Origin of the sequence: Paenarthrobacter sp. C1 (assembly GCF_049315185.1) — a bacterium.
GTDB classification, from domain to species: Bacteria; Actinomycetota; Actinomycetes; order Actinomycetales; family Micrococcaceae; genus Arthrobacter; species Arthrobacter nicotinovorans.
In genome coordinates this window covers 1,480,215-1,710,900 of the sequence record NZ_CP186052.1, presented here as the reverse complement: position 1 = coordinate 1,710,900, position 230,686 = coordinate 1,480,215, and the positions used below count along the sequence as shown (strand labels likewise).

The following is a 230,686-nucleotide window of genomic DNA, read 5'->3' as shown; positions in this document are numbered from 1 at the left end:
TTACGTATCCACGGACAAGTCCGCGATTCTATCGCGCAGCCGGCCACCAGGGCCGACGTGCTGGTTGCTTGCCGGTGGAGGCCAGGGCCTCCGCGGCGTTGAACTAATTGGTCTTACGTGTTGCTGGCTTCGGCGTGGCTTTGGGGGCCGCGGGCCGGGCAGCCGGCTTGGGAGCTGCCGGCTTGGCGACAGGCTTCGGGGCCGAAGGAACCGCTGGCTTGGGCGCCGCAGCCGGAACAACAGGCTTCGGAGCTGCCTCCACCGGAGCTGCTTTGGGAGCCGGAGCCGCCTTAGGTGCCGGAGCCGCCTTGGGAGCCGGAGCCGCCTTAGGTGCCGGAGCCGCCTTGGGAGCCGGAGCTTCCTCAGCAACGGGTGCTTCCTCTGCTGCTTCAGGTGCCTCTTCGGCAACCGGAGCTTCAGCTGCAGCTTCCTCGACAACCGGTGCTTCTTCAGCTGCGGGCGCCTCGGTTGCTGCGGGAGCTTCCTGCGTGCTTTCCTCTTCGGAAACCTTGAAGCCTTCGGGCAGAAGATCGGCGAGGCTCTGCGTCAGCGGCGCCTGCTCCCCCGTGGTGTCAACGCGTCCTGCGGCCTTGGCCTCATTCTGGGCCTTGGCTTCTGCACGCTGGCTGGCACGACGGGCTTCAGCCTTCGCTTCGGCCTTGTTCTTCAGCGGTCCGATCACCATGACCATATTGCGGCCATCGATGCGGGGGCTGGACTCGATGACGCCAACCTCGGCTACATCCTCCGCGAAACGCTGAAGCAAGCGGATGCCCATTTCAGGCCGCTGCTGCTCACGACCACGGAACTGGATCATGGCCTTGACCTTGTCACCGGCTCCGAGGAAGCGCAGAGCGTGCCCGCGCTTGGTTTCGTAGTCGTGCTTGTCGATCTTGAGGCGGAAGCGGATTTCCTTCAGAACCGTATTGGTTTGGTTCTTGCGGGCTTCGCGGGCCTTGACGGCGGCTTCGTACTTGTACTTGCCGAAGTCCATCAACTTGCAAACAGGAGGCTTAGCCTGCGGCGCAACTTCAACGAGATCGAGATCGGATTCGGCAGCAAGACGCAGTGCGTCCTCGATGCGGACAATTCCTACCTGTTCGCCGGCAGGGCCGACCAGCCGCACCTCGGGGACGCGGATACGCTCATTGATTCTTGGCTCGCTAATGTTAAAGCTCCTGTGGTTGTGGTGGTGTCACCGGCAAATAGAGAAGGCCCCCAATTGCTGGCGCAATCGAAGGCCTCGAAGATCGGATCCACTTCCCCTATGGAAAGCGCGCACTTCCGGGATCAACCCTGAAATGTCCGACCAGGTACCCGGCAACCTCTTGTCCCATCAAGGGGATCCTGTCCCCGAAGGGAAACGGCTGACGCGGGTGGGAGAGAACTCCGCTTGCAAACTGAAAGTCAATTCTACAGAAACAACCCGCCAAGCGCACATTGCGAACGGCGGGACGTTGACTGCGATGGTTCACTGTCGATGCCCACAGTACTGTAGATGTCCACGGTGAATAACGACTTCCAGTCGGTCTGTGACAAGCTTACCAGTATGAGCACTGAAGACAGCAATTCCCGCAATTCCTTCGGCGGAGACGCCCCCGCCGCCGACGCCGGAGTCTCCCAGCAGATCCGTGACATCGCAGAGGTCCCGGCAGTGGAAGTCATCACCACCGGCGCCGTGCACCTCATGAGTGCGGCAGCGGTCAAGGTTGGGCTTGCCGACGACCCCAACGCCGAGGATCTCAAAGACCTGGACGAAGCCCGCAAGCTGATCACCGCACTCGCCGGCTTGGTCTCCGCAGCCGCCCCCGAAATCGGCTCCCAGCACGCAGGCCCGTTGCGCGACGGCCTGCGCTCCCTGCAACTCGCGTTCCGCGAGGCATCCATCATTCCGGATGCCCCCGGCAAGGGCCCGGGCGAAAAGTTCACCGGACCGGTGAACTGACGCCAACTGCCTGAATAATCATCGACGGCGGGCCGACCATCAGTGGTCGACCCGCCGTCGTCGTCTGGTGCCGGTTGACTCAGACCCGGGCAGCCCGCCGACGGATGGACATGAGCACCAGGCCAGTGGCGCACAGCACGACGCCGGCGATACCAACAGCAGCGAAGCCGCCCGACGGACCCACGGTGTCGATGAAGACCCCTGCCAGGGGCGCCCCCAGAGCAACACCGGCGGTCAGCGCAGAGCCGTACCAGCCCATTGCTTCGCCCCGGCGATCCTCCTCCACAAGGTCCGCAACTTTCTCGGAGGAAGCAGACAGCACCGGTGCGCACAACAAGCCCGGCAGGAGTGAGAGGAACGCCAGGGTCCAGGTGTCCTGGGCAAATCCCATCGGAATGGTCAGTGCGGCCATGCCCAGCAGAAGGAGCATGGGTGAGATGGACCGCTTCATCGAACCGTAGATGAGACCGCCGACTACCGACGCGGCGCACCAGAAGAAGAAGACAATACCGATCTCGTTTTGGTGGCCGCCACGTTCCAGCAGCCCCACGATGCTGACATCCGAGCCGCTGAGCACCATGCCCGAACCAGCGGCTACTGCGAACAGCGCAGCAACAGAAACGGTGAACCAGGTGAAATTCCTGGCCACTCGGCTCCGGAGCCCGGCCGTGCGCGAGGTTGCAGACGCCATTTCCGAGGCCGCTTCCTGGACATGCGCAGGAGCCGAAGCCACCATGGCCGCCTCCGCTGCCGCAAGATCGGCCGACTCCCGATCGGCGGATTCCTCCGGCGTGCAGGCTGCTTCGCTTCTGGTGGGCGGGTTGAACCACATCAGGAAAAGTCCAGCCACAGATACCGAGATACCAACGGCGGTCAGGCCAAGAGCCGAGTAGCCGCTGGTCGCCACCACAGCTCCGACGGCCGGACCGATCATGAAAACAAGCTCGGTGGCTATGGAATCCAAGGCAAAGGCCGAACGCCGCTGCTCACCGTCCACCATGACGCCCAACGATTGGCGGACGACACTGAAGATCGGAAGGGTGAACAGGCCTCCGATGAACACCAGAGGTAGCAGCCATTGGTACGACACGTGCGGGACGATCGACCAGATGACGGTTTCGGAGACAACTGACGGGATCAGCGCTTTACGCAGCCCCACCATGTCAACCCTGCGGCCACGCCACGGTGCGCCCAGAGCAATGCCGATGGTCATGACCGCCGCAGCAGCACCCGCAGCGGCATATCCCTGGCCAAGCGTCAGGACAATGTGCAAGGTAAGGAGCACTCCCGCGGCCGAATGCGGGATACGCGCAACCATCCCGACAACCAGCAGCCGCCGGACAGGGCGTATGGACAGCATCTCTTTGTAGAGAGCGAAGTTCACTGGCTCAATCCTCATTTCCCCGGGCAGTCCCGGGGAACCGGACCTGCCATTAGTGCGGCGCGCGCTCCTGTGCTGCACGCTGCAGTTTTACTTCCATGGAATCAACACCCTCGGCAAAGGAATCCATCCGTGCCCACGCATCGTTCAGTTGCGCGACAAGCGCCTGCACGGCCCCGGCGTCCAAACCGTCCTCGAGGAAAAGCACCACACGCAGTTCCGGGCCCGGACCCCCTCCGAGGACCTGGCGGCCGTCCGCCGTGAGGGACGCAACGCCACCGCCGGGGTGCGTCTCAAGGCGGCGGACCGCAGTGAAGGCTGAAATCGTCGAAACGAGAGCAGTCTCCAGTTGATCATCAAGGTATGACGGCGTCCAGTCCTTCTGCTGCGCGAGCGCCCACATGGCGGGTCGCCGCACGACGAAGGCGAACTGGGAGCCAGGGTCCAAAACCAGGAGTTGGGCACCTTCCGACACCGCCGAGAGTGCTGCGCGTGCTGCGTAAACAGCGACCGGCCGCGCCTGGGGGTGCCACGCTTCCAAGGCTGCCGCCGAGGTGAACACCGGCATTGCCGTGCGGCCGTCGGGGGCCTTCAGTGTGACCAATGCCATATCGGCCTGCTTGTCTGCATGCAGGCCGTCGACGCCTTCGGCTTCCTCGGCCAATTGGGCAACCACCGGGACAAAGACACGTGCCGTGGCCAGGGAGGCCACGACCTCCGCCTCGCCACCGGTTCCGTCGATCAGCGCCGCAATAGCCGCAAGGTAACCGGCGTCTGCGGTTCCATCATCGTCTTCGAAGTTGTGGATTTTGGCGTCGTCGCCAGTGAGACTTCTACCTGCCCAGGGTTGGCCCGCCGAGTCCGTGGCTCCCCCGGCGCCTGCCAAGGCCGCCGCGATGTGACCGGGCAGGTCGCGCTTCTCCCGCTGGTTAAGCTCCGGCTCGTGGGCTGAGTGGCGGCCCATCAGCGGCGGCCGGCCACGTCCAAGGCCTCGGGCAGGGTGAAGGCACCGGCATACAGAGCCTTGCCCACAATCGCACCCTCGACACCCAGCGGCACGAGTTCACGCAGCACGCGAAGATCTTCCAAGCTGGAGATACCGCCGGAAGCCACTACGGGCTTGCCGGTCTTCTCCACCATCTGACGCAGCAGATCCACGTTGGGGCCCTGCAGCGTTCCGTCCTTGGTAACGTCGGTGACTACGTAGCGGGCGCACCCGGCGTCCTCGAGGCGGGCCAGAACCTCCCAAAGGTCCCCGCCTTCCTTGGTCCATCCGCGTCCGGCCAGCGTAGTACCGCGGACATCAAGCCCGACGGCGATCTTGTCACCGAAGCGTTCGATCGCCCGGCGCGTCCACTCCGGGTTTTCCAGCGCTGCTGTCCCAAGGTTTACCCGGGCAACGCCCAAACCGAGGGCCCGTTCGAGTGATTCGTCGTCCCGCAGGCCGCCCGAAAGCTCCACCTTGACGTCGAGCTGAGACACGACCTCGCTGATGAGAGCGGCGTTGTCGCCACGGCCAAAGGCGGCGTCGAGGTCAACCATATGGACCCATTCCGCACCGTCGTTCTGCCAGTTCAAGGCTGCCTCCAAGGGCGTCCCATAGCTGGTTTCAGATCCCGCCTCTCCTTGCAGGAGGCGCACCGCCTGGCCATCGACGATATCGACGGCCGGCAGGAGTTCCAGTACGGACTGGGAGGAGGTGGTCATGAGTGTCCTTGGAGTTGAGGGAGCGCCGGCTTGGGACCAGCGGTTCAGTTACCGGGAAGTGTCAGGAGGTACGCAGCCAGCAGGGACATCCCGGCCAACACGAAGAAAGAAATGGAGACCCAGCGGGGCTTCTTTTGCTGGTGGAAGGAAATCCCACCGCCCACCAGGAGGCCGGCCAGGCCCATGAGGATCACAGACCACATCTAGGCAGCACCGTTTCCGGAAGCTTCCGGTGCGGGCTTCCGAAGGCCATCCACCCAGTTACGCAGGAGGCGGGCCCCGGCGTCGCCCGACTTCTCGGGGTGGAACTGGGTGGCGCACAGCGGGCCGTTTTCCACGGCAGCGATGAAACGTGCGCCGTGCTCGGACCACGTGACCATGGGGGGCGCCATGCGGGGCTGCACGACGTCGAAGTTCCACTCCTGCACACCGTAGGAGTGAACGAAGTAGAAACGCTCCTGCTCCACACCGGCGAACAGCTTGGAACCCTCAGGTACGTCCACTGTGTTCCATCCCATGTGCGGTACCACCGGAGCAGGAAGGAGTTCGACTTTGCCGGGCCATTCGGCCATGCCTTCGGACTCGGTACCGTGCTCGACGCCGGCCTCGAAAAGAACCTGCAGGCCCACGCAGATAGCCAGCACCGGACGTCCACCGGCAACCCGGCGCCCAATCATGCGGATGGCGTCTACGGATTTGAGTTCCTTCATCACGGTCTCATAGGCGCCAACACCGGGGACAACCAGGCCGTCGGCGTTGAGGACGTCCTCAGGCTTGGCGCTGAGCACCACGTGGGCACCCGCCCGCTCGAGCGCGCGGACGGCGGACCGGACGTTGCCGGATCCGTAGTCCAGAACCGTAACGGTCGGCTTGCCCTCCGGCGACTCAGGCCTAACGGATGCCGTGGCGTCAGCCACTGCGCCGTTCTTCAGGACCTGGCTACTCACAGTGCCCCCTTGGTGGAGGGAATGCCCTCGACACGCGGATCGGACTCTACGGCGGCACGCAGTGCGCGCGCGAAAGCCTTGAACTGGGCCTCCACAATGTGGTGCGGATCCCGGCCAGCAAGAACGTTCATGTGCAGGCAAATTCCGGCGTGCAACGTGATTGCCTCGAAAACGTGGCGGGTCAACGAGCCGGTGAAGTGGCCACCGATCAGGTGGTACTCCTGTCCCGCAGGTTCACCACCGTGCACAAGGTACGGACGTCCGGAAACATCAACGACTGCATGGGCGAGGGCTTCGTCCAGAGGCACCGTGGCTTCGCCAAAACGACGAATACCAGCTTTGTCGCCCAAGGCCGTCCGGAGCACCTCACCGAACGTGATGGCGACGTCTTCCACCGTGTGGTGGGCATCGATGTGCGTGTCACCTGTGGCTTTGACCGTCATGTCAATCAGGGAGTGCTTGCACAGTGCGGTCAGCATGTGGTCGTAGAACGGTACCGAGGTGCTGATGTCCGAAATTCCGGAACCGTCCAGGTTGATCTCCACCAATACGGAAGATTCGCTGGTGGTGCGCTCCATGCGCGCAGTGCGGGCAGCGGACGGCGTGGCGCCGGTTTCGCTCATTGGGACGTCCTTATGCAGGGAGGGAGGTTGGGTCTATTGACAAGTTTAGGCGCGCTGTGACGCTGCGCGTTCCAGGAGTGCTTCCAGGGCATCAAGGAATGCGGTGGTTTCCGGTTCGGTCCCGGCGGTAACCCGCAAGTGACCCGGAATGCCGACATCACGTATGAGCACGCCTGCGTCGAGCAGCCCTTGCCAGATCTCGTGCGGGTTCTCGAGTCCACCGAAGAAGACGTAGTTCGAGTCCGACGCCGCGGGCTTGAGTCCCATGCGGAGAAGTTCGGTGACGATCCGATCGCGCTGGACCTTGATGTCCTCAACGTCGGCCATCAGGGCCTCGCGGTGAGTCAATGCTGCGAGGGCGGTGGCCTGCGTGATGGCAGACAAGTGGTACGGCAGGCGGACCAACCTGATGGCGTCCGTAACTTCAGGGGCCGCCGCCATGTAGCCGAGCCGGGCACCTGCCAGGGCAAATGCCTTGCTCATGGTGCGCGAAACGATCAGGCGCTCACGGCCGGGCAGGAGCGTCAACGCGCTCGGCGTGTTGTCGTGGGCGAACTCGTGGTAGGCCTCGTCCACGATCACGATGGCCTGGCTTGCTTCACCGGCTTCATACACGGCCTCCACCACATCCAGGCCCAGGCCCGTCCCTGTGGGGTTGTTCGGTGAGCACAGGAAAACAATGTTGGCTCCGGTTTCGCGCACCTGCGCAGCCGCCGACCGGGCATTCAGCCCGTAGTCATCGGCGCGGACTCCCCGGATGTATTCGGTATCCGTTCCGCTGGCCAGCAACGGGTACATGGAATACGTGGGCGGGAAGCCAAGGGCCTTGCGTCCCGGGCCGCCAAACGCCTGCAGGATCTGTTGCAGGACCTCGTTGGACCCGTTGGCGGCCCAGATGTTGTCTGCTGAAAGGCCGTGGCCAAGATACTCGGCGAGGGCCTCACGAAGATCGGTGAACTCGCGGTCAGGATAGCGGTTCAGTCCTGTGGCGGCTGCTGCCACGGCCTCAGTAATCGCCGCCTGAACATCGGCGGGGACGCCATGGGTGTTTTCGTTAACGTTGAGCAAAACGGGGACATCAAGCTGCGGTGCGCCGTAGGGGCTCAGTCCACGCAGGTTGGTCCGGAGGGGTAGTCGGTCAAGTCGCTCAAGCTGCTCACTCACTGGAACAGTTTAAGGGGCTGGCGGGACTGCGGAGTAACTATGACGTCGCGGCGCGTGATCCGGCTACCGGCTAACAGCCTTAGTGGGCCGGGACGAACAGCTGCTGCCCCGGAAGGATGCGCCCGCCGCGGAGGTCGTTCAACTGGATGATTTCAGCAATGACATCACGCGGGTCCCGCTCCGGAGCCGCCGCGCCGGCAATGCCCCACAGGGACTGACCCGGCTGGACTGTCACAGAGACTGCAACCGGCGGCTGCAGCTCGGCCTGGGAATCGGAAGCCTTGGCAGGGGAAGTGATGAACCCGGCAAGGCTGAGCAGAACAGCCGCCAGCAGCATGGCCGGGATGAAGAAGAACACCACTCGGCCACGGCGGGTCAGCCGCAGGCGGGCGGGGGCCTGCGTGGTGCGGAAATCAGCGAACGAAGTTATTGCGGACATGAGCTGAGCCCTTCTGAGCTATTGCCTTGCTCCGGAGCTTCCGGAGCAAGGCTGCCAATTCTTTGTGTGCTCCTCCCGACTGCGGCCGGTATTCGAACAGTTCGTTCGAATATCCAGTTTCAGCGCGAGGTTTATAGAACACATGTTCGAACCTTGCTATGACATTTTTAGCACTTATCAACGAACGGTGTCGAGACTCGCTAGAACAAATGTTTGATAAACGCCTGTGCCTGCCCTACGTTTGAGTGAAGGAACAGCACTGTTTCAGTGGAACAGGAGGGTCTGACATTTTTTCAGTCCCTGCATCCCCGGTTCGTTTCGGGGCGGAACGAAAGGCATTGGCGAACATGGCAGCGAAAGCCACAGGCGGCGGGGTACCCCTGCGGAGCCAACAGCCTCCCAAGACTCCCAAGAGCCTGACCGTGCGCCAGAAAAAGATCCTGGAAACCATCCAGCGGTCAGTCAACGACAACGGCTATCCGCCCAGCATGCGCGAAATCGGGGACACCGTTGGACTGGCCAGCCTTTCCAGCGTTACCCACCAGTTGTCCCAGCTGGAAAAACTCGGCTACCTTCGCCGGGACCCCAAGCGTCCCCGCGCAATGGAAGTGCTGATGCCCTTGACCCTGGACGGCGGCCCCATCCCGGGCGTTGAGGCACCGGCAACGCTTCGGAGCACCGGCGGCCTGGCTGTGACAGAACTCACCAGTGCAAGCGACACCGCCATGGTTCCGCTGGTTGGCCGCATCGCGGCAGGCGGACCCATCCTGGCCGACCAGACAGTTGAGGACGTGCTCCCCCTGCCCAGGCAACTGGTGGGACACGGTGAGCTCTTCATGTTGAAAGTCGCTGGCGACTCCATGATTGATGCCGCGATCTGCGACGGCGACTGGGTCGTTGTCCGCCGCCAGAACGACGCCATCAACGGCGACATCGTGGCCGCTTTGCTGGACGACGAAGCCACTGTAAAGACGTTCCGACAGCGCGATGGCCATACCTGGCTGCTGCCCCAAAACACCCAGTACGAACCCATTCTCGGCGACCAGGCAACCATCATGGGCAAGGTCGTTTCGGTACTGAGGTCCCTCTAGCTTTTTCCGACCCGTAAGGGGCCCGGAGCTGACTGTCCTCTACGCCTTCCTGGCGGATCCCAAGCGCTCCAGGACACCACGAACCACGGTGCGGTCAGTGGTCGGCCAGAACGGCGGCAGGGCGGCCCGCAGGAACCCGCCGTAACGTTCTGTCGACAGGCGTGAATCAAGGACTGCCACTACGCCCTTGTCACCGGTGGACCGGATCAGGCGCCCTGCACCCTGCGCGAGCCGGATGGCTGCGTGGGTGGCGGAAACAGCCATGAACCCGTTCCCCCCGGACTGTGCCACGGCACGGGAACGGGCGGTCATCAGGGGATCGTCAGGACGCGGGAAGGGAATCCGGTCAATAACCACCAGGCGGCATGAGCCGCCGGGTACGTCCACCCCTTGCCACAGCGACATGGTTCCGAAGAGGCAAGTATCCGGCTCGTCGGCAAATTGCTTCACCAACGCAGCCATGGTCGATTCGCCTTGACAGAGGATATCCACGTCCAGGCGCAGCCGCATGGCGTCCGCAGCTTCCTCGGCGGCCCGCCGTGAGGAGAAAAGACACAGTGCTCCCCCGCCGGATGCCCGGATGAGGTCTTCCAATTCGTCCAAGGCCTCCGGTGACGTGCCCCGACCGGGTTTCGGAAGGTGCTTCGCTACGTACAGCACCCCCTGTTTGGGGTAATCAAAAGGAGATCCGACGTCGATTCCTGTCCAGCTGGGCGCGCCGTCGCCAATCAGGCCGAGGCCTCCGGCCGCGGGTTCAAAAGCCGAGCCGATGGCCAGCGTGGCCGAGGTCAGCACCACCGTGTGTCCGGCGAACAATCCCTCGCGCAACCTGCCTGCCACGCTCAGCGGCGCGATGTTGATGAGCGCAGGCGCGGTCTCGTCAGGTTGGGAGTATCCCTGCTGGGGATCAAAAGTGCTGTTACGGGAGAACCACACTACTTCGCGGTTCTCCTTGGCAGCGAGCATCCGTTCGCACAGCTCAAGGATGAGCATCAGGCGCGAACGTGCCAGCTGCCGTCCGCCGTCCGCGGCACTGGAGGAATCAGTCTTCGAATCGGACAGGGCCGCCCGTGTGGCGTCGCGCAGCTGGTCCAGGCAATCGAGCTGTTCGTCGTTGAGTCCGCTGGGAAGGAGCCCGTTGGGTACTCCCGCAATAGCCATGTCCAGCCTATCCGCGGCCGCATTCAGGGCGTCAACGGTGATGGCTGTGTGCTTGCGGGCGCTTGATGCCGCGGCGTGCACCATGGCTACAGAGAGTTGCCCTGACACTGCCCCTGTGACCCGGTCCTGAAGCTCGTGGGCCTCGTCCACCACCACGACGTCGTACTCGGGCAGCACCGCGAGGCCTTCGAACGCGCTGACGGCCAACATGGCGTGGTTGGTGACCACGACGTCGGCTTCGGCTGCCCGGGCGCGTGCCAGCTCGCTGAAGCACTCCTCGGCAACCGGACATTTCTGGGCCCCAAGGCACTCCATGGACGTCACGGAGACCTGCCGCCAGGCACGGTCCGTGACCCCTGGCATGAGCTCGTCCCGGTCGCCGGTGGCCGTCGTTTCGGCCCACTCCCGGAGCCGGACAACCTCCTTGCCCAGCTGGGACGACGGGCCACCGACCGACGCCGCGAAGTGCGGCACGCTCGTGTCCTCGCCGAGGGAGAAAAGTTGTCCTTCGGAGGGCTCCTCACTCGGGAAGCCGCCCTCGAGCTTTTGCAGGCAGACGTAGTTTGCCCTGCCCTTCACGAGCGCGACATTGACCGGACGGTCCAGGGCAGGATTGATGGTCTCCAGCAAACGCGGAAGATCCCTGCCTACGATCTGGGTCTGCAAAGCCAAGGTGGCGGTGGACACGAGCGTCGGTTTATCGCTGTCCATGGAATGGGCGATCAACGGTATTAGGTACGCCAATGACTTACCCGTACCGGTTCCCGCCTGGACCAGCAGATGTTCCCCCGTCTCAATGGCCCGGGTTACGTGCTTGGCCATTTCGTGCTGGCCGGCACGGCTTTGGCCGCCCATTCCGGCGACAGCCCGGTCCAACAATTCCAGGGTGGTCTTCTCTCCCACCGACTCGACGGCGTCCGCCGCCACCTTCTCAACCATTACTGACGAATGACTCCAGCTCAGCTGCCAGACCTTCACGGACCATCGCCACCACGCGCGTCCCGCTTTCCTCGTGTTCCAGGCTGAGGATCTCGGAATCGGAATTGTGCAGCTTGTTGATCATGTCGCCGCGGTCGTACGGGATGAGCACTTCAAGCCGCACCCCCGGACGCGGTATGGACCGGCTGATGTCCTCCAGCAGTTCGGCGATTCCCTGTCCTGTGCGGGTGGAAACCACTGCGTGCCGGGGTTCCTTCTGCTTGAGACGCTCAACCACGAAAGGATCGGCCACATCAACCTTGTTCAGGACGATGATCTCGGGAACCTTGCGGGCGTCGACCTCGGTGAAGACAGTGCGCACTGCTGCGATCTGACCTTCGGGGTCCGGGTGGGATGCATCCACGACATGGAGGATGAGGTCCGCATCGGCCACTTCCTCGAGCGTTGAGCGGAAGGCCTCAACGAGCTGGGTCGGCAGTGAGCGCACGAATCCCACGGTGTCGGCCAGTGTGTAGCCGATGCCGTCAGGAGTCTGCGCTTTGCGGACCGTGGGATCCAGAGTGGCGAACAGTGCGTTCTCCACAAGGACACCTGCGTCGGTGAGGCGGTTCAACAACGACGACTTACCGGCGTTGGTGTACCCGGCAATCGCGACGGACGGAACAGCATTACGACGTCGGTTGGCACGTTTGGTCTCACGGGCCGGCTTCATCGCGGCGATTTCCCGGCGCAGTTTGGCCATGCGTGTGCGGATTCGGCGGCGGTCCAGTTCGATCTTGGTTTCACCGGGACCGCGCGAGCCCATGCCTGCCCCGGCCCCGCCCACCTGGCCGCCGGCCTGCCGGGACATGGAGTCACCCCAACCACGCAGGCGTGGAAGCAGGTATTCCAGCTGCGCGAGCTCCACCTGGGCCTTGCCTTCGCGGCTCTTGGCGTGCTGGGCGAAGATATCCAGGATCAGCGTGGTCCGGTCAACGACCTTGACCTTCACGATGTCCTCAAGACCGCGTCGCTGTGACGGTGCCAGTTCAGTGTCCACCACGACAGTGTCCGCGCCTGTGGCAGCGACAATGTCCTTGAGTTCCTGTGCCTTGCCGGATCCAAGGAACGTTCCCGGGTCCGGCTTGGAGCGGCGTTGGACCAGGCCATCAAGTACTTCAGAACCTGCGGTCTCGGCAAGGGCCGCCAGTTCGCGCAGCGAGTTCTCGGCGTCGGCCAGGGTACCTTCTGTCCACAGACCAGCCAGCACAACGCGTTCGAGGCGCAGCTGCCGGTATTCGACCTCTGTGACGTCTTCGAGTTCAGTCGACAACCCCGCGGTGCGGCGCAAGGCGCGACGCTCGGCCAGGTCTTCCTGGTCGCCGTCGTAGATACTGTGCTCTTGGTCCAGGGTCGAGATGGCCTGCGCCTTGCCGAACACACCACTGGTGTCGTTGTCTTCGGATGCCTGTGCGGGGGCATCCTTGGAAAGAATCCGGTCGATGACGGCCTGGATTTGTTCAGGACTCATGTCCTGGGCGTCGGAATCGGATCCGGAGTGCTTCTGGGTGGTCATGGTCTCCTTAGACTGTTCGGCAATTCCAGAATAGTGCTGTTTGTCGCTCGATGGGGCGCTCTTCGCGCTGGGCTGACGGGCTTGGGCCAAAGTGGCCTCCTGTGTGCTGAACGCCACTGGCCTGTCGGGGACGTGGCGTCGGTGATCTGACGGGTGGATCCGCAGGGAGGTCCTGGCCTGCTTGAAGTCGTTATGCTGCCCACCAGGGTTCGCACGATGGCCCGGTTCCGGGAATACCGTCATGTGAAGGCATGGGTGGGGCTTTGATCTTCTGAGCGTCCGGCGCCACGAGGAATTGGCGCCGACATGTGCCGTGGGACCTGCCGGGCGGAAAGGCCATGGGCCGGGCATGGTGCCAAGCCGGACCTGCGTCGCGGGCGGTGCCGGGGAACGCCTGGAAAGCAGGCGTGGTTCGGCCGATTACTCAAAGATCAAGAACATGACCTCAACACTATCAGCCGTGTCAAACGAACCTGGGACCATGGCGGTTTCCCAAGGCGCCAATAGCCAACTAATCTGGCAAATTATGGAGTCTGCACACTATTTCACCGCCCAGCCGGCTGGGCCGTTCACCCGTAAGCCACTCACAGTTGAACTCGCTGGAGCTACGCGCCACCTGCAGACGTCATCCGGCATCTTCAGCCCCGACGGCGTGGACAAGGGAACGGCAATACTCCTGTCAGACGTTCCACCGCCCGCTCCCCAAGGCAATCTGCTGGACATCGGCTGCGGCTGGGGTCCGATAGCCCTCACCCTTGCTTTGATGGCCCCGCACGCCCGCGTGTACGCCGTCGACGTCAACGAACGCTGCGTGACCCTGACCAACGAGAACGCAGCGGCCCTGGGCCTGGACAACGTGACCGCCAGCCTCCCGCATGAGGTGGACCCCGCCGTCGAGTTCGACACCATCTGGTCCAATCCGCCCATCCGGATCGGCAAGGATGAACTCCACTCGTTGTTGCTGACCTGGTTGCCGCGGCTGGCGCCGGGAGGAAACGCATGGCTGGTGGTTCAGAAGAACCTGGGTTCAGACTCCTTGCAGCGGTGGCTGGCTTCTGAACTGGACGCGTCCTTCAGCGTTTCCCGCGAAAGCACGTCGAAGTCCTTCAGGATCATTCGGGTCAGGAAAGCGTCCCGCTAGCCACTATGACGGCGGGGCCGCTGAGTTCAACGTGCTCACGGCCACCGGCGCCGGGGAAGAACTTCACACCGACGACGCCGCCGGGAACCTTGACGTGCCAGTCGTTGGGCGCCGTGCTGCCGGCCCAGTGACGGATTGCAACCGCTGCTGCGCAGGCTCCCGTACCGCAGGACTGGGTCTCCCCCACTCCCCGCTCGTGCACGCGCATGGTGATGGTTCCCACGCCGTCTTCGACCAACGGTTCGGCCGGAACAACGAATTCAACGTTGGTGCCGTTGACCGGCTTGGGATCAACAACCGGAGCCTTGAACAGCTGGGTTGCTGAAAGCTCGCTGAGTTCGGCCAAGGCAACGACTGTGTGCGGGTTGCCCATACTGACCGAAAGGCCGGGGCGTGCCACTTCCAGGCCGTCCGCGCTGACCAGGGCATCCATGGCCTTGCTGGTTGCCTCGTCCGGGAAAATGAACTCCCAAGGGCCCATGTCCACCGCGTAGCCGTTCACGGTACGGACTACTTTCTTGACTCCGCCACGCGTGCCGATGGTGAGGGTTTCGCCGGGACCAAGGTCCACCAATCCCTGCTCATTGAGGAAGTGAACGAAGACGCGCACGCCGTTGCCGCACATTTCGGACAGCGAACCGTCGCCGTTGCGGTAGTCCATGAACCACTCCGCAGCAGGGTCCACTTCCAGGAGTGCCCGCCCTTCCGGGAGGAACCGCGAGGGAACTGCACGGATAAGTCCGTCGCCACCGATGCCCGTGTGGCGATCGCACAAGTGTGCCACCTGTTCAGGAGTGATCTCGTGGGCGTCGCCGGGATCGGCGATCAGGACGAAATCGTTGCCTGTCCCGTGCCCTTTTGAGAACGCCAATCCGGCAAGGCTCGATGTGGGTTCGGCAGCCCCGGCAGCCGAGGGCTGGCGGGTGGGAACTGAGGCGGTTTCATCCATGGAACCAAGGCTACCTTCCACGTGTGTTCGGCCAGAAATCACCCAAGGTTACCCCTGGGCGAGGATTGCCGACACGGCCCGGGATGTCAGCCCGGGGTCCTTCCAGTCCAACCATGAGATCCGTGGGTCTGCCCGGAACCAGGTGAGCTGGCGGCGCGCGAACTGCCTTGTGGCGACGATGGTCTCCTCGGCCGCGGCCGGCACGTCCATGTCACCGTCCAGGACTTTGAGGAACTGGGCGTACCCCAGAGCCCTTGATGCTGTTTTGCCCTGGCGCAATCCCAAGGTGTCGAGTCGCGCGACCTCGTTCTCCAGGCCGGTCTCGACCATGCGGTGCACTCGGCGGGCAAGCCGCTCCCTGAGTTCTTCGCGGTCAACGGAAAGGCCGATCTGAACAGCGGGTTGATAGTACTCCCTCTGGGGCATGAAGGAACTGAAGGCTCGACCTGTCAGTCCGTGGACCTCCAAAGCACGAATTACCCTTCGGGCGTCGCCAAGACGGGCTGCCGAGACCGGGTCCACTTCCTCCAGGCGGGCCCTGAGCGGAGCCAGTCCTTTGGCTTCGTATTCGTCCTCGAGGCTTCGGCGCAGAGCGGGATCCGTTCCCGGAAACTCCAGGATGTCCAGGGCCGCGCGCACGTACAGTCCAGATCCGCCCACCAGAATGGCGTGCTTCCCCCTGGAGTGGATGTCCTCGATGACTGCGCGGCATTCGCTTTGGAAGTCCGCCACGCTTGCCTCTTGCGTGACATCCATGATGTCCAGGAGATGATGCGGAACGCCTTTCCGCTCTTCCATGCTGATCTTGGCTGTGCCGATGTCCATGCCCCGGTAGAACTGCAGCGCGTCAGCATTGATGACTTCTCCACCGAGCGCCAGGGCGATGTTGACGCCCAGATCCGACTTGCCCGAACCTGTGGGCCCGACCACGGCGATGACAGGCCGGGCCTGCTGGGAATCCGACATGGAATGGACGACGGCTACGCGCGGCGGATCGGCAATGCGGGCATGCCCAAGGACACCCCGGTCTTGCCGCCGGATGTGCCTGGTGCGGGAACACCGCAGGAGTCGGCCTGCGAACGGTCCCAGGCATCTCCGGCCCTGGAACGCCGCAGGACGTAGTCATTGGTTGTCGAGGGGTCGGCTACCAAGTGGAAAGCGGCTGCTTCCGTAATGGTCACCGTCACGAAGTCCCCGGGACGGGGGGTTTCCGCACCGTCAGGGACGGAAAAGTGCACAAGCCGCTGGTCCTTGGACCGCCCGGAAAGCCGATGGGTCGCCTCGGCCTTCCTGCCTGCCTGGGCTGTCACCAAGACCTCTACCTGCCGGCCAAGCTGCGCGGCGTTTTCCTCGGCGGCGACACGGTCCTGCAGGGCAGTGAGCCGTTCGAAGCGCTCCTGGACCACCGCTTTAGGCAGCTGATCAGGCAAGTCCGCTGCCGGTGTTCCCGGACGCTTGGAGTACTGGAACGTGAAGGCCGAGGAGAACCGCGACTTCTCCACGACATCCAAGGTCGCTTGGAAATCCTCTTCGGTTTCACCCGGGAATCCAACAATGATGTCAGTGGTGATGGCAGCGTGCGGAATCCGCTCACGCACTTTGTCCAGGATGCCCAGGAAGCGGCTGGAGCGGTAGGAACGACGCATGTCCTTGAGGACTTTGTCCGATCCCGACTGCAGTGGCATATGAAGCTGCGGCATCACATTGGGGGTTTCAGCCATGGCATCGATGACGTCATCGGTGAAGGCCGCGGGGTGGGGGCTGGTAAACCGCACGCGTTCGAGACCCTCGATGTCACCGCAGGCACGGAGGAGTTTGGAAAAGGCCAGGCGATCGCCGAATTCCACCCCGTACGAGTTCACGTTCTGGCCCAGCAACGTCACTTCGACAACGCCGTCATCGACGAGGGCCTGGATTTCCGCGAGGATCTCGCCTGGACGGCGGTCCTTTTCCTTGCCGCGCAGCGAGGGAACAATGCAGAACGTGCAGGTGTTGTTGCAACCGACTGAAATGGAAACCCACCCCGAGTACACAGACTCACGCTTGGTAGGAAGCGTGGACGGAAAGACGTCCAGGGATTCGAGGATTTCGAGTTGGGCCTCGTTGTTGTGCCGGGCCCGTTTGAGGAGGGCCGGCAGGGCGCCCACATTGTGGGTGCCGAAGACAGCATCCACCCACGGCGCTTTCCGGACAATGGTCTCGCGGTCCTTCTGCGCCAGGCACCCGCCAACGGCAATCTGCATGCCGGGATGGGATTCCTTGACCTGCCGCAATTGCCCAAGGTTTCCGTAGAGCTTGTTGTCCGCATTCTCCCGCACAGCGCACGTGTTGAAGACAACGACATCGGCAACGTCGCCCTCTGCAGGAACGTAGCCGGCGTCCTCTAGCAGGCCCGCCATGCGCTCGGAATCATGGACGTTCATCTGGCAACCGAAAGTACGGACCTGATACGTCCGGGGCTCAGTCGAAGCAGCGGTGGCAGGTGTCGGGGAGGGAATGGTCAAACTCACTACTCAAGGGTACCGGCTTCTGCCAGCACCTCGCCGACGATCCTGAAGGCCAACGATGGAGCGTAGCCCTTGCGCGCCAACATGGAGGCCAACCTACGCGTGTACTTGTCCCGCTCGGCACGGTCCGAGAGGTTCATGCCCGGCCGAAGCTTACGCTGCACCAGATCCCTCGCGGCTGACTCTTCATCCTGGTCACTGAGTTGCGACAGTGCTTCCTCGGCGGCCTCGAGGACGATGCCCTTATCAGCCAGTTCGCGACGAAGTGCACCTTTGGCCAGTTTCTTGCTTTGCGAACGGCTCCGCACCCACATCCGGGCGAATTCAGCGTCATCAATCAGCTGAACTTCCTCGAAGCGGTCCAGTACCGCCTCGGCAACGTCCTTGGGAACATTGCGTTCCGCCAGTTTGCGGGACAACTGCAGGCGGCTCCGTGGCGCCATCGTCAACTGTCGCAGGACGATGGCACGCGCCACGGACTCAGGCTCGGGCTCGGAGTCTGCAGCCAGGGCAGACTCCGGGTCCGGCCCGGTGCTAGCCGTCAACGGCCTTCAGCTTTGGGGAGTCTTCCTCCGGCTTGACGCCAACGCCAAGCTTTTCCTTGATCAGGCGCTCCAGTTCCTGCGCCAACTCGGGGTTGTCCCGCAGGAACCGCCGCGAGTTTTCCATGCCCTGGCCGAGCTGGTCGCCGTCGTAGGTAAACCACGAACCGGACTTCTTGATGATGCCGTGCTCAACGCCCATGTCGATGATGCCACCCTCGCGGGAGATGCCCTGACCATAGATGATGTCGAACTCGGCGATCTTGAACGGCGGAGCCATCTTGTTCTTGACGATCTTGGCCTTGGTGCGGTTACCTACGGAATCCGCGCCCTCCTTCAGCGTCTGGATGCGACGAACGTCGATGCGGACCGAAGCGTAGAACTTAAGCGCCTTGCCACCGGTGGTGGTTTCCGGCGAGCCAAAGAAGACGCCGATCTTCTCACGCAGCTGGTTGATGAAGATGGCAGTGGTCTTGGTCTGGCTCAAACGACCAGTGATCTTACGCAGCGCCTGGCTCATAAGGCGCGCCTGGAGGCCAACGTGGGAGTCACCCATTTCGCCTTCGATTTCGGCACGGGGTACCAACGCGGCGACGGAGTCGATGACGATGATGTCCAGCGAACCGGAGCCCACCAGCATGTCCATGATTTCCAGGGCCTGCTCACCCGTATCCGGCTGGGAAACGAGGAGGGCGTCAGTGTCCACACCCAGCTTCGCGGCGTAGTCCGGGTCCAGCGCGTGCTCGGCGTCAATGAACGCGGCGATACCGCCGGCGCGCTGTGCGTTGGCTACGGCGTGCAGCGCCACCGTGGTCTTACCCGACGATTCAGGACCGTAGATTTCCACGACGCGGCCGCGGGGCAGGCCGCCGATGCCGAGGGCCACGTCCAGCGCAATGGAACCGGTGGGAATGACTTCGATGGGCGCACGGGTGTCATCACCCAAACGCATGATGGAGCCTTTGCCGAACTGCTTGTCGATCTGGGCAAGCGCTGCTTCGAGCGCCTTTTCACGATCCGGGGTTGCCGCCATGGTTCACACCTCTGATGCTTTCTCGCTGTGGAGTGGCCCGATAGGCCGCTTTCCTGTCATCCCAGACGCTATTACGGCGGCCTGACATTTTTAGGTGCCGACTCCGGCTATGTGGATAACCTGCTTGCCGAATGCTGTTGGAATGCGTCCTACGGGATCAATTTTCCTCTCACAGGAGCATATCCCCATCCGAACAGATATTCGAACAATGGTGCGGCGTGTCTCCCGGTGCCGAGGCGTTCCTGCCAGCTGCAGACTCAGTTCGAGGCGGGTTTGATGTCCCTGCCCAGCCGGCGCTCGGGGGGTACGTCCTGGACCTCGCACACGGCCAGCCAGACCTCACGGGGATGGTATCCGGCCGCCAGGGCCTCCACGGCCGTCCGTCCGCCCACACCGGCGAGTACCAGCGAGTTGGCCAGGACACGGGAATAGCCGGCCCCGAATTCATCGTCCATCAATCGCCAAAAGTCACTTGCCCTCACGGATAGAGTCTCTCATGGCAGTGGACTCTAGAATGGTTGCCATGAGCAATCCTCTCCAGAGCGCGCCAGGTCCAGCCGTGCCAGGCGACGACGTCGACGACGCCCTCCAGCAGGTGGAACACCAGCTGAGCCTGCTCTGGCGCCGCGCCCGTTCGATCTCCCACCAACTGTCCCGCCAGGTCCATCCGGACATGGAACCGGCCGCCTACGGTTTGCTCACCGTCATCCGCAGGGAAGGCCCCATCCGCCTCACCGAGCTGGCCACATGCATCGGCGTAGGCAAGCCATCGGTAAGCCGCCAGATCGCCTTCCTTGAGAGCATCGGCCTCGTCTACAAGGAAGCGGATCCGCAGGACGGGCGGGCACAATCCATCCGCCTGACCGAAAAGGGCGAAGAGAAGATGCACCTCGTCCAGGATGCCCGGCGCCAGGTCTTCAGGGAACGCCTCGGTGAGTGGCCCTTGGAAGATGTCCAGACCCTGGCCGACTACATGGGGCGCCTGAATGCCATCTACGGTGACGGCGCGCTCAGGGATCTGGGAACCAAGGAAGCAGGAGCCGATTCCGCGGACAACCCCCCGGGCGCGTGACGCGACGCCGCAGCGCTAAAGAAAGAAGGTCCCCAGCCTCAGGCTGGGGACCTTCTTCGTTACTTATGGAACCGTTTAGCGGGCTCCGGAGAGCATTCCCTGGGGGAAGTCGTCCGAGAGGCCCAGATCGCGGCCATAACGCTGTGAGAATTCCTGCGGGACGGTGTCCGGGACAGCAACACCTTCTGCGACGGCCACGCGGTCGCTGACTTCGCGAAGCATGTGGGACAAAGGAACGTCCAAGGCTGTGCAGATAGAGGACAGGAGCTCGGAAGAAGCCTCCTTCTGGCCCCGTTCCACTTCGCTCAAGTAGCCAAGTGAGACGCGGGCGCTGTGCGAAACCTCGCGAAGGGTACGGCCCTGACGCTGGCGGACATCGCGCAGTACATCACCGATCTCGTGGCGTAGTACAACCATTTTGCGCTCCTTCTGTTCGCTCTGTGCCTGATCAGCCAAGCCCACATCCTTCCAGCGGACAACGCCGTTTACGGATACGGGCTGCTTTACCATCTGTATCGCCATGCTCCCTCGTTGATCCGGTTCGCTGGCTGGCGGACCGGGTATGTTTTTACATCCTAGGCGCCCCGGCTCTTCCGAAGCGACACAATGACACAACTATTGGCAATGAGTTTTTGTTCCCGACTACTTTACGAACGGTAACCAAGGTCACCCAGCGCGGCAAGCAGGCGCGCCAGGGCGGCGTCGCAGGCCTGTTCGCGGATGGACTGACGGTCGCCGTCGAAGCTGTACTCGAACGACGCCACGCCCAGCGCAGACGCCACGCCAATGAACACGGTGCCGACATCTTTGCCGTCGTGCGGCTCCGGTCCGGCGACGCCGGTCGTCGAAATCCCGACGTCGGCAGCGCAAGCCCGGCGTGCGCCGTCGGCCATTGCCTCGGCGACACCGCCGTCAACGGAGCCGACCGATGCAAGAAGCTCCTCCGGCACGCCCAGGATGCCGGCCTTGACCGAGTTCTGGTAAGCGACCACACCGCCTTGCAGCATGGCCGAAGCGCCCGGAGTGTTGGCGAGCGTTGCGGCCACGAGACCTGCAGTCAAGGACTCAGCCGTAGCCACCGTGAGGCCACTGCGGACGGCGGCGCCCACCACCGTCGCCGCGGTTTCTGCCGCACCGCTCCCGGACTTCACGCGCGACGTCCCGCTGCGCGCAGCCGCATGGCCTGGACGACATATTCGACGCCGGTCCACAACGTAATGGCGAGGGCAACCATCATGACCAGGAAAGCGACGGCGCCCAGCCATGGGGCGATCGCCTGGAGGGGAAGGATGTACAGGAAGATCGCCACTGTTTGAACGACGGTCTTGAGCTTTCCGCCACGGGAAGCGGGCATGACCCCGTACCGGATCACAACGAAGCGCAGTGCCGTGATGCCCCATTCACGGACCAGAACGAGAATGGTGACCCACCAGGGCAACTCCCCCAGGATGGACAGGAGCACCAACGCTGAACCGATGAGCAGTTTGTCGGCAATCGGGTCCGCGATTTTGCCGAAGTTCGTAATAAGGCCGCGCGCCCGGGCGATGTCGCCGTCGAGCTTGTCGGTGTAGATCGCTACAGCGAAGGCAACCACCGCCGCCCAGCGCCAGATCCCGTACGCGCCGTTATCGGCCAGCAGGAACCAGACGAAGAACGGCACCAGGACGATGCGTAGCATCGTGAGGATGTTGGGCAGGTTCCAGATATCGGAACTGCTGGAGGTCGCGTTATCACCCTCGGCTGTAGTCACCCCTCTAGGCTACCGTCTTTGCGGCGGCCGCTTTGGGGGCTAACGTCCTGTGAGCGACCAGGCGTCTTCGCCGCCCTCGTCGTCGTCATCCGGGCCGTCCGCGCCGTCATAGTACTCAATGGCCTGGGTCCGGTTGTCCAGGTCCGCCTGCACCAGGTCCTCTGCATAACCGCCGACGGCGATGTTCGAGTTCGCGTTGTCGCTCAGGGCGGCCGTGTGGGCATCAGGAGTGGACGGTGACTCCTGGCCCTTCATCGCAGCAAGTACAGCGGCGAGGTCATCGGGCTTGACCAGGACATCGCGGGCCTTGGAACCTTCGGACGGGCCCACGACGCCGCGGGATTCCAAGAGGTCCATCAGTCGTCCGGCCTTGGCGAAGCCGACGCGCAGCTTGCGCTGCAGCATGGACGTCGAACCGAACTGCGTGGTGACCACCAGCTCCGTAGCCTGGAGCAGGACCTCGAGGTCGTCTCCGATGTCGTCGTCGATCTGCTTCTTGGGAGCCTCGGCTGCGACGTCGTCACGGTAGACGGCCTGCAACTGACCCTTGACGTGCTCAACGACCTTGTGGATCTCGGACTCGGTCACCCAGGCACCCTGGACACGCATGGCCTTCGAAGCGCCCATGGGCAGGAACAGTGCGTCACCTTGGCCGATGAGCTTCTCGGCGCCTGGCTGGTCCAGGACCACGCGGGAATCCGTCACGGACGAGGTGGCGAACGCCATGCGGGACGGCACGTTGGCCTTGATGAGGCCCGTGACGACGTCCACGGATGGACGCTGGGTGGCCAGCACCAGGTGGATACCGGCGGCGCGGGCCAGTTGGGTGATACGGACAATCGAGTCTTCGACGTCCCGCGGTGCCACCATCATGAGGTCCGCGAGTTCGTCCACGATGACCAGCAGGTAGGGGTAGGGCTTGATGACGCGCTTGGAATCGACCGGCGGCGTGACCTTGCCCGCACGGACGGCCTTGTTGAAGTCATCAATGTGCTTGTAGCCGTAGTTGGCGAGGTCGTCGTAGCGGGCGTCCATTTCCCGGACCACCCATTGGAGGGCCTCTGCGGCCTTCTTCGGGTTGGTGATGATTGGCGTGATGAGGTGCGGGACGCCCTCGTAGGCGGTGAGTTCCACACGCTTGGGGTCCACCATGACCATGCGGACTTCATCCGGCGTTGCGCGCATGAGGATGGAGGTGATCATGGAGTTCACGAAGCTCGACTTACCTGCACCGGTAGCACCGGCGACCAGGAGGTGGGGCATTTTGGCGAGGTTGGCCACGACGTAGCCGCCCTCAACGTCCTTGCCCACGCCCATGACCATCGGGTGGTCGGTACGGCGGGCATTCTGGCTCCGGAGGACATCACCCAGGGACACCGTCTCGCGGTCGGTGTTCGGGATCTCGATGCCGATCGCGGACTTGCCCGGGATGGGGCTCAGGATGCGGACATCACTGGAAGCCACGGCATAGGAGATGTTCTTGGACAGCGCCGTGACGCGTTCCACCTTGGTGCCGGGAGAGAGCTCAATCTCGTAGCGGGTCACGGTGGGACCACGGCTGAAGCCGGTCACCGCGGCGTCGACGTTGAACTGCGTGAGAGTGTCGGTCAGCGCGGCGACGACGGCGTCGTTGGCTTCCGTACGCTCCTTCGGAATGGAGCCCGGCGTCAGGTAGTCGGAGGCAGGCAGTGTATACGTGACATCACCGGCCAGTGACAACTGTTCCGTACGCTGCGGAATCGGCGTGGGCGGAGGCGGAGGCGTCGCGGGCCGCGCCGGAACCTGGGCCGCCACAGGGGCGGTCATTTCCGGGGTCAGGACGGGAATGGCTTCCGTGGGGTTGTCGATCCCGGGATTTGCGCCCGCGAGGCCTTGGGCGGCCTTGATCTTCTCCACGGCAATTTCCGCTTGCGTGGGGCGCCGGACACCCGGCGGTACACGCGGTGCGGATGCGGCGGGGGTTTCGTCGTCGTCGACTATTGCGTGTTCGAAAGCTTCGTCACCGACGTAACCTTCCAGGCCGGCGTCGGGTTCTTCATCCTTGCCGAAGAGGCGCATGCGCTTCTTCTTCTTCGGCGGCGCGGACGAGGAGCCGTTGCCGTAGAGGTAGCTTCGGTCGTGGTCGTCCTTGCCGGAGTCGTCCATGAGGTCAACGCCCATGAGGTGTTCGTACGCACCCCGGATCCGGGCGGGAATGGCACCGAAGGGGGTTGCCGTAACGATCAGCAAGGAAACAAAGGCCAGGAGACTGTAGATAATGACCGGAACAGCGACATGGATGGCGGCAAGTGGAGCCGCTGCGAGGAAGCCCAGCATGCCGCCCGCACGGCGCAGGCCGTCGAAGCCATCGGCGACGGTGGGCTGGCCCCCAATGACCTGGGCAAGTCCGGAGCCGGCCAGCGTCATGATCATGAATCCGATGCCCACGCGGTTGTTTCCGCGGCCATCCTGGGGCTTGCGGAACAAGCGGAAGGCGCAGACGAAGAGCATGAAAGGCAGGATCAGGGACATCCAGCCGAAGGTCCCGTTGACCACGCTGTACACGATGTCCGGGAGCCAACCGGTGAGGCCCCACCAGGCAAAAGTAGCGATCGCGATGCCCAGCACCAGGTTGAACAGCGCTGCCCCGTCCCGGCGGTCCGCGGGGTCGAGGTCGCTGACATCGTGGCCGATCCGGCGCACGCCGGCACCCACCACGTGCCCGATGCCCTGCCAGGCACCGGACAGCATGCGAAGCGGAAGCGGAGCCTGGGGCTCGACGGCGGCTGCTTGCTTGGTGCGGGCAGTGCTTCCCCGCCCGCTTTTGCTGGCGGAGCTGGTTTTGGATGCGGCTCCGCCCCGGCCTGTGCCGCCGGATTTATTGCTGGAGCTGCCTCGTGGCGCGGAGGTAGTACGGGTCGCCATACGTGCCACGGTACCGCAAGGGGGTCTGAAATCCGCGGATTTCAGACCCCCTTGGGTATTCATGTTGCTGGCGGACTAGGCCTCCAGGACCACCGGGATGATCATGGGACGGCGGCGAAGCTTGCGGTTGACCCACGTGCCGATGATCCTGCGAACCACTTGCTGCAACTGGTGGTTCGTGTGGTCTGTGTGATTCAGCACAGCCTCTTCGAGTGCGGCGTTGATCTTCGGGATGATCTCGTCGAAGACCGAGTCGTCTTCAGCGACGCCACGGGCGTGGATCTCCGGTCCGGACACGATTTTGCCGGTGGTGCGGCTGATGACCGTGATGACGGAAATGAAGCCTTCGTCGCCGAGGACGCGGCGGTCCTTCAGGTCTGCGTCAGTGATTTCGCCAACGCTCGAACCATCCACGTAGACGAAGCCCACCTCCACTTGGCCCACAATGTTCGCCACGTGGTCCTTGAGGTCGATCACGGTGCCGTTATCGCTGAGGATGATGCCATCCGACGGCACGCCTGATTCCAGGGCAATGTTCCCGTTGGCGATCAGGTGGCGCGTTTCACCGTGCACCGGCATGGCGTTGAGCGGCTCAAGGATGTTGTAGCAATAGAGCAACTCCCCCGCCGCCGCGTGACCGGAGACGTGGACCTTGGCCGTGCCCTTGTGGATGACGTCGGCTCCGAGCTTGAGGAGACCGTTGATGATGCGGAATACGGCGTTCTCGTTGCCGGGGATGAGGCTGGACGCCAGGATGACGGTATCGCCCTTGCCGACAATCACCCGGTGGTCGCCGTTGGCCATGCGCGAAAGGGCTGCCATCGGTTCACCCTGGGACCCCGTGGACATGAGGACCACGCGATCGTCCGGCATGTTGTCGATGTTCTTGATGTCCACCAGGATGCCGTCAGGCACCTCCAGGTAACCAAGCTTGGCGGCGATGGCCATGTTCCGCACCATGGAGCGGCCCACGAAGGCGACCTTGCGTCCGTGCTTTGCTGCTGCATCGAGTACCTGCTGGACACGGTGCACATGGGAGGAGAAGGAAGCCACAATGATGCGCTTCTTTGCCTGCCCGAAGAGTCGGTCCAGTGTAGGTCCGATTTCCTTCTCTGCCGTGGTGAAGCCAGGCACGTCGGCGTTGGTGGAGTCGGCCATGAAGAGGTCGACTCCTTCCTCACCGAGGCGGGCAAAGTGCCGGAGGTCCGTGATGCGGCCATCCAACGGCAACTGGTCCATCTTGAAGTCACCGGTATGGAGGACGTTGCCCCCTTCAGTACGGATAAAGACGGCCAAGGCATCCGGAATGGAGTGGTTGACGGCAACGAATTCACACTCGAAGGGACCGAACTGCTCCACCTGGCCCTCCGTGACGGTGAGCGTGTAAGGCTTGATCCGGTGCTCCTGCAGCTTCGCTTCCACCAGCGCAAGGGTGAGCTGGGAACCGATCAGCGGAATGTCGGCCTTGAGGCGCAGCAGGTAGGGAACCGCGCCAATGTGGTCCTCGTGGCCGTGGGTGAGGACAACCCCGACCACGTCCTCCAGCCGGTTCTCGATGTAGGAGAAATCGGGCAGGATCAGATCAACGCCGGGCTGCGTCTCCTCGGGGAAAAGTACCCCACAGTCGACTATGAGCAGCTTGCCGTCGATCTCGAAGACCGCCATGTTGCGGCCGATCTCTCCCAGTCCACCGAGCGGAACGATCCGCAGCGTGCCTTTCGGCAGTTTCGGCGGCGTAACCAGTCCGGGAAGGGCGGTTTGGGTCATATTGTGCTACTTTCCGGCGGAACCATCCTGGACGGTGAAGTCCATTCCGGCTTCCGCCAAATCCCCGCGGATGATTTCGATCTCGGCCGCGTCCGGCTCCACGAGGGGCAAACGGACAACCGAGTTGGGCAGGACTCCCTGCCACTTGAGAATCTGCTTGGCGGCTACTGCGCCTTGGACCCGGGTCATGGTTCCACGAACCACCGGCTCCAGTTCAAAGTTGATGGACCGCGCCGTAGCGAGGTCGTTGTTGTTGACGGCGTCGATCAGCTCGCGGAAGCGGCGCGTAGCCACGTGGGTGGTGACGCCGACCAGTCCGACGGCGCCGAGAGCCATCCACTGGAGGGTCAGGCCGTCATCGCCGGAGTAGAAAAGAAGGTCGGTCTCAGCCATGACGCGGGTAGCGGCAGCGAAATCAGCCTTCGCATCCTTGACGGCCACAATGTTCTGGTGCTTGGCCAGTTCGATCATGGTCTCCGGCGCAATGGCGATGGAGGACCGTCCGGGAATGTCATAGAGCATCACCGGCAAGTCGGTAGCCGAGGCAATGGTCTCGAAGTGGGCGCGCACACCAGCCTGGCTTGGCTTGTTGTAGTAAGGGGTCACGATCAGGAGACCATCGACGCCCAACTCGGCAGCGCGCTGCGAAAGGTGCACTGAGTGGGCAGTGTCGTTGGTGCCCGTGCCGGCGATAATGGCAGCCTTGCCACCGACGGCTTCCTTGACAGCCCGGAACATGCCCAGGTTTTCGTCGTCCGTGAGGGTGGACGTCTCTCCGGTGGTGCCTGTAACCACCAGTCCATCGCAGCCATCCTGGACAAGCTTTTCTGCCAGTGCCGCGGCTTGGTCGTAGTCCACCTTGCCGTCGTCGGTGAACGGGGTGACCATGGCGGTCAGCAGGGTACCAAGGGCGGGAATGGGCGCGCGAACGTCAGACATAGGAAAAACGTTACCCTGTCACGGCCTCGTTACAAGAATGGGTATCGCGTGACGGTCCTCATGCGCGTTGCCGCGAAGGCTATGCGACCCCGGGTGTGCGGGCACGCTGACCCGAGCAGTACTGCCCTACGGCGCGCTCTTTGAGTTGTTCTGCCCAGGCGACCAAACGCTGCGAGGCCCGCACGTACTCGAACAGTTCCAGGGGCGTCAGCGATTCCACATCCGTTTCAAACAAGCGGCGGGCCAGTTCAGCACCCGGAGCCTGCTCCGCGAGCACCGTACCCTCGCGGCGCCATTGCGTGTCTTCGGGAGGTTCGCCGGCCACGAGCTGCCGGAAAAGGAAGTCGACAACTCCCGGACTCATCGCTTTCATGGGGCCGCCCATGCCGTCCGGCCGCTCTGGAACTTCATTCATGCCGCCATATTATTCGAACATATATTCGAACACAAGGGCGCGGGCCGGGAACGTCCCGGCAGCCGTCACTCACCGGTCGCGGGACCCGGCTGTGAGACGATCGCTGCATGACTTCGCAAGAGACGGCGCCTCCGCGAAAAACACGGGGTCAACGCGCGGCTCCCACCCGGTTGACCGGCATCGACGCAGCCAGGGGGGCTGCCCTCCTTGGCATGATGGCCACGCACCTGATGCCGACATTCGGCCCGGCACCCCAATGGGAGCCAACAATGGTGGGCTTGGTGTTCTCGGGGCGGTCCGCTGCGCTGTTCGCGGTACTGGCCGGAATCGGCCTTGCACTGTCCACCGGCAAGCAGGATCCCCGCAGCGGAAAGGAGCTTTGGTCCGCGAGGGCCGGCGTGGCAATGCGCGCGGTGGTGATCGCCGTCGTCGGACTTGCGTTGGGAGGGCTGGACGTCAACGTCGCGGTGATCCTGGTCCACTACGCGATGCTGTTCCTGTGCATCCTGCCGTTCCTCGGCTTGCGGCTCAAAGCCCTTTGCTTCTGGGCGGCTGGGTGGATCCTTGTTTCACCCGTTCTCGCGTTCCTGGTCCGCCCCGTGCTGCTTGACGGGAACCCGCCGCTGCAGCTGGGGCACAACCCCGGCTGGGAAGATCTGGAAACCCCCGGCCGTCTGCTCGCCGATCTGTTCTTCACTGGGTACTACCCGGTGTTCCAGTGGATCTCCTACCTTCTTGTCGGCCTGGTCATCGGGCGGCTGGCACTGACGACGGCGGCCGTCCAGCTGATGCTGCTGACATCCGGACTCGTCGTGGCCGGCATGGCGAAGATATGCGGCGTGCTGGCCATGGAGGTATGGGGCGGCCGGGCAGCCCTGTCGGCGCTTCCCGGCACCAGGGGCTATCCCCTGGAGAGCATGCTCCAGGTCAATCTCACCGGGCTCCAGCAAGTGGACTCGTGGTGGTGGTTGGCTACGGCCTCACCGCATGCGGGCACCACGCTGGACTTGTTGCACACCAGTGGCGTTGCCGCCGGCGTCGTTGGGATTTTCCTGATGCTTGGCAGGCTCGCCGAACGCATCAAGGTCAATTTCCTGCTGGTGCTCAGCGGACCAGGCGCCATGACCTTGAGCCTGTATTCAGCACACGTATGGCTCGTCTCGGGCTTCACCAACCAACCGCTTCCCGCCGGGTGGACCGCCGAAGGCATGTACTGGACGCAGGCGCTCGGAGCCATCGGCATCGGCGTGTGTTTCGCCTTGCTCCGGCGGCGTGGACCGCTTGAATGGGCTGCCCACATGGCATCGAGGCTGGGCAGCTACCGTCCGGCCGCGGTGGGCTGAGAGCGGAACAGCTTCACGGCGTCGCGCATGGATGCGCGCGCACGTTTGCGGTCACCGGAAGCGTCGTAGGCACAGCTCAGCCTGAACCAGGAACGCCAATCCTCCGGCGCAGCCTCGGCCTCGGCACGGTATTTTTCAAATTCGGCGTCGGCGGCGGCGCGAACGATCCGTCCGCCCGGGGTCCGGGGCAGGGTGTCCTCCGGCAGTCCACCCTCGGCTTCGAGCACCTTGGCCATCTGCTCTGTCCGGGCGCCAAAAAGCAGCTCGCGGATCATGGCCCAGGCGCCAATGACCGGAAGCACCAGGTAAGCCGCTCCGATGCCCTTGGCCACCAGGTTGGGATCACCGAGAAGCAGGAAGGACCGCTGGACCGAGACCACCAGGTACAACACCAAAAGCAAGGTGATGGCACCTACCCAGATTTTGGTGCGGTTCTTCTTCAGGGCTGCCAGGAAATTTCCCACGTCCTAGAGCCCCAGGTCCAAGTAGCCGTCCAAGCCGACCGTCAGGCCGGGATTTGCTGCCACTTTCCGCAGCCCCAGCAAGACTCCGGGCATGAAGGACGCCCGGTCGAAGGAGTCATGGCGCAGCGTCAACTGTTCGCCGGGTCCGCCGAAGAGTACTTCCTGGTGGGCCACCAGGCCGCGGAGCCGGACGCTGTGCACACGGATTCCGTCCACGTCGCAGCCCCGGGCACCGTCCAGCGAGGTTTCAGTGGCGTCCGGGCTTGCCGGCACTCCTGCCTCCTGCCGGGCTTCGGCGATGAGCTGGGCTGTGCGTACCGCCGTACCCGAGGGGGCATCCACCTTGTCGGGGTGGTGCAGTTCGATGACTTCCACGGATTCAAAGTACTGGGAAGCCTTGGCCGCGAAAGCGGACGCCAGCACTGAGCCCAGGGCAAAATTCGGGGCAATCAGGACACCTGTGTCCGGCTTCTGCTCCAGCAGCGCCCGCAGGGATTCCAGTCTGTCCGCATTCCAACCGGTGGTACCCACAACAGCGTGGATTCCGTGCTCAACTGCGAACCGGACGTTGGTTTCGGTGATATCCGGAACGGTGAGGTCAACAACGTACTGTGCACCGGCGTCGAGCAGTTTCTCCAGCGAATCACCACGGCCGAGCGCTGCCACGAGCGTCATGTCCCCTGCTGCTTCAATGGCCTTGACGGCTTCGATTCCCATGCGCCCATTGGCGCCCAGCACAGCAACAGCAAGTTGTTCGGTCATACCTTTAACCCTACCGCCGGGCAGGACCCGGGAAGGAACCGTGACAGCTTCCTACTCCCCCGCACCCACCCATTCAACGGTGCCGTCGGAGAAGAACTGTTCCTTCCAGATGGGGACCTGCTCCTTGACCCGGTCCACGAGTTCCGAGCAAACAGCGAACGCCTTTCCACGGTGGGCAGCTGCAACCGCACACACCAGCGCGGGATCACCAATCTCCAGCGTGCCTATCCTGTGGGCAGCCCAGATACGGACCGGCTGGTCAGCCTCGCCCGAGTGCTCTGCGACGAGCCGGGCCACGACCTCGGACATGACCTGATGCGCTGTGGGATGGGCGCTGTAGCTCAACCGGTCCACTGCCTTGCCGCCGTCGTGGTTGCGCACAACGCCGCTGAAGCTGACGACCGCGCCGGCAGTGTCCGATTCCACTGCACTGATGGCCTGGTCCACCGAGATCGGCTCGGAACTGAGGACAGCGCTGACAACTTCGAAGTCTGTTTCAGTGCCCATGGCTTCCTTCCAATTGCTCGCAGAGATGCCCGATCACAGGGTCAAGGACGGCCAGTCCGTCCATGACTCCCTTGGGAGATCCCGGCAGGTTGATGATGAATGTCTTTCCCGCAACGCCCGCGTGGCCACGGCTCAGCATCGCCATGGGGGTCTTGGCGGCGCCTGCGCGGCGGAGGCCCTCCATGATGCCGGGTATCTCCCGGTCCAGCAGCGGAAGCGTCATTTCCGGTGTGTGGTCGTCCGGGCTGAGGCCCGTTCCCCCGCTGGTGATGATGACGGCCGGTTCCTGGGTCAGCAATGCCCTCAGGGCGGCACCCACGGCTTCACCGTCCGGGACCACCATGGTGGGGAAGGTGTCGAAGCCGTGCTCTTTGAGCCAGTCGAGAATGATAGGACCTGTCTCATCGGAGTAGATCCCGGCGGCAGCCCGGGTGGAGGCAATCACGACGCCGGCCTTCCGGGGGCCGTGTGCGTTCGGCTCGCATGCGCTCATGCCCTTGCCTCCGGCCTGGAGTCCCCGGAGACGTCCCAGCTTCCGCTCTTGCCACCGCTCTTGGACAGCACCCGGATGTCGTCCAGGACGGCATGTTTGTCCACGGCCTTGATCATGTCGTAGACACTCAGGGCGGCAACGGAGGCCGCCGTCAACGCTTCCATTTCGACGCCGGTCACGCCCCGGGTCTTGACCGTGGCAAGGATCCCCACGGAATCCGTACCCAGCTCAAAGTCCACCGTGACCTTGGAAATGGGCAAAGGATGGCACAGCGGGATCAGTTCAGGTGTTTTCTTTGCAGCCATGATGCCGGCAACGCGTGCTACTGCGAGCGCATCGCCCTTGGGCAGTTCGCCGGCGCCCAGCAGGGCCAGGACTTCGGAGGTGGAGCGGACCGTGGCCGTGGCGGTGGCTTCGCGGGTGGTGACGGCTTTTTCGGAGACATCCACCATCTGAGCAGTGCCGTCCTGCCTCAGGTGGGTCAGGCCTGTGGGGCCTGCCGGGGATTCGGGAGTGTGGTTCACAACATCCATACTTCCACTTCGTCTCCTTCGGCGAGTTCCGTGACGTCCTCGGGGATCTGCACCAAGGCATTGGCGCGGGCCAGGGCATGGACCAGATGGGAGCCGGCACCACCTTCCATGCGGACAACGCCATCCACGACGGTTCCACGGCGCACCTGATGCTTGCCCTGCGGGGAGGTAAGGCCTTCGGCCAGGTGTGCCCTCAGCGCGGGCCTGGGCGAGGGGGCGCCGGCAACCTGTGAAAGGGCGGGGCGGAGGAACATTTCGAAGGAGACCAGGCAACTGACGGGATTGCCCGGGAAGCCGATGAAAGGGGTTCCTTCGAAAGTGCCCAGTCCCTGTGGTCCGCCAGGTTGCATGGCGACGTGGAGGAATTCCACCGGCTGCCCGGTCATGGCCAGGCGTACGACTTCGTAAGCCCCTTTGCTCACTCCCCCGGTGGAAACGATCATGTCCACCGGTTTGTCCGGGTCCGCGAGGTGCTGCCTCAGGACTGCGAGCAGGCCCTCGGGTTGGTCGTCCGAGATACCGGTGCGGACTACGTCGAGGCCGGCTTGCCGCATGGAGGCTTCCAGGAGTGTTCCATTGGAGTCGTAGATCTTCCCGGCTGTCAGTTCGGTTCCCGGTTCCAGGACCTCATCGCCCGTCGTGACCAGGAGGACACGCCAGGGCTGCCGGATCTCCACGTCGACAAGGCCGAGCGCTGCCAGCAGCCCCAGCTGGCTTGGGCCCAGCAGCGTGCCGGCGGCAAGCGCCAAGGTTCCCTTGCCGATGTCGCTGCCGCTATCACGCACGTACGTCCCGGGCTCGACCGTTGGCAGCTCCACCTCCGCGTCGACGTCCGTGGGCGCCGGAAAGGTGCCGGGCGTCGCCTTCTCAATAGGTACGACGGCGTCCGCTCCCTCCGGCATCATGGCTCCGGTCATGATCGGAGCGGCATGGCCCGGCTTCAGGGCTTCCGGCGCGGCACCCGCCGGAACGGGCGCCGCTACGGGGAGCTTCGCACCGCCGTCGGGGATGTCTGCTGAACGGACGGCAAAGCCGTCCATTTGGGAGTTGGCGAAGGGCGGGAGGGACAAGGGTGCGTGGAGGTCGACGGCGAGCACCCTTCCGAGTGCGTCCATCAACGGAAGCCGGTGCGTGCCTTTCCTTGCGGCGGCTGTTGTCAGCAATTCCGCGATTGCCTGGCGGTGGGCTGCAACGGATCTGGGCACGGATATCCTCCTGGGGGCACATTGGCTTCCGGCTACGATCCGGACGTTCCCAGCGTAGATCCTCAGGCCACTTTCACGGTGATGGTGTGATAACCCGTGGCGCCGTCGGGGGCCACAGGGGCTTTGTCTTCGGTTTGCGGTTGGCCGCTTGCGTCAGTGGCCCGGACCTGGACTTCGTAGTCGCCAGGTTGGAGGTCAATGCCGATCTGCCATTGGTACCAGGTGTCGGTGGAGATGGCGCCGGCGAGTTGTGCCTTCTGCCAGGCGCCGCGGTTGACCCGCAGTTCGACGCGTTCAATGCCACGATGTTGGGCCCAGGCAACCCCGCCGAATTGGACCTTTCCAGGCTGGACCGTCCGTCCGCTGCGTGGAACGTCAATGCGCGATTGCGTTTTGATGGGTCCGTAGTCGCTCCACCCCCGGGGTGTCCAGTACGCGGTATCGTCCGCGAAACGGGTGACTTTGAGTTCGGTCAACCATTTTGTGGCTGAGACGAACCCGTAAAGTCCAGGCACAATCATCCGGACCGGGAACCCGTGTTCCAAAGGCAACGGCTCGCCGTTCATGCCCACGGCCAGCAAGGCGTCACGGTCGTCGGTGAGCGCCTCCAGAGGCGTGCTGGCGGTCCAGCCGTCGTTGCTGGTGGACAGCACCATGTCCGCACCGTCCTTCGGGCCGGCCATGGCGAGCAATTCGCGCACGGGCCACCCCAGCCACAGCGCGTTGCCGATGAGGTCGCCACCAACGTTGTTGGAAACGCAGGCGATGGTGATGTGGCGTTCAGTCATGGGTTTGGCCAAGAGGTCGGCAAAGTCCAGTTCGATGTCGCGTTCGACCATTCCGGTGACTTTCAGCTTCCACGACGGAGGGTCGATGGCCGGGACCGTCAGGGCCGTGTCGATCCTGTAGAAGTCCGCGTTCGGCGTCACCAGCGGGCTGATGCCCGGCACGCTCAAGGACGCGCCAGCGGGAATAGTTTGCGGCGGCGTTGCGGGCGCCGGCAGTGCCAGCGAGCTTCTGAACCCGGAAGCCACAGCGGTCGCCCGGGTGAGGATGGCGGTGACGGTCCCTCCGACCGTCGCTGCCAGGGCAGTTCCGGACAGGGCGTTGAGGAAGCTCCTCCTGGCAAGAGGCGCCCGCCCGGCACCGTCCCCGTCCGCGGTGCTCCCGCGCGGAATCCAGGCATCCAGCCTCCGAACGAGCATCCGCAGGAGCAGCATGGTGACAACTGCGGCCACGATCGGTGCCAGCGCTGCCTGCGGGCCGGCTTGGGCACGGGTGACGACGGCGGTAAGTCCCGCCACGCCCGCCAGGCCGGCAAGTGCCAGGCCCAGTCCGGGCCGCCGGCGTTCCAGGATGCCGGCGAGCGCGGCCAGGAATCCTGCGACCACCACGATGGAGGCCACCAGGACGACTTTGTCGGCCGTTCCGAAAAGTTGCACGGCCAGATCCTTCACCCCGGGCGGGACGGCGTCTATTACTGCGCCGCCGAGGGCCGTCACCGGAGAAACCAGCGGGCTGAGGAATCCTGCCGTCAGCTCTCCCGCGGCAATCCCGGCGGCTCCGGCAGCGAGTCCGGCGGCAGGTGCCCACAACCGGGCTCCGCCGGCGGGACGTCCGGTTTTCGTTTGCTTGACTGCCGGCGCGCTCATGATGTGCCTCCAGGGCCCTCGTTTGTTTCAGTGGTTTCCAGCGGCCCGGGCTTTGGCGAAGCCGGAGCGGGCGATGGCTCCGGAAGCGAACCGGCCGGAAGTTTCAGGGCGAAGCGGCAGCCGCCGTCGACGTTGCGGACCGTCACTGATCCCCCGTGCGCCTTGACGATGCCCGCCACCATGCTGAGCCCGATGCCGGCACCGCTGTAACTTCCCTGCAGGGACCCCTGGGTGCCCCGGGCGGGGTCTTTTTGCCAACCCGTTTCGAACAGGTGCGGAAGGTCCTCCTCCGGGATGCCACCGCAGTGGTCCTGGACGGCAATGACAGCGTTTCCGTTGTCCCGCCCGACGCTGACATGGACGTCGGTCTCCGGCCGGCTGTAAATGATCGCATTGAGGAGGATGTTCCTCACGGCCCTGGCCAGGCTGGGTCCGTCCGCCACAGCCATGCACTCACGGTCACCACCGCCGTCGAGCCTGATGCCCCGTTTCGCTGCCAACGGAGCCAGGTCCGAGAGGGCATCGCTGACGAGGTCGTACAGGTCCAGCGCTTCAGCGCGCAGATGCAACGTCCCGGCCTGGATCTTGGAAAGCTCCAGGAGGTCGTTGACCATGGCCGTCATCTGCTCGGTCTGCCCGATGATTTTCCGGTAATAGCCCTGCACATCCGAGGCCATGCCGTCTTCGAGGGCCTCGGTCATGGCACGCATGCTGGCAAGGGGCGTTCGAAGATCATGGGAAATCCAGGACACCAGTTCGCGCCGTGCCGTCTCGATGGCGGCTTCCCGTTCCCGGGATTCGGCGAGGCTCCGGCTGCTGGCTTCCAGTTCCTGTTCAAGCGCAGCGAGCTCCGATGTCATGGCAGGGGCCGCCCTCCTGCCCTCAGGCCCGGAGGTCTCCAGCGTTTCGCCACGGCCTATCCTGCGGGCGGCCTCCACCAGCCGGGCAGCATTCCTGGACACCCCCGCGCCGAGCACCAAAGACAGCGCTATAGCCACGGCCGATGCCATCGCCAGGATGTACCACATCACTTCGAGGTCCCTGGCGGAGATGAACATTGCGTTGAAGGCGCTGACCATCCCGGCCACCAGCACAGCCACGGTGGCTACCACCACCAAGCAGATCCGGACCAGTACCGAGGCCCGCCGAAGCAACCTCAACAGGAGCAGCGTTGCAGCACCGATCAGGACTGCCCAGAAGAGCACCCACGCAAGGATGGTCCAGAGCTCGCTACCCTCCATGGACGGCTTCCGCCTTTCCCTCCGTGGGAACGTCAAAGCGGTAGCCGATGCCCCACACGGTCTTGAGGAGTTCCGGCTTGGTGGGATTTGCTTCGATCTTCTCGCGCAGCCGCCGGACGTGGACCGTCACCGTGGAAAGGTCTCCGAAGTCCCATCCCCACACGGCTTTGATGAGTTCTTCACGGCTGAACACCTGGTTGGGCCTGCGCATCAGGAAGGCCAGGAGGTCGAATTCACGGGCCGTCAAAGCCAGCGGTGAACCAAGCATGGTGACAGTCCGGGACGCGGGGTCAAGCTCCAGGCCTGCCGATTGGACCGCTGGTTCCGGCGTATGGTCCTTGATGCTGCGCCGCAGTACCGACTTGACGCGCAGTACCAGTTCCCGGGGAGAAAACGGCTTGGTGACGTAATCGTCAGCTCCCATCTCCAATCCCAGGATCCGGTCGTCTTCGGTTCCCAAGGCCGTGACCATGATGACCGGCACGCTCATGGTTTGGCGTAACCGCCGGCATACTTCAACCCCGTCCAGTCCCGGCAGCATACGGTCCAGGATGACCAGGTCCGGTGTGCGGGCCGTGGCCACTTCCAAGGCCGTGAAGCCATCGCCCGCAGTGTCCACTTGGAAGCCCGCCCTCACCAGGTAGTCGCGGACGACAGCGGCAATGGTCTCTTCGTCTTCGACCAGGAGGATGCGCCGGTTTCCGGGCTCCGCTGACGATGCCGTATTTGTGGTCACGCTCTCAGCATAAGTTTGCTGCGGGTGCCCGGCACCCGATTCCGCCCCTCCCGGGCGAACCGTACGGATTCCGTAAGAACTGAAGACTGTAACGGGTATCACTGATCAGGGTGCGGTGGCGTAGCCTGAATTTATGAGTGTTCAGTTGGGCATGCCGATGCCCCCTTCCAGCAGTGCCGCAGGCAGCACGGAAAGCGGTGGGCAAACACCGCCGCCCCGCCCTGCCGGAACGCCTGCCGGTTTGTGGGATCAGTACGGTCGTCGGGCCACTGACATGCGTCTTTCCCTGACCGACAAATGCAATCTGCGGTGCACGTACTGCATGCCTGCCGAGGGCCTCGACTGGCTTTCCAAGCAAGCTGTCATGACCCGGGATGAGATCGTCAGGATAGTCCGCATCGGCGTCACCGCCCTGGGCGTTCGGGAACTTCGCCTCACCGGCGGCGAACCCCTGGTCCGCGCCGACCTCACAGACATTATTTCCGGCATCCGCGGCGAACATCCGGATCTTCCCATTTCCATGACCACCAACGGTGTGGGGTTGGACAAGAAAGCTGCTGCCCTGAAGGCTGCGGGCCTGAACCGGATCAACGTCTCCCTTGATTCCCTGCATGAGGAGACCTTCACCAAACTCACCCGTCGTCCGTTCCTGGACAGGGTCCTGGCCGGCGTGGACGCCGCGTGGGCGGCCGGCCTGGGTCCCGTCAAGCTCAACGCCGTGCTCATGCGTGGCATCAACGACGCCGAGTCCCCGGACCTCCTTGCCTGGGCATTGGGCCGCGGCTACGAACTCCGCTTCATCGAGCAGATGCCACTCGACGCCGACCACGGCTGGACCCGACGCAACATGATCACGGCCGCGGAGATCCGGGAGCTCCTGTCCCGGGACTTCGTGCTGTCCAGCGATCCCCGTGAAAGGGACGGCGCACCAGCAGAGCGGTTTGAAGTACGACGCCGGGACACGACTTCGGGGGATGCCTCCGGTCCCGTGCTGGGCACCGTTGGCATCATCGCCTCCGTCACCGAGCCGTTCTGCTCGGACTGCCGCCGCACGCGCATCACCGCAGAGGGCAAGATCATGAGCTGCCTGTTCTCCCGTGAAGAGTTCGACCTCCTGGGGCTGCTTCGCAGCGGGGCTACGGATACCGAGCTCGCCGGCCGTTGGCAGGACGCCATGTGGATCAAGCCCAAGGCCCATGGCATGGACCACACCGGTCTCGGCGCAGCGGACTTCGTCCAGCCGGACCGCAGCATGAGCGCAATCGGAGGCTGAAAACTTGTTGGTCCGTTACTTCGCTGCCGCGCGTGCGGCAGCCGGCGTCGAAGAAGAACTCCACGCCCTCCCGGAAGGCACGAGTCTGGAGGGGCTCCTGGAAGCCGCCCTCGCCGTCGAACGTCCGGCGCCTCCGGAAGGTACGCCGCCGCTGGCGAGGATAGTGGCACGCAGCAGTTTCCTCCGCAACGAAGTGGCCGTCCGGGACCACTCCGTGCCGCTGGGCACGGAAGACGTCATTGACGTGCTTCCGCCTTTCGCCGGAGGCTAAGCTCCCGGTTCAGGGCTCTTCCGGAACACGCTCTTCAACAGTGGGCTGAAACCGCTGTGTCCTTCCAGCCGCAAGTCAGCGGTGTGCACCAGGACGCCGTCTTCAACGCGGAAGGTGTGCCTGGCCACGCCGTCGGCCGTGCGCCTGTCCAGGGTCAGGACTCCCCCGCTCCAGGTTCCCCTCACGGGAGCGGCCGGGCCCTTGCCCATGCTGTCCACGTAGTACCACAGGGTGTCTCCGTGGTCGCGGTCGACAGTGAACATGCCATGCCCTTCGAAATGGGTGCCGTCGGGCTCACGGTGCCTGTAGCTCTGGACCACTGCGTGGCCGCCGGCGGCCTTGGAGAACACCACTTCGGACTCAGCCGTCCGTGCAGTCCCCCAGGGTGAAGAGGCAATCTCCGTAATGCCCCGCCAATGACCGATGAAATCCCGCAGAATATCCGCGGCATGAGCGGTTGCGGGCAGGTCCATCTCGTCTCCAAAGTCCACGGGGGCAGCATCACCTTGTGTGATCATGCTGCCCTGCCGATGCTGGCTGCGTCCAGAGACTTCGGACCCGGATGGGGTCCGCGTCAGAGACCGAAGGTTTCCGATTCCTCGAAGGGGCCAACCACGGTGATGGTGCGGGGAGCCCCGGCCAGTTCGCGGGCAAGGTCGCGGACCTCCTCCACGGTGACTGCCTGGATGCGGGCCAATGTCTCGTCGATGTCCTGGAATTCGCCGGACACCAGCTCTGCCCGGCCCAACCGGGACATCCTGGAGCCAGTATCCTCAAGCGCCAGAACAATCCCGCCGCTGAGCTGGCCCACAGCCTTCCGGAGTTCGTCCTCCGTAATGCCATCCTCAGCCAGCTTGTCCAGCTCCACACCCAGTAGTTCCACCACCTGGCGGACCTTGGAGGGCGTGCAACCGGCATACATCCCGAAGTACCCGGCGTCGGCGTAGGCGGCAGTGAACGAGTACGTCGAGTAGACCAAGCCGCGCTTTTCGCGGATCTCCTGGAACAATCGTGAGGACATGCCTCCACCGAGGACGGCGTTGAGAACACTCATGACAAAGCGCCGGTCATCGGTGGCAACGATCGTGGGGCAGCCCATGATGATGTTTGCCTGTTCCACGGGGCGCTTGACCACGTGCAGCCCTGACGTCCCTGTGATGACTGCCCTGCCGGTCCCCCGCCGGTTCACCGGAGCAGAGTCGGAATCAAGCTTCCAGCCGGCGGCGGTGAGGGCGTCGAGGACCAGCCCGCAGACGACGTCGTGGTCCAGTCCCCCTGCAGCGGTGATGACCAGTTCTTCGGGCCGGTAGTAGCGCTGGTAGTGCTCCCACACGGAATCGCGGGCCACGGCTTTGATGGCTTCGGGCGTTCCGCCGATGGGGCGCGCCAACGGGTGGTCACCCAGGACAGCGGCCACAAACTTCTCATGCGCCACATCCGTCGGGTCATCGCTGTCCATGGCGATTTCCTCGAGGATAACGTCGCGTTCCTGCTCCAGCTCCGCAGGGTCCAGGACCGCTCCGGTGATCATGTCCGCGATGACATCAATGGCCATGGGCAGATCGGTGTCCAGTACCCGGGCAAAGTAGCAGGTGCTTTCCTTTGCCGTTGCAGCATTGGACTCGCCGCCTACTTCATCAAACGCTGAGGCAATTTCCAATGCAGTGCGGCGTTTGGTGCCCTTGAAAAGGAGGTGCTCAAGGAAGTGTGTTGATCCGTGCTGGCCTTCTGCCTCATCACGGGAACCGACTGCCACCCAGAATCCAATAGTGGCCGATCGCTGGCCCGGCATCGCCTCGGTCAGGACGCGGACGCCCCCGGGAAGAACAGAACGCCGGACAACGGAACCGCCCTCGGCACCATGGATCAATTCGCCGCCAGGAAGTGTTTGCTCCAACGGCAAGGGTACGACAGTCATTAAAGCCTTTCAGGTTAAGGCCGGAAGGGCCGGTGGCGCTTTTTCAAGCCCACCGGCCCCGCCGGGTGTACTGCTTACAGACTACTCTGCGGAAGCTTCGGCGGCCTCGGCCGGAGCTTCCTCTGCGCTTGCGCCTTCTTCATCGGCAACAACCGGCGAGAGGGAGAGCTTTCCGCGGTCGTCGATCTTGGTGATCTCGACCTGGACCTTCTGGCCCACGGAAACGACGTCATCCACGTTGTCCACGCGCTTGCCGTTGGCCAGCTTGCGGAGCTCGGAGATGTGCAGCAGGCCGTCCTTGCCCGGGGTAAGGGAAACGAAGGCGCCGAAGGTGGTGGTCTTGACGACCGTACCCAGGTAGCGCTCACCGATTTCCGGTACCTGCGGGTTGGCGATGGCGTTGATGGCCGAACGTGCTGCATCTGCAGACGGACCGTTCGTAGCGCCGATGTAGACCGTGCCGTCATCTTCGATGGAGATGTCCGCGCCCGTGTCTTCCTGGATCTGGTTGATCATCTTGCCCTTGGGGCCGATGACCTCGCCGATCTTGTCCACGGGGATCTTCACGGCAATGACGCGCGGTGCGAACTCGGAGAGCTCGTCCGGGGTGTCGATCGCGGCGTTGATGACCTCGAGGATGTGGAGGCGGGCTTCGCGGGCCTGCTTCAGTGCTGCTGCGAGCACGGAGGCGGGGATGCCGTCCAGCTTGGTGTCCAGCTGGATGGCCGTGACGAACTCGGACGTACCGGCGACCTTGAAGTCCATGTCGCCGAAGGCGTCTTCGGCTCCAAGGATGTCGGTCAGGGCTGCGTAGCGGGTCTGGCCGTCGACCTGGTCGGAAACCAGGCCCATGGCGATACCGGCGACGGCTGCCTTCAGCGGAACACCGGCGTTGAGCATGGAAAGCGTCGAAGCGCAGACCGAACCCATGGAGGTTGAACCGTTGGACCCGAGAGCTTCGGATACCTGGCGGATGGCGTACGGGAATTCTTCACGGCTGGGCAGAACCGGAACCAAGGCGCGCTCGGCGAGGGCACCGTGGCCGATTTCGCGGCGCTTGGGGGAACCAACGCGGCCGGTCTCGCCGGTGGAGTACGGCGGGAAGTTGTAGTTGTGCATGTAGCGCTTGCGCGTTACCGGCGACAACGAGTCGATCTGCTGTTCCATCTTGAGCATGTTCAGCGTGGTGACACCCATGATCTGGGTCTCGCCGCGTTCGAAGATGGCAGAGCCGTGAACGCGGGGCAGAACCTCGACCTCGGCGGTCAGCTGGCGGATGTCCGTCAGGCCACGGCCATCGATACGGACCTGGTCCTTGAGGATGCGCTGGCGCACGACGTGCTTGGTGACCGAGCGGAATGCTGCGGACAGTTCCTTCTCACGGCCTTCGAAGTCACCGGCAAGGGCGCCAAGGACTTCGTCCTTGAGCTCGTCGGAAGCGTTGTCGCGCTCCTGCTTGTCTGCGATCTGGAAGACGGCAGCCAGCTTGTCAGCGGCAGCGGCTTCAACAGCGGCGTAAACGTCGTCCTGGTAATCAAGGAAGACCGGGAACTCGACCGTGGGCTTGGCAGCGCGGGCTGCCAGGTCGGCCTGTGCTTCGCAGAGTGCCTTGATGAACGGCTTGGCAGCCTCGAGGCCCTCGGAAACGACCTCTTCGGTGGGAGCGGTTGCGCCCTGTTCCTTGATGAGGTTCCAGGAGTTGTCCGTGGCTTCGGCTTCAACCATCATGATGGCGACGTCGTCACCGGCAATACGGCCGGCGACAACCATGTTGAAGACAGCGTTTTCGAGCTGGGAGTGCTTCGGGAAAGCAACCCACTGCGAACCCTGCTCGTCGGCGATGAGGGCAACGCGGACGCCGCCGATCGGGCCGGAGAACGGGAGGCCGGAAAGCTGGGTGGACATCGAGGACGCGTTGATGGCGACGACGTCGTACAGCTCATCAGGGTTGATCGCCAGGACGGTGACGACGATCTGGACCTCGTTGCGCAGGCCCTTGACGAACGCCGGGCGAAGCGGGCGGTCCATCAGGCGGCAAGCAAGGATGGCTTCCGTGGAGGGGCGGCCTTCGCGGCGGAAGAACGAACCCGGGATGCGGCCGGCAGCGTACATACGCTCTTCGACATCCACGGTCAGCGGGAAGAAGTCGAAACCTTCACGCGGCTGCTTGCCTGCGGTGGTTGCGGAGAGAAGTGCGGTGTCTTCGTCGATGTAGACCATCGAGGCGCCGGCTGCTTGCTTGGCAAGGCGGCCTGTTTCAAAGCGAATGACGCGCTTGCCAAAACGGCCGTTGTCGATGATGGCTTCGGAGAACTGGATTTCGGGACCCTCCATAGGGAGTCACCTCCGTTTCTGTTAGCGGAAGTCCACCGCATCAACCCAGGCCTCTTCTTTTTTCCTGGCCTGTACGACACCCGGTCATCGATCGAGATCCACGGGCGCCATCATCACAGATGGCCCTCCCGGGAATCACTACCGAGGACCGCGAATGCGCGATGCGGTTGATTCCTGTTTTTAGTTGTTGGTGAAGAAGGCGGCCCGTCCTGCAGAGGCGCGGGCCGCCCCTAAAGGCAGACTAGCGACGCAGGCCGAGACGCTCGATGAGCGAACGGTAGCGGGCAATGTCAGTGTTCTTCAGGTAGGAAAGCATGCGCTTACGACGACCAACCATGGCCAGCAGACCGCGCTGGGTGTGGAAGTCGTGCTTGTGCTCCTTCATGTGCTCAGTCAGATCCTTGATCCGCTGGGTCAGGACTGCAACCTGGACCTCGGGCGAACCGGTGTCGCCTTCAGAGGTTGCGAATTCCTTGATGATGGACTGCTTTACAGCGGCTTCAAGTGCCACGTGAACTCCTAGAGTTGTGCCGTGCTTCCCGATGCAGCGCCTCGCTGACGGGTTGCCTTGCATGCGTTGCCGCACACAAAAACAGGTCCAGCTGCCACGGACTGCGGCCGGATCCACTCATCAGTTTACCGGCAGGTCAGCAGTGTTGTCGAAACACCCTTAGCTGGGGGCGAGCAACTCGCGCGCCTGGGCAACGTCAAGGCACATCTGTTCCACCAGGGCTTCGGGTCCGCGGTAGGCAACCATCCCCCGCAAGCGCCGCGTGAATTCGACCGCCACGGTCTGGCCGTAAAGGTCGAAGTCCTCCACATTTTCCTCCGGGCGGTCGATGACGTGCGCTTCGACCTGACGGCTGACGCCATCAAAGGTGGGGTTGGAACCGACGGAAATGGCGGCAGGCCAACGCGTCCCCGACTGGTCGATCAGCCACCCCGCGTAGATGCCGTCGGCGGGGATGTAGCCGGTTGAATCGGGGGAAAGATTTGCTGTGGGGAATCCGAGATCGCGGCCGCGGGCAGCGCCGTGGACAACTTCCCCGCGCATCCGGTGGGGCCTGCCCAGCACGGCGGCGGCAGTGACCACATCGCCTTCGGACAAGGCCTCCCTTACCCAGGTGGAGGAACAGCGGCGGTCCGCGTCGCCGTCGTGATGCAGCGGAAAACCGCCTGCGCCGTATTCGTTGACCACCTGCACGCCGAAGCCCAGCTGTTCGCCCAATTCCTGCATGGTCACGACGTCACCGACGTTCCCGGCACCGAACCGCAGATCGTGGCCGACAACAACGTGCGCCGCATGGAGTCCGTCGATCAGGACATCACGAACAAATTCGATGGGTGACATCGCAGCAAGGTCCAGGGTGTACTTCATGACCAGGACGGCATCGACACCGGTATCGCCCAGCGCTTCCAGTTTGTCCTGGAGGCCCATGATCAGTTCAGGCGCTGCATCCGGCCGGTGTACCTGTGCAGGATGGGGATCGAAGGTCACGGCGACGGAGGGAATGCTGTACCGCTTTGAGGTGTCCGTCAGTTGCGAGAGGACATGCTGGTGGCCCCGATGTACCCCGTCAAAATTTCCGATGGTGACAACGGTAGGTCCGAAGTCCTTGGGGACCTCGGTGGGATCGTTCCAGATGTGGACCATCAACCTCGCCTTTTACTGCAGATGTTCGTTCCGCCCGACAACCTCCCGGCGCCGGAACATTCTAAGGTTACCCGCATGGGCCGGCGGCTCAGGACGGACGGCGCTTGTTGAGCCAAAGGAGCCCAAGGATCGGCAGCAGCAGGGGCACGAAGCCATATCCCCGGCCAAACAGTGACCATACGGTGTCATGCGGGAAAGCCACAGGATCGAAGAGGCTGATCGCCCCAACCACCAGCACGCCAACGAGTTCCGTGAGCACGGCCGCCAGTGACACCTTGAACCAGGTGCGGCCTGGCTTGGCCAGTGAAACCGTCGCCACGATATAGACGACGGCGGCGAACGCCGAAAGGATGTGCGCCAACGGAGCTTCTGCGAACTTGGTGGCGATCTGGTAGCCGGCGCGGGCTGTGGCAGACAGGGCGAACACCGCGTACACCGCGATCAGCAGTCGCCCCGGACCTGTGTTCCGGGTGTCTTTTTGCTTCGGCTGCTGGCCGGTGGAGTTGGTCTCGGTTCCAGTCACTTTGTGTTCTTCCTTCAAGGTCAGTACCAGATCTGGTTCATGCGGGCACCCATGACAAGTACCGTCACACCTACGGCTGCGAGGACGAAATTGCTCCAGCGGGTTCGTTCAAGGATTGCCCAGTAAACGGCGCCCAGCGGGATGATCAGCGCGGTGATGAGGTAACCCCAGAACTCCCACGGCTCCCCGGCAATCTGTTCACCCATGGCGACGCGGACGATCGAGCCCACCAGGTACACCAGCAGCACCACTTCGACGGCCAGCACGGAGTAGATCGTGGGATCGTTCGGGGCTTTCTTCATCAAGCCGGCCACCAGGCACATGATGGTGGAGACCAAACCGACGATCAGGAGTGCGTAAAAGTATCCGTCCATGCCTACTGCGCCTGCCCCGCTCCCGCGCCTGTTCCCGCGCCTGTTCCCGGGGCAAAGACCAGGACCGGCTTGGCGAAAGTTCCGGTATCGGCGAGCAAAGCGACCAACTCTCCCGACGGCGCGAACGCTGCGGCGGGCTTCTCGGCCGTGGCAGCATCCGGGGTGCCTGCACCCGGGCCGGCAGCAATGCGGCGGCCGAATGAGATCTCCGTGGTTTCGTCGTCGCTCAGTTCCCGGTTGGGCATGAGGGCACGTGCGGCCAGTGACATGTCGAGGACCTCGAGTTCTTCCGCCAGCTCCTCCAGCGTCCTGGCCTGCTCGATCGAGTACGGTCCCACCTGGGTACGACGCAGGGCCGTGAGGTGTCCGCCGACGCCCAGGGCGTTGCCGAGGTCGCGGGCCAAGGCCCTGATGTACGTGCCGGAAGAACATTCCACGGTGACGTCGACGTCGACTACCCTGACGCCGTCGACCCTGGTGACCGCGTGGATGTCGAAGCGGTGGATGGTAACCGGGCGGGCAGCGAGTTTGACCTCTTCCCCCGAGCGGACCCGGGCGTAAGAGCGCTCACCGTTCACTTTGATGGCGCTGACGCTGCTGGGCACCTGCTGGATGGGGCCCGTCAGGGCCGCTACTCCGGCTGCAATGGCGTCGTCGGTGACGGCAGCAGCGCTGCGGGCCTCGGTGACGTCACCCTCGGCGTCATCGGTAATGGTGGTTTCACCGAGCCTGATGGTGGCTGTGTAGGTTTTGGACGTGCCCACGATGTAGGTCAGGAGCCGGGTGGCTTTGTTGATGCCAAGCACCAGTACCCCCGTGGCCATGGGATCTAGCGTCCCGGCATGCCCCACTTTCCGGGTGCCGGCCAGCCGCCGCATCCGGCCAACCACATCATGGCTGGTCCATCCCTGCGGTTTGTCAACGATTACCAGTCCAGAAAGCACGCTTACCAGTATATGGGTGGCTAGGATGGCTCCCATGCCTGAGCTTGCCGCGCACGTCCGCGACGTCCCCGTGAACCAGATCCGTGAAATCACAGAAGCCGCCTGGGCCACCCCCGGAGCGATCGTCCTCAGCATCGGCGAGCCGGGCTTTGCCCTGCCGCGCCACGTCCTGGATGCCGGCATTGCGTGCCTGGACAGGGATGAGACCAACTACACACCCAATGCCGGCTTCCCGGCCCTCCGTGAAGCCTTCGCTGCCCGGTTCCGAGCCCAGCAAGGCGTGAACATCGGCGCGGAACGGGTTTATGTTGTGGATGGCGCCCAGCAGGGACTGCATTTCGCCATGAGCCTCCTCCTCTCCCCCGGCGACGAAATCCTCATCCCCAACCCCGGGTACCCCACGTTTGCCATGACAAGCCGCCTCCTGCATGCCGTCCCGGTGCAGTATCCCCTGTATCCGCACAACGACTTCCAGCCGCACATCGAGGACATCGAAGCGCTGGTTACCCCGCGGACCAGGGTGCTGATGCTGAACTCGCCATCCAATCCGCTTGGCGCCGTCATCAGTGAGGAAACAACCCGGGAACTGGTGGCGTTGGCAGTCAAGCACGATCTCTGGATCATCTCTGATGAATGCTACGAAGCCTTCACCTTCGACGTCCCGCATGTCAGTCCGGCCCGCTTCGACAGCGCCGTTCCCGGGGAGGCCCGGGTCTTCACGTCCCTGACGCTTTCGAAGACGTACGGCTTGACCGGGCTCCGGATCGGGGCGCTGGTCTGCCCGCCGGGTCTGGAGCAGAAGATGAACAACGTCATGGAATCGATCGTGTCGTGCGTTGCGTCGCCGTCGCAGTACGCAGCCCTGGCTGCCTTGACGGGCCCGCAGGACTACGTTGCCACCGCCCGCGAGCACTACCGGAGCAACCGCGACGCGGCCTCGGCCGTGCTCGGGTCGAAGAACATTCCGTTCCTTGGCGCGCAAGGCGCCTTCTACTTATGGGCTGACGTTTCGCACGTCAGCGACGGGGATGTCCGAACCTGGGTGCGCAAATTCCTTGCGGACTCCGGCGTGTCGTTCGCCCCAGGGACGGCGTTTGGATCCATCGGCGAGGGATGGATCCGGATTGCGCTCTGCGGCGGCCAGGAAGCACTGCTCGACGGCGTCAATCGCCTTCCAGCCCGGGGCTAGTACCGGCGCGTACTAGTACGAGGTGCGCCGCACGTGGTTCCGCCAGGCGTCGAAGGGTTGCTCGGACGCGAGGAGGACGGTTTGTTCGACGGGGAGAAGTTCGGGCCGTGAGCCGCTGAAATATTCATAGAACACAGCATCGTCAAAACCGGCGCGCGCGGCTCCATGCCTGTCAGCGGCGAAGTAGACCCGCCCTATCCTGGCCCAGAGCGTAGCCGACAGGCAGAGCGGACAAGGCTCGCAGCTGGCGTAGAGAACCGACCCTGAAAGATCGAACTTCCCGATCGCTGCTGCGGCCCGGCGGATCGCCACTACTTCCGCATGGGCCGTGGGATCGTGGTCCCTCGTGACACGGTTGACTCCTTCATGGGCCTCCCCGTCCGGGGTGACCACGACGGCGCCGAACGGTCCGCCGCCGTCGGCAACGTTCTGTACGGCCAGCTCTATGGCCCGGTTCAGGTATTCATCACGCTGGTGAGCACTGTGCGCCGACATGCTCTGATCCTAACGAGTTTGAGTACAGCTCATGCCCCTAAAACGCAGTCTTAGGGGCATGAGCTGTACAAAAACTTGGGGTACTAGCGGTTGGCGTCTTCGTCGAGCTCGTTGTCGCCGGAGAGGTCGGTGTTCTCTTCGTCGAAGTCGTCCTCGTCGATATCCTCCGGGGCGTCGCCCTTGTACGGGTCTGCTTCGCCGGCGTGCTTGGCGCTGGCAGCCAGTGCGGCTACCTCGGCGTCGCGACGCTTGGCTTCACGCAGCAGTTCCTCGAGGTTCGAGGCGTTGACCGGGATCTGGTCCGCCACGAATTCGAGGGTCGGAGTGAGCCTCACTGTGATATTGCGGCCAACTTCCTGGCGCAGCACACCCTTTGCCTTCTCCAAAGCCCGCGCGGCATCAGCGTGCGCGACTTCATCGCCAAAGACGGTGTAGTAGATGGTGGCGTGCTGAAGGTCGTTGGTGACGCGGGCGTCGGTGACCGTGATGGACTCGACGCGCGGATCCTTGACCCGGCGCCCGAGGGCCTCGGCGACGACCACCTTGATCCGCTGTGCCAGCTTGGCAGCGCGTGCGGGATCAGCCATGACTTCCTCCTGGAAAGTAGAAACGGGGAACGGAACGGGTCCGCCGGGGCTACCCGACGGACCCGTTCCATGCGGAACCTAGACGCGCGGCTTCTCGCGCATTTCGAAGGTCTCGATGATGTCGCCTTCGCTGATGTCATTGAAGGAACCAAGACCGATACCACACTCGAAGTCCGTACGGACTTCAGTGGCGTCATCCTTGAAGCGCTTGAGCGTCTCAACGGTGAGGTTGTCACCGATGATCTTGCCGTCGCGGGTGACACGGGCCTTCGAGTTACGGCGGATGATGCCCGAGCGGACGATCGAACCTGCGATGTTGCCGAACTTGGAAGAACGGAAGACTTCGCGGACCTCGGCAGTACCGAGCTGGACTTCTTCGTACTCCGGCTTGAGCATGCCCTTGAGAGCCATCTCAATGTCATCGATTGCTGCGTAGATGACGGAGTAGAAGCGCATGTCCACGCCTTCACGGTCAGCCAGTTCAGCCACACGCTCGGCGGGCTTGACGTTGAAGCCGATGATGATGGCGTTGTCCACTGTTGCCAGGTTGACGTCGTTCTGCGTGATGGCACCCACACCGCGGTGGATGACACGGAGCTGAACGTCGTCGTCTCCAACGTCGATCTTGAGCAAGGCGTCCTCGAGGGCTTCCACGGCACCGGATACGTCACCCTTGAGGATGAGGTTGAGGGTGTCGATCTTGCCTTCGGCAACGGCCTGGTCGAAGTCTTCCAGGCTGATGCGCTTGCGACGCTTGGCCAGGGCCGCGTTTCGGTCGGCAGCTTCACGCTTCTCAGCGATCTGGCGGGCCGTACGCTCGTCAGGGGTCACCAGGAAGGTGTCACCTGCACGCGGCACGTTGGACAGACCCAGGACCTGGACGGGGCGGGACGGCAGTGCGACATCGAGTGCCTCACCGTTCTCGTCGAACATGGCACGGACACGGCCGTGGGCCGTACCGGCAACGATCGTGTCGCCGACAGCCAAGGTGCCGGACTGGACCAGGACGGTAGCAACAGCACCGCGGCCCTTGTCCAGGTTCGCTTCGATGGCAATGCCTCGAGCGTCCTTGTCCGGGTTGGCACGCAGGTCCAGGGCGGCATCGGCCGTCAGCAGGACTGCGTCGATCAGTTCGTCGATGTTGAGGTTCTGGCGTGCGGAGACCTCAACGAACATGGTGTCGCCACCGTATTCTTCGGGAACCAGGCCGTACTCGGTCAGCTGGCCCTTGACCTTGTCAGGGTTGGCGCCTTCCTTGTCGATCTTGTTCACTGCGACGACGATCGGCACGTTTGCTGCCTGTGCGTGGTTGAGCGCTTCCACCGTCTGCGGCATAACGCCGTCGTCGGCTGCAACAACCAGGATCGCGATGTCGGTGACCTTGGCACCACGGGCACGCATGGCCGTGAAGGCCTCGTGACCGGGGGTGTCAATGAAGGTGATGTCGCGGGCAGTGCCCTCGTGGACGTGGCTGATCTGGTAGGCACCGATGTGCTGGGTGATGCCACCGTGCTCGCCGGCCACAACGTTGGAGTTGCGGATGGCGTCCAACAGACGGGTCTTACCGTGGTCAACGTGACCCATGACCGTAACAACCGGTGCGCGGGGCTCAAGGACGTCGTCGCCTTCGGCGTCGAGTTCGTCCTGGATGTTGATGTCGAACTGGTCCAGAAGCTCACGCTCTTCGTCTTCCGGCGAAACAACCTGGAGCTTGTAGCCAAGTTCGGCGCCAAGCAAGCCAAAGGTGTCCTCGTCGAGGGACTGCGTAGCCGTAGCCATCTCACCAAGGTGGAACAGCACGGTTACCAGCGATGCGGGGTTCGCGTCGATCTTCTCGGCGAAGTCCGTGATGGACGAACCACGACGCAGGCGGATGATGGTCTCACCGTCACCGCGGGGTACTGATACGCCGCCCAGCGACGGAGCACTCATCTGCTCCAGTTCCTGGCGCTTTGCACGCTTCGACTTGCGCTGCTTGCCACGACCGGCGCCGCCCTTGCCGAAGGCACCCTGGGTGCCACCGCGACCGCGGCCACCCTTGCCGAAGCCACCGCCGGCGGGAGCTCCGCCGCCAGTGCCCGAACCTGGAGCGCCACCGGGACGACCCGGTCCGCCACCCGGACGACCAGCGCCACCGGGACGGCCTGCGCCACCCGGAGCCGGACGCTCAGTGCGGTTGGGCATCATGCCCGGAGTCGGACGGTTTCCGCCACCGGGGCCGCCGGCAGGACGCGGAGCGCCCGGACGGGGTGCGCCGGGACGCGGAGCACCCGGACGGGGTCCACCGGTACCTGCTGCGGGACGGGGACCGCCTGCACCGGCTGCGGGACGCGGGCCACCGGGGCGTTCGCCGTCATTGCGGCGTTCACCGCGGGGCATGCCCTGCGACGGTGCAAACGGATTGTTGCCCGGACGCGGCGGACGATCGCCATCGCCACCACGGCCGCGGGGCATGCCCTGCGACGTGGCAAACGGGTTGTTGCCGGGACGGGGACCGCCCGGACGGGGAGCCTGGCCGCCTTGGCGTGCCGGAGCCGGAGTCTCTGCCTTGGGAGCAGGACGGGCACCGGGCTTTGCCGAAACCGGGGTGGATGCGGCGGGAGCAGCGGGGGCTGCCGGAGCCGGAGCTGCCGGAGCGGGAGCTGCGGGTGCCGGGGCCGGAGCCTTCGGCGCTGCAGGGCCCGGAGCCGGGGCAGCCGGACGGGATGCTGCTGCTGGACGGGTTGCCGCCGGAGCGGCAGCGGGAGCGGCGGACTTTGCAGCGCCGGCACCCGGGTAGGCGTCGCGAAGCTTCTTCACGACGGGGGCCTCAATGGTGGAAGAGGCGGAGCGAACGAATTCGCCCAATTCCTGCAGTTTGGTTACTGCATCTTTGGAAGTAATACCGAGCTCTTTGGCGAGCTCATGTACGCGGACCTTGGCCACATTTCTCCTGTCTCGGTCCGCACCGAGCCAGGCACGAACCGTCTACTTCTTACTGCGGGCCTTCGCCGCTTGCGCGATTGAAAGGCCCATTGCAGAGCGCAACAAAGTTGTCATCGTTACGCACTCATCGCTGGGAACTCATCGGGTTTCCATCAGTTTTCTGACCCGCTTTCAGGTTTGGACGGTTTTCCTGCGGCTGCCGGGGCCTCCACAAGTGGCGTACCCGGCATCAGGTAGCGTTCGACGGCGTCCGTTTCGGTAGCGCCCGCAAGGGCCCTTCCGAAAGCGCGACGCTTGATCGCCAATGCCAGGCACTTTTCGTTGGGGTGCAGCCACGCACCCCTGCCGGCCATCCGGCGTCGAACATCGACGAGGACAGCGGATGAACCGCTGCCTTGGGCGACCAGCCGGACAAGCTCGGACCGGGAGCCTTGCTTCCGGCATCCGATGCACGTGCGAACAGGCCCCTGGCCGTGTTCAAGCAGTTCAGCCACGACGTGTCCAACCTGCCTTACGTTACTGGCGCCGGCGGCCCCGGTCCTGCAGATGCAGCTGAGGCACGCCAAAGCGCGCGGATACCGGACGTAAGCCCGGTTCCATCTAGTCTAGCCCCCCGGCCCCTGACTCCTGAAACCAGGAGCGCCGGGAGGGCGGCGCGAAACCGGCGGCCGATGCCGCCGGTTCTGCCGCTATTCGGATTTCGCCGGGGCTGCGTCCGAAACGATATCGATCCGCCATCCAGTCAGCTTGGCTGCGAGCCGGGCGTTCTGGCCTTCTTTGCCGATCGCCAGCGAAAGCTGGTAGTCCGGCACGACCACGCGGGCCGACCGGGTCGCCTCGTCGGTGATTGTGACCGAATTCACCCGCGACGGCGACAGCGAGTTCGCGATGAACGTTGCCGGGTCGTCGCTGAAGTCCACGATGTCGATCTTCTCGTCGTTCAGCTCAGTCATGACCGCGCGGACGCGGGAGCCCATTTCACCGATGCAGGCACCCTTGGCGTTGACGCCCGGGATGTTCGCTTTCACTGCGATTTTGGTGCGGTGGCCGGCCTCACGGGCCAGCGCCACGATCTCGACGGAGTGGTCCGCGATCTCCGGAACTTCCATTTCGAAGAGCTTGCGGACCAGGCCGGGATGCGACCGGGAAAGGGTGATGGAGGGACCCTTGGCGCCGCGGTGGACGTCCACGACGAAGGCACGCAGGCGGCTTCCGTGCAGGTACTTTTCACCGGGAACCTGTTCGGGCGGGGGAAGCAGGGCTTCCACGGTTCCGAGGTTGACCTGGATCATGTGGGGGTTGTTGCCCTGCTGGATCATTCCGGCAACGAGCTCACCCTCACGGCCCTTGAATTCGCCCAGCACGTTGTCGTCCTCAACGTCACGGAGGCGCTGCAGGATGATCTGGCGCGCAGTGCTTGCTGCGATGCGTCCGAAGCCGGCCGGGGTGTCTTCGAACTCGCCGATGGGCTCGCCGTCGTCGTCAATCTCGGTGGCCCAGATGGTCACGTGTCCGCTCTTGCGGTCCAGCTCGGCGCGGGCCTTCTCAAAGGCGCCGGGGGTCTTGTGGTACGCCACCAACAAGGCCTGCTCGATGGTCGGAATCAGGAGATCCAGCGGGATTTCACGCTCACGCTCCAGGAGTCTCAGTGCGCTCATGTCAATATCCATTAGGCCTCCTCGGAAGGTCCGTTGTGCTCGTCTTCCAGCGCAGCCTCGTGGAGGTGGCTGAATTCAATCTCGACTTTTCCATGGCGGATCCTGTCGAAAGGAATAGTGATGGGGTCGCCCTGCTTGGGCTTCATGCCCTTCTTGACTTCGTGCTCGGGAATGATCGTCACGTCGTTGTCACCGACGGAGGTGATTCGTCCCAGCAGGTTGTCTCCCTGGATGACGTTGACCCGCACCATTCGGCCACGGGCGCGGTGCCAGTGGCGGGGTTCGGTCAGGGGGCGTCCCACTCCCGGCGAGGAAACCTCGAGGTCGTAGGGACGTCCGTCATCATGGGGATCGTTGTCCAGAATATCCGACAGGCCCCGGGAAACCTCCGCAATGGCGTCAAGGCTGACACCGCCGGTTTCTTCCTGGGGAAGGTCCACGACGACGTGGACAGTGCGGTGTTTTCCGGCAACGTGGATGGAAACATCCTCGAGGTAGAGCCTGCTGGCGAGGACAGCCGGTTCGAGCAGCGCCTTGAGCCTGCTCTCTTCCGGGTTGTGGATGGTGGCCGTTGAGTTCGATTCAGAACGGTCTGTTGAAGTCGTGGCTTCCGAGTCACTCACGTTGCCCGCCGCCTCCCGATAGATGTTGTTGTGACTACTAGCCTAACGATTATCCCGGGAACATGGTGCACGGAGTTGCCTGCCCGCGTGACACCATGGTGTGTTGTGAACGGGCAAACAAGCGAAAAACGACGAACACCAGCATGGGGCAGGGTTCTGCTGGTTGCCGTGGTGGCTTTGCTGGTGGCTGGCACCGGGATGGTGCTGATTCCGCGCGATTCCGGGACTCCTCCGCCCGTTTCGTTCTCCGAAGCTGCCCGCACTGATGCCGCGAAAGAGGCCGCGGCTTTGCTCGAAGCAGCCCAAGCCCTCGCGGAAGCCGAGGGGAAGGACGCCAAAAACCCGGGCCTTGGCGGTCTTGTGACATTGCTGACAACCCACGCGCGGGCACTGATGGTTCCGGAAGATGCTAACGGCGCAGCTGCCACCCATCCCACTCCCCAGGCCACACCAGCTACGAAAACCGCATCAGTCGCACCGGCAACACGCGCTTCCCTGGTTGAAGAGCTCGCTCTGAGCGGCCGGAAACGCCTTGCGGCTGCACGGGAAGCCGACGGCGGGATTGCCCGCCTGCTGGCCTCCGTCGGCACCGCCCAACTGCTCCACGCTGAGACACTTGCTGCCCAGTGGCAATTACCGTCGCCCGTGGAGCCGCCGGCGGACAGCAAGACACTGCTTGCTTCGACGGTTCCGGCGGCGACGCCAACCGCGGCATCCTGTCCCTCAGTCAGCCCCACACCGGAGCCCTCGTCGGCAACTACCGATGCTGCGCTTGCTGCGGCAGTCCGTTCACAACAAGAAGCGGTGTACGCCTACCAGGTCGCCCTGAAAAGGCTGGAGAACAGTGCCGGCACCGCTGCGGCAAGGGGTTTGGAAGTGCACGTCCTTTTGCTTCGGCAGGCAGAAGCGCTGACCCGTGCCAATTGCGGGGACGTCCCAGCCACAACGGCCGGCTATCAGCTTCCGGAGCTGTTTGCGCAGGATCCCGCTACGGCCCTCGCCGCCTTGGAAACGTCGTCATTGCCGGGCTTCGGGGACTTGGTGGCGTTGTCCACCGGTGAGACCCGCGGGTGGGCCGTGGACGGCCTTCTGGCGGCGGCCCGCAGGAGCGTCGCCTGGGGTGCCTCCCTTCCCGCACTGCCTGGACTCAAGCTCGACGCCGATACCTTGCCGTCCCTGCCCACTCCGGGCGCTGTTTCCTCCCGCGCCCAGGCATCCACCGGCGGATAAGCGACCGCACGGGCGCGGGGTGGATAGGCGAGCCTAGCCATGCTGGCCAACGTCGTCGCCGGGTGCTTGGCTAGGAACATGGCTTCAACGGAAACTGCCACCACCCATGAGAATGAACCGCACCGGGACGATCTGGCCCACCGGCTGAACTGGTTGCGGGCCGGGGTGCTGGGCGCCAATGACGGAATCGTGTCGGTCGCCGCGATCGTGGTGGGCGTGGCGGGTGCCACCACCAACACGGGCAGCATCCTGGCTGCCGGAACAGCGGGTTTGGTGGGTGGTGCAATCTCCATGGCCCTGGGCGAGTACGTTTCCGTCAGCAGCCAGAGCGACACCCAAAAGGCCCTGATCGAGAAGGAACGCCGGGAACTCGCCGAGCAACCCGAAGACGAACTTAACGAGCTCGCCGCGATCTACGAGTCCAAGGGGCTGAGCGCCAAGACGGCCAGGACTGTCGCCGAAGAACTGACCGAGCACGATGCTTTGGCTGCCCACCTGTCCGCCGAGCTGAACATTCACGAAGACGACATCGTGAGCCCATGGAATGCCGCTTTGGCCTCCGCTGTGGCGTTCACCTTGGGGGCAGTGCTCCCGATGCTGGCAATCCTCCTTCCGCCCGCGGAGATGCGCGTACCGCTGACGTTCGTTGCGGTGCTTGTGGCCTTGGCCATCACAGGAGCAATTGGGGCCTGGATCGGCGGGGCTTCCCGTGTCCGGGCTGCGGTCCGCGTAGTGCTGGGTGGAGCGCTCGCACTGGCCGCTACGTTCTCCATCGGAACGCTCTTGGGCGCCAGCGGCGTTTTCTAGGGGCCGTCCATTCCCGCAGAGTTAGGCTGTTCGCGTGACCCTTCACGCGATGATTCCTATTCCGGGCGCCCTGCACGCCCGGTATAACCGTGACTCAGCGGGCCGGGACTGGCTGGCCAGCCTGCCGGGCCTCATCTCCGGTGCCCTGGATCGCTGGGAACTCTCTGTGGACCTGGCGCCCGGCGCCGAGCCATGGAACGGCCACGGCGCGTTGGTGGTGCCCGTCCGCCGGCATGGTGCCGCGCCGGCCGCCCTGAAGATTGCCTTCCCGCACGACGAAGCACGGGCAGAACGGCACGCGCTGGCACTCTGGGAAGGGCGTGGGGCCGTCCGGCTCCTGGCTTCCGACGCCGCCAGCTGCTCCATGCTGTTGGAGCGGCTGGACGCCATCCATGGGCTTCAGGACGTGCCGATGGACCAGGCCGTGGACTCGTGGGGCCGCATCGTGCGGGAACTCTCCATACAGCCGGGCGAGGGACGTGAATGGCAGGCCTTCGACCATATCGCCGCGACCGCGGAGCGTTGGAGCGACGAGCTCCCCGCAGAGTGGGAACGCCTCGACCGCCCCTTCCCCCGGTGGCTGCTGGAGGCGGCCCTCGAGGTGTGCCAAACCCGCGGAGCCGTAGGCCGCCGTTCAGGCAAAGACGTGCTGGTCCACACGGATCTGCACTTCATGAACATCCTCGCCACCACCACAGACCAGCAGGCGCGTGGAAGCTACCTCGCCATTGATCCCCAACCTCAGATCGGCGAGGCCGAATTTGCCGTAGCACCGATCCTCTGGAACCGCCTTTCGGACCTTTCCTTGGCAGATCCTGAAGCAGCCCTTCGCGAGCGATGCCATGACTTCAGCCTCGCAGCCGGTCTCGACCCCGGGATTGCGGAGCAGTGGAGCATCGCCCGCGAAGTGGAAAACGCTTTGTGGTACGCAGCCAAACCCGGACACGGCGGTGACCTGGCACGGTCCCTCTGGGTGGCAAGCACCATGGCGGGCCGGACCCTGGACAACCTTCCCCGGGCACACGATCTTCCGGATCCGGGAGAACTCGAAAGCTGAGGAGAACAGCCCGGAGTGTGGGGCCGGACTGCGCCGCGGTTCCTTAGGCGAAGTTCTCGTTCCAGACGTCCGCGCCAAGTTTGACGATCAACGCGGCGACCACCACCAGGAAGACGAGGCGTACGAACTTGCTCCCCCTGGCCACGGCTGTCCTGGCACCCAGATAGCCTCCGGCCATGTTGGCGAGGCCCAGGACCAGGCCTACGCCCCAGAGGAGCGAGCCGTGCGGCAGGAAGAAGATCAGCGCCCCTGCGTTGGTTGCCATATTCACGATCTTCGCCTTGGCGCTCGCTTCAAGGAAGGCGTAACCCATGGCCGAAACCAGGGCAATGACCAGGAACGAGCCCGTTCCCGGGCCGATCAGGCCGTCATAAAAACCAATGACGCCGCCGATCAGGCAGGCCACGACATAGTGTTTGTGGCCATCGTGGCGCAGTGCCGTCAGCTCACCTGCACTGGGACGCATCGCGGTGAAAATTGCGACGGCGACCAGCGCCAGCACGATGATCGGCTTGAAGACGCTTGCCGGCAAGGACGCGGCCAGGATGGCGCCGCCGAAGCTTCCGGCCAAAGCAATCACAGCCATGGGAATCGCGGTCTTGAGGTCCGGACCAACACGGCGGTAGTACGTCACCGCGCTGGTGGTGGTCCCGAAGATGGACCCCATTTTGTTGGTCGCCAGCGCCTGGACAGGGCTGATGCCCGGTACCAGCAGAAGGGCGGGGAGCTGGATCAGTCCCCCGCCACCAACGACTGCATCGATCCAACCGGCTGCGAATCCAGCCACCACGATCAGGATGATGGTGGTGAGCTGGATCGATTCGAAGCCGGAAATCACCGGGAGCGTACGGCGTTGACCACGTAATCCACGGCCTTGTCCACCGGGATGTTCTCGGCGTCACCGCTGCGGCGGTCCTTGATTTCCACGACGCCGTCCACGAGTCCACGGCCAACGGCCAGGATGGTGGGAACGCCTACGAGCTCGGCATCACCGAATTTCACGCCTGGTGAAACCTTCGGACGGTCGTCGAAGATGACCTCCAGGCCTGCGGCCTCGAGTTCAATGGAGAGCTTCTCGGCAGCATCAAAGATGTCGTCGCCGCGGCCAACGGCCACCACGTGGACGTCTGCCGGAGCAACCGAGCGCGGCCACACGATGCCGCGCTCGTCATGGTTGGCTTCAGCCAGGGCCGCCACGGCACGGGTAACACCAACGCCATAGGAACCCATCGTGACCACCACCTGCTTGCCGTTCTGGTCCAGGACCTTCAGGTCGAGGGCTTCGGCATATTTGCGGCCAAGCTGGAAGATGTGGCCCATCTCTATGCCACGAGCGGTTTCCAGGGGTCCCGAGCCATCCGGCGCAGGATCGCCCGCGCGCACTTCGGTGCTTTCGATGACGCCGTCCCAGGTGAAGTCGCGGCCGGCCACCAGGCCGAAGACGTGCTTGCCTTCAGCGTTGGCGCCGGTGACCCAGCGGGTGCCGGAAACCACGCGGGGATCCACGAGGAACAGCACCTTGGAGGACCCCTCAAGACCCAGCACAGGCTGGTCCAGGGACAAGCCAGGGCCGATGTAGCCCTTGACCAGCCATGGGAGTTTCTTGAGGTCCTCTTCGTTGGCGGCCTCGAGGCCGATCTCACCGGCGATCGGCAGGTGGGAACCGATGTTGGCTTCCACGCGCTTGAGGTCCACGGCCCGGTCGCCCGGTACGCCGATGACGACGATCTGGCGCTCACCGGTGGGCAGCGTCACGGCAAGGACCACGTTCTTGAGGGTATCGGCGGCAGTCCATGCGCCGCCGTCGGCCTCGCTGCGCGGAGCCAGCTGGTTGGCTGCCGCGACCAGGGTATCGATGGTCGGCGTGTTCGGCGTATCAAGGACTTCGGCTGCCGGAGCGTTCGTGAAGTCGATGTCCGCCGGAACAACCGTGGTGACGGCTTCCACGTTGGCGTAGTATCCACCGGCCGAGCGAACGAAGGTGTCCTCGCCGATCTCGGTGGGGAACAGGAATTCCTCGCTCTTGGAACCACCCATGGCACCGGCGGTGGCGGCAACCGGAATGACTTCCAGGCCCAGGCGCTCGAAGATCTTCAGGTACGCAGCACGGTGGGCGGCGTAACTGGCGTCCAAACCGGCGTCGTCAACGTCAAAGGAGTAGGAATCCTTCATGATGAATTCCCGGCCGCGGAGGAGCCCGGCGCGGGGACGTGCTTCATCACGGTACTTGTTCTGGATCTGGTACAGGCTCAGCGGCAGGTCCTTGTACGAGGAGTACAGATCCTTCACCAGCAGCGTGAACATTTCTTCGTGCGTGGGGGCAAGGAGGTAGTCGGCGCCCTTACGGTCTTGGAGACGGAACAGGCCTTCGCCGTACTCGGTCCAGCGGTTGGTGGCCTCGTAGGGTTCGCGCGGGAGCAACGCCGGGAAGTGGACTTCCTGGGCTCCGATGGCGGACATTTCCTGGCGGATGATTTCCTCAACCTTGCGCAGGACGCTCAGGCCCAGCGGGAGCCAGGTGTAGATACCGGGAGCCGCACGGCGGATATAGCCGGCGCGGACCAGAAGCTTGTGACTGGCGACCTCGGCGTCGACGGGATCTTCACGCAGGGTGCGCAGGAATAACTGGGAAAGGCGAAGGACCACGGGTACGTATCCGTTTCTTTGGCAGATGTGGCAAAACAACTGCGTACTAATCTACCGGCTGACGGCCTCGCGCCTTGAACGGACGGCCTTAGGAGCCTCGTTGCCCCGCACACGGAAGAGCCACGCCGTCGCGAGCGGAAGCCCCTGGCCGCTGTGGGCTGGTCATCCTGCGATGGCGTGGCTCAACGGCCGGCCGGCCGCGGGCTTTATCCGTGGACTACTTGGTCTTGCCCTCCAGGGCGACGAGTACGCCTGCGACTGCGAAGAACTTATTGCTGCCGAGCTCGCGGATGGTGTCGATACCCAGGGAATCCTTCAAGGCCTTTGCCGTGGCATCCGTAACACCTGCCAACGCGGCCGGAGATGCATCCAGAATTTCCTTCAGGGTCTTGTCCTCGTACGCCTTGTCAAGTGCCTTCGAAAGATCAACGCCAACTGCCATTGTCACGATTCCCCTCAATAATCACCCGCGCCCCAACGACACGGTTAGGGATGAACCTATGTGATTGACGACACGTTTTCAAGGATTTTTGTACTTTCGATGGAGAAGAAAGTCCTTGACCACTCATCAGCGGCAGTTCTACCGTTATTTCATCACTTGATGAATTTTCGGATGCTCGTGAGGCCATCATGTCGCGCACTCCCCAACCTGCCGCTCCCTCCCCTGCTGCTGTTGCCATCGCAGCAACGGATCTCCATGTTTCCTTGGGCCGCAACAGAGTCCTCCGCGGCCTCGATTTCACAGTAGCGCCGGGGCAGGTAGCAGGACTGCTTGGCCCCTCGGGAAGCGGCAAGACCACGCTCATGCGCGCCATCGTCGGAGTCCAGCGGATCACCCGCGGATCCATCACCGTGCTGGGACAGGCCGCAGGCAGCGCCCTCCTCAGGCACGACGTCGGATATGTCACCCAGGGCGCCAGCGTCTATGGAGACCTCAGCGTCGAAGCGAACGTCCGCTATTTTGGCGCCATGCACAGCGCGACGGCGGCAGACGCCGCCGAGGCGATTGCCGCCGTCGGGCTTCGGGATCTTGCCCGGCAAAAGGCGGCCGATCTTTCAGGTGGACAGTTCAGCCGGGTGTCGTTGGCCTGCGCACTGGTGGCCCACCCGAGAGTCCTCGTCCTGGACGAGCCCACGGTGGGGTTGGATCCCGTTCTTCGGGCCGAACTGTGGGAGCGGTTCGCCGCCATGGCCGCAGCCGGCACAACCCTGCTGGTCTCCAGCCACGTCATGGAGGAAGCGTCCCATTGCTCCACCTTGCTGTTGCTCAGGCAAGGACTCCTGCTCGCCCAGCTCACGCCGGCCGAACTTGCCGAACGCGGCCAGAGCGTGGACCTCGAGCGGGCGTTCCTGACCATCATCCGGGCTGCGGACCGTGGCCGGCACGAAAACCAGGTGGCATCATGAACCTCCGGATGACGCTGGCTACGACCGCCCGGGTCCTGGGCCAGCTGCGTCACGACCACCGAAGCGTGGCAATGATCCTCGTTGTTCCCGCCCTCCTGCTGACGGCCGTCTACTTCCTCTATGAGAACGAATCCCTGCCGCCCGGGGTACCGCGCACGTTCGACCGTGTGGGCCTGATGATGCTGGCGATCTTTCCCTTCGTTGTGATGTTCCTGGTGACGTCCATCACCATGCTGCGGGAACGCACCTCCGGGACCTTGGAGCGGTTACTCACCACTCCTATCCACAAAGCCGATCTCCTGTTCGGATACGCCTTGGCCTTCTCCATCATGGCGGCCCTGCAGTCCCTGGTGGCCACAGCGGTGGCGTACTGGATCTTTGACTTGGATATCAAGGGAAGCCCTGGCCTGGTGGTGCTGATCGCCGTCATCAACGCGGTATTGGGTGTCGCCCTGGGCCTGTTGTGTTCGGCGTTCGCGCGGACGGAGTTCCAAGCCGTGCAGTTCATGCCGGTAGTGGTTGTTCCGCAGATCCTGCTGTGCGGACTCTTTGTTGCGCGGGAGCACATGAATGAGGTCCTGGACGGCATCTCGGGCGTCCTGCCGCTGACTTTCTCGGTGGACGCCCTGAAGGAGATCGCAGGCAATTCCGAGGCGACGTCGGCGATGTGGCAGGACGCCTCGGTAATGGCTGCGATCGTGGTAGGCGTATTGGTCCTGGCGTCGCTGACCCTGCGGCGACAAACGCGATGAGCCTCCCGCAGCTACGACGCGGCCGACGCAGTCAGGAAGATCACTCCAGGGAAGCCATACTGGCTGCCGCACGGGGGCTTTTCGCGGAGCAGGGGTTCGATGGAACAAGCCTGCGCCAGGTAGCCCGCGAATCCGGCGTGGATCCGGCCATGGTGCACCACTTCTTCAAGGGCAAAGACGAGCTGTTCGCAGCAAGCGTCGAATTGCCGGCAGACCCCGCGGCGGTCCTGTCCGACGTCGAAAACGCTGACCCCCAGGTGAGGGCTGAAGTCATTGTCCGCACCGTCCTGGAGCTCTGGGAAGGCCCGGCACAGCACGCCATGGTGGCCTTCGCCCGTGGAACCATCGGCTCCAAGGCCAAGACGGCGCTCATGAAGGAAGTGGTCAGCAGGGCGGTCCTGCCACGGATCATGGGGGGCTTGCCGGGCTCCGCCGCCGAAGTGCGGCTGCGCGGAAACCTGGTGGCTACCCAAGTGGTGGGCCTCATGCTGGCGCGATACGTGATCCGGCTACAGCCCCTGGCGTCCGCCCCACGCGAGGAAGTGGTCCGCTTGGTTGCCCCGAACATCCAGCACTACCTCACAGGCAACCTGGACTCCCCAGGTAAGTAGCAGTACATGCCGTAATGAAGCTCCAAAACGGCATGTACTGCTACACAGATTCCGGCGGCTACTTGATGAGATCGGCAGCCTGGTCCAGCATCGCCTCAAGCTTGGGAAGATCGGAGTCCGAGACCTTCGTACCGGTGGACTGTGCCACCAGGACGACTCCGCTCTTGACCGTGCTGACGAACAACTGTTCCTGCGATCCAGCTGGCCCCGCCGCGGTGCTGTGGTAGGCAATGGCCCCCGGAGTCTTGGCGGAGGTGGGCAGCGTCTTGATGCTGGCGTGTACCGCATTTCCCATGACCGTCATCTGGATGTCACCACAGGCAGCGAGATCCTTGGCACTGTTCTCGGCGACGGCTTTGACCTTGTCCTCTGCAGCACCGGAGAACAAAGACAGCAGGTAAGCCGTCTCTGCCGTTGAACTGGCCGAGGCGCCGATGCTCATCGTGGCTCCTTCTTCCATCTGGATACCGCCACCAGTCAGGAAGCTGGTGCAGGACGCGGGCTCAATGACGCTGTTCGCCACAAGGTCCTTCACCTGCTGCAGGGTGTCTGCCAAGCGGTCGTCAGGCATCACCATAAGTCTGGTGCCTTTGCCGTCACGGACATCTCCGACCATCTTTGTTAGCTCCGCCTTTGAGTACGTGCGGAACTCAACGGTCGTCGGCGTCGGCGTCGCAGTTTCGCTGGCCGGAGCGGACGCGGCGTCCGTGGAAGTGCCGGCACCGCCGCATGCGGTGAGGCCCATGACCAACAGTCCTGACACGGCAAAACCGCGCAGCGCATTCTTATTCATTTGTTCCCCAGGGAAGGTTGAGTGATGTGGTGGCGTGCGCCAACCGAGACAAGACTACAAGTCGCGGCCAGCGACCTAAAACAGGACCGTCGCGAAGGTGCCAACCTGTTCAAATCCCACGCGCTCGTAGGTGGCCCGGGCTTTGGTGTTGTAGTCGTTGACGTACAGGCTCGTCACCGGAGCGAACGTCCTTGAGAGGTTGACGACGGCGGCCATGTACCCGGCGCTCTGGCCACGGCCACGCAGTTCCGGATTCATCCACACGCCCTGCACCTGGGTGACATCCCGTGTGACGGCACCCAGCTCGGCCTTGAAGACCACCGTGCCGCTTGTATCGATGTGAACCAGGGAATGGCCCTGCCGAATAAGGCCGGCCACCCTCTTGCTGTAGAACTCCTGGCCTCCCAGGAAGGGAGAGTAGCCCACTTCTTCCTCAAACATGGCAGCACAGGCGGGAAGGATGCGGTCGAAATCCACCATTGAGCCAAAGGTGAGGGCCGGATTGGCACCGATGGCCGGGCCGCCGGAGATGCTGAGAAGTGGCTGCTCGGCGCGGACCTCATGGGCCACATGGCCCAACTGCTCGAACCGGGCATAAAGCGCAAGCACAGTCTCGGCCGGTCCGAAGATGGAAGCGTACCGGCGTCCGGTCTGGTGGGCGGCGTTGGCCACGTAGCCGGCCAGCCCGGGCTCCAGCTGCACGGGAACCAGATTGGCGCCGGCCCAGCAGGCACCCAGGAGCGTGTCGCCGTCGAAAACTCCGAAAACGCTGGCCCCGCCGCTGGTAGGCGCCGCCGTTCCGGTACTTTCCAGATGGGCAAGGATGAAGACGTTGGCTACGGCGTCTTCGTTTGCGAGCGCGCGAAGAGCCAGGGTGTCGGCACCGCCGAGCACCCTGACCCCCAAGCCGTTCTCGTTACGAGACGCTAACCACGGGGCTACCCTTGACAGCATCTTCGCCATCGGCCTCCCCCATCTCTTCAGCGATACGCATGGCCTCTTCGATCAGTGTCTCAACAATTTCGCTCTCGGGCACAGTCTTAATGACTTCGCCCTTCACGAAAATCTGGCCCTTGCCGTTTCCGGAGGCCACGCCGAGGTCTGCTTCGCGTGCTTCACCGGGTCCGTTGACTACACAGCCCATCACCGCAACGCGCAACGGAATCTCCATGCCTTCCAGGCCGGCAGTTACCTGCTCGGCGAGGGTGTAGACATCCACCTGGGCGCGGCCACAGGACGGGCAGGAGACGATCTCGAGCTTGCGTGGGCGGAGGTTGAGGGACTGGAGGATCTGGTTGCCAACCTTGATTTCCTCCACCGGTGGGGCGGACAGGGAAACGCGGATGGTGTCGCCGATGCCGCGGGACAGGAGCGCACCGAAGGCGGTGGCCGACTTGATGGTTCCCTGGAAAGCCGGTCCGGCCTCCGTCACGCCGAGGTGGAGGGGCCAGTCGCCCTTCTCTGCCAGCATCTCGTAGGCGGCCACCATGATCACGGGGTCGTTGTGCTTCACGGAGATCTTGAAGTCGTGGAATCCGTGTTCTTCGAACAGCGAAGCCTCCCACACGGCGGATTCAACCAGCGCCTCGGGCGTTGCCTTGCCGTACTTCTTCAGGATGCCGGGCTCCAGGGAACCCGCGTTGACGCCGATGCGGATGGACGTGCCGTGGTCCCGGGCCGCTGCCGCGATTTCCTTGACCTGGTCATCGAACTTGCGGATGTTGCCCGGGTTCACGCGGACCGCGGCACAACCTGCTTCGATGGCGGCGAAGACGTACTTGGGCTGGAAGTGGATGTCGGCGATCACCGGAATCTGCGACTTCCGGGCGATGATCGGCAACGCTTCGGCATCATCAGCGGAGGGGCAGGCAACGCGCACAATGTCGCAGCCTGATGCAGTCAGTTCCGCGATCTGCTGGAGGGTGGCGTTGATGTCCGTGGTTGGCGTAGTGGTCATGGACTGAACACTGATCGGCGAATCAGAGCCAACACCAACGGAACCAACCTTGATTTGTCGCGTCTTGCGGCGCGGGGCAAGAACGGGTGGTGGGGCTGCTGGCATTCCCAGGCTGACCGAGGTCACGTGGACTCCTTGGGTTGGGGTGATCGTTGAGGTGGAGGACGCCGGGGCTAGGAAGCGTGGGCTGCCAGGACGCCGATGATGGGGGCCCATTCGGTGGTGCGGATGCCGGCGATAACCCCGGCTTCAGCAAATGGATCCTGCTTGAGGAGGTTATTGAGTTCGGCTTCTTCCGCGGCCTTGAAGATCAGCAATGCGCCGGCACCGTCACCATAGGGGCCGCTGGCAAGCAGCTTGTCGTCCTCGGCCAGTCCGGCGAGCCACGCACGGTGTGCTGGCCGGGCTTCGTCGCGGAGGGCGTCGGAATCGGCGACGTATACGTACTCAACAGCGAAAACAGTCATGGAGCTAGCCTATCCCCACAGTCCGGTCGTCAATGTTCATGGGTCAGCCGAAAATGTTGACGGGCTTGACGATGTCCGCGTAAATCAGCAGGACGCTCATGCACAGCAGCAACGCCGCCACGACGTAGGTCACCGGCAGGAGCTTCGCGATGTCGAAGGCGCCCGGGTCCGGCTTGCCACGCAACTTGGCCAACCGCCGTCGTGCTCCTTCGTACAGGGCACCGGCCACATGGCCGCCGTCGAGCGGCAGGAGCGGGATGAGGTTGAAGATGGCCAGGGCGAAGTTGAGCCCCGCCAGCAGTCCGATCAGGGTCCCTATCCGGGCCTGCAGGGGTACCTGTTCCATGGCTGCCACCTCGCCGGCCACGCGGCCGACACCCACCACGCTGATGGGGCCGTTGGGGTCCCTGGGCTCCTCGCTGAAGGCCGCTTTGGCGACGCCGACCACCCTGGCGGGCAGGTTGAAGATCACACCGGAAATTTGCTTGATGTTCTCTCCCGCCATGGGAAGGACAGCCGACGCCGGTTGGGGAACCAAGGCGCTTTGCGCACCGATGCCAAGGAAGCCGACTTCCTGGTATTTGAGGACGCCGTTGGCGTCCTGCTCGGGGCGGCCGTCCGCCCCGATGACCGGGCGCGAGGAAAGAACGGGCGTCACGGTGGTCTCCACGCTTGCACCATTGCGTTCCACCGTGATGGGTACTTCCTTGCCCGCGGAGGACCTGATCCAACTGGTCAGTTCATCCCAGCTGGTGACGGCCTTGCCGTCGAAGGAGGTGACCTTGTCATTGGGCTGAAGCCCTGCGGCAGCTGCCGGGGTGAGCTTGCAGTCGGCTGAATCAGGGTCCACGGTTTCGCCTGCCGCCACCTGGCATTTGGAGACATCGGAGATCGTGGTTGTTGCCTGGGCAACGCCGAATCCCATGAGCAGCACGGCCAGCAGGACCAAGCCAATCACCATGTTCATGGCCGGTCCGCCGAGCATGATGATGATTTTCTTCCAGACCGGAAGCTTGTAGAAGACACGTCCTTCGTCGCCGGGCCCTACTTCTTCATGGGCGACCGAGCGGGCTTCGGTCGCGAGGGTCTGGAACATGCCGGTGCTTGAAGGGCGGACTCCGCCGTCCTCCTTGTTGGGCGGATACATGCCGATCATCGAGACGTAGCCGCCCAGGGGCAGGGCCTTGAAGCCGTACTCCGTTTCGCCCTTTTTCCTGGACCACAGCGTCGGCCCGAAGCCGATCATGTACTTGGTGACGCGCACCTTGAAGAGTTTCGCCGGCACCAGGTGGCCCACCTCGTGCAGCGCGATGGAGACAGCGACGCCTATCGCGACGAAGATAACTCCAAGAATGAAGAGAAGGACGGGACTCATGCCGGTGGGACTGCTTCCGTAAAGGTATGGGGGGGGTTACTGGGCGCTGCGTGAAGCTAAACGATCGTGGGTTCGGGCTCGTGCCCACTTCTCAGCATCCAGCACGGACTCCACCGTTAGCTCAGAGGATCCTGAGTGTTCGCTGAGGACGGACTCCACCGTGTCAACGATGTCCGTGAAGCGGATCCGGCCGGAATGGAAGGCCTCAACGGCTTCCTCATTGGCCGCGTTGAACACCGCCGGGAAGGTACTCCCCTGCTTGGCTGCGTCCTTGGCGAGGTCGACGGCCGGGAACGCCACGGCATCGAGCGGTTCGAACGTCCAGCTCGTGGCCTGCGTCCAATCGCAGGCCTGCGCGGCCCGGGGCACTCTGTCGGGCCAACCCAGTCCGAGGGCAATGGGAAGCCTCATGTCCGGGGGCGACGCCTGGGCAATGATGGAACCGTCCACGAACTGAACCATGGAATGGACCACGGATTGAGGATGGACCACCACCTCGATCCGATCCAGGGGGACGTCGAACAGCAAGTGCGCTTCGATCACTTCCAGGCCCTTGTTGACCAGGCTGGCCGAGTTGGTCGTCACCATGAGGCCCATGTCCCAGGTGGGGTGGGCCAGCGCTTCCTGCGGAGTGACGTGGTGGAGTTCCTCACGGGTGCGGCCGCGGAACGGCCCACCGGAAGCGGTCAGGATCAGTTTCTCCACTTCCTGCTCGGTGCCGGACCGGAGACACTGTGCAATGGCGGAGTGTTCGGAGTCGACGGGAACAATCTGGCCCGGGCGTGCGGCGGCTTTGACCAGGGCACCGCCGACGATCAGCGACTCCTTGTTGGCCAGGGCCAGCGTAGCTCCCGTGCCCAACGCAGCGAGTGTGGGGGCCAAGCCGATGGAACCAGTGATGCCGTTAAGGACAACATCGCAGTCGATGGCGGCAATCTCCGTTGAGGCATCGGGGCCGACGAAGATCTGCGGAGCGAAGTCCGGAACGCCCGCTTCCGCGGCCGCAGCGGCAATGAACTGCTGCAGGGTGGCAGGATCGCCCTGGGCAATGCCCACCGCTTGCGCCCGGGTGTGAACGGCCTGCTGGGCGATGAGTTCCAGGTTTCCTCCGCCGGCGCTCAGTGCCACCACCTCGAAACGGTGCGGGGCGGCGTCGACGACGTCGATCGCCTGCGTGCCGATGGAACCAGTGGACCCGAGGATGACGATCTTGCGCGGCTGCATTCCTTAAGTATCCCAGCCGGCACGAGGGCCTGCGAACGGGACGGCAACCCCTGCAGCCCTGCACTGCTTGACCGCCGGGCTCCCCTGCGTACCGTGGGATTGTGGAATGGCTGTCCTGGTTTGATGCGTGGGACCATGAATTCGCCCGGCAGGTGTTGCAGCGCGGCACCGCGGCACTCTACGCGGTTGCGTTCCTTTCGACGCTGAACCAGTTCCCTGCCCTTTTGGGCGAACGGGGACTGCTACCGGTACCGGCATTCCTGGACCTTGCACGCCGCTTGGCCAGGCCGACTCTTTTCCGCTGGCACTACTCGGATGCGCTGCTCCGGGCCGTGTGCCGGGCGGGGATCACAGTGGCGGCCTTACTGCTGATCGGCCTCCCGCAGGCCGGTCCTCCATGGCTGCCCATGGTGGCTTTCCTTGCCCTGTGGTTCCTGTACATGTCGATCGTCAACGTGGGCCAGACGTTCTATGGGTTTGGATGGGAGATCCTCCTCCTCGAGATGGGATTCACGGTGGCGTTTCTTGGTTCGGACCAGACGCCCCCACCCACCACCATCCTCATCCTGATCACGTGGCTGGTCTTCCGGCTGGAGTTCGGTGCCGGGATGATCAAGATCCGCGGCGGACGCGAGTGGCGCGACATGACAGCGATGTTCTACCACCACGAAACACAGCCAATGCCCGGCCCGCTCAGCCGGCAGGCCCACCTCCTCCCCCGCCCGCTGCACAAGGTCGAGGTAGCGGGAAACCATTTTGCGCAGCTGGTGGTGCCGTTCTTCCTTTTCGCACCGCAGCCGGTCGCCAGCGCCGCCGCGGGCGTCATCATCGTCACCCAGCTGTGGCTGGTGGCTTCAGGGAACTTCGCGTGGCTGAATTGGGCAGCAATCATCCTGACCTTCGGAGCGGTGGCCGACTCCGCGGTCCATGCCGTCTTCCCGTTCATCCCGCTTGAGTGGCACTCAGGCGCCGAAACCCCGGCGTGGTGGCTCGCCGTCGTCGTTATGGTCAGTGTCCTGCTGCTGCTCCTGAGCTACCGTCCGCTCCTGAACCTGTTGTCGCGTCAGCAGCTCATGAATGCCAGCTTCAACCGATGGCGCCTGGTCAATGCCTATGGGGCGTTCGGGACGGTCACCAAACAGCGGATCGAAATCGTCGTGGAGGGCACCCTGGACGAGGAACCTGATGCGCCCGATGACCGCTGGCTGGAATACGGCTTCAAGGGAAGGCCCGGCGACGTCCGGCGCCTCCCGCGCCAATGGGCGCCCTATCACCTCAGGCTGGACTGGCTGATGTGGTTCCTGCCGCTGCGAACCGTCCACGAGGAATGGTTTTATGCCTTCCTTAAGAAACTCCTGGAGGCGGACCAAGCAACGCTTGGGCTGCTTCGCCAAGACCCGTTCGACGGCGAACGCCCCCGCTGGGTGCGTGCACGCAGCTACCTTTACCGCTTTGCCAGCCGCGAGGAGTACCTCGAAACCGGCGATCGTTGGGTTCGGTTGCCGCTGTACGAAGCCATTCCGCCGCTCCGGCTCTGACTGCCGGCGTCAATCCGCCTGGCGTCGGAGACCTGCCGGGCTCTGCTGCGTACGCGGCGGGGCGGTGGACTCACGCACCACCAGGTGGGTGGCAAGTTCGACGCGCCGGGAGTCGATTTCCTCTCCGCTCCGTTGGCGGAGAATGAAGCTCAACGCTGAACGGCCCATTTCCAGCAGGGGTTGCGATACCGAAGTCAGTGGCGGCAGGGACTCTTCAGCCTGCGTCGTGCCATCGAATCCCACCAGGCTCATGTCGTCCGGAATGCGGATGTTCTGCCTCCTGGCTTCTGCCAGGACCCCAAGGGCGATGCTGTCGCTGGCGGCGAAGACCGCCGTGGGGGGATCGTCCAGGGCCAGGAGCGACTTCATCGCCGCCACCCCGGTTGACGAACGGAACGGACCTGCCGAGACATACTCCTCCACCACCGTCACGCCGGCGGCCATCAGCGCGGCCATGTAACCATGCAAACGGGCCTGGCTGCATTCGGCGGCCGCCGGACCTCCAATGTACGCAATGCGACGGTGCCCCAGTTCCAACAGGTGGGAAGCCGCCGCCTTTCCTCCTGCCCAGTTGCTTGCTCCGACGCTGAAGACGTCTCCCGGTGGCGGGTTGAGCGGATCCACCACGACCACCGGAATGCGGCGTCGCTGGAAGGCCTTAAGCTGCCCTGGCCCGAAGGCCGAGGTGACGACGATCATGCCGCTGCGGCCCTCATCGAGCAGGCGTTGGGCACGCTCCTCCGGGTCCATGGGCGAGGCTGACTGCCTGCTGGTGACGGAGAGGATCACTTCCATCTGCGAGGCCGCGGCATGCTCCATTATTCCGTTGAGCACCTCCACGGAGTACGCAGAGTTCAGCGAATCGAAGACTACCTCCACGGCTTGCTGCGCGGGAGGACTCTTGCGCTGAAGCGGGGAACGGTAGCCCGTTCTGTGCAAGGCCGCGAGGACGCGGTTACGGGTCTCCTCGGCCACGTCCTGCCGGCCGTTAACCACCTTGGACACGGTTGGCGCGGAGACGCCAACTTCCTTGGCGACGGCAGCCAAGGTCAATTTGGGCGGACGTACTTCTCGAACCATGTTCCCCAACTTTCGAAATCTTTCGACGTGTTTTCAGTATCGGCGATAAATCTGACGCGTGCAATTCACCGGATTTATCACCGTAGATCTTTACCAGGAGACCCTTGACGGACTGTGACGCAGGCTTTAGTTTAGACCGTGACCTAAATCATGGCATCGAAATTTTTCGATAAATTTCGGGCCAGGCACTCTGTTCGGCAGTAAGCACCAAGGCTTGCTCAGTGATGCGACTACCCCTGGAGAAGCAATGAAGCAGTTCCAATCATCCCGGCGTTCCTTCCTGGCCCTCGCGGCCGTGACTCCCTTCGCCGCCATGGCCACAAGCGCCTGCGGCACGTCCGGTCCAGGCGGTGCGAGCGGCGGAGGCGGAGCCAGCATGTGGTTCCTTACAGGCGAGCCCAACCAAACCACCATGCAGAAGGCCGTGGATGCATTCGGATCGGCCAATCCCGATAACAAGATCGCCGTCACGTACTTCCAGAACGACGCGTACAAGACCAAGATCAAGACGGCCATCGGGGCCGGCCAGGCCCCCACGATCATCTACGGCTGGGGTGGCGGTGGCCTGAAAACGTACGCCGACGCGGGACAGGTTGAAGACCTCACCAGCTGGTTTGATTCCAACCCGGACCTCAAGGACAAGTTCTTCCCCTCCTCCTTCGGAGCAGCAACGGTTGACGGCAAGATCTACGCCCTTCCCAACCAGTACGTGGCCCCGATCGTCCTTTTCTACAACAAGGACCTGTTCGACAAAGCCGGAGTCCAGCCGCCGAAAACCTGGGAAGACCTCATGTCCCTGGTCAAGACCTTCAACGACATGGGCGTAGCCCCGTTGTCCCTGGGCGGACAATCCCGCTGGACCTCCATGATGTGGCTGGAATACTTGCTGGACCGCATCGGCGGCCCCGAGGTCTTCAAGGCTATTTTCGATGGCAAGCCCAACGCCTGGATGGACCCGGCCGTCATCGAAACCGGCACCAAGATCCAGGAACTGGTCTCCGCCGATGGCTTCATCAAGGGTTTCTCCTCCATCACGGCGGATTCAAAGGCAGACCAGGCCCTCCTGTTCACCGGCAAGGCAGCGATGATGCTGCAGGGCTCCTGGACCTACGGCGCCATGAAGAAGGACGGCCAGAACTTCGTCCAGAATGGAAAGCTCGGTTTCGTAAACTTCCCGACCATTGCCGGCGGCAAGGGAGACCCGAAGAACGGCGTGGGCAACCCGGCCCAGTACATGTCGATCTCGGCCAAGGCCACGGACAAGGAAAAGGAATCGGCCAAGAAATTCTTCAAGGACGGCATCATGACAGATACGGTCATCGACGCCTACATCAACTCCGGCTCGGTTCCGATCGTCAAGGGCATTGAAGACAAGCTTGCCTCGTCCCCGGACAAGGACTTCCTGAACTTCGTCTACGCCCTGGGCAAGGACGCCCCCAACTTCCAGCAGTCCTGGGACCAGGCCCTGAGCCCCACCGCTGCCGAAGCCCTGCTGAACAACATTGACCAGCTCTTCCTCAAGTCGATCACCCCGCAGCAATTCGCTGAGAACATGAATGCCACCCTGGGCAAATGAGTTCCATAACCTCTAACAGGGCTGCCTCTGGTACACAAAAGACCCAAGGAAGCGTGCAGCAAAGATCCGCGCTTCCCTGGCTGACGATTCCGGCCTTGTTCTTCTTTGTCGTCTTCGCCGTTGTACCGCTTCTCGGGGTACTGATCCTGAGTTTCACCAACTGGGACGGCATCGGCGCCATTGGAGCAGCCGGAATGGAGAACTGGACGTCGGTCTTGTCCGACCCCGAGCTCTACAACTCCCTTGGCCTGACCTTCATGATCATGATTGTGTCCTGGCTCGTCCAGACGCCCATCAGTCTGTTGCTGGGGGTCTTTACCGCGGGAACGCAGCGATACAGGGCAGCTCTGGCCGTGTTGTACTTCCTGCCCCTGCTGCTTTCCTCGGCTGCGGTCGCCATCGCCTACAAGGCGTTGCTGGACCCGAACTTCGGCCTGGCCATGGGCCTGGGACTTCCGTTCCTTGCCCAGGACTGGTTGGGAGTGCCCCAGCTGGCGCTCGGACTGATCATCTTCGTTATCGCCTGGCAGTTCGTGCCGTTCCACACCCTGATTTACCAAGGTGGCGTGCGGCAGATCCCCAAGTCGCTCTATGAAGCGGCCCAGATCGACGGCGCAGGAACCATCAAGCAGTTCTTCCACATCACACTGCCTCAGCTGAAGTACACCATCATCACGTCCTCAACCCTGATGGTTGTTGGGTCGCTGACGTATTTCGACCTCATCTTCGTCCTCACAGGTGGCGGACCGGGTAACACCACCCGCATCCTGGCCCTCGACATGTACTTGCGCGGCTTCCGGGCCAACCTCATGGGACCTGCAAGCGTCATCGCCGTCATCCTTGTCGTCATTGGCCTGGCGCTGGCCCTATTCCTCCAACGCCTGGGCGGCAAGGACCAACAGGGCAGCCAACTGGAAGGTATGTAACGTGAGTACTGTCCTCAAGAGCGACTCAAAACCCGGAACACCCGCCTCTGCGGCATCGTCGATCAAAGCCAAGCAAAGCCTTGGCACACGGATCAGGCGGCTCAACATCCCCGGCGGCCTCGGCGGCTGGATCTGGCTCGCCGTCATCATCATTCCGGTCTACTACATCGTCATCACCAGCCTGAAGACCTCCGAAGGCTATTTCGGACAAAATCCGATGGCGCTGCCGACAGCCCCCACCCTGGAGAACTACCAGCTGGTTCTTGAAGCCAACTTCGCCACTTACTTCATGAACAGCGTCATCGTCACACTGGGATCGGTTATCCCCACGGTCCTGATCGCCTTCATGGCGGCCTTCGCGATCGTGCGCGGCAAGGGCAGGTACTTGAAGTTCGTCAACGGTGTCTTCCTGATGGGACTGGCAATTCCCCTTCAGGCCACCATCATCCCGATCTACCTGATGATCATCCGCCTGAATCTCTATGACAGCCTGTTGGCCATCATGCTTCCGTCCATTGCGTTCGCCATACCGCTGACGGTATTGATCCTGTCCAACTTCATCCGCGACGTTCCGAACGAGCTCTTCGAATCCATGCGCCTGGACGGGTGCAGCGAGTGGCAGACCATGTGGCGTTTGGCTCTTCCATTGACCAAGCCCGCCATCGTCACCGTGGCTATCTACAACGGCCTGCATGTCTGGAACGGCTTCCTGCTCCCGCTCGTGCTCACCCAGAGTCCCGGACTGCGCGTCCTGCCCTTGGGTCTGTGGTCCTTCCAGGGTGAGTTCAGCGTCAACATCCCTGCCGTTCTCGCCTCGGTCGTGCTGAGCACGCTACCCATCCTGGTGATCTATGTCCTTGGACGCCGCCAATTGGTCAGCGGCCTGACCGCAGGCTTCAGCAAATAGAAAGGACTCCCCTGTGACACAAGCAAAACCACTGCGTGTAGGAATGGTGGGCTACGCCTTCATGGGCGCCGCGCACTCCCACGCCTGGCGTACCGCACCGCGGTTCTTTGACCTGCCACGGACACCGGAACTTACGGCCGTGGCAGGCAGGAATCCTGACGGTGTCAAGGCTGCGGCAGCCAAATACGGCTGGGCATCCACCGAAACCGACTGGCGGCGGTTGATCGAACGGGACGACATCGACCTGATCGACATCTGCACCCCGGGCAACACCCATGCCGAGATCGCCATTGCCGCGCTCGAGGCCGGCAAGCATGTCCTGTGCGAAAAGCCCTTGGCCAACTCCGTGGAGGAAGCCGAAAAGATGACAGTCGTCGCGCAGGCAGCAGCCGAGCGCGGAGTCCTGTCCATGTGCGGCTTCAGCTACCGCCGCACGCCTGCTTTGGCACTGGCAAAGAGAATGGTTGAAGAAGGCCGGCTCGGCGAAATCCGCCATGTCCGCGCCCAGTACCTCCAGGACTGGCTCAGCGATGCGGACGCACCCCTGACGTGGCGGCTGGACAAATCCAAGTCCGGTTCCGGTTCCCTGGGCGACATCGGAGCCCACAGCATCGACGCCGCGCAGTGGATCACCGGCCTCAATATCACCGGAGTCTCTGCGCTGCTGGAAACCTTCGTCAAGGAACGCCCGGTGGGCGGCGATTTCGTGGGGTTGGGCGGCCACGGCGGTTCAGATGGACCGCGTGGCCCGGTAACCGTTGATGATGCGGCCCTGTTCACTGCGCGGTTCGAATCAGGACCCATCGGCATCTTCGAAGCCACCCGCTTTGCCCTGGGACGCAAGAATGCCATGCGCCTGGAGCTCAACGGCACCAAGGGTTCCCTGGCTTTCGATTTCGAGGACATGAACTCACTGCAGTTCTATGAAGCGGCGCTGGAACCGGACGCGGGCTTCCGGAAGATCATGGTCACCGAACCGTCCCATCCCTACACCGCCAACTGGTGGCCCACCGGACATGGTTTGGGCTATGAGCACGGATTTACCCATCAGGTTGTGGACCTCGTGAACGCGATCGACGCAGGCGAGCAGCCCTCGCCGTCGTTCGCTGATGCCTTGCAGGTGCAAAAGGTACTGGCCGCAGTCGAGACCAGCGCGGACAACGCAAGCCGCTGGCAGAACGTCGACAAGGAAGCATCATGACCCGACCTATCACCCTCTTCACCGGCCAGTGGGCTGATCTGCCGTTCGAGGAAGTGGCACGGCTTGCAGGCGAGTGGGGCTTTGACGGCTTGGAAATCGCCTGCTGGGGCGATCATCTGGATCCCTTGCAAGTGGTTGAGGACGACGCTTATCTTCAGGGAAAGCTCGACATCCTGGAAAAGCACAACCTGACTGTCCATGCCATTGCCAATCACCTCACCGGACAGGCCGTCTGCGATGACCCCATCGATGAGCGGCACCGTGACATCCTCGCCCCGGCGGTATGGGGCGATGGTGACCCTGAAGGCGTACGCCAACGCGCGGCTGAAGCCATGAAAACCACGGCCCGCGCCGCCGCGAGGCTGGGCGTCAAGACGGTCACCGGTTTCACTGGCTCGTCCATCTGGAAGTGCGTAGCCATGTTCCCACCGGCTTCGGACGCCATGATTGAGCGCGGCTACCAGGACTTCGCCGATCGGTGGAATCCCATCCTGGACGTCTTTGACGAAGTGGGTGTCCGCTTCGCCCTGGAAGTCCACCCATCGGAAATCGCCTACGACTACTGGACAGCCAAGCGCACCCTGGAAGCCATCGGGCCGCGGGAGAGCTTTGGCTTGAACTTCGACCCGTCCCACTTCATCTGGCAGGACCTGGACCCGGTGATGTTCCTGCAGGACTTTGCCGACAAGATCTTCCATGTCCACGTCAAGGAATCCGTCCGGCAACTCAATGGACGAAACGGCCGTCTTGGTTCCCACCTGCCCTGGGCGGATCCCCGCCGCGGGTGGGACTTCGTCACGGCCGGTCACGGCGACGTGAACTGGGAGCCGATCTTCCGCACCTTGAACGCTGTTGGTTATGAAGGACCAACCAGCATCGAATGGGAGGACGCCGGCATGGACCGGTTGGTGGGCGCTCCCCAGGCGCTCAAGATGGTCCGCGAACTCGCTGCCATCCGTCCTCCGGCCGCTGCCTTTGATGCGGCCTTCGCAACACGCTGAATCCCTACCCTGACTCCAACGAACACGCCCCGATACGAAGGAAACCATGACAAGCAATAACAAGACCGCGTTGGTGGTCCGCGGCGGCTGGGATGGACACCAGCCAATCGAGGCCACGGAGCTTTTCCTCCCCTATTTGCGGGACAACGGCTACGACGTCCGCGTCGAAGAGTCACCCAAGATATATGCCGACGCTGAATATATGGCCGGTGTGGACCTGATCGTCCAATGCATGACCATGTCCACCATCGAGAAGGACGAGTTCCAAGGGCTGCGGGCCGCCGTCGAAAACGGCACGGGACTGGCCGGCTGGCACGGCGGAATCGCCGATTCCTACCGCAACAACTCCGATTACCTCCATCTCATCGGTGGCCAGTTCGCCTGCCACCCGGGTAAGCACTCGGACGAACAGACCGGGGAGCAATCGGACAATTATGTTCCCTACACGGTGAACATGCTGCCCGCCGCAGCCGAACACCCCATTACCCAGGGAATTGGCGATTTTGACCTCGTCACGGAGCAGTACTGGGTTTTGAGCGACGACTACGTTGATGTCCTGGCCACCACCACCCAAAAGGTACGTGAGTGGGATCCTTGGAACCGCGAAGTTACCTCGCCGGCCATCTGGACACGCCAGTGGGGCAAGGGCAAAATCTTCGTCTGCACCCCCGGCCACAGGGTGGAAATCCTGCAGGACAGCAACGTCCGCACCATCATCGAAAGGGGCATGCTGTGGGCATCCCGCTGAACCCCGCCAAGCCGCTCAACGTCGGCATCATCGGCTGCGGCGCCATCATTGCCCAGTACCTGGCAAACTTCCGCCGGCTGGATTCGGTGAATCTGGTGGCCGTGGCAGACCTTGATCCCGCAAGGGCGCAGGCTGTGGCCGACTCCTACGAGGGCGTCAGGGCGCTGAGTGTGGACGGGCTTTTGGCTGCGGATGATGTCGAGCTGGTGCTGAACCTGACCATCCCGGCTGCTCACGCGGAGATCGCACTCAAGGCAATCGCCGCCGGCAAATCGGTGTACGGCGAAAAGCCCCTCGCAGCCACAACTACTGAGGCCAAGGAGGTACTTGAGGCTGCGTCCGCCGCGGGTGTCTTGGTTGGCTGTGCACCGGACACCGTCCTGGGTACCGGTATTCAAACTGCCCGCAAGGCGATCGACGACGGACTGATCGGTGCACCGGTTTCCGCCACAGCCACGATGGCAACTCCCGGACACGAACGCTGGCACCCGAACCCCGACTTCTACTACCAGCCCGGTGGTGGACCCCTGCTGGACATGGGCCCGTACTACGTATCCGCATTGGTCACGTTGCTGGGGCCCGTGGTGTCGGTGGTGGGGGCGGCCAGCCATACCCGAAACGAACGCACCATCGGCTCAGGTCCGCGGGAAGGGCAGAAGGTCCCGGTGGACATCGAGTCCCATGTCACCGGAGTACTGGTCCACGCTTCCGGGGCCCTGTCCACGCTCTTCATGAGCTTCGACGCCGTGAAGACCAAGAGTCCCAACATCGAAATCCACGGCGAAAAGGGGTCGTTGGTCGTCCCGGATCCGAATCATTTCGACGGGGATGTGCAGCTCTTCGCCCTTGGCGCCGAGGACTGGGAAACCCTCCCGGTTTCTGCGGGCTACAAGGACTCGGGCCGCGGCTTCGGCATCGCAGACCTCGCCGCGACACACGCCGGTGAGGAACCGCGGGCCGGTGGCCAGCTGGCCTTCCATGCACTGGACGTCATGGAATCGGTCCTCGCCTCGGCCAAGAGCGGGAAGGCCGAAGTCATCAAGAGCACGGTTGCCAGGCCCGCTGCCGTCGAACTCACTGAACTCGCGACGGCGGTTCACGCCTAAGGCGTCATACCGGACGCACACGAATTCGGCCCTTGTTCGCCCAGCAAACCGGTCTACGGTGGCTGCGCAACAAGGGCCGGTTCTGTTTAACGCCTGGCCCGGCGCAGCGTCGCTTCCGCATGCTTGAGAATGGGTCCGTCGATCATCTTGCCCTTGAACTGGAACACACCTGAGCCCGCGGCGGCCGCTGCTTCGAGGAGTTCTTCGGCTTGGGCAACAGCTTCGGGGGCAGGCGCATAAGCCTCCCGGACCACGGCCACCTGGTTGGGGTGGATGCACGCCTTCGCCCCGAATCCGCTGGCCACCGCGTCTGCGGACTCGGTCAGCAGGCCCGCCAAGTCCGGGATGTTCACGTACACGGAGTCGATTGCTTCCTTGCCGGCGGCTTTGGCTGCGAGCAGCACAGTGGAACGCGCGTGCAGTGCGACAGCGCGGTAGCCGCCGTCGTCGTTCCTGCTGGAGAGTCCGCCCAAGGAAGCCAGGAGGTCCTCCGCACCCCACATCATGGCAACGGTGTTGGGCTCCGCCGCGATGGCGGAAGCATTAACGATGCCTGATGCGGTTTCACACAGTGCGATGACGCTGTAGCCAGCCAGCGCCCGCAGCTGTTCTCCGCTTTCTGCTTTGGCCAGCATGACCGTCCGGTACGGCGTCTGTTCCAAGGCCTGGAGATCGAGTTCGAAGTCACGGGTTCCCACTGGATTCACGCGCACTATGGTCCGTTGGGGGTCCAGTTCCCCGGCACCCAGCTGCTTCAAAACAGCATCACGGGCCCGGGGCTTGTCCGCGGGAGCCACGGCATCCTCGAAGTCCAGGATGACCGCGTCCGCGCGGTCCGCGGCCTTGCCGAAACGCTCCGGCCGGTCGGCGGGGCAGAAGAGGAGGGCCGGGCCCATGGTGAAGGGAGAGTGCATGGATTTCCTTGCTGCTGGGCGTGCTGATTGCTGCGCGTACTAATGGTCGGCGAGGTTCGCGGCGTGCGCTTCCTTGGTCCACATCAGGCAGGTGCGGGTGGCCAGGGCTACCACGGTACCGTCCTGGTTGCGGCCCGTGTGCTGCATGGTCACCACGCCCTGTCCGGGCCGGGACGAAGACAAACGCTTTCCCGTGATCACCGTTTCCGTGTACAGCGTATCCCCGTGATACAGCGGGTGCGGGAACGTGACATCCGTCAGCCCCAACTGGGCAATGATGGTCCCCTGCGTCAGCTGTGTCACCGACTGCCCCACCATGGTGGACAGCGTGAACATGGAATTCATGAGGCGCTGACCGAACGGCTGTCCGGAACTCCAGGCAGCATCCAGATGGAGCGCCTGGGTGTTCATGGTCAACGTGGTGAAGAGAACGTTGTCCGTCTCCGTGACGGTGCGGCCGGGCTTGTGGGCGTAGATCACGCCTTCTTCGAGTTCGTCGAAGTAGAGTCCGCGTTGTTCCACGACCCGCGTCATACAGTGAGCTCCTGGTCCTCTTCGAACAGCTCGGCGCCTGTGGCCGCCAGGACGTCGTCAAGGGTGACGTTCGGGGCGAGCTCGCGCAACACCAACCGCGGATCACCTTCGTCCTTGACGACGTCAATCACCGCCAGGTCCGTGATGATCCTGTCCACACAGCCCTTGCCGGTGAGGGGAAGCGTGCAGCTCGGGACAATCTTTGGCCGGCCGTTGCGGTCGACGTGCTCCATCATGACGATGACCTTCTTGGCACCGAACACCAGGTCCATGGCGCCGCCCATGCCTTTGACCATCTTGCCGGGGATCATCCAGTTGGCAAGATCGCCGTTGGCAGCGACCTCCATCGCTCCCAGGACCGCCACGTCCACGTGTCCGCCGCGGATCATGCCGAACGAGGACGCCGAGTCGAAGAACGCAGCACCGGGGTTGGTTGTCACGGTCTCCTTGCCGGCATTGATGAGGTCGGGATCGACCCTGTCCTCGGTAGGGTACGGGCCAACTCCGAGGATGCCGTTCTCGGAGTGGAGGATGACCTCCACTCCGTCCGGGATGTAGTTGGGGATCAGGGTGGGCATCCCGATTCCCAGGTTCACGTACTGTCCGTTGACCAGTTCCTTGGCCACGCGGGCGGCCAGTTCGTTGCGGGTCCAGCCTTTTGCTTCGTGGTGTTCGACGTCGGCCCGCCGGTACTCGTGCCGTACTGCTTCGGGACGTGGCGGTAAGTCCTGATAAGTGTTGTCGGCCATCATGAAGCTCCTGTCTGTCCGTTTGTTGCGGAGATCAACGCGACGGTGCGCTTTTCGATCCGTTTCTCCGCAGCTCCTGCTACGACGACCCGCTGAACGAAGATACCCGGCGTGTGAATGTGCTCCGGATCCAACTCCCCCGGTTCCACGAGTTCCTCGACCTCGGCAATCGTCACCCGGGCCGCCATGGCACAGAGAGGGTTGAAGTTCATGGCCGTCGCATGGAAAACAAGGTTGCCGTGGCGGTCCCCCTTCCAGGCATGGACCAGCCCGAAGTCCGGGGTCAAAGACTCTTCCAGGACGTAGTCGCCATCCTTGAAAGCCCGCACCTCCTTCGGCGCCGAAGCAATCGCAACGTTGCCTTCGGCGTCGTACTTTTGCGGGAGGCCGCCTTCGGACACCTGGGTTCCCACGCCGGCCTTGGTATAAAAGGCCGGGATGCCTGCGCCGCCGGCGCGTAGCTTCTCCGCCAAGGTGCCCTGCGGGGTGAGGACAACTTCAAGCTCCCCCGCCAGATACTGCCGGGCAAACTCCTTGTTCTCGCCCACGTACGAACTGATGGTGCGGCGGATGCGGCCGTCCTTGAGGAGGATTCCCAGGCCCCAATCGTCCACGCCGCAGTTGTTGCTGACAGTTTCCAGGTCCGTGGTTCCCTGCTGATGAAGGGCTTCAATCAGGGAAACGGGGATACCGCATAAGCCAAAGCCCCCTACCGCGAGCGAGGCTCCGTCCGGGATGTCCTTCACCGCTTCGGCGGCGCTGGCAACAACCTTGTCAATCATCCTTGATCCTTCCCTGCCACTGCCGACCCAACGTACGGTTACAGACCCAGCTCGCGGGCGATGAGCATCAACTGGACTTCGGTGGTGCCTTCGCCGACCTCAAGGATCTTGGAGTCGCGGTAATGGCGTGCCACCGTGAATTCGTTGATGAAGCCATAGCCGCCGAACACCTGGGTGGCGTCCCGCGCGTTGTCCATGGCTGCCTCGCCTGCGACCATCTTAGCTATGGCTGCTTCGGTCTTGAACGGCTTGCCCGCCAGCATCCTCGCGGCTGCGTCGTAGTAGGCAAGGCGGGCTGTGTGGGCCCTGGCCTGCATGCGGGCGATCTTGAACTGGATGGCCTGGTACTTGCCGATGTTCTGTCCGAACGCGCTGCGCTCCTTGGCGTACTTCACGGACAGGTCCACGCAACCTTGGGCCGCACCCGTGGCCAGGGCAGCGATGGCGATCCGGCCCTCGTCCAGGATGGAGAGGAAGTTGGCATAGCCGCGGCCGCGCTCGCCCAACAGATTGGCTTCGGGAACCCGGACGTTGTCCAGGGTCAGCGGGTGGGTGTCCGACGCGTTCCACCCCACCTTGTTATAGGGCTTTTCTGCGGTAAACCCCGGCGTGTCCGTCGGCACCAGAATGGTGGAGATCTCCTTCTTGGTGCTGCCGTCGGCGTTCTCTTTCCGGCCTGTCACTGCCGTGACGGTGACCAGGGTGGTGATGTCCGTGCCGGAGTTGGTAATGAACTCCTTGTTGCCGTTGATGACCCACTCGCCGTTTTCCAGGTGGGCGTTGGTCTTGGTGCCGCCGGCGTCGGATCCGGCTTCACGCTCGGTCAACCCGAAACCGGCCAAGGACCGGCCGGATGCCAGCTGCGGCAGCCACTCCTGCTTCTGTTCTTCGGTGCCGAAGCGGTAAACCGGCATGGCCCCCAGCGATACTCCGGCTTCCAAAGTGATGGCCACGGACTGGTCTACGCGCCCCAACTGTTCCAACGCCAAGGCGAGCGCGAAGTAATCTCCGCCCATCCCGCCGAATTCTTCGGGGAACGGCAGGCCGAACAGGCCCATCTCCCCCATCTGCTTAACCACTTCGTAAGGGAAACTGTGCTCTTCGTCGTGCTTGGCGGAGACAGGGGCTACTACCTCGTCGGCGAACTCCCTGACGGAATCGCTGAGGTCCTGGTATTCCTCTGTCAGTTCAAACGTGCTCATGGCTGGACTTCCTTGTCTGGGATTTGGCCGTTGTCTGGGTTCTGGCTCTTGTCTGGGTTCCGGCCGTTGTTGGTGTCGCGGCCCGCGGTGGCCGTATCTTCCGCGGCGACCGCTGCATGGATGGTGGCGAGCACCTGGTCGGCTTTGACCAGATCGCCGGGTTTGCTGGTGAGGTGGACGGTTCCGGCGACGGACGCCACAAGTTGGTGCTCCATCTTCATGGCTTCAACAGCCAGGAGGACCTGTCCTTCCTCGACCACGTCACCGTTGGCCACGGACACGGAAACCACCGTCCCCGGCATGGGCGAGCGCACTTCCGGATCGGCTGCTCCTTCGACGCGCTGGATCCCCGCGAGCATCCGTTGCAGGCGCCCGGCCCGGTCAAGGACCTCAAGCCGGCAGGACCAGCCATCGTTGCCCACGAAGATCTCCCGTGCTGCGTCCGCCGTGGCCACCGCATAGGTGACCTGACCGCCGTCGAACTCCAGGGTTATCCCGGTCCCGCTGCGGTCGGCCACCCGCACGCCTACCGGTTCGCCGTCGTCGACCCTTGCCGTCACGGTGCCGGCTTTTTCGGTGACGGCGACCGTAGCCATAGCGGCGCCTGGGACGCCGAAGGTCGCGGTCCAGGCACCGGGAGCCCCGACCCGCCAAGCGTCGGCGCTCTTCCACGCATCTCCTGCGAGCGCCGGGGCCGGGCGGTCAAGCCACAGCGTCAGGGCGGCCGCGATCAGTTCCTTGGGGCCTGCGTGCCGGAACTCCATGGACGGCAGCTTGCGTTCAATCAACCCGGTGTCGAGGTGCCCGGCACGGACATCGGCGTCGTTGATCAGGAGTCGAAGGTACTCGACGTTCGTGTCCACGCCCAGCAAGGTGTAACGGCCCAGCGCAGCATCCAGCGTGTCCAGTGCGGCGGCCCTGTCCGCTCCCCACGCGATGACTTTGGCGAGCATGGGATCGTAGTCACCCGTGATCTGCAGCCCGTCCCGCATGGCGGAGTCGATCCGCACATTGGCATGGGCCTGCTGCTGACCGGACACCGCGGCGTCCGACGCGCCATGCTCAGCGAGTGCCACGATGCGCCCCATCGACGGCATGAAGTTCCGCTCTGGCACCTCCGCGTACACCCGCGCCTCCACGGCATGGCCTTGAAGTACGACGTCGGACTGCGCCACGGTGAGCACCTCACCGGCGGCGATCCTCACCTGCCATTCAACGAGGTCGATTCCCGTGACCAGCTCAGTGACGGGATGCTCCACCTGCAGCCGGGTGTTCATCTCCATGAAGAAGAACTCATCCGGATGTTCGTCGGACACCAGGAACTCGACGGTTCCGGCGCCGCTGTAATTGACCGAACGCGCTGCGTTGCAGGCCGCCTCGCCGATCCGCGCCCTGTGGGCAGCGCCGTCCGCCAGTGATTCGAAAAGCGCGGAGGGAGCTTCTTCGATGACCTTTTGGTGCCGTCGTTGCAGGGAACATTCGCGCTCGCCGAGGTGGATGACGTTTCCGTGGTTGTCGGCCAGGACCTGCACTTCGATGTGCCGGGGAGCCCGGATGAGCCGTTCCAGGAAGAGAGTGTCGTCACCGAAAGCGGACGCTGCGACGCGCCTCGCCGTCAGAAGCGTGGAGGCCAGGTCCTCGGCCCGTTCCACCACGTGCATACCCTTGCCACCGCCGCCTGCCGATGGCTTGATCAAGAGCGGGAAGCCGACTTCGGTGGCTGCTTCAATGAGATCCTGGTCAGTGAGTCCGGGCTTGGCGATGCCGGGAACGCAGGGAACGTCGTAGGCCATTACGTGGTTCTTGGACCGGATCTTGTCTCCCATCACTTCGATGGCACCGATACCGGGTCCGATGAACGTGATGCCGGCAGCGTCCAACGCTTTGGCGAACGCAACGTTCTCGGACAGGAAGCCGTAGCCCGGATGAACGGCCTCCGCTCCGCTGCGGCGGCACGCGTCGATGATGGCGTCGATCTTCAAGTAGCTGTCCGCAGGTGACGTTCCGCCAATGGCGACGGCCGTATCCGCCAGGCTGACGTGTTTGGCGTCCTTGTCCACTTCCGAATAGACGGCGACTGAGCGGATGCCCATGTCCCTTAGGGTTCGGATGACACGGCAGGCGATCTCACCTCGGTTGGCAACGAGGACGGCAGAAAAGGTCTGCGCTGAGACTGTGGGTTCTGTGGCTGTTGTTGGTTCTGTAGCTGTTGTTGGCAGGGTCATGGTCACATCCTGAAGAGGCCGAAAGAGGTCTCCGGCAGTGGCGGGCGGGAAACGACGTCGAGGGCCATGCCCAGAACCCGCCGCGTGTCAGCGGGGTCGATAATGCCGTCATCCCACAGCCGGGCGGTGGAGTAGTAGGGGCTGCCCTGGTCCTCGTACTGCTGCTTGATGGGGGCCTTGAAGGCTTCCTCGTCCTCGACGGACCATTTCTGGCCGGCGGCCTCGTATTGGTCCCTTTTGACTGTTGCCAGGACGCTGGAGGCCTGGTTTCCGCCCATGACGGAGATGCGGGCCGCGGGCCACATCCAGAGGAAACGCGGCGAATAAGCCCGGCCGCACATGGAGTAGTTTCCCGCGCCGAAGGAGCCGCCGATCACCACGGTCAGTTTCGGCACCCGGGCCGTCGCCACTGCCGTGACCATCTTGGCGCCGTTCTTGGCGATGCCGCCCTGTTCGTAGTCCTTTCCCACCATGAACCCGGAGAGATTCTGGAGGAAGACCAAGGGAATGCCCCGCTGATCGCACAGCTCAATGAAGTGGGCACCCTTCAACGACGACTCGCTGAAAAGGACTCCGTTGTTGGCCACGATCCCCACGGGGTGGCCATGCAGGTGCGCGAAACCGGTCACCAGGGTGGTGCCATAGTTCTTTTTGAACTCATGGAATTCGGAACCGTCCACGAGGCGTGCGATGACTTCCCGGACGTCATATTGGGCGTTGACGTCCGTGGGAACCACACCGTAGATCTCCGAGGGGTCGACGACGGGCGGCAGGACGACATCGAGCACGTCCCAGGCCGGCTGCGCCGGCTTCGGCAACGTCGCTACGATGTCCCGGACGATTTCCAGCGCATGCTGGTCGTTCTCGGCCAGGTGATCGGTGACCCCGGAGATCCTTGAGTGGACGTCGCCACCGCCCAGTTCCTCCGCGGTGACGATCTCGCCGATGGCTGCTTTGACCAGCGGAGGCCCGCCCAAAAAGATGGTGCCTTGGTTGCGGACGATGACTGTTTCGTCGCTCATTGCCGGGACGTAGGCACCGCCGGCAGTGCAGGAGCCCATCACGGAGGCGATCTGTGGGATCTTGGCCGCAGACATCCTGGCCTGGTTGTAGAAGATCCGGCCAAAGTGTTCCTTGTCCGGGAAGACCTCGTCCTGCTTGGGCAGGAACGCTCCCCCGGAATCCACCAGGTAGATGCACGGAAGCTTGTTCTCCAGGGCAATCTCTTGGGCCCTGAGGTGCTTCTTCACGGTCATCGGGTAGTACGTACCGCCCTTGACCGTCGCATCATTGGAGATCACCAGGACGTGCCGGCCATGGACCAGGCCGATGCCGGCGATCACCCCGGCGCCTGGTGAATCGTCGTTGTACATGCCATTGGCGGCAAGAGGCGCGATCTCAAGGAACGGGCTGCCCTCATCCAACAGGAAATCAATGCGCTCCCTCGGCAGGAGCTTTCCCCGGGCAACGTGCCGCTCCCGGGATTTGGCCGGTCCACCCAATGCTGCCGTGGCGAGGCGCTCCTTCAGTTCCTCCACCAAGGCACACTGTGCCTCCTGGTTGGCTTCGAAGGTGCCGGCGGCAGCTCCCGTCAGGCTGGCAATTGTCTCCATCGACCCCTGTTCCATTCCCGGCCTACGGCCATTTCGGTTAGTGTCATGTAACTGAAATTTAGGTTAGTCTTTATTAACTGACATGTCCAGCACAGCGGGGCTCCTGCCGCCTGCGTTGGGACGGGCACGAGGAGGACACCATGACAGCAAGCCCGGAAGCACACGCCGAAGGCTCCCGTCCCGCCACAACCCAGCGGAGCCAAGCCAAAGAGCTCCGCCGGTTGGCACTGCTGTCAGCCGCAGCCGGACTCTTCGCGGACAACGGATTCAGCCGCGTATCCCTGGAAGACCTGGGAGCCGCGGCCGGTGTAAGCGGACCGGCGGTGTACCGGCACTTTCCGGGAAAACAGGCGGTTCTGGGTGAACTGCTCCTCAGTGTCAGCCGCGACCTCCTGGAGGGCGGCCGTCGCGTTGTTGCGGAAGCCGGCAGCCCAGCGGACGCCCTGAAAGCCCTGGTGAAATTCCAGGTGGACTTCGCCCTGAGCAATCCGGATGTCATCCGGGTACAGGACCGTGATTTCGCCAGCCTCACTGAGGCAGATCAGGCCGAGGTCCGCTCCCTGCAACGCAGTTATGTAGAGACCTGGGTGGATGTTCTGGCCCGGATTCATGCCGACGCGGACATCGCAGGCCTGCGCGTCCGGGCACACGCAGCCTTCGGGTTGATCAACTCCACCCCGCATTCGGTCCGGCATCACGGCCGCAGGATCGCAGTGAAATCAGCCAGGCCCATACTGGAGCAGATGGCCTTGGCGGCGCTGACATCTGCCTAAGTGTGCAGTTTCCGGAACGCGCAGCCGACAGGGTGAAGCGCTAATAATGTCAGACCCTGGTGAAAAGCTTTATGCATGGAAGCTTTGGGGCAACTGACAGCAGCGCGGGTGGCGTCGTCACCTGCTGTCGCTGCCCTGACTGCGAGCTGCTCACGGCAATCCCCAGGCAATCTCCAGTGGATCAAGGGTTCGACGGCGGTAGCCACCGCTATCGGCCACTTCCACGGCGTTGGACTACTCAGCCGCGAGGGCACCACCTCCAGGGGTTCCGACGGCGGGAAACCTGCTGCGCCTGCGGGGCCGGATCTCGCGGCACTTCTTGAGGACGGACAGGCTCTTCTGGACACCGCACGGTTGTCGTTTGCCGAGCAGGCACCCTTGTTCGATCTAGCACAGGCTGCTGACCTTGCCGGCAGGATCGAGGACCTCTCGCGGTCGATCGAGTACCTCCAGGTCGTCGCACCGCAGGCTGTGGAGCGGACCCGGTCCGAGGCGCAGCGTGCGGTGCCGGCACAGCAGCCCGGACAGTCCCCGGCGTCCGGCGCCCAGGAATGGCGGACGGGGTGGACCGAGCCAGCCGGTGAGTCGGAAGGTGGCGGTGGCGGTGACTCCTGCGGTGACGGTGCTGGTGGTGGCAGTGTTTTGGATGATGGGTACCGGAACGCGGCGGAGTTCCTGCGGGCCCGGTTGCGGATCGGGATCGGCGAAGCACGGCGCAGGCTCGCCCTCGCCACCGATGTCCTGCCCGGGGCCGGAATAACCGGCCAGGAAATCCCGGCCCGTCGTCAAAGACTCGCCGACGCCCTCCACACCGGACAGGTCCCGTCCCGGTCCGCGACGATCATCAGCACCGCCCTGGACAAAGCCCAACACTTCACCGACCCGGACACCCTCACCGGCATGGAACACGCCCTCACCACCACCGCCACTCAATCCGACCCCGACTTCGTCACCACAATGGCCAACCGCTGGATCGACCACATCGACCACAACGGCCCCGAACCCACCGAAGAAGCCCTCCGCCACGTCCAAGGCGCGTTCCTCCGACGCCGACGCCGCCACGGACTCCACCACCTGGAAATCTTCGCCACCACCGAACAATACGAAACCCTCACCACCGCCATGAACGCCGCCACCAACCCACGACTCACCAACACCACAAACACCCAAACCGGCACCACCGGCACTCAGCTGGACCGGCGCTCCCGCGCCCAGAAACTCCTCGACGGCCTCGTCGGAGCCTGCGCCGTGGCCATGACCACCGGGAAACTGCCCAGCAACGGCGGACTCCGACCCCAACTCACCGTCACCATCGACCACCACGACCTCTTCCAACAACTCACCCACACCACCACGAGCGCCACCGAAGAAACCAACACCCCGAGTCAGCCGCGCCTCCGGAACACTGTCAGTACCGGCACCGCGACCTTCACCGGCCCGATCCACCCCAACACCATCCGCAAAATCGCCTGCGACGCCGACATCCTGCCCGTCCTGCTCGGCACCGACTCCCAAATACTCGACATCGGCCGCACCACCCGGATCTTCCCACCCCACATCCGCAAAGCCATCACCGCCCGCGACGGCGGCTGCGCGTTCCCCGACTGCACCCTCCCCGCACCCTGGTGCGAAGCCCACCACATCACCTACTGGTCACAAGGCGGCACCACAGGAACAAACAACGCCACCCTGCTCTGCTCCCACCACCACCACCTCATCCACAAAGAACACTGGCGCATCACCATCCAAAACGGCGTCCCCTGGTTCATCCCCCCACCCCACATCGACCCCCACCAAACACCCCGACGCAACCACCACCACACACCACCCAAAACATGACACCGGGCGGGAAAACGTGACCCCGGGGCGGGAAAACCAATACGCATCCCAATGCCCGCGCGCCTAAGACAGGCCCAAGACGCAGCTAAACAGGAGCCCGAACGGGCGCCGGACATGCCCCCCGGACATGCACTGCTCCCAACGCGCTGGCCACGACAGCTGCCGTCGTTCGCACGCCTGCACTGCCACGCACGTGGGTCGCTCCGGTATTCCTAGGACTCACAGAGCCTGCCTTAGGGGCTGCGCACGGCACGCGTGCGGCCTAGGCTGGAAAACCGAACCCCGCTGGAAAGCACACTGCAGCAGGGCAAGGTCCAGCCACGATCAAGGAGCACACCATGAGGATTGCCGTCACCGGCGGAAGCGGGAAACTGGGCAGGAGCGTGGTGCGTCGCCTCACGCAGGATGGCCACCAGGTTCTCAATATGGACCGGGCCGGCACACGCGGACGAGGCTACGTCAGCGTGGACCTTCGGAACTACGGACAGGTCCTGGACGTCATTCTGGGCCTGGATGACCAACATGACGGCCTCGATGCAATAGTTCACCTGGCCGCCATCCCAGCGCCGGGCCTCGCGCCCGACGCCGCGATCTTCGAAAACAACATGGTCTCCACCTACAACGTTTTCCAGGCAGCACGGCGTGCCGGCATCAAAAAAGTGGTCTATGCCTCCAGCGAGACCGTCCTTGGCCTCCCCTTCGACATCGACCCTCCCTACATTCCGGTCGATGAGGAGTACCCCGCCCGGCCGGAAAGCACGTACTCACTGGTGAAGCACCTCGAGGAGCAGATGGCCATCCAGCTGACGCGGTGGGATCCCGACCTGAGCATCACGGCGCTTCGTTTCTCCAATGTCATGGACCCCGAGGACTACGATGCCTTCCCGTCCTTCGACGCCGACGCCACACTGCGCAAATGGAACCTTTGGGGCTACATCGATGCCCGGGACGGGGCCCTGGCCGTGGTGCGTGCTCTGGAACACGGGGAACCGGGATTCGAGACGTTCATCATCGCCGCGGCCGATACCGTGATGAGCCGCAGCAGCGCTGAGTTGGCAGCGGAAGTCTTCCCCGGCGTCGAGGTTCTCAAGGAGCTGGGCGAGCACGAAACCATGCTGTCGATCGACAAGGCGCGCAAACTGTTGGGCTTCGAACCTGAGCACAGCTGGCGCAACGTCCACTCCAACCGCACCACTCCCACCGAGGACTAACGCTCAGCACGGACGCGGCACCATTGTGCCCCGACGCGCGACGGCCCATCCCCTGGCTGCAGTTTCCTGCATGCACTCGTAAGGGGATGGGCCGCCGCAGCTTGGGAGCGTCAGATCATGGTCATGACCATGGCGGGGTCGGACAGGATGGCGCCCAGGTCCGCCAGGAACCGCGAGCCTTGTTCCCCGTCCACCAGCCGGTGGTCGAAGGACAGGCTAAGGGACATGACCTGGCGCACTGCCAGCTCATCGTTCACCACCCATGGCGCCTTCCTGACAGCACCAAGGGCCACAATCGCGGCCTCGCCCGGATTGAGGATCGGCGTGCCCGCGTCGATCCCGAACACGCCGATGTTCGTGATCGAGATCGTGCCACCGGAGAGATCGGACGGAGACGTCTTGCCTGCCCGCGCCGTGTCGGTGAGCTGGGTCAACGCAGTGGAGAGCTCGCGCAGCGACAGTTGGTCAGCGTCCTTGATGTTCGGGACGGTCAGGCCCCGCGGCGTCGCGGCCGCGATACCCAGGTTCACATAGTTGAACTGGACAATCTCCTGGTTTGCCTCATCCCAGCGGGAGTTCAGCGAGGGATTGTTCCGCAGGGCCACCAGGACCGCCTTGGCCGCGATGGTCAGCGGCGTCAGTTTGAAGCCTTCGAAGGTCCTGTTGCCCTTGAGCCTGGCCAGCAATTCCATGGTCGCGGTGACATCCACTGTCAGGAATTCCGTGACATGCGGTGCCGTAAAGGCGCTCTGCACCATGGCAGCGGCGGTGAACTTCCGGACTCCCTTGATGGGCGTGCGGGTTTCCCGCTCGCCCTGCCCTGCAGCAACCGGCGCCACGGCAAGCTCATCCGCTGTGCCGGAGAAGTTCTGGACATCCTCGCGGGTAATAAGTCCGCCCGGGCCGGTTCCTGGCACCAGTTCCAGGTCGATCCCGAGGTCGCGGGCCAACTTGCGCACCGGAGGCGTGGACCTCGGACGCTCCCCCGAGACCTCCGCCTGCGGCTCGGCGACCGGTTCCGGGATCGCCGGAACTTCCGCCTGCACCGTAGCCTGCACTGCTGCGGGCGCCTGAACGCGGGCACGTCGCGTTGGACGTCCGGAGTGTTCGACGACGGCACCGTAACCCACCAGGTTCGGCTCACGTTTCGCGGGGGTCCCCACCGCTTCAACACCGCTGGCGGCAGGCGCACCATGCGCAGAGGCCCCGACGGCGGACCCGGCACCAGCGGTCGGAGAGCCAGCCCCGTTGGAGGACCCGGCGTCGTCGACTTCGAAAGAGACGATCGGCTTCCCGACCTCCACGACCGTTCCGGGCTGCTCGTGAAGCGCGGCCACCGTGCCTGCAAATGGTGACGGCAACTCCACCACGGCTTTGGCGGTTTCGACCTCGGCGATGACCTGGTTCAACGTGACAGTGTCGCCCACTGCCACCTTCCAACTCAGGATTTCCGATTCCGTCAGCCCCTCACCCAAATCCGGGAGCCTGAATTCCTTGATCATGGTGGCGGTCATCCTTCCAGTCCACTCAGGGAGTTGGGGCGGCCGAGGGCGCGATCCACGCCGTCGAGGATCCTGTCCAGATCCGGCAAGTGGTGCATTTCGAGCTTGGAGTAGGGATACGGCACGTCAAAGCCGGTAATCCGGACTGGCGCGGACTCCAGGTAGTTGAAGCAGCGTTCCGTAATGCTCGCCGCGATCTCCGCGCCAACGCCACCGGATTGTCCTGCTTCGTGGGTGATCACGAGTCGTCCCGTCTTGCGGACGGAGGCTTCCACTACCGGGTAATCCACTGGGGCCAATGACCGGAGATCGATCACTTCAACCGATATGCCTTCGTCAGCGGCGGCCAAGGCGGCATCCTTCGCTGTTTTGACCAGCGGACCGTACGCAATCAGGGTGACGTCGGAGCCGGCGTTGACGACAGCAGCCTTATCCAGGGGCAATGCCGTGGCGAGGTCGAGCGACTCATCCACATCACCCTTGTCGTGGTAGCGCCTCTTGGGCTCAAAGTAGAGGACGGGGTCGTCCGATGCAATGGCCTGCTGGATCATCGTGTAGGCATCCTGGGGGTTGGAAACGGCCACGACGCGCAAACCCGAAGTGTGGGTGAAGTAGGCTTCCGGCGATTCGGAATGGTGTTCAGGCGATCCGATCCCGCCGCCAAAAGGCACCCGGATAGTGATGGGCATCTTGACGCGCCCCTGGGTGCGGTAATGCATCTTGGCTACCTGGCTGACGATTTGGTCGAACGCAGGGTAGATGAAACCGTCGAACTGGATCTCGCACACAGGGCGGTAACCGCGGTAGGCCAACCCCACTGCGGTGCCTATAATCCCGGACTCGGCCAGGGGAGAATCAATAACGCGGTGCTTTCCAAAGTCTTTCTGCAGCCCGTCGGTGACACGGAAAACGCCACCAAGGGAGCCAATGTCCTCACCCATGAGGACCACTTTGGGATCATTTTCGAGCGATTTCCGGAGGCCGGCATTGATTGCCCGGGCAAAAGTGAGCTTGGACATCAGAGTGCACCTTCCTCGACGGGCTGGTTGAAACTGTTCAGGTAGCGGGAGTAGTGGTCCTTCTGGCGCTCGATCCAGGAATTCGGAGTGCTGTAGACGTGGTTGAACACGTCCAATGGCTGCGGGTCGGGCATGCCAATGCAGCTCGAACGGAGATCGGCCGCAACGGCATCGGCCTTGGCTTTGACGCGGGCTTCCACATCCTCCGTGAGCAGGCCCTTGGCCTGCAGGAGCTTCCGGAGCCTAAGAATCGGGTCCTTGGCAGCCCAATCCTCCAGCTCAATCGGATCACGGTAGCGGGTGGGGTCATCAGCGGTAGTGTGCGGACCCATTCGGTAGGTGACGGCTTCAATGAAGGTTGGTCCCCCGCCCTTGCGCGCCCGGTCAAGCGCCACACGAGTGGCCGCCATGACAGCCAGGACATCGTTGCCGTCCACGCGCATGCTGGGAATACCAAAGCCAGTGGGCCTGTCGGCCAACTGAACGTGCGACTGGATGCGCACGGGCTCCGAAATTGCCCAGTGGTTGTTCTGGCAGAAGAACACCACAGGAGCTTGGTAGCTGGCTGCGAACACCATGGCCTCGTTGACATCGCCTTCGCTCGTGGCGCCGTCGCCGAAGTACGCGAGGACTGCCGTGTTGGCTCCGTCCAGCTGCACACCCATTGCGTAGCCCGTAGCGTGCAGGCTCTGGGAACCAATGATGATCTGGGGAGTCGCCAGGTTGATGCGCTGCGGGTCCCAACCGTACGAAGCGTTACCACGCCAGACTCGCGCGATCTCGGAAAGATGGGCACCCCGGACGTAGGCCACTCCGCTTTCCCGGTAGCTCGGGAAGACGAAGTCGTCGTCGCGCAGAGAACGGCTTGAACCGATCTGTGCCGCTTCCTGGCCAAGGAGCGGCGGCCACAAGGCCAGTTCACCCTGGCGTTGGAGTGCCGTGGCTTCTGCGTCGATACGGCGGATGACGGTCATGTCCTCGTAGAGCGAGCACAATTGTTCGTCGCCGACATCCTTAACCCATAGATCAAACTCGGGATGGCTGATGCGCTCGCCGTCCGGAGACACCAACTGGAGCAAATCGCCGCCAGTCCGCAAGGAGATATGTGCACTTTGTTCCGGGCCCGGAGCATCATGTCGCACTCCCTTGCCCGCCTGATCCGTCAACACAGGTGATCGCAACCTTCCGGCTCGTTTTCGTCGGCGCTCGCAGGACTTGTGATCCTGCCGCACGCCGGCCCTCCGGCACCTTCGCCGGAGTTAATTGTGACCCTACTCACAGAACGCATCGGGTACAACTACCCGGGATGAAGTTGAGCATTATGCACTATTCGGAGTATCTGGGGCGTGCTAATCTTGCGCATTATGCAACCCTTGGATGGCACCGACACCCGCCTTCTTTCCGCCATGGCAAAGGATCCCCGTGGCACTGTGGTTGCCCTTGCGCAGAAGCTCGGCCTCTCCCGCAACACGGTGCAGGCCCGCATGGCGCAGCTCGAAAAGAAACACGCCTTTCTGTCGTTCGAACGACGGATCAATCCTGTGGCCCTCGGCTACCCCCTGACGGCCTTCATCACCGTCCACGTGCAGCAGCAGAAGCTCGCTTCCCTGGCGCGGGACCTGGCCGACATCCCGGAAATCCTCGAAGGCTTTGGCCTCACCGGCTCCGCTGACCTGTTGTTGCGTGTCGTTGCGCTGGATGCGGAAGACCTCTACCGCATCAATGGAAAGATCCTCGGTTGCGACGGAGTGGACAGGACGGACACCGCGCTGGCCATGCGTGAGATGATCCCGTACCGCGTGCAGCCGCTCCTGGGACGTCGTTCCGGGGCTTGAACCGCCACTTCACCTGCGGTGTTCCGTCGCGCCTCTTGCCCGCGGAAGCGGAAATACGCTTTGATTCAAGAGGACGCACCGGGGGCCGCCCAGAGGTTCCCGGCCAGGTGGTGGCGCTGCCGAAGGCTGCCGAAAGGGGCACTACCGTGAGCAACCCGCAAGAACCCAGCCAGAACCAGCCCGGGTACAACCCGCCTCCGGTTCCCCCGGGGCCCGGTTACCCGCCGCAGACCGGAGCGTCGCCGCAGTGGCAACAGCCGCCGTCGTCCGATCCCCAAAACGGGAACCCGCAATACGCGGCTCCCGGCCAACAGAACCCCTATCCCCAGGGACAAACCCCACCAGGGCAGTATCAACCAGGCCAATATCAGCCGGCCCAGTACCCACCGGGCCAATACCCGCCCGGGCAGTACCAACCAGGACAGTACGGCCAGCAACCGCCCAAGAAGAACCGAAAAGTTCTGTGGATCGTCCTCGGCATCGTGGCGGGCGTCATCGTGCTGGCGGTAGTCGGCGTCCTCATCCTGGTCAATGTGGTGGGCAATGCCACCTCCAAGGCCCGGTCGATGGCGGACGAATTCACCAACCTTGTGGTCTCCGGCCAGACCGAACAGGCCTACGACAACTACCTCAGCCAGCCCCTCAAGGACGAACTGGACAAGCAGTCCTTCGTGGACGGCATCGCCAGCCTGGAACTGGACAGCTCGTGCAAGCCGAACTACAACTCCGTAAGCGTTGACTCAAACAACGGGAACAACAAGGCCAACCTCGCAGGCAAACTGCAATGTGACGGCAAGACGATCGACCTCCAGTACGTTTTCGAGGGCACCAACGACCTCAAAATGAGCAGCATCCGCCTCCGCCCCTAGCCGGCAAGAAATAAATCCGCCCATCCACCCATCCACGCAAACGCATGATCCGAATCACTGCTTGAGAGTCCCGACCGGGACTCAGCAGGTCGGCCGGGAATCCCGGCCATCACCGGAAGGCTCGGACCAATGCGTACTTCGCCCAATCGCTTGATCGCCACCATCTTCGGAGCCGTCTACCTCTTGGTAGGCGTGCTCGGATTCTTCGTCACCTCGGGAATCGGCTTCTTCGCCACCGAGGGCGCCAATTTGATCATCTTCGCCGTGAACCCGCTTCACAACATCATCCACTTGGCCATTGGCGCAGCCCTCCTCATCGCCGGCATGAACAGCGTCACGCTGTCCAAGTCCATCAACACCGCAGTCGGCGGCGTCTACCTGCTGGTCGGCATCGTGGGCCTCTTCCTGGTGGGCAGCTCACTGAACATCATCGCCCTGAACGGCGCGGACAACGTCCTGCACCTCGCCAGCGCCGTGGTACTGCTGGGCGTTGCATTGTCCCAGGACAAGGCCACCGTAGCTTCCGCCCGCGCCTGATCATCGACTCCAAAGGACGAGGACGGTAACAGCCATGCACCGCGTGAACCACCCCACCCTGAGGGCAGCTGTAGTGCTGTACGTATACTTCGCTGCTATGGCAGCCGGGATGGTTGAACTGTCCCTGGCCGCCGGGTACCTCGCTGGAACTGGATCCGCCGCCCTGGGCATGGTTGTTGCCGGCGGTGCAGCCCTCGCGGCGGGCCTGGCCTTCATGGCCTGGTCGCTGTGGGGCCTGCACCGCAATTCCCTCGTCCTGGCCCGTTTCGCGCTCCCGGCCCTCGCCACGGCAGCGGTCGCGCACGTAGCGGCCATGGCTGCAGGGATCACCTCCCAGCGCTCCCTTGACGTCAGCCACTTTGCCGCCTTCGGCCTGACCCTCATGGCACTTGCCGGGGCAGGCTGGCTCAGGCGGCAGCACAAGACCAACGACGGCGGCGCCCACGGCCAGCCAAGGACCGGGCGGCTTCTGGCAGCCGCGTTCGGAGCCGCCGTCGTTGTTGCCTCAGTAGCAACACCCGGACTGGCCGCGTCGATGGCCGGCCAGTACGCCGTTCCGCACGGGGAACACGGCCAGGCACCCGTCGGAGAAAACGGCCAGGGCACCAATCCCGCCCTGGATCCGGGCCACCACCACTAGGTGGCGGTCACGGACCGGCGCACCATCAAACCGTGCCCACTGTTGATGGTGCGCCTGGTTCGTGGATCATGGAGCCATGGATCCCATTGAGGCGCTCGACGAAATTTCTTTCTGGCTGGAACGCAGCCAAGCACCAACCTTCAAGGTCCAGGCTTTCCGGAAGGCAGCCGACGCCGCACGGAAACTCTCAACAGATGAACTGGCCCGGCTCGTCGCCAGCGGCAGGATCACCAGCCTCAAAGGCGTAGGCAGCCGCAGCGCCGAAGTCATCACCCAGGCACTGGAGGACCGCGTCCCCGACTACCTGGCCGACCTCCGCGGGAAGGGCACCGAAGCCCTTGCCTCCGGCGGAGACACACTCAGGGCCGCGTTGCGCGGCGACCTGCACAGTCACAGCAATTGGTCCGACGGCGGCTCGCCCATCGAAGCCATGGTGGCTGCGGCCCGCACGCTCGGACGCGAATACCTGGCCCTGACCGACCACTCCCCCAACCTCACCATCGCCAACGGCCTCAGCGTCGAACGGCTCGAAAAACAGCTGGACGTGGTGGAAGGTATCAATTCTTCCCAAGACGACTTCCGCTTGCTCAAGGGCATCGAGGTGGACATCCTGGAGGACGGCACACTGGACCAGACCCCTGCAATGCTGGACAAGCTCGACGTCGTGGTCGCCAGTGTCCACTCCAAGCTCCGAGCCGACAAGAAGACCATGACCGAACGGATGCTTGGCGGTATCAGCGACCCCCACACCAACGTTTTGGGTCATTGCACCGGTCGGCTGGTCCAGGGATCACGCGGGACCCGGCCCCAATCGGAATTCGACGCCCCCAAGGTTTTCAAGGAATGCGCCGAGTGGGGCGTCGCCGTCGAAATCAACTCGCGGCCCGAGCGCCAGGACCCACCGGATGACCTCGTCAAGATGGCCCTCGACGCCGGCTGTCTGTTCAGCATAGACAGCGATGCCCATGCTCCCGGCCAGCTCGACTTCCTGCAGTATGGTGCCGAGCGCGCAGAAGCCCTGGGGGTGCCGATGGAACGCATCGTGACCACCTGGCCGCTGGCCCGATTGAAAGAGTGGCTCAGCCTGAAGAAATGACGCACGCAAAAGGCTCCCCCGGAAAACGCTGTTTCCAGGGGAGCCTTTTGTTCCGGTCTTAGTGGTTCACCGCCTTTTCGGCGCCGATGCCGGTCAGCGAACGTACTTCCATTTCAGCTTGCTTGGCCGGGTCCTCGCGCCGCTTGTCCAGGACAGTTCCGAGCCAGCCCAGGAAGAACGCCAACGGGATGGACACGATGCCCGGGTTGCTCAGCGGGAAAATGGCGAAGTTGGCGCCGGGGATCATGGACGTCTTGGCGCCGGAGACCACGGGCGAGAAAGTGATCAGCAGGATGGCTGCGGCGAGGCCGCCATACATGCTCCAGACTGCGCCCTGGGTGGTGAACTTCTTCCAGAAGAGGGAGTACACGATGGTGGGCAGGTTTGCTGATGCCGCAACAGCGAAGGCGAGCGCCACCAGGAAGGCCACGTTCTGGCCGTTGGCGAAGATGCCTCCCAGGATGGCGAGGACGCCGATCACCACCACTGTGCGCCGGGCGACCTTGACTTCCGTGGTGGCGTCCGCCTTGCCCTTGGAGATGACGTTTGCGTAGATGTCGTGGGCGAAGGATGCTGCCGCAGTAATGGTCAGTCCGGCCACCACCGCAAGGATGGTTGCGAAGGCTACGGCCGAGATGAATCCAAGCAGCAGCGGGCCACCCAGGTGGAACGCCAGGAGCGGGGCGGCCGAGTTCACGCCGCCGGGTGCGGACTTGATGGTTTCTGCACCCACCAGGGCTGCTGCGCCGTAGCCCAGCACCAAAGTAAACAAGTAGAACAGGCCGATCAGCCAGATGGCCCACACCACTGATTTGCGGGCTTCCTTGGCCGTCGGGACGGTGTAGAAGCGCATCAGGACGTGCGGCAGGGCTGCTGTTCCAAGGACCAATGCCAGGCCAAGGGACATGAAGTCGAGCTTGGACGTCTCGGTCTTGCCATACTGCAGGCCCGGGTTGAGGATGTTCGGGTTGTTGGCCGCTTCCGCTGCCGATCCCAGCAGGTTGGAGAGGTTGAAACCGTAGATCGCGAGGACCATGGCCGTCATGACGGCGGCACCGGCGATGAGCAGGATGGCTTTGATGATCTGCACCCAGGTGGTGCCCTTCATGCCGCCGATAAGCACGTACATGATCATCAAGGCCCCGACGACGATAATCACCAGGGCTTGTCCGCCCCAGTCACTGATACCCAGCAGGAGCGAGATCAGGCTGCCCGCACCGGCCATCTGGGCGAGGAGGTAGAAGAAGCAGACGGCGAGGGTGGACAGTGCCGCCGCGATGCGCACGGGGCGTTGCCTCAACCGGAAGGACAGGACATCGGCCATGGTGAACTTGCCGGTGTTCCGGAGCAGTTCGGCCACCAGCAGCAGGGCCACCAGCCAGGCGACGAGGAAGCCGATGGAGTAGAGGAAACCGTCATAGCCGTTGATGGCGATGGCGCCCGTGATGCCAAGGAACGAGGCCGCCGAAAGGTAGTCCCCGGCGATGGCGGTACCGTTCTGGGAGCCGGTGAAGGAACGTCCGGCTGCGTAGTAGTCGGCAGCTGTCTTGTTGTTGCGGCTTGCCCTGAAGACAATCACCATGGTGACGGCGACGAAAAGGGCGAAAATGCCCATGTTCAGGAGCGTGGTGTCTTTCAGGGCAGCGACCTCTACTGCCGGGACCATGGTGGCGTTCATTTGGCTCCTCCGTGGATGACGTTGCCGTCCTTATCGAATTGGTGCCCCTCGATCTCATTGCGGATTTCGGCCGCGATGGGGTCCAGCTTCCTGTTGGAGTAGCTCACGTACCAGGCCGTGATGCCGAAAGTGGTGACGAACTGGAGCAGGCCAAGAATCAGGCCGACGTTGATGTTGCCCCAGACTTTGGTGGACATGAAGGCGACGGCATAGTCGGCCAAAAGAACGTACGCGAAATACCACAGCAGGAAGATCACTGCCATGGGAAAGACAAAGCTGCGGTGCCGCTTGCGCAGCGTCTTGAACCGTTCCGTCTGCTGGACTTCCTGGAAGTCCACGGACGCCGTTGCGTCCTGGGGTTGGGCCTCATTACCCATGGTTCCTCCTGGTTGTGATGAGTCCACGTCAGCGCGCGCGGCTGATGTGACTGCAATCACTATCGAATGCGCTCCGGCTTCCCATCCATAGATACGCCGGTCGGCGTCGCCCAGCGGCTGTACCGCTGCGCCAAACGGTGGGTTGCAGCAGGCCACAGGCGATAACGAGGTTCGGGGAACACATCGGACTACGCTGGCCTTATGCCCGATTCCCCGCTCTTCACCGCAGCCGCCATCGCCGTGATCGTGCTGGCGGTCGCCGTCGTCGTGGGCGTTGGCCTGAAGGTGATCCGCTCCTTCCGGGACCTCGGCACGGACGCCGAACGCGCCACGTACAACACGCTGCACGCAGCATCGCGGGCGGGCCAGCATCTGCGCGCGGGCCTCCAGCCTGCGGGAGCTGCCAAAGCCAGCAGGCAGCTGCGCGTCCTGCTGGGCTGCGACGCCTTCGCCATGACGGACACCGCCTCTGTACTTGCGTGGGACGGGGCGGCGGAGGAACTCCGGCCAGCACTGATGGGGCTCGCAGCCGAAGTCCTTGCGACCGGGCGGACTGCCGTGGTTCCCCACGCAGGCCATTCCACGGACAAAGCCGGGCCTGATTTCAGTGCTGTCATCGCCCCGATCAGGGCAGGCTCCAGGGTTGTCGGTTCGGTTGCGGCGTTGGCTCCCGCCGCCGGAGCAGGTCTGGTGCGGGCGACCAGTGAGGTTGCTGACTGGATTGCGGCACAACTGGAGCTGGCGGAGCTGGAGGCCTCAAGGACCCTGCTGATGGAAGCGGAAGTGCGGGCCCTGCGCGCGCAGATCAGCCCGCACTTCATCTACAACTCGTTGAACGCCATTGCGTCCTTTATCAACACGGACCCGGCCAGGGCCAGGGAACTCGTGGTGGAATTCGCCGACTTCACCAGGTACTCCTTCCGCAGGCACGGCGACTTCACCACGGTGGCGGAGGAGCTGCGGTGCATCGACCGTTACCTCCTGCTGGAGCGGGCACGCTTCGGTGAGCGCGTCCAAGTCAGCCTGCGGATCGCACCCGAAGTGCTGAGCACCGTCATTCCGTTCCTCAGCCTCCAACCGTTGGTGGAAAACGCGGTCAGGCACGGTTTGGAAGCGAAGGAAGGTCCGGGGCACATCACCATCTGCGCCAATGATTCAGGGGCGTTCGCCGAAGTCACCATCGAAGACGACGGCGTGGGCATGGATCCGGAGCACCTGCGGTCAGTCCTCGCCGGACATACGGATGGCGACCATGTGGGGCTCCGCAATGTCGATGCCCGGCTGCGACAGGTCTACGGAGATGAGCACGGCCTGGTGATCGATACGGCCCCCGGCGAAGGTACCCTGATCACGCTGCGGGTCCCGAAGTCGCAACCCGGCCACGACGCCTGAGGCGGCGGTTAGTCTTTAATCATGATCAACGTGCTCGTCGCCGATGACGAACTGCCCGCGGTGGAAGAACTTGCCTTCCTCCTCGGACGGGATGCGCGGATTGGCGCCATCCATCGCGCGTCCTCCGGGACCGAGGCGCTCCGCAAGCTGGAAACGGAGTCCGTCGATGCCGTCTTCCTGGACATCCATATGCCCGCCCTGTCAGGCCTGGACATTGCCCGCGCCATTTCCCGCAGCAGCAGCCCGCCCGCCGTCGTCTTCGTCACCGCCGACGAAGACTGCGCACTGGAGGCCTTCGACCTCGCCGCCGTCGACTATCTGCTCAAGCCGCTCCGGGCGGAACGGCTGGCCCGTTCGGTGGACCGGATCAGTGAACTCATCAAGGACGGTACTCCTGCCCCGGAAATGATTACCGTTGACCTCGGCAGCACCACCCGGATGATCCGCCGGGACGATGTCACGTACGTGCAAGCACAAGGCGACTACGCAAGGCTGCACACCGCCGAGGCCAGCTACCTCATCCGGGTTTCCCTCACCGATCTCGAGCAGAAATGGGCGGACGCCGGGTTCATCAGGATTCACCGCTCCTACCTGATCGCGCTGCAGCACGTGCAACACCTCAAGCTTTCCACTACCGGACCGAGCGTCGCTGTCTCGGGTGCTGAGCTGCCCATCAGCAGGCGGCACCTGCCCTCGGTCAGGGACAAGCTGCAGTCCACCCGCATCCGGCCACAGGCATGACCCGGGTCCGCGTTACCGCTCCACGCCAGTCGGCCGCGCCGGCCACCGGCCGGGTGCCGTACCCACATGAGGCCGCAGAGGACTCGGACGCCGGCCGGATCTTTGTCCGTTCCCTCATCCGCTCCCAGCTTCGCCTGGCGTTGGTGGTGGCGTGCGGATTCCTGATCATCCTCGCTGTACTTGCAACGATCCTGGTCTACGGCCCCGGCGTAGCGGAGACGCGCCTTGTGGGAATCCGCTTGGACTGGCTGGCGCTTGGGGTGGGCATCTATCCGGTAATCGGCCTGAGCGCATGGCTTTACAACCGGGCAGCAGCACGCAACGAGGCCCGCTACCGGGACCTGGTGGAGGACAAGTGAACCCAGCCGTTGGCTTGTTCGCGTTCCTCGCCGTTTCCCTCGCCACGGCGGTCATCGGCTTTTACGGGTTGCGCGTCTCCCGGACCACCAGCGACTTCTACGTGGCCTCACGCACCGTCCCTCCGTGGTGGAACGCCTCCGCGATTGGCGGCGAGTATCTTTCAGCCGCGAGTTTCCTGGGGGTAGCGGGGCTGATCCTGCTCTCCGGCACCGACGCTCTCTGGTTCCCCGTTGGCTACACGGCCGGTTACCTGATGCTCCTGCTCTTCGTGGCGGCACCGCTGCGCCGCTCCGGCGCGTACACCATCCCCGATTTCACCGAGGCCCGCCTGGACTCCCCCTTGGTCCGCCGCGTCACGAGCCTGGTGGTGGTGGCCGTGGGCTGGCTCTATATCGTTCCGCAACTGCACGGCGCCGCGCTCACCATCCGGATAACCACCGGCCTGCCGTCGTGGGTAGGCTCGACGGCGGTGGTGGCGGTTGTGTGCCTCACGGTGGTGGCAGGTGGCATGAGGTCCATTACGTTTGTCCAGGCTTTCCAGTACTGGCTGAAACTGACTGCCCTTGCCGTGCCTGTGGTCTTCATCCTGTTGGTGCTGGTTGGCAACGGAACTCCACCGCAGGCGCCCTTGCCGGTCAATCCCACCGGCCAGCCCGCTGCGGGTGCCTACCAACACATCTCGCTGCTGGTGGCCTTGCTGTTCGGAACCCTTGGCCTGCCGCATGTGCTGGTGCGGTTCTACACCAACCCGGACGGCCAATCTGCGCGCCGGACCACGCTGATCGTCCTGGGCCTACTCTCCGTGTTCTACCTCTTCCCCACTCTCTCCGGCGCCTTGGGACGGATGTTCGCCCCCGAGCTCGCACACTCCGGACAAGCGGACGCCCTGATCCTCCTCCTCCCGGGCAAGCTGATCGGCGGGGTGCCAGGTGACCTGTTGTCAGCGCTCGTGGTGGCAGGCGCCTTCGCTGCCTTCCTGTCCACGACATCCGGCCTGGTGGTGTCGCTGTCCGGTGTCATCAGCCAGGACCTGTTCGGGGGAAGTGTGAGGGGGTTCCGCCTCGCGGCGGTGATGGCCGCCGTCGTGCCTTTGGGTTTTGCTTTCATGACGGACACCCTGGCCCTGGCCGGCAGCGTCGGCCTGGTCTTCGCGTTCACCGCTTCCACCATCTGTCCTGTCCTGCTGCTGGGCATTTGGTGGCGCGGCCTGACGGACTTTGGTGCGATCGCAGGGATGGTCACAGGCGCAGTGCTGTGTGGGGGTGCCATGGTGGCGGGCACCCTGACTGGGACAGGGAACGCTCCCGCTTGGCTGGCCCAGCCCGCGGCGTGGAGTGTGCCTTCAGCCTTCGCCGTCACGGTAATCGTGTCCATCGTGACGCGGAACCGCGTTCCCGCCTCAGTCAACCGGGTGATGTCACGGCTGCATGTACCTGAGCGGCCGGTAGCTACCGAGCGCTGAAAGCTGTTGTCCGCGCAACGGCCCGGGAGGACAATGTCGCCATGTCCGAGGAACCACAATCCGGCGGCCGGGAACCAACACCTGCCGGCCATGGGCAAGCAACGGCCGGTCCGCCGGAGCTGTCGCCAAGCGTCCGCGCGCAACTGCTGGCCACTGAGCATTGGAGCTTGCTCGCTTCACGGAGCACCACGCAGGGGGAAGTCCTCACGCGGATCAGCATGTTCCTGACGTTCACCTCGGCCAGCCTGCTCAGTGTGGCACTGGTGGGCCAGGCAACCCAATTCTCCGGCGCCTTCCGGGCCTTTGCCCTGACCGTTCTGGGCATTGACCTGGTGGTGGGCCTGTTGACGCATATCCGCGTCATGAGCGTCGGCATGGAGGACCTCATGTACGTCATTGCCATGAACCGGCTCCGTGCCGCCTACGTGGACCTGGACCCGGGAATGGCTCCGTACTTGATGGCCGGGTACCACGACGACGAAGAAGGCTCGAAGCACACCTACTACTTCCTGGGCGGCAGGAAGGACTTCAGCCAGGTGGCAGGCAGCAGCATGGTTTTCATGGGCTTCGCCAACTCTGCCCTGATCGCACTGCTGCTCGGATCAGCCCTGTTGGCAGCCGGCCTGCCTGTTGTGTTTGCCGTGGCCATCGCAGTTGTTGTGGCCCTGGCGTTCTTCGCCACATCCTTGGTACGGGGCAGGCGCCACTACATGGACGTATGGAAGAACAATCCGCCGCTCTCCCCCACGCCTCACCAGCCCGGGTAGGCGTCAGTCAATGGCCGCCATCAGCTCCACGACTCGGGCGAGGAAGGCATCGACCTGCGCTTCTTCGTAGCCCTCATCGCCCTTGGCTGCACGGAACACGGCCCGTCGAACGGTGTCTACGCTCAAGGGCTGATCGTTTTCCAGGTAGCCGATCAACTCAACGCACAGGGCATCGACATCCTGGACGTTGTAACTGCGCGTCCGCTTGCGTGCCGGGCGGCGGAAACGCTCACCGTCGGGCCTGTGCAGCCTGCCGCGAAGTATCCCGGAAAGCTTCCCGATCTGGCGCAACCAGGCTTCCTCGCCTTGTTGGCTGATCAGTTCGTCCCGCTCACGGCGTGCGAACGCGTCCTCAAGGCGGTCCAGGGCGGCGTCCACGCTGTGGGCGTCGTAGCCACCCTTGACGGGGTCGAAAGCCACCTCACGGACATCCACGCTGGCAACCTGGTCAGCGGCGCCAACAGGGTTCTCAAACGACGTCCGTGCGCGCTGGAGAAACTCGTCTACCTGCTTGGCGTTATAACCGTATTTGCTGCGTTCCACGCGGTCGAACGTCGCGGGGATCTGGCGTCGAATATCCAAGGCCACTATTTTTCCTTCATCGGTTGTCAGACGCCGCTCAGCAGCGCGAACAAAACATAGGCCACAGGGGCCGCGAACACGATCGAGTCCAGACGGTCCATCACACCACCATGGCCCGGCAAGATACTGCTCATGTCCTTGACGCCGAGTTCCCTCTTGACCATGGACTCGGCAAGGTCGCCAGCGGTTGCTGCGGCAACCATTCCAACGGCCAGGACAAGGCCGACCCACCAAGGCCGGTCCAGCAGGAAGATGCAGGCCAGGACACCGATCACCATGGCACCACCCACAGATCCCGCGAACCCCTCCCAGGACTTCTTGGGACTGATCTTCGGAGCCATCGGGTGCTTGCCGAACGAAGCTCCCACGATGTAGCCGAAAGTGTCATTCGATACCACCAGCAGCAGCATGGAGGCGATCTGCCATGCCCCGTCCGGGATTCCATGCGGCCAGAAGCCCACGGGGGTGGCTCCGCCAGTGGCGTGAAGCGGCAGCGCAGCGAAACTGATCAGGAACGGTATCCACGCCAAAGTGAAGACACCCGCGAAGACGCTGCGAGGCGCCCCGGCTGCGCTTTCGATGGAGCGCCAGAGCAGTACGGCCACCGAGCTGGCTGTCATGGTGAAGAGCAGGCCTTCGAGACCACCAAAGTAGGCCGAAACCGGCATCACCAGGCTGCCGACCATCACTGGAACGATCGGCATCCTGGTGCCTTGGGCTTCGAGGGCACGGAAAACTTCCCAAACACCAAGGACCGCGAAGGCCGTGGTGAGCAGGACGAACCCCAACGGGAGGAACAGCAGCCCGCCCAGGACGGCCAGCAGCATGGCAAGGCCGACGCCGATGGCCGCGGGCAGGTTGCGGCCTGCCTTGGGTGTGGGGTTCGCCCGCACACGCCGTGCGCGCTTGGGGGTATCGCGTGTCGGGACCCGTTCAGCGGGCGCCGGCTCAGCCTGGCTCATCAGACCTCGAGCAGCTCGGCTTCCTTGCGCTTGAGCAGCTCGTCGATGCTGTCGACGTGCTGCTTGGTCAGGGCATCGAGCTCCTTCTCAGCGCGCGAGCCCTCGTCTTCACCGGCTTCGCCGTCCTTGACGAGCTTGTCCAGGGTGTCCTTTGCCTTGCGGCGGATGCTTCGGATGGAGACCTTGGCGTCCTCACCCTTGCCCTTGACGATCTTCACGTATTCCTTGCGGCGCTCTTTGGTGAGCTCCGGGATGGTGACGCGGATGACGTTGCCGTCGTTGGACGGGTTGGCCCCGACTTCGGAGTCACTTAGGGCCTTTTCGATGTCGCGCAGCGCGGTCTTGTCATAAGGCGTGATCAGGATGGTACGGGCATCGGGCACACCGAAGGACGCCAGCTGCTGGAGCGGGGTGGGTGTGCCGTAGTACTCAACGATGACCTTGTTGTAGAGACCGGGGTTGGCCCGGCCCGTACGGATCGTGGCGAAATCGTCCTTGGCTACTTCCACGGCTTTGTCCATCTTCTCGCCGGCTTCGAGTAAGGTCTCTTCGATCACGGGTTTCTCCTCAGAAATAGTTGCTGCCCAGCTGCAGGCGGCAATGCACAGTAAAGATCCGCCACCAGGGGCGGACGGTCCTAGAAATATCCTAGCCCTTGCTAGGGAGTTACCAGGGTTCCCAGCGTTTCGCCGAGGATCGCCCGGGTGACATTGCCTTCGCCCTCCATGCCGAAGACCACCATGGAGAGGTTGTTGTCCTTGCACATGGTCATGGCGGTCTGGTCCATGACGCGGATGTCGCGGCGCAGGGCGTCGTCGTAGCTGAGGACATCGAGCTTCTCGGCGGTGGGGTCCTTCTTCGGGTCGGCCGTGTAAACGCCGTCCACGCCGCTCTTGGCCATCAGGACAACATCTGCGTGCACTTCCAGCGCACGCTGCGCAGCCACCGTGTCGGTGGAGAAATACGGCAAGCCGGCGCCTGCACCGAAAATGACTACCCGGCCTTTTTCCATGTGGCGGATGGCGCGGCGGGGAATGTAGGCCTCGGCCACCTGGCCCATCGTGATGGCGCTCTGGACACGGGTCTCCACTCCGGCCTGCTCCAGGAAGTCCTGCAGCGCGAGGCAGTTCATGACGGTGCCCAGCATGCCCATGTAGTCGGCGCGGGAGCGATCCATGCCGCTTTGGGACAGTTCAGCGCCCCGGAAGAAGTTGCCGCCGCCAACAACGATTGCAACTTCCACATCCGCAACACCTGCTGCGATCTGCTTGGCAATGGCCCTGACGGTCTCGGGATCGACGCCGAGCTTGCCTCCGCCGATGACTTCGCCGGAAAGTTTCAGAAGTACACGTCGGCGGGTCTTCTCGGGCTGGATTGCAGTGTTGACGGTTTCCATGGTGCCTTCCCGTTGGTGGACTCTGGCTAGATTATCGTGCTGGGGGTCCGCGCAGGTACTACCCGGACGCGTGCATGAAAAAGGGGCGGCCACCGAAGTGACCACCCCTTTTCATGAATTACTAGTTTCCGACGCGGAAACGGGTTACTGCGGTTGCCTTGACGCCGGCTTCTTCGAGGACCTGTGCAACAGTCTTCTTGGAATCCTTGGCGAATGCCTGGTCAACCAGAACTTCACCCTTGTAGAAGCCCGTAACGCGGCCTTCTACGATCTTCGGGAGAGCAGCTTCAGGCTTGCCTTCAGCCTTCGCGGTCTCTTCGGCGATACGGCGCTCGGACTCGACCAGTTCGGCCGGGACGTCTTCGCGGGTCAGGTAGTTCGGTGCCATTGCTGCAACGTGGACAGCGATGTCGTGTGCGGCGGTGGCAGCGGCTTCGCCTTCACCGTCAACAGCGAACAGGACGCCGACCTGGGCCGGGAGGTCCTTGGACGTCTTGTGCAGGTAGGCGTCAACCGTGGTGCCCTCAACGCGGGAGATGCGACGGACAACAACCTTTTCGCCGAGGACAGCGCCCTCTTCGACGACGACCTCGGACAACGGCTTGCCGTCGACTTCGGTTGCCAGCAGGGTTTCGAGGTCGGCTGCGCCGGACTCGACTGCAACGTTGAGGACCTTGTCGGCCAGCTGGATGAACTTGTCAGCCTTGGCAACGAAGTCGGTCTCGCAGTTGACTTCGATCATTACGCCAACGCCGCCGTTGACCTTGGCAGCAACCAGGCCCTCAGCCGTGGAACGGCCTTCGCGCTTGGTGGCACCCTTGAGGCCCTTGATGCGGATGATCTCGATGGCCTTCTCAGCGTCACCGTTGGCCTCGTCAAGAGCCTTCTTGACGTCCATCATGCCGGCGCCGGTGCGCTCGCGCAGGGCCTTGATGTCAGCAGCAGTGTAGTTCGCCATGTGAACCCCTCTGTCTAGAAATTTGTGTGTTTACGGACTGACAGGACGGCAGCCCACCGTGTGAGCCGCCATCCTGTCAGTTGCCCCCGACGCTGTCTCCAGCATCAGGGAAGGTCCAGATTTACTTGGCTTCGGCTTCGCCGGTTGCAGCTTCAGTTGCTTCCGGAGCTTCTGCTGCGGGAGCTTCTGCGGCCGGAGCCTCAGCTGCTGCTGCTTCTTCAGCCTTGCTGCCTTCGAGGAGCTCGCGCTCCCACTCGGCCAGCGGCTCTTCCGGAGCTTCGGTGGTACCGGTTGCGCGCTGGTTGCGGGCGATGAGGCCCTCAGCTACGGCGTCGGCAACAACGCGGGTGAGCAGGTTGACGGAGCGGATGGCGTCGTCGTTGCCCGGGATCGGGAAGTCGACTTCATCGGGATCGCAGTTGGTGTCCAGGATGGCAACAACCGGGATGTTCAGCTTCTTGGCTTCGTCAACAGCAAGGTGTTCCTTCTTGGTGTCAACAACCCACAGAACCGAGGGAGCCTTGGTCAGGTTGCGGATACCGCCGAGGTTGGACTCGAGCTTGGTGAGTTCACGCTTGAGGAGCAGGAGCTCCTTCTTGGTGTAAGCGGAGCCGGCGACGTCGTCGAAGTTGATCTCTTCGAGTTCCTTCATGCGCTGGATACGCTTGGCGACGGTCTGGAAGTTGGTGAGCATACCGCCCAACCAACGCTGGTTGACGTACGGCTGGCCAACACGGGTAGCCTGCTCGGCAATTGCTTCCTGAGCCTGCTTCTTGGTGCCGACGAACAGGACGGTGCCGCCGTGGGCGACAGTAGCCTTGACGAACTCGTAGGCGCGGTCGATGTAGGACAGCGACTGCTGAAGGTCGATGATGTAGATGCCGTTGCGTTCCGTGAAGATGAAGCGCTTCATCTTCGGGTTCCAACGACGGGTCTGGTGTCCAAAGTGGACGCCGCTGTCAAGCAGCTGGCGCATGGTTACGACGGGCATGCCGACGCTCCTTCCGGCAGGTCATTCATGAGAGAGCCCATGGGGCTGCTCTTACCCTGCCAATAGTTGACGGTTGTTTAGCCTCTGCCCGGACGGGCGCGGCTCCTGGCATCCATTGCGCTTCTCATCCGGCATGGAACCAAAGGCTCCTCCGGACCGCAAGAGGCACAATCCTCCGCAGCATGAAACCATGGGCTTCGCTGGAGGAGGGCTGGATACGCGTAGTCAGCCTGGCACCCCCACACATCTGAATGAGACATGTTCCTGAACAAGCTTGAGGGCACAGCAAACTGCTCCACCAAGTGTACTACAGCCATACCGCCCAACGGACCGCCCATCACCGGCAGTTGTCCACATACCGGCTCCCCCGTATAGCCCCGGGATCACGCAAAGGGAAGGCTGGATCCATGTCCTTCCTGAAGCTGGCAGCCACCTTGATCCTTACCCTCAACATCACTCTCAGCATCCCGTCCGGGGCGGACGGCGCCCCGGACGCTCCCCAGGGAAGATGGAGCTGGCCGCTGTCCCCCAAGCCGTCCGTCCTGCGGACGTTTGATCCTCCGGACAAGCCGTGGCTGAGCGGACACCGCGGCGTGGATTTAGGCCCAAGGCCCGACGGCGGACAGGTCACCGCGCCGTCCGATGGCGTGGTGGCCTTCGCCGGCGTCGTGGTTGACCGCCCGGTCCTCACCATCGATCACGGCGACGGACTCAGGAGCAGTTTCGAACCCGTGGCCAGCAGCCTTAAGCAGGGCGACCACGTGGCCAAAGGGCAAACGGTCGGCACCCTGCAGTCGGGACACTGCGGAAGCACCACGTGCCTGCATTGGGGTGTTCGGCGCGGCGAGGAGTACCTCAATCCACTGGGCTTTGTGTCCGACCTGCGCCCATCAGTGTTGCTGCCGCTGGAGTGAGCCCCGCCGCGCCGTCCGCGGAGGTTCTAGACGATGGCAGAAACGCCCGTGATGGCCCGACCGGTCACCAGAGTGTTGATTTCGTGGGTGCCCTCGTAGGAGTAGATCGCCTCGGCATCGGAGAAGATCTTGGCCATGCCGTAGTCCGTCACGATGCCATTGCCGCCGAGGATACTGCGCCCCAGGGCGACACTTTCGCGCATGCGTGCAGTGGTGAAAGCCTTGGCCAGGGCGGACTGTTCGTCTTTGGCAACGCCCGCGTCCTCAAGCTGTGCAAGCCTGACCATCATGCCCATTGAGGCGACTGTGTTGCCCAGGATCTGCACCAACTGGTTCTGGACCAGCTGGAAGGCTGCCAACGGGCGCCCGAACTGCTGGCGCTCCACGGCGTAGTTGCGGGCAACGTCGAAGGCGGCCATCTGAAGTCCGACGGCCTGCCACGCCACAGCCAGGCGCGTGACCTTCAGGACCTTGTTGGTATCCCGGAAGCTGTTGCCGTTGGCCAGCTTGAAGAAGTCCGGCACCACCACGTTATCCAGGGTGATGTCCGCGTTCTGGACCGTGCGGAGGGAAATCTTGTTCTCGATCTTGCTGGCGGAATAGCCCGGCAGGGTGGTGTCCACCAGGAACGCTTTCACCTGGTTGTCGGCCACGTCCTTGGCATAGATGACCACCCAGTCCGAGAAGGTGGCATTGCCGATCCAGCGCTTTGCACCGTTGAGAATCCACGTGTCGCCTTCACGTCGTGCCGTCGTGCGGGTTCCGCCTGCAACATCGGAACCACCCAGCGGCTCGGTCAGCCCGAAAGCGCCGATCTTCTTCAGGGAGTAGATGTCCGGCAGCCACGCATCCTTTTGCTCCTGGGAGGCGAGGGCTTCAATGGAGCCCGTGAAGAGGCCGTCATGGACGCCCATGAACGTGGCAATGGAAGCATCCGCTCGGGTCACTTCGGCATGGAGCATGCCGGCAAAGAGATTGGAGTATCCCTGGCGCCGAACCGGGCTTACGAGGTCCAGCTCGCCAAGCTTGGGAATGAGGTCCATGGGGAATTCGCCGCGGTTCCAGCAGTCCACTGCGATCGGAGTGACCTCGCGGGCAAGGAACTCCCGCACTTCGGCCAGACGGTCCTGCTCCTTGCCTGTCAGCAACTGCTCGAAGGCATAGAAGTCACCATCGGCGTAAGGAAGAGTGGTGGCGTCGAATGCGGTGTTGGACATGTTCACTCCTTCAAGGGTGGTCACCTGCGACCACGTCAAGGTCCCGGAAGGACTGCGCTGTGACCCGGGAGTCGGCAGGGCAGCCAAGTTACCGGCGGGTAATAAGTTACTGATCAGTAACTTACCGCATGACGCCACCTCCTGCAACGATGCATGGTGCTGCTTGCCCAGGGCCGGCAACACAAAAAAAGATCCCCCTTGCCGACTTTGAGTCGGCAAGGGGGATTTTCCGGTAGGGCTACTCGGACTTGAACCGAGGACCTTAGGATTATGAGTCCCGCGCTCTAACCAGCTGAGCTATAGCCCCGTGATGCCCGAACAGCCGCCGTCCAGCAGCCGTTCCGGGCAAAGCACTCTAGCAATACTAATAGCTAACGGGGAGTGCTTTGGTCACACCACCATGTCCTCATAGGACGCGCCCCGGTAAAGGTCCTCGAAGGTCTGCAGGGTGCCATTAAGGCTGTGCGGCTCCACCATTTCGCGGCTCACCTTGCCCATGGCTTCCAGCTCGTCCTCGGGAAGCTGAACCAGTTTGGTGATTTTCGCGGCGAGTTCAGAGCTGTCGTTGGGTGTGAAGAGGTAGCCGTTTTCTCCGTCGCGGACCAGGTGCGGCAGCGCCATGGCATTGGCAAGCAGGACAGGGGTGGAAGCGGACATGGCTTCCAGCGTCACCAGGGACTGCAGTTCGGCCGTGCCGGGCATGCAGAAGATGTCGGCCTTGATGTAGGCCTCACGCAGGTCCTCGTCGCTCGCGAGCCCGAGGAATTTGACCCGGTCTCCCAGGCCAAGCCGGGCCACTTGGGCTTCCAAGGCCGGACGGACTTCTCCGCCGCCCACGATTTCAAGGTTGACGTTCAACTCCCGGGGAGTCTTGGCCACGGCGTCGATCAGCACATCGATGTGCTTCTCCTCCGCGAGGCGCCCAACGAAAAGCACGGTGGGATGGCTGTGCGGTTCAATGACTTCACCGGGGTGAAGCTCATACGCCGAAGAATCGATGCCGTTGGACAACGGCAGGACTTTGCGCAGGAAGGCGTGCTGGTGCATCGCCTTGGCGGCCAGAGGCGTAGGGGTGGTGACAACGTCAGCCTGTCCCATGACCTTGCCCATGTCCTTCCAGGAAATGCGGCCCACGATGTCCTTGAACCACTGCGGGAACGGCAGGAACGGGTTCAGGTTCTCCGGCATGAAGTGGTTGGTGGCAATGATCCTGATGCCACGCTTGACGGCCTCATAAAGGACGTGTTCGCCAATCATGTAGTGGCTTTGGATGTGCACGACATCGGGCTGCACCTTGTCGAACAGGAGGCTGATTTCCTTCTTGATTTCCCATGGGAAGCAGATGCGGAAGTACTCATGGGTGAAAACGCCATGGGAGCGCAGCCGGTGCACGGTGGCCTCGTCGCGGAATTCCGTGTAGCTCTTGCCCGAATCCGGACGGCAGGCCAACACGTGAACGTTGTGTCCGCGTGCCGTCATCCCCTTGGCCAGGCGGTAGCCGAACTGGGCAGCACCGTTGACATGCGGCGGGTAGGTGTCCGCGGCAATCAGGATGGTGAGGGGCTTGTTGGTGTCGGGAATGGTCACGTGGAGAACTCCTGATGGTCACGGTGCGGACAGCACTGCTTGTGGCAATGCTGCGGTGTCGCCGGGTTGCCGCCCGCAAAAGCGGTGGCGCAAGGTAAAGATCTGCCCTAGGCCTTCCGGCTGGCAGCCGCCTTCGCGTCCTTTTTGCGCTTGGTGACTTCCGGATGGTGCCTGCTTAGGGCAATAACCCCCACGATAGCAAGCGTAGCGGCCGCTGCCATGGCGATCGCCATCACGGCGTGGACATCGGGACGAAGCTCACCAAGGATGACGATGCCGATCGCAATGCCCACCATCGGGTCAATCACAGTCAATCCCGCGATCACGAGGTCCGGCGGTCCACCAGAGTACGCACTCTGGACAAACCATGAACCCAGGCCACCTGCAGCAACGATGGCTATCAGCGTGTACCACTGGACGTTGAGCAGGAAGAGTCCGTTGGGATCGAGCAAGTGCTTGCCGATAATCCGGGTCAGTACGGCCACGAAACCGAACAGGACGCCTGCGCCCAGGATGTAAATGAAGGCGCTCATCCGGTGTTTGAACAAGACGGCCAGGGTACCGAAAATACCGACTGCCAGGGCAAGGAGCAGCACGATCGTCAGCTCATCGTCACTGCTGACGTGGTGGTTTTCCTGTGTGACGAACACGGCCAGCAATACAAACAGCGCGGAACCGGTGACACAGGCGCTGATCGCTACAACTGTTGCCCGGTTGATGCTCAGTCCTTGGTCTTTGGCATTGACCACCGTGGTGATGACCAGCGCAATGGCGCCGATCGGTTGCACCACCGTCAAGGGCGCAGACACCAATGCAATGGCATTCATCACCATGCCCAAGGCAAGGAACAGCAGGCCCAGCATCCAGCGCGGATTCCGCAAGAGCCGCAGGAAGCCATTGGAGCTCAGCGCCAGGCCACCCGTATCGGCTTTCACCGCGCTCCCCTGCCGCTGGGCGCCGATGGCGAGGAAGAAGGCTCCAAGTACCGCCAGGCAAACCGCCAGCCAGACCATCAGCCGAGTCCGCCGTCGTCGGTTTTCAATTCTTTTCCTTTTCGCAGGATGGCCCAGAAGTAGTTGTATGCCGCAATCCAGTGGCCCACCAGGCCCAGGCCCAGGAACGTCCACGCCGCCACGAAATACACGTCAGTCAAGGGTATGGGCAGTTTGGACAGGACGAGCAATGGCGTGCCCACCAGCAGCAGGGCGGTGCGGATTTTCCCGACGATGCTCACGGGAAGATCCGGGTGGCTCCGGAAATAGATCAACGATGCGATCGCCAGGATCGCGTCAGGGACCAGAAGCGCCGCCAGATACCACCACTGCACGACGCCGGCAATCGCCAAAGTGAAAGCCACGGCCAGGAGGGCGGCCCGGTCGGCCATCGGATCCAGGATCCTGCCCAACTTGGAGGTCTGGTCGAACCGCCTGGCGATGTAGCCGTCCACCCAGTCCGTGCTGCCCATGACGACGAGCACCAGGACCGCGAACCCGTACTCGTGTTCAGAGAGCACGAGCCAGACAAAGAGAGGCACGCCCATGAAACGCAGGACGGTGAGGATATTGGGGACAGTGAAGATGAGGTCATGGTCGACCTGCGGACGATCCGGGTGCGAACCAGCACCGATCAGCCTCATGTGTCCCCCTTCCTCGTGTTCAGTATCCGGTGCTCAGAAACCTGCTATTTCTTCAGCAGCTTCCTCAGCGCAACCACGAAGACCACCGCGGCGGTGGCGAAAGCTGCAAGGTCTTTCCAGTGCGCGGCCATCCGCTCGCTGACGCTTTGGGGAACTGAATCGCCGAGGTCGGCGAACTTCGCGGCAGCGAATTCCTTGCCCTCCTGGAACCTGACGTTGGCGCTCTCGAGCAAGGCCTGGCCCTGCTTTTTGACGTCCAGCTGTTCACCCAGCTCATCGCGGACACCCGTCAGGTGTTCGCGGCGCCTCTTCAGGCGGGAGCGAAGCTCGGCTTCCGTGGGCGCCTTGACGGCATCGGCTTCCTTGGCAGCTTCCTTTGCTGCCTTTTCGGCCTTGGCCTTCTCAGCTGCGGCTTCCTTTTCGGCTTTGGCGGCCTTGGCGGCAGGCGAGTTCGGGTCGAGGATCGACTCGTCGAACGCTGAGCCTTCCTTGGCGATCCCGAGGTCATGCTTGATGCCCCGGATGGTGTCCTCGGGGACCAACGGCATGGCCTTCTTGAACTTGGCGATGCCGATCAGCGATGCGATGGCGACAACCACAAGGAAAAACGCTGAGACGAGCAGAGCCGCGAGCCAGCCGGGCATGATGGTGGCCAGGCCCAGAATGGCTGCCACCACCAGTGCAATGACCAGCAGCGCCATGAAGACGAGGGCAACACCGAAAAAGGCGCCGGCCACGCCAAGCTGTGTGGCCTTGCGTTTGAGTTCCACCTTGGCAAGGGCGATCTCATCATTGATTTGCCGTGGGGCCAAGCGTGCAACGAGCTTGAGGGTCTTCGGCAAAGTACGAATGGCTGGTCCTTGACTGGTCCGGCCGGTGTGACGTCCACTCATGGGTTCCGCCTAACTGCTTCCTCTTGGCATCGTGTCGGGCGAACGCAGCGGAAAACTCCGCCGCGGACACCTGTCCTCAAAGCTATCATTCAGGTTCCTGCTGAACTTTCGGGGCCACGCTCCGGCGCGCCCGTCATAGCAGCAATAAATATGATCCGGGCCATAGGATAGATGATCGTGACCCCTCCCATTGCCCCGGGCGATTCCCTGAGCCGACGCGAAAAGCTTGTCTACATTCTCCTCCTGGGCGCCTTGACGGCCTTGGGTCCCTTCACCATCGATCTCTACCTCCCCGCGTTCCCGGCCCTGGAATCAAGTTTCAACGTCTCGGAAGCGGCAATCCAGCTCACCCTGACCGGAACAACCGTTGGCTTCGGCCTTGGCCAGTTGGTGGTGGGACCGTTCAGCGACAAGGTAGGCCGCAGGCTGCCGCTGATCCTGGCCACAGCCGTGCATATTGGCTCTTCCCTGGGCGCTGCGCTGGCAACCGACATCGGCATGCTTTCCGTTTTCCGTGTCCTCATGGGAATCGGGGCGGCCGGAGGTGGCGTGGTGGCCATGGCAATGGTCAGGGACCTTTTCCACGGCTACTCCATGGTGCGGATGTTCTCCCGCATGTCACTGGTCAACGGGCTCGCGCCCATCCTGGCTCCGGTGATCGGGTCACAACTGCTCCTTGTCTTTCCCTGGCCCGGGATTTTCTACTTCCTGGCGTGCTACGGCCTGCTGGTCATCATCGCCTCCATCTTCTTTATCCGGGAGACCTTGCCTGCCGAACAGCGCGGCAAGTCCACCGTGACGGTCGGACAGCGCTACAAGAAGGTACTTACGGACCGGATTTTCGTGGGCATGGTGCTGGTGGGCAGCCTCAACTTCGGCGGCCTGTTCGCCTATTTGTCCGCGTCCACCTTCCTCTTCCAGAAGGTCTACGGCTTCTCCCCCCAGGAATACGGCATCCTGTTCGGCATCAATTCATTGGGCATCGTGGCCGGTGTCCAGATCAGTTCCCGCTTGATCCGGCGCGTAGCCCCGCAGTGGATTGTGGCCGGAGCAACGCTGTTCATGTTGTGCATGTCCCTTGTGATCATCGTGCTTGATCTGTTCCACGTGGGGCTGTGGCGCACCTTGATTCCCCTGTGGTTCTACATCTGCGCCACCGGGTTCATGTTTCCGTGCGTCCAGGTGTTGTCCCTGGCCAACCACGGCGCACAAGCCGGCACGGCGGCCTCCCTCCTTGGCGCTTCACAGTTCATGATGGCGGGCATCGTTCCTCCGGTGGTCGGCTGGCTGGGGGTCACCTCCGCCGTCCCCATGGGAGCTGTGATGGCCGTCTGCATCACGGGTTCCATGACCGCACTTTGGTTGGTTGTGCGGCCACGGACCGTGCCCTCCATCCACTAGCTGCCATCCATCAACCGCACCGTAGGCTGTCACTATGACGAACAAACCGCACCGTAATGGCAGGGGCCTCTTTCTCGGTGCGATGCTGGGCGCGGTGGCCGGGGCACTCATCGGCCGCGCTGCAGGAAGCGCGGTTTTCGGCGCGTTGCTCGGTGCCGTGATCGGCGCCGCGGTTCTGTACCGGGTCAATCCTGGACCATGGAACCGTGACTAGGCAGGAACCGTGACTAAGCGGCGGCTCTTGCCGACCCTCCGGCGTCGAACGTTTCAAAGCCTCCCCTAAAGCCCTGCCGCAGGGCAGAATGGTGGCCAGCCGGTGTTACCGGTGCCTAACCGGTGAAGGGGACATCACATGAGCACGGCGGTCGGATTTCGTGGCACCCTACGGGGCCTGGCAACCGTGCGGAGTTTGCCGCTGACGCTTGCCTTGGTGGTGGTCCTCTGGGTTTTGGCACTGGCGACGGGAAGCGTCCTTAACGGCCCTCCCGAAGCACTTCTGGAGCAGGTGGGGCTTGGCTTGGCCGTGGAACCCGGGCCGTGGTGGTCGGTCTTCACGTCAACGTTCTTCGGTTCCTCGCTTCTCGACTACCTGGCGTGCACCGCAGCGATCCTGCTGGGGGTCGGTATTGCCGAAAGGGTCATGGGCCCGTGGCTGGCCCTGGCTGCCTTCATCGCCGGCTCCGCCCTCAGCGCACTGGTGCTGGTCGCGCTGGTGGCTTTCGGTACCGACAACAGCGACCAATGGCTGAGCTTCCTCGGCGGGGAGTACGCGGTGGGCGCTTACGGCGGAGCCGCGGCTGCCCTGGGATTTTCGACGGCGGCACTTGACTCGCTGTGGCGGCGTCGCCTCCGGACGTGGTTGCTCGCTGCGGCACTGATGTTCGCCCTCTTCGTTGGAGTGGCCCAAACTTTGCAGGCTCTCGCCGGCGCAGTGATCGGAATCGTTGCCGGCTGGGCCGCACACTCCGTGGTCCTTCACAAGAGCGGCGGATCGTTCAATGCCTCCAGCCTCCGTGAGACGCGTTTCCTGGTCGGCACGGTGGTTGGCGTCTTCGCCCTGGGGCCCCTGTTGACCCAACTGACGGGCACCTGGGAGGTGGGCCCGCTCTCGGTGGTCTCCGAGGTCATGCTCCAGGCAAGCCCCGACGTCGATGAGGTTCAGGAGGCCTGCAGGAACGAAGCGAACTGCGTGGCCCTGCAAAACATCGTTGGTGTCCGGAGCTTTGGTGCGGCCATCCTGACGGTGATCCCTGTCCTGCTCTTGCTGGTCTGCGCCGAAGGCCTGCGACGTGGTCGCCGCCTGGCTTATCGGCTGACACTGATCATCCAGGTGTATCTGGCTGCGGTGACCGTCCTGGCGATTGTCCAATACATCAGCGACCCGGATGTCACCATGGGCGACGACGATTTCGGCTACCTCCTCCTGTATGTGGTCCCCGCGCTCCTGGCGCCAATCATCATCGTGGCACTGCTGCTGGCAAACCGGCACAGGTTCAGGGTGGAGTCCAGCGACGCCGGATACCGCGCCCTCGGCCGGGCTGCCTTGATCCTGGCCGTGACTTCAGTGGCCCTCTACGTGGCGTTCTGGTTCCTGGAGGGCAACCCGGGCCAGTCAACCCTGTGGGACCTCGCCGGACAGCTGACGCACATCCTGGTGCCCTTCCCCGTCCCGTTCGTTGTGGCGCTGCCCCAGGGGCTGCTGAGCACTGTGCTGTACGGCCTGGGAGGAGACGTCATCTGGCTTCTCATCCTGGTCCTGGTCCTCAACAACTTCCGCCGCTTCAGGATGATCGCCACCGACCCTGCTGCCGATCTCGGCCACACCCGCGAGCTGCTGCACCAGGGCGGTGGCACCTTGTCCTGGATGGCATTGTGGGACAACAACCAGTACTGGTTCACTCCGGACAGGAAGGCCGGCGTCGCCTACCAGGTCCACAACGGGGTGGCGTTGACCGTCGCCGGTCCCTACGGCGATGCCGGCCACCATGACGAGGCAGCGCTTGGTTTTGTGGCGCACTGTTCGGCATTGGGATTGGTCCCGTGTTTCTATTCCGCCGACTCCGGGCTGGATGGCCCGCTACTCCCCTACGGCTTCAGGAAACTGGAGGTCGCGGAGGAAACACTTCTCAACGTCCAGGCAATGACATTCAAGGGCAAAGAGTGGCAGAACGTCCGCACTGCGCTGAACCGCGCTGAGAAGCTGTCCATCAAGGACCTCTGGTACCACTACGGCAGCATGCCGCCGGGCATCAGGGCCCAACTGGCTGAGATTTCCGAGGAGTGGGTGGCTGACAAGGCCCTACCCGAGATGGGATTCACCTTAGGCGGCTTGAACGAACTCAAGGATCCCGAAGTTCTCTGCTGCGTGGCGGTGGACGACGACGGCCTGGTCCACGGGGTGACCAGCTGGCTTCCCGTTTTCAGCAACGGCGAGATCTCCGGTTGGACCCTCGACTTCATGAGGCGCCGCACAACAGGCTTCAAGGGCGTCATGGAATTCCTGATCGCCTCAGCCGTGACGCACTTCAAGGAGCAAGTTCCGCAGATCTCCCTCTCAGGCTCTCCATTGGCCAATGCGGGGACCGGAGGCGCGGAAGGTGACCGAAGCACCCTGGACCGCGTCCTGGCCCTGTTGGGAAATGCCCTGGAGCCGATGTACGGCTTCAAATCATTGGCTGCCTTCAAGTCAAGGTTCCAACCCGAGCACCGGACCTTGTACATGTACTACCAGGACCCCCTGGCCTTGCCATCGATCGGACTGGCGGTCGGCTCGGCCTACCTGCCCGGGCTCTCGCCCGCACAAAGCGCTGGTTTGTTGAGGCAGATGGTGGCCCGGGAGCCTGCCGCATGACCGGTCATCCGGCGGTGCGTCCATGAACGATGTCCTGAAACTCGAAATCAGCAGCCCCGTAGTCCTGACGATCGCCGGGATCATCGCCGTCGGGTTCTTCCTGGTGCTCTTCCTCCGGCCGTCTGCCCGCTGGGTCCTCACGGCGATGAGCGCCATTGTGGTGGCAGGGCTGGTGGGGTGGTTCACCGTGTGGATCGTGGAGGACGTGCTGGACGTCTTTCACGTGGGACTGACCCCGCGGGTATGGTTCTGGTCGATCAGCTGCTTCGCCGCTTTGGGGTTGGTCGCGGTGAGTTTTCTCCACAGCGCGCGCTGGCGGAAAGTGGTGGCCATCATCTCGGTCCCCGTCTTCGCCACTGTCTCCGCCCTGCAAATCAACGCCGAGTTCGGACTGAACAACACCCTGGGTTCGGCCCTGGGGATCTCAACCGAGGACGTCATTGAACTGAACAAGCCGGACCCGGATGCGTCCATTCCGGCCGGACCCTTGTGGCAGCACTGGACTCCGCCCGCCAACATGCCCTCGAAAGGCAAGGTGGGGACCCAAGTCATCCCGGCCACGGTGTCGGGTTTCGACGCGCGCCCGGCCGGTATCTACCTTCCACCGGCTGCCCTGACTGCCAATCCACCGAGGCTTCCCCTGTTCGTCCTCATGATGGGCCAGCCGGGCCTCCCCGATCCGCAGTACGTCTCCGCCGCCCTCGACGAGTTCGCTGCAAAAAACAATGGACTGGCCCCCATTGCGATCGTCGCCGACCAGATCGGCCCGGACCAGGATGACACCCTGTGCCTGGACACCCCTAAGTACGGAAACGTCGAGAAGTACATCAACCAGGACGTGGTGAACTGGGCCAAGGACAACTTGAGCATCCTTCCGGACAGGGACCACTGGACCATCGCCGGTTATTCCAACGGCGGCCAATGCGCCATCTCCTTCGCCGTCAAGTACCCCGGAATGTGGGGCAACGTGGTGGACATCTCAGGCGAGGAGTTCCCCGGCGCAGAGGACCCCGCGGAGAACCTGGCCGGGATCTTTGGCGGTAACCAAGCCGCCTATGATGCCCAAAAGCCCATCAACATCATGAAGGGCAAACAGTTCCCCGACACAACTGCCGTGTTCACTGCCGGCTCGGACGACCCCACCTACGTGGCCGCCGCGAAAGCCGTGTCCGCGGCGGCGCAAGCGTCCGGAATGAAAGTGACGTACTACGAGGTACCCAACGGCGGACACGTGGGCCTGGCATTGAACGCAGGCCTGGAGAAGGGCTTCGAAGTGCTGTACCCGCGCCTGGGCCTGTCCCGCTAGAAGCTCTTTTCGCGGCCACCCACCGGCGATAAAATTGAGATGTGCCACATTGGCAAGAGCTGAACCCGTTACCGGCACCGTGGCAGCGCAAGGATGACCGCATCCTCCCGCTGTGGTGGGAGCGCCTGTGCTCGGTGACCAGTCCGCCGTCGGCCGCTTTGTACGCGGGTGGACTCTTCACGGACGACCGGCGACGGCCCATAGCCCAGTGGTACAACCCCGAAACGGATGCCGCACTGTTGGTCGCTCCGGAGACCTCGCCGGAGTGGCCGGTCCAAAGGTTCGGGATTTTCTATGCCCCTCCGGGCGGCGGTTTCACGAGAGTCTACTCGGCGCCGCATGAGTGGCATCCGCGTGAGCCCAGGACCCCTCCCACCGAGCAGGACTCGTTCATGGCGGCTGTGGCGGAAGCCGCGCGCTTCCTCCAGGTGGAGATGGATTTCGTTTAAAAGGCAGACCCCGCACCAGCCATTAGGCGGGTACGGGGCCCTTGTGCTCCTCCGACTGGACTTGAACCAGTAACCCTTCGATTAACAGTCGAATGCTCTGCCAATTGAGCTACGGAGGAATGAAGCGGTTATGACTTTAGCAAAGGTTTTACCGGATGTGAAATCGGTCGGCGATACCCCCTGGGGGTATAAAAATACCCCCGCTCCGGCGAACCGGAACGGGGGTATTGTGCGCTCCTCCGACTGGACTTGAACCAGTAACCCTTCGATTAACAGTCGAATGCTCTGCCAATTGAGCTACGGAGGAATGAAGCGGTTACTAGCTTAACAGGGGGCTGCCGGAAAACGAAATCGAGGATCTCAGCCGTCCGAGCGCAGCGCCCGGCGTTCCATTTCGAGCTGCATCAACTCACGGTTCAGCCGCTGGAATTCCTCAGGCTGGGAGGCAGCGTCGAGCCGTTGGAGCTGCCCCATCTTGTCGGCCTTGATGCGGGTGATCTGAAGCTCGAAGAGTCGGGCCAGGATATCCCGGCAATACCGTTGCATCGCTTCCGGGGTGCTGGCGGGCAGTGGTGTCACAGCAAGTTCGGACACCAGATTGCGCAGGGGCTCGGGTACTTCCTGCCGGATCTGCTCCACCCACGACACCGGGTCTGCCGTATGGCCGAGCCCCGTGGCGCGGATCGCCGCATGGACGGCAGCATAGGCCGGCGTGGCGAACATCGTAGCCGCAAAGCGGTCCCACGCCACTCCACCGAGCACTGCGGGATCCTGAAGCACCACCTCGAGTGCTTGGCGCTCCATCCCCGCTACGGGGTCGCGAGGGTTGGGACGGTTGAACACCGGACCGCCCGACGGCGGTGCTGCCGCGGCCGCTGCTTGCTCGCCGCTGCCTGCAGCGTTGCTGCCGCTTGTCCCCCGTTTAGCGGCCGCGCCGACGTATCGGCTGACTTCCTCGATGGGCATGCCCAGCCAGCCGGCAAGGTTCCGCGTGTACTCGGGCCTTGTGGCTGAGTCCCTGATCTGCGCCACCACCGGAGAAGCCTCACGGAGCGCTGCTACGCGGCCTTCCACGGTGTCCAGGTTGTGCCGACGCAGGGTGGCCCTGATGGCGAATTCGACGAGCGGTTTCCGGGTGCCGATGAGCTCGCGCACAGCGGCATCACCTTTGAGCTGGCGAAGGTCACAGGGATCGGCACCGGAAGGCTCCACAGCCACGTAGGTCTGGGCCGTGAACCGCTGGTCCTCCTCGAACGCCCGCAGAGCGGCCTTCTGGCCGGCAGCATCACCGTCGAAGGTGAAAATGACCTCTCCCCCGCTGCCGTCGTCGGAAAGCAGCCGCCGGGCCACCTTGATGTGTTCTGTACCGAAGGCTGTACCGCAGGTGGCTACCGCCGTCGTGACCCCTGCAAGGTGGCAGGCCATCACGTCCGTGTACCCCTCCACCACTACCAGCTGGCGCTCCTTGGCGATGTTCCGTTTGGCGAGGTCGATGCCGTAGAGGACCTGGGATTTCTTGTAGAGCGTGGTCTCCGGGGTGTTCAGGTATTTGGGGCCCTGGTCGTCTTCGTAGAGTTTGCGCGCACCAAAACCGATGGTGTCCCCCGCGATGTCCCGGATGGGCCAGATCAGCCGGCCACGGAAGCGGTCGTAAATGCCTCGATTACCTTCTGAAAACATTCCAGTGAGCTTCAACTCAGCATCCGTGAAGCCGCGTCCGCGCAGGTGCTTCAACAACGCGTCCCAGCCTTGTGGCGCGTATCCCACTCCGAAGTGTTCGGCGGCAGCACGGTCGAACCCGCGGCCATCCAGGAAGTTACGGCCTTCCGCCGCTCCGGGGGTCAGAAGCTGTGCGCGGAAGAACTCATCGGCGATCTTGTGGGCGTCCAGCAGGCGCTGGCGCTTGCCCACTTCCTCGCGGCTGGGACCCGTCCCGCCGTCTTCGTACCGCAGCTCGTAACCGATCCTGGCCGCGAGCTTTTCCACGGCTTCGTGGAAGGAACTGTGATCCATCTTCTGGACGAAGGAAATGGCGTCGCCATCCTCGCCGCAGCCGAAGCAGTGATACCTGCCCACCTGCGGGCGGACGGTGAAGGAGGGAGAACGTTCGTCGTGGAAGGGGCACAGGCCTTTGAAACTGCCCAGTCCGGCACCTTTGAGCGTGACGTATCCGTCAACGACTTCCTTGATGTCCGTGCGCTGGCGTACTTCGTCGATATCTTCACGTTTGATCAGGCCAGCCACGTGTCCATCCTAGTCGCATCGACCAAACCGCCCGGCGCCCGGGCGCGCCTCACCAAAGCGACGGGAGGCTGCCCACCAGACGCTCGTACATGGCCAGGGCAGAGACATCCGTCAACGACGCCACTTGGTCGATGACGACGCGCAGGCGGGCACCGTCGTCGACGGCGTCCCTCCAGTCGGCGGCGAACATCGGCTCCAGGTGGCGGTCGCCTGTGGCGTTCAAGACGCCCACGAGCGCGTGCAGCACTTCGCGTTGGCGTTCGTAGACAGGCTGCCGGTGGTCCGTGGAGATGACGAAGGTGGTGGCCAGTCCCTTGAGCACCGCGATCTCCGTCACGGTCTCCTCGGGGACCATGAGTTCGGCGTCATAACGGGTGAGGTTGGCCGGTCCGAAATGCGCCCGCGTTGTTTCCATGGCACTTTGGCAAAACCTGCCGATCAACTGGCTGGTCATGTCCTTCAGCGCCGCCATCGACTTGCGGCTGCCGTCAGCTTCCCGGACCCAGACCTTGGTGGCCTCGAGCCGGGCAAGGGCAGCATCAATTTCGGCGGGGTCGTTGTGCGGGAGGTACCACTGCTTGGTGTAGCCCACCACCCGCGCCCGATGGTCAGGGTTCTCCATCCACTTCAGCTGGAAGTGGCCGGCAACGATCGCATCTTCCACATCGTGCACCGAGTACGAGATGTCATCGGCCAGATCCATCACCTGCGCCTCGATGCAGGAGCGGTTGCCGGGCGCGCCCTCGCGCAGCCACTCAAATACGGGAAGGTCGTCTTCGTAGGCGCCGAACTTGCTGGTGCGGTGGCCATGGATCACGGGGGCGTCGACGGCGGACCACGGGTATTTGGAGGCGGCGTCCAGGCTCGCGCGGGTCAGGTTAAGCCCTGCCGGCCTGCCGTCCGCAGCGAGCACCTTGGGTTCGAGCCGGGTCAGCAACCGAAGCGTCTGGGCGTTGCCTTCGAAACCGCCGATCGTGTGAGCCACTTCGTTCAATGCGGATTCGCCGTTGTGGCCGAACGGAGGGTGGCCAAGATCGTGGCTCAGGCAAGCGGTGTCCACGACATCGGGATCGCAACCCAGCGAACGGCCCAGTTCGCGGCCTACCTGCGCTACCTCGAGGCTGTGCGTGAGCCGGGTGCGGACAAAGTCATCGGTGTCCGGGGCCACGACCTGTGTTTTGGCGCCCAGGCGTCGCAGCGCGGAGGAATGCAGGACCCTGGCGCGGTCCCGTTCAAAGTCGGAGCGGTAGTTGCTCTTGCGCGGCTCTTCAACCCACCGGGCAGAGTCTGCCTCGGCGTATCCGGGGATGGCCAGCACAAAATCGTGGCTTGCTGCATCGTGGCCAAGCATTGCTTCGGTTCCCATGGGTATCTGCCTCCTTCAAGCGCCGGGGTGTGGAGCTTCTTGAGCCAGTCTTACACGTGTGAGGCTAACCGCCCGAAACGTCCAGCTCCGCTGCGGAGATATCCGCGCTCTGTTCAGCGTTCAGCTGACGGCTGTCCAGCCAGTCCTTGGGCAGCGTCGGCTTTTTCGGGGATCCGGCACGCCCCCGGGGGCCCTCGGAATCGACGCCCGGATAAGGAAGATCCATGTCCAGTTCGTCGAGCAATTCCCGCAGGACCTCCAGGGTGGGCACTGTGGCAAGTTTCGCCCGCAGCTCGCCGCCCACCACGTAGCCCTTGAAGTACCAGGCCATGTGCTTGCGGATTTCGCGGAGAGCCTTGTATTCGTCGTTCCCGAAGGTCTCCACCATCAGTTCCGCGTGACGGTAGACGCCCTCGGCAACCTCGCGCAGCCCGGGCCGGTGCCGCTGGTCGCTGCCTTCGAAAGCAGCCTGGAGATCGCCGAACAGCCAGGGACGGCCCTGGCACCCACGGCCGACGACAACACCGTCGACGCCGGTTTCGCGCACCATCCGGACAGCGTCTTCAGCGGACCAGATATCGCCGTTGCCGAGCACCGGGATGTCCGGGAGGGCCTCGCGGAGGCGGGCGATCGCGGACCAGTCGGCCTGGCCGGAATAGAACTGTGCAGCCGTCCGGCCATGGAGCGCCACTGCGGCAACTCCGGAGTCACGGGCGATGCGTCCTGCCTCCAGGTAGGTCAGGTGGTCATCGTCGATGCCTTTGCGCATCTTGATGGTCAGCGGGATTCCGCCCTTGGAGGCTTCCTTGACCGCGGTCTGCACGATCGAGGTGAAGAGGTCGATCTTCCACGGCAGCGCGGACCCTCCCCCGCGGCGGGTGACCTTGGGGACGGGGCAGCCGAAGTTGAGGTCGATGTGGTCGGCGCGGTCCTCGTCCACGAGCATCCGCACCGCTGCGCCTACGGTTACGGGGTCCACGCCATAGAGCTGGACGGAGCGGACTTTCTCGTCCTCGTCATGGGAGATGATGCGCAGCGATTCCGGCGTCCGCTCCACCAAGGCACGCGAGGTCACCATCTCGGCCACGTACAAGCCGCCACCGTATTCACGGCAGAGCCTGCGGAAGGCGGAGTTGGTGATTCCGGCCATCGGCGCAAGGATTACCGGGGTGTCCACGGTAATCCCGCCGAGCTTCAGGGGCGGGAGCTCAAGCTTTGGTGCGGGAGGCGTTGCTACTACAGTCACCTATCCATTGTTGCAAAGCAGGGCAAATCGGGGGCGCAGGCCCTCACAGAAGCCACCCGTTCTCATGTGCCAGGCGCACGGCTTCCGCCCGCGTCCGGCCGCCGGTCTTGGCCATCGCCGCTGAGAGATAGTTCCGTACCGTGCCCTCCGAGAGCATCGCCGCTTTGGCAATGTCCGCCACCGTACCGCCGTCGGATGCAGCCTTCAGCACCTCGACCTCCCGCTCGGTCAGCGGACTGTCACCGGAGGTCAGAGACTCCGCGGCGAGCATCGGGTCCACCACGCGGAGCCCGCTGTGCACGCGACGCACGGCTTCGGCCAGCTGCCGCGCAGGCGTGTCTTTGACCACGAACCCGGAGGCTCCGGCCTGCATGGCCCTCCTGAGATAACCCGGCCTGCCGAACGTCGTGACCATCAGGACGCGGCATGTCGGCACCGCACGGCGGACTGCCGCGGCAGCGCTGATGCCATCCAGACCGGGCATCTCGACGTCGAGCATCGCCACGTCGGCGGCATGCTCCAGCACGGCCGACACAACGCCTGTGCCGTCCGCCAGCTCCGCCACCACGTCGATGTCCTCTTCAAGCCCCAGAAGGGCGGCAAGGGCACCGCGCACCAGCGCCTGGTCGTCCGCGATCACCAACCGGATGGTCATATGTCAACAGCCAATCTGAACCCTCCCAGGTCGCTCGCACCAATGTTTACTGTGCCACCGGCACTGGCCACTCTCTCCCGAAGCCCCGCCAGCCCGTTGCCGCCCGCTGCCGGACCAGGCCCCACGCCGTCGTCCTCCACCAGAACCGTCGACGCCGTCAACCGGACCCGGCAGCGCCCGGCACCGGAGTGCCGCACAACGTTCGTCACGCCCTCGCGCAGTACCCAGCCGAACAGCTCACGGTGCTTGGCGGGCACCTGCTCCACCGTCCCCGGAAGATCAGCGTCGATACCCGCCGACTCCAGCGCCGTCCGGGCCGCCGCGAGTTCTGCCAGGACATTGACCCCGCGGTAGCCGGCAACGGTGGCCCGGACATCTGCGAGCGCACCACGCGCCAGCTCCTGGACTTCCACGATTTCCGCTGAGGCTTTGTCCTTGGCCGGTCCGCCGGGTGCCTGCTCCAACATCCGGGCAGCCAACTCGGCTTTGACCGCTATGACAGTGAGGGAATGCCCCAGGATGTCGTGCATGTCCCTGGCCACACGGCTGCGTTCGGCGGCGACGGCGGCATCCGCCAGTTCAGTCTGGGCGGTCCGGAGTTCAACGGTCTGGCGGATCAGGCGCGCAAACGAGGACATCATGAATCCCAGGGACAGGATGAGGGCCGGTTGGAAGAAAGCCTGTCCAGGGTTGCCGCCGGCGAGTTCCGACGCAAGTGAAATTCCCGAAAGCGCCATGATCACAGCGAAGTCGACGCGCGGCGGAAGTGTGGTCATTCCAATGGCGCACGCCAGGAAAGGCCACGTCCACAGCGCTTCCCTGCCCACCAGGAGGATCACCAGGCCGTTGAGTGCCAGCAGGATCGCGAGGCACAGCAGGCCGGTCCGGCTGTCCCGTACCCGGCTGAACATCGGCAAGACGGCATAGGCGGCGAAGAAGGCCACCAACGACGCCGAGGCCAGTACCTTCCAGCCTGCCGGTTCGTCCACGGACCACACGAGGTTCCAGGTGGGCCACGCCCAGAGGACAATGGAAAAGCCGGCGCCGATGAACCATTTGCGGGGTCCGGGACCGCGGAAGGCATCCCCCAGGGACTGGCTGCTCATGGATCCCACCTTAGCCACGCCGGAGCAACTCAGACGCGGCTGGTGTCGCGGCGGAAGGCCATGGCGGCGCCGCCGACGAAGATGGCGAGCCAGACCAGGACGTTGAGAATCCACAAGACGTCGAACTCACCGGTGATGGGGCTGCGCGCCAGCTGACCGATCCCGTAGGCGGGCGTGAATTTGGCGATGGTCCCGAAGGTATCGCCCATGATTTCGATCGGCATGAAAAGGCCTCCCAGCATGGCAAGGATCGCCAGGGCCGGTCCAAGGATCTGCATGACGTTCTGGCTGGGCATGAGGTACCCCACGAAAAGTCCCAGGGCGGCGAACACCAGGGAACCCAACCAGGCCACCAGCCCGGCGGTCAGCCACGTCTGCGCGTCCATGGTCACTCCGGCGATGGCTCCGATCACGAACTGGGCGATCACAGCCACCAGCGAGAGGGTCAGCGCCGCAGCTGCCTTGATGGCGATATACGCCCCGGGCAGCAAGGGCGTGAGGCGCAGCTGCCGGCTCCATCCCTGGGCACGTTCGACCGCCACCTGGCTGCCGGCTCCCGTGGCGGCCGTCATGGCTGCGTACACGGTCAGGCTGATCAGGATGTACTGGCCGTAGCTGTGGCCGTTGGGCAATTGCTGGTCTTTATTGGACAGCCCGAAAATGAAGAAGAAGATCGCGGGCATGAGCACGGTGAAGACGATGGTCCGGCGGTTCCGGAGCATCCGCTTGATTTCGATCCACAGGAACGTCGTGTTGACACCGCCGGCGGAGGGCTTGCGGTCCTGCATTGCTGTCGACTGGCTCATGCCCGCTCCCCTTTCAAAGCAGTGGGGGCTGAGGTATACGTGGGGGCTGTTGGATCCGTGGGGGTTGAGCTATCCGTGGGGGTTGTGGCCGTCCCGGCTTCGTCCGCGGTGAGGGTCACAAAGGCCTCCTCAAGGTTGTTCGCAACCACTTCAAGATCGTGGGCTCCTGTTTTGGTGAGCAGGAACCGGACTACGGAATCCGAGTCGGAGGTGCGGACGGTGACGCGGCCGCCGTCGAACTCCACATGGTCTGCCGGCGGCAATCCTGCCAGCAGCGCGCGGTCACCGGCCGGCAGCGAAGCCCGTACTGTCCTCCCGGACGCCAGGTTCTTGATCTGCGCTGCTGTGCCGTCGGCAACCACCGTCCCTTGGCGGACCAGCACAATCCTGTCTGCGTAGGCGTCCGCCTCCTCGAGGTAGTGGGTGGCGAAGATGACGGTGCGACCCCTCGACGCGTCGTCGCGGATGGCGGACCAGAAGTCCCGGCGCCCCGCAACGTCCATGCCCGTGGTTGGCTCGTCCAGGATCAGCAGGCCAGGATCCGAGACCAAAGCCATGGCGAAGCGAAGACGTTGCTGTTGGCCGCCGGAGCACTTTTCAACCCGGCGGTCGGCGATGTCCAGGATTCCCGCGCGGGTCAGGACTTCATCCACGGGCCGTGCCGAATCAAACATCGCGGCCGTGAGCTGCACGGTTTCCCGGACGCTGATGTCGCGCAGCAAACCCCCGGTCTGCATGACGGCGGCCACCTGTCCGCGGGAAATGGCTCCCCTGGGACTATGGCCGAAAATGGACACCTCGCCGGCATCCGGGGTGCTCAGGCCCAGGATCATGTCGATGGTGGTGGTCTTTCCCGCACCGTTGGGGCCCAGGAAAGCCACGACCTCCCCCTGCTGAACCGTCAGGTCCAGGCCGCGCACCGCCTGCACTTTTCCGAAGCTCTTATGAAGTCCGGCGGCGCGAACCGCAGGAACACCCGGTGTTGTCATTGCTCTCCCTGGAATAGGTCTGGTGTACCCATTCAAGCCGGAGGAGCATCCATACACCCGTAGCGGGTGTCACCTGTTCGGGATGACAAATGTCATCGGGCTAGTCGCTGCCCCGGCGTTCGGCTTCGCGCTGCGCCCGGCGACTCCCGGGCCGCACCGGCCCGTCCCCGGCACCCGGGCGGGTACCGGCGTCGTTCCTTTCGTCCTTCTCGGAACCGGCCACGACGGCGGCAGCGGCCAGCGCGCCGGTGTCGTCAAGGTCGTCCGGACTGACGGCGGTCCCCGCGGCGGCAAGGCGCTTCATCCCGGTGGCCTTGACCACCAGTACGGCGATGAGGGTAGTGACCGGGATGGCAAGGACGAGGCCGATGGAGCCCACCAGGGTCCGGATGACTTCTTCCGACAGTTCGGCGCTGGTCAGGGCCTCGGCCAAGGGGCGGTCGTACAGCATCACAATGATCAGAATGGGAAGGGCGGCACCCGCATACGCAAAGGCGATGGTGTAGACCGTGGACGCAATGTGGTCCCGGCCAATCCGCATCGCAGAGGAAAACAGCTTGCGGGCGCTGGTGTTCGGCGCCAGCTCATAGAGTTCCCAAACGGCCGAGGACTGGGTGATGGTGACGTCATTGAGGACACCGAGGCCGGAAATAATCAAACCGCACAGGATAATCCCGGAGATCGATATCTGCGGTGACATGTTCACCAACGTTGAAGCGTCGTGGTTTCCTACGCCCGCCAAATTTGCTGCATCCGTGGCCCAGGCGGCCAGCAGGGCGGTGATTCCCAGGCCGAAGATGGTGCCCAGCAACGCTGTGGACGTTCTCGCCGAGAACCCGTGGGCAAAGTAGAGGACCCCGATCATGATCACCGTGGACCCCACGAGCGCCAGCAGGAGCGGTGGCTTGCCCTCCACCAGACCGGGCAGGATGAAGCTGACCAGGACGAAGTAGGCCCCCACCAGGCCCAGCAGGGCACGGAAGCCGCGCCAACGGGCAACAGCGATCACCACCACCGCGTATAGCACCGCCAGGGCGGCTATGGGGATGTTACGGACAAAATCAACGAAGACGTACGCCGGGGCGCCGTTGCCTGCACTGCTTCCTTGGACGCCGGAAAGGTTCAGGTAGCGGATGGAGTCGCCGACATCCACCCCGTGGGACATCGCAACATCAGGGTTGATGACCACCTTGACCGCCTCGCCGCCCTTGTCCGGAACGGTGTAGGCGAAGGTGCACTGGGACCCGCCGGTTTGGTTGGACTGGCTGTTGCCGGGCTGGCTGCTGCCGGACTGGCTGTTGCCGGACTGGCTGCTGTTCGTTTGACCGGTCTGCGAGCAGCTCTCCACTACCACGCTCTGGATTTTGCCGGTATCGAAAGTGACCCCCGGGGCAGCCTGGTAGGGACTGGAAAAGTTGATTCCCTGCCGGCTGCCCGACGGCCACATGAGCAACATCGCCACGAGAGTGAGCACACCCAACGGCACCAGGACGGCCGCCAGCAGCCAGTTGGCCCGTTTACGGGAAGCGATCGCCTGCGGAGTTGGTTCCGAACCCTCGGAATGACCGTGGGAGTGACTGTGGCCCATCAGCTGCAAAACCTCATGGGTTAACCCTACGTGGGACGGCAGTGCTCGCCGGACCTCCTTCTGGAGGATCCGGCGTCAGGATGATCCGGTGCTGCCTCGGGAACAGGTCAGGGAGCCCGCGGACCGTATCACCATCTGACGGCACAACTTGGCGGCACAACTTGTCCGGGGACTTCTTAACTGGTTCTTAATTGTCCTGGCAGACGATGGGAAGAACGATACGTCCTGCCGAAGGGTCCCATCTTGCAAAAACCGCCATCCGGCCCTGTGCACCTACAGCGGCTGCCCGCTCACCGACACTGGCTGACCGTTGCGGTGGTGCTTGCGGTGGCCGTCATCACTGTTGGGCTGGCGGTCCAGTGGGTGCCAGGTTTCACGTCGGCTGAGTTGGCCGTGGACCAAGGCTTCAGCCGCAACCACATCCCCGTCCTGACTGGTTTGGCTTTGGCGTTGAACCTGCTGTTCGGACCTGTGGCCGGAGCGCTGATGGTGCTGGCCACTAGCCTGTACCTCGTCCTGATCCGAAGGTCGCCCCCGAAAGCTGTGCTCTTTGCCCTCACGGTGGGCTCAGGGTGGTTGACCTGCCAGTTGTTCAAGGTGGTCATCGGCAGGATCCGACCTGACCCGGACCTATTGCTGGATCCCCTTGTTCCGGAGCCAGTGTCCAACAGCTTTCCCAGCGGGCACACGTCTCTGGCTGTCGCCCTTGCCCTGGCGGCATATTTTCTCTCTCGAGGGAGCCGCGCGGAGAAACCGGTTCTCTGGATCGGAACAGGCCTGGCAGTGATCGTCGCATGGTCCCGCGTGTACATCGGAGCACACTATCCCCTGGATGTCGTGGCGTCGTTCCCGGCAACGCTTGCGGCCGTCGTGTTGATGGCTGGCCTATGGAACCGGTATGCCCCCTCGGTTTTTGCCCGGCTCCAGTCCACATCGTCGTCCCGGTCCCGCCGGAGTCCCCAGTGAAAGAAGCCCACATGGAAGCCCTCACGTTCGCCCCTGCACTGATCCACACCGAACTGCTGCCTATCCTGGATCCGGCAAGCCTCCTGCAGGGTCTGGGCCCTGCAACGCTGGCGGTCGTGGCTCTGATCATCTTTATCGAGTCCGGTGTCCTGTTTCCGTTCCTGCCGGGAGATTCGCTGCTCTTCACTGCCGGGCTCCTGCACCAGCAACTGAACCTGACATTGCCGGTATTAATCACCGTTGTGGCCGTGGCCGCCATTGCCGGTGACCAAGTGGGCTATCTGCTGGGCCGCCGGTTCGGCCGCCGATGGTTTTCGGACGACGCCCGGGTACTGAAGACTGCGCGCCTGACAAAGGCGGAGGAGTTCTTCCGTCGCCGAGGGGGCCCGGCCCTGCTCCTGGCGCGCTTTGTGCCCGTGGTACGGACCTTCGCGCCGCTGAGCGCGGGAATCGCGCGCTATGACTATAAATCCTTCGCTCTCTGGAATGTCACTGGGGCAATCCTCTGGGCGACCTCCGTGACCTTGCTTGGCTCCTGGCTGGGGCGGTTTGACTTCGTGTCGAAGAACATTGATCTCATAGCAATTGTCATGGTCCTCGTCTCCGTGTTGCCGTGGGGCATCGAGTTCCTCAAGCGCAAGCGGGCCCGTAAGCCGGAAAGTGACCAACAAGCGAGAATGGATTCGTGAGCACACCCACCAAGCCGTCCCTGCTTCTGGTCGAAGACGACACCGTCCTGGGACCGCTTATCGCCGAACTCCTCGAGCCGGACTACCAAATCCACGTCGCGGTAGACGGCCATGAGGGCCTGCATCTGGGACTTTCCCGGAGCTGGGATGTGATGGTAGTGGACCGGGGCCTGCCCGGCATGGACGGTGTCGCGCTGATTGGCGCGCTCCGGTCCAAAGGCATCGCCACCCCTGTCCTCATCCTTACCGCGCTCGGCGCAACAGATGAGAAGGTCAGGGGACTCGATGCGGGCGCCAATGACTACATGACCAAGCCCTTCGACGCGCTGGAACTGGGTGCGCGGCTGAGGGCGTTGACCCGCAATTACCAGCCAGAGCCCAAGACTTTCACTATTGGAGATTGGGAACTGGACCCTGCTGCCAGGTCCATCCGGTCCATCCATGGATTCCAAGCCTCCCTGACGGCGAAGGAGAGCGAACTGTTGGCTACGATGGCGGCGAAACCAGATCGCGTCTACACGCGCGAAGAGCTGCTCAATGCCACGTTAAGCCAGGGTGACCTGCCAGGGATGATCGATACCTACGTACACCACCTGCGACGAAAAATTTCGAAATCTGTTATTCGGACCGTGCACGGCTTGGGATATCAGATTGGTGATGCGAATGACTAAAGAACCCGCTTCTGGGGGTCAGGATCAAGCATTCCTGCGTCGGGCATCCCTGCGAATCGCTCTTCGCATCAGTGCCGCCTGCGCCATTGCGGTCCTGTGCCTCCTGGCGGCGGCTACGCTGTACCTGCTCAACCAGTCCGGCAGCCCGGAACCGGCTGAGCCGGGCGCGGTGTACGCCTATCTCGATACCAAGGATCTGATCAAAGCGATGACCATCGCCGGGGCGGTGGGAGTCCTGCTGGCCGGGGGTATTGGCTGGCTCAGCGCCCGCAGCGCGATCCGGCCGCTGGGCGAGGCACTGGCCATCCAACGGCGTTTCGTTCAGGACGCGAGTCACGAGATGCGCACGCCCCTGGCTATCCTGGACGCCAGAATTCAACTGGTGCAGCGCAGCACAACACCTGATACGGCGGACGGCCAAGCGCTGGCTAGAATCCGAAGCGACACGTCCGCCCTGACCGCGATCGTCAACGAACTCCTTGAATCCGCCAGCGGAGCGGCGCAGGAACCGTATGCTGTGGTGACTGACGTCGCTGGCGTTGCCCAGGACGTGGTGGACAGCGTCCGGCTGTTGGCTGCCAACCGGGACATTACCCTGAATTGTTCCAACCAGGGACAACCACGGGCGGTCATTGCGCCGCAAAGGCTTCACCGTGCAATCCTGGGTCTGGCGGAGAACGCCCTTGTCCATACTCCGGCAGGCGGCCAGATAGCGGTTGCCACCAACGTTGCCGGCGGCCAGGCCATCATTACCGTGACTGATACAGGCCCGGGCATCACCGGCATTGACCGGGACCGGATCTTCGACCGATTCGCCCGGACAACCCATCAAGGCGTGGGCCAGCAGCAGCGCAGTTTCGGCATCGGGCTGGCCCTTGTCCGCGACATCGCCGTCGCCGCCGGAGGCTCCGCTGACGTGGTTTCCACGGGCCCGCAAGGCACCTGTATGAGGATCATTCTCCCAATGTCCATGCCATAGGCTGGCCACGGGCATCCTCAACAGCTACCTGCTCCTCGGGCCTTCAAATATCGCCGGTAGCCCCATCACCGGCTCAATGGCGCTGGACGCAGCTGAACAGCGGCGCGGGAAGCGATGACCAAAACTGCGGTCAAAGCACCGGCCGCCATGATTCCGGCCAGCACCACGATCTGGAACCGTCCGGCCTCAAGCGGTGAAATGCCACCGAATATAGCCCCGACAAAAGCACCCGGCAGAGTCACAAGCCCCGTCGTCTTTGTTTGGTCTATGGACGGAATCAACGCCGAATACACAGTGTGGCGGGCCAGCTCCAGCATTGACTGACGAGGTGTCGGCCCAAGGCCAACCATCCTTCCACTTCCTCGAGCGTCACGGCAACACCGAGCCCCATGGATCCGCCCACGAGGCCAAGGTTCTTCCAACTCCAGCCCATCCGCCGGGTGGCCGTCATTGCAGCAACGGCAAACATGACCAGCAACGCTGCGGCAACAAACGATGGACTCGAGATGACACCGCTGAGGATGACACTGATGACCATCAACTGCACCGTCCCCCTCGGGATCGCCAGAGCCGGCGCCCACCGGTAGGGCACCCGATAAACGGTCAGCACTACCGCGGTCAGGGCCACGAGGAGGACGACGCCCAGCAAGGTAGGCCCAAAGGCCTCGATCATCGTCATCCAGTTAGCTTATCGACGCCATGCCGAGCCATAGGTGCCGTTTACGTGCGGACTCCCGACTCAGGCCGGCGCGATGTTCTGGTTTACGCGGAAGAGGTTGTCGGGGTCGTATTTGGCTTTGACCGCTACCAGCCTTTCCCAGTTAGGTCCGTAATTGTCCGCGATTCGGTTCTGGTCCTCGGAGTCCATGAAATTGATGTATCCACCAGCTTCCGAGTGCGGGGCCAACGCAGCTGCATATGCTCGGGCCCATGCGATGTTTGCTTCGTTGTCCGCAGGGTCGGGCCACTGGGTGGCGATGACCGGAGCGAACTTCATGTCGCGGTGGGCAAAGGCAGTGTCCTGCACGCCTACGCGGGACACTGCTCCATCTATGGGATAGACGTGGACCGCAGTGTTGACGCTGGTCACTGTGGCCCCGAACTGTGCGTGGGCAGCGATCGCGCCGTCGTTGAGATCGCGCAGGAAGTTGGCTTTCCAATACCCCTGCATGCCTTTCTGGTTGAGCCCGTCAAATGCCACATTCAGGGCCGGATACGGCATGGGAGCCACCATGGAGCCCGCCACCGGGGCGGCGTCCAGGAAGGGCTGCCAGCGAGCCTCGCCTTCGGCTGGATCGCCCGTCCACATTCCCACGACGACGCAAACGGACTTTCCGTGCCATTCCTCGGGGAGGAAAGGAACGGGCGGTCCTTGGTGGAAGCCCAGGAAGGCGCCGAACTCTTCGGGCGCGGATGCTATGTAGTCGCGGTAGAACCGGGCAACAGCCGGGATGTTCTCGGCACCATAAATGATGATTCCCGCATGGACCATATCCACGGGATGGAGCTGGAACTCGAGGGAAGTCACCACGCCGAAGTTTCCTCCCCCGCCACGAATGGCCCAGAACAGGTCTTGATTTTGTTCGTCGCTGGCGATCAGGAAGTTGCCATCGGCGGTCACCACATCCGCAGAGACCAGGTTGTCGCAGGAGAGCCCGTACTTTCTTGCCAGGTAGCCAATTCCCCCGCCCAAGGTCAGACCCGCCACACCGGTGGATCCCACGATGCCGCCGGTGGTGGCGAGCCCGAAGGCATGGGTGGCGTGGTTGAAGTCGGCCCAGGTAGTACCTGCCTCGGCACGGGCCCTGGAATTTTGCGGGTCCACCCGCACCCCCGGGCGATTAACGAAGTCCAGAACCAATGCGTCGTCCCACGTGCCGAATCCGGGAGCGCTGTGCCCACCTCCCCTGATTGCCAGTGGCATGGAGTTTTCCCGGGCGAAGTTCACGCCGGCGATGACGTCGGAGACCTGGGCTACACGGATGACGCCGGCAGGACGCTTGTCCACCATGGCGTTGAAGACGGCGCGTGCCGCGTCGTAGTCAGGATCTTCGGGAGTCACGAGTTGTCCGCGCAACTGTTCTCGGAGCCCGTCGAGGGCGATTTTGTTCATAGTGCTTACCATCGATTCAGACGTGAGACCGGATGTTTCCACACGCTTCTCCCCCCGGATGTGATGGCGTGGGGGCTTACTTCGATAGGACTACTCCTGAGCGTTTGCCGCGTCAAGAACCTTCGGGAACCACCCCGGAAACGGCAAATCCTGCCTGACCCATGAAACATGGGCCAGACAGGATTGCCAGTAGTCCAACGGCGACCGCGACGCCGTCGATCGCTCAGTCGCTCAGTCGCTCAGTCGCTCACAATCAACGTATCCGCACCCCGGACATGGGCCTTACCGGATTCCAGCAGCGGCCCAAGGACTGTCCGCAGGGCCGTCATGGACTCATCGACTTCAAGCAACACTGGGTGCTGATAGGCAATGAGCGCCAGCAGGTCCCGGACGGCAAACGCAGCGTCCTCGGCCGACAGGCTGGGATCGTGCCCAAGGAAGACGTCCGACGGTTCGTCGGTGCCGCCCTGCGCATAGCTGATGGCAAAAGCCTGGATCTTTCCCTTGCGGCTCGCCGGAACACCATCGCCGAAGGCGCTGGCTTTGGGTGCCCGCAGCACAATGGCACCATGGGCGCCGGTGAGATCGTGCAGGAACAGACGCTGGACAGTGGCGATGCTGAGCTCCCCCGGGCTGTCCCAGTGGTGGACGTGGGAGTAGTACTTACCAACAACGTCGCTGAGCTCAACCGAGCCGGTCGCAAGATCCTCCACTCGCTCCGATGCTGCTTCCTCGGAACCGTCCCCGAAACGCGGCAGCGTCAGAGGCTCAGGATCCACCACCACCAGCTGGGAGCGCTGGATCGGTGCCAGCCCGGCGGCAGCGGCGAACGCCGCACCTGCAGTGTCCGGTTCAACTTTGCTGCGGAGCTTGGAAACGCCCGACGGCGAGTTCCCGGCTTCGCGGCGAAGCATCGTCAGGAGGGTGGCCCCAACGCCGCTGCGGCGGTGGTCCTTGGCAACCTCGATGTAGGCCCAGAGCCGTTCCGGGTGCAGCGAGGCCTCGTGGACCACGCCGGCGGCAACGGGAATCCGCACCCCGTCGACTACGTCCTCGGCCACGATGCACCGGCGCCACGGTTGGTTGCTCGATGGTGCAAGGGCAGCACGGAACTGTTCTGCGGGGAGGGTCTCAGGACCACCCCAGATTTCCAGAAGGGCGAGGTCGTCGCCTTCCTTCCATTCGCGGTATTCCAAGGCCATGGCTAAGCGCCGATCAAACGCGCGGCCAGGTAGCCCTCAACCTTGTCCAGGGAAACGCGTTCCTGGCTCATGGTGTCGCGCTCACGGATGGTCACGGCCTGGTCTTCGAGGGTGTCGAAGTCCACGGTGATGCAGAACGGCGTACCGATTTCGTCCTGGCGACGGTAGCGACGGCCGATGGCACCGGCGTCGTCGAAGTCGATATTCCAGTTCTTGCGCAGCTGGGCGCCCAGCGCCTTGGCCTTCGGGGACAGGTCCTCGTTGCGGCTCAGCGGCAGGACGGCAGCCTTGACCGGTGCCAGGCGCGGATCCAGCTTCAGTACCGTGCGGACGTCGACGCCGCCCTTGGCGTTGGGTGCCTCGTCCTCGGTATAGGCGTCGATCAGGAACGCCATGAAGGAGCGGGTCAGGCCGGCGGCGGGCTCGATGACGTACGGCGTGTAGCGCTCGTTGGTGGCCTGGTTGAAGTAGCTCAGGTCCGTGCCGGAGGCCTTGGCGTGGGTGGAGAGGTCGAAGTCCGTGCGGTTGGCGATGCCCTCGAGCTCGCCCCACTCGGAACCCTGGAAGCCGAAGCGGTACTCGATGTCCGTGGTGCCCTTCGAGTAGTGGCTGAGCTTCTCCAAGGGGTGCTCAAAGAAGCGCAGGTTCTCTTCGCGGATACCCAGGCCCGTGTACCAGGACATGCGTTCCTTCATCCAGTACTGGTGCCACTCTTCATCCGTGCCGGGCTCGACGAAGAACTCCATCTCCATCTGCTCGAACTCGCGGGTGCGGAAAATGAAGTTGCCCGGCGTGATTTCGTTGCGGAAGGACTTGCCGATCTGGCCGATGCCGAACGGCGGCTTCTTGCGCGAGGTGGTGAGCACGTTGTTGAAGTTCACAAAGATGCCTTGTGCCGTTTCCGGGCGCAGGTAGTGCATGCCTTCGTCGCTGGCCACGGGGCCAAGGAAGGTCTTCAAGAGGCCGGAGAATTCCTGGGGTTCGGTCCACTGACCACGCGTACCGCAGTTGGCGCAGACGATGTCCGCCAGGCCGTTCTCTGCCGGGCGGCCCTTCTTTTCCTCATACTCTTCTTCGAGGTGGTCCGCGCGGTAGCGCTTGTGGCAGGAGAGGCACTCAACCAGGGGATCGGAGAAGACCTCCACGTGGCCGGACGCTTCCCATACCTGGCGGGGCAGGATAACGGAAGAATCCAGGCCCACTACGTCCTCGCGGCCGCGGACCATGCTCTGCCACCACTGGCGCTTGATGTTTTCCTTCAGCTCTGCGCCGAGGGGGCCGTAATCCCAGGCAGAACGGGAGCCACCATAGATTTCACCGGCCTGGAAGACAAAGCCCCTCCGCTTGGAGAGGGAAATGACCTGGTCAAGGACGGATTTTGCTGCCATGGGTGACTCCATTTGTTCTACAGGGCCGCTGGGTGCGGTCCGCGGTGGTTTGACCCCGGATTCCGGACGAGGTTGTCCGGCGGGGTTTGGGGGAAATTTACTGACTCCTACCCTACCGGCCTTTCGCCGCACCTCTCCGTGCGAAAGCTCCCTTGGGCCAGGGCAAGGTGGCGACGATGATCGCGGCGAGGGTGAGGACCGTACCCAGCACCGTGGGCAAGGCGACCACCGCGCCGGGACTGGGGATCACGACGTCGAGCACCAGAGACCCGACCAACTGCCCGGCAATCATGCCCAAGCCGGTGATCAGCACGCCCAGGCTGCGGACCAGCAGGGCCGCCAGCCCGATAAAGACGCAACCCATGGGGCCACCGAGGTAGTACCACCACTCAGCCGGAAGCGGATTACCCGGTCCCGCGACGGCGAGCTTGATCAGCCACGCCATCCAGAGAATGGTGGAACCGGCAACGAAGTTGACCAGGGTCGCCGCCACGGGCGTGCCGTAATGAACCGTGGCGGTGCCGTTCATGGCTTGCTGGAAGCTCATCAGGAAGCCTGCAGCCAAGGGAAGAAGGACGGGCAGCACCAGCGAGGCGAGGTCGGCGTCTCCGCCGAAGCGCGGCGAGACAGCCCAAGCGACGGCGGCGACGGTCAGGACGCTGCCGAGGACCCGCACCCCTGTGATGGCGCGGCGCCCACCCGGCCCGATGCCCATGCGGTCAACGAGCAAACCGCTCAGCGTCTGCCCTGTCACGGCTGCCACGGTGAACAGCGCGACTCCGAGCAGTGCCACCGTGAAAGACTGCGCGAAGACGAACAATGCACCGATCGCACCGGCCATGACGTAGAAGCGGGGAAAGCTGCGGTTCCGCACGGCGGGGATGATGCGTTGGAGACCGGCTCTTCCTTTGGGCGTCGCCAAGGATATCGCGCTGATCAGCAGCAGGCCTGTGGTGAAGCTCACCACAGCTGCGGCGATGCCGTCGTCGAGTTTGGCGCCGAGCGCCCCGTTGATCCTTCCCTGCAGCGGAATGACCAGGCCCGTTGCTACTGCAATGGGCAGGCCAACGGCCAACGGAAGGGCTGAACGGGGAGAAGGCTGCGGCACCGTCTCAACACTACTTCAGGCATCATTGCTGTATGAGCAACCCCGAAATTGAAGAGATCCCCATCCGTGACGACATGATCCGCCTTGGCCAACTGCTCAAGCTCGCCAGCTTGGTGGAGGACGGCGTAGAGGCCACGGAGCTCATCAAGAACGGCCTGGTGAAGGTCAACGGCGAGATCGATGAACGGCGCGGCCGCCAACTCCACGCCGGTGACACCGTGACCGTCAACGGTCAGACAGTGCGGATCACCACCGCCTGAAACAACGCCCCTTAGGGGGCGAGGACCTTGTGGGTGAGGAACTCCCCTACGTGCCCGATTTCCTGCTGGTTGATGCCGTGCCACATGCCCGTGTAGAGGACCTTGGTAAGGTCCACATGCTTGCGGACCCAGCCCATGGTGTATTCGATCTTGTCCGGCGTAATGACAGGATCCTGCTGGTCACGGCCCCAGAACATCGGCACCGATCCGTCCAGCTCGTCGTCCTTGAACGCGGCGTCGCCACCGGCGTCGATCACGAAGCCTGAAAGCCCGACGACGGCCGCGAAGTCCGCGGGACGGTACCGGAGCATGGTGGTCGCCATGGCCATGCCCATGGAGAAGCCAAGAAGCGTAACCGAGGAATGGTTGACCTTTACCGTGTCCAGCCATTCCAGGGCGTATTCGGCGGCAAGCTTCACGGCGTCCAGGGAGTAGTCGATGGACGCAGTGAGCGGGAACCACGTAAAACCCGGGCCCATGGGCATCGGTGCACGCAGCGATGCCACGACGAACCCCTCGGGGAGGAGCCCGGCCAGGCTGAAGAGATCGTCCTCGTTGGATCCGTAGCCGTGCAGCAGGACCAGGAGGGGCTTGCCGGCGCGTTCGGCTTCCTCGTGGGACCAGAGGACAACAGGTGCTGGAAAAGCGGGGGCTTCAGTCATGCCTCCATTCTTGCAGTTACCCGTAAGTAACAACCTACGGTGGCGTAGGTCGGCCCTCTGGGGGCAGGATATGAGCGTGAGTGAGAACAATCATTTAGTGAAACCGGGCGAACCCGCCCAAAAGCACCCGTGGAGCCGTTACGTGGCGTTGGGTGATTCGTTCACGGAAGGCATCGGCGATCCCGAACCTGCCAATCCCGGCGGTTACCGCGGCTGGGCGGACCGTGTCGCCGAAGAGCTGGGACGCGGACACGAGGACTTCGCCTACGCCAACCTCGCCATCCGGGGCCGGTTGCTGCAGCAGATCGTCGACGAGCAAGTCGGCCCCTGCCTGGAACTGCAACCGGACCTCGTCTCCATTTCCGCCGGAGGAAACGACCTCATCCGCCCCGGCGGTGATCCCGACCTTCTGGCCGAGAAACTCGACGCCGCCGTCGGCGAATTGGGCTCGGGTGGGGCCACGGTGGTCCTCTTCAACGGTCCGGATACTGCGTCCTCGGTCCTTGGCCGCATCCGGGGCAAAGTTGCCATCTACAACGAGAACCTGCGAACGGTCGCAGCCCGCCATGACGCCATCATTGCCGACATGTGGTCCTTGCGGCAGCTCGCTGACACCCAGATGTGGGATGCCGACCGCCTGCATTTCTCCCCCCTGGGCCACCACACCATCGCCATGATGGTCCTGGAGGCATTGAACGTCCAGCACACCCTGGAGCCGCTGGTACCCAAGGCCCTTCCTCCCCGGACATGGCGGGAAGCCCGCTCATCGGACCTGGTCTGGGCACGGGAATACTTCGTACCTTGGGTTATCCGGAGGCTCCGTCACCAATCGTCCGGCGACGGCATCACGCCAAAGCGTCCGACGCCGGGACCGGTCTTTGGTGCCGCCGGTACCGTGATGCCGCGGAGCTAGCCGGGAGCGATGGGCCGGTGAACCAGCATGGCGAGTGATGACTCTCCCCGTACAGCGGGGGTCCGGCAGTTGCGTCTCCGACGGCAACAGTTACGTCCTCCCCTGGGTGCAGCTCCAGGGGATGTGGTGCGCAATCTCCTGGCCGTCCAGTCGCAGGAATTCGCCTATGCCCGTTGGACCGTGGCGCAGCGGACGCCCTCGAGCACTGCAGCTGCAGTAGAACAGGCCGTTGCCGACGGAACCATCCTGCGGACGCACATCCTGCGCCCCACATGGCATTTTGTGCACAGGGATGACTTGGGCTGGTTGATGGCGTTGTCCGCTGACCGGCTGCATCAAGGCAACAAGGGCATGTACAAGCGGACCGGGGTGGACGGGGAAACTGCCGCCCACAGTGGGAGGATTCTTGCAGCAGCCGTGGCGGATGGTGCCCACAAGACCCGCGAGGAGTTGGCTGATGTTCTGGGCCAGGCCGGCTTTCCCGGCAAGGGGCTGGGTTTCATCTACCACCTCATGCACGCCGAAATCAGCGGCATTCTGGTGAGCGGCGCTCCGGTTCGTTCGGCTGGAGGAGCCCTGAAGCAGACCTACGCTTTGTTCTCCGAACGCGTCACCGCTCCTTTTTCCGGGCCGCTCAGCGGAGCGGACCGGGAACACGCCCTGGGGCAGATGGCCCTGCGGTATTTCAGCAGTCGCGGACCGGCTACCGTGAAGGACTGTTCGGCGTGGTCCGGGCTGACCATGAAAGACGTCACGTTGGGACTCAACGTCGCCGCGGAATTATCACCGGGAACGTTGGCCCGGGTCTCCTTCGATGACCTGGACTTTTACGGCGCCTCGGCTGACGTAGAAGCCCTGGAGGCTCCTGCCGGTCCAGCGGCCGGTTCCGTGCTCCCCCGCGTCGACCTCATCCAATGCTTCGACGAATACGTGATGGGGTACTCGCAATCCCGCCACTACCTGGGCGGCACCGCACCGTACTTGCCTGAGGACAACGGCCCCATGCATGTAGTCCTCGTGGACGGCAGGCTGGCCGGATGGTGGCGGCACAGCTTCGCAGGGGGCATGTGCGGGCTCGAAGTCCGGATGGACAAGCCGACAACCAAGGAAGAGCAGATGGCCCTGGAAGCCGAAGCGGAACGCTACGGGATTTTCCTGGGCATGGAGGCCAAGCTGCTGTGATGGGCACAGGGCTAAGCTGGGGTTAAGACCTAGGAGGCCTGCACTGTGAACAATCTGATCTTCTGGATCATCGTCTGCTCGTGGCTGATTCCCATGGGAATCCGCATGTACAACCGGTCCAAGGCCCGCCGCCTGCAGAACGGGAATTTTCGTGGTCAGGATTATCCGCAACAGGGTTTCCCACCACAAAATTACCCGCCGCAGGACTACCCGCAACAGAATTACCCGGGCTACCCGCCAGGGCCGGCAGTCATCCGCCCTGCAGACGAGGCTCCGCAGGTCGCGCCGCCGTCGAACGCCTCCTACCCAAGCGGTTCCTACCCAAGCGATTCCTACCGGGCCGGACAGCCCGCTCCCGCGCCGTTTCCCACTGCCGGTTCCGAGCCCCAGGGCTACCGCGCCCGCAAGCTGGCTGAACTGGATGCGAAGTTCACCAATGGCCAGATCGCCATGGAGGACTACATGAAACAACGCGGGGAGATCATGAACGGCTAGGCACGTCCACAAACAGGCAACTCTACGAACAGGCTCCTCACGGTCAGGCGAAGAACGCCCCGCGAAGCTGCTCCGACAATTGGCCGATTTCCGTGAGGAAGCCATCGTGGCCGATCGGCGCCTGGATGGTGTGGACCGGAACATTCCCCGGCAGTGCTGCCGCCAGTTCCTTGGACTGGGCCGGGAAGTACAGCCTGTCCGTGTCCACAGCAGCAACAAAGAACTCGGCGGTGGCACGCGAAAGTGCTTCCTGCAGTGTGCCCCGTCCCCGCCTGATGTCGTGGGACATCAACGCTTCGGTGATGGCGATATAGCTGTTGGCATCGAACCGCCGCACAAGCTTTGTCCCCTGGTGGTCCAGGTAGCTTTCCACCTGGTAGCGACCACGCTCCCCCAGGACTGCTGCGGAGAGCGGCGTTTCCTGATGTTGGGCTTCCCTGCCGAAGCGGAGATCCAGTTCCAGGGCGGAACGGTACGTGATGTGCGCAATCCGGCGGGCCAGGGCAAGTCCGTGTTCCGGAGCCGGACCGCCGTAGTAGTCCCCATTGTTGAAGTGCGGGTCCTGCCGGATGGCCAGGGTTTGGGCCTGCGCAAAGGCAATCTGCTCGGCGGTGCTGTAGGCTCCCACCGAAATGACGGCGCAGCGGTTGACCCTCTCCGGGAACGTGACAGCCCATTCGAGGGCCCTGGCCCCACCCATCGAGCCGCCCAGGACCGCGTGCCAGGATTCAATCCCCAAGAGGTCCGCCAAACGGGCCTCAGCAACCGTGCTGTCGCGAAGAGTGACCAGGGGGAACCGGGAACCCCACGGCTTGCCGTCCGGCGCATCGGAGGACGGGCCGGTGCTGCCATAGCAGCCGCCCACGATATTGATGGAGACAACGAAGAACCTGTTGGTGTCGATGGTGGCGCCCGGACCCACCAACTGCTCCCACCACCCTTCCTCGTCCGTGGCTCCGCGGGCAACGTGGGTGCTGCCCGTCAGCGCATGCTGGATGAGCACGGCATTGGACGCGTCGGCGTTGAGTCGTCCCCAGGTTTCGTACGCCAACACGACGTTGGGGAGGTGACCGCCGGCTTCGAGCGCCAGCGGCCCTATGCCCGCGTACTTGACGGTTCCGTCTTCTTCTCCGGATTTGGGAAGTGCTGTAGCAGTGATGGTCATTCCTTTGACACCTAACTTCGCGCTTGCCCGTCGCCTTGCGTGCGAACAGGCCAGGTCTTCACCCGGGGCACCCCACCGCGGAAGGAGGGTTGCCGGCCAGCAAGCCGGGGCTATCTGCTGGCACTCATGACCTAATACGTAGAGTCTAGGAAAGACACCACCGTTATGGCGAAGAATGTGACACCAGTGTGACGTTCAAGGGCAGCTTCATTCACGAAAGAGCACTCCGGGGTGCCGTCCGGCGAATAATCGTCGATGTGGACGGCACCCCGGGTCCGTCAGCCGGGTGCGTCAGCTGCAGGCGTGGACTGCCCGTTCAGGCGCCCTTGGCCGCGCGGAAGCCGGCTTCGAGGTCGGCAATGATGTCATCGATGTGCTCAATGCCCACGGACAAGCGGACTAGGCCCGGGTTGACGCCGGCGGCTACCTGCTGCTCGACCGTCAGCTGGCTGTGCGTGGTCGACGCCGGGTGGATGACCAGGGAGCGGACGTCACCGATGTTGGCGACGTGGGAGTGCAGCTCCAAACCGTCCACGAAGCGCTTGCCGGCCTCTACGCCACCCTTGATGTTGAAGGCCACGATGGCTCCCGTGCCCTGGGGTCCGTACTTGCGGCCCCGCTCGTACCAGGGGCTGGACGGCAGGCCCGCATAGGCGACCGATTCGACGTCGTCATGCGCTTCCAGCCACTCGGCCACCTTGGTGGCGTTGGCGACGTGGCGCTCCACCCGCAGGCTCAAGGTTTCCAGGCCCTGGGCAATGAGGAACGCGTTGAACGGCGACACGGCCGAGCCGAGGTCGCGAAGGAGCTGGACACGGGCCTTCAGGATGTAGGAAAGGTTGGCTCCGAGCGCTCCGTCCTTGCCCAGGTCGCGGGCGTAAACCAAGCCGTTGTAACTGGGGTCCGGGGTGTTGAAGCCGGGGAACCGCTCCGGGTCCTTGCCGAAGTCGAAGTTGCCCGAGTCCACGATCACGCCTGCGATCGCCGAACCGTGTCCGCCGAGGTACTTGGTTGCGGAGTGGACCACAATGTCCGCGCCCCACTCGATGGGCCGGATGAGGAACGGCGTGGAGAGGGTGTTGTCGACGATGAGAGGCACGCCTGCCTCGTGCGCGACACCGGCGACGCCTTCGATATCCAGCACGTCCTGGCGTGGGTTCGAGACGACTTCACCAAAGAACAGCTTGGTGTTCGACTGGACGGCCGCACGCCACTGCTCGAGGTTGTCCGGGTCCTCGACGAAAGTCACGGAGATGCCGAACTTCTTCAGCGTGTGGGCCAGCAGGTTGTACGTGCCGCCGTAGAGGCTGGGGCTCGCGACGACGTGGTCGCCGGCCTCGGCGATGTTCAGGATGGCAAAGGTCTCGGCTGCCTGGCCCGAACTGAGCAGCAGTGCACCCAGACCGCCTTCGAGGCTCGCGACGCGCTGTTCCACGGCGTCCTGCGTGGGGTTGCCTATCCGGGTGTAGATCGGAGCCAGTTCGGCCAGGGCAAAACGGTTGGCCGCGCTTTCAGCACTCGGGAAAACGAACGACGTTGTCTGGTAGATCGGCAGGGAACGCGCGCCCGTGGCGGCATCCGGCTCTTGGCCTGCGTGGATCTGGCGGGTTTCGAAAGACCATCCTTGGCACATGGAATTCTCCTGTTCGTGGCGCGTGTGGTCGGCGGAATAGCTGCGGGAAGGAAGCTGCGGCCAGTCTAGGAAGTGTCCGGGTCCTTGGACAGCTTTGTGACGCCAGCAGAATATATGGGCTCTTTTGCGACCTTCCATGACGCCCGTCGCGAGATCCCACCTTAGTTAGGGTTGGCTTAGCTGAGACACCGATCACAAAGTGCCAAGATGAAGCCATGCGCATGGATCACGTCTCTTACGCCTGTGAACGAGATGGCCTCTTGGCCACTACCGAACGAATTTCCGCGGCTCTGGGAGTGGACGCAGTCCGGGGCGGAGTGCACCCGCGCTTCGGCACCCGGAACATGATCATTCCCCTTGCGGATAACAAGTACCTGGAAGTCGTGGAGGTCCTGGACCACCCTGCTTCCGACAAAGCACCCTTCGGCCAAGCTGTCCGTGCACGCTCAGCCGCCGGCGGCGGTTGGATGGGCTGGTGCGTGGCAGTTGACGACCTCGCCCCGTTTGAGGAACGCCTCGGTCGCGCAGCAGTCCCGGGCAACCGCAAGTTCCCTGACGGCCGCGAACTGGTGTGGCAGCAGATCGGCATCCTCGGCTTGATCGCCGATCCCCAGGTGCCGTACCTGCTCAAGTGGGAGGGCGACCCCTCACTTCACCCGTCCAAGGTGTACGAGAGCGATGTGAAGATGTCCAGCCTCACGATCGCGGGCTCCGCCGAACGCGTGACCGAATGGCTGGGCGAGCCAGTGGAGAAGCCTCTCGAGGACGTCGCGGTCCAGTGGATAGCACCACGCGGCACGCCGGGCATCATGGCCGTCACTTTCGAAACCGCCTCCGGAGCCGTCACCATCTGACCGTTCCCCTGATCCGGGCTGGTCCCGGCCCTGGACACCGCTGTCCAAACAATGCTTCGGCCGCCATCAGCGGGTGCCAATGACGTCACCCACCGATGGCGGCCGGATACTTTTAACGGCTGCAACGGCTTTCACGGCTGCTCAGCCCAGGCCCACCGCTTTGCCGAACAGGCTGAATCCAACGAACGCCACAATGTCCAGCAGGGCATGGGCAATCACCAAGGGCATCACCCTCTTGGTCTTGGTGTAGATCCACCCAAAGACCAGGCCCATCACCACATTGCCGATGAACGGGCCAAAGCCCTGGTAGAGGTGGTAACTCCCGCGAAGGAGGGCGCTGACGACGATGCCCGCCGGAACGCTCCAGCCGAACTTGCCGAAGCGGTCCAGGAGATACCCCACCACAATCACTTCTTCCACAATGGCGTGTCGCACGGCGGAGAGAATCAGCACGGGAACCGTCCACCAGTAGGCATCCAGGCCGCTGGGCACAATGGCAGTGGTGATTCCCAGCGCCCGGCCGGCCGCGTAGAGGCCAAGGGACGGTATGCCGATAAGCGCCGCGAGGCCCAGGCCCTGAAGCAGATCCTTGCCGGGGCGGACCAAGTTGAAGCCGAGCCGGGCGAACGCCGAACCTTCACCGTCCCTGGTGGCCTGGACGTGCGTGGACAGGAAGTAGAACACCAGCGCCACGGGCACCAGGGCGAACAGGATATCCAGAAGCTGGTACGTGAGATCGAAATATTCGCGGGTGCTCTGGGACCTGTTCAGCGTGGACGTTGCATCAGCCAGCGGCGCCCGCGTCATCTTGTCGAGCAGTTGCACCACGGAGTAGACAGCCGACTGGCCCAGGGACAAGCCCAGGACAATGAGCACTTCGGCGCGCAGCCGGCGACGGGAAGCAAGGAACATGTACCTATCTTGCCCGCAGTTCCTGCCTCTTTGCCGGGAACCGCCGCCCTATGCTTGGTGGGATGGGTGCCCCAGAGAGAATATTCATGATCCGGCACGGACAGTCCGCCGCGAACGCCGACACGTCCATCTACAACCGCGTGCCGGATTATCGGATTCCGCTGACGGACCAGGGCGTCGAGGAGGCGCGGTTGGCCGGCGAGGACCTGCGGCGCAAACTCGACGGGCAGCAGGTCTGCGTCTATGTTTCCCCCTATTTGCGCGCCTACCAGACGCTGGAAGCCCTCAACCTGGGGTCCCTGATTGAGCGTGTCATCGAGGAGCCGCGGCTCCGTGAGCAGGACTGGGCCAATTTCCAGATCGCCGGGGACATTGAGGACCAGAAGGAACTCAGGAACCTCTACGGCCACTTCTTCTACCGCTTCCGCGAAGGCGAATCAGGCTCGGACGTCTACGACCGGGTGTCGTCCTTCATGGAGACGCTTTACCGGCACTGGCAGAAGCCCACGTACGCACCGAACACCCTGTTGGTGACGCACGGGCTGACGATGCGGCTGTTCTGCATGCGCTGGTTCCACTGGACGGTGGAGTACTTTGAGTCGCTCAACAATCCGGGCAACGCTGAGCTGCGCACGCTGGTCAAGAACGACGACGACCAGTACAGCCTGGATCTGCCGTTCAGCCAGTGGGTGCCCAGGGATGTGGACGATTCGGTGCTCCACGCCCCGCGGATGCGGTTCTAGGGGTCCCCGTCAGCCTGCCGGTGCGACGATGACTTCCGTGCCGTTGGCTTCGAACGCCGCTTTGTCGTCGGGGCTGATCCCGGAATCGGTGATGAGGTGCCTGAAGTCGTAGCCGGCCATGGCGGCAAAAGAGCGTCGGCGCACCTTTGAGGAATCGGCTACCACGTAGGATTCCGTGGCTCGGCGTGCCATCACGGTGTTCACCATGGCTTCGCCCTCGTCAGTGATGGTGGGGCCGAGGTCCGGGTCCACGCCGTTGACGCCAATGAAGGCGATGTCCAAGGCGACCTTTTGCATGATCACGTCCGTGTACGGTCCCACCAGCTCATAGGACCGCGGGTTCAGGATGCCGCCGGTGACCATGATCTTGATGTTGGGGCGCACCGCCAGTTGGGAGGCGATGTTGATTGCATTGGTCACCACGGTAAGCGTGGGCCTGTTCGACGGTGCGTTGAGGTCTTCGCGGGTGGACAGGACCTGGGCCAGGGCGGTGTTGGTGGTTCCGCCGCTCAGCCCTATGACCGCTCCGGGACGGATCAGCGCGGAGGCCGCGAGCGCAATTTCCTGCTTGGCCTCGGCGTGGTCGTCACGGTTGTATCGTCCGGGAAGGTCGTATGCCACCGATCCCGTCGTGGCGCCTCCCCTGGTGCGGCTCAGCAGCCGCTGCTTGGCGAGGCTGTCCAGATCCCTGCGGGCCGTGGCAGGTGACACGCCTAGACGCGTCACGATGTCCTCGACTTCCACGTGGCCGGATTCGGCCAGGAGATCGAGGATGGCGGTCAGCCGATCGGTGCGGGTCATGACAAGCCTTTCGCGGTTTCCGGCTATTTCGCTTTGGCGAACAGCGTCAGCATACGTGCCGACTCCAGCACCAGGGCCTCCCGGCCGGCCTTGATGTACTTCCGGGAATCCACCACTGCGGGGTTGGCAGCGAGGTACTCACGGACGGCGCGGGTGAAGAACCCGTTCAAATGTGTGGATACGTTGATCTTAGTCATACCAGCGCCGATAGCGGATACGAGCATCTCATCTGTGACACCGGATGAGCCATGAAGAACCAGTGGTTTTCCAACGGCGGACTTCAGGCGGGTGATCAGGTGCAGGTCCAGCGCTGCGCTGCGCTCCGTCATGGCGTGGGACGAACCGACGGCCACAGCGAGTGCGTCCACTTCCGTGGCCTCAACGAAATCCCGGGCCTCGGACGGGTCGGTCCTGACACCCGGTGCGTGGGCTCCGTCCTTGCCTCCAACTTTTCCGAGCTCGGCCTCAACGTACACACCGCGCTCGTGCGCGTATTTGGCGACGCGGCGCGTGACCTCAACGTTCCACTCATAAGGCAAGTGGGCGCCGTCGTACATCACGGAACCGAACCCGAGGTCGACGGCGGCGAGCGCCAGGTCTTCGGACTCGGCGTGGTCGAGGTGGAGGGCCACCGGCACGGAGGCCGAACGCGCGATCGCAAGCGCTGCGGACGCGATGGGTTCCAGGCCGCCGTGGTACTTGGCGCAGTTCTCGGAGATTTGGAGAATCAGCGGAACGCCGGCGGCCTCGGCACCTCCCACCAGGCCCTCCGCAGTTTCAATGTGGATGACATTGAACGCGCCTTGGCCGGTGCCGGCGGCAGCTGCCTTGTCCATCAGTTCCCGCGTGTTGACCAGGGTCACCGGGTCTCCTTCCATGTCACGATCAGTTGGTCCTGCAGTTCCTGGTACCGCGGCGAGATCTCGCCTGCTGCCGGCATGAGCACGGCTGCTGCGGACCAGGCGGTGGCACGGCGAAGAATCTCGCGCGGCTCGGTGATGCCTTCGGCGAGCGCGACGGCGGCAGCCGCCACACCGGCGTCGCCCGCCCCTGTGGGGTTGCCGCTGAGCGACTCAGGCAAGCGCGCACTCCAATAACCGCCGGGGGCGGCGTGGTCGAAGGCGAGCATGCCGTCCGCTCCGGCGCTCACCAGCACAGTGCGGGCGCCCATGTCGATCAAAGAGAGGGCCGCTGCCTGGAGGCTGGACTCCCCCGTGGCTTCGGCGAGTTCATGGTGGTTCGGTTTGAGGATGTCCGCGCCGGCCTTGGCTGCGGCGATGATCCCGGGACCGGAGGTATCGATGATGGCGGGAATGCCGGCGTCGTGAGCCAGACGGACCAGCTCCGGGTAGAAGTCAGCGGGAGCGCCGGGAGGCAGGCTGCCGGAACCGACCAGCACGGAGGCGGGGAGGTTGGGGTTTCCGGTGACGGCTTCAGCGACGGCGGTCCGCAACGAGCGCCACTCATCGGGAAGCAGCGCCTGGCCTTCCTCGTTGAAGATGGACGTTTCGCCGCCCACGGTATCCACCAGGGCAATGCTGCGGCGCGTCTCGGCGGCGACCCCTACCAGGATGTGCGGCACTCCGCTGGTCCAGAGCTCGGCCGCCAGGGTCTGGCCCGCGGCACCGCCTGTGGGCGCTATGGCCAGCACCGGGTATCCGAGTTGGTGCGTCACACGGGCAACGTTGATGCCTTTGCCCCCGGCACGGCTGATGGGAGTGGGAACGCGGTGGCTGGCGCCTTCAGTGATGCCGTGGACGGTATACGTCATGTCGATGGCAGGGTTCGGCGTGACTGTGATGATGCGGTTCACGTTGGCTCGCTTCATTGTCCGGCTCCCAGCAGCTTGCGTGCGTTGTGGGCGGCACCGAGCAGGCCTGCGTCCTGACCCAGCTGGGCACGGATCAGATGGGGGCGGCGTTGGAAATCCAGGGTCTGGTCAACCCGGGCGCGCAGGGGCTGCAGGAGGTCCTCACCGGCCTCGGCGAGGCCTCCACCGATCACCACCGCTTCGGTGCCGATGATGTTGACGCATTGGCAGATGGTGAAGGCGAGCGCGTCCATCGCCTCTGCCCATACGCGTTCCGCCAGGGCGTCGCCGGACTTTGCCCTGAGCAGCACGCTGCGGGCGCCGTTGACCTTGTTTCCAGATTTCAGGTGGTAGCGCTTTGCGATGGCCCCGGCTGAACCGACGGCTTCCAGGATGGTGGCTGCGGTGCCGCCGGGACCGGCGTCGGGATCCGGAACCTGCGCGTGGCCGAGTTCTCCGGCGAAACCCCCGGCAGTCACGGCTTTGCCTCCGGAGAAGACTGCGGCCGCGATGCCGGTGCCCACCACCATGACGACAACGTCGCTGAACTCCCTGGAGCCTCCAAGCGCGTGCTCAACGGCAGCGGCGGAGCGGACGTCGTGGTCGAAGGCCACCGGAATCCCGAGACGCCTTTCGGCTTCGGCCGTGAAGGGAAAGTTCCGCCATCCGAGGTTGGCCGAGTAAACGCCCACCCCTGCCACCGAGTCGACAATGCCGGGGACGATGATTCCGGCGGCTTTGGCAGGGGTGCCCGGGAACTCGGCAGCCAGCTCGGCGGCGAGCTCTGCCAGCCGCTCAACGACGGCTTCGCCAGGACGTGCCGGGTCCAGTGGCGTGGGGACGCGGCGCATACCCAGCACCACGCCCTTGGCATCCACCAAACCGGCTTTGATGTCGGTCCCGCCAACATCGAAGGACAGCACCGGTGATTCTGCGGCTCCGAGAACCATGACGTGTACCTAGGCGGAGGCGTCGAGAATGACCGAGCGGGTCAGGTTGCGCGGCAGGTCCGGGTTCAAGCCACGGACCCGTGCACGCTCGAGGGTGACCTTATGGACCCGGGCGAGCTCGGCCAGGGGGTGCTTGTCCGTGTGGAGGTAGAGGGCGCCGGTGGCGGCCATGTCCTGGTCCAGTCCTTCGGGCTGGGTGCCGAACAACCAGGTAACCCGGCCGGGAGCGGCGATGGAGATCGGACCGTGGCGGTATTCCATGGCCGGGTAGGACTCGGTCCAGCCTTGGACGGCTTCGCGCATCTTGAGGCCGGCCTCGTGGGCCAGTCCTACCGTCCATCCCGTGCCGAGGAAAGTGAATTGCTCGGCGTCCAGGAGCTCCTGCGGGACCGGAGCGGAGACGGCGTCGCGTGCATCGGCGATGGCCGGCTGCACGTCGATGTCGAGGCTGGTCAGCATGTACACCAGCGCGGTGGTGGCGAAACGGGTCTGCACCACGGAGCGCTCGTCGGCATACTGGAGGCCGATCACGGTGTCGGCCAGTTCGATGATGGGCGAGGTGGTGTCTCCGATGATCGCGACGGTGGGGACGATGCCCTTCAGCGCGGCGAGGATCTCCAGCACTTCGGTGGTGGTGCCGGAGCGCGTGATGGCCACGACGGCGTCGTACTGACGGTCCGCACTGTTGCTGTTAAGGAAAGCCTCGGAGGCCGCAAAGGCGTCCGTGACCCCTTTGCCTGCGGATTCGCGGGCAGCTGCGTAGCTTTGGGCCATGAACCATGACGTGCCGCAGCCAATGACGGCGATGCGTTTTCCATCTGCGGGAAGCAGGTCTTCACTGCGGGCCTGCTCAACGGCGCGCTGCCATACGACAGGCTGGGAAACCAGCTCTTCCTCCATGAAGGCACCCAGTATGTTCTCGCTCATCGTGTGTTTCGCTCCCGCTCAAGTAATGACGTTTTTTGATCTATAGAAACACTAAACGATCATTTTCGATCTCACAAGGATCATCTACTGGAGAAGACTGCTCATTTGCCGCTCATGACGGAAGAGGTCCCGCCCACGTCGCAATCATGTTCTTGCGTGTGCTTTTAAGTTAACTACCTGTTAACTCTTGTCATGTTCTTGTTCGTGCAGCAGGCTTGGATGAGTCCGCAAGAAAGTGATTATTACTCACTCGGAATAATCAATAAGGAGCATCATGCCCCGCTTATCATCCCCCAGACGCCTCGCCTCGTTGAGTTTGGCCTGTGTCGTCGCCTCATCCTCGCTGGGCTTGATGGCAATCCAGCCCGCCACCGCAAGCCCCCTGGTCCTGCCTGCCGAGCTCGTCAGCGCCGCTGAAGCCGCCACCATCACCTCCGGCAGCCTCGCCGTGGACATCGCCACCACCTTCCCCCAAGTCCTCGGCTACACCGACACCGCCACCAAGGCCCGCCTCGACGGCACCCCGGCCCGGTTGAACACCATCACCCTCAACGGAGTGGAGTTCAATGTCAGCGGAACGTCCACGGCCTCCGGAAAGGATGCCCGGGATTACGTCCTCACCGTGCCCGATTTCGGCAACACCGTGATCAAGGCGCGGCTCTCCGTCAAGAAGAATGTGGTGTCCTTCAACGTCACGGAAATCAAGGACTCCGCGGACCACCTCGTGAAGACCCTTCAACTCCCCCGGCTAAACCTGGTCACTGTAGGTTCCACCCAGGCCGGGGCCCAGGTCTCCACAGCCAATCTGTCCGTCGACCGAAGCGTCAGCGGAGACGAATTCACGCCCGTTACTGCAGCTACGCCCCTGGATACTGCACCCAAAAGCTCCGCGTACGCGCTGGCCAACACCGCCGCGCTGGGTGCCGCCGTCGAATCAAACGCCCTCTACGACACTTCCTCCGGCCCGGGAGCGAAAGACAAGGGACGCTTCTGGCGCCAGGCCGTCAGCGACGGCGCCGGCGGGGTGGCCATGGGCATCGCCAGCGGCCAGTGGCTGTACCGTGCCGATGGTTCCACCACCACGGAGGAACTTCCCTGGACCCGGGTTGCCATCACCACCGATGCGAATGCCGATGGCGGCGTGGATTGGCAGGATGCGGCCATCGCCATGAGATCCATCCAGGTGTCCGCCAACAAGGGCGAACAGACCCCCGACAACGTGGTCACCCACATCCCCTTCAACTTCGCCTCACAAGCAACCCACCCGTTCCTCCGCACTCTGGACGATGTCAAACGCATCTCCCTGGCAACGGACGGACTGGGCCAGGTGGCCATGCTCAAGGGCTACACCAGCGAAGGCCACGACTCGGCCAACACCGACTACGGAAACAACTTCAACACCCGTGCAGGCGGCCTGGAGGACCTCAACACTTTGGTGAAGGAGGGCAAAGACTGGAACGCCAGCTTCGGCGTCCACATCAACGCCACAGAGATCTACCCCGAAGCGAAGTCCTTCAGCGAAGACCTGTTGCGCGCCGACAAGGGACTCGGCTGGAACTGGCTGGACCAGTCCTACTACATCAACCAGCGCCAGGACATCAACTCCGGCAAGCTCGCCCAGCGCATCAAAGAACTCCGCGAAGCCACGGACAAAAACCTGGACTTCGTGTACGTGGACGTCTACTACGAGTTCGGCTGGCTTGCCGAGAAGCTGCAGCAGGAACTGGTCAAGAACGGCTTCCGTGTCGGCTCGGAGTGGGCCGACCATCTGTCCCGCAACAACACGTGGTCCCACTGGGCCAACGATGAGAAGTACGGTGGCTCCACCAACAAAGGCGTCAACTCGCAGATCCTGCGCTTCATCAACAACACCCAATCAGACGTGTGGAACCCGGACCCCAAGCTCGGCGTGAGCCACATCGTGGAGTTCGAAGGCTGGACCGGGCAGAACGACTTCAACGCCTTCAGTGAGAACGTCTGGACAGCCAACCTCCCGGCGAAGTTCCTGCAGCACCACCAGATCACCAAATGGACACCAGACCGGATCGACCTCGCCGATGCCGTGGCCGTCACCGGAAACACCGCGGAAGAACGCAACATCACCGTCGCCGGAACCTCCGTGCTGCAAGGCGGAAGCTACCTGCTGCCGTGGTCCTCCAAGGAAAACGGCAAGGCCGACAAGCTCTACCACTACAACCCCGCCGGTGGCGCCAGCACCTGGACGCTCACCGAGGAATTCGCCAAGTCAACATCGCTGGAAATGTTCAAACTGACCGACAACGGACGCGTGAAGGTCGCTGATGTACCGGTAATCAACGGCCAGGTCACCGTCACCGCGGACCCGAAGCAGCCCTACGTCCTCACGACCAAGAACAACGCGCTCCCCAAGAAGGCGGACTTCGGCGAAGGCACAGCCTTCAACGATCCCGGTTTCAACGGCACCGACCTCTCCCCCTGGAACCCCACGGGCAACGTCACCCAGGTGCGCGACGACAAGGGCCGCCGCTTCGCCGAAATGGGGGCAACGCCGTCGTCGATCAGCCAGGACGTCAAGCTGGACGCCGGAACCCAATCAGTCAGCGCCTGGGTTGAAATCCAGCCCGGCAAGGTCCGGCCCACCACCCTCTCCGTCGAGATCAACGGCAAGACCGAAAGCACCACCATCGATTCATCCAACGCAGAAAACTACGTGGCCGGCGACGAGAAGCACGGGACCTCGTTCCAGCGCGTGCGGGTACTGGTGGACGTGCCGCGGAACAACACGAAGGCCACTGTTTCCGTCAAAGCCGCCGACGGCGACGCCACAGTCCGCGTCGACGACTTCCGGGCGGTCAAGACCGCCCGGGTGGCCACCACCGGCGTGCTCAGCGAAGACTTCGAGAACGTGGACCAAGGCTGGGGACCCTTCGTGAAGGGCAACGCCGGCGGCTCAACGGACCCCCGGACTCACATCACCGAGCGCAACGAGCCCTTCACCCAGAAGGGCTGGGACACCAATGTGATCGACGAAGTCCTGGACGGCACGTGGTCCCTGATCGCGCACGACGAAAACACCGCCCCTGACGGCGGACCGGGCATGGTGTACCGCACCACCGACGCGCGCGTTCCCTTCCAGGCCGGCCGCAAGTACAAGGTGTCCTTCGACTACCAGAACTCCAAGGCCGGGCAATACGCCTGGGTTTCCGGCTACGACTCGCAGGCGGGCCCCGCAGTGACGGGCAGCCAGGCCATCAACGCGAAAACCACCACCACGCGGTTCGAGCAGATCCTCGACACCGGCTTCTGCGGTGACTACTTCGTGGGCTTGCAGCGTACGGGCAGCGCCAACGGATCGGACTTCACGCTGGACAACTTCCTGGTGGAGGACCTCGGTGCCTCGGAAGCCGTTCCGGCGTGTGCGCAACTCACCGCCGGGCTTCAAGGCGACGTGGTCCAGCAGGGCAAGGCACAGGACTTCGTCACCACGTTTATCTCCGACGAACCGGCGCCATCAGCGACCTCGCCGTTGCGCTTGAGCTTCCCGAGGGATGGACCGCGACACCGTCCACGCCGGCCACGGCAGCAACCCTGCCCGCCGGTGGCACCCTCACCACCACCTGGAAGATCACGGCACCCGCGTCCGCGGACGGCGACTACCCCATCACGGCCAAGGCCGGTTACACCGCCGCAGCATCGGGCAACAACCCGGCAGGCGGCCGGACCATCAGCACCACCACCACTGTCCGGACACTGCCCAAACCGCCGCAGGCCACAGTGTTCGCCAGCGACCACCCATGGGTCAGCGCCACCAACGGCTGGGGCCCAGTTGAAAAGGACCAGTCCAACGGCGGAACCGGGGCCGGCGACGGCACCCCGCTGACGCTGAACGGCACCGTCTACGCGAAGGGTCTCGGCGCACACGCAAACGGCAACATCCGCTACTACCTTGGCGGCTACTGCACCGCCTTTACCGCAACAGTAGGCATTGATGACGCCCAGCCGACGCGGGGCAGCGTGAAGTTCTCCGTGGTGACTGACGGGACAACCAAGGTCACAACCCCCGTCCTGGGAGCCACCAGCGCTCCCCTGCCGCTCACCGTTGACGTCACCGGCGCCCAGTACGTGGAACTCGTAGCTGACGACGCCGGCGACTCCAACGGAAATGACCACGCGGACTGGGCCGACGCCAAGTTCACGTGCTCCTCCACGTCCCAGGAACCGCCCGCACCCGTCCTGCAAGGCACCGTGTTCGCCTCCGACCTGCCCTGGATCGGCAGCATCAACGGTTGGGGTCCAGCGGAAAGGGACCGGGCCAACGGTGAGCAGAACGCCGGTGACGGACCCGCATTGCGGCTTGACGGCGTCGTCTACCCCAAGGGAATCGGCGTCCACGCCGACTCGAAGATCAGCATCGCCACCGAAGCGAAGTGCACCGCCTTCACCGCCGTGGCGGGAGTGGACGACGCGAAGCTGAACAAGGGCCTGCACGGCTCGGTGGTCTTCATCGTGAAGGGCGACGGACGTGAACTGCTGCGGACTCCCGTTCTCAGCGCCGACTCTGCAGCACTTCCCCTCAACGTGGACATCACGGGAGTCCAGAACGTCGAACTGATCGCCGACAGGAACGGTGACGACGCCGGCGACGACTGGGGTGATTGGGCGGACGCGAAGTTCAGCTGCGCATAGTCCCTTCGCGCAGCAGTCTTTCCACGCACCAGTAAAGAAGGGCGGTGTTCCTACCGGAACACCGCCCTTCTTTACTGTTATCCCTTTGCCGTCATCTCTTTGCTGTGGCGCCTTTACTGTTGTCCTGGAACGCGCGCACGCCCGCCCGCCACACCGAGTGCGTCAACGGGACTCCCGGACGGTACGCCAGATGGGTCGCCGACGGTGCCTTCAGCATGTGCAGGTCAGCCCGGTGGCCGACGGCGAGCGAACCCACCGCCCGTTCGCCGTCGACGTCGTTCCCGGACTCCCGGCCCAACGCCAAGGCGCCGCCGTACGTCGCCGCGCGGACGGCCTCGTGGACGCTCAAGTGCATCTGGAGAACCGCTGTGGTGACGCAGAAAGCCATGGACGTGGTGTACGACGTTCCAGGGTTGCAGTTGGCCGCCAGCGCGATCTGCACGCCGGCGTCGATCAATTCACGCCCAGGCGCCAAAGGCTGGCGGGTGGAGAGATCGCAAGCCGGAAGGCAGGTGGCAACCGTGCCCCGTGCTCCCTGGCCTGTAGCGGCGTCCCAGCCGGTCCAGGCTTCCGCGAGGGCGGCGATGTCCTTGTCCGAAAGGTAGTTCACGTGGTCCACACTCGCGGCCGCGAACTCCACGGCCAGCGCCACACCCGGCCCCTCGCCGAGCTGGTTGCCGTGGACCCGCAGGCCGAGACCTGCGTTGCGGGCCGCCGTCAGGACGCGACGGGACTGGTCTTCGGTGAAAGCGCCGCGCTCGCAGAAGACGTCTGCCCAGCGGACGTGCGGGAGGACGGCGTCGAGCATGGCGCCGCAGACCAGGTCCGTGTACTCCTCAGGGTCCGAACCGGCGGGGACCAGGTGCGCGCCGAGGTACGTGACCTCGTCGACCTCGGCCGCGGCGATCCTGGCGCTGCGGGCTTCGTTGTCCACGTCCAGCCCGTAGCCCGTCTTGCTCTCCAAGTAGGTGGTCCCCTGGGAGACCGCCTCTTTGACCCGGTCCCGCACGAGGCGGCTGAGTTCGTCGTCGCTGACGCTGCGCGTAGCTCCCGTGGTCACGGCGATGCCGCCCGCGCTGTAGCTCTGCCCGGCCATGCGGGCCTCGAACTCGGCGGTGCGGTCCCCCGCGAAGACAAGATGGGAATGCGAATCGACCCAGCCAGGCAGGACGGCGCGGCCTTCGGCGTCGACTTTTTCATCGGCGGCCGGAGCGTCCTGGCGGGACCCGATCCAGGAAATCCGTTCGCCTTCAAAGACGATGGCCGCATCCGTGAGGACCCGGTGCTCCAGGTCCTGGGTCATCAGCTCGCCGATGTTGGTAATGAGTGTGCTGGCTGGTGTGGTTCCGCTCATATGCCTATTGTTCAGCGCCGGATGGACCAACGGGTGGCCGCGAGTTGCTCCGCTGTCCGGGATTCCGGACTCTCCGCCTCGACGGTGCCAAGGATGAGGGCCGCAGCCAGTTCAGCGATGGCAGAGGACGTCTGGAAACCGTAGCCGCCCTGTCCGGCCAGCCAGAAGAAGCCGGGTGCTTCGGCGTCGAATCCCACCACCGGGATGCCGTCGGCGGCCTCGGTCCGCAGGCCGGTCCAAGCGCGATCCACGGACTGGATGCCCAACGTTGTCACGCTGTTGAGCCTGGAGATGAGGCTTTCAACGTCCCCGGGCTGTGGTTTCGCGTCTTCCGGACCGCTGGGAACGTGCTCTGACGGCGAGATCAGCACTTGCTTGCCTTCAGGCCGGAAGTAGAAGGAATCATCCGCCGCGCACACCATGGGCGTTTCAAGCGTCAGCGGATTCCGGACGTTCACGATTGCGGCGGTCCGCCGGAACGGCTGAAGCCCCAGCTTCTCCACGCCGCTGATGACTGCCAGCTCATCTGCCCAGGCACCGGCCGCATTCACCACGACGCCGGACTGGAACCCTTCGGTGCCGGCGCCCACCTGCCAGCCACTCCCCAAGCGCTGGGCCGAATGGACCTTGGCACCGGTGATGATGTCCACGCCTGCGGCCTGTGCGGTGCGCCGGTGTTCGTCGAGCAGCAGTGGAGCATTACATCCGAACGAGCCGTTGTCGAGTCCTGCGGCAGTGAAGGAATCCGGGGCGAGGACAGGGCACAGGTCCATTGCCTCAGCGTGGGTGATCCGGTGCATGTTGCCACTGGCCTCGGCACTCACCGTCTCCTCATCCCCCACCAGCATGAAGCCTCGCGGAGTGAGGATCGGCTCCGTTGCCCGGGTGTCGCGGGCGGCCAGCAATTCCAAGGTCCGGAGAGTCAGCTCCTGCACCACCGGCGGCCCGTAGCTGGGGATCAGTTGACGGGCCGAGCGTGAAGAAGTGTGGAAGGCCAGCGATTGCTCAGCTTCCACCAGAGCTACTGTGCATTTGCCCGCCAATGCCGCCGCCAAGGACAGCCCGGCGATACCGCCGCCAACGATTACCACGTCATAATTCGAAGCCATGGATCCATCCTGTCAGAAGCCCGCCGAACCGCCAGCGATCCTCGCTCACATCCCACGGGCTTCCCGGGATCGCTCGCTCACTTTCTTGGGAAAAGCGATGGAGGGACGCCTTTAAACCCGAGGGATGTGAGGAAGCGACGGAATTGAGCACGCGGGAGGTGAGGAAGCGTTTGGAGGGCTGACCGCGGCGCGACTGTTGACGACGACCCGAACGCACGCAACGCCGTCGACGTCGCCTGTCCGGGCAGCACCAACTACCAACGCTCACTCACGAAACAGGCCTTTAAACCCCAACGCTCACTCACATAACAGCCCCTTAAACCCCAACGCTTACTCACTTGTTAGAAGGAAGTGAGCGAGCGTCGCGGGCAAGCACGCGGGACGTGAGGACGCGTCGGAACCAAGCACGCGGGACGTGAGGACGCGTCGGAACCAAGCACGCGGGACGTGAGGAAGCGACGGCAGGAAACCGTAGGGATGTGAGGAAGCGTTCGGAGGGGTGACCGCGGCGCGACGGTTGACGACGACCCGAACGCACGCACCGCCGTCGACGTCGCCTGTCCGGGCAGCACCAACTACCAACGTTTACTCACGAAACAGCCCTTTAAACCCCAACGCTCACTCACTTGTTAGAAGGAATTGAGTGAGCGTCGGGATCAAGCACGCGGGACGTGAGGAAGCGTCGGGATCAAGCACGCGGGACGTGAAGAAGCGTCGGGATCAAGCACGCGGGACGTGAAGAAGCGTCGGAATCAAGCACGCGGGACGTGAGCGAGCGCTGTTAGGCGACGGCGGCGCGGCTCTTGACGAACGCTTGGACGCACGCTTCGACGTCGTCAGCACTGTGCGCGGCCGAAAGCTGCACCCGGATCCGTGCCACGCCCTTCGGCACTACGGGGAAGCTGAAGGCGGTGACGAAGACACCATTGTTGAGCATCTCGTCAGCGATCTTGGCGGCCACCACGGCATCGCCAAACATGACGGGGATGATGGCGTGTTCGCCGTCGAGGAGTTCGAAACCTTCCTCGCTCATGCGGCGGCGGAACAGCGCGGCGTTCTCGAAGAGGCGGGTGCGCAATTCTCCGGATTCCTGGACGAGCTCGATCGCCTTGATGGTGGCCGCAACAATGGCCGGGGCGAGGGAGTTGGAGAACAGGTAAGGGCGGGCTTTCTGGCGCAGCATGGCGACAATTTCGCCGCGGCCGGAAACGTATCCGCCCGAAGCCCCGCCGAGGGCCTTGCCGAAGGTTCCCGTGTAGATGTCGACGCGCTCGGAGACTCCGGCGTGCTCCGGCGTGCCGGCGCCGGTGGGGCCCATGAAACCGACGGCGTGGGAGTCGTCAACCATGACCAGGGCGTCGTGCTTCTCGGCGAGATCGCAGATGGCTTCCAGCGGAGCGAGGTACCCGTCCATGGAGAACACGCCATCGGTGACGATGATCTTGCGGCGGGAGCCCTCAGCTTCGACCAGCTTGGCTTCAAGGTCCGCCATGTCCTGGTTGGCGTAGCGGAACCGCTTGGCCTTGCTCAGGCGGATGCCGTCAATGATGGACGCATGGTTCAGCGAGTCCGAGATGATGGCATCCTCGGGGCCGAACAGGGACTCAAAGACACCGCCGTTGGCGTCGAAGCAGCTGGAGAACAGGATTGTGTCCTCCGTGCCGAGGAATTTCGATACACGTGCCTCAAGTTCCAGGTGGAGGTCCTGGGTGCCGCAGATGAACCGAACGGAAGCCATGCCGAAGCCACGCTCGTCCATGGCGGACTTGGCGGCGGCGATGATGTCCGGGTGGTCGGCCAGGCCCAGGTAGTTGTTGGCGCAGAAGTTCAGGACCTTGTTGGCCGGCTGGCCGAGCTGGCCGGCGGCGATGTGGCTTGCCTGCGGGGAATCGATGTGGCGTTCGGTCTTGAAGAGGCCGGCGGTGCGGATCTCGTCGAGTTCGCCCTGCAGCTGGTCTTTGATGGCTGAATACATGGGTGCTCCTAAGTCTTTGGCGGTCCGGGTGGCGGTTCGGTCCGGGTGGCGGTTCGGTCCGGTTTACAGTTCGGTCCAGTCAAGGACCACTTTGCCGCCGGTGCCGTTGCGGGCGATTTCAAAGCCCTTTTCCCAGTCGGCTGCGGACAGCTTGTCGGTGACGACGGCGGAGATGCTGCGGTGCAGCACGGGGTTGGACGAGAGCATGGCGCTCATGGCGTACCAGGTCTCGAACATCTCGCGACCGTAAATTCCCTTGAGCGTCAGCATGTGGGTGACAACCTTGCCCCAGTCGATGTCGATGGACTGGCTGGGAAGGCCGAGCATGGCGATGCGTCCGCCGTGGTTCATGTTGTCGATCATCTCAGGCAGTGCCGTGGGGTGTCCCGACATTTCAAGACCGATATCAAAGCCTTCGCGCATGCCCAGTTCCTGCTGTGCCTCGCGGACGCGCATCTTGGAAACGTCGACGGCGAGGTCCACGCCCATCTGCCGCGCGAGTTCCAGGCGCGGTGCGGAGACGTCGGTGATGGCGATCTTGCGTGCACCGGCGTGCCGGGCCACAGCGATGGCCATCAGCCCGATCGGGCCGGCGCCGGTGATAAGCACGTCTTCGCCGACCAGCGGGAAGCTCAAGGCGGTGTGGACGGCATTGCCGAAGGGGTCGAAGATGGCGCCGAGCTCAGGGGTGACGGATTCGTCATGGTGGACCCAGACGTTCGTCTCCGGGATCACGACGTATTCGGCGAACGCGCCATCGCGCTGCACGCCCACGGAGACCGTGTGGATGCACATCTGGCGGCGTCCGGCGCGGCAGTTGCGGCAGATTCCGCATACTACGTGCCCTTCGCCGGAGACGCGGTCGCCGACCTTGACGTCGCGGACGTCTTCGCCGACTTCAACCACTTCACCGTAGAACTCGTGGCCTGCGATCAAGGGGGTTTCGATGATGCTCTGCGCCCAGGCGTCCCAGCTCTGGATGTGGAGGTCCGTGCCGCAGATTCCGGTGGTCATCACGCGGATCTTGACGTCGCTTGCGCCCGCTTCAGGTTCCGGACGGTCGACGAGTTCGAAACCGGCGTGGGGTCCGGATTTGTAGAGAGCCTTCATGGGATTCCTCACTGCTGGGGCTGCTTCACTGCTGCTGAGTCCATTGAAGCCCCGGCAACGATTTAGCACAACTAGATTCTTCTCAATCAACGATTTAGGATTTGCTAATGGAAATTCATCAGCTGCAGATGCTCCGCGAACTCGGCGACCTGGGCAGCGTCAAGGCGGTAGCAGAGACACTCATGGTCACTCCTTCGGCCGTGTCGCAACAGCTCGCCCTGCTCCAAAGGTCCGTGGACGTGCCGTTGACGCGGAAGGAGGGCCGCGCCCTGGTCCTGACCGACGCGGGCCGCGTGCTCGCCGAGGCGGGCGCCGCCGTCGTAAATGCCATGGCAGACGCGCGGGCAGCGATCGGCGCGTATCACGATGCTCCCGACGCGCCGGTCAGCGTGAGCGCCTTCCACAGCGCAGGGCAGGCGCTGTTCGCGCCGCTGGCAGCGCTGTTGGCGTCCGACGGCGGGAACTCGCCTCGCCTGCGCCTGGCCGACGAGGACGTGGCGCAGGAGGATTTCCCGGGGTTGGCAGCACGGTACGACCTGGTGCTGGCGCACCGCATGGACAACAGCCCGCAATGGCCGGAGGACAAAGTCGCGGTGATCCCACTGGCCGACGAGCCGCTGGACATCGCGCTTCCGGCGGATCACCCACTCGCATCCCGCCGCGAACTGGAGCCTTCCGACGTCGTGGATGAACCCTGGGTGACCAGCCGCGACGGTTACTCCCCCGCGGACGTGCTCGCCGCCGTCGTTGCCGTGAGCGGGAGGCCCGCGGAGGTCCTGCACCGCATCAACGACTACTCAACCGTGGCCGCGCTCGTCTCGGCCGGCGGCGCGATCGGACTGCTCCCGCGCTTCACGGCCCGGCGTGTCCTGGACGCCGGCGTGGTGCTGCGCCCGTTGTCCGGCGTGAACTCGGTGCGCAAAATCGACATCCTGGCCCGTCCGGAAACGCTGAAACGGAAATCGGTCATGACGGTTTGCGAGTCACTTCAAACCGTCATGACCGGGCTTTCCTCACCCCGCTAGGTCAGTCGCGGACCAAGGCGGGCTGGCCGGCGTCGAAGTAGGCCACCAGCTCGGCCGGGAGTTCCGGCACCTCTCGCGCTGAGCCGTCGCCCCGCAGCGATTCTGCCGCGAGGATGCCGGCAACCACCGCCTGCCGTGCAGCAATGGGGCTGGTTTGCGTCTGCCCGCCCTCCGACGCGAAGCGGAGGAACTCCTCGATCAGGCGCGGGTCGGCGCCGCCGTGGCCGCCCTCGCCGTCCTGGATGGTGATGACCTCATCCGGTGCCGCATATCCCGACGTCCGGGAAGTCCACACATTGATGGTTTCTCCCGGTCCATCGCCCAGGTTCTCGATCCGGCCCTTGGTTCCGATGATCGTGTAGTTGCGCCAGTAATCCGGGGTGAAGTGGCACTGCTGGTAGGAGGCCAGCACACCGTTGTCCAGGACCATGTTCATCATGGAAATGTCCTCGACGTCGATCACTTCCGCCAGATCCTTCTGCTCCGTCGGCGGCCAGTTGTCCAGGGAGAACCAGTCCCCCATGCGTTTGCCGGTGTTGTCGGCACGGTTGGCGACATCACCATAGACAGCCAGATCTCCGACGGCGGCAACCCGCTTGGTGTAGCCACCGGCGAGCCAGTGGATGACGTCGATGTCGTGGGCGCCCTTTTGAAGCAGGAGGGACGTGACGTTGGCGCGCTGGGCGTGCCAGTCCTTGAAGTAGTAGTCCCCGCCGTGGCCGACGAAGTGGCGGCACCAGACCGCTTTGACGTCCCCGATCCTGCCTTCCTCGATGAGTTGGCGCATCTGTACTACCACCGGCATGTGGCGCATGTTGTGGCCGACGTACAGGCGTGTGCCGGTTTCGAAAGCCGTGCTGAGGATCAGGTCCGCGGCCTCAACCGTGATGTCGAGCGGCTTTTCGCAGAAGGTGGGGATGCCCGCCTTGAGCGTCCGGACCGCGACGGCGGCGTGCTGGCTATCGGGGGTCAGGACCAGTACGGCGTCCAGGCCGCTGGCCAGCAGTTCATCGAGGTCGGCAGTGATGCGGGCTGTGGGAATGCGCTGGGCAGCATCGGCCCTGCCGCGTTCACTGAGGTCGCAGATGATGGTGACCTCGGAGCCGTTGCCGGGTTTGTGGGCGTGCTTCCACAACCCCGAACGCAGGCCGAATCCTACGATTCCGACCTTCAAATCCTTATCCATGGTGTGCATTTTCCTTCTGCTGTTTCTTAGTAAAGTCTGGTGGCGGTGCTGCGGTGGGGCGCCGATTCGCGCACGAACAGATGCCAGGGGAAGTCGAGGACGGCGGGCTCGTCGTGTTCGCCGTGGCTGGCAGCACGCTTCAAGAGCCGCCGGGCGAGCTTGTCGAAGAAGTCCACGGGACCAACGGTGCTGAGCGAGGGCGACATCCGCTCACCCTCCACTGTGTTGCCGACACCGATGATGTCCACATCCACGCCGACCCCGAGCCCCAGGCGCTGTGCTGCATTGATGGCACTGACCGCCGCGTAGTCCGTGGTGGCGTAGATGGCGGTGGGACGGTCCGGCAGGCTGAGGAGCCGGGTGGCAGTGGCATAGGCACTGGCTGTGGTCCCATCGAAGAGCCCCACATAGTCCTGCCGCTCCGGGATGCCGGCCGAGGCCAAGGCCTCCGAGTAGGCCCGGTACCGCGATCCGCCGGAGGTGCCCGCCGCCGTTGCCGGAGTCAGGCAAGCGATCTGCCGGTGGCCGTGGAGCAGGTGCTCCACGGCCATCCGGCAGCCGGGGCCGGCAATGGAACGGATGACATCGAAGCCGTCCGCTTCCAGGACCTCGTCGAAAACCACCAGGGTGGTCCCGCGTTCCGCGAGTTTGCGCAGGTCATCGCGCTGGTTCTCGCGGACAGCATCGACGAACACCGCGTCTGCGTTGTGCGTGCCGAGTACTTTGACCCAGTCAGCATCGCCGAGGATCATCGGCGTGATTCCCAGCGGGACCGCGGCCTTCTGCACGGCTTCGATGACGGACAACGACCAAGGATCGGAGAGCATGGTCAGCGACAGGATCACGGTGTTCGTGCGGCCCGTCCGGATGGCCCGGGCCGCCTGGTTGGGGCGGTAGCCGAGCCGCTCGGCAGCAGCCTTGACCTTTTCCGCCGTCGGATCCGAAACGCCTGGTCCGCCATCACCGCGCCGCCCTGACAACACATAGGACACCGTGGCGGTGGAGACGCCGGCCAGTTCGGCCACCATTCGAATGGTGGGCCTTACTCCGGTGCTGCTCGCTTTTGCCATGGTTCCCCCTGCTTGTTCGCTTATCTCTGGTCACGCCATTCTGTGTCGAGGCTAGCTCCTGAAACGGCCTAGCTTCGGAAGACTGGCGCGTTGGGGTCCAACGCGGCCTGGTACTCATCGCGCATCTTGTCCCCGCCTTCGCTCTTCCAGCGCTTGACCGCGTCCTTGAGCTCGTCGATCTTCGCCCGGCCTGTGATGATGTCCACCACTTTGTCGCGCAGCTGCTTGGTGATCTTGGCACCCACCTTGGCGTTGGTGTCCGAGTAGGAACCGTTGGTGGGGTTGCGCCAGGCGAACTCGAGGAGTTTCTCCTCCTGCTGGCTGACGTAGCGGGTGTCGTCGTCGAATCCGGGGTTGAAGATGACGTTTTCCGGGCTGGACATGATGTTCAACGCCGACACCAGGCCGGGTGCGTTGGTGGTCCCTGTTTCCGTGCGGACCGGGTTGCCGGCGGCATCGATGGTGTAGTCCTGGCCGAGCTCGCCGAAGTTCTTCTGCATGTACTCGACTGTGCCGAAGGGTGCCGACAGGTAGTTGATGAGTGCCAGCAGTTCGCGGATCCTGCCTTCGTCGGCCTTCTTGAACGGGGTGAATCCAACCGTGCCATAGCCCATGTCATAGACAGGCTTGACCTTGCCGTCGGCGCTGAAGGGGATCAGGATGTCGAACTGTACGTCCTTGTTCAGCGCACGGTAGCTGCGGATGTCGTGTGGACCCACGACAACCTGCGCCGCCACGCTGCCGTTGGCCACGCGGGAACGGATGTCAGTGGCCTTGGAGTCCGGGTAGAAGACACCTGCTGCGAACATCTTGGCGGTGAACTCGACGCCGGCCAGGTATTCGTCGGTCTCGTACAGGTGCGTCAGGGTACGGTCCTTGTTGACGGCCCAGCTGTTCGGGGCGCCGAACCACTCAGTCACCATGTGCAGGGCGTTGATGTAGGCCGGTTCCAGGGCGTACTGCTGGTCACCCGGACGCGTCAATTCCCTGGCTTTGTCCAGGAATTCATCGGCGTTGGCCGCTTCAAAGCCGCCCACTTTCGACCAGACGTCGTGGTTGCCTACGTATACCTGTCCGAACGGGGTGCTCGGGATGGGCGCTCCCCAGATCTTGCCGTTCACGACGGCGGTCTTCCAGGAATCGGGCTTCAGTGCGGCCAGGTTGGGGTACTCAAGGACGGCGTCGCCGGAGAGGTACGGCGTCAGGTCCTGGAACTTGGCTTCAAGCATGGGACCGACGTTGGGAATGCCCTGGTTCGGCGGAACCCACATCATGTCCGGGAGATCATTGCTGGCTAGGACGGTAGCGAACTTCGCAGGGTAGCCGTCTCCGATATCTTCGGCGATCTGCAGTTCCAGGTCGCCGCCGAGCTTGGTGTTGAGCCGCTGCCAGAAAGGATTGTCCTTCAGGCCGGGGCTCATGGTGTCGAAGGTTTCGGTCAAGCCGGTGACCTTGCCCTTGAGCGGGGGCGTCTTCACGGACTGCACGGCTGTGGGCAGCTTGAAGTAGCCGGACTGCAGGCCCTTGGCGTTGCCGGCGATGTCCGGGGTGACGCCGGTGAATTCCTTGTAGGTGGGCAACTTGACCGAAGCGGAGGCAGCGGCGCCTCCGTTGCCGCCGGCTCCGCCGCCACCGCAGGCGGACAATCCTGCTGCGGTCACGGCCAGGCCCGCTAGGCCAAGGAAACCGCGGCGGCTGAATCCAGCCTGTGAGGAAGTGCTCGTCATGGCATAACCCTTTCTGGTTATTTGCTTCATGGTGTGGGTTTCAGTTCTTTCGGACTCCGCGGGTGCGGGTTAGCCCTTGACGGCGCCGGTGATGACGCCCTTGGCAAAGTGCTTTTGGAGGAACGGGTAGACCATCAGGATGGGAACCAGGGCTACGACCACCACTGCCATTTGGATGGACTGCGGCGGAGGGGTTGTGGTGATGCCGAGCTGGTCGGCCGCCCCGCTCCCCTGGACCACGAAGTTGCGAAGCAACAGCTGGATGGGCCATTTGCTGTGGTCGTTGATGTAGAGGAGTGCGTTGAAGAATGAGTTCCAGAAGCCCACCGCGTAGAAGAGCCCGACGACGGCGATCACGGCTTTGGAGAGCGGCATCACGATGCGCCACAGGATTTGCCAGTCGTTGGCGCCGTCGATCCTGGCACTTTCGATCAGTTCGCCCGGAATGTTCATGAAGAACGAGCGCATCACCACAAAGTTGAAGGCTCCAAAGATGCCCGGAAGGATCAGCGACCACAGGGAGTCCAGCAGGCCGAGTTGACGGATCATCAGGAACGACGGGATCAGTCCCGGTGCGAAGAGCAGCGTGAAGAGCACTGCCAGGATGACGGGCCTGCCGAAGAGGACCGAACGGCTGGTGGCATAGGCCATGGTGATGGTCACGAACAGCGCCAGAATGGTGCCGACCGCGGTGATCAGCACGCTCACCCCGAGGGATTGCAGGACCATGGGGCCCTTGAAGATGGTGGCGTAGGCCTCCAGCGTGGGGCGTTCGGGCCAGAGGACGAAGCCTCCTGCCTTGACCAACTGCTCCGTATCGGCCAGGGACGTTGAGACCACCAGCAGGATGGGAGTGAGGATGGACAAGCTGAACACGACCAGGACCACTGCCTTGACCGTTTGGTACAGCGCAGATGGCTTTTCTTTCCACACCGGGCGCTTGGGGTTGTACGTCAGTTCCCGGGGTTTCTTGCTAAACAATGGTGTTGCCATGAAATTCTCCTTGTGCGGCAGCCCCGCGGGCTGGCATGACTTTCAGCGCGCTTGTTTTGCGAAGATTCCGTCTTCGCCAAAGCGGTGGGCAAGTTTGTTGGCTCCGTAGATCAGCAGGGCACTGACAACGCCCTTGGCCAAGCCGGCAGCAGCACCCGAGCTCCACCCGCCACCCACTACGCCGGTGTAGTAGGTGAAGGTGTCCAGGACCTCGGCCGCGCCGGCTCCGACGGCGTCCCGTTGCAGGATGAACTGCTCGAATCCGACCGAGAGGATGTCGCCGATGCGCAGGATGAGGAGCAGCACGATCACGGGGCGCAGGCCGGGGAGGGTAATGTGCCACATCCTCCGCCACCTGCCGGCACCGTCGGCGGCGGCGGCTTCATAAAGCGAGGCATCGATGCTGGCCAGGGCTGCCAGGAAGATGATCATTGCCCAGCCGGCGTCCTTCCAGATCATCTGGACCACGACCATCACGGGGAAGGTCTCCGGGTTGGTCATGAAGGGAATGGGCTCCATGCCCCAGTCACGGAGCAGGTTGTTGACGAAGCCGGCCCCGCCAGCATCTGCTGGAAGAACGCGATAACCAGTACCCAGGACAGGAAGTGCGGGAGGTACGCGATGCTTTGGAAAACCTTCCGGACCCGCGTGCTGACGAGCGAATCCACAATCAGGGCCAGTACCAGCGGCACCGGGAAGAGGAAGACCAACTGCCAGGCCGCCAGGTACAGGGTGTTCCAGAAGGCGTGGATGAAGTCGGGGTTGCCGAACAGGTCCACGAAGTTCTGCCAGCCAACCCAGAGGCTGTCCCCGATGCCCAGGTACGGCTGGTAGTCCTGGAAGGCGATGACGTTGCCAAGGATGGGGATGTAGAAGAAGAGCAGAAGGAAGAGCACTCCCGGGACCATCATGAGCAGCATCTGTTTGTCCCGCCTCAGCCGGGACCGGAAGCTCTGCTGCGGGACCTTGTTTCTTTTCCGCTTCTTCGCACCGGCTCCGGCGGTCTTTCCACCTGCCCGGGCGGGGACTCGGCGAGCTTCGGGCAATGCCGGAGCCTGTTCCGTCGTCGAGTTCATGCTGTCTCCTCAAGTGTTGAGCGAAAGCCATCAATGTGATTCAAGCCACGCTCGTTAACCGTTTAACAAACCATAAGTGACGCTTGTCGCTTTTTGCAAGATCATGATCGAAACTGCTCGCAGAAATCAGCTTTCATCATTTTCGACGGCGGGCAGGTGCCAGTAGGATGTGTTGAACGGGGCGCCCGGCGGGAAGCCCGCGCCGCGTGGAACAAAGCCGCGTGGAACAAAGCCGCGTGGAACAAAGGAGATCGGTGTGGCAGATTGTTGTGCCCCGGGCCCGGGTGCCAGGGATCATTCGACGCCCAAGCTGTCTTTGCCCCTGTCCCAGGCGAGTGGCGCCACCGGCGCGGACACCGGCGTCGCGATATCCGGGCATGGGAAGCCTTCCACCCCCGCGGCCACGGGCGGCGACGTCCAGATTTTGGCGGGGACTTTCGCCATGGGCGACCCGTTCGGAGAAGGCTATGAGGCCGACGGCGAGTCCCCGGTGCACCAGGTTCGGCTGCCTGCTTTCAGGATCAGCGCCACAACCGTCACCAACCAGGAATTCGCGGCATTCATCGATGCCACCGGATACCGCACCGAGTCGGAGATCTTCGGGACATCGGCCGTGTTCCACCTGGCTGTCAAAGCGGACAGGAAGGACATACTCAACAGCGTCGGAAACGTCCCGTGGTGGCTGAATGTCCGCGGCGCCGACTGGGCCCACCCTGCCGGTCCGCTTTCCCACTGGAGCGAAGCCGCGGACCATCCGGTGACCCATGTGTCACACAACGATGCCCTCGCCTACTGCGGATGGGCCGGCCGCCGGTTGCCCACCGAAGCCGAATGGGAGTACGCGGCCCGCGGAGGACTGTCCGGGCAGCGCTACCCCTGGGGCAACGAACTGCACAGTGACGCGCCGGGACAGGCGGCCCACCATTGCAACATCTGGCAAGGCGACTTCCCGGCCCGCAACGACCTCGGCGACGGCTATCTCACCACAGCCCCCGCGCGGTCCTTTGCCCCCAACAGCTACGGTCTCTACCAAACCAGCGGGAACGTGTGGGAGTGGTGCAGCGACTGGTTCCTGCCCAAGTACTACAAAACGTGCCTGGCACAAGGAACGGTGGAGAACCCGCAAGGGCCTACCATCGGCCGGGGCAAGGTGATGCGGGGCGGCTCGTACCTCTGCCACGACTCTTATTGCAACCGCTACCGCCTGGCCGCACGAAGCTCAAACACACCGGACTCGGCCAGCGCGAACCTCGGCTTCAGGACCGTAGCTCTGTAGCCTGCCTGGGTCCGTGCCCGCGGTGCCCGCCCATGAGGCCGTGCCCACCCATGAGACCGTGCCCACCCTTGATGCCGGCCGGCAGCTCACCGGCGACGATCTTTGTTGCGGTCACGGTGCCGCCGTCCTTGATGCCGCTGATGTGGACCTTGTCACCGGCCTTAAGCTCGGCAGCCGTCACCGACGGCAATGCAGGCTTGCTCTTGCCGTTGCTCTTGCCGTTGCCATTGCCGTTGCGGAGCTGCGACACGTCAGCGGGAATCCTGGCGATCCTTGTGTCGGTGTTGATCGCATACCCCTGGGTGAAGCCGTCTTCGCTCTTCACCGTGATGTCGGAGCCACTCACCGAATCAATGGTTCCGGCCTGGGTGAGGACAGTCCGGTAGCTCCCGTCCGGCTGCTTGACGACGTGTTCGCCATGAATGGCCTGGCCCCGGGCCGCCTGGGATGGGGCCGCCTGGGATGGGGCCGCCTGGGATGGCTTGGCGGAAGCAGAGGAACTTGGCGTGGCTGAAGGTCCCTGCGTCCCTGAAGGGCTCTGAGTGCCGGCCCACACGGCAGCGCCTCCGGCGCAGGTCAAGGTGACAGCGATTCCGCCGGCAAGAAGGGCCTTCCGAAGGCCCGGTTTGAGAGTGGCCATGCATCCATTGTGCGCCCAAAACAAAGCAGGCCGCAGCATCAACTGCGGCCTGCTTTGTAGGGAAATACAGGCGTCTAGCCCTCGACGCCGAGCTTCTCCAGGATGAGCTCGCGGACACGGCCTGCGTCTGCCTGGCCACGGGTGGCCTTCATGACGCCGCCAACAATCGCGCCGATGGCCTGGATCTTGCCGCCACGGATCTTCTCCGCGACGTCAGGCTGTGCCGCCAGGGCGGCGTCGATGGCTTCCAGGAGGGGACCGTCGTCGGACACGACCGCCAGGCCGCGCTTTTCAACGATCTCCGCCGGAGTTCCTTCGCCGGCGAGGACGCCGTCCAGGACCTGCGTGGCCATCTTGTTGTTGATCTTGCCGCCCTCGACGAGCTTGTTCAGCTCGACGATGACCTGCGGCGTGACGCCGAGCTCGGAAGGATCGACGTCGGCCACCTTGGCGCGGCCGACGATCTCACCCATCCACCACTTGCGGGCAACATCGGCAGATGCGCCGGCGGCAATGGTTTCCTCGATCGAGTCCATGACCCCGGCGTTCACGACATCGCGGAACTCCAGATCCGAGTAGCCCCAGGCTTCCTTGAGGCGCTTGCGACGCTCAGCAGGCGGCTCGGGAAGGGTGGCGCGCAATTCCTCAACCCACTCGCGGGAAGCGACAACGGGAACCAGGTCCGGCTCCGGGAAGTAGCGGTAATCGTCAGCGTCGGACTTGGGCCGGCCCGACGTCGTCGAACGCGTGTCCTCGTGCCAGTGGCGCGTCTCCTGGATGACCGGTTCACCGGACTCAAGGACCGCGGCGTGGCGCTGGATTTCATAACGCACGGCGTGCTCGACGGCGCGCAGGGAGTTGACATTCTTGGTTTCCGAACGGATGCCAAAGCGTTCACGGCCATGCGGCCGCAAGGAGACGTTGGCATCGCAACGGACGTTGCCGCGCTCCATCTTGGCATCGGAGACGCCGAGGTTCTTCACGATCTCGCGGACGGCCGCGACGTAAGCCTTGGCCAGTTCAGGGGCGCGGCTGCCGGCACCCTCGATCGGCTTGGTGACAATTTCCACCAGCGGCACACCGGAGCGGTTGTAGTCCACCAGGGAGTAATCGGCGCCCTGGATACGGCCCGCAGCGCCACCCATGTGGGTCAGCTTGCCGGCGTCCTCTTCCATGTGGGCCCGTTCGATCTCCACGCGGAAGACCGTGCCGTCCTCCAGCTCGATGTCGAGGTAACCGTCATAGGCGATCGGCTCATCGTACTGCGAGGTCTGGAAGTTCTTGGGGGTGTCCGGGTAGAAGTAGTTCTTCCGGGCGAAGCGGCAGGACTCGGCGATTTTGCAGTTCAGGGCAAGGCCGATTTTGATGGAGGACTCCACGGCGGCCTTGTTGACCACCGGAAGAACGCCGGGCATGCCGAGGTCAACTTCGTTGACGTTGGTGTTCGGCTCGTCACCGAAGACGTTGGGTGCCGAGGAGAACATCTTGGTCTTGGTGTTGAGTTCCACGTGGACCTCGAACCCCAGGACGGGATCGTACTTCTCCATGGCTTCTTCGAAGCTCAGGGTTGCGTCGACGGACATTAGTTGGAACCTCCGGCGGTGTTGGACGTTGCGCCAAGGGCAGCACTTTTCAGTTCCGGCGCCTGCGCCAGAATCGGGCCGCCCCACTTCTCTTCAAGGATGGACTCGAGGACCGCACCCACGCGGTACAGACGGGCATCTTCGCGGGCCGGAGCCAGCAGCTGGATGCCGACGGGCAGGCCGTCCTCATCAGCCAGGCCACCCGGCAGGGACAGGCCGGGGATACCGGCGAGGTTCGCGGGAATCGTGGCGACGTCGTTCAGGTACATGGCCAAGGGATCATCAAGCTTCTCCCCCAGCTTGAACGCCGTGGTGGGCGCCGTCGGGGAGATCAGGACATCGGCCTGGGCAAAAGCGGCGTCGAAGTCACGCTGGATCAGGGTGCGGACCTTCTGCGCGGAACCGTAGTAGGCGTCGTAGTAACCGGCGCTCAGCGCATAGGTTCCCAGGATGATGCGGCGCTTGACCTCATCGCCGAAGCCGGCAGCCCTGGTGGCACCCATCACGCGTTCGATGGTCATCGGACCGTCCTTGGGCAGGACTCGCAAGCCGAAGCGGACGCCGTCGAACTTGGCCAGGTTGCTGGAGACCTCGGACGGCATGATCAGGTAGTAGGCACCCAGGGCGTACTTCAGGTTGGGGCAGGAAACCTCGACGATTTCCGCACCGGCGTCCTTCAGGATCTGGAGCGACTCGTTGAAACGGTTCTCGACGCCGGCCTGGTAGCCCTCGCCGTGCAGCTCTTTGACGATGCCGATCCTCATCCCGGCGACGTTGCCCACGCGGGCGGCGGCAACCAGGTTGTTGAACGGATCGGTCAGGGACGTGGAGTCGAAGGGGTCGTGACCGCCAATGACTTCCTGGAGCAGGGCCGAGTCAAGCACGGTACGGGACACCGGGCCGATCTGGTCCAGCGAGGACGCCATGGCGATGGCACCGTAGCGGGAAACAGCGCCGTAGGTGGGCTTGACGCCGACGGTTCCAGTGACGGCACCGGGCTGGCGGATAGAACCACCGGTGTCCGTGCCGAGCGCCAGGGGCGCTTCGAAAGCGGCGACGGCGGCCGCGGAGCCACCGCCCGAACCGCCGGGGATGCGGTCCAGGTCCCACGGGTTGCGGGTGGGTCCGAACGCAGAGTGCTCCGTGGAGGAACCCATGGCGAACTCATCCAGGTTGGTCTTGCCCAGGATGGGCATCCTGGCCGCGCGAAGCTTCTTCACCACAGTGGCGTCATACGGGCTGTGCCAGCCCTCAAGGATCTTCGAACCAGCGGTGGTCGGCTGGCCAATGGTGACAATGAGGTCCTTGACCGCGATCGGCACGCCGGCAAGGGCGTGCAGTTCCTCGGCAGCGGCACCGCCGGCAGCGCGGGCAGCGTCGACGTCGGCGGCAACGGCCAAAGCCTCTTCGCTGTTAACGTGCAGGAACGCATTAACCTGACCGTCGACGTCGGCAATGCGGTCGAGGTGCGCCTGCGTCACCTCGACGGCGGAAACTTCGCGGGCGGCCAGCTTGGCTGCGAGGTCGGCAGCGGAGTGGCGGATGAGTTCGTTCTTCAGCTCAGTCATAGTGATTAGTCCTCATCCAGGATTGCCGGGACCTTGAAACGGTTCTCGAAAGCATCCGGAGCGCCGGACAGCGCCTGTTCGGCCGTGAATGTGTGACCCACGACGTCCTCACGGAACACGTTGGTCAACGGAATCGGGTGCGATGTCGCCGGAACATCGTCCCCGGCAGCCTCGCTCACGCTCTTTACCGAATCCACGATGACAGCAAGCTCAACAGCCATCCTGTCCAGTTCTTCGGCACTCATTTCAATGTGAGCCAGACGCGCAAGATGCGCGACGTCGTCACGGTTGATCGCAGCCATGGATCTCCCCTGCAAAGTTCAAATGGTTTTCCGAACCAGTCTACTTGGCTGTGCACCGGCTTCAGCGCCGGTTCAGGTGCTGCGCGTTCAGCTCCTCCAGTTGCGCGTCCGTCAGTTCATCGAAACCGCGCGCCTCACGTTTATCGCTCCTGGAGAAACGGATGAACATGAGGATGATAAGTGGCAGATCGACGATTTCGCAGATGAACCACAGGACATCCCCCGCCAGTTGCTGGTCGCGTAGCGGGTCCGGGAACCACCCCGCCATGGCCTGGGTTGTCATGACATGGTCCAGGACCTGGCCGTTGAGACGCAGCAGGATACCCGGCACGGCATCTGCAAGGAGCTCAATGAAAACGAACACGAACTCCAGGGTGATGTATGCGCTGGAGCGCTGGAAATCCGCTTCTTCGATGATGGGCAGGGCCATCAGGAGGCCCAGCAAGGGAATGCAGACGGTCAGCAGGGTTTCGGCCAACGGATCGGCACGCAGCGCATGGAAGGCCGGTGTCAGGAAGGTGGAGAAAAGCGCCAATCCGATCAGCGGGGCGGCCAGCGAGTTGCTGAAGAAGCGCACAACGCGGTGGGCCAGCACTGCGTTCAGCACCGCTGTGCCCGTGTCTGGCAGTGCCGCACGGGCCAGCGTGATCGGCCGGCCCAGCCCCAGCAACAGTGGGACGACAAAAAGGAGCAAGGAGATTTTGAGGGTAAATGCCCAGCGAAGATCGGCACTGTAGACCCCGGTGAATCCGCAGCAAAGGACAGCCATGGATCCCAGGCCGGGACCGTAGAACGCAGCCGCCCGCCAGAGGGGCCATCTATGGCCGTTCCTGGTGGCGGCCCTGATCCCCAGGCCGTAGAGCACGCCAAACGTGCTGATCATTGCGACGGCTGCCCAGTCGATTCGCCAGGCACTGCCAAGGAGTTCAAGTGGCGGCACCAGCCCATGATATTCCCACCGCCTGAGCGGTTGGCCGATGGGGGAAATTCCCAGAATGGCTCAGTAATATGAGCCGCTTCTGACCCCCAAGGAAAGGCCGGCCCTGTGCAAGGTCGTCACGAAAGTCCCGACCCCAACCGCTCCGACCCAGCTCTGGCCGCCTACCCCGGGCAGGGAAACCTGGTTGACGGCAGCCTCGGTTCACCCACCCGTAAACGTCGCCGCTGGCTGCGGCTCGGCGTCCTGGTGATAGCCGCAGTCCTCCTCGGTGTGCTGTGCTTCGGCGGCTATTGGCTGTGGCGGTTGCAGTCCAACATCTCCACGAGTGCGCTGGGAGCCGGAGGCGCCCGCACCGAGGGCCCGGTTGATGACCGCAAGGACCGGCTCCAGATCCTGGTCCTGGGCAGCGACACCCGCAGCGGCAAGAACAGCCAGTACGGTACGGCGGACCAGTCTTCGGGCTACGGTCAATCGGACGTCATGATGCTGGTGGATATTTCGGCAGACAACAACAACGTCAATGTCATCAGCTTTCCCCGCGACCTCATGGTGGATGTTCCTGAATGCCAGGACCAGGCCACCAAGCAGCAGCACGCTGCCCGTGAGGACGCGATGATCAACAGCGCCATGGCCGAAGCCGGCATTGGCTGCGCCGTGGATACCGTCAACAAACTAACGGGCCTGGAAATCGACCACTTCATGATGGCGGACTTCAATGCCGTCAAGGAACTCTCCACCAAGGTGGGAGGCGTGGATGTATGCGTCAACTCGGATGTCTACGATCCCGATTCCGGCCTCCGGCTTCCCAAGGGAACCTCCCAGGTGGAAGGCGACCAGGCCTTGGCGTTCCTGCGCACCCGGCATGCTTTCGCCGACGGCGGGGACTTGGGCCGCATCCAGGCCCAGCAGGCCTTCCTTGGCTCGCTGGTGCGCAAGCTCAAATCCGAAGGCACACTGACCAACCCGCAAAAAGTACTGGATATCGCTGACACCATGACCAGCAACCTCACGGTGGACACCGGATTGTCTTCGGTTCCGGCTCTGTTGACCATCGCGGACCGGCTGAAGAACATCGACCCCGCAAAGGTCAACTTCATCACCGTACCTACTGTCCCCGCGCCGTCCGACCCCAACCGGCTGGCCTTGGCGGAGCCGGCGGCGTCGCAACTTTTCTCCGCCCTCCGGCAGAGCGCCGACCTTAGCCAGGGTGCGGCCCCTACGGCTGAGCCTTCCAGCCCGCCCGCCAAACCTTCCTTCGATAAAGCACTCCAGCCGGTTTCCGTTGCCAACGGCACTTCCGTGACGGGCCGGAGCAATGCCATCGCCGCGACGCTGGCCGCCGCCGGCTACACCAAGACAACCCGGCTGCAGGCCCAGCCACAAACCCAAACGATGATTTACTACCAGGCCGGTTTCGACGACGTCGCAACCGACATCGCCGCCATGTTCGGGCTTCCGGCTACCAGCGTCCAGCAGGCCGCCGGCATTGAGGGCGTCCAGCTCTACGCAGGCGAGGACTTTGCCTCGGGCGACAAGCCGGTCCCGGCCCCGGCGGAGGGAAGCATTCCGAGCCAAACGGCAAATGACCAGACCTGCCAGGCAACAAACCCGGCAGGCTGATCATTTACAGCGGCGTATTCGGCGGTGCCGCAGCTTGTAGTCGAAGCTCGCGGCGCCTGCGGCGGTCAGCCGATGCCGATTGCTCCGGTCAGGACACCGACGGCCAGCATGACGATCGAGATGACAGCCCAGGTTGAACCAGAACAGCTTGGGACGCAGCGTGGTGCGGTTGGGGTCCAGGGCCGTGTCGGCCATGGCGGTGTCGTGGTCGTCCACCAGGGTTTCGGGACGTTCAATAACGGCGACGCCGGTACCTCCGCCGGTGCCGGGCTTGCCGGCAGTGCGGCCGAAGCCGAAGCGGCCCTTGCCCGAACCTGATCCGGAACCCGTGGCACCGGAAGCTGCGGCGAGTGCGCCACCGCGGCCAGTGCCGCCGTCGAACGCCTCGGACGGATCAGCGACGTCGCCCCAGATTTCGGGAGCAGTGGTGCGGAGGCGGTTGCGTTCCTGCAAACCGAGCAACCAGGAGAAGACCAATACAACGATCAGGCCGACGATCAGGGACGGAACCATGGGGACGAAGACGTCGTTGACGTCGAGCTTCAGGGCTGTGGCAGCACGTGCGGTGGGGCCGCCCCAAGGCAGGATGTTCATGGTGCCGTTGGCCAGGCCTGCCACACAGGTCAGGACCACGGGGCTCATCTTGAGGCGCAGGTACACGGGGAGCATGGCGGCGGTAGTAAGGATGAAGGTGGTGGAGCCGTCCCCATCGAGGGACACTGCGGCGGCCAGGATGGCGGTGCCGAGGACAACCTTGGCGGGGTCGTTGCCCAGCTTGCGGAGGATGAACTTCACCAGGGGGTCAAAGAGTCCGACGTCGATCATGAGGCCGAAGTAGATGATGGCGAACATCAGCAGCGCCGCCGTGGACGTCATGGACTTCATGGAATCCATGACCATGGGACCGATACCGAGGCCTGCCCCGGCGAAAAGGCCGAAGACGGTGGGGACGATGATCAGCGCCAGGACGGTCGTCAATTTTTTGGTCATGATCAGGACCATGAATACCGCAATCATTGCGAATCCAAGCAAAACCAGCACGGCCGGCTCCTTACTACTGTGAATGGCGCCACGTCGGTGTGATGCGCACTACAGACATTAGGGTGGCGTCCGTCACTGGCAGGGGTTTCCGGGAATTGTTGGGAATACTGCTCGTTGCGAACGTTTTGCGCATTATGCTCAATGCTTCAATGGATCTGGAGGAAAGGAGTGACGGTGCCCCGCAACAACAGAACCAGCATGCGCTTTTCCACCCAGACCCTCCTCCTCCAGCTCGGGGTGGTACTGCTGGTAGTCCTGCTCAGCGGCATCGTCCACGCCTGGCTGGTGTATGAACGGATCGGTGACGAAGCAGAAAACCAGGCCCTGACCCTGGCAAGGACAGTTGCCGCCGATCCCGACATCCGCGCGGACGTCCAGGCCATCAGCAAAGAAGAGGGCACCCCGCCGCCCGACGTCCTCGCCGCCGGCCCCCTCCAGAACGCCGCGGAAGCAGCCAGGGTCCGGACCGGCGCGCTGTTCGTCGTCATCACGGACGAAACCGGGCTGCGGCTCGCGCACCCGGACACCGCACGCCTCGGTGAACGGGTCAGCACCGATCCCTCAGTGGCCCTCGCCGGCGAAGAAATCACCACACGCAATACCGGCACACTGGGGCCTTCCGCCGGTGCCAAAGTGCCCGTCTACTCCCCCGACGCCCCGGGCACAATCGTGGGCGAAGTGAGCGTGGGATACTCCGTGGAGTCCCTGACAAAGAGCCTGGTGCGGGACATCGCGCCCATCGCCCTCACCGCCGGCGGCGCCCTGCTCGCCGGTGTCCTTGCCTCGTTCCTGCTCCGCCGCCGGCTCCAGCGGCTCACCCTCGGCTTGGAACCTGAAGAGATCAGCACCCTGGTCCATGACCAGGTTGCTGTGCTCCAGGGCGTGGATGATGGCGTGATCGGCATCGCGGCCGACGGCCGCATCTCGGTGTTCAATGCAGCCGCTGCCAGGCTCCTGGACATCCCTGATGCGACGGGCCAGGACTGGACCTCGGCCAACGTCCCGGAACAACTCAAGCAGCTCACGCTGCCGGCAGCGCGGGACGCCGAAGCCGTTGAAATCGTGGCCGGCGAACGGGTCCTCGTGGCAAGCGCACGCAAGGCGTGGCACCGGAAGGAAGACCTCGGCTGGGTGGTCATGCTGCGCGACCGCACCGAATTGCAGCAGCTGACCCGGCAACTGGATGCTGTAGGCACCATGTCCACCGCGCTCCGTGCCCAGCGCCACGAATTCGCCAACCAGCTGCACACCATCGCCGGATTCATGAGCATCGGCCAGTACGACTCCGCCAAGGAGTACCTGGCCAGGATTTCAGCCACCGGGCCATTGAAATTCCCGGTGGAGCAAGCCGAACTGTTGCAGGATCCCTACCTCCAGGCCTTCGTCGGCGCCAAGGGCGTGGAAGCTTCCGAACGCGGCGTCGCCCTGCGGATCGGCCCCGAAACCCTGGTGCGCGGGCACGTGGCAGACCCCCAGGACGTCACCACCGTGCTCGGCAACCTGATCGACAACGCAGTGAGCGCCGCCGTCGCCGGGTCTGCCGCGGAGCGCTGGGTGGACATCGAACTGCTGGACGAGCAAAGCCCCGGCGGCGGCGCGCTGCACATCGTGGTGGCGGACTCCGGCGACGGCTTGGGTGGCCTGGAACCCGAAGAGGTTTTCGCGGAGGGCTTCACGACGGCGGAGCAACCGTCACGTCCGGGGGCCGGACAGGGTTTGGGGCTCGCGCTGGTACGGCAGCTGGCGCGTCGGCGCGGCGGCGATGTCCGCGTCCTGGAACCGGGAACCGCAGGAGGCCCCGGTGCAGTGTTCATGGCCACCATCCCCGGAGTGATGGACGGCGCCGGATCCGGAACCACCGGATCCGGCTCAACGATGAGGGAGGACAACGGTGGCTGAGGACCTGAGGGTGCTGATCGTGGATGACGACTTCCACGTGGCACGGCTCCACGCTGCATACGTGGATTCAGTGGCGGGTTTCATGGCCCTGGCTCCGGCCGGATCTGTGTCCCAGGCACTCCAGGCGATCCACAGCCTGCGGCCGGACCTTGTGCTGCTGGATGTCTACCTGCCCGACGGATCCGGGCTGGATCTCCTGGGCCAACTGGACGTGGACGCCGTGATGCTCACCGCCGCTTCTGATGCCCAGTCCATCAAAGTGGCCTTCCGCAGGGGCGCTTTGGGGTACCTGCTCAAGCCATTTACTGCAGAGTCCTTATCGCAGCAGCTCAGGTCCTATGCCCGCTATCGCCGGATCCTGGGACAGCAGACCGCCATCGACCAGACCACCATTGAGCGGGCCAAGCGTTCCCTGATTCCCGGCGACGTCGCTCCTGCTGCTAAACCGCGGTCCGCCACCGAGGCTGCAGTCCTGGAATCCCTGCTCCCCGGCGAACAGTATTCCGCCGCGGAGGTCGCGGAACGGGTTGGCGTTTCCCGGGCCACAGCGCAAAGGTACCTGTCTTCTCTCGCGGACGACGGCGCCGTCGAGATCCAACTGCGGTACGGAACCACCGGCCGCCCGGAACACCGCTACGGCATTCCGGGCTGACCCGGCAGCCCACAAATCCGGTTTGCCGCGCTGCTACGCGGACTTCTGGGCCACCAGCTCGATCTCCACGAGCATTTCCGGATCCAGGAACGGCAGTACGTGGACCAGTGAGAGCGTCGGGCGAATCTCGCCGAAGACCTCGCCGTGCGCGCGGCCGGCATCTTCCCACTTGCTGATGTCCGTCAGGTACAGCTTGGACTGCACCACGTCTTCGTAGGAGAAACCGGCGTCTTCCAGGACCGTCCCCAGCTTTTCGAGGATGTACTTGGTCTGGGAGTAGAAGCCGTCGCCCACAATCGCCGGTTTGCCGTCCACGGTCCCGCTGGCAGCCGTCGCCGAAATGAAGAGGGTGTTGTCCACCTGGACTGCGCGGGAGTAGCCAAGGGTCTGCTCCCAGACCGAACCCGTACCGAATGTCTTGCGCATGTCGCGCCTTCCTGTCGTTGCGCCCGGCCCGGTGACCGGCGCTTCGAAGGAAACTTTATGACTGCCCGAGCTCGAGCCTGTAAACGAACAGTTTTATGTCGGTGCCGGGCACGAACCAGTCGCGATGCGGTGCGCGGTCAAAGCCGGTGCGGGCGTACAACGCGTTGGCGCTTTCCCAGGTGGCGCCCGTGGTCAAGGACACGGCGTTGATACCGTCCATGGCTTTGGCTTGGTCGACGACGGCCTGTACCAAGGCGCGCCCCGCGCCGGAGCGCTGGACAGCCGGATCCACCACAAGGGTGCGCAGTTCCAACTCGTCCTCAAGGCCGATGTCCGAGAAGCCCCCGCCGGCCGGAGCAGCCGTGACGGAGCCGATGACCTCGCCGTTGCGCTCAGCCACCAGGATATCTGCGTGCTCTGCGCGGCCGGCCACGTCCTGAAGCTTCTGCAGGTACGGGTGGTCGGCATCGCCGTAGTACCCCGCGGTGACGTAGGAGTCCTGCGTAATCCGGGCAACGGCGTCGTAGTCTTCGGGCAGGGCGGGACGGACGGTAATCGGCGAAAGCACCTACCAATGGTAGTCGCGCCCCACCCATCCAGGTCACCAAAGGCGGCTTTCCGTGATGGAACTATCACCTCTGGTCACAGCACGACGCCGGATGGCCGGCTTGCGCAGCCGTGTGGCGGAACCTCCCGCGGCGCCTTTCTGTTGCCTCCCGTGGCGTTCAATGCCGTTCCGTTGCGCCCGGTGAACCCCGGTTTCGCGCTGTTGCGGGCACATGTCGGGCTGCTGGCGGTGCTCTTCGCGGACGTGCTTATGTTGCCACACACCCGCCCCCACACCGTCCTGAACCGAGGAGAAACCATGACCCCGCCAGACCGCCAACTGCACCTCAACGCCTTCCTCATGAGCACCGGACACCATGAGGCCTCATGGCGCCTTCCGGAAAGCGACCCCTTTGCCTCGACCAAAATAGAGCACTACCAGCACCTTGCCCGTACCGCGGAACGGGGGAAGCTGGACTCCATCTTCTTCGCCGACTCGCCCGTCCTCTTCGGCGAGGTAGGCCGGCGGCCGGCCGGAAAACTCGAACCGACAGTACTCCTGACAGCCATCGCCACGGCCACGGAAAAGATCGGCCTCATCGCTACCGCCTCCACCACCTACAACGACCCCTTCAACCTCGCACGCCGTTTCGCCTCCGTGGACTGGGTCAGCGGCGGACGCGCGGGGTGGAACGTGGTGACCACGGCCGGCCCTGACGCGGCACGGAACTTCGGAGTGGACGACCAGCCCGCACACGCAGTCCGCTATGAACGGGCAGCCGAGTTCATCGAAGTGGCGCAAAAGCTCTGGGACAGCTGGGACGACGACGCCATTCTTGCCGACAAGGCCGACGGAGTGTGGGGCGACGACAAGAAGATCCGCGTCATTGACCACGAAGGCAAGCACTTCCGGGTCCGTGGACCCCTCAACGTCCCCCGGTCACCGCAGGGGCACCCACTGATTGTCCAGGCAGGATCCTCCGAAAACGGAAAGAACCTGGCGGCGCAGTATGCTGAAGCCGTCTTCACAGCACACCAGACGCTGGCAGATGCCCAGGACTTCTACTCGGACTTGAAGGCACGCACCGCGGCTACGGGACGCGATCCGGAGGGGATCAAGATCCTGCCCGGCATCGTCCCGGTGATCGGTTCCACCGAAGCCGAGGCCCTCAAGCTGGAGCGGGAGCTTGATCACCTGATCAAGCCCGAGTACGCGCGCGAGCAGCTTGCCCGGACACTGCGGCTTTCACCCGAGGACCTTCCCTTGGACCGGCCACTGCCGGCCGACCTGCCGTCGGAGGACGACATCGAAGGAGCCAAGAGCCGGTACACACTGATCGTCGAACTGGCCCGCCGGGAGCAACTGACCGTCAGGCAGTTGATTGCCCGGCTCGGTGGCGGCCGGGGCCACAGGACGTTCACCGGCACGCCGGAACAGGTTGCTGATGCCATCCAGGAGTGGTTCCATGCCGGCGCGGCTGACGGTTTCAACATCATGCCGCCGGTCCTGCCTTCCGGCCTGGAAGTTTTTGTTGACCAGGTGGTGCCGATCCTGCAGGAACGCGGTCTGTTCCGCACCGAGTACACGGCCTCCACGCTGCGCGGACATTACGGTCTGGAACGGCCCGTCAACCGCTACGCCGGGACGGCAGCGCAGGAGCTGACCTCCATCGGTTCGGCCTTCTAGTCCAGTCCATCTAGTCCAGTCCATCCGCTGCGGTGATCACCGCTTTGGCCAGCTCCACGATGGGCCCTCAAGCGCGCCGAGGCCCTTGATCCTGGTCTCGCCCATGTCCTTGTAGAGTTCGTGCTCGTGTGCCGACCCGCTGGCCCGGAGTGCCGTGAGCAGGGCTTCGGAGTGCGTCACCACGATCACCTGGCTGTAGGCGCTGGCCTGGACAATCAGTCCGGCCAGCGCCGGCATCAGGTCAACGTGGAGACTGGTCTCCGGTTCATTGAGCACCATGAGTTCCGGCGGCCGGGGAGTCAGCAAAGCGGCAGTCAGCAGAAGGAAACGCAGGGTTCCGTCGGAGAGCTCCGCGGCTTTCATGGGCCGGAGCATTCCGGGCTGTTTCAGCTCCACACTGAACCTGCCGTCATTGACCGCAATCTCCAGCCGGCTTCCGGGAAAGGCATGGTGCACGGCGGCGTCCAGTTTCTGCTCGAAACCCACCTCGCGGAGGGTCTGGAGCGCGGCCGCGAGGTCCTTGCCGCTGGGATGCAGCACAGGGGTGCGGGTCCCGATCTGGGCTTGTCGGGCCGGTGCGTCCGTGTCGGTCCGGAAATGATCATAGAAGCGCCATGAACGGACCGAGTCCCGTACCCGCAGTACCTCCGGTGCCCGGTCCTGGTCCGACACTTCCGTGAGCATGCTTTGGAAGGTATCCAGGCGGCGCGACAGCTCGGTCCATTGGCCCTCGGCGTCACGGAGCCTGGCCAGGCTTCCTTTACGGTCCACCAACAAGGAGCCAGGTCTGGCGACCGGCCCTGAGAATATCTGCTCCCGCTTGATTTCGGGATCGAGTCCGAACGCCGAAGGCCTCGGGCGGCCGGTTTCCTGGTCAAATCCGACGCCGCCGGGCACCGGCATGCCAAGATCCACCAGATAGCCGAATTCGTCCCCGGAATAGCCCAGTTTCAGGTTCACGGACTCCCGGCGGACAGTGCCTTGGACGGGAACTTCACCCCGGCGCATGGCGTCGCTGATGTTCTCCGGCCCTGCCCAGAGCGTCGATGACAAACCGCCATCCCTGGCCAGGGAGCCCACCACGTTTCCGGAGTCTCCCCCGGCGCATTCGGCCAACAACCGCAGGGCCCGGTACAGCGACGACTTGCCGCTGCCGTTGGCCCCGGTCACGACATCCAGGCCGTGAAGCTCGATGGCCAGATCCCGGATGGAGCGGTAGTTGGCGATGGCGAGTGTCTTGATCACGGGACGGTATTCCTCCGGGGAAGTCGGATCACAGGGAAACCCGGGTCAGGGCGAAATCCCGTCACAAGGGGAATTTGCCGGAAAGTTCCAAGGCACCGGCACACATCCACGCCGCCAGGCGATCCTCCGTGCTGGGCCCTCCATCCAGCGGACTCCTCAGTCTGGGCCGGCGAACCCAGCACCCCGCTTCTTCTGCGATCAACGCACCCGCGGCAAAGTCGTGTTCGTTCAAGCCACGCTCACCGTAGGCATCGAAGGTCCCGTCTGCCACCAGGCAAAGATCCAACGCCGCGGAGCCCAGGCGGCGCACATCCGCGAACCCCTCCATGAGCTCAGCCAGACCTGCCGACTGATCGGCCCTGGTCAGGGGATCGTAGCTGAAACCGGTGGCCAGGATCAGCCCTGTCCGGCCCGGCACGGGCCCCGACAAGGAGATGGTTTGCCCTCCGGTTTCCAGTTGCGCTCCCTGACCCCGGGCTGCTGAGTACACGCGTCCCACGGCAGGTGCGTGAACGACGCCGGCCAGCCATACGCCGTCGGAATCCGCCACGGCAACCGAGGTGGCGTAGTAGACAATGTTCCGGATGAAGTTGGTGGTCCCGTCCAGCGGGTCGATGGACCATCGGTAGCGGGAAGGCTCCGCGGGACGCGTGGTTCCGTGCTCCTCCCCCGTGATGGTGTCATCGGGCCGTTCGGACAGGATCGCCTCGCGGACCGCATTCTCCGCCGCCACGTCGAAGGCGGTGACCCAGTCGCCGGCCTCGCCCTTGTTGGTGGTCTCCAGGCCGTGGCCTGCCGTACCGCTGACCGAGCGCCCGGCCAGCACGGCAGCCCCTGCGGCCGCAGCGCGCTTGGCAACGGCCAGTAACTCTGTGGTGTCCGTCATTCTGTTTCAGCCTCCGCCGCTGTGGCTTCAGGGTCTGCTTCGGCTTGGGGCTCTGCTTCGGTCTTGGCCGGTCCGTTGGCCAACAGCTCACGGAATCCGTCCTCATCCAACACCGGAATACCCAGTTGCTCGGCCTTGTCCAGTTTGGTGCCAGCACTCTCGCCGGCCACCAGGTAGCTGGTGTTTTTGGAAACGGATCCGGAGGCCTTGCCGCCGCGGATAATGATGGCTTCCTTGGCCTCATCCCGGCTGAAATTGGGCAGGGTTCCGGTGACGACGACAGTGAGTCCCTCAAGGGTCCGCGGCATTGAGGTATCCCGCTCGTCCTCCATCCGCACTCCGGCTGCAGCCCAGCTGTCCACGATGTCGTTGTGCCAGTCCACAGCGAACCATTCCTTGAGTGCCGCCGCGATGGTAGGGCCTACGCCGTCAACATGGGCAATCTGCTCCTCAGTGGCGCTGCGGATGGCGTCCATGCTGCCAAAGGCGGTGGCCAGGGCCCGGGATGCCGTAGGACCTACGTGCCTGATGGACAGAGCCACCAGCACGCGCCACAGTGGCTGCTTCTTGGCCTTCTCCAGCTCAACGAAGAGCTTCTCCGTGGTGGCTGTGGGCTTCGACGGCGACTTGGCTGTTCCCTTGGTGTAGAAGTACGGAACGAGCTCGTATTCACCGGTTCCCACACCCTTGGAACGCTTTTCACGACGGATCTTCACGTCCGCCAGGGCTTCACGGGTCAGGCTGAACAAGCCGGCCTCGCTCGTCAGGGGCGGGGTCTCGGGCTCTGCCGGCTGGGTGAGTGCGATGGCGGCTTCCCAGCCCAGGGCTTCGATGTCGAAAGCACCGCGGCCGGCCAGGTGGAACACGCGCTCACGGAGTTGGGAAGGGCAGGACTTGGCGTTGGGGCAACGGATGTCCACGTCGCTTTCCTTCGCCGGTGCCAACGGAGTGCCACAGGACGGGCACTCGGTGGGCATCACGAATTCGCGCACCGGAGGATCCTGCTTGTCGCGCAGTGCCAGCACGGGCCCCACGATTTCCGGGATGACATCGCCGGCTTTGCGGAGGATCACGATGTCGCCGATCATGACGCCCTTGGCCTTGACCACATCCTGGTTGTGCAGGGTGGCCATCCCCACCGTGGAGCCGGCCACTTTCACGGGTTCCATCAATCCGAAAGGAGTCACGCGTCCTGTGCGCCCAACGTTGACCGCGATGTCCAGGAGCTTGGTGTGCACTTCCTCCGGCGGGTACTTGTACGCTGCGGCCCATCTGGGGACTCGGGAGGTGTACCCGAGGGCGCGCTGGGTGGCGAAGTCGTCGATCTTGACCACAATGCCGTCGATCTCATGCTGAAGGTCGTGACGGTGCGTTCCGTAATGGGCGATGAACTCCAGCACTTCCTCAAAGGAGCCGAGCACTTTGAGGTAGGGGCTGACCGGGAGACCCCACCGCTCCAGCAGCTTGTAGGTCCCGGACTGGCTCTTCGCTTCCAGACCTTCGCGCGCACCGATGCCGTGCACGTACATGCTCAGGGGTCGCTTGGCTGTCTCGGCCGGGTCCTTCTGGCGCAATGAACCGGCCGCGGCGTTGCGCGGATTGGCGAGGGGCGCCTTGCCCGCGGCCACGAGTGTCTCGTTGAACTCCACGAACGCTTTGGAGGGAATGAACACCTCCCCACGGATTTCCACTTCCGAGGGGAATCCGGAGCCACTGAGTTCCCGCGGGATCTCCTTGATGGTGAGCACGTTATGGGTGATGTCTTCACCGGTGGTGCCATCGCCACGTGTAGCGGCACGGACCAGTTTGCCGTCCCGGTACAGCAGGTTCACGGCGAGCCCGTCGATCTTCAACTCCGTCAACCACTCAATGGGTGGAACGCTTTCCCCGAGTTTCGCCACGGAAGCCTCGGCCTTCCGGACCCAGGCCTCAAGCTCTTCCAGGGAAAAGACGTCATCCAAGCTGTACATGCGCTGCAGGTGTTCCACGGCAGCGAACGCCGAGGAGACTTCCCCGCCCACTTCCTGGGTGGGGGAATCATTGGTGACGAGTTCCGGGTGGAGAGCTTCGAGTTCCTCGAGGCGACGGTAGAGTTCGTCGAACTCCGCATCGGAAACCGTGGGCGAGTCCTCCTGGTAATACGCATACCGGTACTTGCGGACGAGGTCTGCCAATTGCTCATGCTCGTCCCGCAAGGACTCCGCGGGCGGTGTTCCCTCCCCCTCCACGGCAACAGCCGGGGAGTGGTCACCTGTGGTTTCTACCGGATTCGCAGTTTCTGGTGTGCTCACAGGTCTATCTTGCCGCAAGCCACCGACATTCAAGCCCAACGGCCTCCTAGCTGCGGTTTTCCGGCGGCATGGCAATCTGCAGCTTGCGGACCTTTCCTCGACCCACGATGTACCCGCGGCCCGGGATGAAATCCTTGCTGATGCGGCCCAGGGAAGTGTTCAGGAGCGTGTCCCCTTCCACGTCCCCCGGGTTGAGCAGGAGGCCCCTGCGTCCGGACTTGAATGGCTGCGCCAAAGACCAGGCCTGGGACCAGGTGGACGTTTCGGACTCGCCAACCACCCATTGGTCTGCCTTGATGGCAGCGGTGACCAGCCGGCCAACCCCGGATTCGGCCAATGTGTCCGTGAACTCGGTCAGGCCCTCAATGAAGATGGCCATGCTGCCCGGGTTGTCGGAAGCCTTGTCGACGAGGTCGTCGATGACGTCGGAGACCTCATCGGCTCCTACCAGCGACCGGCTCCAGATGTTCAACGATGCCACCGCCGAGCGGCGCGAGCCGATGTAGATAAGGTCGGTGCGTGGGTTGGAGCGCCGCAGGGCGTAGGCCAACGTGACCAGCGCGACCGTCCGGCCCGAGCCGGGAGGGCCTGCCAGCAGGAGCGAGCCCTTGGCGGCGATAGCCGCTGAACCCAGCGTTTCGTCGTCGACACCAATAACGGGGTTGTCCGGAGCGCCGATGGGCAGGATATCCAGATCCACAAGCTCCGGTAGGCGCTGGATCTGGGGTGCCTGCTCGAGGCCCTGGCGAACCATTGCCTGGCTCAGTTTGGACACTTCACGGGCCTGCAGAGCCAGGTTCGAGTTGCCGCCCAACACGGCCAGCTGGACTTCGAGGCCGTCCAGCAGTCCACGGCCCGGAGGTGAGGCAGCGTTCAGGACATCCTTGGGGACGTCCAAGGTCATATAGTCGTCCTCAGAACTGAGCCGCAGCACCAGTCGCTTCTGGATGGAGGCAAGCAACGACGCCGGAACGGAATTGGTGCGGTCACCGCTGACGACGAGGTGGATGCCCAGGGGACGGCCATCGGTTGCCAGGGTCAGGAAGATATCCCACAGCGCGGAGAGGTTGCTGTACTCATAGCTTTCCCGGAAAGAGGACATACCGTCCACCAGGATGAAGATGCGCTTCTCCTCCGGCCGGTTCGCCAATTGGCGGTATTCAACAATGGTGGAGGCCCTGACTTCGGCGAACCTCGCTGCCCGGTCGTCGGCTACTTCCTTGAGCCACCGCAAGAGGCGCCCTACACGCTCGACGTCGTCACCATTGATGATCTCGCCAACATGGGGAAGGCCGTCGAGCATTTTCAGGCCCGAGGAGCCACAGTCGATCCCATAGACGTGTACCGGTCCGCCACGGGGAGTTACCGCTGCCGCAATCGCGATACCCCGCAACGCTGCCGACTTGCCGGATCCACCCGTACCGTAGACGGCCATGTTGCCGTCCTTGTCCGGTTCGTAGAACACGGTGGGCTGGTCCTGGTGCGCGGGGTCATCGGCAACGCCCAACAGGAGCCGCTCATCGGTGCGCGGATTTGGGAGCTTGGAGAAATCGTAGGTTGTGGCGAGCTCGTTGAGCCACGGTTTCCGTGGCGGGGCAATGGACAGGACATCGGCTGCCCGGATGATGTTTCCCGTCATCCGCGCGATGTCGTTCGGGCCGGCAGGTTCTTCTTCCACCTGGGCTTCCAGCGGCGGCTCCCACACAGGCCCGGACCCGAAGGCCATCTCCACGATGTCGATCCTGGGACGCTGCGGTTTCTCGGTGGTCCAGCCACCGGCATATCCGGTCTGGAACCCCTGAATGCGCCCCGGTCCCGTCTTCGCGGCACCACGGCCGGGAATGGACGGATCAAAATACGCGGCCGTGGGGACGCCCAGAATGTCCACGGCGTCCACTTCGTCAGCCATGCGCAGCGCGACACGGAGGTTGGTGTTGGCACGCAGGTTGTCCTTGATGACACCGGCGGGGCGCTGCGTAGCAAGGATGAGGTGCAGGCCCAGGGACCGTCCACGGGCCGCCACATCCACCACCCCGTCAACGAACTCGGGAACTTCGGTGGCGAGGGCCGCGAACTCATCGACAATGATGATCAGATACGGCGGAGCCTCCGGATCGGCCTCGCGTTGCAGAGCCAGCAGGTCCTTGGCCTTCTTGCGGTTCAGGAGGCGTTCCCGGTAATGCAGCTCGGCCCGCAAGGAAGTCAGTGCCCGGCGAACCAGGTGCGGGGACAAGTCCGTTACCAGGCCCACCGTGTGGGGCAAGTGCAGGCAGTCGGCGAAAGCCGCACCGCCCTTATAGTCGACGAAGAGGAAGCTGACGCGGTCCGGGCTGTACGCGGCCGCCATGCCCATGACCCATGACTGCAGGAACTCGGACTTGCCGGCACCGGTGGTTCCACCCACCAGCGCGTGCGGGCCCTCGTTCTTCAGGTCCAGGTAGAACGGTTCCACGCCCTTGGATCCCACGAGGGCACGGAGGCTTCCGTTGTCCTTACGGTTGGGAACGGCCGTGGCGTGTACTGAGTTGTTTTCCTGCCACCGCTCGGCGACGGCCTGCGGGTTGTCCATCAGCTCCTTGCCGATCAACGTGGCGTAGGAGACAGCGCGCGGGAGGTCGGAGTCGTCCTCAAGCGGGTTGCCCACGTCCACCAGCGGCGACATCATGCGCGCCAGCTGCGTGGCGAGATCGGCGTCGAGGCTTTCACAGCTCACCGGGTAGGTGTGCCGGCCCAGGCGGACCTGGCCCGTAGTGGTGCCGTGGTCGCCGTCGACGGACAGGAAGTCGCGGCACGCGGCCGGAAGGGACTGCACATTTGCCGCCACCCACATGACGTGCACACCGTAGTCCGGACCCCGTTCAACCAGCCTGGTCAGGCGGCCGCGGTCCACGGGAGCGTCATCCTCCACGATCACCAGCACGGCGGGCACTACGGGTGACGGGATTTCCTGGTTCTCGTCCTTGAGGCCCGGACGCGGCTGGGGGCCCGGTTCCTTGGACAGGGACTCGCGCTCTTCCACGAGGTTTTCCAGGCGGGACAACAGGGCAGCGCCCGCGCCAGGGCCGGCCGCAAGGTGGTCACCCGAAAGGGGGCTGTGGCCTGAACCGACATGCGGGAGCCATTGCAACCAATCCCAGCGCTCACGCGAACGCGGCGACGTCAAGGCGGTCAGGACCACCTCGGCAGGCGAATGGAGGGCCACCAACTGGAGCACCATACCCCGGGCTACGTCATCAACCACACTGCGGTCCCCCGCAACGCCGAAGGAACCGGAAGTGCGCAGCTGTGACACGATCGGCACGCCCTCGATGACGCGCACCTGCTGCAGGCACTCCTGGATTTCGCGCATGTACTGCGGCTCTGTCTCGTTGGCGGCAGGCTCATCGAAGGGAATGCGCGAAGGCGCGGAGCCCAAACCGAAACGGACGCCCAGGAAGTGCTGGTGCTCGGGACGGTTGGTCCACAGCAAGGGCCCGAGCTTGTAGATCGCGTCCACGGTATCGCTCACCGAGGGCGCTTCCTGGAGCCGGACGGCGCGCTCAATGTTCTGTTGCTTGTCGATGTCCTCGCGGAATGCCAGCATGGCGGCCTTGAACTGCTTGTGGCCTTCCTTCGCCTGGCGCTTGCCCTGCATCTTGTGATCCACGTAGTGGCCCACAATGAACAGCGGCATCATCGCCATGAAGAGCACCGACAGGAGGTTCTGGGTTACCGCGAAGAGCACGCCGCCCATCAGCAGCGGAGCAACCAGCATGATGTACGGGAACGGCTGGTGTTCCGGGCGTTTGGGACCAGCTGGTGGAACCCGCTTGGGCGATTCAAACCGAGGCAGCACCCGCGGCGAGCGATTGAAATCCACCAGTGGCGACGACGGGCCGCCACCGTGGTTCCGGGAGAGGGAGACGACGCCCACCGTAGTGTCGCCCAGCGTCACGGTGTCCGATGATGCGAGCGTGGCCCGCGTTACCGGCAGGCCGTCCATGAGGAGACCGTTGGCGGAGTTCGTGTCCACGATCTCCACCGTCTCCCCCACGGTGATGCGCGCATGGCGCTTGGAGGTGAGCGGGTCGGAGAGCCGGATGTCGGCGTCCCGGTCCCGGCCGATGTAGCTGGTGCCGAACGGCAGCGAAAATTCGCGTCCGACGTCGGGCCCTGACATGACACGCAACGTCGCCGCGGCTGGGCCCCTGTTGGTGCCGTGGCCGTTGGAGGCGAATTCCTCACTGACGTGCGCCAGCGAAACCTTGGAACCCGGGCGAAGGCCCGATTCCAGGAGGTTCTCCGTGGGCCTGAGGACATGACCGGACAAGCCACCGCCGACGAACGCTTCGTCCACGCTGATGGACAGGTTCGACGGCGGTTCGGTGCCCTTGCGTGCGGGGTCGGCAGCCCACAGCTCGGTAGCGATGTCGGCCACGGTGGCGCGGCCGTCCACGGTTACGGCGAGGTCCTTTGCTTCCGCAGGGTCACGCCGCAATGTCAGGCGGAACTTCATCCTTCGTCGACCTCGCTCATTTTCTCAAGAAGATGCAGGTCAGCCGGCGTCACCAGATGGGACGTCACGGCATGCTCCACCAGGCGCGCCCGGCGGTTGGTGGCCAATTTGCCGGCTCCACCGCGAAGACCCACGACGCCAACGCGGTCGAGCTTGTCGCACACATTGTCCAGCTTGCGGTTGAAACGGGTCAGGGCCCAGCCCAGGCGTTTGGCGGCCTCCGCAGAAGACGGTATGGCGCTGAAACCGGTACCCTCCCGGCGAAGCATCGGCTCGGCGAGGGCCACGATGAGTGCTTTTTGTGAATCGGTGAAGACCACGGGGCCAATGGTGGTGTCCCCGGCTTGGTCTTCCTCGCGTGCCTCGTGCCGGAAAGACGGCGTCTTCAGGTGTACCGCAAACTCGTAGGTGGTGGGGCCCGCGGTGAAAATGACGTTGGTGTGGCTGAACACCAACGGGATCCTGGCACCCGGTGCCAGCCATGCCTGCATGCCTCCGGAGCCATCCGCGATCGTGGCCGACAGCATGCTGCCAACGTTGCTCAGCCACCAGATTCCGTCGTAACGGGCAATCTGCAGGAAGCGGCGATGCAGGTACGGGTTGTCGTCTACTTCCAGGTCACCTTCGCGGCCGATGTCAAAGACGTCCTCGTCGGATGGTTCGTACCATTCCCCACAGAAATCTATTGCTAGATCCCCCATGATCTGTGCCTCCTTGCTGGACAACGTGTTTCTGTCATGAGCCGTCTATTTCTCCACACAGGCAATGGACTCAGGGCCGCCCGGCGATGCCGAACCATCCGCCCGGACCATGATGACCTGGATGCAGAGGGGCCGCTCGGCGTGGCCCGTGATGATGGCGTAAAGTTCGGACGTCGATTCGTAGGTGCCCTCGGACTTCGCGGATTTGAGTCGCCACTTGAAAGTGTCCGTCACCTTCCAGTCAGGGCTGTCCCAGCGAAAAACCACCAAGGGCGTCGTTGAGGTGCCCCCGCTTTGGATCTCGTAAGTGATGTCCGTAACCTCGGGAACCCCACCATCGCCTATCGGGTCCGCCGGCGGCTTGCTGGCCGCCTCTGTGGGTGCCACCTTCGGCTGCGCCTGGGCGCCCAGCACCACTCCGACCACGATCGCCACAACCAGCACCGCCGCGCCCGTTGCAGCAAGCCACAAGTTTCGTTTGCTGTGGTCCGCAGCCGGCGCTTCATTGCCGGTGTCCTGGGATGCCTGCGACGCGGAGCGACTGACAGTATCGTCAACGATGTCCTGCCTGCCCGAGGGTTGCCAGCCGCGAAGGACGGTGGACTCCGAAGAATCGGGCTCGTCCAAGACCGGCTGGGCCGTGTGGAATCGCGGCGGCGCTGTCTGTTGGGCAGCAGCTGCTGCCTGCTGGGCAGAGCCTTGGGACAGGGTCGGCCGTGCTGCCGGTTGCGGGGCTGTTTGCGGCGGGTTGTTCCCGGGAACAGTCGAAGGAAAAGTTCGGGCAGGGAAGGTCGGTGCAGAGCCTGTCGTGGCTGTGCCCGACGCGTCCGGGTCGATCGACGCGATGCTCCGGACCCGGGTTTCCTCGAAGTTGTCATCCGGGTGCTGCTCATCGCCGTGACCTGGTTCTTCGAGCACTTCGAAGGGCGTCACGGACAGGTTCAGCTCGGTCTGGATCCGCTGCAACGCCAAAGCGAAGGCGTGCGCTGAGGAGTAGCGGGAGCCTGGGGACTTCGCCATGGCGGTGGCCAGCACAAGTTCCAACGATTCCGGAACGTCGGCGCGGCCCAGCCTGGGAAGGGGCGCGTTGGTGATGCGCGAGATCAGTTCCCGCTGCGAGTTGTCCTGTCCCGGAAGCACGAAGGGTGACCGGCCCGCCAGCAACGTGTAGAGCGTGGCCCCCAGGGCCCAGATGTCCACGGGAACGCCCTCCACGGCACCACCACGGAACTGCTCGGGCGGCGACCATGGAATGGACATGCCGGCGTCGTCCTCGGCATCGGCACCGATGGTGCCTGAGATGCCGAAGTCCGTGAGGGCCGGACGGTTGTAGTCGGTGACCAGGATGTTGGCCGGCTTGATGTCACGGTGCACGATTCCGGCCCTGTGGGCGGTCTCGACGGCGGACGCAACCTGGATGCCGACGGCAAGGACCTCGTCCACGCTGAAGCGCTGCCGCCGGTAGCGCACGTCAAGGCTGGGCCGGGAGCAGTACTCCATGGCCAGATACGAGTGGCCGCTCTCGGTGATCTCCGCTTCGAAAATCGTCACGATGTAGGGGTGCGAGGACAGCTGCGCCATCAGGTTCGCCTCGGACTCGAAGCGGCGGCGTGCCCCTTCCGTCTTGAGGTCTGACAGCAGCACCTTGACCGCTACCTTACGGCGCGGCCTGTCCTGCTCGTAAAGGTAAACATCGGAAAAGCCACCGGAGCCAAGCAAGCTGATGTACTTGAACCCCGGGATGGGCGGAGGCGGCGCGGGGGGCCTCTTGGAACTCAAAGAATCTCCTCGAAACGCAATGAAATGTCGTCGCCGAGTTCGGCGATATCGCCATCCAGCAGGATGGCCATCTCGTTTTGGGCAAGCCGTCGGGGCGCTTGGCCCTCGCGGATAAGCACGGTGCCGTTGGTCGCCTTCAGGTCGCACAGCATCACGTGCCAGCCTTCAAGGCGGACCTCGACGTGGGAGCGTGAGATGTCCCCGCCAGGGCTCTCCACCTGGACCAGCCGTGGCATGGTGCCGCCCTGGACGCGCGAAACCGAGGGTTGGCGGCCGATGATGAGCGACTGATCGAGGTCGATCAGTTCCCCGGTGGAAAGCCGCATGCGTCCCAGACGGGGCCGCGGGACATGGACAGCATCCCCGGAGACGGGAACTCCGCACACCGAGCACAGCGGATAGGTGGGCGGGTTGGCATGTCCCTGGGAGCAGACCCTGGCCAGCACACTGGGACCGTTGACGGCCGGCGTCGCACCGGACGCGGCGGCAGCCTCCCCGTCATCGGCCGCGGGCAGGCTGCTCTTCATGATTGTCTGACCGTCGTGGTCCGAGTCCTCGTCCACCGGGCCGCTGGTAGGCGCGGGTGTCCAGGCTGCAGGCACCTGTGGGGCGGGAGCAGCCACCGGCGCCGAAGTAGCGCTGCGCAGCCACGGCACCGAATCAATCAGTCCACCGGCCGGCGCCGCGCCGGCGGACTGACCGGCCACCGGCGCAGTTGCCTGCACGGGTGGGATAACCAACGGTTGGGGTGAAAGCGGTTCAGGTGAAAGCGGTTCCGGGCCAGCCGGGTCCGGGACGGTTCCTTCCGGCTCCGACGGCGGTTGCGGAGCCGACGGCGGTTGCGGAGCCGACGGCGGTTGCGGAGCCGACGGCGGTTGCGGGCCAAGTGCCTGGCCCGCAGGAGTGTCGTGGTCATCAGAGTCGCTCTGCAGACGGACTGCGGCGTCTTCGATGGTGCGCATCACCGTCTTGTCCCACAAATGGTCATAGTTCGTGGTGTTCTCCAGCGAGGGACCCACGGGATCAGTCGTGCTGGTGTGGACCGGGACTTCCGAATCGTCCACGGCACCGTCTTCGCCGGACCGGTCCGGAGCGGGGAGTTCTTCATCGCCGGAACGGACTTCAGCTTCTTTGGCCTCAGCAGCAATGTACCCCGCAGGCTCTTCCTGTCCAGCGGGCTCCCCCACTTCAGGCTCCCCCACTGCGAGCCCGGCCTGCTCCGTGTCTTCCTGTCCGCTGTCCCCGTCCTCGACGGCCTTCGTTTCAGGTGCGGCCGGGACAGGGCCCTCGATGGCGTGGGCTTGGCCCGGTGCAATCGTCAGCCCGAGGTCGGCTTCCTGGTAGCCGACCATGGTTTCGTCGGAAACAGACGCGACGTGCGCGTTCGGCATCACGTGGGTTTCGGGCGCCATGTTTTGTTCGGGAGCTGTGTCTTGTTCCGGCGCTATGTCGCTTTCCGGCGCTGTGTCTTGTTCCGTCACCATGGGCGCTTCCGGCACGGGATCCGCCGCTGGAGGGGCCGAACCGGCGGCTTCCAGGGAAGCCAACAGCACCACGCCGTCCTTGACGGGGAGGGAGTCCAAAAGCGGCCGGTCCATCCCGGCGGCAGCCGGCGCACCGATGTAGACGTTGAAGGAGGACGCACCGACAATGCGGCGCTCCGTCCAGGTGGTGACGTCACGGCCTGTGAGATGTTCTTGGCGCCCGTCCAGATGCACTGCCAATTCGAGGTCGCCACGGAGGAACACCCGCAGCGCGTCCTTGGAATCAATGATGCCGAACGGCGGGATACGGCTAAGCGAGACACCAAAAGCCCCGGTGACTTCGTTCAGTACTTCATGGGCCTCGGGTGAGGATTCCAGCAGCTCCCAGACAGTGTCGATCAAGGCATGGGGTGTTTCCGGCCCAAGAAGGACAACGGTTCCATTGCGAACAACACCAAACCATTCGCCCTGCTGGTACCGCGTGTGGGAGAGGAGATTACTGCTTGCCATCGCTGCCTTCCTCTTGGTCGTTTTGCCCGGTGCCGTTTACCCAGGCCTTGGGAAGGGTGTCCTCCTCCACCTCGGACCCGACTTCCGGGCGGGGCGCCGTAATGGCGATACCGGCGTCGTTCAGTACGTTCTTGGCGTCAACCACAATCACTGTGACGTTGTCCCGACCACCGCTCCGCAGCGCTGCCTGGATAAGTGCGTCCACCGCGTCCTGCGGGTGGGCGACCGTGCTGAGGATGCGGAACATGTGGTCATCGCTGAGTTCGCCGTTGAGTCCGTCCGAGCAGACCATGATCCGGTCGCCCTCCTGGATGGGTAGCAACCAGAAGTCGGCCTCCGTCTCATCGCCGGTTCCCAGTGCGCGCGTCACAACGTGCCGGCGGGGATGAACGGCCGCCTGCTCGGAGGTGATATCGCCCGAGTCCACAAGCTCCTGGACTTCCGAGTGGTCCACGCTGATCTGGGCGAATTCGCCCTGGCTGAGCCTGTAGGTCCGGGAATCACCGATATTCATGACCAGCCAGTACGGAAGGCCCATCTGCTCCACCACAACCACACCCGAAAGCGTGGTGCCGGCGCGGGCACCCGTGGCGTCGCGGATGGCGGCGTCGGCCTTCAACAGGCAAGCCTGCAGATCCGCCGCTGACGCCGTGCGGACCCCGGAAGCCAACTCGGGAGCGCTGCCCAGGGTGCGCACGCACATGCCACTGGCTATCTCGCCTGCCTCGTGCCCGCCCATTCCGTCCGCGACGGCGAAGACCGGGTCCGCGGCGATGAACGAATCCTCATTCAGCTCGCGACGAAGTCCGCGGTCGGTTCCGTATCCGTAGCTAAGACGGAATGAGGTACCGCCTGCGGCTGGGCCGGCGTCGGCGTTGGCGGGAGTGGCCGGCTGTGAATTCATGCTTGTCCTAGGTGGAAGGAGCGGTCCCCGAAATGGACTGTGGAACCGGGGCGGACGAAGACAGCTTCGCCCGGTTGGAGCCTGGTTTGGATGCCGTCGGGGGTGGTGACGGCACTGCCGTTGGTTGAATTGCGGTCCGTTACCCACACGCCGTCGCCGTCCACCCGGAGATGAAGATGGGTTTTGGAGATGGACCTGCCGGGATCGGACACCGGCAGGAGCTGCTCAACGTTTTCCCCGGGCTGGGCAGCGGGATTGCGGCCCAGCAGGACAGTTCCGCCGAGCTGGACATCCTGGCCGTCATCCACCCGTATCCGCAGGACTGCCTGGGCGCGGGCTGTGCCGGGACGCATCTGGGTGCGTTCGACGTCGTCGTCGGGGTGGGCGGCCGCAGCCGGCTGCGGAACGACCGGAGCCGCATGGGACGCGGCGGCCTGCTGGGGGGCAAGCTGCACCTGTGGCGTGACAGGAACCTGGCGAGGCGGGGTCGGTGGACGCCACTGGTTGGGATCATGCGAGGGCTGCACGGCCGGTGCAACGGACGACGCCGGAGCGGCCTGGGCGGTCGGGGTCACCGGCGCGGTCGCCTGGGTTGGGTGAGCCTGCGCCGGGGCCGGGGCCCGCCCGGACGGCACGGGGGAAGCAACCGGTTGGACCGGGGGAAGGTCCATGGGAGCGAAGCTGTAGGGACCTTGGATGCCGCCCGAGATTACCGGATTCCGGCCGGCGTTGACATCGAACACCAAGGACTTTGCCGCTTTGTCATGCCAGCCGCGCAACTTGCCGTTTTTGTCCCAGGCGTTGGAGACCACCACCAGGATGGCCCATACAACACCGAGCACCATCAGCGGGAGCGCGATCCACGCGACAAGCCCCAGCAGGCCGAGGGCCGACAGGATGACTGCAGCCAAGGACCCCACAACGAGAAGGCCACCAGTCACGATGCCGCGAACGAAAACCGCCCCAGCACCCGGTGCGTAGCCGTCCGCGTCGGCGCTGCGGATGCCCATGAGCTGGTTGCCGATGGTGTTGCCCGACTTTGCCTCCACCCCCAGCAGAACGAACGTGTAGATCACGGTGACTGCGAGGCCGATGCTGCCAAGAAGAACCAGCAGGCCGGTGTCGTAGACAATAAAGCCATTCCGGCGCGTCTGGGTGATGCCGGCGATGCCGATGGCAAATGTCGTGGCCAGGACGGCGACGGGACCCAACCAGTCCAAGGCTGCCGCGCCCATCCGTTTCCCGGCGGAAGCGGGTACGAGGTCGAGCTTGGTGGTCATGGTGGTCCCTCCCCCTGGCCCCTGCAGTCTGTCCGGTTCGGCACTTGTCCCCGGAAGCACCGGCGATACTGGCGCCGACACTACGGAGATACTACCGGGATCGGCCACGCCCTGCCGGGCGGCGGACTCCAGGGCCGCCCTTTGGGCATGGTTGATGTTGCCTTCTTTACGGGCGCCCCGGTTGTTCAGCGGCGATCCGCATTGGTTGCAGAACGCCGCCCCCGGACGGACAGCGTGACGGCAGGCCGGGCACAGTTCAACGTCACTGCTCATCCGTGGTGTCCTTCGTGAATGGCAGTTTCAAACGCCGCCCGCCGGGATTGGAAGGGTCTTGTTTCCGACGGCGGAGGGCCGCCCTGCCGTCGGACAACAACGAGCGCGGAGAGAACCGTGCCTGCTGCCGCTTCCAGAATCCGACGCTTCCAGTGATATCGGTCAGGGACGAGTCGACGATCTCCCAGTACTCCTTGACCTCCGACTCGCTCGGCTGGCCGGCACCGAACACCGCGGCGTCGGCGCGGTGCGCAAGCACGGTAGTGGTGTTGCCGGCTGTGGGGAAAGCGTCCGCAATCACCGAGGCAGACTCGCGCCTGGTGGACTTGGTGTCGATCGATGCACCCATGTCGGTGACAAGGCTCAATACCTCGCTCCATCCTGCGCCAACCCGCTGGGCCGGGTGGCCATCACGGAAACGTGCCTTTCGGCGTCGAGACTTCAACAGGAGGATCAACAGCAGCGGGATAGCCAGGATCCCCAAAGGAATCAGGGCAACACCGATCGCAGCCAGCAGTGGTCCCCAGAACAACCAGGGGTTGTTCTTCTTCTCGTCCGCGTCCAGGGCGTCGGGAGTGGAGTCCGGCGGCAGGTCCGCGGGCTCCTGCGGCGGCGGTGGCGGCTGCAGTACCTGGGGCTTCGGCTTTGACTTGTTCTGCGGATCCGGCGGGATGGGCACGTTGTCCTTGGGCGGTGTGGGATCGAAGGAGACCCAGCCAACGCGGTCAAAGGCCACCTCTACCCAGGCGTGGACATCCTTGCCCGTGATCTTGACATCGCCGGCGCCGTTTTCGGGGCTCTTGGGATCCGGGTAGAAACCCATTACAACGCGCGAAGGAATGCCCAAATGGCGGAGCATGAGGGACATGGATACTGCGTACTGCTCGTCATCGCCCAGCATCTGCTTGGCGGAGAGCATGTTGCGGATGCGGGCCGCGCTGTGGCCCGGAAGGCTGGGCAGCTGCCCCTCTGCCACCAGGCCGTTGCTGAAGGCACCACTCTTCTGGAAGTGGGCCTCGATCTGCCGGACACGGTCGATCGCTGTGGGTGCATCCGCGGACAATTCGTTGGCCTGCGAGGCAACGATCGGGGGAACTTCCTCAGCGTCGGGCAATGTGAGCTTCGCAAAGTCGTACTGGGTGAGCTGTCCATGCTCCAAAGTGCCGGGATCGGAAACCTGGACCGTGTAATTCTCACCCTTGCCCAGTCCCTTGGTGGTCACCGCAGTATCAGTGCCCGCATTGAAGTAGAGCCCCGATGCCGCGCCGGAGGTGTCCGCGAAGCTCATCCCGGTGGTGTGGCGGCCGCCCGGGACAAAGTAACCCTGGTAGTCCTCCACCGTGATGTCCAGAGTGTAGTTGGTGCCTTCCACCGGGCTCCCGGAATCAGCCAGCGTGTTCAGCGACTTGGCGTCGCCAACTTTGCTGAAGTTCCCGGAACTGTTCGGATCCATGGTGTAGTTCAGGCCGTTGAACGCATCCAGCGCTGCCAGCCGTACACGGGCGTCCTTTGGCAAGCCCTTGACCGTGAAGAGCGTGGTGTCCTTTTCGTCCTTGACGAAGCTCCGGAAGCTCGCCAGTGGAGTGATGTAATCACGGGGGTCGAACGGCGGGACGATCGTGTTCCGCAGCACCTTGCGGTCGTCGCTGGCGGTCACCAGGGGTGATGCGATGGCCGTTACGCCCACGGCCACGGCGATGACCGCGGCTGCAGTCCCCAGGCGGCGGAGCTGGCCGCGGCGGGCCGCACCGGCGTCGGAATCCGGCCTGTTGGCTGAGACGGTCCGGGTACTGCGCTGGCGGAGGACATCGCGGCGGAACGTCGCCCAGACGATCGAAACTATGGTCAAGGACACGCCGCGCTCCACGTTCAGGAAGCCCGAGCTGGTGCTGAAGGCGATGCCCGTGACGAACAGGACCAGAACCGGCAGCAACGGCCAGTAGGGGCTTTTCAGCCGCCAGGTCAGCAGCCCTGCCGCCAAGGCCATGAGCAGCGAGCTCAGGAACGGCACGATCAACGTGCCGTTGGCTGTTCCGACCGGAACGCCGACCGTGAGCATGTCCTTCCACGAGAACACAATGCCCAACAGGAGCGTTCGCAGGGAATCGAAGCTTGGCAGGAATCCGAGAACCGCGGAATCCGGCACGGCAAGCGCCGAACCGAACACCATGTAGGCGCCAAAGGCCAAAGCTGTTGTGATGAGGAGACCGAGCCGGAGATGGGCATTCAGGACGGCAACGCCGAGCCCGAGGATCACCCCGCCCAAACCAGCGACGAGGAAGCGTGCGTCCCCACCGAAGCTCAGCGTGAAGCCAAGAACGCCGAGGAACAGCAGCACTGTCAGGGCGACGCAGTCCACGAAGAAGTGCCACAATGGCCGGTCGTCGGCAAAGACAGATCCGCCTGCGGCTCGTGCCTTGGCCCGGGCACCGGACTTAGCCTGCTTTTCCGCACGCGGACGGACGCGGAGGTTGGGCGCGGTGCTCATGCTGCCGCCTTTCGAAGGACAATGGCGAGATCGTCCAGGTCGCCCACAGTGAGGACCGTCAAGTCCGCGATGTTGGCCCTCGACGGCGCGGCGCCGGGTTGGACGCGGACGGCAAGGCTGCGGACTCCCGGTGGGACGGACGCTGAGGCCGAACGCAATTGCGTGGCCGTGACATGGCTGCCGACCACGAAGAACACCACGGAAGCATTCGGGACGGTATCGGAGAGGGTCCGGGCAAGATCGACGGCGGTCTTCCGCATGGGTGCCCCGACAATCCTGGTCATGTCGTCCAGGAGGTTGCGGCCGGTTTCGCAGCGGAGCGGCCCCTTCTGGGTCAGGACGTCCAGGTCCCGCTGTTCACTGATGGCTTGGCGGCCGATGGAGGCCGCCACCGAAATGGCCATTTCGAATTCCGCTTCGGTGTCGTACTCGTCGGTGTTGATGGACAGGGAAATGGCCAGGTGTGCCCGGCGCGTCTCCTCGAACTGGCGGACCATGAGTTTGTTGGTGCGGGCCGTGGTCTTCCAGTGGATGTGTCTCCGGTCATCGCCCGGCACATAGTCGCGCAGGGCATGGAAGGAGACGTCGGCGCTGGAAAGTTCCGTGGTGGGCATGCCTTCGAGGTCGCGGATGAACCCGGCAGCGGAACCCCCGAGCGCCACAGTCCTCGGGTGCACGAACAGATCAACCGGTTCGGTCCAGAGCACGCGGCGGCGCAGCAGGTGGAGAGGGTCGGCGCGAACGGAGCGCACCGGTCCGACCACGATCACCGCACGGCGGGCCGTGGGAATAGTGAAGAGATCCTCGTGGACCTGGGCCGGCTTCATCCGCGGCAGGTGGAAGACGGCCGTGTTGGCTCCCACGGGAAGTTCCAGCGCGGCAGGCAGCAACGGGCGTGTGGAGACATTGGAAACGGCAATGCTCCCCACGGCGTCGTCACCCACCGCGACACGGGTGCGGGCAAGGTCCAGGACCACGCCGTACGCCGAGCGGCCCACAATGAAGCCAACGGCCAGCACGAAGAGCAGGAAGGCCACCAAGGCCGCGGACTTGGCTTCCTGCCAGCCCCAGGACTGGCCTGCCCACCAGAGCCCGATCGCCGCCGCGAGCACCACCCAGCCGAGCAGGCTGACAACGGAGAGTGCCGGCCAGACAAAGCGCAGCCATAGGGCACGGACTTTCTCCCAGGCCGGCGCGAGGAACTCCCCTGCCGTGCCAGCAGCCTCGGCCCACACAGCGGCGGGGTGCAGTTTCCTGGTTTTTCCGGACGTGCTTCGGCTGCCAGGGCGGTTGCCCGCTTCTTTGCCGGAGCCACGCAGGGAGCGCATCGTGCCGCCAACTGCTGACGTGGCGCGCTTAAGCGAATCAGCAGCCCTGGTCAGGGGTTTGCTGGAGGACATGTAGGGGCCTTTGTTCGAACGGTGCGAGAAGGGAACTGCGCTGGCTTAGGCGGTGGCGCGTTGCTGCGGGGCGGCCACTTCGGCCAGGACGCGCGTGAGCACGACGTCCGGCGTGGCGCCAGAGAACTCTGCCTCAGGATCCATCACCAAACGGTGCGTCCACACCACTGGAGCGAGCTCCTTGATGTCGTCCGGAAGCACAAAGTTCCGGCCCTGTCCCGCTGCCCATACCTTGGCCGCACGGACCATGGCCAGGGCTCCACGCACCGAAACGCCGAGGCGGGTTTCGGAGGCGTTACGGGTCTCCTCGCACAGCCGGGAAATGTACTCAAGCACTGCGGTATCCACGTGCGTGGTGGCGGCGAGATCCGCCATGTCGGCCACGGCCTGCGTCGTGATCAACGGCGTCAGATCCTTCGACCGGTCCTTCAGGTTGGCCCCGCCCAGCAGCCGGACGGTGGAGGCGTGGTCCGGGTAGCCAATGGAGGTCTTGATAAGGAAGCGGTCCAGCTGGGCTTCCGGAAGCCGGTAGGTACCAGCTTGCTCGATGGGGTTCTGGGTGGCCAGGACCATGAACGGGCGGCCTGCCTCGTAGGTGGTGCCATCCACGGTCACCCGGGACTCCTCCATGACTTCCAGCAGCGCAGACTGCGTCTTCGGGGAAGCACGGTTGATTTCGTCGGCGAGAACGATGTTGTTGAAGACCGGTCCCTTGTGGAACTCGAACTTCTGCGTCTTCTGGTCGTAGATGGTCACACCCGTGACATCCGAGGGCAGGAGGTCGGGGGTGAACTGGATGCGGTTGTGTGAACCCTGCACCGTGGCAGCCAAAGCACGGGCCAGGGAGGTCTTGCCCGTGCCGGGTGCATCTTCAAAGAGGACATGCCCCTCAGCCAGCATCGCAGTGAACGTCAGCCGGATGACGTGTTCCTTGCCCAGGACGGCTTGGCCCACGTTGGCAACGAGCTTCTCGAACGTTTCTGCAAACCACGCGGCCTGCTCGTTTGTCATGGTCATCGGTTGATCCTGTTCCTTGTGTTGGGGTGTTGGGATGAAGTTGTTGTTGGTGCCGGCCGGACGTGGCTAGCAACCGCCGGGCTTGGTTCCGCGCAGATCCACGGTGGTGGACTTCACGAACCAGCCGGGGTGGCTGCCCTGGGTGACGCGGTACCAGGGAGTGCCGTTGTTGTAGATGTCCTTGGTGCAGTTGACGTTCAACCACCCTTCGGAGTTGGAGACCCAGCCAACGCCGCAGCTCGGGCCGCTCGGGTTGTAGGTATCGGCCTGTCCGGGCTTACCGGGGCACGTGTTGTTGTGGGCCCTGATCTCGCCTGCCGGAGGCTGCGGGGGCGGCGGCGCATCGCCACTGCGCGAGGTGTCGCTGCCAACCCGTCCTGCCTGCCCGCCGCTGACGGCACGGACCCGCAGGGTCACCGTCTGGTTGTAGCCGACACTCGTGGAGAAGCTCCGCTGGCCCGTGTCCTGCCAGGCTCCGTTGTCAACACTGTACTGGTAGCCCGTCACCGGACGGCCGTTGCCGTTCGGGGCGTTCCAGGTCCACGACACCGTCTTGTCACCCACGCCGCTGCTCTTGCTGCCGGTAACGGTCGGAGCGTAGGCAAGGCCGTAAGGATTCACAGTGTTCGACGCCGGGCTGCGATCACCGGGCGTGGGGTTGCGGGAGGAGATCGCCCAAACCACCACGGCGGTGTCTGTACCGTTGGGTGCTGCCACCACGCCGCCGCCGGCGGGAATGGCACCGCTGCCGCCGCCTGAGGTCAGCGCATATCGGTAACTGATCTCGTTGGCGTTGGCACCGTTGCGTTCTGACGCGGAGAGCGGGTTGAACGCGACGCGGATCTTGCCGCCGTCGGCGTTGGTTTCCACCAGCGCCGCCGACGGCGCGCCCACCATTCCGGGCTTGCCTGCAGCACGGATGGCATTGGACTGCTGGCTCACGCCACTGACGCCTGCCTTGTTCGTGGCCGAGACAGTGAACGAATAGTCGGCTTCGGAGTTGTCAACGGTCACGTTCTGGGAAGTCGCTGCTACAGCCTGCGAACCCACGACGGCGCCACCACGGTACGTGGTCAAGGTGTAGCTGGACACGGCGTCGCCGTTGTTGTTCGGCGCCGCCCAGCTGACCTGCAACTGGCTCTGGCTGCCGACCGATCCTGCGCCGGCCACCGACGGAGCGGCAGGTGTCGCGGGGACACCGGCCGGGGTCTCCGCAGCAGAGTAGGTACTCCACTCGGAAGGCTCCTTGGCGTCGTTGCGGGCCAGGACCCGGACCTTGTAGGCCACGCCGTTGGTCAGGCCCGTCCAGACGTGGCTGTTGCCCGTCAGGTTCTGGATCTGGGGATTCTGTCCTGCCGGGGCCGGGGAAATCTCAAGGTCATACGACTTGATGGGCGAACCCTTGCTGCCGGGGGGAACCCAGGCAACCGACAATTGCTTGTCGCCGAACTTCAGCGTTGGAGCAACCGGCGTGTCCGGTTTCACGTCCGGCCGGACCTCGGCCGAGACCGGGGAGCGCTCGGATTCGTTGATGGCGTTCGTGGCAGTGACCGCAAAGTGGTATTTCACGTTGTTGGTCAGGCCGGTCAAGGTGCACGTGTTGGCCGGGCAATCCTGTTTGAAGCCGTTCTCGCCATAGACCGTGTATTTGGTGATGGGTGAGCCGCGGTCTGCAGGGGCGTTCCACGTGAGCAACGCTGTCTGGTCACCGACGCTTTGAGCCAAGGGTGTGGTGGGCGCCGCTGGTTTGTCCTTGACGGTCAAGCGGATACGCGCTGTGGCGTAGCGGGAAATTTCGCCCGTCTTGTCCTGCACTGTGTAGGCAACCACCATGGTCCCTGTGAAGCCGCCGGCAGGCGTCACGGTCACACTGTCGCCGCCGGCCTCGGCAGTTCCCTGCCCCGTCTCCGTGACCGCCGAGACTATCTTCAGCGGGGTGTCCGGGAACGGATTCGAATCATTGGCCAGCACGTTCACGGTGACAGGCTTCCCGGACTGTGCATCCGGTTCAGCGTCATCGTTGGCAACAGGCTTGGGACGGTTGGACGCCGAGAGCGCGAGCTTGTAGGTAGCAACAGCTTCCAGGCCACGAGGGTCCTTGGCCTTCACCTGGACAGTGCCGGACTGCCCGATCTGCACGGAGTCATCCGCGGAGACCTTCAGGGTTTTGCCGTCCACCGACACCTTGAAGCCACTCGTGGCAGAACCAGTGAGCTCGTACTTCATGTTCTGGACATCGTCGGAGTCAGGATCCGATGTCAGCTTCCCAAGATCCAGGCTTGCGGAATCACCCTTGGGAACTTCCACATCGCTGCCCAGGAGGACAGGCGGGTTGTTCTTGTTGGGATCAGGCAGGACCTTGGTGCGGATGCTCAGGGTGGACTTCAAGCCATTGGGGTCGTCCGGCCCGGTTCCGTCTGTAACTTCGAAGCTGATGGAGCCAGGACCCACGTATTCGGCTCCAGCAGTGTATTTCAGGCCGGTACCACCGTTGGCCACGGGATCAGCGCCGTCGGCGCCGATGAGCTTGATGCGGTCAGTCTGCGTCAGCCGTGGCGAGCGGCCCTCACGGACCTTCACCCATTCGGCCAGGTCAACGGTCACCGACTGGCCCGAAACGAGTTCAATGACCTCGTCCTTGGCGAGCGTCGGAACCTGCTGGCCGATGCCGGGAACCCAGATGATGGCCGTGGATTTCTGTCCGTCCACGTCCTCCACGGTGTAGGGCACCAACTGCGGCTGCTCGGTGAGTTCGACGATCACATTGCCCTCGGGACCCGGGCGCGCGGTTGTCACGTCGGTGCTGATCTTCAGGTTCTCCCCCACTCCGTCGGGGTCCTCGTCGTTCTTCAGGACCGGAACATCCACGGCGGTCTTGCCCAGTGTCTGGGCTGATGTCACCCGGTCGTCGCGGGCGATCGGTGCCTGGAGCGGAATGTCGTTCTTCACCACCACGCGGATGCTGGCTTGTCCCACTGCGTCACGGTCATCGGCCACGGAGTAGCGGACGTTGACGGTGCCTTCAGCGGCGGGCGCGGTAACCAGTATGCGGCCGCTGGTCTTGCTGACATGGGCGTCGAGGCCCGCATCGGCTTCAATGCTGTCCGTGAGGATACGGATGATGTCACCGTCGGGATCGGTGTCGTTGGCAGTGGCATCAACGGCGATCTGCCGACCGGGGCGAACCTTGACCTCGTCATCGACGGGAGCCGGTTTCTGGTTGTTCTCCCCCCGGGGCGCGACGCCGACCGTGACGGTTCCGGTGTTGACCGCACCCTGCCGGTCAATCACTTTGTACCGGAACGTGTCCGTTCCTGCACCGTCACCAGCGGCGACGAAATCGATGAAGCTGCTTCCCGCCGTCGCGGTTCCCATGGTGGGTGTGCTGTCGATGCCGGTGAGCTGCACCGAGTCGCCGTCGGGATCGATGCCGTCCAGCGGGACCGGGATCCGGACGCTGCCTCCGGCCACGACGCGAGCGGTCAGGTTCTGCGGCTGCGGGCGCGAGTTCTGGGTGCCTTCCAGGGGAAGGATGTGGATGGTTACCGCGGCAGCACTCTTCTGGCCCTGCGGGTCCACTGCGTTATAGATGGCGCGCACCGTTTTCGGTGTGGGTCCGGCGATGAAGCGCAGGGTCTTCTCGGAAATGAAGGCCTTGCCGTCTTCTTCGGGAATGCCCTGGGCCAGGACGGGGTCCACGGAGAGCTCTTCGCCCTGCGGGTGCGTGTCGTTGTCCAGGACCGGAATGGTGACGACGTCGTTCACCCGCACGTTCACTTCGTCCGGTTTCGGTTGGGGAGCTTCGACGACGGCGGGAGCCGGCACCGGGACGACGCCCACCGTTCCGGTCGCTGAGGTGCGTCCGTTGGACATGGTGTAGCTGAAGACGAAGGGGTCCTTGGCACCGAGGACATCGGTGACACGCAGGACACTGTGGTCAATGACGCTGACCGAGGCGGACGAGCCGTCCGGAACCGTCACTGACTGCAGGACCAGTACTCCCCCGGAAGGATCGGAGTCGTTGGCCAAGGGGTCCACCAGGACGCTGCCTCCAACGGGAAGCAAGGCAACGTCATGGACGGCAACGGGAGCTCCTGCGTCCTTGCCGGACTCGACATCGACGCGGATGAGGCCCTGGCTGCTCTGCGGCCCGTTGCTGGCGATGTACGTCAGGTAGATCGGACCCGGCGTGGTGCTCCGGAAGGTGAAAGTGCCGCCGTCGGTCACCGGTCCCAGCTCAGCGGGCCCGGCCGCCTCAACGTGGGCAACGCGCAATGCGCCGCCGTTGGGATCGACGTCGTTCTTCAACGGCGCAATGACGAGGTCTTGCCCCACAACGGCTGTGACGTGGTCGGCGTTGACCACGGGTGCCAGCGCGCCCGGGGGCTGTACGTTGACGACGATACGGCCCGTGGTGGTGGCCCTGCCATCCCACACGGTGATGGTGACGTTCTTCTTGCCCGGTGCTGCGCCGGAATCCTGGTAGGTGAGCAGGCCATCGCGGCGAACCTTCACCTGGTCCTGGTCGTTGTCCGTCTTGGCATCGAGCAGGACGAGGTCGTCACCGTCGGGATCCATCCAATCGGTGAGGATGTTCTGGCTGACGGACTTTCCCTGCTCCACGAGCATGGTGGTGGGCTCGCCCCGCTTGAAGAAGGGAGGCTTGTTCTCTTCGGGAGCCACCACATGGAGGGTGACCTTGCCACCGGCCGACAAACTCCGTCCGTCTGCGGCGTTGTAGTCGAAGACTTCCGTTCCCGGTTTGGCATCCGCGGGAACTTTGATCTGGAAAGCGGAGCCCCCGTAGATGTTTTCCAGCGTCCCCATCTTGGGGCCGTTGGGACCCACCGAAGCGGTGAGGACGTCGCCGTCGGGGTCTGAATCGTTGTCCAGCACGCTCAAAATGGAGGTCCGGCCCGGCCTGACGCCGAATTCGTCCGGCTTGGTCTCCGGCGGTCGGTTTGGCTTGGTGCGGTCCGGGAGGACGTTGATGGTGTTGTTGTCCGCGGACTCCTGGTCCTGGTCATCGGACTGGTTCTTGGGCGGGACAACGTCGTCCCAGTTGTTGACCAGCTGCATGTTCTGGTTGACCAGCCATACGCTGCCGGAGTTCACGTCGTTAAGCACCACGAGGTCGCGGTTAACGCGGAACACATAGCTCGGGGAAGCGCTGGCTTTGGGGACGTCGTTCTTCTTGTCGTCGGCGTCGTTCTCGCAGTCGCGGACGTACTTGTTGGCGCCGGACCAGGCGGCGTGGACACACTTGCTGACCTGGACCGGGGCAGCCGGAACTCCCTCGCCGTCGGCGTTGACTGTTGCGGCCGTGGATCCGTCCAGGGGCTGCTTCAGGAGGGCTTTGCGGGTCGCGATGGCGACGTAGCTGCTCTCCCCGCTGGTCTGCTGGAGTTTGGCTTCGCGGGCATCCTGGAGTTGGAGCTTGCGGCCACCGGGAAGGAAAAGGTTTCCGGAGGCGGCATCGAGGACAACGGGTTTGTCTCCCACTACCGAGATTTGAAGATCGCCTGCGCCCTTGAGCTCGTCCACCTTGGTGACTTCGGAGTTGGTCCGCTGGCCGTCCGCGTCCACGGTGATGGCCGTGATCTCGCCCTTGCCTGGGTCGGCGGTGTAGATGCGGTTATCCGCGCCGACTGCGGAGACGATGCCTTGATCGCCGGTCAGGACGGGTTCGGTGCCTTCCTCGTCGAAGCCGTTGACCGTGGACGGAGAAAGTGCCCACACCTTGCCACGGGCAGGATCGGTCACGGACAGGACCGTGGAACCATAGCTGACTTGCGACGACGACGGCAGCTGCTTATCGCCGCCAAGCTTCAGGTTGGCGGCGGACACCTGGTTGATGGTGGAACCGGACTCGTCATCGACGAAGACGTTGCCGTCGTGCTGCAGGACGTCGAACGTGGTGGTGGCAGGCGTTACGGCGCCATCGAGGACGCGGGACGGGTAGTTCAGCCGCCCCACAGCGTTCTTGGTTTTGCTCACAACCCACACGCCGCCGTCGTTCAAGTCCACCTCGGTGGTCTTGAAACCCGGGTACAGAACGGCACCCGCGACCAGCACAGCCCCTGCTGCAGTGGCAGCGGTGCCCGCTATGAATTTCTTGTTTTGACGCTTTTTCAGCCCCAGCTTGCCGAAGAAAGTTGTCACAGCCCCAGAATTCCCTTTGTTTGCAGCCGCCCCCCAGTGGCTTCCAAGCCATCCGGCAGGTGCCGGCAGCCGTACAATCCGCAGTACCCCCGAACGGCGGCGGAATTTTCAGTCCCTAAGACTATCCCACGCGCCCCACGGCCAGCCAAGGAAACCCGAGACCGGGCTATCCATTGGCTTTGACAGCGTACTGTCTTGGAGCCGTGAAGCGCGATGGGGACAACTGCCCCGCGCCGCGGTGCTGATGGCCTCAACATTGCGGTATCTGGTGGGGTCCGGGATCGCCCAGGGTGGTGTTGCCCTGCGCAATGAAGCGTCCGGCATTGGGACCGCTGGTCAGCCGGTACCACGCCGCGTAGTTCAGGTACGGGGTACTGCGGTTGATGTAGCAATTGACCGTAAAGGAACCGTTTGACTCGTACTGCCACGGGGTGCCGTAGACCACGCCGTCACAGCGGTGGCCCGGCGTGTTCGGGTCCCAGGACGTCTGTCCCGATGCCGCCGTGTCCGTACAGGTACGGAAACTGCCGGCCGGCAGCGTAGCGTCCCACGACGTCTTCTGCGGACCGCTCTGGGCACTGGCCGAAGCCACGGCTCCACCTTGGCCCACCGAGTTGAAGGTCTGGACCTCAATGGTCCGGGTCTGGTTGTAGCCGCCCGTGTTCACAACCCGGCTGCCGGAGGCGGATTCGTTGATCCACCCGGTGTCCGTTCCCCCGCCGGTGATCCTGATCTTGGTCGCGGCGACGTCGTTGCTGCCCGTGGAAGGCGAGGACCAGTTAAGGGTCAGCGTGGTTTGGTTCTGGCCACCGTTGGCACCGGACGCCGAGGGGGTGCCTGGCGAACCATACGGTGTGGTGGTGGCGGGTGCACTGGGATTGGAGCTTGGGGCCACCGTGGACACGGCATTGACCGTGATGGTGGTGGCCTGCCCATTGGTGAAGCCGCTCACCGTCTGCCCTGGGCTGATAGGACCCGACTGTCCGGTACTGGCGACGTAGCGGTAGCTCACTTCGCTTTGGCTGGACCCATTGCGTTGACTTTGGTCGAGAACGGTGAAGTTGATGGTCACCGCACGACCTGCTCCCCCGGTGTTGGCCGGGGTTGCCGACACGTTGTTGACGGTGCCGAGCATGCCCGTGGCACGCCGGGGAGCGGAAGGCGCACTAACGCTTCCCTTTCCGGCCTTGTTCTCCGCTTGAACAGTGAATGTGTAGCCCTTTTCGTCGTTCTGTGCGGTGAAGACTGCGGAGCGGACGTTGCCTGGGATCGTTTGCGTCTGGGGCACCCCATTGCCACCACTCATGGTGACGTAGTACGCCTTGATGGGATCACCATTGACATCCGGTTCAGTCCAATCGGCGCGGATCTGGTTTTGGGCTCCCACGGACTGCACCACAGCGGTAGTGGGAGCCGCCGGTGCCCCCGGGAGGCCTGCGGGGTTGTCCTCAACGGAATACATGCCCCAATCGGAGGGCCCGAGCTCATTGACCGCTTGGGCACGCACCTTGTACTTCACACCATTGGTCAGTCCCGGCCAGGTGTATGTGAGTCCGGTGACCTCGTTCTTCACGGCAATGCCGTTGGCCGGAGGCGGTGAAATTTCCAGGTTGTAGTGCTTCACCGGCGACCCCTCCGTCTTGGCAGGGGTCCAGGTGATTGCCATGTTCTTGTCCCCGGCCTTGACCGTGGGGGCATCCGGGGGCGAGGGCTTCTCATCGGGCCGGATTTCGTTGGACGCCGTGGATGCCGGCGAGTCGCCTACCTCGTTCGTGGCGTAAACGGTGAACACGTACTTCACGTTATTGGTCAGTCCGGACAGCGTGCAGGTGGTGGTCGGGCATACCTGCTCGAAACCTGCCGCCTTCACGGTGTATTTGGTGATGGCTGCGCCATTGTCCGACGGCGGCGTCCACTTGAGGACGGCAGTCCGGCTCCTGACGTCGGTCGCTACGGGGGCGGACGGAGCATCGGGCTTGTCCCGCACTGTGATGCGGACACGGCCGGTTGCTTGCCTGGAAGGGTCCCTGGTCTTGTCCAGCACCGTGTACCGGACCACCATGACACCCTTGAAACCATCGGCCGGGGTGACGGTGATCGACTCTCCTGACACCGTCGGCTGGCCGGCGGCGGACCCTGTCTCCACTGCCGCGTTTTCGATCGTCAATGGTGCGTCGTTGAAAGGATTGAAGTCGTTGGCGAGGACGTTCACTGTTTCCGAACGGCCCGCGTTGGCCTTCTCAACGGCGTCGTCGTTGGCAACCGGCCGCGGCCGGTTAGACGAGACGACGGTGGCGGTGACAGTTGCGCGCACCGCGTCGGAGCGGCCATCGGTGACCTTGAGCGGGAACGAGCCTACGGCCCCTGGATTGAGCGAGAGGTCCGGGGTGATCTTAAGGACGGTACCTTCCACTTTGGCCTGGAAACCTGCCGCTTGCTGGCCGTCGAGCTCGAACTTCAGGTTGCCTTGGTCCCTTTCGTCGACGTCCTTGGCCAGGTTGGCCAGTTCAACGTCCGTAGTCTCACCCTTGGGAGCTTCCACGGATGCTCCGCTAAAGGTCGGCGGGTGGTTGGCGTTGGGGTCCGGAATGACCTTGGTAAGGATGGTCAACGTGGACTTCAACCCTTGGGAGTCGTCCGGGCCGGAGCCGTCAGTGACCTCGAAGGTGATGGATCCGGGGCCAACGTAGTCGGCTTGGGCTGCGTACCGCAGCGCGTTTCCATCACCGGAGATGACGTTTGAGGGGTCCCCGCCTTGAACGCGGATCTTGTCCGCCACGGTGATGCGGGCTTGGCGGCCTTCCCGGACGCGGACATATTCCTGCAGCGCCAGCGTGACGTCCTTGCCGGACATCACTTCCACAGGTTCTGTTTTTGCCAGGGTCGGGTACTGGAGGCCCTGGCCTGGAATCCACATCACGGCGGTGGCTGACTGACCGTCCATGTCCGTGACGGTGTACGGGATCAGTTGCTCTTGCGGGACGAGGGTCACTACCACGTTGCCGGCGGTACCTACCCGTGCGTTTGGATTTCCATCCGGCAGTGAAATGGTGAGGTCCTCGGCGACGCCGTCGGGGTCGGAGTCGTTCTTCAATACCGGAACGTCGACGGCGGTCTTGCCCAACGTCTCAGCCAGTGTGACGCGGTCGTCCACAGCCACAGGAACGTGGAGGGCCGCCGTTGGACTTGTCTGGACCCTGACCACAGCGCTGGCTTCGGCCTTTTTGTCGTCCTGGATCCGGTAACTGATGCTCTCGGTTCCGGCAACGCCGGGTGCCGTCAGCAGGATCTTGCCGGAGGCAGCTTCCACCTGGAGATCAGGATTGGCTTCGAACGAATTGACCAAGCCGATGGGGTCGCCGTCCGGATCGGAGTCGTTCTTGAGGGCATCCACCGCAATGCGGCGCCCCGGCCGGACATCAATGGCGTCATCGACGGCGATCGGCTTTTGGTTGTTGGCCTCTGCCGGAGCGATCCCCACAATGACGGTGCCTGTGTTTTCGGCGCCGATGCGGTCCCGCACGCGGTAGCTGAAGGTATCCGTCCCGGCAGACTTGCCGCCGGCGGTGAACTCCATGTAGCCGTCCCGCACCACAGCCGTGCCCATCGCGGGTGCTTTGTCCACGCCGATGAGCTGGACGGAGTCGCCGTCGGCGTCAATGCCGTCCAGCGGGACCGGGATCTTGACGGTCATCCCGGCGACGACCCGTGCGGTCAGGTTCCGGGGCTCAGGGCGGGTGTTGGTGGCGTCATCCCTGGCGCGGATGCGTATGGTCACCTGCTGCGAGTCGGTCTGCCCCGAGGAGTTGCTGACCTTGTAGATCGCATACACCGTCTTGGGGACGTCGCCCGCAATGAAGCGCAGGTAATTGCCCGCGATGAACATCCGTCCGTCGGCCGCGTCCGGCTGCTGCGCCAGGACTGGATCGAGGGTCAGCTCACCGCCGTTGGGGTCGGAATCGTTCTCCAGGACGGGGATCGTGACCACATCGCCAACCCGTACTGAAACTTCGTCGGGCTTCGCCTGCGGTGCCTGCAGCTTGCTGGGGGCGGGGACCACCTGGACCGAGATGTCTCCGGTGGCGGAGGCCTTGCCATTCGAAATCGTGTACTTGAGGGAAAGTTGCCCCGTGGCATGGATATCGGTGATCTTGACCACCGAGTGGTCCAGCACCGCCACCGTGACTGGCAGGCCGTCCGCGGCTGTCACGGACTGGACAACCAGCACGCCGCCGGCCGGGTCCGAGTCGTTGCCAAGCACGTCCACCACTGTGCTGCCGCCGCTGGGAAGAAGGGCGATATCGCGCACCGCCACGGGCGCGCCGTCGTTGCTGCCGGACACGACGTCGACGCGCACCAGCTGCTGCGCGCTGGCAGGTCCGTTGGTGACCATGTAGGTGACGTAGTGCGGACCGACACTCGTGGAGTTGAACGAGAAGGTCTGCTGGTCCGGACCTATCACGGCCGTCGCCTGGTCATCCGCCTGCGCCTGAGCCAGGCGGAGCGTGCCTCCCTGTGGATCGGAGTCGTTCTTGAGGGGTGCAATAACCGTGTCCTGGCCGGCGACGGCCACCACGTGGTCGGCGTTGGCAATGGGTGGCAGGGCTCCCGGCGCACGGACATCCACGCTGATCCGCCCCTCGGAGCTCAACGTGCCATCGGAGACCGTCACGGAAATCGTCTTCTTCCCCGGACCGGCCCCCGAGTCCTGGAACGTCAAAAGCCCGTCGGGCCTGATCCGCACCTGGTCCGCGGGATCGCTGCTGCTGGCCGCCACGGCGAACAGGTCATCGCCGTCGGGGTCGATCCAGTCACTGAGGATGTACTGGTTGGCGATCTTTCCGGCCTGCACCACCAAGGCGTTGTTCCGGTTGGGCTTCTGCTGCGGTGCGGCGTTCTCACCGGGGGGAACGATCCTGAGATCCACAGTGGTCGAGGCAGTCCCTCCTCGGCCGTCATCCACGGAGTACTTGAACGATTCGCTCCCGGACTGATCGGCAGGAACCGTGATCTGGAAACCCGTGCCGCCGTAAACGGGGGCCAACGCCCCTGATTTGAGCACCTGGTCGGCCGAGACGGTCAGGACATCGCCGTCGGAGTCGGCGTCGTTGTCAAGCACGGGCAGGAGCGTTGTCTTACCCGCCCGCACGCCAAAAGCGTCCGGCTTCGCGACAGGTGGAGTGTTCGGTTTGCTGCGGTCCGGAAGGACTGTCTGCTGGACTTCGTCCGCGGAGTCCTTGTCGGCGTCGTCGGATGTTTGCTGGGGTGGGATGACGTCGTCCCAGTTGTTGACCAGCTGCATGTTCTGGTTGACCATCCAGACGTTGCCGGAGTTGACGTCGTTCAGTACCACGAGGTCCCGGTTGACCCGGAAAACGTACGACGGCGACGCACTCGCCTTGGGGACGTCGGCGCGGCGGTTGTCAGCCTCGTTCGTGCACTCGCGCAGGTACTTGTTGGCCCCGGACCAGGCCGCGTAGGTGCAGGAGCCCAGATGGACAGGCGCTGCGGGCACGCCTTCGCCGTCAGCTCGGATGGTTTTGGCTGTGCCGCCGTCCAAGGGCTGCAGCAACAGTGCCTTCTTGGTGGCGATGGCCACGAAGTCCGCGGCAGTCCCGCTCTGTTGGAGCTTGGCGTCACGGGCGTCGTCCAAGTGGACGGTGGCTCCGCCCGGCAGGACGATGTTTCCTGTGGCCTCGTTGAGGACCACAGCTTTGTCCCCCACCGCGGTCAGCTGGAGGTCGCCGGCGCCCTTCAGCGCATCATCCTTGCGGACCTGGGAATCCACCGACTGGCCGTTGGCATCGACTTTGGTGGCCGTCAGGCTGCCGGTCTCCGGATCCACGGTGTGGATGGTGTCATCGGTGCCAACGACGGACACGATGCCGGTGGACTGTTCCAGGACGGGCTCGGCCTCGTCACTGAATCCGCCGACCGAACCGGCTGTGAGCGCCCAGACTTTGCCCTTGGAGGGATCGGTGACGGCCAGGACCTTGTTGCCGAGGCTTACAGCTGCCGACCCCGGGAGCTTTTGGTCTCCGCCCAGGCGCATGTTGGCGGCGCTGACGGGGTTGATGGTGGCGCCGTCGGCATCATCAATGAACACGTCACTGGCCTGCTGAAGGATGTCGAAGTCCTTGCTGGCCGGAGTGACGGCACCATCCAGGGACTTGGACGGATAGTTGAGCCGGCCGGCGGCATTCTTGGACTTGCTGACTACCCAGACACCGCCGTCGTTCAGGTCCACTTCAGTGGTCTTGAACCCGGGGTAGAGAATGGCACCCGTCACGAGCACTGCTGCGGCGGCCGTGAAGGCGGTAGCCGTGATAACCCTCCGCCGCCGGATCTTGCCACGACGATTCCCGGACCCATTGGTCAGAGTCATCCAAATTCCCCACTTTTAGGCAGCCAGCACCGAACCCCGGGCCATCACAACACAAACAAGCTAAGAGTACCGGGTTAATCCATCGATTAGCCAAGAGTGCGCAACATGGGCTGCCAGGAACGCAACAGTCCGTGGGGCCCGCCCATCGATCGGCGGGGAACGTCGGGCATTGCCCGGGAACGAACAGTCCTAGTCGAGAACCAGGCCCTTGCCACGGCCGCGGGCCAGCATGACCGGATGGATCTCGCCAAAGCCACGGACGTTCTCCGACTTCTGGGGCACCAGCACGAAGCGGTCGTCCTGGCCGAGGGCAGCTGCGGTCATGGCGTCCACCAGCACCGTCCCGGGCTGGGCGAGCGTCGTGAGGCGCGCGGCCAGGTTCACGGTGGGACCATAAATGTCGCCGAGCCGCGAAAGAATGCGTCCCCACACCATGGAAACCCGGCATTGGGGCAGGATCTCGTCCTCGGTAAAGGCCTGCGCCAAAGCAAGCGAGATCTCGGCCCCGGCGGCCGGGGTCTCGGCAATGTACAGCACTTCGTCGCCGACAGTCTTGACCAGTCGACCACCGCCAACGGAGATGATTTCGGCGCATTTGTTCTCGAAGCGCTGCACCAACTGGGCCAGCGTCTTCTCGTTCATCCGCCGGGAAAGGCTGGTGTAGGAGACGAGGTCCGCGAAGCCCACTGCGCGCGCCAAGGGCAACGGGGAATCGTCCTCGTCCCCTTCGCGGCCTTCCTCGCTGGCCTGCAAACCGGCTTCGGCCCGGACAGCGAGACGTTGGACGCCGGCGTTGAGCTGGCGTCGGTACGAATAGACGAGGATCTCTTCCAGGGAATCCACCAGTGACGGCAAGCGTCCCACCAGTTGCTTTCGCGCAACGGCATCCGGAATGCCCTGTTCGGACACCATGTCCTCGACCAACGCTTCGATCTGCCAGACCACCATGCGGTCTGTCATCTGGCCGATGGAGCGGGTCACGGAGATCGCGGCTTCTTCGGTCAGGATGCCGGCGCGCACCAGGTCCAGGATGCTGGACAGTGCAGCCTGGTCGCGCTCGGTGAACGCGACGTCCTCGTCATTGAAGTTCGGGAAACCCAGCGCGCGCCACACCTTACGGGCAGACAATATGGAAACGCCGGCACCAGCGGCCACTTCACGACGACGCAGCTTCCGTTCGCCGCCAAGAAGCTTTGCCTCCAGGGCCTTGATCGCCAGCCGCTCTGCCGACATCACGCCAGTGGGCGGGCCTGTAGGAACGGAGGCCTGGGATGGCCCGGCGGCTGTGTCATCGTCTGTGTCGTCGTCGTCCGTGCCGTCGTCGTCCGTGTCGTCTTCTTCCGTGTCGTCGTCCACTGAAGGTTCGGGTACGGCGTCGAACTCCTGGTCCAGGTCCTCGCCGGACTGCTGATCCTCAACGCTCATCTCATCCACCTTCTCTCAATTCCCACGGCAATTCTTCATAGTCCCCCAGCAGTTCACCCTCAAAAACCTCACCTTGCGGGAGTTCGTCCAACGCGTCAAGGATGAAGCCCCTGAATTTCCCCACCTCCGGGACATCTGCCAGCAGCGCTGTTCCGGAGTGCCCGGTATCCAAGGATATATTCCCTGAGTGCAATGTCCGTTGGAGCAGGCTCTGATGGACTTCCACATGGCGGATGGCCGCCAGGGAAATCTGCCAGTCGTTGCGCCTGAACATTCCGTATCTGGCAAGTATGCGTCGACTGGTGAGGGTGTATCTGATGGATCGCCATTTCAGTACCCGCTTGATGCTGTAGGCCAGCAGTAACCACGCCGCCAGCACCACGCACGCACCCACGAGCCACGGTGTCCACTCCGTTGATATGAAGGGCACCAGCCGCTGGGCGTTGCCCTTGATGACCCAGGCACAGGCATAGGCAGCGACGGCAGGAACCACAATGAAGGCCAGCACTGGAAAGAAGAGCGAGCGGGCCTGTTGACGCGTGATGGTGATGACCTGCTCCCCCGGAAGCAACTCTTTACGCATAACCGCTTTCTGTGGCGCGGAGGTGCACCACATCGCCGGCAGTTATGACGTGTTCCCGGCCACCGTGGTCCACCACCAGCAACGAACCATGCTCATCCAAGCGGGACGCGTGGCCGACCAGCTCGAGGTCGCCCGGCAGATGCGCGCGCACCTCCCGGCCCAAGGTGACCATGGCCGATTCGACCCGCTTATGCAAGGACGCTCCCCCGGCCAAACCGGCCGAAGGGTCACCCTCGGAGTTGCAGAAGCTGCGGTAAAGCCGGGCGAAACGCGACAGGTAGCTTTTCAGCAGCGTGGTGCGGTCCGTCGTCGTGGCTCCTTCCACGGCGAGCGATGTCGCAGTCGGTACGGGGAGCTCGTCCTCGGCGAGAGAGACATTCAGTCCCACCCCGAGGATCACCGCTGGGACAGATCCGTCCCCGAGAGGCGTCATCTGGGCAAGGATGCCGGCGATCTTCCGCCCGTTAACAAGGACATCATTCGGCCATTTGATGTCGGCCGGCAGCCCGGCCGTTTCCTGCAGGGCTTCGCGCAGGGCAACGGCTGCGAGAAGTGACAGCCACGAGTAGCTTTGGGTCGGAACGGGCATTCCTTGGGACGTCACGGGCCGCAGCACGATCGAAACTGAGACCGCAGAGCGCTCCGGGGCTTCCCAGTGCCGGTCCAGGCGTCCGCGTGCGGCCGTCTGGTGTTCGGCCGTCAGCACCGCGAGATCGGCCCACTTGCCCGGCTCTACCGTCACGGCCCGAACCAGGTCCGCGTTCGTGGACCCTGTGGAGTCGACAATCTTCAGTTGCGAGATGCCGGCGGAGGACAGGAAGTCCGGATCCAGCAGCGCCGCGCGGTCCAGTGCGGGCCGCTCCATGCCACTGGGCGGGTCAACTGCTTCGCTGCTGTCTGGCTGTTCGGCATCCATAGCTGAATCCTATCCAGTTGTGCCGTCCAGGAATGCCGGCGGCCCTGAAAAGAACCCGTGAAAACGCTTAGAGGAAGACGTCAGGCACCAGGCGGTCTTCCGGCGCACCGAGGCTGTAGGGGGAAAAGTCGGAGACGCCGGCCGCTCGCAGGACCTGCTCATCCGTATAGAAGTTGCCTGTGGCTCCGGACCCCGTCAGCACTGCATGCGCTGCGTCGGCCATGATTTCGGGGCCACGGGCTGCCTGCACCATTTGACGCCCACCGGGCATGTTGCGGATCGCGGCGGTGTCGATCAGGGTGCATGGCCACAACGAGTTGACCGATACGCCGTCGTCCTTCAATTCTTCCGCGAGGCCCAGGGTCGTCAGGCTCATCCCGTACTTGGCCATGGTGTAGGCCAGGTGCATCCCCGCCCACTTCGGGTCGAGGTTCAGTGGCGGGGACAACGTGAGGATGTGGCCGTGGCTGGATTCCCGTAGGGCAGGCAACGCCAGCTTGGACAACAGGAATGTTCCACGGACGTTGATGTCCTGCATGAGGTCGTACCGCTTCATGTCGACAGCATCGGTGCGGGACAAGTCGATGGCCGAGGCGTTGTTGACCACGACGTCGATGCCTCCGAAACGCTCGACGGCGGCTGTGACTGCCGCGGCGACGTCGTCGTCATTGCGGACGTCCCCCACCAGGGGCAGGGCCTGGCCGCCGGCAGCGATCAACTGCTCCGCAGCCGTAAAGACCGTACCCTCCAGTTTCGGGTGGGGATCGCCGGTCTTGGCCATCAGGACGATGTTTGCGCCGTCGCGGGCCGCGCGGGTGGCGATGGCCAGCCCGATGCCACGGCTTCCGCCTGACATCAGGATGGTCCGGTCCTTGAGCGAACCCGTGGCGACGTAGGGGCTGCCACTCGGGGAAAGTGTGCTGGAAGCGTCGTTGCTTGAACTCATGGGGACACTCTAACCCAACTATGTTACCGACGGGTAACATAGTGAAGGATTTGGCTACGACGCGGAAAATTGTAGGGTTTCTACAGCGGTTCGCGGCAAAGGCGTCACTAGACTGGCCTGCGGGGCCTGTTCTTTGTACGGAAGCTACTTAAGTGAGCTTCTGTCCGCACCCAGGACTGCGCCAGCGAATATCAGCTACAGAGCCGGAGACACTTGATGAGCCACGATCTGACAACGACAGCGGGAAAGATTGCCGACTTCCGCGACCGCCAGGCACGGGCAGAGCAGCCTTCCGGCCCGGAAGCGGTTGAGAAGCAGCACGCACGCGGCAAGAACACCGCCCGTGAGCGCATCGACCTCCTGGTTGACCCGGATTCCTTCGTTGAGTTCGACGCCCTTGCGGTCCACCGTTCCACAGCCTTCGGCATGGAAAAGAAGAAGCCGCTCGGTGATGGCGTGGTCTCCGGTTACGGAACCGTAGATGGCCGCCTGGTGGCCATCTACAGCCAGGACTTCAGCGTCTACGGCGGCTCGCTGAGCCAGGTCAACGGCGAGAAAATCGTCAAGGTCCAGGAATTCGCCCTCCGCAACGGCTGCCCGGTTGTCGGCATCAACGACGGCGGCGGCGCGCGCATCCAGGAAGGCGTGGCCTCACTGGCCATGTTCGCGGACATCTTCCGCAACAACGTCCATGCCTCCGGCGTGGTCCCCCAGATCTCCCTCATCATGGGCCCTTGCGCCGGCGGCGCAGCCTACTCCCCCGCCCTGACCGACTACGTGGTGATGGTGGACAAGACCTCGCACATGTTCATCACCGGCCCCGACGTCATCAAGACCGTCACCGGTGAAGACGTGGACATGGAAACCCTGGGTGGCGCGCGGCAGCACAACGCCACCACCGGTACCTCCACCTACCTGGCATCGGACGAGGCCGACGCGATCGAATTCGTGCGCGAACTCCTGGACTTCCTTCCGTCCAACAACCTCTCCGAAGCCCCGGTTGTTGAGCACGACCAGGAACTGGAACTCAACGACGACGACCTCGCCCTGGACTCGCTGATTCCGGACTCCGCCAACCAGCCCTACGACATGCGCAAGGTCATCGAGCAGATCGTGGACGATGCCCACTTCCTGGAGATGCAGTCGCTCTACGCGCCCAACGTGATCATTGGCTACGGCCGCGTCGAGGGACACACCGTGGGCATCGTCGCCAACCAGCCGATGCAGTTCGCCGGCACGCTGGACATCTCGGCCTCGGAAAAGGCGGCACGGTTCGTCCGCCATTGCGACGCCTTCAACGTCCCCATCATCACGCTGGTTGACGTCCCCGGCTTCCTGCCCGGCAAGGACCAGGAATTCCAGGGCATCATCCGCCGCGGCGCCAAGCTCCTCTACGCCTACGCCGAAGCCACGGTCCCCAAGCTCACCGTCATCACCCGCAAGGCCTACGGTGGCGCCTACATCGTGATGGGTTCCAAGAAGCTCGGAGCCGACCTCAACCTTGCCTGGCCCACGGCACAGATCGGCGTCATGGGCGCCCAGGGTGCCGTCAACATCCTCTACCGCCGCGATCTCGCTGCCGTCGCCGAGGCCGGTGGAGACGTAGAGGCCAAGCGCGCCGAGATCATCCAGGGCTACGAGGAAGAACTCCTCAATCCCTACCAGGCTGCACAGCTGGGCTACGTTGACGCAGTGATCGCCCCCTCGGACACCCGCCTGCAGATCATCCGCGGCCTGCGGGCCCTCCGCGACAAGCGCGCCAGCCTGCCCACCAAGAAGCACGGAAACATCCCGCTGTGACCGCACCCAAGCACCGCGCCGATTCCGCGCCGGACCAGTTGCCCGCCGAAGCAGCCGCCGAACCCCTGTTCTCAGTGGTCAAGGGCGAACCGACGCCCGAGGAACTCGCGGCGATTGCCGCCGTCGTGGTTTCCCTCAACGCTCCGCAGGAAGCGGCTCCAACCAAGCCGAACGTCCGGCACTGGGTCCGTCGCCAACAACTGCGCCTGGACCCCAGCCCGGGTCCCGGCGCGTGGCGGCGCAGCCGGGGGTAGTTTCCTACCGCCCAAGAGTTCAACAACCCTTTCACGTAGACGCGGACGCGGTTAGGCTCTGTGGGTGACTACTGCAAACACCCCCGTACGCCCAAAGTCCGCCATTGATGCCGTCGCTGATGCGTACACAGAAAAGCTGATCGAACTCAATCCCGGTTTCGCCACCACGCTGGGCTTGCCAGGGCACGAAACGGAGTACCAGGACTACTCGCCTGCCGGGGCCGCAGCCCATGCGGAGGCCACAAGGTTGGCCTTGGACGCCCTGGCAGGCCTTGAGCCTTCCGATGATGTGGACGCCGTCACCCTCGACGCCATGCGCGAGCGGCTGGGTCTGGACCTTGAGATCCACGAGTCCGGCTGGGATGCCGCGGACCTGAACAACATCGCCTCTCCCGCCCAGGACATCCGCGCCGTTTTCGACCTCATGCCCACGGACACCGTGGAGCAGTGGGAACACATCGCCGGCCGCGCGGCCAACGTTCCCGGGGCCATCGAGGGCTACATTTCGTCCCTGCGCGCGGCCAAGGAAGACGGCAAGGTGGCCGCAGCCCGCCAGGTCCGGATTGTCATCGAGCAGACCGGCCGGTACGCCGCCGGGGACGGATTCTTCGCCAAGATGGCTGCCAACGCGGCCATTCATGGCTCGCCGCTGCCCGCCGGGGTCCAGGACAAGCTCGACGCCGGCACCGCCGCGGCACGCGCTGCCTACAGCTCTTTGGGTGCTTTCCTGCGGGACGAACTGCTCCCCGCAGCCCCGGAAAAGGACGCAGTGGGACGCGAACGCTACGCCCTCGCATCCCGGTCCTTCATCGGCGCCGAAGTGGATCTCGAAGAAACCTACGCCTGGGGTGTCCAGGAGCTTGAGAGGCTCATCGGCGAGCAGGAGAAAGTAGCCGGACAGATCAAGCCCGGCGCGTCGATCGAGGAAGCCAAGAACATCCTCAACAACGATCCTGCCCGCCAGATCAAGGGCACCGACGCTCTCAAGGCCTGGATGCAGGAGCTCTCCGATCGCGCCGTCTCGGAACTCGCCGACGTCCATTTCGACATCCCCGACGTCATGAAGACGCTTGAGTGCATGATCGCCCCTACCGATGAAGGCGGCATCTACTACACCGGCCCGTCCGATGATTTCTCCCGGCCCGGCCGCATGTGGTGGTCCGTACCGGCCGGCGAAGACACTTTCACCACCTGGTCCGAAACCACCACGGTGTTCCACGAGGGCGTCCCCGGCCACCACCTCCAGGTAGCGACGGCAACGTACCGGCGCGAACTCCTGAACAACTGGCGCCGCAACGTGTGCTGGGTCTCCGGGCACGGCGAGGGCTGGGCACTCTACGCCGAGCAGCTCATGCTGGAACTGGGCTACCTCAAAGACCCGGGCGACCACATGGGCATGCTCGATGGCCAGCGCATGCGTGCAGCCCGCGTGGTGTTCGACATCGGCGTCCACCTGGAACTGCCCGTCCCCGAACGCTGGGGCACCGGAACCTGGACCCCGGAAAAGGGCTTCGACTTCCTCAAGGCCAACCTCGACATCAGCGAAGGCCAACTCCAGTTCGAATTCGCGCGCTACCTCGGCTGGCCGGGACAGGCTCCGTCATACAAGGTGGGGCAGCGCCTCTGGGAACAGATCCGCGCTGCACTCGAGTCGCAGGAGGATTTTGACCTGAAATCGTTCCACAGCAAAGCATTGAATATCGGCTCGGTGGGGCTGGACGTCCTGCGCCGGGCATTGCTGGGTTAGCCAAAACCCGCCCGGGACGGGCGTCCGGCGAGACGCACGCCACGTCCCAGGCGGGAATAACTTTCACGCACGTAACATTTCTCAACGTCCGTTCGCTATGTTATTTGAGGTGCACCTACCGTGTTCCGGTGAGCACCTCAACCAACACCTCCCCTTCAGCTGGAAAATCCGGCTTCCGGCTCCCCAAGTGGGCCGGATCCTTCGGCGTCCAGATCATCGCAGCCCTCGTCATCGGCCTCGTTCTCGGCCTGATCGCCAAGTACACGGGCAGCACCAAGACAGCCCCCAACGGTCTCGGCGCAACCCTCCAGACGATCGGCTCCAGCTACGTCTCGTTGCTGCAGACCGCCGTCGTTCCCTTGATTTTCACCGCCGTGGTGAGCTCCATCGCGAACCTGCGCCAGGTCTCCAACGCCGCGCGCCTCGCATGGAACACGCTGCTGTGGTTCGCCATTACCTCGCTGGTTTCGGTGCTCATCGGCATCGGCCTGGGCGTGCTCCTGCAGCCCGGCGCCGCCACGGGCATCACCCAGAAAGCCGAATACGCCGGCAAGACCGGTGACTGGTGGGCCTTCCTGATCGGCCTGTTCCCGAAGAACTTCCTGGGCCTTGGTGCGAGCTCCACCGTCACGGAAAGCGCCAACGCAGCCACCACGGTGAGCACTTCCGTCAGCTTCAACGTCCTCCAGATCCTGGTGGTCGCGATCGCCGTCGGCATCGCAGCCCTCAAGGTGGGCAAGCAGGCTGAGGCCTTCCTGACCTTCAACGCCTCCGCACTGGCCGTCATCCAGAAGGTCCTGTGGTGGATCATCCGCATCGCCCCGCTGGGCACCATCGGCCTGATCGGCAACGCCGTTGCAATCTACGGCTGGGACACCATCGGCTCGCTGGGCAAGTTCACCGCCGCCATCTACATCGGCCTGGCCCTGGTGCTGTTCGTCCTTTACCCCATCCTGGTACGGGCTCACGGACTCTCCATCAAGCAGTACTTCTCCGGCGTCTGGCCGGCAGTGCAACTGGCGTTCGTCTCCCGCTCCTCCATCGGCACGCTGCCGCTCACGCAGCGCGTCACTGAACGGAACCTGGGCGTGCCCTCCGGTTACGCTTCCTTCGCAGTGCCCCTGGGCGCCACCACCAAGATGGACGGTTGCGCTGCCATCTACCCGGCCGTTGCCGCAATCTTCGTAGCGCAGTTCTTCGGCATCAACCTGGACTTCACCCAGTACCTGCTCATCGTGCTGGTCTCCGTCCTCGGTTCCGCCGCTACGGCAGGTACCACCGGCGCCGTCGTCATGCTGACGCTGACCCTGTCCACGCTGGGACTGCCGCTGGCCGGCGTCGGCCTCCTGTTGGCCATCGACCCCATCCTGGACATGGGCCGCACGGCCGTCAACGTGGCAGGCCAGGCCTTGATCCCCGCCATCGTGGCCAAGCGCCAGGGCATCCTGGACGAGTCGCTGTACAACGCGCCGCGCAACGGTGCCGCCTTCGCCGATGAGTACGCGGCAGACAAGGCAGCAGCTGAAGCCGACGAGCGTGAACTGGCCGGTTCCCAGGCCTAACGCCTGCCGTCCTCAGCGCCAGTGCGGACTGACGGAAATCCCCCGGGGAGATCTCCCCGGGGGATTTCCCCGTTAAAGGACCGAAAGCTGGATAGGCTCTGACCATGTTGATCGTCACCTCCAATGAAATCCCGGGCCACCGGATCGACGCCGTTTTCGGCGAAGTCATGGGCCTCACCGTCCGCTCGCGGGACATCGGTTCCCAGATGCTTGCCGGTTTCCGTTCCCTCGGCGGCGGCGAGCTGCCCGAAATGACCAAGGCACTCTACGAAAGCCGCCAGGAAGTCATGGCGCGCATGGTCAACGAGGCACAGCAGCGCGGCGCCAACGCCATCGTTGCCATGCGCTTTGACACCTCCGAAATGGGCACCAACTGGACCGAAGTCTGCGCCTACGGCACGGCCGTCTACGTCCTGCCCCTGGGCGAGGGCGAGCCCGGCGCCACGGGACAGTCGGTTTACCTGACAAAGACCGCCTCCCAGCAGCAGCCAGCTCCCGCGGCCCCGCCGCAGCAGCCGCCTCCGCCTCAGCAGCCGACTCCGCCAGCCCCGCCTCAGCAGTTCTGATCTGAAGCTCCGATAGTCCCGCCCTCGTTCGAACGAGGGCGGGACTTTCCACATTCACCACCTTCAAATTGCGCAGAGTGCAAACTTGCACTTAGTGTAATTACGTGACCCACAGCAACACCCACGATCCCGCCGCAGATTCCCCTGCCCTCTCCGGTGCCGGCACCCCATCACGGCGCGAGCTGAACAAAGCGGCCACCCGCAGCTCCATCGCGGCCGCAGCCCTGGACCTTCTGCGCAGCCAAGGGTCCGGCAACTTCACCGTCGAAGACATCGCTGCCGCCGCAGGTGTATCCCGGCGCACGTTCTTCAACTACTTCCCCACCCTCGAAGCCGCCCTCGCCTCCGTGGCGGACGGCTTCATGGACCACGCATTGGAGCAGTTCCGGCTGCGCCCGGCGGACGAGTCCATCCTCGAATCAGCACAGGCCGCACTGATGGCCCTCGCTGACCCGATGTCCGTTGCCCCCATGGCCGAGTTGTTCAGCCTCACCCAGGACAACCGTTCGCTGGCCCGCTCCGAGCTTGAAGCCTGGGACCACTGCACGGAGCAGATCATCGACGCCGCCCGCACCAGATTGGGTTCCGGCGTCAGCGAGCTGTACCTCCACGCACTGGCGGGCTCTGTTATCTCCTGCGGCAAAGCCGCCATGAATGTCTGGTTCGCCGAACGCGGACCGGACCTCTCCTCCGAATCACTGGCGACCCTGCGCCAGCACCTCATCGATGCGATGGGCCTCCTCGGTGCCGGCTTCGCGCCGCCGTCGGACGCCTCCCGCCATCCCGTCCCCACCTCCGCCGCAACCACCACAGATCGGTTCTGACATGGCTTCGTTCCTCTACCGTCTCGGCAAGTTTTCGTACCGCCGCCGCTGGCTGGTCATCTCGATATGGCTGGCCGTCCTGGTGGCAGTGGGCGGCTCGGCCGCAGCCTTCCACGGCACCATGTCCAACAACTTCACCATCCCGGGCACCGAAACCCAACGGATGGCCGACAAGCTCAAAGAAGCACTGCCTGACGCTTCCGGCGGGTCAGCCTCCGTGGTCTTCGACGCCGGGGATGCCGGATTCGACCAGGCCAAGAAGGACGCAGTGTCCGCAGCCCTTGAGAAGCTCAAGAGCCTGCCGGACGTCCAGGGAACGGTCAACCCCTTCACCACGCAGGAGCAGCTGGACAAGGCACCCGGCGACATCGCCGCCGGTGAAGCCAAAGCCGCCGAAGGCAAGGCCCAACTGGACGCGGGCCGCGCGCAGCTGACCGCAGGCGAAGCACAGCTTGCCGGCGTGGAGCAGCAGCTTGCAGCATCCGGCCTTACGCCCGCCCAGATCGAAGCGCAACTGGCTCCGCAGCGCGCTGAACTTGCCGCAACCAAGGAAAAGCTCGACGCCGGGGCGAAGGAAGCTGCCGACGGCGCCGCGGCATTGGCGCTCGGCAAACGGCAGGCTGAAGCCTCCGAGGGGCTGCGTTTCGTCTCCAACGACAACAAGGCCGCCGTCGCGCAGGTCCAGTTCAAGACCTCCATCAACGCCGTCGATCCCGCTGTTCGCGAAGAAGTCCAGGAGATCGTGCACGGCGTTTCCTCGGCAGGCGTCACAGCCTACGCCAGCAAGGAGATCACCGAGGACGTCTCGGAAATCTTCGGCATCGCTGAAATCGTCGGCGTTGCGGTTGCGGCCCTTGTCCTGATCCTCATGCTGGGCACCCTTATCGCCGCCGGCCTGCCATTGCTCATGGCCCTGATTGGCGTGGCAGTGGGCGTCGGTGGAACGTTCGCGCTCACCGGCGTCATCGACATGAGCTCCATCTCCCCCATGCTCGCGCTGATGCTCGGCCTCGCAGTGGGCATCGACTACTCCCTCTTCATCGTCAACCGTCACCGCACCCAACTCCTCGCCGGCATGGACGGAGAAGAATCGGCCGCACTGGCTACCGGCACATCCGGCAACGCGGTGCTCTTCGCGGGCCTTACCGTGATCATCGCCTTGGCGGCCCTCGTGGTTCCGGGACTGCCGTTCCTTGCTGTCATGGGTGTTGCCGCCGCAGCGACAGTTGCTGTCGCCGTCGTCGTGGCTTTGACCCTGACGCCCGCCGTCCTCGGCCTGATCGGGCGGAGGCTCATCTCCAAGCGCGCCTGGGCCAAGGCCGCCAAGCACAACGCCGAGCCGGACCACGAAGCTGCCGACCGCGAGCTCGAAGAGAAGCGGAGCAGCGGCGGTTGGGGCGGCCTGGTGACGCGCCACCCATGGGTTTCCCTGATCGCAAGCATCGTGCTGTTGGGGGCTTTGGCGCTGCCGGCTTCGCAGCTCCGCCTGGCCCTGCCCGACGGCGGATCGGAACCCGTCGATTCGC

Annotated in this window: 201 protein-coding genes, 3 tRNA genes, 4 pseudogenes and 1 riboswitch (1 of these 209 running past the window's edge); of the genes and pseudogenes, 67 read left to right on the top strand and 141 right to left on the bottom strand. The window is 63.8% G+C overall.

Annotated features, from left to right (window positions below; all coding sequences use genetic code 11):
• Positions 1 to 103 precede the first annotated feature (103 nt).
• Complete coding sequence (gene infC, locus ACNAOU_RS08125; RefSeq protein WP_018779093.1) at positions 104 to 1,126, bottom strand: translation initiation factor IF-3; 1,023 nt, start codon at positions 1,124 to 1,126, stop codon at positions 104 to 106.
• 423 nt (positions 1,127 to 1,549) lie between these two features.
• Here infC and ACNAOU_RS08120 point away from each other — a divergent pair, with 423 nt between their 5' ends.
• Complete coding sequence (locus ACNAOU_RS08120; RefSeq protein ID WP_026267346.1) at positions 1,550 to 1,945, top strand: DUF1844 domain-containing protein; 396 nt, start codon at positions 1,550 to 1,552, stop codon at positions 1,943 to 1,945.
• 79 nt (positions 1,946 to 2,024) lie between these two features.
• Here ACNAOU_RS08120 and ACNAOU_RS08115 read toward each other — a convergent pair whose 3' ends face one another.
• The 8 genes from ACNAOU_RS08115 to ACNAOU_RS08080 form a co-directional block, all read right to left on the bottom strand.
• Entirely contained in the window at positions 2,025 to 3,329 is a 1,305-nt protein-coding gene (locus ACNAOU_RS08115) for an MFS transporter (protein ID WP_039240625.1), read from the bottom strand.
• Between the two features lie 49 nt (positions 3,330 to 3,378).
• The gene (locus ACNAOU_RS08110; protein ID WP_039240623.1) at positions 3,379 to 4,290 is read right to left on the bottom strand and encodes an SseB family protein; all 912 of its coding nucleotides are present in this window, start codon (positions 4,288 to 4,290) and stop codon (positions 3,379 to 3,381) included.
• A complete protein-coding gene (gene priA / locus ACNAOU_RS08105; protein WP_039240621.1) occupies positions 4,290 to 5,033 on the bottom strand; it encodes a bifunctional 1-(5-phosphoribosyl)-5-((5-phosphoribosylamino)methylideneamino)imidazole-4-carboxamide isomerase/phosphoribosylanthranilate isomerase PriA in 744 nt (247 codons plus the stop codon). Before priA ends, ACNAOU_RS08110 begins: the two co-directional genes overlap by 1 nt.
• A 44-nt stretch (positions 5,034 to 5,077) precedes the next feature.
• Positions 5,078 to 5,227: a hypothetical protein gene (locus tag ACNAOU_RS08100; protein WP_422758709.1), complete on the bottom strand. Its 150-nt coding sequence runs from the start codon at positions 5,225 to 5,227 to the stop codon at positions 5,078 to 5,080.
• 9 nt (positions 5,228 to 5,236) lie between these two features.
• Positions 5,237 to 5,980, bottom strand: a complete 744-nt coding sequence (gene hisH / locus ACNAOU_RS08095) for an imidazole glycerol phosphate synthase subunit HisH (protein ID WP_422758395.1) — start codon at positions 5,978 to 5,980, stop codon at positions 5,237 to 5,239.
• Positions 5,977 to 6,603, bottom strand: a complete 627-nt coding sequence (hisB, locus tag ACNAOU_RS08090; protein WP_018779086.1) for an imidazoleglycerol-phosphate dehydratase HisB — start codon at positions 6,601 to 6,603, stop codon at positions 5,977 to 5,979. The genes hisH and hisB overlap by 4 nt, the downstream gene beginning before the upstream one ends.
• A gap of 45 nt (positions 6,604 to 6,648) precedes the next feature.
• A complete protein-coding gene (locus ACNAOU_RS08085; protein ID WP_055977906.1) occupies positions 6,649 to 7,767 on the bottom strand; it encodes a histidinol-phosphate transaminase in 1,119 nt (372 codons plus the stop codon).
• Between the two features lie 79 nt (positions 7,768 to 7,846).
• Positions 7,847 to 8,206 carry a LysM peptidoglycan-binding domain-containing protein gene (locus ACNAOU_RS08080; RefSeq protein ID WP_039240619.1) on the bottom strand — a complete coding sequence of 120 codons (360 nt, stop codon included), beginning with the start codon at positions 8,204 to 8,206 and terminating at the stop codon, positions 7,847 to 7,849.
• A 347-nt stretch (positions 8,207 to 8,553) separates the two neighbouring features.
• Between ACNAOU_RS08080 and lexA the strand changes: the two genes are divergently transcribed.
• Complete coding sequence (gene lexA / locus ACNAOU_RS08075) at positions 8,554 to 9,297, top strand: transcriptional repressor LexA (protein WP_018779083.1); 744 nt, start codon at positions 8,554 to 8,556, stop codon at positions 9,295 to 9,297.
• A 39-nt stretch (positions 9,298 to 9,336) separates the two neighbouring features.
• On the opposite strand, the gene ACNAOU_RS08070 is transcribed toward lexA, so the two are convergent.
• Complete coding sequence (locus tag ACNAOU_RS08070; protein ID WP_189075789.1) at positions 9,337 to 11,397, bottom strand: ATP-dependent DNA helicase; 2,061 nt, start codon at positions 11,395 to 11,397, stop codon at positions 9,337 to 9,339.
• On the bottom strand, positions 11,390 to 12,952 hold the full coding sequence (hflX, locus tag ACNAOU_RS08065) for a GTPase HflX (RefSeq protein ID WP_018779081.1): 1,563 nt from the start codon (positions 12,950 to 12,952) through the stop codon (positions 11,390 to 11,392). The genes ACNAOU_RS08070 and hflX overlap by 8 nt, the downstream gene beginning before the upstream one ends.
• Positions 12,953 to 13,478: 526 nt before the next feature.
• Here hflX and ACNAOU_RS08060 point away from each other — a divergent pair.
• Entirely contained in the window at positions 13,479 to 14,093 is a 615-nt protein-coding gene (locus tag ACNAOU_RS08060; RefSeq protein WP_306879092.1) for a class I SAM-dependent methyltransferase, read from the top strand.
• On the opposite strand, the gene dapF is transcribed toward ACNAOU_RS08060, so the two are convergent.
• The 6 genes from dapF to ACNAOU_RS08030 form a co-directional block, all read right to left on the bottom strand.
• Positions 14,074 to 15,042 (bottom strand): diaminopimelate epimerase, encoded by a 969-nt coding sequence (gene dapF, locus ACNAOU_RS08055; RefSeq protein ID WP_018779079.1) that lies wholly within the window; start codon positions 15,040 to 15,042, stop codon positions 14,074 to 14,076. The two genes, ACNAOU_RS08060 and dapF, sit on opposite strands and share 20 nt — an antisense overlap.
• A gap of 48 nt (positions 15,043 to 15,090) precedes the next feature.
• Positions 15,091 to 16,008, bottom strand: a complete 918-nt coding sequence (gene miaA, locus ACNAOU_RS08050) for a tRNA (adenosine(37)-N6)-dimethylallyltransferase MiaA (protein ID WP_039240614.1) — start codon at positions 16,006 to 16,008, stop codon at positions 15,091 to 15,093.
• A gap of 14 nt (positions 16,009 to 16,022) precedes the next feature.
• Positions 16,023 to 17,552 (bottom strand): tRNA (N6-isopentenyl adenosine(37)-C2)-methylthiotransferase MiaB, encoded by a 1,530-nt coding sequence (gene miaB / locus ACNAOU_RS08045; RefSeq protein ID WP_422758394.1) that lies wholly within the window; start codon positions 17,550 to 17,552, stop codon positions 16,023 to 16,025.
• Positions 17,552 to 18,094 carry a regulatory protein RecX gene (locus tag ACNAOU_RS08040; RefSeq protein WP_039240611.1) on the bottom strand — a complete coding sequence of 181 codons (543 nt, stop codon included), beginning with the start codon at positions 18,092 to 18,094 and terminating at the stop codon, positions 17,552 to 17,554. The genes miaB and ACNAOU_RS08040 overlap by 1 nt, the downstream gene beginning before the upstream one ends.
• Positions 18,084 to 19,124, bottom strand: coding sequence for a recombinase RecA (gene recA, locus ACNAOU_RS08035; RefSeq protein ID WP_018779075.1), 1,041 nt, complete (start codon positions 19,122 to 19,124; stop codon positions 18,084 to 18,086). The genes ACNAOU_RS08040 and recA overlap by 11 nt, the downstream gene beginning before the upstream one ends.
• A 257-nt stretch (positions 19,125 to 19,381) precedes the next feature.
• Positions 19,382 to 19,606 (bottom strand): DUF3046 domain-containing protein, encoded by a 225-nt coding sequence (locus ACNAOU_RS08030; RefSeq protein WP_026267343.1) that lies wholly within the window; start codon positions 19,604 to 19,606, stop codon positions 19,382 to 19,384.
• 41 nt (positions 19,607 to 19,647) lie between these two features.
• Here ACNAOU_RS08030 and ACNAOU_RS08025 point away from each other — a divergent pair, with 41 nt between their 5' ends.
• Positions 19,648 to 20,196, top strand: coding sequence for a MarR family winged helix-turn-helix transcriptional regulator (locus ACNAOU_RS08025; protein ID WP_051088528.1), 549 nt, complete (start codon positions 19,648 to 19,650; stop codon positions 20,194 to 20,196).
• 75 nt (positions 20,197 to 20,271) lie between these two features.
• On the opposite strand, the gene ACNAOU_RS08020 is transcribed toward ACNAOU_RS08025, so the two are convergent.
• The 7 genes from ACNAOU_RS08020 to ACNAOU_RS07990 all read right to left on the bottom strand — a co-directional run bounded on the left by ACNAOU_RS08020 (position 20,272) and on the right by ACNAOU_RS07990 (position 27,971).
• Positions 20,272 to 20,706 (bottom strand): helix-turn-helix domain-containing protein, encoded by a 435-nt coding sequence (locus ACNAOU_RS08020; protein WP_018779072.1) that lies wholly within the window; start codon positions 20,704 to 20,706, stop codon positions 20,272 to 20,274.
• 137 nt (positions 20,707 to 20,843) lie between these two features.
• Positions 20,844 to 21,347, bottom strand: a complete 504-nt coding sequence (locus ACNAOU_RS08015; protein ID WP_422758393.1) for a CinA family protein — start codon at positions 21,345 to 21,347, stop codon at positions 20,844 to 20,846.
• A complete protein-coding gene (gene pgsA, locus ACNAOU_RS08010; RefSeq protein WP_422758392.1) occupies positions 21,344 to 21,946 on the bottom strand; it encodes a CDP-diacylglycerol--glycerol-3-phosphate 3-phosphatidyltransferase in 603 nt (200 codons plus the stop codon). Before pgsA ends, ACNAOU_RS08015 begins: the two co-directional genes overlap by 4 nt.
• Positions 21,947 to 21,985: 39 nt before the next feature.
• Positions 21,986 to 24,850 (bottom strand): FtsK/SpoIIIE family DNA translocase, encoded by a 2,865-nt coding sequence (locus ACNAOU_RS08005; protein ID WP_055977918.1) that lies wholly within the window; start codon positions 24,848 to 24,850, stop codon positions 21,986 to 21,988.
• A gap of 75 nt (positions 24,851 to 24,925) precedes the next feature.
• The gene (locus tag ACNAOU_RS08000; RefSeq protein WP_018779068.1) at positions 24,926 to 26,617 is read right to left on the bottom strand and encodes a ribonuclease J; all 1,692 of its coding nucleotides are present in this window, start codon (positions 26,615 to 26,617) and stop codon (positions 24,926 to 24,928) included.
• Positions 26,618 to 26,623: 6 nt separating this feature from the next.
• Entirely contained in the window at positions 26,624 to 27,556 is a 933-nt protein-coding gene (gene dapA, locus ACNAOU_RS07995) for a 4-hydroxy-tetrahydrodipicolinate synthase (RefSeq protein WP_018779067.1), read from the bottom strand.
• 79 nt (positions 27,557 to 27,635) lie between these two features.
• Positions 27,636 to 27,971: a hypothetical protein gene (locus ACNAOU_RS07990; protein WP_026267342.1), complete on the bottom strand. Its 336-nt coding sequence runs from the start codon at positions 27,969 to 27,971 to the stop codon at positions 27,636 to 27,638.
• A 107-nt stretch (positions 27,972 to 28,078) separates the two neighbouring features.
• Here ACNAOU_RS07990 and ACNAOU_RS07985 point away from each other — a divergent pair, with 107 nt between their 5' ends.
• The gene (locus ACNAOU_RS07985) at positions 28,079 to 29,314 is read left to right on the top strand and encodes a heparan-alpha-glucosaminide N-acetyltransferase domain-containing protein (protein WP_275778868.1); all 1,236 of its coding nucleotides are present in this window, start codon (positions 28,079 to 28,081) and stop codon (positions 29,312 to 29,314) included.
• Here the strand turns inward: ACNAOU_RS07985 and ACNAOU_RS07980 are convergent.
• Genes ACNAOU_RS07980 through ACNAOU_RS07940 form a run of 9 tightly spaced genes read right to left on the bottom strand, consistent with a single transcriptional unit; the run spans position 29,290 to position 36,907 of the window.
• The gene (locus ACNAOU_RS07980) at positions 29,290 to 29,778 is read right to left on the bottom strand and encodes a hypothetical protein (RefSeq protein ID WP_018779064.1); all 489 of its coding nucleotides are present in this window, start codon (positions 29,776 to 29,778) and stop codon (positions 29,290 to 29,292) included. The genes ACNAOU_RS07985 and ACNAOU_RS07980 overlap by 25 nt on opposite strands.
• A gap of 3 nt (positions 29,779 to 29,781) precedes the next feature.
• Positions 29,782 to 30,540, bottom strand: a complete 759-nt coding sequence (dapB, locus tag ACNAOU_RS07975) for a 4-hydroxy-tetrahydrodipicolinate reductase (protein ID WP_018779063.1) — start codon at positions 30,538 to 30,540, stop codon at positions 29,782 to 29,784.
• 51 nt (positions 30,541 to 30,591) lie between these two features.
• Positions 30,592 to 31,047 (bottom strand): molybdenum cofactor biosynthesis protein MoaE, encoded by a 456-nt coding sequence (locus ACNAOU_RS07970; protein ID WP_422758391.1) that lies wholly within the window; start codon positions 31,045 to 31,047, stop codon positions 30,592 to 30,594.
• Complete coding sequence (locus ACNAOU_RS07965; protein WP_275778865.1) at positions 31,037 to 31,540, bottom strand: MogA/MoaB family molybdenum cofactor biosynthesis protein; 504 nt, start codon at positions 31,538 to 31,540, stop codon at positions 31,037 to 31,039. Before ACNAOU_RS07965 ends, ACNAOU_RS07970 begins: the two co-directional genes overlap by 11 nt.
• Complete coding sequence (moaC, locus tag ACNAOU_RS07960; RefSeq protein WP_018779060.1) at positions 31,537 to 32,073, bottom strand: cyclic pyranopterin monophosphate synthase MoaC; 537 nt, start codon at positions 32,071 to 32,073, stop codon at positions 31,537 to 31,539. Before moaC ends, ACNAOU_RS07965 begins: the two co-directional genes overlap by 4 nt.
• Positions 32,061 to 33,284, bottom strand: a complete 1,224-nt coding sequence (gene glp / locus ACNAOU_RS07955; protein WP_275779898.1) for a gephyrin-like molybdotransferase Glp — start codon at positions 33,282 to 33,284, stop codon at positions 32,061 to 32,063. Before glp ends, moaC begins: the two co-directional genes overlap by 13 nt.
• 56 nt (positions 33,285 to 33,340) lie before the next feature.
• Positions 33,341 to 34,930, bottom strand: a complete 1,590-nt coding sequence (locus ACNAOU_RS07950) for a molybdopterin-dependent oxidoreductase (protein ID WP_422758390.1) — start codon at positions 34,928 to 34,930, stop codon at positions 33,341 to 33,343.
• Positions 34,927 to 36,171 carry a sensor histidine kinase gene (locus tag ACNAOU_RS07945; protein ID WP_018779057.1) on the bottom strand — a complete coding sequence of 415 codons (1,245 nt, stop codon included), beginning with the start codon at positions 36,169 to 36,171 and terminating at the stop codon, positions 34,927 to 34,929. Before ACNAOU_RS07945 ends, ACNAOU_RS07950 begins: the two co-directional genes overlap by 4 nt.
• Positions 36,161 to 36,907, bottom strand: a complete 747-nt coding sequence (locus tag ACNAOU_RS07940; protein WP_039240593.1) for a response regulator transcription factor — start codon at positions 36,905 to 36,907, stop codon at positions 36,161 to 36,163. Before ACNAOU_RS07940 ends, ACNAOU_RS07945 begins: the two co-directional genes overlap by 11 nt.
• A gap of 133 nt (positions 36,908 to 37,040) precedes the next feature.
• On the opposite strand from ACNAOU_RS07940, the gene moaA reads away from it, so the two are divergent.
• Together moaA and ACNAOU_RS07930 are read left to right on the top strand one after the other, a co-directional pair.
• Positions 37,041 to 38,180, top strand: a complete 1,140-nt coding sequence (gene moaA, locus ACNAOU_RS07935) for a GTP 3',8-cyclase MoaA (protein ID WP_422758389.1) — start codon at positions 37,041 to 37,043, stop codon at positions 38,178 to 38,180.
• Positions 38,181 to 38,184: 4 nt separating this feature from the next.
• On the top strand, positions 38,185 to 38,451 hold the full coding sequence (locus ACNAOU_RS07930; protein ID WP_422758388.1) for a MoaD/ThiS family protein: 267 nt from the start codon (positions 38,185 to 38,187) through the stop codon (positions 38,449 to 38,451).
• On the opposite strand, the gene ACNAOU_RS07925 is transcribed toward ACNAOU_RS07930, so the two are convergent.
• The 8 genes from ACNAOU_RS07925 to truB all read right to left on the bottom strand — a co-directional run bounded on the left by ACNAOU_RS07925 (position 38,448) and on the right by truB (position 46,198).
• A complete protein-coding gene (locus ACNAOU_RS07925; protein WP_422758667.1) occupies positions 38,448 to 38,924 on the bottom strand; it encodes a DUF1579 family protein in 477 nt (158 codons plus the stop codon). The genes ACNAOU_RS07930 and ACNAOU_RS07925 overlap by 4 nt on opposite strands.
• A gap of 101 nt (positions 38,925 to 39,025) precedes the next feature.
• On the bottom strand, positions 39,026 to 40,369 hold the full coding sequence (locus ACNAOU_RS07920) for a M16 family metallopeptidase (RefSeq protein ID WP_018779052.1): 1,344 nt from the start codon (positions 40,367 to 40,369) through the stop codon (positions 39,026 to 39,028).
• 81 nt (positions 40,370 to 40,450) lie between these two features.
• A complete protein-coding gene (locus ACNAOU_RS07915; protein WP_018779051.1) occupies positions 40,451 to 42,703 on the bottom strand; it encodes a polyribonucleotide nucleotidyltransferase in 2,253 nt (750 codons plus the stop codon).
• 241 nt (positions 42,704 to 42,944) lie between these two features.
• Positions 42,945 to 43,214, bottom strand: coding sequence for a 30S ribosomal protein S15 (rpsO, locus tag ACNAOU_RS07910; protein ID WP_018779050.1), 270 nt, complete (start codon positions 43,212 to 43,214; stop codon positions 42,945 to 42,947).
• A gap of 159 nt (positions 43,215 to 43,373) precedes the next feature.
• Positions 43,374 to 44,357, bottom strand: a complete 984-nt coding sequence (locus ACNAOU_RS07905; RefSeq protein WP_422758387.1) for a bifunctional riboflavin kinase/FAD synthetase — start codon at positions 44,355 to 44,357, stop codon at positions 43,374 to 43,376.
• Between the two features lie 88 nt (positions 44,358 to 44,445).
• Positions 44,446 to 44,880 (bottom strand): hypothetical protein, encoded by a 435-nt coding sequence (locus ACNAOU_RS07900; RefSeq protein ID WP_018779048.1) that lies wholly within the window; start codon positions 44,878 to 44,880, stop codon positions 44,446 to 44,448.
• 20 nt (positions 44,881 to 44,900) lie between these two features.
• A complete protein-coding gene (locus ACNAOU_RS07895; protein ID WP_018779047.1) occupies positions 44,901 to 45,254 on the bottom strand; it encodes a hypothetical protein in 354 nt (117 codons plus the stop codon).
• 2 nt (positions 45,255 to 45,256) lie between these two features.
• Positions 45,257 to 46,198: a tRNA pseudouridine(55) synthase TruB gene (truB, locus tag ACNAOU_RS07890; RefSeq protein WP_422758386.1), complete on the bottom strand. Its 942-nt coding sequence runs from the start codon at positions 46,196 to 46,198 to the stop codon at positions 45,257 to 45,259.
• 34 nt (positions 46,199 to 46,232) lie between these two features.
• Here truB and ACNAOU_RS07885 point away from each other — a divergent pair, with 34 nt between their 5' ends.
• Positions 46,233 to 47,387: a pyridoxal phosphate-dependent aminotransferase gene (locus ACNAOU_RS07885; protein ID WP_413304177.1), complete on the top strand. Its 1,155-nt coding sequence runs from the start codon at positions 46,233 to 46,235 to the stop codon at positions 47,385 to 47,387.
• Between the two features lie 12 nt (positions 47,388 to 47,399).
• On the opposite strand, the gene ACNAOU_RS07880 is transcribed toward ACNAOU_RS07885, so the two are convergent.
• The 6 genes from ACNAOU_RS07880 to rimP form a co-directional block, all read right to left on the bottom strand.
• Positions 47,400 to 47,882, bottom strand: coding sequence for a nucleoside deaminase (locus ACNAOU_RS07880; protein ID WP_422758385.1), 483 nt, complete (start codon positions 47,880 to 47,882; stop codon positions 47,400 to 47,402).
• A gap of 83 nt (positions 47,883 to 47,965) precedes the next feature.
• Positions 47,966 to 48,469: a 30S ribosome-binding factor RbfA gene (gene rbfA / locus ACNAOU_RS07875; protein ID WP_018779043.1), complete on the bottom strand. Its 504-nt coding sequence runs from the start codon at positions 48,467 to 48,469 to the stop codon at positions 47,966 to 47,968.
• 78 nt (positions 48,470 to 48,547) lie between these two features.
• On the bottom strand, positions 48,548 to 51,394 hold the full coding sequence (gene infB, locus ACNAOU_RS07870) for a translation initiation factor IF-2 (RefSeq protein ID WP_055977936.1): 2,847 nt from the start codon (positions 51,392 to 51,394) through the stop codon (positions 48,548 to 48,550).
• A gap of 152 nt (positions 51,395 to 51,546) precedes the next feature.
• Positions 51,547 to 51,888, bottom strand: a complete 342-nt coding sequence (locus ACNAOU_RS07865; protein ID WP_039240583.1) for a YlxR family protein — start codon at positions 51,886 to 51,888, stop codon at positions 51,547 to 51,549.
• A gap of 195 nt (positions 51,889 to 52,083) precedes the next feature.
• Positions 52,084 to 53,064, bottom strand: a complete 981-nt coding sequence (gene nusA, locus ACNAOU_RS07860) for a transcription termination factor NusA (RefSeq protein WP_055977942.1) — start codon at positions 53,062 to 53,064, stop codon at positions 52,084 to 52,086.
• Positions 53,064 to 53,675 carry a ribosome maturation factor RimP gene (gene rimP, locus ACNAOU_RS07855; protein ID WP_018779039.1) on the bottom strand — a complete coding sequence of 204 codons (612 nt, stop codon included), beginning with the start codon at positions 53,673 to 53,675 and terminating at the stop codon, positions 53,064 to 53,066. The genes nusA and rimP overlap by 1 nt, the downstream gene beginning before the upstream one ends.
• Positions 53,676 to 53,780: 105 nt before the next feature.
• On the opposite strand from rimP, the gene ACNAOU_RS07850 reads away from it, so the two are divergent.
• The 3 genes from ACNAOU_RS07850 (at position 53,781) to ACNAOU_RS07840 (ending at position 56,769) form a co-directional block, all read left to right on the top strand.
• Positions 53,781 to 54,905 (top strand): DUF4439 domain-containing protein, encoded by a 1,125-nt coding sequence (locus tag ACNAOU_RS07850; RefSeq protein ID WP_422758384.1) that lies wholly within the window; start codon positions 53,781 to 53,783, stop codon positions 54,903 to 54,905.
• Between the two features lie 78 nt (positions 54,906 to 54,983).
• Positions 54,984 to 55,712, top strand: coding sequence for a VIT1/CCC1 transporter family protein (locus ACNAOU_RS07845; RefSeq protein ID WP_018779037.1), 729 nt, complete (start codon positions 54,984 to 54,986; stop codon positions 55,710 to 55,712).
• 49 nt (positions 55,713 to 55,761) lie between these two features.
• On the top strand, positions 55,762 to 56,769 hold the full coding sequence (locus ACNAOU_RS07840) for an aminoglycoside phosphotransferase family protein (RefSeq protein ID WP_422758666.1): 1,008 nt from the start codon (positions 55,762 to 55,764) through the stop codon (positions 56,767 to 56,769).
• A 43-nt stretch (positions 56,770 to 56,812) separates the two neighbouring features.
• On the opposite strand, the gene ACNAOU_RS07835 is transcribed toward ACNAOU_RS07840, so the two are convergent.
• From ACNAOU_RS07835 to ACNAOU_RS07825, 3 genes are all read right to left on the bottom strand, one after another.
• Entirely contained in the window at positions 56,813 to 57,607 is a 795-nt protein-coding gene (locus ACNAOU_RS07835) for a sulfite exporter TauE/SafE family protein (protein ID WP_018779035.1), read from the bottom strand.
• Positions 57,604 to 59,415 carry a proline--tRNA ligase gene (locus ACNAOU_RS07830; RefSeq protein ID WP_354628155.1) on the bottom strand — a complete coding sequence of 604 codons (1,812 nt, stop codon included), beginning with the start codon at positions 59,413 to 59,415 and terminating at the stop codon, positions 57,604 to 57,606. Before ACNAOU_RS07830 ends, ACNAOU_RS07835 begins: the two co-directional genes overlap by 4 nt.
• A 217-nt stretch (positions 59,416 to 59,632) precedes the next feature.
• Positions 59,633 to 59,857 carry a hypothetical protein gene (locus ACNAOU_RS07825; RefSeq protein ID WP_018779033.1) on the bottom strand — a complete coding sequence of 75 codons (225 nt, stop codon included), beginning with the start codon at positions 59,855 to 59,857 and terminating at the stop codon, positions 59,633 to 59,635.
• Positions 59,858 to 60,045: 188 nt separating this feature from the next.
• Here ACNAOU_RS07825 and ACNAOU_RS07820 point away from each other — a divergent pair, with 188 nt between their 5' ends.
• Genes ACNAOU_RS07820 through ACNAOU_RS07810 form a run of 3 tightly spaced genes read left to right on the top strand, consistent with a single transcriptional unit; the run spans position 60,046 to position 62,185 of the window.
• Positions 60,046 to 60,822 (top strand): ABC transporter ATP-binding protein, encoded by a 777-nt coding sequence (locus ACNAOU_RS07820; RefSeq protein WP_422758383.1) that lies wholly within the window; start codon positions 60,046 to 60,048, stop codon positions 60,820 to 60,822.
• 8 nt (positions 60,823 to 60,830) lie between these two features.
• On the top strand, positions 60,831 to 61,574 hold the full coding sequence (locus ACNAOU_RS07815) for an ABC transporter permease (protein WP_209783762.1): 744 nt from the start codon (positions 60,831 to 60,833) through the stop codon (positions 61,572 to 61,574).
• Entirely contained in the window at positions 61,571 to 62,185 is a 615-nt protein-coding gene (locus ACNAOU_RS07810; RefSeq protein ID WP_189075805.1) for a TetR/AcrR family transcriptional regulator, read from the top strand. Before ACNAOU_RS07815 ends, ACNAOU_RS07810 begins: the two co-directional genes overlap by 4 nt.
• 58 nt (positions 62,186 to 62,243) lie before the next feature.
• Here ACNAOU_RS07810 and ACNAOU_RS07805 read toward each other — a convergent pair whose 3' ends face one another.
• The 6 genes from ACNAOU_RS07805 to dxr form a co-directional block, all read right to left on the bottom strand.
• Positions 62,244 to 62,978, bottom strand: coding sequence for a hypothetical protein (locus ACNAOU_RS07805; RefSeq protein ID WP_189075806.1), 735 nt, complete (start codon positions 62,976 to 62,978; stop codon positions 62,244 to 62,246).
• Positions 62,979 to 63,053: 75 nt separating this feature from the next.
• Positions 63,054 to 63,932, bottom strand: coding sequence for a GNAT family N-acetyltransferase (locus ACNAOU_RS07800; RefSeq protein ID WP_064723203.1), 879 nt, complete (start codon positions 63,930 to 63,932; stop codon positions 63,054 to 63,056).
• Entirely contained in the window at positions 63,895 to 65,061 is a 1,167-nt protein-coding gene (gene ispG, locus ACNAOU_RS07795; RefSeq protein WP_018779026.1) for a flavodoxin-dependent (E)-4-hydroxy-3-methylbut-2-enyl-diphosphate synthase, read from the bottom strand. Before ispG ends, ACNAOU_RS07800 begins: the two co-directional genes overlap by 38 nt.
• Positions 65,062 to 65,108: 47 nt before the next feature.
• Positions 65,109 to 65,402 (bottom strand): YciI family protein, encoded by a 294-nt coding sequence (locus ACNAOU_RS07790; protein ID WP_018779025.1) that lies wholly within the window; start codon positions 65,400 to 65,402, stop codon positions 65,109 to 65,111.
• 43 nt (positions 65,403 to 65,445) lie between these two features.
• The gene (locus ACNAOU_RS07785; protein ID WP_039240578.1) at positions 65,446 to 66,777 is read right to left on the bottom strand and encodes a M50 family metallopeptidase; all 1,332 of its coding nucleotides are present in this window, start codon (positions 66,775 to 66,777) and stop codon (positions 65,446 to 65,448) included.
• A gap of 36 nt (positions 66,778 to 66,813) precedes the next feature.
• Positions 66,814 to 68,001 (bottom strand): 1-deoxy-D-xylulose-5-phosphate reductoisomerase, encoded by a 1,188-nt coding sequence (gene dxr, locus ACNAOU_RS07780; protein ID WP_039240576.1) that lies wholly within the window; start codon positions 67,999 to 68,001, stop codon positions 66,814 to 66,816.
• Positions 68,002 to 68,102: 101 nt separating this feature from the next.
• On the opposite strand from dxr, the gene ACNAOU_RS07775 reads away from it, so the two are divergent.
• Positions 68,103 to 69,539: a lipase maturation factor family protein gene (locus ACNAOU_RS07775; RefSeq protein ID WP_422758382.1), complete on the top strand. Its 1,437-nt coding sequence runs from the start codon at positions 68,103 to 68,105 to the stop codon at positions 69,537 to 69,539.
• Positions 69,540 to 69,548: 9 nt separating this feature from the next.
• Here the strand turns inward: ACNAOU_RS07775 and ACNAOU_RS07770 are convergent, their stop codons facing one another.
• Positions 69,549 to 70,619 (bottom strand): LacI family DNA-binding transcriptional regulator, encoded by a 1,071-nt coding sequence (locus ACNAOU_RS07770; RefSeq protein ID WP_018779021.1) that lies wholly within the window; start codon positions 70,617 to 70,619, stop codon positions 69,549 to 69,551.
• A gap of 247 nt (positions 70,620 to 70,866) precedes the next feature.
• On the opposite strand from ACNAOU_RS07770, the gene ACNAOU_RS07765 reads away from it, so the two are divergent.
• The 7 genes from ACNAOU_RS07765 to ACNAOU_RS07735 are packed head-to-tail and all read left to right on the top strand — an operon-like array spanning position 70,867 to position 78,084.
• Complete coding sequence (locus ACNAOU_RS07765) at positions 70,867 to 72,195, top strand: extracellular solute-binding protein (RefSeq protein WP_018779020.1); 1,329 nt, start codon at positions 70,867 to 70,869, stop codon at positions 72,193 to 72,195.
• Entirely contained in the window at positions 72,192 to 73,121 is a 930-nt protein-coding gene (locus ACNAOU_RS07760) for a carbohydrate ABC transporter permease (RefSeq protein ID WP_064723189.1), read from the top strand. The genes ACNAOU_RS07765 and ACNAOU_RS07760 overlap by 4 nt, the downstream gene beginning before the upstream one ends.
• Before the next feature lies 1 nt (position 73,122).
• Positions 73,123 to 74,028, top strand: a complete 906-nt coding sequence (locus ACNAOU_RS07755) for a carbohydrate ABC transporter permease (protein WP_018779018.1) — start codon at positions 73,123 to 73,125, stop codon at positions 74,026 to 74,028.
• A 13-nt stretch (positions 74,029 to 74,041) separates the two neighbouring features.
• Positions 74,042 to 75,229, top strand: coding sequence for a Gfo/Idh/MocA family protein (locus ACNAOU_RS07750; protein ID WP_026267330.1), 1,188 nt, complete (start codon positions 74,042 to 74,044; stop codon positions 75,227 to 75,229).
• Positions 75,226 to 76,230 (top strand): sugar phosphate isomerase/epimerase family protein, encoded by a 1,005-nt coding sequence (locus ACNAOU_RS07745; protein WP_018779016.1) that lies wholly within the window; start codon positions 75,226 to 75,228, stop codon positions 76,228 to 76,230. Before ACNAOU_RS07750 ends, ACNAOU_RS07745 begins: the two co-directional genes overlap by 4 nt.
• 46 nt (positions 76,231 to 76,276) lie before the next feature.
• On the top strand, positions 76,277 to 76,978 hold the full coding sequence (locus tag ACNAOU_RS07740) for a ThuA domain-containing protein (protein WP_064723192.1): 702 nt from the start codon (positions 76,277 to 76,279) through the stop codon (positions 76,976 to 76,978).
• Positions 76,963 to 78,084, top strand: coding sequence for a Gfo/Idh/MocA family protein (locus ACNAOU_RS07735; protein WP_039240567.1), 1,122 nt, complete (start codon positions 76,963 to 76,965; stop codon positions 78,082 to 78,084). Before ACNAOU_RS07740 ends, ACNAOU_RS07735 begins: the two co-directional genes overlap by 16 nt.
• 86 nt (positions 78,085 to 78,170) lie before the next feature.
• Here ACNAOU_RS07735 and ACNAOU_RS07730 read toward each other — a convergent pair whose 3' ends face one another.
• From ACNAOU_RS07730 to ACNAOU_RS07700, 7 genes are read right to left on the bottom strand one after another with little or no spacing between them, the layout of a single operon-like run.
• The gene (locus ACNAOU_RS07730; RefSeq protein ID WP_039240565.1) at positions 78,171 to 78,998 is read right to left on the bottom strand and encodes an HpcH/HpaI aldolase/citrate lyase family protein; all 828 of its coding nucleotides are present in this window, start codon (positions 78,996 to 78,998) and stop codon (positions 78,171 to 78,173) included.
• A 39-nt stretch (positions 78,999 to 79,037) separates the two neighbouring features.
• On the bottom strand, positions 79,038 to 79,532 hold the full coding sequence (locus ACNAOU_RS07725; protein ID WP_018779012.1) for a MaoC family dehydratase: 495 nt from the start codon (positions 79,530 to 79,532) through the stop codon (positions 79,038 to 79,040).
• Positions 79,529 to 80,281 (bottom strand): CoA transferase subunit B, encoded by a 753-nt coding sequence (locus tag ACNAOU_RS07720; protein WP_055977977.1) that lies wholly within the window; start codon positions 80,279 to 80,281, stop codon positions 79,529 to 79,531. Before ACNAOU_RS07720 ends, ACNAOU_RS07725 begins: the two co-directional genes overlap by 4 nt.
• Positions 80,281 to 81,063, bottom strand: a complete 783-nt coding sequence (locus ACNAOU_RS07715; RefSeq protein ID WP_018779010.1) for a CoA transferase subunit A — start codon at positions 81,061 to 81,063, stop codon at positions 80,281 to 80,283. Before ACNAOU_RS07715 ends, ACNAOU_RS07720 begins: the two co-directional genes overlap by 1 nt.
• 38 nt (positions 81,064 to 81,101) lie before the next feature.
• Complete coding sequence (locus ACNAOU_RS07710) at positions 81,102 to 82,265, bottom strand: acyl-CoA dehydrogenase family protein (protein ID WP_079582245.1); 1,164 nt, start codon at positions 82,263 to 82,265, stop codon at positions 81,102 to 81,104.
• Positions 82,262 to 84,490, bottom strand: coding sequence for a biotin carboxylase N-terminal domain-containing protein (locus ACNAOU_RS07705; protein WP_422758381.1), 2,229 nt, complete (start codon positions 84,488 to 84,490; stop codon positions 82,262 to 82,264). The genes ACNAOU_RS07710 and ACNAOU_RS07705 overlap by 4 nt, the downstream gene beginning before the upstream one ends.
• 2 nt (positions 84,491 to 84,492) lie before the next feature.
• Complete coding sequence (locus tag ACNAOU_RS07700; RefSeq protein ID WP_422758380.1) at positions 84,493 to 86,103, bottom strand: carboxyl transferase domain-containing protein; 1,611 nt, start codon at positions 86,101 to 86,103, stop codon at positions 84,493 to 84,495.
• Positions 86,104 to 86,243: 140 nt separating this feature from the next.
• Between ACNAOU_RS07700 and ACNAOU_RS07695 the strand changes: the two genes are divergently transcribed.
• The 3 genes from ACNAOU_RS07695 to ACNAOU_RS07685 all read left to right on the top strand — a co-directional run bounded on the left by ACNAOU_RS07695 (position 86,244) and on the right by ACNAOU_RS07685 (position 89,926).
• A complete protein-coding gene (locus ACNAOU_RS07695; protein ID WP_422758379.1) occupies positions 86,244 to 86,876 on the top strand; it encodes a TetR/AcrR family transcriptional regulator in 633 nt (210 codons plus the stop codon).
• Positions 86,877 to 86,951: 75 nt separating this feature from the next.
• The gene (locus tag ACNAOU_RS07690; RefSeq protein ID WP_422758378.1) at positions 86,952 to 88,715 is read left to right on the top strand and encodes a DUF222 domain-containing protein; all 1,764 of its coding nucleotides are present in this window, start codon (positions 86,952 to 86,954) and stop codon (positions 88,713 to 88,715) included.
• A 338-nt stretch (positions 88,716 to 89,053) separates the two neighbouring features.
• Positions 89,054 to 89,926, top strand: coding sequence for an NAD-dependent epimerase/dehydratase family protein (locus ACNAOU_RS07685; RefSeq protein WP_018777504.1), 873 nt, complete (start codon positions 89,054 to 89,056; stop codon positions 89,924 to 89,926).
• A gap of 110 nt (positions 89,927 to 90,036) precedes the next feature.
• Here the strand turns inward: ACNAOU_RS07685 and ACNAOU_RS07680 are convergent, their stop codons facing one another.
• From ACNAOU_RS07680 to pdhA, 3 genes are read right to left on the bottom strand one after another with little or no spacing between them, the layout of a single operon-like run.
• The gene (locus tag ACNAOU_RS07680; RefSeq protein WP_422758377.1) at positions 90,037 to 91,440 is read right to left on the bottom strand and encodes a dihydrolipoamide acetyltransferase family protein; all 1,404 of its coding nucleotides are present in this window, start codon (positions 91,438 to 91,440) and stop codon (positions 90,037 to 90,039) included.
• Positions 91,437 to 92,447, bottom strand: a complete 1,011-nt coding sequence (locus ACNAOU_RS07675; protein WP_039240487.1) for an alpha-ketoacid dehydrogenase subunit beta — start codon at positions 92,445 to 92,447, stop codon at positions 91,437 to 91,439. Before ACNAOU_RS07675 ends, ACNAOU_RS07680 begins: the two co-directional genes overlap by 4 nt.
• A complete protein-coding gene (gene pdhA, locus ACNAOU_RS07670; RefSeq protein WP_422758376.1) occupies positions 92,447 to 93,616 on the bottom strand; it encodes a pyruvate dehydrogenase (acetyl-transferring) E1 component subunit alpha in 1,170 nt (389 codons plus the stop codon). Before pdhA ends, ACNAOU_RS07675 begins: the two co-directional genes overlap by 1 nt.
• Before the next feature lie 195 nt (positions 93,617 to 93,811).
• On the opposite strand from pdhA, the gene ACNAOU_RS07665 reads away from it, so the two are divergent.
• The 5 genes from ACNAOU_RS07665 to ACNAOU_RS07645 all read left to right on the top strand — a co-directional run bounded on the left by ACNAOU_RS07665 (position 93,812) and on the right by ACNAOU_RS07645 (position 97,424).
• On the top strand, positions 93,812 to 94,282 hold the full coding sequence (locus ACNAOU_RS07665; protein WP_018777500.1) for an Lrp/AsnC family transcriptional regulator: 471 nt from the start codon (positions 93,812 to 93,814) through the stop codon (positions 94,280 to 94,282).
• A gap of 146 nt (positions 94,283 to 94,428) precedes the next feature.
• Positions 94,429 to 95,151 carry a hypothetical protein gene (locus ACNAOU_RS07660; RefSeq protein ID WP_422758375.1) on the top strand — a complete coding sequence of 241 codons (723 nt, stop codon included), beginning with the start codon at positions 94,429 to 94,431 and terminating at the stop codon, positions 95,149 to 95,151.
• A gap of 129 nt (positions 95,152 to 95,280) precedes the next feature.
• Positions 95,281 to 95,688, top strand: coding sequence for a DUF4383 domain-containing protein (locus ACNAOU_RS07655; RefSeq protein ID WP_018777498.1), 408 nt, complete (start codon positions 95,281 to 95,283; stop codon positions 95,686 to 95,688).
• A gap of 34 nt (positions 95,689 to 95,722) precedes the next feature.
• Positions 95,723 to 96,328 (top strand): hypothetical protein, encoded by a 606-nt coding sequence (locus ACNAOU_RS07650; RefSeq protein ID WP_039240485.1) that lies wholly within the window; start codon positions 95,723 to 95,725, stop codon positions 96,326 to 96,328.
• Positions 96,329 to 96,404: 76 nt separating this feature from the next.
• Positions 96,405 to 97,424: a PHP domain-containing protein gene (locus ACNAOU_RS07645; protein ID WP_422758374.1), complete on the top strand. Its 1,020-nt coding sequence runs from the start codon at positions 96,405 to 96,407 to the stop codon at positions 97,422 to 97,424.
• A 58-nt stretch (positions 97,425 to 97,482) separates the two neighbouring features.
• On the opposite strand, the gene ACNAOU_RS07640 is transcribed toward ACNAOU_RS07645, so the two are convergent.
• Positions 97,483 to 99,102 (bottom strand): solute symporter family protein, encoded by a 1,620-nt coding sequence (locus tag ACNAOU_RS07640; RefSeq protein WP_018777495.1) that lies wholly within the window; start codon positions 99,100 to 99,102, stop codon positions 97,483 to 97,485.
• Positions 99,099 to 99,479: a DUF485 domain-containing protein gene (locus ACNAOU_RS07635; RefSeq protein ID WP_055975136.1), complete on the bottom strand. Its 381-nt coding sequence runs from the start codon at positions 99,477 to 99,479 to the stop codon at positions 99,099 to 99,101. Before ACNAOU_RS07635 ends, ACNAOU_RS07640 begins: the two co-directional genes overlap by 4 nt.
• A gap of 201 nt (positions 99,480 to 99,680) precedes the next feature.
• Here ACNAOU_RS07635 and ACNAOU_RS07630 point away from each other — a divergent pair, with 201 nt between their 5' ends.
• From ACNAOU_RS07630 to ACNAOU_RS07610, 5 genes are read left to right on the top strand one after another with little or no spacing between them, the layout of a single operon-like run.
• Positions 99,681 to 100,871 (top strand): sensor histidine kinase, encoded by a 1,191-nt coding sequence (locus tag ACNAOU_RS07630; RefSeq protein ID WP_018777493.1) that lies wholly within the window; start codon positions 99,681 to 99,683, stop codon positions 100,869 to 100,871.
• Positions 100,872 to 100,892: 21 nt separating this feature from the next.
• Positions 100,893 to 101,612 (top strand): LytR/AlgR family response regulator transcription factor, encoded by a 720-nt coding sequence (locus ACNAOU_RS07625; protein WP_039240480.1) that lies wholly within the window; start codon positions 100,893 to 100,895, stop codon positions 101,610 to 101,612.
• Complete coding sequence (locus ACNAOU_RS07620) at positions 101,609 to 101,971, top strand: hypothetical protein (protein WP_422758373.1); 363 nt, start codon at positions 101,609 to 101,611, stop codon at positions 101,969 to 101,971. Before ACNAOU_RS07625 ends, ACNAOU_RS07620 begins: the two co-directional genes overlap by 4 nt.
• Positions 101,968 to 103,434 carry a cation acetate symporter gene (locus ACNAOU_RS07615; protein ID WP_422758372.1) on the top strand — a complete coding sequence of 489 codons (1,467 nt, stop codon included), beginning with the start codon at positions 101,968 to 101,970 and terminating at the stop codon, positions 103,432 to 103,434. Before ACNAOU_RS07620 ends, ACNAOU_RS07615 begins: the two co-directional genes overlap by 4 nt.
• 41 nt (positions 103,435 to 103,475) lie before the next feature.
• A complete protein-coding gene (locus ACNAOU_RS07610) occupies positions 103,476 to 104,201 on the top strand; it encodes a hypothetical protein (RefSeq protein WP_413307340.1) in 726 nt (241 codons plus the stop codon).
• Between the two features lie 3 nt (positions 104,202 to 104,204).
• On the opposite strand, the gene ACNAOU_RS07605 is transcribed toward ACNAOU_RS07610, so the two are convergent.
• The 6 genes from ACNAOU_RS07605 to rpsB all read right to left on the bottom strand — a co-directional run bounded on the left by ACNAOU_RS07605 (position 104,205) and on the right by rpsB (position 109,090).
• Entirely contained in the window at positions 104,205 to 104,789 is a 585-nt protein-coding gene (locus ACNAOU_RS07605; protein WP_018777488.1) for a DivIVA domain-containing protein, read from the bottom strand.
• A gap of 20 nt (positions 104,790 to 104,809) precedes the next feature.
• A complete protein-coding gene (locus ACNAOU_RS07600) occupies positions 104,810 to 105,745 on the bottom strand; it encodes a phosphatidate cytidylyltransferase (protein ID WP_079581017.1) in 936 nt (311 codons plus the stop codon).
• The gene (gene frr, locus ACNAOU_RS07595) at positions 105,745 to 106,302 is read right to left on the bottom strand and encodes a ribosome recycling factor (RefSeq protein ID WP_018777486.1); all 558 of its coding nucleotides are present in this window, start codon (positions 106,300 to 106,302) and stop codon (positions 105,745 to 105,747) included. Before frr ends, ACNAOU_RS07600 begins: the two co-directional genes overlap by 1 nt.
• Positions 106,303 to 106,403: 101 nt before the next feature.
• Entirely contained in the window at positions 106,404 to 107,141 is a 738-nt protein-coding gene (gene pyrH / locus ACNAOU_RS07590; RefSeq protein ID WP_018777485.1) for a UMP kinase, read from the bottom strand.
• Between the two features lie 121 nt (positions 107,142 to 107,262).
• Positions 107,263 to 108,099, bottom strand: a complete 837-nt coding sequence (gene tsf, locus ACNAOU_RS07585; protein ID WP_018777484.1) for a translation elongation factor Ts — start codon at positions 108,097 to 108,099, stop codon at positions 107,263 to 107,265.
• 121 nt (positions 108,100 to 108,220) lie between these two features.
• Complete coding sequence (gene rpsB, locus ACNAOU_RS07580; RefSeq protein WP_018777483.1) at positions 108,221 to 109,090, bottom strand: 30S ribosomal protein S2; 870 nt, start codon at positions 109,088 to 109,090, stop codon at positions 108,221 to 108,223.
• A gap of 407 nt (positions 109,091 to 109,497) precedes the next feature.
• On the opposite strand from rpsB, the gene ACNAOU_RS07575 reads away from it, so the two are divergent.
• Positions 109,498 to 110,004 carry a M23 family metallopeptidase gene (locus ACNAOU_RS07575; protein ID WP_018777482.1) on the top strand — a complete coding sequence of 169 codons (507 nt, stop codon included), beginning with the start codon at positions 109,498 to 109,500 and terminating at the stop codon, positions 110,002 to 110,004.
• A gap of 26 nt (positions 110,005 to 110,030) precedes the next feature.
• On the opposite strand, the gene ACNAOU_RS07570 is transcribed toward ACNAOU_RS07575, so the two are convergent.
• The 6 genes from ACNAOU_RS07570 to ACNAOU_RS07545 all read right to left on the bottom strand — a co-directional run bounded on the left by ACNAOU_RS07570 (position 110,031) and on the right by ACNAOU_RS07545 (position 115,337).
• Entirely contained in the window at positions 110,031 to 111,221 is a 1,191-nt protein-coding gene (locus tag ACNAOU_RS07570) for an acyl-CoA dehydrogenase family protein (protein WP_055975119.1), read from the bottom strand.
• 233 nt (positions 111,222 to 111,454) lie between these two features.
• Positions 111,455 to 111,528: transfer RNA gene (locus ACNAOU_RS07565), tRNA-Ile, on the bottom strand.
• Between the two features lie 83 nt (positions 111,529 to 111,611).
• The gene (locus tag ACNAOU_RS07560; RefSeq protein ID WP_055975117.1) at positions 111,612 to 112,808 is read right to left on the bottom strand and encodes a glycosyltransferase; all 1,197 of its coding nucleotides are present in this window, start codon (positions 112,806 to 112,808) and stop codon (positions 111,612 to 111,614) included.
• 107 nt (positions 112,809 to 112,915) lie between these two features.
• A complete protein-coding gene (locus ACNAOU_RS07555; RefSeq protein WP_018777479.1) occupies positions 112,916 to 113,821 on the bottom strand; it encodes a DMT family transporter in 906 nt (301 codons plus the stop codon).
• Entirely contained in the window at positions 113,821 to 114,444 is a 624-nt protein-coding gene (locus ACNAOU_RS07550) for a CDP-alcohol phosphatidyltransferase family protein (protein ID WP_018777478.1), read from the bottom strand. The genes ACNAOU_RS07555 and ACNAOU_RS07550 overlap by 1 nt, the downstream gene beginning before the upstream one ends.
• 44 nt (positions 114,445 to 114,488) lie before the next feature.
• Positions 114,489 to 115,337, bottom strand: coding sequence for a phage holin family protein (locus ACNAOU_RS07545; RefSeq protein WP_055975109.1), 849 nt, complete (start codon positions 115,335 to 115,337; stop codon positions 114,489 to 114,491).
• Between the two features lie 171 nt (positions 115,338 to 115,508).
• Here ACNAOU_RS07545 and ACNAOU_RS07540 point away from each other — a divergent pair, with 171 nt between their 5' ends.
• The 5 genes from ACNAOU_RS07540 to ACNAOU_RS07520 all read left to right on the top strand — a co-directional run bounded on the left by ACNAOU_RS07540 (position 115,509) and on the right by ACNAOU_RS07520 (position 121,344).
• Positions 115,509 to 116,738 carry a multidrug effflux MFS transporter gene (locus ACNAOU_RS07540; RefSeq protein WP_422758371.1) on the top strand — a complete coding sequence of 410 codons (1,230 nt, stop codon included), beginning with the start codon at positions 115,509 to 115,511 and terminating at the stop codon, positions 116,736 to 116,738.
• A gap of 34 nt (positions 116,739 to 116,772) precedes the next feature.
• A complete protein-coding gene (locus tag ACNAOU_RS07535; RefSeq protein WP_018777475.1) occupies positions 116,773 to 116,952 on the top strand; it encodes a glycine zipper domain-containing protein in 180 nt (59 codons plus the stop codon).
• 138 nt (positions 116,953 to 117,090) lie between these two features.
• A complete protein-coding gene (locus tag ACNAOU_RS07530) occupies positions 117,091 to 119,589 on the top strand; it encodes a bifunctional lysylphosphatidylglycerol flippase/synthetase MprF (protein WP_018777474.1) in 2,499 nt (832 codons plus the stop codon).
• 22 nt (positions 119,590 to 119,611) lie between these two features.
• Positions 119,612 to 120,895 carry an alpha/beta hydrolase gene (locus tag ACNAOU_RS07525; RefSeq protein WP_275778790.1) on the top strand — a complete coding sequence of 428 codons (1,284 nt, stop codon included), beginning with the start codon at positions 119,612 to 119,614 and terminating at the stop codon, positions 120,893 to 120,895.
• Positions 120,896 to 120,936: 41 nt separating this feature from the next.
• On the top strand, positions 120,937 to 121,344 hold the full coding sequence (locus tag ACNAOU_RS07520; protein ID WP_039240465.1) for a hypothetical protein: 408 nt from the start codon (positions 120,937 to 120,939) through the stop codon (positions 121,342 to 121,344).
• A gap of 46 nt (positions 121,345 to 121,390) precedes the next feature.
• Here ACNAOU_RS07520 and ACNAOU_RS07515 read toward each other — a convergent pair.
• From ACNAOU_RS07515 to ACNAOU_RS07470, 10 genes are all read right to left on the bottom strand, one after another.
• Positions 121,391 to 121,463, bottom strand: a tRNA-Asn gene (locus ACNAOU_RS07515).
• A gap of 115 nt (positions 121,464 to 121,578) precedes the next feature.
• A tRNA-Asn gene (locus ACNAOU_RS07510) sits at positions 121,579 to 121,651 on the bottom strand.
• Positions 121,652 to 121,704: 53 nt separating this feature from the next.
• A complete protein-coding gene (gene dnaG / locus ACNAOU_RS07505) occupies positions 121,705 to 123,588 on the bottom strand; it encodes a DNA primase (RefSeq protein WP_422758370.1) in 1,884 nt (627 codons plus the stop codon).
• Between the two features lie 49 nt (positions 123,589 to 123,637).
• The gene (locus ACNAOU_RS07500) at positions 123,638 to 124,954 is read right to left on the bottom strand and encodes a deoxyguanosinetriphosphate triphosphohydrolase (RefSeq protein WP_018777470.1); all 1,317 of its coding nucleotides are present in this window, start codon (positions 124,952 to 124,954) and stop codon (positions 123,638 to 123,640) included.
• A 64-nt stretch (positions 124,955 to 125,018) separates the two neighbouring features.
• Positions 125,019 to 126,200 (bottom strand): tRNA dihydrouridine synthase DusB, encoded by a 1,182-nt coding sequence (gene dusB / locus ACNAOU_RS07495; protein WP_422758369.1) that lies wholly within the window; start codon positions 126,198 to 126,200, stop codon positions 125,019 to 125,021.
• A 43-nt stretch (positions 126,201 to 126,243) separates the two neighbouring features.
• Complete coding sequence (locus tag ACNAOU_RS07490) at positions 126,244 to 126,855, bottom strand: response regulator (protein ID WP_064721831.1); 612 nt, start codon at positions 126,853 to 126,855, stop codon at positions 126,244 to 126,246.
• The gene (locus ACNAOU_RS07485) at positions 126,852 to 127,961 is read right to left on the bottom strand and encodes a sensor histidine kinase (protein ID WP_064721832.1); all 1,110 of its coding nucleotides are present in this window, start codon (positions 127,959 to 127,961) and stop codon (positions 126,852 to 126,854) included. The genes ACNAOU_RS07490 and ACNAOU_RS07485 overlap by 4 nt, the downstream gene beginning before the upstream one ends.
• Positions 127,962 to 127,990: 29 nt before the next feature.
• Positions 127,991 to 128,767 (bottom strand): ABC transporter permease, encoded by a 777-nt coding sequence (locus ACNAOU_RS07480; protein WP_035733434.1) that lies wholly within the window; start codon positions 128,765 to 128,767, stop codon positions 127,991 to 127,993.
• Complete coding sequence (locus ACNAOU_RS07475) at positions 128,764 to 129,756, bottom strand: ABC transporter ATP-binding protein (protein ID WP_422758368.1); 993 nt, start codon at positions 129,754 to 129,756, stop codon at positions 128,764 to 128,766. The genes ACNAOU_RS07480 and ACNAOU_RS07475 overlap by 4 nt, the downstream gene beginning before the upstream one ends.
• Before the next feature lie 100 nt (positions 129,757 to 129,856).
• Complete coding sequence (locus ACNAOU_RS07470; protein WP_422758367.1) at positions 129,857 to 131,344, bottom strand: YibE/F family protein; 1,488 nt, start codon at positions 131,342 to 131,344, stop codon at positions 129,857 to 129,859.
• 327 nt (positions 131,345 to 131,671) lie between these two features.
• Here ACNAOU_RS07470 and ACNAOU_RS07465 point away from each other — a divergent pair, with 327 nt between their 5' ends.
• Genes ACNAOU_RS07465 through ACNAOU_RS07450 form a run of 4 tightly spaced genes read left to right on the top strand, consistent with a single transcriptional unit; the run spans position 131,672 to position 134,649 of the window.
• The gene (locus ACNAOU_RS07465; protein WP_229778603.1) at positions 131,672 to 132,310 is read left to right on the top strand and encodes a phosphatase PAP2 family protein; all 639 of its coding nucleotides are present in this window, start codon (positions 131,672 to 131,674) and stop codon (positions 132,308 to 132,310) included.
• Between the two features lie 11 nt (positions 132,311 to 132,321).
• Positions 132,322 to 132,999 carry a DedA family protein gene (locus ACNAOU_RS07460; protein ID WP_039240456.1) on the top strand — a complete coding sequence of 226 codons (678 nt, stop codon included), beginning with the start codon at positions 132,322 to 132,324 and terminating at the stop codon, positions 132,997 to 132,999.
• Positions 132,996 to 133,670, top strand: a complete 675-nt coding sequence (locus ACNAOU_RS07455) for a response regulator transcription factor (RefSeq protein WP_039240455.1) — start codon at positions 132,996 to 132,998, stop codon at positions 133,668 to 133,670. The genes ACNAOU_RS07460 and ACNAOU_RS07455 overlap by 4 nt, the downstream gene beginning before the upstream one ends.
• Positions 133,663 to 134,649 carry a sensor histidine kinase gene (locus ACNAOU_RS07450; RefSeq protein ID WP_039240454.1) on the top strand — a complete coding sequence of 329 codons (987 nt, stop codon included), beginning with the start codon at positions 133,663 to 133,665 and terminating at the stop codon, positions 134,647 to 134,649. The genes ACNAOU_RS07455 and ACNAOU_RS07450 overlap by 8 nt, the downstream gene beginning before the upstream one ends.
• A gap of 65 nt (positions 134,650 to 134,714) precedes the next feature.
• Here ACNAOU_RS07450 and ACNAOU_RS07445 read toward each other — a convergent pair whose 3' ends face one another.
• The 6 genes from ACNAOU_RS07445 to ACNAOU_RS07420 form a co-directional block, all read right to left on the bottom strand.
• Complete coding sequence (locus tag ACNAOU_RS07445) at positions 134,715 to 134,966, bottom strand: ABC transporter permease (RefSeq protein WP_307730320.1); 252 nt, start codon at positions 134,964 to 134,966, stop codon at positions 134,715 to 134,717.
• Entirely contained in the window at positions 134,927 to 135,328 is a 402-nt protein-coding gene (locus ACNAOU_RS07440; RefSeq protein ID WP_307730319.1) for an ABC transporter permease, read from the bottom strand. Before ACNAOU_RS07440 ends, ACNAOU_RS07445 begins: the two co-directional genes overlap by 40 nt.
• Before the next feature lie 60 nt (positions 135,329 to 135,388).
• Positions 135,389 to 136,762, bottom strand: coding sequence for an FAD-binding oxidoreductase (locus ACNAOU_RS07435; RefSeq protein ID WP_189075827.1), 1,374 nt, complete (start codon positions 136,760 to 136,762; stop codon positions 135,389 to 135,391).
• Between the two features lie 239 nt (positions 136,763 to 137,001).
• The gene (locus ACNAOU_RS07430) at positions 137,002 to 137,964 is read right to left on the bottom strand and encodes a GNAT family N-acetyltransferase (RefSeq protein ID WP_189075828.1); all 963 of its coding nucleotides are present in this window, start codon (positions 137,962 to 137,964) and stop codon (positions 137,002 to 137,004) included.
• Positions 137,965 to 137,966: 2 nt separating this feature from the next.
• Positions 137,967 to 139,352 (bottom strand): glycine--tRNA ligase, encoded by a 1,386-nt coding sequence (locus ACNAOU_RS07425; protein ID WP_018777456.1) that lies wholly within the window; start codon positions 139,350 to 139,352, stop codon positions 137,967 to 137,969.
• Between the two features lie 112 nt (positions 139,353 to 139,464).
• Complete coding sequence (locus tag ACNAOU_RS07420; RefSeq protein ID WP_039240450.1) at positions 139,465 to 140,460, bottom strand: DMT family transporter; 996 nt, start codon at positions 140,458 to 140,460, stop codon at positions 139,465 to 139,467.
• Between the two features lie 32 nt (positions 140,461 to 140,492).
• Here ACNAOU_RS07420 and ACNAOU_RS07415 point away from each other — a divergent pair, with 32 nt between their 5' ends.
• Entirely contained in the window at positions 140,493 to 140,720 is a 228-nt protein-coding gene (locus ACNAOU_RS07415; protein WP_018777454.1) for an RNA-binding S4 domain-containing protein, read from the top strand.
• A gap of 11 nt (positions 140,721 to 140,731) precedes the next feature.
• On the opposite strand, the gene ACNAOU_RS07410 is transcribed toward ACNAOU_RS07415, so the two are convergent.
• Positions 140,732 to 141,382, bottom strand: a complete 651-nt coding sequence (locus ACNAOU_RS07410; protein WP_189075829.1) for an alpha/beta hydrolase — start codon at positions 141,380 to 141,382, stop codon at positions 140,732 to 140,734.
• A 70-nt stretch (positions 141,383 to 141,452) separates the two neighbouring features.
• On the opposite strand from ACNAOU_RS07410, the gene ACNAOU_RS07405 reads away from it, so the two are divergent.
• Genes ACNAOU_RS07405 through ACNAOU_RS07395 form a run of 3 tightly spaced genes read left to right on the top strand, consistent with a single transcriptional unit; the run spans position 141,453 to position 143,972 of the window.
• Positions 141,453 to 142,295: an SGNH/GDSL hydrolase family protein gene (locus ACNAOU_RS07405; RefSeq protein ID WP_189075830.1), complete on the top strand. Its 843-nt coding sequence runs from the start codon at positions 141,453 to 141,455 to the stop codon at positions 142,293 to 142,295.
• Between the two features lie 27 nt (positions 142,296 to 142,322).
• The gene (locus ACNAOU_RS07400; RefSeq protein WP_039240449.1) at positions 142,323 to 143,477 is read left to right on the top strand and encodes a winged helix DNA-binding domain-containing protein; all 1,155 of its coding nucleotides are present in this window, start codon (positions 142,323 to 142,325) and stop codon (positions 143,475 to 143,477) included.
• A 45-nt stretch (positions 143,478 to 143,522) separates the two neighbouring features.
• Entirely contained in the window at positions 143,523 to 143,972 is a 450-nt protein-coding gene (locus ACNAOU_RS07395) for a hypothetical protein (RefSeq protein WP_064721838.1), read from the top strand.
• 43 nt (positions 143,973 to 144,015) lie between these two features.
• Here the strand turns inward: ACNAOU_RS07395 and metX are convergent, their stop codons facing one another.
• Together metX and ACNAOU_RS07385 are read right to left on the bottom strand one after the other, a co-directional pair.
• Positions 144,016 to 145,137 carry a homoserine O-acetyltransferase MetX gene (gene metX, locus ACNAOU_RS07390; protein ID WP_039240446.1) on the bottom strand — a complete coding sequence of 374 codons (1,122 nt, stop codon included), beginning with the start codon at positions 145,135 to 145,137 and terminating at the stop codon, positions 144,016 to 144,018.
• A 14-nt stretch (positions 145,138 to 145,151) separates the two neighbouring features.
• Positions 145,152 to 145,269, bottom strand: a riboswitch (SAM riboswitch).
• A 184-nt stretch (positions 145,270 to 145,453) separates the two neighbouring features.
• Positions 145,454 to 146,770: a bifunctional o-acetylhomoserine/o-acetylserine sulfhydrylase gene (locus tag ACNAOU_RS07385; RefSeq protein ID WP_422758366.1), complete on the bottom strand. Its 1,317-nt coding sequence runs from the start codon at positions 146,768 to 146,770 to the stop codon at positions 145,454 to 145,456.
• Between the two features lie 215 nt (positions 146,771 to 146,985).
• Here ACNAOU_RS07385 and ACNAOU_RS07380 point away from each other — a divergent pair, with 215 nt between their 5' ends.
• Positions 146,986 to 147,624 carry a VOC family protein gene (locus ACNAOU_RS07380; RefSeq protein WP_018777448.1) on the top strand — a complete coding sequence of 213 codons (639 nt, stop codon included), beginning with the start codon at positions 146,986 to 146,988 and terminating at the stop codon, positions 147,622 to 147,624.
• A gap of 141 nt (positions 147,625 to 147,765) precedes the next feature.
• Here ACNAOU_RS07380 and ACNAOU_RS07375 read toward each other — a convergent pair whose 3' ends face one another.
• The gene (locus tag ACNAOU_RS07375) at positions 147,766 to 148,536 is read right to left on the bottom strand and encodes a CPBP family intramembrane glutamic endopeptidase (protein ID WP_189075831.1); all 771 of its coding nucleotides are present in this window, start codon (positions 148,534 to 148,536) and stop codon (positions 147,766 to 147,768) included.
• 86 nt (positions 148,537 to 148,622) lie between these two features.
• On the opposite strand from ACNAOU_RS07375, the gene ACNAOU_RS07370 reads away from it, so the two are divergent.
• Positions 148,623 to 149,279 carry a histidine phosphatase family protein gene (locus ACNAOU_RS07370; protein ID WP_227453517.1) on the top strand — a complete coding sequence of 219 codons (657 nt, stop codon included), beginning with the start codon at positions 148,623 to 148,625 and terminating at the stop codon, positions 149,277 to 149,279.
• Between the two features lie 9 nt (positions 149,280 to 149,288).
• On the opposite strand, the gene ACNAOU_RS07365 is transcribed toward ACNAOU_RS07370, so the two are convergent.
• From ACNAOU_RS07365 to ACNAOU_RS07345, 5 genes are read right to left on the bottom strand one after another with little or no spacing between them, the layout of a single operon-like run.
• Entirely contained in the window at positions 149,289 to 150,080 is a 792-nt protein-coding gene (locus ACNAOU_RS07365) for a DeoR/GlpR family DNA-binding transcription regulator (RefSeq protein WP_189075832.1), read from the bottom strand.
• Between the two features lie 23 nt (positions 150,081 to 150,103).
• Positions 150,104 to 150,958, bottom strand: a complete 855-nt coding sequence (locus tag ACNAOU_RS07360; RefSeq protein WP_079581028.1) for a class II fructose-bisphosphate aldolase — start codon at positions 150,956 to 150,958, stop codon at positions 150,104 to 150,106.
• Positions 150,940 to 151,908 carry a 1-phosphofructokinase family hexose kinase gene (locus ACNAOU_RS07355; RefSeq protein WP_189075834.1) on the bottom strand — a complete coding sequence of 323 codons (969 nt, stop codon included), beginning with the start codon at positions 151,906 to 151,908 and terminating at the stop codon, positions 150,940 to 150,942. The genes ACNAOU_RS07360 and ACNAOU_RS07355 overlap by 19 nt, the downstream gene beginning before the upstream one ends.
• Complete coding sequence (locus ACNAOU_RS07350; protein WP_018777442.1) at positions 151,905 to 152,840, bottom strand: ROK family protein; 936 nt, start codon at positions 152,838 to 152,840, stop codon at positions 151,905 to 151,907. Before ACNAOU_RS07350 ends, ACNAOU_RS07355 begins: the two co-directional genes overlap by 4 nt.
• A 9-nt stretch (positions 152,841 to 152,849) precedes the next feature.
• A complete protein-coding gene (locus ACNAOU_RS07345) occupies positions 152,850 to 153,767 on the bottom strand; it encodes an SIS domain-containing protein (RefSeq protein ID WP_422758365.1) in 918 nt (305 codons plus the stop codon).
• A gap of 274 nt (positions 153,768 to 154,041) precedes the next feature.
• Between ACNAOU_RS07345 and ACNAOU_RS07340 the strand changes: the two are divergent.
• The 3 genes and pseudogenes from ACNAOU_RS07340 to ACNAOU_RS07330 form a co-directional block, all read left to right on the top strand.
• Positions 154,042 to 157,035 (top strand): annotated as a pseudogene (locus ACNAOU_RS07340) (endo-alpha-N-acetylgalactosaminidase family protein); the annotation flags it as partial.
• Between the two features lie 125 nt (positions 157,036 to 157,160).
• Positions 157,161 to 157,367, top strand: a pseudogene (locus tag ACNAOU_RS07335) (NEW3 domain-containing protein); the annotation flags it as partial.
• 153 nt (positions 157,368 to 157,520) lie between these two features.
• Positions 157,521 to 158,432, top strand: coding sequence for an NPCBM/NEW2 domain-containing protein (locus tag ACNAOU_RS07330; RefSeq protein ID WP_422758665.1), 912 nt, complete (start codon positions 157,521 to 157,523; stop codon positions 158,430 to 158,432).
• Between the two features lie 91 nt (positions 158,433 to 158,523).
• On the opposite strand, the gene hutI is transcribed toward ACNAOU_RS07330, so the two are convergent.
• From hutI to tdh, 4 genes are all read right to left on the bottom strand, one after another.
• Positions 158,524 to 159,786 carry an imidazolonepropionase gene (gene hutI, locus ACNAOU_RS07325; protein WP_422758364.1) on the bottom strand — a complete coding sequence of 421 codons (1,263 nt, stop codon included), beginning with the start codon at positions 159,784 to 159,786 and terminating at the stop codon, positions 158,524 to 158,526.
• 11 nt (positions 159,787 to 159,797) lie between these two features.
• On the bottom strand, positions 159,798 to 160,895 hold the full coding sequence (locus tag ACNAOU_RS07320; RefSeq protein WP_422758363.1) for an NAD(P)/FAD-dependent oxidoreductase: 1,098 nt from the start codon (positions 160,893 to 160,895) through the stop codon (positions 159,798 to 159,800).
• A 781-nt stretch (positions 160,896 to 161,676) separates the two neighbouring features.
• The gene (locus ACNAOU_RS07315; protein WP_055975054.1) at positions 161,677 to 162,870 is read right to left on the bottom strand and encodes a glycine C-acetyltransferase; all 1,194 of its coding nucleotides are present in this window, start codon (positions 162,868 to 162,870) and stop codon (positions 161,677 to 161,679) included.
• A gap of 63 nt (positions 162,871 to 162,933) precedes the next feature.
• Entirely contained in the window at positions 162,934 to 163,980 is a 1,047-nt protein-coding gene (gene tdh, locus ACNAOU_RS07310; protein ID WP_018777436.1) for an L-threonine 3-dehydrogenase, read from the bottom strand.
• Between the two features lie 107 nt (positions 163,981 to 164,087).
• On the opposite strand from tdh, the gene ACNAOU_RS07305 reads away from it, so the two are divergent.
• A complete protein-coding gene (locus ACNAOU_RS07305) occupies positions 164,088 to 165,005 on the top strand; it encodes a LysR family transcriptional regulator (RefSeq protein ID WP_018777435.1) in 918 nt (305 codons plus the stop codon).
• Position 165,006: 1 nt separating this feature from the next.
• On the opposite strand, the gene ACNAOU_RS07300 is transcribed toward ACNAOU_RS07305, so the two are convergent.
• The 5 genes and pseudogenes from ACNAOU_RS07300 to ACNAOU_RS07280 all read right to left on the bottom strand — a co-directional run bounded on the left by ACNAOU_RS07300 (position 165,007) and on the right by ACNAOU_RS07280 (position 171,057).
• Positions 165,007 to 166,200 carry a Gfo/Idh/MocA family protein gene (locus ACNAOU_RS07300; RefSeq protein ID WP_039240430.1) on the bottom strand — a complete coding sequence of 398 codons (1,194 nt, stop codon included), beginning with the start codon at positions 166,198 to 166,200 and terminating at the stop codon, positions 165,007 to 165,009.
• A gap of 17 nt (positions 166,201 to 166,217) precedes the next feature.
• Positions 166,218 to 167,261, bottom strand: a complete 1,044-nt coding sequence (locus ACNAOU_RS07295; protein WP_422758362.1) for a LacI family DNA-binding transcriptional regulator — start codon at positions 167,259 to 167,261, stop codon at positions 166,218 to 166,220.
• Between the two features lie 68 nt (positions 167,262 to 167,329).
• Positions 167,330 to 168,988 (bottom strand): sugar ABC transporter substrate-binding protein, encoded by a 1,659-nt coding sequence (locus tag ACNAOU_RS07290; RefSeq protein WP_422758361.1) that lies wholly within the window; start codon positions 168,986 to 168,988, stop codon positions 167,330 to 167,332.
• A 69-nt stretch (positions 168,989 to 169,057) separates the two neighbouring features.
• Complete coding sequence (locus tag ACNAOU_RS07285) at positions 169,058 to 169,981, bottom strand: carbohydrate ABC transporter permease (protein ID WP_018777431.1); 924 nt, start codon at positions 169,979 to 169,981, stop codon at positions 169,058 to 169,060.
• A 42-nt stretch (positions 169,982 to 170,023) separates the two neighbouring features.
• A pseudogene (locus tag ACNAOU_RS07280) lies at positions 170,024 to 171,057 on the bottom strand (ABC transporter permease).
• 256 nt (positions 171,058 to 171,313) lie between these two features.
• On the opposite strand from ACNAOU_RS07280, the gene ACNAOU_RS07275 reads away from it, so the two are divergent.
• Positions 171,314 to 172,333 (top strand): formylglycine-generating enzyme family protein, encoded by a 1,020-nt coding sequence (locus tag ACNAOU_RS07275; protein WP_422758360.1) that lies wholly within the window; start codon positions 171,314 to 171,316, stop codon positions 172,331 to 172,333.
• On the opposite strand, the gene ACNAOU_RS07270 is transcribed toward ACNAOU_RS07275, so the two are convergent.
• The 5 genes from ACNAOU_RS07270 to ACNAOU_RS07250 all read right to left on the bottom strand — a co-directional run bounded on the left by ACNAOU_RS07270 (position 172,314) and on the right by ACNAOU_RS07250 (position 177,366).
• On the bottom strand, positions 172,314 to 172,973 hold the full coding sequence (locus ACNAOU_RS07270) for a DUF5666 domain-containing protein (RefSeq protein ID WP_422758359.1): 660 nt from the start codon (positions 172,971 to 172,973) through the stop codon (positions 172,314 to 172,316). The genes ACNAOU_RS07275 and ACNAOU_RS07270 overlap by 20 nt on opposite strands.
• Before the next feature lie 74 nt (positions 172,974 to 173,047).
• Complete coding sequence (gatB, locus tag ACNAOU_RS07265; RefSeq protein WP_018777427.1) at positions 173,048 to 174,556, bottom strand: Asp-tRNA(Asn)/Glu-tRNA(Gln) amidotransferase subunit GatB; 1,509 nt, start codon at positions 174,554 to 174,556, stop codon at positions 173,048 to 173,050.
• Positions 174,556 to 176,124: an Asp-tRNA(Asn)/Glu-tRNA(Gln) amidotransferase subunit GatA gene (gene gatA, locus ACNAOU_RS07260; protein ID WP_064721852.1), complete on the bottom strand. Its 1,569-nt coding sequence runs from the start codon at positions 176,122 to 176,124 to the stop codon at positions 174,556 to 174,558. The genes gatB and gatA overlap by 1 nt, the downstream gene beginning before the upstream one ends.
• A gap of 5 nt (positions 176,125 to 176,129) precedes the next feature.
• On the bottom strand, positions 176,130 to 176,426 hold the full coding sequence (gene gatC, locus ACNAOU_RS07255; RefSeq protein ID WP_018777425.1) for an Asp-tRNA(Asn)/Glu-tRNA(Gln) amidotransferase subunit GatC: 297 nt from the start codon (positions 176,424 to 176,426) through the stop codon (positions 176,130 to 176,132).
• Between the two features lie 61 nt (positions 176,427 to 176,487).
• Entirely contained in the window at positions 176,488 to 177,366 is an 879-nt protein-coding gene (locus tag ACNAOU_RS07250) for a cytochrome c oxidase assembly protein (protein WP_018777424.1), read from the bottom strand.
• A gap of 105 nt (positions 177,367 to 177,471) precedes the next feature.
• Between ACNAOU_RS07250 and ACNAOU_RS07245 the strand changes: the two genes are divergently transcribed.
• Entirely contained in the window at positions 177,472 to 178,986 is a 1,515-nt protein-coding gene (locus tag ACNAOU_RS07245; protein ID WP_275778747.1) for an LCP family protein, read from the top strand.
• A 126-nt stretch (positions 178,987 to 179,112) separates the two neighbouring features.
• On the opposite strand, the pseudogene ACNAOU_RS07240 reads toward ACNAOU_RS07245, so the two are convergent.
• A pseudogene (locus tag ACNAOU_RS07240) lies at positions 179,113 to 180,027 on the bottom strand (SLC13 family permease); the annotation flags it as partial.
• A gap of 198 nt (positions 180,028 to 180,225) precedes the next feature.
• Here ACNAOU_RS07240 and ACNAOU_RS07235 point away from each other — a divergent pair.
• Both ACNAOU_RS07235 and ACNAOU_RS07230 read left to right on the top strand, forming a co-directional pair.
• The gene (locus ACNAOU_RS07235) at positions 180,226 to 181,926 is read left to right on the top strand and encodes an ATP-binding protein (protein WP_422758358.1); all 1,701 of its coding nucleotides are present in this window, start codon (positions 180,226 to 180,228) and stop codon (positions 181,924 to 181,926) included.
• Positions 181,919 to 182,578 carry a response regulator gene (locus tag ACNAOU_RS07230; RefSeq protein ID WP_018777420.1) on the top strand — a complete coding sequence of 220 codons (660 nt, stop codon included), beginning with the start codon at positions 181,919 to 181,921 and terminating at the stop codon, positions 182,576 to 182,578. The genes ACNAOU_RS07235 and ACNAOU_RS07230 overlap by 8 nt, the downstream gene beginning before the upstream one ends.
• 33 nt (positions 182,579 to 182,611) lie before the next feature.
• Here the strand turns inward: ACNAOU_RS07230 and ACNAOU_RS07225 are convergent, their stop codons facing one another.
• Together ACNAOU_RS07225 and ACNAOU_RS07220 are read right to left on the bottom strand one after the other, a co-directional pair.
• Positions 182,612 to 183,004 (bottom strand): RidA family protein, encoded by a 393-nt coding sequence (locus ACNAOU_RS07225; protein WP_018777419.1) that lies wholly within the window; start codon positions 183,002 to 183,004, stop codon positions 182,612 to 182,614.
• Positions 183,005 to 183,059: 55 nt separating this feature from the next.
• Complete coding sequence (locus ACNAOU_RS07220) at positions 183,060 to 183,572, bottom strand: GNAT family N-acetyltransferase (RefSeq protein ID WP_055975024.1); 513 nt, start codon at positions 183,570 to 183,572, stop codon at positions 183,060 to 183,062.
• 297 nt (positions 183,573 to 183,869) lie between these two features.
• Here ACNAOU_RS07220 and ACNAOU_RS07215 point away from each other — a divergent pair, with 297 nt between their 5' ends.
• Positions 183,870 to 185,237: an LLM class flavin-dependent oxidoreductase gene (locus ACNAOU_RS07215; protein ID WP_189075845.1), complete on the top strand. Its 1,368-nt coding sequence runs from the start codon at positions 183,870 to 183,872 to the stop codon at positions 185,235 to 185,237.
• 36 nt (positions 185,238 to 185,273) lie between these two features.
• Here the strand turns inward: ACNAOU_RS07215 and ACNAOU_RS07210 are convergent, their stop codons facing one another.
• The 18 genes from ACNAOU_RS07210 to ACNAOU_RS07125 form a co-directional block, all read right to left on the bottom strand.
• Positions 185,274 to 186,482 (bottom strand): AAA family ATPase, encoded by a 1,209-nt coding sequence (locus ACNAOU_RS07210; protein ID WP_110504513.1) that lies wholly within the window; start codon positions 186,480 to 186,482, stop codon positions 185,274 to 185,276.
• Between the two features lie 61 nt (positions 186,483 to 186,543).
• Entirely contained in the window at positions 186,544 to 187,368 is an 825-nt protein-coding gene (locus ACNAOU_RS07205) for an inositol monophosphatase family protein (RefSeq protein WP_413305981.1), read from the bottom strand.
• Positions 187,365 to 189,659, bottom strand: coding sequence for an NAD-dependent DNA ligase LigA (gene ligA, locus ACNAOU_RS07200; RefSeq protein WP_422758357.1), 2,295 nt, complete (start codon positions 189,657 to 189,659; stop codon positions 187,365 to 187,367). Before ligA ends, ACNAOU_RS07205 begins: the two co-directional genes overlap by 4 nt.
• A 46-nt stretch (positions 189,660 to 189,705) precedes the next feature.
• Positions 189,706 to 194,154 (bottom strand): FtsK/SpoIIIE domain-containing protein, encoded by a 4,449-nt coding sequence (locus ACNAOU_RS07195; RefSeq protein WP_018777413.1) that lies wholly within the window; start codon positions 194,152 to 194,154, stop codon positions 189,706 to 189,708.
• A complete protein-coding gene (locus ACNAOU_RS07190; RefSeq protein WP_018777412.1) occupies positions 194,151 to 194,855 on the bottom strand; it encodes a hypothetical protein in 705 nt (234 codons plus the stop codon). The genes ACNAOU_RS07195 and ACNAOU_RS07190 overlap by 4 nt, the downstream gene beginning before the upstream one ends.
• Before the next feature lie 45 nt (positions 194,856 to 194,900).
• The gene (locus ACNAOU_RS07185; protein ID WP_018777411.1) at positions 194,901 to 196,634 is read right to left on the bottom strand and encodes a serine/threonine-protein kinase; all 1,734 of its coding nucleotides are present in this window, start codon (positions 196,632 to 196,634) and stop codon (positions 194,901 to 194,903) included.
• Positions 196,631 to 198,628: a hypothetical protein gene (locus tag ACNAOU_RS07180; RefSeq protein ID WP_422758356.1), complete on the bottom strand. Its 1,998-nt coding sequence runs from the start codon at positions 198,626 to 198,628 to the stop codon at positions 196,631 to 196,633. The genes ACNAOU_RS07185 and ACNAOU_RS07180 overlap by 4 nt, the downstream gene beginning before the upstream one ends.
• Entirely contained in the window at positions 198,615 to 199,532 is a 918-nt protein-coding gene (locus ACNAOU_RS07175) for a PP2C family protein-serine/threonine phosphatase (RefSeq protein WP_055975011.1), read from the bottom strand. Before ACNAOU_RS07175 ends, ACNAOU_RS07180 begins: the two co-directional genes overlap by 14 nt.
• The gene (locus ACNAOU_RS07170; RefSeq protein ID WP_018777408.1) at positions 199,529 to 201,085 is read right to left on the bottom strand and encodes an RDD family protein; all 1,557 of its coding nucleotides are present in this window, start codon (positions 201,083 to 201,085) and stop codon (positions 199,529 to 199,531) included. The genes ACNAOU_RS07175 and ACNAOU_RS07170 overlap by 4 nt, the downstream gene beginning before the upstream one ends.
• Positions 201,075 to 203,573, bottom strand: coding sequence for a transglutaminase-like domain-containing protein (locus ACNAOU_RS07165; RefSeq protein WP_422758355.1), 2,499 nt, complete (start codon positions 203,571 to 203,573; stop codon positions 201,075 to 201,077). The genes ACNAOU_RS07170 and ACNAOU_RS07165 overlap by 11 nt, the downstream gene beginning before the upstream one ends.
• On the bottom strand, positions 203,570 to 204,973 hold the full coding sequence (locus ACNAOU_RS07160) for a DUF58 domain-containing protein (protein ID WP_018777406.1): 1,404 nt from the start codon (positions 204,971 to 204,973) through the stop codon (positions 203,570 to 203,572). Before ACNAOU_RS07160 ends, ACNAOU_RS07165 begins: the two co-directional genes overlap by 4 nt.
• 45 nt (positions 204,974 to 205,018) lie before the next feature.
• A complete protein-coding gene (locus ACNAOU_RS07155) occupies positions 205,019 to 205,990 on the bottom strand; it encodes an AAA family ATPase (RefSeq protein WP_018777405.1) in 972 nt (323 codons plus the stop codon).
• A gap of 66 nt (positions 205,991 to 206,056) precedes the next feature.
• Entirely contained in the window at positions 206,057 to 212,152 is a 6,096-nt protein-coding gene (locus ACNAOU_RS07150) for an Ig-like domain-containing protein (RefSeq protein WP_422758354.1), read from the bottom strand.
• A 250-nt stretch (positions 212,153 to 212,402) separates the two neighbouring features.
• On the bottom strand, positions 212,403 to 218,537 hold the full coding sequence (locus ACNAOU_RS07145; protein ID WP_422758353.1) for an Ig-like domain-containing protein: 6,135 nt from the start codon (positions 218,535 to 218,537) through the stop codon (positions 212,403 to 212,405).
• A 189-nt stretch (positions 218,538 to 218,726) separates the two neighbouring features.
• Positions 218,727 to 219,962 (bottom strand): adenylate/guanylate cyclase domain-containing protein, encoded by a 1,236-nt coding sequence (locus ACNAOU_RS07140; RefSeq protein ID WP_189075854.1) that lies wholly within the window; start codon positions 219,960 to 219,962, stop codon positions 218,727 to 218,729.
• 1 nt (position 219,963) lies between these two features.
• Positions 219,964 to 220,545, bottom strand: coding sequence for a PH domain-containing protein (locus ACNAOU_RS07135; protein WP_422758352.1), 582 nt, complete (start codon positions 220,543 to 220,545; stop codon positions 219,964 to 219,966).
• The gene (locus tag ACNAOU_RS07130; RefSeq protein ID WP_018777400.1) at positions 220,538 to 221,461 is read right to left on the bottom strand and encodes a biotin--[acetyl-CoA-carboxylase] ligase; all 924 of its coding nucleotides are present in this window, start codon (positions 221,459 to 221,461) and stop codon (positions 220,538 to 220,540) included. The genes ACNAOU_RS07135 and ACNAOU_RS07130 overlap by 8 nt, the downstream gene beginning before the upstream one ends.
• Before the next feature lie 67 nt (positions 221,462 to 221,528).
• Positions 221,529 to 222,407, bottom strand: a complete 879-nt coding sequence (locus ACNAOU_RS07125) for an SDR family oxidoreductase (RefSeq protein WP_422758351.1) — start codon at positions 222,405 to 222,407, stop codon at positions 221,529 to 221,531.
• Between the two features lie 216 nt (positions 222,408 to 222,623).
• Between ACNAOU_RS07125 and ACNAOU_RS07120 the strand changes: the two genes are divergently transcribed.
• From ACNAOU_RS07120 to ACNAOU_RS07090, 7 genes are all read left to right on the top strand, one after another.
• The gene (locus ACNAOU_RS07120; RefSeq protein WP_018777398.1) at positions 222,624 to 224,207 is read left to right on the top strand and encodes an acyl-CoA carboxylase subunit beta; all 1,584 of its coding nucleotides are present in this window, start codon (positions 222,624 to 222,626) and stop codon (positions 224,205 to 224,207) included.
• On the top strand, positions 224,204 to 224,461 hold the full coding sequence (locus tag ACNAOU_RS07115; RefSeq protein ID WP_039240403.1) for an acyl-CoA carboxylase subunit epsilon: 258 nt from the start codon (positions 224,204 to 224,206) through the stop codon (positions 224,459 to 224,461). The genes ACNAOU_RS07120 and ACNAOU_RS07115 overlap by 4 nt, the downstream gene beginning before the upstream one ends.
• A 64-nt stretch (positions 224,462 to 224,525) precedes the next feature.
• A complete protein-coding gene (locus ACNAOU_RS07110) occupies positions 224,526 to 226,208 on the top strand; it encodes a DUF885 domain-containing protein (RefSeq protein WP_422758350.1) in 1,683 nt (560 codons plus the stop codon).
• 128 nt (positions 226,209 to 226,336) lie between these two features.
• On the top strand, positions 226,337 to 227,770 hold the full coding sequence (locus ACNAOU_RS07105; protein ID WP_422758349.1) for a dicarboxylate/amino acid:cation symporter: 1,434 nt from the start codon (positions 226,337 to 226,339) through the stop codon (positions 227,768 to 227,770).
• Positions 227,771 to 227,874: 104 nt separating this feature from the next.
• The gene (locus ACNAOU_RS07100) at positions 227,875 to 228,336 is read left to right on the top strand and encodes a YbjQ family protein (protein ID WP_422758348.1); all 462 of its coding nucleotides are present in this window, start codon (positions 227,875 to 227,877) and stop codon (positions 228,334 to 228,336) included.
• A 104-nt stretch (positions 228,337 to 228,440) separates the two neighbouring features.
• The gene (locus ACNAOU_RS07095) at positions 228,441 to 229,160 is read left to right on the top strand and encodes a TetR family transcriptional regulator (protein WP_422758347.1); all 720 of its coding nucleotides are present in this window, start codon (positions 228,441 to 228,443) and stop codon (positions 229,158 to 229,160) included.
• 1 nt (position 229,161) lies between these two features.
• Positions 229,162 to 230,686, top strand: partial view of an MMPL family transporter gene (locus ACNAOU_RS07090; RefSeq protein WP_422758346.1) — the 5' portion only. 1,001 nt of this gene lie beyond the right edge of the window; the window shows 1,525 of its 2,526 coding nt (coding positions 1-1,525); the start codon lies at positions 229,162 to 229,164; its stop codon lies beyond the right edge, outside the window.

Coding starts and splice junctions, on each gene's coding strand:
- ACNAOU_RS08120 (WP_026267346.1), top strand. CDS start 1,550: ATGAGCACTGAAGACAGCAATTCCCGCAATTCCTTCGGCGGAGACGCC.
- ACNAOU_RS08110 (WP_039240623.1), bottom strand. CDS start 4,290: ATGGGCCGCCACTCAGCCCACGAGCCGGAGCTTAACCAGCGGGAGAAG.
- priA (WP_039240621.1), bottom strand. CDS start 5,033: ATGACCACCTCCTCCCAGTCCGTACTGGAACTCCTGCCGGCCGTCGAT.
- hisB (WP_018779086.1), bottom strand. CDS start 6,603: ATGAGCGAAACCGGCGCCACGCCGTCCGCTGCCCGCACTGCGCGCATG.
- ACNAOU_RS08080 (WP_039240619.1), bottom strand. CDS start 8,206: ATGTCCGCAATAACTTCGTTCGCTGATTTCCGCACCACGCAGGCCCCC.
- lexA (WP_018779083.1), top strand. CDS start 8,554: ATGGCAGCGAAAGCCACAGGCGGCGGGGTACCCCTGCGGAGCCAACAG.
- ACNAOU_RS08070 (WP_189075789.1), bottom strand. CDS start 11,397: ATGGTTGAGAAGGTGGCGGCGGACGCCGTCGAGTCGGTGGGAGAGAAG.
- hflX (WP_018779081.1), bottom strand. CDS start 12,952: ATGACCACCCAGAAGCACTCCGGATCCGATTCCGACGCCCAGGACATG.
- ACNAOU_RS08060 (WP_306879092.1), top strand. CDS start 13,479: ATGGAGTCTGCACACTATTTCACCGCCCAGCCGGCTGGGCCGTTCACC.
- dapF (WP_018779079.1), bottom strand. CDS start 15,042: ATGGATGAAACCGCCTCAGTTCCCACCCGCCAGCCCTCGGCTGCCGGG.
- miaA (WP_039240614.1), bottom strand. CDS start 16,008: ATGTCGGATTCCCAGCAGGCCCGGCCTGTCATCGCCGTGGTCGGGCCC.
- recA (WP_018779075.1), bottom strand. CDS start 19,124: ATGGCGGCAACCCCGGATCGTGAAAAGGCGCTCGAAGCAGCGCTTGCC.
- ACNAOU_RS08025 (WP_051088528.1), top strand. CDS start 19,648: ATGAGCAATCCTCTCCAGAGCGCGCCAGGTCCAGCCGTGCCAGGCGAC.
- ACNAOU_RS08020 (WP_018779072.1), bottom strand. CDS start 20,706: ATGGTAAAGCAGCCCGTATCCGTAAACGGCGTTGTCCGCTGGAAGGAT.
- ACNAOU_RS08005 (WP_055977918.1), bottom strand. CDS start 24,850: ATGGCGACCCGTACTACCTCCGCGCCACGAGGCAGCTCCAGCAATAAA.
- ACNAOU_RS08000 (WP_018779068.1), bottom strand. CDS start 26,617: ATGACCCAAACCGCCCTTCCCGGACTGGTTACGCCGCCGAAACTGCCG.
- dapA (WP_018779067.1), bottom strand. CDS start 27,556: ATGTCTGACGTTCGCGCGCCCATTCCCGCCCTTGGTACCCTGCTGACC.
- ACNAOU_RS07990 (WP_026267342.1), bottom strand. CDS start 27,971: ATGAATGAAGTTCCAGAGCGGCCGGACGGCATGGGCGGCCCCATGAAA.
- ACNAOU_RS07985 (WP_275778868.1), top strand. CDS start 28,079: ATGACTTCGCAAGAGACGGCGCCTCCGCGAAAAACACGGGGTCAACGC.
- dapB (WP_018779063.1), bottom strand. CDS start 30,540: ATGACCGAACAACTTGCTGTTGCTGTGCTGGGCGCCAATGGGCGCATG.
- ACNAOU_RS07970 (WP_422758391.1), bottom strand. CDS start 31,047: ATGGGCACTGAAACAGACTTCGAAGTTGTCAGCGCTGTCCTCAGTTCC.
- ACNAOU_RS07965 (WP_275778865.1), bottom strand. CDS start 31,540: ATGAGCGCATGCGAGCCGAACGCACACGGCCCCCGGAAGGCCGGCGTC.
- moaC (WP_018779060.1), bottom strand. CDS start 32,073: ATGGATGTTGTGAACCACACTCCCGAATCCCCGGCAGGCCCCACAGGC.
- ACNAOU_RS07950 (WP_422758390.1), bottom strand. CDS start 34,930: ATGAGCGCGCCGGCAGTCAAGCAAACGAAAACCGGACGTCCCGCCGGC.
- ACNAOU_RS07945 (WP_018779057.1), bottom strand. CDS start 36,171: ATGGAGGGTAGCGAGCTCTGGACCATCCTTGCGTGGGTGCTCTTCTGG.
- moaA (WP_422758389.1), top strand. CDS start 37,041: ATGAGTGTTCAGTTGGGCATGCCGATGCCCCCTTCCAGCAGTGCCGCA.
- ACNAOU_RS07925 (WP_422758667.1), bottom strand. CDS start 38,924: ATGGACCTGCCCGCAACCGCTCATGCCGCGGATATTCTGCGGGATTTC.
- ACNAOU_RS07920 (WP_018779052.1), bottom strand. CDS start 40,369: ATGACTGTCGTACCCTTGCCGTTGGAGCAAACACTTCCTGGCGGCGAA.
- ACNAOU_RS07915 (WP_018779051.1), bottom strand. CDS start 42,703: ATGGAGGGTCCCGAAATCCAGTTCTCCGAAGCCATCATCGACAACGGC.
- ACNAOU_RS07905 (WP_422758387.1), bottom strand. CDS start 44,357: ATGGTCCACATCTGGAACGATCCCACCGAGGTCCCCAAGGACTTCGGA.
- ACNAOU_RS07895 (WP_018779047.1), bottom strand. CDS start 45,254: ATGGACGGATACTTTTACGCACTCCTGATCGTCGGTTTGGTCTCCACC.
- ACNAOU_RS07885 (WP_413304177.1), top strand. CDS start 46,233: ATGCCTGAGCTTGCCGCGCACGTCCGCGACGTCCCCGTGAACCAGATC.
- ACNAOU_RS07880 (WP_422758385.1), bottom strand. CDS start 47,882: ATGTCGGCGCACAGTGCTCACCAGCGTGATGAATACCTGAACCGGGCC.
- rbfA (WP_018779043.1), bottom strand. CDS start 48,469: ATGGCTGATCCCGCACGCGCTGCCAAGCTGGCACAGCGGATCAAGGTG.
- nusA (WP_055977942.1), bottom strand. CDS start 53,064: ATGGATATTGACATGAGCGCACTGAGACTCCTGGAGCGTGAGCGTGAA.
- ACNAOU_RS07845 (WP_018779037.1), top strand. CDS start 54,984: ATGGCTTCAACGGAAACTGCCACCACCCATGAGAATGAACCGCACCGG.
- ACNAOU_RS07840 (WP_422758666.1), top strand. CDS start 55,762: ATGATTCCTATTCCGGGCGCCCTGCACGCCCGGTATAACCGTGACTCA.
- ACNAOU_RS07825 (WP_018779033.1), bottom strand. CDS start 59,857: ATGGCAGTTGGCGTTGATCTTTCGAAGGCACTTGACAAGGCGTACGAG.
- ACNAOU_RS07820 (WP_422758383.1), top strand. CDS start 60,046: ATGTCGCGCACTCCCCAACCTGCCGCTCCCTCCCCTGCTGCTGTTGCC.
- ACNAOU_RS07815 (WP_209783762.1), top strand. CDS start 60,831: ATGACGCTGGCTACGACCGCCCGGGTCCTGGGCCAGCTGCGTCACGAC.
- ACNAOU_RS07810 (WP_189075805.1), top strand. CDS start 61,571: ATGAGCCTCCCGCAGCTACGACGCGGCCGACGCAGTCAGGAAGATCAC.
- ACNAOU_RS07805 (WP_189075806.1), bottom strand. CDS start 62,978: ATGAATAAGAATGCGCTGCGCGGTTTTGCCGTGTCAGGACTGTTGGTC.
- ACNAOU_RS07800 (WP_064723203.1), bottom strand. CDS start 63,932: ATGCTGTCAAGGGTAGCCCCGTGGTTAGCGTCTCGTAACGAGAACGGC.
- ACNAOU_RS07790 (WP_018779025.1), bottom strand. CDS start 65,402: ATGACTGTTTTCGCTGTTGAGTACGTATACGTCGCCGATTCCGACGCC.
- ACNAOU_RS07785 (WP_039240578.1), bottom strand. CDS start 66,777: ATGAGTCCCGTCCTTCTCTTCATTCTTGGAGTTATCTTCGTCGCGATA.
- dxr (WP_039240576.1), bottom strand. CDS start 68,001: ATGCAGCCGCGCAAGATCGTCATCCTCGGGTCCACTGGTTCCATCGGC.
- ACNAOU_RS07770 (WP_018779021.1), bottom strand. CDS start 70,619: ATGGTTCGAGAAGTACGTCCGCCCAAATTGACCTTGGCTGCCGTCGCC.
- ACNAOU_RS07765 (WP_018779020.1), top strand. CDS start 70,867: ATGAAGCAGTTCCAATCATCCCGGCGTTCCTTCCTGGCCCTCGCGGCC.
- ACNAOU_RS07760 (WP_064723189.1), top strand. CDS start 72,192: ATGAGTTCCATAACCTCTAACAGGGCTGCCTCTGGTACACAAAAGACC.
- ACNAOU_RS07745 (WP_018779016.1), top strand. CDS start 75,226: ATGACCCGACCTATCACCCTCTTCACCGGCCAGTGGGCTGATCTGCCG.
- ACNAOU_RS07740 (WP_064723192.1), top strand. CDS start 76,277: ATGACAAGCAATAACAAGACCGCGTTGGTGGTCCGCGGCGGCTGGGAT.
- ACNAOU_RS07730 (WP_039240565.1), bottom strand. CDS start 78,998: ATGCACTCTCCCTTCACCATGGGCCCGGCCCTCCTCTTCTGCCCCGCC.
- ACNAOU_RS07725 (WP_018779012.1), bottom strand. CDS start 79,532: ATGACGCGGGTCGTGGAACAACGCGGACTCTACTTCGACGAACTCGAA.
- ACNAOU_RS07720 (WP_055977977.1), bottom strand. CDS start 80,281: ATGGCCGACAACACTTATCAGGACTTACCGCCACGTCCCGAAGCAGTA.
- ACNAOU_RS07715 (WP_018779010.1), bottom strand. CDS start 81,063: ATGATTGACAAGGTTGTTGCCAGCGCCGCCGAAGCGGTGAAGGACATC.
- ACNAOU_RS07710 (WP_079582245.1), bottom strand. CDS start 82,265: ATGAGCACGTTTGAACTGACAGAGGAATACCAGGACCTCAGCGATTCC.
- ACNAOU_RS07705 (WP_422758381.1), bottom strand. CDS start 84,490: ATGACCCTGCCAACAACAGCTACAGAACCAACAACAGCCACAGAACCC.
- ACNAOU_RS07700 (WP_422758380.1), bottom strand. CDS start 86,103: ATGGAGACAATTGCCAGCCTGACGGGAGCTGCCGCCGGCACCTTCGAA.
- ACNAOU_RS07695 (WP_422758379.1), top strand. CDS start 86,244: ATGACAGCAAGCCCGGAAGCACACGCCGAAGGCTCCCGTCCCGCCACA.
- ACNAOU_RS07690 (WP_422758378.1), top strand. CDS start 86,952: ATGGAAGCTTTGGGGCAACTGACAGCAGCGCGGGTGGCGTCGTCACCT.
- ACNAOU_RS07685 (WP_018777504.1), top strand. CDS start 89,054: ATGAGGATTGCCGTCACCGGCGGAAGCGGGAAACTGGGCAGGAGCGTG.
- ACNAOU_RS07680 (WP_422758377.1), bottom strand. CDS start 91,440: ATGACCGCCACCATGATCAAGGAATTCAGGCTCCCGGATTTGGGTGAG.
- ACNAOU_RS07675 (WP_039240487.1), bottom strand. CDS start 92,447: ATGTCCAAGCTCACTTTTGCCCGGGCAATCAATGCCGGCCTCCGGAAA.
- ACNAOU_RS07665 (WP_018777500.1), top strand. CDS start 93,812: ATGCAACCCTTGGATGGCACCGACACCCGCCTTCTTTCCGCCATGGCA.
- ACNAOU_RS07655 (WP_018777498.1), top strand. CDS start 95,281: ATGCGTACTTCGCCCAATCGCTTGATCGCCACCATCTTCGGAGCCGTC.
- ACNAOU_RS07650 (WP_039240485.1), top strand. CDS start 95,723: ATGCACCGCGTGAACCACCCCACCCTGAGGGCAGCTGTAGTGCTGTAC.
- ACNAOU_RS07645 (WP_422758374.1), top strand. CDS start 96,405: ATGGATCCCATTGAGGCGCTCGACGAAATTTCTTTCTGGCTGGAACGC.
- ACNAOU_RS07640 (WP_018777495.1), bottom strand. CDS start 99,102: ATGAACGCCACCATGGTCCCGGCAGTAGAGGTCGCTGCCCTGAAAGAC.
- ACNAOU_RS07635 (WP_055975136.1), bottom strand. CDS start 99,479: ATGGGTAATGAGGCCCAACCCCAGGACGCAACGGCGTCCGTGGACTTC.
- ACNAOU_RS07630 (WP_018777493.1), top strand. CDS start 99,681: ATGCCCGATTCCCCGCTCTTCACCGCAGCCGCCATCGCCGTGATCGTG.
- ACNAOU_RS07625 (WP_039240480.1), top strand. CDS start 100,893: ATGATCAACGTGCTCGTCGCCGATGACGAACTGCCCGCGGTGGAAGAA.
- ACNAOU_RS07620 (WP_422758373.1), top strand. CDS start 101,609: ATGACCCGGGTCCGCGTTACCGCTCCACGCCAGTCGGCCGCGCCGGCC.
- ACNAOU_RS07610 (WP_413307340.1), top strand. CDS start 103,476: ATGTCCGAGGAACCACAATCCGGCGGCCGGGAACCAACACCTGCCGGC.
- ACNAOU_RS07600 (WP_079581017.1), bottom strand. CDS start 105,745: ATGAGCCAGGCTGAGCCGGCGCCCGCTGAACGGGTCCCGACACGCGAT.
- pyrH (WP_018777485.1), bottom strand. CDS start 107,141: ATGGAAACCGTCAACACTGCAATCCAGCCCGAGAAGACCCGCCGACGT.
- tsf (WP_018777484.1), bottom strand. CDS start 108,099: ATGGCGAACTACACTGCTGCTGACATCAAGGCCCTGCGCGAGCGCACC.
- rpsB (WP_018777483.1), bottom strand. CDS start 109,090: ATGCCCGTCGTAACCATGCGCCAGCTGCTTGACAGCGGCGTCCACTTT.
- ACNAOU_RS07575 (WP_018777482.1), top strand. CDS start 109,498: ATGTCCTTCCTGAAGCTGGCAGCCACCTTGATCCTTACCCTCAACATC.
- ACNAOU_RS07570 (WP_055975119.1), bottom strand. CDS start 111,221: ATGTCCAACACCGCATTCGACGCCACCACTCTTCCTTACGCCGATGGT.
- ACNAOU_RS07555 (WP_018777479.1), bottom strand. CDS start 113,821: ATGGTCTGGCTGGCGGTTTGCCTGGCGGTACTTGGAGCCTTCTTCCTC.
- ACNAOU_RS07550 (WP_018777478.1), bottom strand. CDS start 114,444: ATGAGGCTGATCGGTGCTGGTTCGCACCCGGATCGTCCGCAGGTCGAC.
- ACNAOU_RS07545 (WP_055975109.1), bottom strand. CDS start 115,337: ATGAGTGGACGTCACACCGGCCGGACCAGTCAAGGACCAGCCATTCGT.
- ACNAOU_RS07540 (WP_422758371.1), top strand. CDS start 115,509: ATGATCGTGACCCCTCCCATTGCCCCGGGCGATTCCCTGAGCCGACGC.
- ACNAOU_RS07535 (WP_018777475.1), top strand. CDS start 116,773: ATGACGAACAAACCGCACCGTAATGGCAGGGGCCTCTTTCTCGGTGCG.
- ACNAOU_RS07530 (WP_018777474.1), top strand. CDS start 117,091: ATGAGCACGGCGGTCGGATTTCGTGGCACCCTACGGGGCCTGGCAACC.
- ACNAOU_RS07525 (WP_275778790.1), top strand. CDS start 119,612: ATGAACGATGTCCTGAAACTCGAAATCAGCAGCCCCGTAGTCCTGACG.
- ACNAOU_RS07500 (WP_018777470.1), bottom strand. CDS start 124,954: ATGGGAACCGAAGCAATGCTTGGCCACGATGCAGCAAGCCACGATTTT.
- ACNAOU_RS07490 (WP_064721831.1), bottom strand. CDS start 126,855: ATGACCATCCGGTTGGTGATCGCGGACGACCAGGCGCTGGTGCGCGGT.
- ACNAOU_RS07485 (WP_064721832.1), bottom strand. CDS start 127,961: ATGAGCAGCCAGTCCCTGGGGGATGCCTTCCGCGGTCCCGGACCCCGC.
- ACNAOU_RS07480 (WP_035733434.1), bottom strand. CDS start 128,767: ATGAGCCAGTCGACAGCAATGCAGGACCGCAAGCCCTCCGCCGGCGGT.
- ACNAOU_RS07475 (WP_422758368.1), bottom strand. CDS start 129,756: ATGACAACACCGGGTGTTCCTGCGGTTCGCGCCGCCGGACTTCATAAG.
- ACNAOU_RS07470 (WP_422758367.1), bottom strand. CDS start 131,344: ATGGGCCACAGTCACTCCCACGGTCATTCCGAGGGTTCGGAACCAACT.
- ACNAOU_RS07460 (WP_039240456.1), top strand. CDS start 132,322: ATGGAAGCCCTCACGTTCGCCCCTGCACTGATCCACACCGAACTGCTG.
- ACNAOU_RS07450 (WP_039240454.1), top strand. CDS start 133,663: ATGACTAAAGAACCCGCTTCTGGGGGTCAGGATCAAGCATTCCTGCGT.
- ACNAOU_RS07445 (WP_307730320.1), bottom strand. CDS start 134,966: ATGCTGGAGCTGGCCCGCCACACTGTGTATTCGGCGTTGATTCCGTCC.
- ACNAOU_RS07440 (WP_307730319.1), bottom strand. CDS start 135,328: ATGACGATGATCGAGGCCTTTGGGCCTACCTTGCTGGGCGTCGTCCTC.
- ACNAOU_RS07435 (WP_189075827.1), bottom strand. CDS start 136,762: ATGAACAAAATCGCCCTCGACGGGCTCCGAGAACAGTTGCGCGGACAA.
- ACNAOU_RS07430 (WP_189075828.1), bottom strand. CDS start 137,964: ATGGCCTTGGAATACCGCGAATGGAAGGAAGGCGACGACCTCGCCCTT.
- ACNAOU_RS07425 (WP_018777456.1), bottom strand. CDS start 139,352: ATGGCAGCAAAATCCGTCCTTGACCAGGTCATTTCCCTCTCCAAGCGG.
- ACNAOU_RS07415 (WP_018777454.1), top strand. CDS start 140,493: ATGAGCAACCCCGAAATTGAAGAGATCCCCATCCGTGACGACATGATC.
- ACNAOU_RS07410 (WP_189075829.1), bottom strand. CDS start 141,382: ATGACTGAAGCCCCCGCTTTTCCAGCACCTGTTGTCCTCTGGTCCCAC.
- ACNAOU_RS07405 (WP_189075830.1), top strand. CDS start 141,453: ATGAGCGTGAGTGAGAACAATCATTTAGTGAAACCGGGCGAACCCGCC.
- ACNAOU_RS07400 (WP_039240449.1), top strand. CDS start 142,323: ATGGCGAGTGATGACTCTCCCCGTACAGCGGGGGTCCGGCAGTTGCGT.
- metX (WP_039240446.1), bottom strand. CDS start 145,137: ATGACCATCACTGCTACAGCACTTCCCAAATCCGGAGAAGAAGACGGA.
- ACNAOU_RS07385 (WP_422758366.1), bottom strand. CDS start 146,770: ATGTGCCAAGGATGGTCTTTCGAAACCCGCCAGATCCACGCAGGCCAA.
- ACNAOU_RS07380 (WP_018777448.1), top strand. CDS start 146,986: ATGCGCATGGATCACGTCTCTTACGCCTGTGAACGAGATGGCCTCTTG.
- ACNAOU_RS07375 (WP_189075831.1), bottom strand. CDS start 148,536: ATGTTCCTTGCTTCCCGTCGCCGGCTGCGCGCCGAAGTGCTCATTGTC.
- ACNAOU_RS07370 (WP_227453517.1), top strand. CDS start 148,623: ATGATCCGGCACGGACAGTCCGCCGCGAACGCCGACACGTCCATCTAC.
- ACNAOU_RS07365 (WP_189075832.1), bottom strand. CDS start 150,080: ATGACCCGCACCGATCGGCTGACCGCCATCCTCGATCTCCTGGCCGAA.
- ACNAOU_RS07360 (WP_079581028.1), bottom strand. CDS start 150,958: ATGGAAGGAGACCCGGTGACCCTGGTCAACACGCGGGAACTGATGGAC.
- ACNAOU_RS07355 (WP_189075834.1), bottom strand. CDS start 151,908: ATGAAGCGAGCCAACGTGAACCGCATCATCACAGTCACGCCGAACCCT.
- ACNAOU_RS07350 (WP_018777442.1), bottom strand. CDS start 152,840: ATGGTTCTCGGAGCCGCAGAATCACCGGTGCTGTCCTTCGATGTTGGC.
- ACNAOU_RS07345 (WP_422758365.1), bottom strand. CDS start 153,767: ATGAGCGAGAACATACTGGGTGCCTTCATGGAGGAAGAGCTGGTTTCC.
- hutI (WP_422758364.1), bottom strand. CDS start 159,786: ATGAGCGGAACCACACCAGCCAGCACACTCATTACCAACATCGGCGAG.
- ACNAOU_RS07320 (WP_422758363.1), bottom strand. CDS start 160,895: ATGGCTTCGAATTATGACGTGGTAATCGTTGGCGGCGGTATCGCCGGG.
- ACNAOU_RS07315 (WP_055975054.1), bottom strand. CDS start 162,870: ATGTATTCAGCCATCAAAGACCAGCTGCAGGGCGAACTCGACGAGATC.
- tdh (WP_018777436.1), bottom strand. CDS start 163,980: ATGAAGGCTCTCTACAAATCCGGACCCCACGCCGGTTTCGAACTCGTC.
- ACNAOU_RS07305 (WP_018777435.1), top strand. CDS start 164,088: ATGGAAATTCATCAGCTGCAGATGCTCCGCGAACTCGGCGACCTGGGC.
- ACNAOU_RS07300 (WP_039240430.1), bottom strand. CDS start 166,200: ATGCACACCATGGATAAGGATTTGAAGGTCGGAATCGTAGGATTCGGC.
- ACNAOU_RS07295 (WP_422758362.1), bottom strand. CDS start 167,261: ATGGCAAAAGCGAGCAGCACCGGAGTAAGGCCCACCATTCGAATGGTG.
- ACNAOU_RS07290 (WP_422758361.1), bottom strand. CDS start 168,988: ATGACGAGCACTTCCTCACAGGCTGGATTCAGCCGCCGCGGTTTCCTT.
- ACNAOU_RS07285 (WP_018777431.1), bottom strand. CDS start 169,981: ATGGCAACACCATTGTTTAGCAAGAAACCCCGGGAACTGACGTACAAC.
- ACNAOU_RS07270 (WP_422758359.1), bottom strand. CDS start 172,973: ATGGCCACTCTCAAACCGGGCCTTCGGAAGGCCCTTCTTGCCGGCGGA.
- gatB (WP_018777427.1), bottom strand. CDS start 174,556: ATGTCCGTCGACGCAACCCTGAGCTTCGAAGAAGCCATGGAGAAGTAC.
- gatA (WP_064721852.1), bottom strand. CDS start 176,124: ATGACTGAGCTGAAGAACGAACTCATCCGCCACTCCGCTGCCGACCTC.
- gatC (WP_018777425.1), bottom strand. CDS start 176,426: ATGGCTGCGATCAACCGTGACGACGTCGCGCATCTTGCGCGTCTGGCT.
- ACNAOU_RS07235 (WP_422758358.1), top strand. CDS start 180,226: ATGCGCTTTTCCACCCAGACCCTCCTCCTCCAGCTCGGGGTGGTACTG.
- ACNAOU_RS07225 (WP_018777419.1), bottom strand. CDS start 183,004: ATGCGCAAGACATTCGGTACGGGTTCGGTCTGGGAGCAGACCCTTGGC.
- ACNAOU_RS07215 (WP_189075845.1), top strand. CDS start 183,870: ATGACCCCGCCAGACCGCCAACTGCACCTCAACGCCTTCCTCATGAGC.
- ACNAOU_RS07205 (WP_413305981.1), bottom strand. CDS start 187,368: ATGACGGACACCACAGAGTTACTGGCCGTTGCCAAGCGCGCTGCGGCC.
- ACNAOU_RS07195 (WP_018777413.1), bottom strand. CDS start 194,154: ATGAAGTTCCGCCTGACATTGCGGCGTGACCCTGCGGAAGCAAAGGAC.
- ACNAOU_RS07190 (WP_018777412.1), bottom strand. CDS start 194,855: ATGGGGGATCTAGCAATAGATTTCTGTGGGGAATGGTACGAACCATCC.
- ACNAOU_RS07180 (WP_422758356.1), bottom strand. CDS start 198,628: ATGGCAAGCAGTAATCTCCTCTCCCACACGCGGTACCAGCAGGGCGAA.
- ACNAOU_RS07175 (WP_055975011.1), bottom strand. CDS start 199,532: ATGAATTCACAGCCGGCCACTCCCGCCAACGCCGACGCCGGCCCAGCC.
- ACNAOU_RS07170 (WP_018777408.1), bottom strand. CDS start 201,085: ATGAGCAGTGACGTTGAACTGTGCCCGGCCTGCCGTCACGCTGTCCGT.
- ACNAOU_RS07165 (WP_422758355.1), bottom strand. CDS start 203,573: ATGAGCACCGCGCCCAACCTCCGCGTCCGTCCGCGTGCGGAAAAGCAG.
- ACNAOU_RS07160 (WP_018777406.1), bottom strand. CDS start 204,973: ATGTCCTCCAGCAAACCCCTGACCAGGGCTGCTGATTCGCTTAAGCGC.
- ACNAOU_RS07155 (WP_018777405.1), bottom strand. CDS start 205,990: ATGACCATGACAAACGAGCAGGCCGCGTGGTTTGCAGAAACGTTCGAG.
- ACNAOU_RS07145 (WP_422758353.1), bottom strand. CDS start 218,537: ATGACTCTGACCAATGGGTCCGGGAATCGTCGTGGCAAGATCCGGCGG.
- ACNAOU_RS07140 (WP_189075854.1), bottom strand. CDS start 219,962: ATGAGCGTTGAGGATCAGCAGTCCGGCGAGGACCTGGACCAGGAGTTC.
- ACNAOU_RS07135 (WP_422758352.1), bottom strand. CDS start 220,545: ATGCGTAAAGAGTTGCTTCCGGGGGAGCAGGTCATCACCATCACGCGT.
- ACNAOU_RS07130 (WP_018777400.1), bottom strand. CDS start 221,461: ATGGATGCCGAACAGCCAGACAGCAGCGAAGCAGTTGACCCGCCCAGT.
- ACNAOU_RS07125 (WP_422758351.1), bottom strand. CDS start 222,407: ATGAGTTCAAGCAACGACGCTTCCAGCACACTTTCCCCGAGTGGCAGC.
- ACNAOU_RS07120 (WP_018777398.1), top strand. CDS start 222,624: ATGAGCCACGATCTGACAACGACAGCGGGAAAGATTGCCGACTTCCGC.
- ACNAOU_RS07100 (WP_422758348.1), top strand. CDS start 227,875: ATGTTGATCGTCACCTCCAATGAAATCCCGGGCCACCGGATCGACGCC.